The organism is Allobosea sp. GW821-FHT10B12, from assembly GCF_059415545.1.
This window is the reverse complement of sequence record NZ_JBWKNL010000004.1, coordinates 444,829-636,678: the sequence shown is the minus strand read 5'-3', so window position 1 is coordinate 636,678 and position 191,850 is coordinate 444,829. Positions and strand designations below refer to the sequence as shown.

At 67.5% G+C, this 191,850-nt stretch carries 181 protein-coding genes and 1 riboswitch (1 of these 182 only partly in view); of the genes, 91 read left to right on the top strand and 90 right to left on the bottom strand.

The features are described from left to right. Positions 1-315 precede the first annotated feature (315 nt). From AC07O0_RS17660 to AC07O0_RS17650, 3 genes are all read left to right on the top strand, one after another. On the top strand, positions 316-1,284 hold the full coding sequence (locus AC07O0_RS17660; protein ID WP_494624984.1) for an ornithine cyclodeaminase family protein: 969 nt from the start codon (positions 316-318) through the stop codon (positions 1,282-1,284). 84 nt (positions 1,285-1,368) lie between these two features. Further along, a complete protein-coding gene (locus AC07O0_RS17655) occupies positions 1,369-3,024 on the top strand; it encodes an acetolactate synthase large subunit (RefSeq protein WP_494624983.1) in 1,656 nt (551 codons plus the stop codon). Between the two features lie 207 nt (positions 3,025-3,231). Next, the gene (locus tag AC07O0_RS17650; protein ID WP_494624982.1) at positions 3,232-4,614 is read left to right on the top strand and encodes an aldehyde dehydrogenase family protein; all 1,383 of its coding nucleotides are present in this window, start codon (positions 3,232-3,234) and stop codon (positions 4,612-4,614) included. Positions 4,615-4,786: 172 nt separating this feature from the next. Here AC07O0_RS17650 and AC07O0_RS17645 read toward each other — a convergent pair whose 3' ends face one another. After that, positions 4,787-5,410 carry an SCO family protein gene (locus tag AC07O0_RS17645; RefSeq protein WP_494624981.1) on the bottom strand — a complete coding sequence of 208 codons (624 nt, stop codon included), beginning with the start codon at positions 5,408-5,410 and terminating at the stop codon, positions 4,787-4,789. A gap of 32 nt (positions 5,411-5,442) precedes the next feature. Beyond that, a complete protein-coding gene (locus AC07O0_RS17640; protein ID WP_494624980.1) occupies positions 5,443-6,501 on the bottom strand; it encodes a L,D-transpeptidase family protein in 1,059 nt (352 codons plus the stop codon). Between the two features lie 189 nt (positions 6,502-6,690). On the opposite strand from AC07O0_RS17640, the gene AC07O0_RS17635 reads away from it, so the two are divergent. Next, positions 6,691-7,314: a DsbA family protein gene (locus AC07O0_RS17635; protein ID WP_494624979.1), complete on the top strand. Its 624-nt coding sequence runs from the start codon at positions 6,691-6,693 to the stop codon at positions 7,312-7,314. A gap of 7 nt (positions 7,315-7,321) precedes the next feature. Next, on the top strand, positions 7,322-7,486 hold the full coding sequence (locus tag AC07O0_RS17630) for a cytochrome c oxidase system small membrane protein (RefSeq protein ID WP_494624978.1): 165 nt from the start codon (positions 7,322-7,324) through the stop codon (positions 7,484-7,486). Positions 7,487-7,489: 3 nt separating this feature from the next. On the opposite strand, the gene AC07O0_RS17625 is transcribed toward AC07O0_RS17630, so the two are convergent. From AC07O0_RS17625 to AC07O0_RS17605, 5 genes are read right to left on the bottom strand one after another with little or no spacing between them, the layout of a single operon-like run. Beyond that, positions 7,490-7,792, bottom strand: a complete 303-nt coding sequence (locus AC07O0_RS17625) for a hypothetical protein (protein ID WP_494624977.1) — start codon at positions 7,790-7,792, stop codon at positions 7,490-7,492. A 41-nt stretch (positions 7,793-7,833) separates the two neighbouring features. Next, the gene (locus AC07O0_RS17620; RefSeq protein WP_494624976.1) at positions 7,834-8,748 is read right to left on the bottom strand and encodes a cation diffusion facilitator family transporter; all 915 of its coding nucleotides are present in this window, start codon (positions 8,746-8,748) and stop codon (positions 7,834-7,836) included. A gap of 13 nt (positions 8,749-8,761) precedes the next feature. Then, positions 8,762-9,259, bottom strand: a complete 498-nt coding sequence (lspA, locus tag AC07O0_RS17615) for a signal peptidase II (RefSeq protein ID WP_494624975.1) — start codon at positions 9,257-9,259, stop codon at positions 8,762-8,764. Next, on the bottom strand, positions 9,256-9,873 hold the full coding sequence (locus tag AC07O0_RS17610; protein WP_494624974.1) for a methyltransferase family protein: 618 nt from the start codon (positions 9,871-9,873) through the stop codon (positions 9,256-9,258). The genes lspA and AC07O0_RS17610 overlap by 4 nt, the downstream gene beginning before the upstream one ends. 10 nt (positions 9,874-9,883) lie before the next feature. Beyond that, entirely contained in the window at positions 9,884-12,244 is a 2,361-nt protein-coding gene (locus AC07O0_RS17605) for a heavy metal translocating P-type ATPase (RefSeq protein WP_494624973.1), read from the bottom strand. A gap of 104 nt (positions 12,245-12,348) precedes the next feature. On the opposite strand from AC07O0_RS17605, the gene AC07O0_RS17600 reads away from it, so the two are divergent. The 19 genes from AC07O0_RS17600 to AC07O0_RS17510 all read left to right on the top strand — a co-directional run bounded on the left by AC07O0_RS17600 (position 12,349) and on the right by AC07O0_RS17510 (position 30,931). After that, positions 12,349-12,768 carry a MerR family transcriptional regulator gene (locus AC07O0_RS17600; protein WP_494625000.1) on the top strand — a complete coding sequence of 140 codons (420 nt, stop codon included), beginning with the start codon at positions 12,349-12,351 and terminating at the stop codon, positions 12,766-12,768. Between the two features lie 88 nt (positions 12,769-12,856). Continuing rightward, positions 12,857-13,222 (top strand): DUF2946 family protein, encoded by a 366-nt coding sequence (locus AC07O0_RS17595; RefSeq protein ID WP_494624972.1) that lies wholly within the window; start codon positions 12,857-12,859, stop codon positions 13,220-13,222. A gap of 179 nt (positions 13,223-13,401) precedes the next feature. Beyond that, positions 13,402-13,923 (top strand): YcnI family copper-binding membrane protein, encoded by a 522-nt coding sequence (locus AC07O0_RS17590; protein ID WP_494624999.1) that lies wholly within the window; start codon positions 13,402-13,404, stop codon positions 13,921-13,923. A 41-nt stretch (positions 13,924-13,964) separates the two neighbouring features. Beyond that, positions 13,965-15,551 (top strand): copper resistance CopC/CopD family protein, encoded by a 1,587-nt coding sequence (locus AC07O0_RS17585; RefSeq protein ID WP_494624971.1) that lies wholly within the window; start codon positions 13,965-13,967, stop codon positions 15,549-15,551. Further along, positions 15,548-16,345, top strand: coding sequence for a DJ-1/PfpI family protein (locus tag AC07O0_RS17580; protein WP_494624970.1), 798 nt, complete (start codon positions 15,548-15,550; stop codon positions 16,343-16,345). Before AC07O0_RS17585 ends, AC07O0_RS17580 begins: the two co-directional genes overlap by 4 nt. A 20-nt stretch (positions 16,346-16,365) precedes the next feature. Beyond that, entirely contained in the window at positions 16,366-16,845 is a 480-nt protein-coding gene (locus tag AC07O0_RS17575) for a copper chaperone PCu(A)C (RefSeq protein ID WP_494624969.1), read from the top strand. A 160-nt stretch (positions 16,846-17,005) separates the two neighbouring features. Further along, on the top strand, positions 17,006-17,920 hold the full coding sequence (locus AC07O0_RS17570; RefSeq protein ID WP_494624998.1) for a dihydrodipicolinate synthase family protein: 915 nt from the start codon (positions 17,006-17,008) through the stop codon (positions 17,918-17,920). After that, positions 17,920-19,089, top strand: a complete 1,170-nt coding sequence (locus AC07O0_RS17565) for a mandelate racemase/muconate lactonizing enzyme family protein (protein ID WP_494624968.1) — start codon at positions 17,920-17,922, stop codon at positions 19,087-19,089. Before AC07O0_RS17570 ends, AC07O0_RS17565 begins: the two co-directional genes overlap by 1 nt. A 26-nt stretch (positions 19,090-19,115) precedes the next feature. After that, the gene (locus tag AC07O0_RS17560) at positions 19,116-20,387 is read left to right on the top strand and encodes an ABC transporter substrate-binding protein (RefSeq protein WP_494624967.1); all 1,272 of its coding nucleotides are present in this window, start codon (positions 19,116-19,118) and stop codon (positions 20,385-20,387) included. A 157-nt stretch (positions 20,388-20,544) separates the two neighbouring features. Next, a complete protein-coding gene (locus tag AC07O0_RS17555) occupies positions 20,545-21,450 on the top strand; it encodes a carbohydrate ABC transporter permease (protein ID WP_494624966.1) in 906 nt (301 codons plus the stop codon). A gap of 11 nt (positions 21,451-21,461) precedes the next feature. Then, positions 21,462-22,292, top strand: a complete 831-nt coding sequence (locus AC07O0_RS17550) for a carbohydrate ABC transporter permease (RefSeq protein ID WP_494624965.1) — start codon at positions 21,462-21,464, stop codon at positions 22,290-22,292. A gap of 10 nt (positions 22,293-22,302) precedes the next feature. After that, positions 22,303-23,424 (top strand): ABC transporter ATP-binding protein, encoded by a 1,122-nt coding sequence (locus AC07O0_RS17545; RefSeq protein WP_494624964.1) that lies wholly within the window; start codon positions 22,303-22,305, stop codon positions 23,422-23,424. Beyond that, complete coding sequence (locus tag AC07O0_RS17540) at positions 23,421-24,404, top strand: NAD-dependent epimerase/dehydratase family protein (RefSeq protein ID WP_494624963.1); 984 nt, start codon at positions 23,421-23,423, stop codon at positions 24,402-24,404. The genes AC07O0_RS17545 and AC07O0_RS17540 overlap by 4 nt, the downstream gene beginning before the upstream one ends. Continuing rightward, positions 24,344-26,083: an SMP-30/gluconolactonase/LRE family protein gene (locus tag AC07O0_RS17535; RefSeq protein ID WP_494624962.1), complete on the top strand. Its 1,740-nt coding sequence runs from the start codon at positions 24,344-24,346 to the stop codon at positions 26,081-26,083. The genes AC07O0_RS17540 and AC07O0_RS17535 overlap by 61 nt, the downstream gene beginning before the upstream one ends. Further along, positions 26,080-26,844 (top strand): SDR family NAD(P)-dependent oxidoreductase, encoded by a 765-nt coding sequence (locus AC07O0_RS17530; RefSeq protein WP_494624961.1) that lies wholly within the window; start codon positions 26,080-26,082, stop codon positions 26,842-26,844. Before AC07O0_RS17535 ends, AC07O0_RS17530 begins: the two co-directional genes overlap by 4 nt. Positions 26,845-26,848: 4 nt before the next feature. Next, complete coding sequence (locus tag AC07O0_RS17525) at positions 26,849-28,261, top strand: FAD-binding oxidoreductase (RefSeq protein ID WP_494624960.1); 1,413 nt, start codon at positions 26,849-26,851, stop codon at positions 28,259-28,261. 547 nt (positions 28,262-28,808) lie between these two features. Continuing rightward, positions 28,809-29,618: a tonB-system energizer ExbB gene (gene exbB / locus AC07O0_RS17520; protein ID WP_494624959.1), complete on the top strand. Its 810-nt coding sequence runs from the start codon at positions 28,809-28,811 to the stop codon at positions 29,616-29,618. Positions 29,619-29,621: 3 nt separating this feature from the next. Next, positions 29,622-30,074, top strand: coding sequence for a TonB system transport protein ExbD (exbD, locus tag AC07O0_RS17515; protein WP_494624958.1), 453 nt, complete (start codon positions 29,622-29,624; stop codon positions 30,072-30,074). After that, entirely contained in the window at positions 30,071-30,931 is an 861-nt protein-coding gene (locus AC07O0_RS17510; RefSeq protein WP_494624957.1) for an energy transducer TonB, read from the top strand. Before exbD ends, AC07O0_RS17510 begins: the two co-directional genes overlap by 4 nt. A gap of 9 nt (positions 30,932-30,940) precedes the next feature. Here the strand turns inward: AC07O0_RS17510 and AC07O0_RS17505 are convergent, their stop codons facing one another. The 3 genes from AC07O0_RS17505 to AC07O0_RS17495 all read right to left on the bottom strand — a co-directional run bounded on the left by AC07O0_RS17505 (position 30,941) and on the right by AC07O0_RS17495 (position 33,492). Continuing rightward, positions 30,941-32,239 (bottom strand): alpha/beta hydrolase, encoded by a 1,299-nt coding sequence (locus AC07O0_RS17505; RefSeq protein ID WP_494624956.1) that lies wholly within the window; start codon positions 32,237-32,239, stop codon positions 30,941-30,943. A gap of 85 nt (positions 32,240-32,324) precedes the next feature. Then, positions 32,325-33,092 carry an SDR family NAD(P)-dependent oxidoreductase gene (locus tag AC07O0_RS17500; protein ID WP_494624955.1) on the bottom strand — a complete coding sequence of 256 codons (768 nt, stop codon included), beginning with the start codon at positions 33,090-33,092 and terminating at the stop codon, positions 32,325-32,327. Between the two features lie 109 nt (positions 33,093-33,201). Continuing rightward, positions 33,202-33,492, bottom strand: a complete 291-nt coding sequence (locus tag AC07O0_RS17495) for a metal-sensing transcriptional repressor (RefSeq protein WP_152015884.1) — start codon at positions 33,490-33,492, stop codon at positions 33,202-33,204. A 216-nt stretch (positions 33,493-33,708) separates the two neighbouring features. Between AC07O0_RS17495 and AC07O0_RS17490 the strand changes: the two genes are divergently transcribed. Continuing rightward, complete coding sequence (locus AC07O0_RS17490) at positions 33,709-34,626, top strand: nickel/cobalt efflux transporter (RefSeq protein WP_494624954.1); 918 nt, start codon at positions 33,709-33,711, stop codon at positions 34,624-34,626. Here AC07O0_RS17490 and AC07O0_RS17485 read toward each other — a convergent pair. The 12 genes from AC07O0_RS17485 to AC07O0_RS17430 form a co-directional block, all read right to left on the bottom strand. Further along, positions 34,607-35,455 (bottom strand): GNAT family N-acetyltransferase, encoded by an 849-nt coding sequence (locus AC07O0_RS17485; RefSeq protein WP_494624953.1) that lies wholly within the window; start codon positions 35,453-35,455, stop codon positions 34,607-34,609. The genes AC07O0_RS17490 and AC07O0_RS17485 overlap by 20 nt on opposite strands. 10 nt (positions 35,456-35,465) lie before the next feature. Further along, positions 35,466-35,987: a hypothetical protein gene (locus tag AC07O0_RS17480; RefSeq protein ID WP_494624952.1), complete on the bottom strand. Its 522-nt coding sequence runs from the start codon at positions 35,985-35,987 to the stop codon at positions 35,466-35,468. A 12-nt stretch (positions 35,988-35,999) separates the two neighbouring features. After that, positions 36,000-36,929 carry a nucleoside hydrolase gene (locus tag AC07O0_RS17475; RefSeq protein ID WP_494624951.1) on the bottom strand — a complete coding sequence of 310 codons (930 nt, stop codon included), beginning with the start codon at positions 36,927-36,929 and terminating at the stop codon, positions 36,000-36,002. A gap of 145 nt (positions 36,930-37,074) precedes the next feature. After that, the gene (locus AC07O0_RS17470) at positions 37,075-37,836 is read right to left on the bottom strand and encodes an ATP-binding cassette domain-containing protein (protein ID WP_494624950.1); all 762 of its coding nucleotides are present in this window, start codon (positions 37,834-37,836) and stop codon (positions 37,075-37,077) included. Positions 37,837-37,975: 139 nt separating this feature from the next. Further along, positions 37,976-38,917 carry a sugar ABC transporter substrate-binding protein gene (locus tag AC07O0_RS17465; protein WP_494624949.1) on the bottom strand — a complete coding sequence of 314 codons (942 nt, stop codon included), beginning with the start codon at positions 38,915-38,917 and terminating at the stop codon, positions 37,976-37,978. A gap of 33 nt (positions 38,918-38,950) precedes the next feature. Beyond that, positions 38,951-39,892, bottom strand: coding sequence for an ABC transporter permease (locus AC07O0_RS17460; RefSeq protein ID WP_494624948.1), 942 nt, complete (start codon positions 39,890-39,892; stop codon positions 38,951-38,953). 2 nt (positions 39,893-39,894) lie between these two features. Beyond that, positions 39,895-40,674 carry an SDR family NAD(P)-dependent oxidoreductase gene (locus AC07O0_RS17455; protein WP_494624947.1) on the bottom strand — a complete coding sequence of 260 codons (780 nt, stop codon included), beginning with the start codon at positions 40,672-40,674 and terminating at the stop codon, positions 39,895-39,897. A gap of 118 nt (positions 40,675-40,792) precedes the next feature. Next, positions 40,793-42,376 carry a xylulokinase gene (locus tag AC07O0_RS17450; RefSeq protein WP_494624946.1) on the bottom strand — a complete coding sequence of 528 codons (1,584 nt, stop codon included), beginning with the start codon at positions 42,374-42,376 and terminating at the stop codon, positions 40,793-40,795. Continuing rightward, positions 42,366-43,667 (bottom strand): NAD(P)/FAD-dependent oxidoreductase, encoded by a 1,302-nt coding sequence (locus tag AC07O0_RS17445; RefSeq protein WP_494624945.1) that lies wholly within the window; start codon positions 43,665-43,667, stop codon positions 42,366-42,368. The genes AC07O0_RS17450 and AC07O0_RS17445 overlap by 11 nt, the downstream gene beginning before the upstream one ends. 10 nt (positions 43,668-43,677) lie before the next feature. Then, positions 43,678-44,409 carry an amino acid ABC transporter ATP-binding protein gene (locus tag AC07O0_RS17440; RefSeq protein ID WP_494624944.1) on the bottom strand — a complete coding sequence of 244 codons (732 nt, stop codon included), beginning with the start codon at positions 44,407-44,409 and terminating at the stop codon, positions 43,678-43,680. Continuing rightward, positions 44,406-45,068, bottom strand: coding sequence for an amino acid ABC transporter permease (locus AC07O0_RS17435; protein WP_494624943.1), 663 nt, complete (start codon positions 45,066-45,068; stop codon positions 44,406-44,408). Before AC07O0_RS17435 ends, AC07O0_RS17440 begins: the two co-directional genes overlap by 4 nt. A gap of 94 nt (positions 45,069-45,162) precedes the next feature. Next, positions 45,163-45,918, bottom strand: coding sequence for an ABC transporter substrate-binding protein (locus tag AC07O0_RS17430; protein WP_494624942.1), 756 nt, complete (start codon positions 45,916-45,918; stop codon positions 45,163-45,165). 136 nt (positions 45,919-46,054) lie between these two features. Here AC07O0_RS17430 and AC07O0_RS17425 point away from each other — a divergent pair, with 136 nt between their 5' ends. The 6 genes from AC07O0_RS17425 (at position 46,055) to cueR (ending at position 52,036) form a co-directional block, all read left to right on the top strand. Further along, complete coding sequence (locus AC07O0_RS17425; RefSeq protein WP_494624941.1) at positions 46,055-46,642, top strand: helix-turn-helix domain-containing protein; 588 nt, start codon at positions 46,055-46,057, stop codon at positions 46,640-46,642. A gap of 319 nt (positions 46,643-46,961) precedes the next feature. After that, positions 46,962-47,834 (top strand): alpha/beta fold hydrolase, encoded by an 873-nt coding sequence (locus AC07O0_RS17420; RefSeq protein ID WP_494624940.1) that lies wholly within the window; start codon positions 46,962-46,964, stop codon positions 47,832-47,834. A 94-nt stretch (positions 47,835-47,928) separates the two neighbouring features. After that, entirely contained in the window at positions 47,929-48,318 is a 390-nt protein-coding gene (locus AC07O0_RS17415) for a c-type cytochrome (RefSeq protein WP_494624939.1), read from the top strand. Positions 48,319-48,510: 192 nt separating this feature from the next. Further along, the gene (locus AC07O0_RS17410) at positions 48,511-48,957 is read left to right on the top strand and encodes an NUDIX hydrolase (RefSeq protein WP_494624938.1); all 447 of its coding nucleotides are present in this window, start codon (positions 48,511-48,513) and stop codon (positions 48,955-48,957) included. A gap of 152 nt (positions 48,958-49,109) precedes the next feature. Next, positions 49,110-51,647 (top strand): heavy metal translocating P-type ATPase, encoded by a 2,538-nt coding sequence (locus AC07O0_RS17405; RefSeq protein WP_494624937.1) that lies wholly within the window; start codon positions 49,110-49,112, stop codon positions 51,645-51,647. Next, positions 51,644-52,036, top strand: a complete 393-nt coding sequence (cueR, locus tag AC07O0_RS17400; RefSeq protein WP_454029349.1) for a Cu(I)-responsive transcriptional regulator — start codon at positions 51,644-51,646, stop codon at positions 52,034-52,036. Before AC07O0_RS17405 ends, cueR begins: the two co-directional genes overlap by 4 nt. A gap of 106 nt (positions 52,037-52,142) precedes the next feature. Here cueR and AC07O0_RS17395 read toward each other — a convergent pair whose 3' ends face one another. Further along, a complete protein-coding gene (locus tag AC07O0_RS17395; RefSeq protein ID WP_454029348.1) occupies positions 52,143-52,424 on the bottom strand; it encodes a hypothetical protein in 282 nt (93 codons plus the stop codon). 199 nt (positions 52,425-52,623) lie between these two features. Between AC07O0_RS17395 and AC07O0_RS17390 the strand changes: the two genes are divergently transcribed. The 3 genes from AC07O0_RS17390 (at position 52,624) to AC07O0_RS17380 (ending at position 56,769) form a co-directional block, all read left to right on the top strand. Then, positions 52,624-54,051, top strand: a complete 1,428-nt coding sequence (locus AC07O0_RS17390) for a cytochrome P450 (RefSeq protein ID WP_494624936.1) — start codon at positions 52,624-52,626, stop codon at positions 54,049-54,051. A 328-nt stretch (positions 54,052-54,379) separates the two neighbouring features. Next, a complete protein-coding gene (locus AC07O0_RS17385) occupies positions 54,380-54,871 on the top strand; it encodes a YMGG-like glycine zipper-containing protein (protein WP_494624935.1) in 492 nt (163 codons plus the stop codon). A gap of 164 nt (positions 54,872-55,035) precedes the next feature. Then, entirely contained in the window at positions 55,036-56,769 is a 1,734-nt protein-coding gene (locus AC07O0_RS17380; RefSeq protein ID WP_494624934.1) for a hypothetical protein, read from the top strand. Positions 56,770-56,784: 15 nt separating this feature from the next. On the opposite strand, the gene AC07O0_RS17375 is transcribed toward AC07O0_RS17380, so the two are convergent. Continuing rightward, on the bottom strand, positions 56,785-57,360 hold the full coding sequence (locus AC07O0_RS17375) for a hypothetical protein (RefSeq protein ID WP_494624933.1): 576 nt from the start codon (positions 57,358-57,360) through the stop codon (positions 56,785-56,787). Between the two features lie 203 nt (positions 57,361-57,563). Here AC07O0_RS17375 and AC07O0_RS17370 point away from each other — a divergent pair, with 203 nt between their 5' ends. The 5 genes from AC07O0_RS17370 to AC07O0_RS17350 all read left to right on the top strand — a co-directional run bounded on the left by AC07O0_RS17370 (position 57,564) and on the right by AC07O0_RS17350 (position 70,764). After that, on the top strand, positions 57,564-59,930 hold the full coding sequence (locus AC07O0_RS17370; RefSeq protein ID WP_494624932.1) for a hypothetical protein: 2,367 nt from the start codon (positions 57,564-57,566) through the stop codon (positions 59,928-59,930). Continuing rightward, positions 59,927-63,466 carry a hypothetical protein gene (locus AC07O0_RS17365; RefSeq protein WP_494624931.1) on the top strand — a complete coding sequence of 1,180 codons (3,540 nt, stop codon included), beginning with the start codon at positions 59,927-59,929 and terminating at the stop codon, positions 63,464-63,466. The genes AC07O0_RS17370 and AC07O0_RS17365 overlap by 4 nt, the downstream gene beginning before the upstream one ends. 124 nt (positions 63,467-63,590) lie before the next feature. Then, the gene (locus AC07O0_RS17360; protein WP_494624930.1) at positions 63,591-65,078 is read left to right on the top strand and encodes a hypothetical protein; all 1,488 of its coding nucleotides are present in this window, start codon (positions 63,591-63,593) and stop codon (positions 65,076-65,078) included. Continuing rightward, entirely contained in the window at positions 65,075-67,732 is a 2,658-nt protein-coding gene (locus AC07O0_RS17355; RefSeq protein ID WP_494624929.1) for a penicillin-binding transpeptidase domain-containing protein, read from the top strand. Before AC07O0_RS17360 ends, AC07O0_RS17355 begins: the two co-directional genes overlap by 4 nt. Beyond that, positions 67,729-70,764, top strand: coding sequence for a hypothetical protein (locus AC07O0_RS17350; protein WP_494624928.1), 3,036 nt, complete (start codon positions 67,729-67,731; stop codon positions 70,762-70,764). Before AC07O0_RS17355 ends, AC07O0_RS17350 begins: the two co-directional genes overlap by 4 nt. A gap of 129 nt (positions 70,765-70,893) precedes the next feature. On the opposite strand, the gene AC07O0_RS17345 is transcribed toward AC07O0_RS17350, so the two are convergent. The 5 genes from AC07O0_RS17345 to AC07O0_RS17325 form a co-directional block, all read right to left on the bottom strand. Further along, the gene (locus tag AC07O0_RS17345; RefSeq protein ID WP_494624927.1) at positions 70,894-72,408 is read right to left on the bottom strand and encodes a hypothetical protein; all 1,515 of its coding nucleotides are present in this window, start codon (positions 72,406-72,408) and stop codon (positions 70,894-70,896) included. A 69-nt stretch (positions 72,409-72,477) separates the two neighbouring features. After that, entirely contained in the window at positions 72,478-73,035 is a 558-nt protein-coding gene (locus tag AC07O0_RS17340) for a hypothetical protein (protein ID WP_454029337.1), read from the bottom strand. Then, positions 73,032-74,588 (bottom strand): hypothetical protein, encoded by a 1,557-nt coding sequence (locus AC07O0_RS17335; RefSeq protein WP_494624926.1) that lies wholly within the window; start codon positions 74,586-74,588, stop codon positions 73,032-73,034. The genes AC07O0_RS17340 and AC07O0_RS17335 overlap by 4 nt, the downstream gene beginning before the upstream one ends. A gap of 186 nt (positions 74,589-74,774) precedes the next feature. Beyond that, positions 74,775-75,728, bottom strand: a complete 954-nt coding sequence (locus AC07O0_RS17330; protein WP_494624925.1) for a hypothetical protein — start codon at positions 75,726-75,728, stop codon at positions 74,775-74,777. 47 nt (positions 75,729-75,775) lie between these two features. Beyond that, the gene (locus AC07O0_RS17325) at positions 75,776-76,411 is read right to left on the bottom strand and encodes an OmpA family protein (protein WP_494624924.1); all 636 of its coding nucleotides are present in this window, start codon (positions 76,409-76,411) and stop codon (positions 75,776-75,778) included. Between the two features lie 294 nt (positions 76,412-76,705). Here AC07O0_RS17325 and AC07O0_RS17320 point away from each other — a divergent pair, with 294 nt between their 5' ends. Further along, entirely contained in the window at positions 76,706-77,704 is a 999-nt protein-coding gene (locus AC07O0_RS17320; RefSeq protein WP_494624923.1) for a hypothetical protein, read from the top strand. Between the two features lie 33 nt (positions 77,705-77,737). Here the strand turns inward: AC07O0_RS17320 and AC07O0_RS17315 are convergent, their stop codons facing one another. Further along, the gene (locus AC07O0_RS17315) at positions 77,738-78,652 is read right to left on the bottom strand and encodes a LysR family transcriptional regulator (RefSeq protein WP_494624922.1); all 915 of its coding nucleotides are present in this window, start codon (positions 78,650-78,652) and stop codon (positions 77,738-77,740) included. Between the two features lie 123 nt (positions 78,653-78,775). On the opposite strand from AC07O0_RS17315, the gene AC07O0_RS17310 reads away from it, so the two are divergent. Continuing rightward, positions 78,776-79,750: an alpha/beta fold hydrolase gene (locus tag AC07O0_RS17310; protein WP_494624921.1), complete on the top strand. Its 975-nt coding sequence runs from the start codon at positions 78,776-78,778 to the stop codon at positions 79,748-79,750. A 137-nt stretch (positions 79,751-79,887) separates the two neighbouring features. On the opposite strand, the gene AC07O0_RS17305 is transcribed toward AC07O0_RS17310, so the two are convergent. Then, positions 79,888-80,859 (bottom strand): D-2-hydroxyacid dehydrogenase, encoded by a 972-nt coding sequence (locus tag AC07O0_RS17305; protein ID WP_494624920.1) that lies wholly within the window; start codon positions 80,857-80,859, stop codon positions 79,888-79,890. 105 nt (positions 80,860-80,964) lie between these two features. Beyond that, positions 80,965-81,969 carry a threonine-phosphate decarboxylase CobD gene (gene cobD / locus AC07O0_RS17300; RefSeq protein WP_494624919.1) on the bottom strand — a complete coding sequence of 335 codons (1,005 nt, stop codon included), beginning with the start codon at positions 81,967-81,969 and terminating at the stop codon, positions 80,965-80,967. Between cobD and cbiB the strand changes: the two genes are divergently transcribed. Then, positions 81,968-82,948, top strand: a complete 981-nt coding sequence (cbiB, locus tag AC07O0_RS17295) for an adenosylcobinamide-phosphate synthase CbiB (protein WP_494624918.1) — start codon at positions 81,968-81,970, stop codon at positions 82,946-82,948. The two genes, cobD and cbiB, sit on opposite strands and share 2 nt — an antisense overlap. Here cbiB and cobO read toward each other — a convergent pair. Continuing rightward, a complete protein-coding gene (gene cobO / locus AC07O0_RS17290; RefSeq protein ID WP_494624917.1) occupies positions 82,945-83,553 on the bottom strand; it encodes a cob(I)yrinic acid a,c-diamide adenosyltransferase in 609 nt (202 codons plus the stop codon). The two genes, cbiB and cobO, sit on opposite strands and share 4 nt — an antisense overlap. A 2-nt stretch (positions 83,554-83,555) precedes the next feature. Further along, complete coding sequence (cobU, locus tag AC07O0_RS17285; protein ID WP_494624916.1) at positions 83,556-84,068, bottom strand: bifunctional adenosylcobinamide kinase/adenosylcobinamide-phosphate guanylyltransferase; 513 nt, start codon at positions 84,066-84,068, stop codon at positions 83,556-83,558. Positions 84,069-84,123: 55 nt separating this feature from the next. Further along, a riboswitch (cobalamin riboswitch) is annotated at positions 84,124-84,304 on the top strand. Between the two features lie 35 nt (positions 84,305-84,339). Between cobU and AC07O0_RS17280 the strand changes: the two genes are divergently transcribed. From AC07O0_RS17280 to cobJ, 9 genes are read left to right on the top strand one after another with little or no spacing between them, the layout of a single operon-like run. Continuing rightward, positions 84,340-84,513 (top strand): CbtB domain-containing protein, encoded by a 174-nt coding sequence (locus AC07O0_RS17280; RefSeq protein ID WP_494624915.1) that lies wholly within the window; start codon positions 84,340-84,342, stop codon positions 84,511-84,513. A gap of 10 nt (positions 84,514-84,523) precedes the next feature. Next, complete coding sequence (locus tag AC07O0_RS17275; RefSeq protein ID WP_494624914.1) at positions 84,524-85,279, top strand: CbtA family protein; 756 nt, start codon at positions 84,524-84,526, stop codon at positions 85,277-85,279. A gap of 49 nt (positions 85,280-85,328) precedes the next feature. Beyond that, positions 85,329-85,754, top strand: coding sequence for a DUF1636 family protein (locus AC07O0_RS17270; protein ID WP_494624913.1), 426 nt, complete (start codon positions 85,329-85,331; stop codon positions 85,752-85,754). After that, complete coding sequence (gene cobW / locus AC07O0_RS17265) at positions 85,751-86,800, top strand: cobalamin biosynthesis protein CobW (protein WP_494624912.1); 1,050 nt, start codon at positions 85,751-85,753, stop codon at positions 86,798-86,800. The genes AC07O0_RS17270 and cobW overlap by 4 nt, the downstream gene beginning before the upstream one ends. Positions 86,801-86,804: 4 nt before the next feature. After that, complete coding sequence (cobN, locus tag AC07O0_RS17260; RefSeq protein ID WP_494624911.1) at positions 86,805-90,236, top strand: cobaltochelatase subunit CobN; 3,432 nt, start codon at positions 86,805-86,807, stop codon at positions 90,234-90,236. Beyond that, positions 90,233-91,516, top strand: coding sequence for a precorrin-3B synthase (gene cobG, locus AC07O0_RS17255; protein ID WP_494624910.1), 1,284 nt, complete (start codon positions 90,233-90,235; stop codon positions 91,514-91,516). Before cobN ends, cobG begins: the two co-directional genes overlap by 4 nt. Before the next feature lie 14 nt (positions 91,517-91,530). After that, positions 91,531-92,163: a precorrin-8X methylmutase gene (locus AC07O0_RS17250; RefSeq protein WP_494624909.1), complete on the top strand. Its 633-nt coding sequence runs from the start codon at positions 91,531-91,533 to the stop codon at positions 92,161-92,163. A 5-nt stretch (positions 92,164-92,168) separates the two neighbouring features. Further along, positions 92,169-92,912: a precorrin-2 C(20)-methyltransferase gene (locus tag AC07O0_RS17245; protein ID WP_494624908.1), complete on the top strand. Its 744-nt coding sequence runs from the start codon at positions 92,169-92,171 to the stop codon at positions 92,910-92,912. Continuing rightward, complete coding sequence (gene cobJ / locus AC07O0_RS17240; protein ID WP_494624907.1) at positions 92,909-93,700, top strand: precorrin-3B C(17)-methyltransferase; 792 nt, start codon at positions 92,909-92,911, stop codon at positions 93,698-93,700. The genes AC07O0_RS17245 and cobJ overlap by 4 nt, the downstream gene beginning before the upstream one ends. Here cobJ and AC07O0_RS17235 read toward each other — a convergent pair. Next, a complete protein-coding gene (locus AC07O0_RS17235) occupies positions 93,643-94,404 on the bottom strand; it encodes a cobalt-precorrin-6A reductase (protein WP_494624906.1) in 762 nt (253 codons plus the stop codon). The two genes, cobJ and AC07O0_RS17235, sit on opposite strands and share 58 nt — an antisense overlap. Between AC07O0_RS17235 and cbiE the strand changes: the two genes are divergently transcribed. From cbiE to bluB, 5 genes are read left to right on the top strand one after another with little or no spacing between them, the layout of a single operon-like run. Then, positions 94,403-95,653, top strand: coding sequence for a precorrin-6y C5,15-methyltransferase (decarboxylating) subunit CbiE (gene cbiE, locus AC07O0_RS17230; protein ID WP_494624905.1), 1,251 nt, complete (start codon positions 94,403-94,405; stop codon positions 95,651-95,653). The genes AC07O0_RS17235 and cbiE overlap by 2 nt on opposite strands. Further along, positions 95,650-96,036 carry a cobalamin biosynthesis protein gene (locus AC07O0_RS17225; protein WP_494624904.1) on the top strand — a complete coding sequence of 129 codons (387 nt, stop codon included), beginning with the start codon at positions 95,650-95,652 and terminating at the stop codon, positions 96,034-96,036. The genes cbiE and AC07O0_RS17225 overlap by 4 nt, the downstream gene beginning before the upstream one ends. Continuing rightward, positions 96,033-96,800, top strand: coding sequence for a precorrin-4 C(11)-methyltransferase (cobM, locus tag AC07O0_RS17220; RefSeq protein WP_494624903.1), 768 nt, complete (start codon positions 96,033-96,035; stop codon positions 96,798-96,800). The genes AC07O0_RS17225 and cobM overlap by 4 nt, the downstream gene beginning before the upstream one ends. Next, positions 96,797-98,122 carry a cobyrinic acid a,c-diamide synthase CobB gene (locus AC07O0_RS17215; protein WP_494624902.1) on the top strand — a complete coding sequence of 442 codons (1,326 nt, stop codon included), beginning with the start codon at positions 96,797-96,799 and terminating at the stop codon, positions 98,120-98,122. Before cobM ends, AC07O0_RS17215 begins: the two co-directional genes overlap by 4 nt. Then, on the top strand, positions 98,119-98,751 hold the full coding sequence (gene bluB / locus AC07O0_RS17210) for a 5,6-dimethylbenzimidazole synthase (protein ID WP_494624901.1): 633 nt from the start codon (positions 98,119-98,121) through the stop codon (positions 98,749-98,751). The genes AC07O0_RS17215 and bluB overlap by 4 nt, the downstream gene beginning before the upstream one ends. On the opposite strand, the gene AC07O0_RS17205 is transcribed toward bluB, so the two are convergent. Continuing rightward, positions 98,748-99,938 (bottom strand): MFS transporter, encoded by a 1,191-nt coding sequence (locus AC07O0_RS17205; RefSeq protein WP_494624900.1) that lies wholly within the window; start codon positions 99,936-99,938, stop codon positions 98,748-98,750. The two genes, bluB and AC07O0_RS17205, sit on opposite strands and share 4 nt — an antisense overlap. Before the next feature lie 147 nt (positions 99,939-100,085). Here AC07O0_RS17205 and AC07O0_RS17200 point away from each other — a divergent pair, with 147 nt between their 5' ends. Next, positions 100,086-101,006 (top strand): LysR family transcriptional regulator, encoded by a 921-nt coding sequence (locus AC07O0_RS17200; protein ID WP_494624899.1) that lies wholly within the window; start codon positions 100,086-100,088, stop codon positions 101,004-101,006. Here the strand turns inward: AC07O0_RS17200 and AC07O0_RS17195 are convergent. Together AC07O0_RS17195 and AC07O0_RS17190 are read right to left on the bottom strand one after the other, a co-directional pair. After that, on the bottom strand, positions 100,990-101,643 hold the full coding sequence (locus AC07O0_RS17195; protein WP_494624898.1) for a 3-oxoacid CoA-transferase subunit B: 654 nt from the start codon (positions 101,641-101,643) through the stop codon (positions 100,990-100,992). The genes AC07O0_RS17200 and AC07O0_RS17195 overlap by 17 nt on opposite strands. A 14-nt stretch (positions 101,644-101,657) precedes the next feature. After that, positions 101,658-102,365: a CoA transferase subunit A gene (locus tag AC07O0_RS17190; RefSeq protein WP_346364340.1), complete on the bottom strand. Its 708-nt coding sequence runs from the start codon at positions 102,363-102,365 to the stop codon at positions 101,658-101,660. Positions 102,366-102,555: 190 nt separating this feature from the next. Between AC07O0_RS17190 and AC07O0_RS17185 the strand changes: the two genes are divergently transcribed. The 5 genes from AC07O0_RS17185 to AC07O0_RS17165 all read left to right on the top strand — a co-directional run bounded on the left by AC07O0_RS17185 (position 102,556) and on the right by AC07O0_RS17165 (position 106,295). After that, complete coding sequence (locus tag AC07O0_RS17185) at positions 102,556-103,824, top strand: phosphopantothenoylcysteine decarboxylase domain-containing protein (RefSeq protein ID WP_494624897.1); 1,269 nt, start codon at positions 102,556-102,558, stop codon at positions 103,822-103,824. 5 nt (positions 103,825-103,829) lie between these two features. Continuing rightward, positions 103,830-104,315, top strand: coding sequence for a dUTP diphosphatase (dut, locus tag AC07O0_RS17180; RefSeq protein ID WP_494624896.1), 486 nt, complete (start codon positions 103,830-103,832; stop codon positions 104,313-104,315). Then, positions 104,312-104,764 carry an RrF2 family transcriptional regulator gene (locus AC07O0_RS17175; RefSeq protein ID WP_494624895.1) on the top strand — a complete coding sequence of 151 codons (453 nt, stop codon included), beginning with the start codon at positions 104,312-104,314 and terminating at the stop codon, positions 104,762-104,764. The genes dut and AC07O0_RS17175 overlap by 4 nt, the downstream gene beginning before the upstream one ends. Positions 104,765-104,871: 107 nt before the next feature. Beyond that, a complete protein-coding gene (gene cysK / locus AC07O0_RS17170; protein WP_494624894.1) occupies positions 104,872-105,846 on the top strand; it encodes a cysteine synthase A in 975 nt (324 codons plus the stop codon). Beyond that, positions 105,843-106,295: a GNAT family N-acetyltransferase gene (locus AC07O0_RS17165; protein ID WP_494624893.1), complete on the top strand. Its 453-nt coding sequence runs from the start codon at positions 105,843-105,845 to the stop codon at positions 106,293-106,295. The genes cysK and AC07O0_RS17165 overlap by 4 nt, the downstream gene beginning before the upstream one ends. A gap of 5 nt (positions 106,296-106,300) precedes the next feature. Here the strand turns inward: AC07O0_RS17165 and AC07O0_RS17160 are convergent, their stop codons facing one another. From AC07O0_RS17160 to AC07O0_RS17090, 15 genes are all read right to left on the bottom strand, one after another. After that, a complete protein-coding gene (locus AC07O0_RS17160; RefSeq protein WP_494624892.1) occupies positions 106,301-107,158 on the bottom strand; it encodes a VOC family protein in 858 nt (285 codons plus the stop codon). A 182-nt stretch (positions 107,159-107,340) separates the two neighbouring features. Further along, a complete protein-coding gene (locus tag AC07O0_RS17155) occupies positions 107,341-107,622 on the bottom strand; it encodes a hypothetical protein (protein ID WP_494624891.1) in 282 nt (93 codons plus the stop codon). A gap of 126 nt (positions 107,623-107,748) precedes the next feature. Further along, a complete protein-coding gene (locus AC07O0_RS17150) occupies positions 107,749-108,783 on the bottom strand; it encodes a GSCFA domain-containing protein (RefSeq protein ID WP_494624890.1) in 1,035 nt (344 codons plus the stop codon). 144 nt (positions 108,784-108,927) lie between these two features. Then, the gene (locus AC07O0_RS17145) at positions 108,928-110,388 is read right to left on the bottom strand and encodes a polysaccharide pyruvyl transferase family protein (RefSeq protein WP_494624889.1); all 1,461 of its coding nucleotides are present in this window, start codon (positions 110,386-110,388) and stop codon (positions 108,928-108,930) included. Then, positions 110,385-111,587 carry a hypothetical protein gene (locus AC07O0_RS17140; protein WP_494624888.1) on the bottom strand — a complete coding sequence of 401 codons (1,203 nt, stop codon included), beginning with the start codon at positions 111,585-111,587 and terminating at the stop codon, positions 110,385-110,387. Before AC07O0_RS17140 ends, AC07O0_RS17145 begins: the two co-directional genes overlap by 4 nt. Beyond that, the gene (locus tag AC07O0_RS17135) at positions 111,584-112,789 is read right to left on the bottom strand and encodes a polysaccharide pyruvyl transferase family protein (RefSeq protein ID WP_494624887.1); all 1,206 of its coding nucleotides are present in this window, start codon (positions 112,787-112,789) and stop codon (positions 111,584-111,586) included. Before AC07O0_RS17135 ends, AC07O0_RS17140 begins: the two co-directional genes overlap by 4 nt. A gap of 32 nt (positions 112,790-112,821) precedes the next feature. Continuing rightward, entirely contained in the window at positions 112,822-114,126 is a 1,305-nt protein-coding gene (locus tag AC07O0_RS17130) for a glycosyltransferase family 4 protein (RefSeq protein ID WP_494624886.1), read from the bottom strand. A gap of 2 nt (positions 114,127-114,128) precedes the next feature. Further along, entirely contained in the window at positions 114,129-116,309 is a 2,181-nt protein-coding gene (locus AC07O0_RS17125; protein ID WP_494624885.1) for a glycosyltransferase family 2 protein, read from the bottom strand. 2 nt (positions 116,310-116,311) lie between these two features. Beyond that, complete coding sequence (locus tag AC07O0_RS17120; RefSeq protein WP_494624884.1) at positions 116,312-117,079, bottom strand: hypothetical protein; 768 nt, start codon at positions 117,077-117,079, stop codon at positions 116,312-116,314. Then, positions 117,076-118,329, bottom strand: coding sequence for a glycosyltransferase family 4 protein (locus tag AC07O0_RS17115; protein ID WP_494624883.1), 1,254 nt, complete (start codon positions 118,327-118,329; stop codon positions 117,076-117,078). Before AC07O0_RS17115 ends, AC07O0_RS17120 begins: the two co-directional genes overlap by 4 nt. Beyond that, complete coding sequence (locus tag AC07O0_RS17110; protein WP_494624882.1) at positions 118,326-119,156, bottom strand: class I SAM-dependent methyltransferase; 831 nt, start codon at positions 119,154-119,156, stop codon at positions 118,326-118,328. The genes AC07O0_RS17115 and AC07O0_RS17110 overlap by 4 nt, the downstream gene beginning before the upstream one ends. After that, the gene (locus AC07O0_RS17105; protein ID WP_494624881.1) at positions 119,153-121,453 is read right to left on the bottom strand and encodes a glycosyltransferase; all 2,301 of its coding nucleotides are present in this window, start codon (positions 121,451-121,453) and stop codon (positions 119,153-119,155) included. Before AC07O0_RS17105 ends, AC07O0_RS17110 begins: the two co-directional genes overlap by 4 nt. 70 nt (positions 121,454-121,523) lie before the next feature. Further along, positions 121,524-122,318, bottom strand: coding sequence for a calcium-binding protein (locus AC07O0_RS17100; RefSeq protein ID WP_494624880.1), 795 nt, complete (start codon positions 122,316-122,318; stop codon positions 121,524-121,526). 310 nt (positions 122,319-122,628) lie between these two features. Continuing rightward, positions 122,629-123,984, bottom strand: a complete 1,356-nt coding sequence (locus AC07O0_RS17095) for an HlyD family type I secretion periplasmic adaptor subunit (RefSeq protein WP_494624879.1) — start codon at positions 123,982-123,984, stop codon at positions 122,629-122,631. Then, on the bottom strand, positions 123,981-125,720 hold the full coding sequence (locus AC07O0_RS17090; protein ID WP_494624878.1) for a type I secretion system permease/ATPase: 1,740 nt from the start codon (positions 125,718-125,720) through the stop codon (positions 123,981-123,983). Before AC07O0_RS17090 ends, AC07O0_RS17095 begins: the two co-directional genes overlap by 4 nt. Positions 125,721-126,155: 435 nt before the next feature. On the opposite strand from AC07O0_RS17090, the gene AC07O0_RS17085 reads away from it, so the two are divergent. Then, a complete protein-coding gene (locus AC07O0_RS17085) occupies positions 126,156-126,665 on the top strand; it encodes a MarR family winged helix-turn-helix transcriptional regulator (RefSeq protein ID WP_494624877.1) in 510 nt (169 codons plus the stop codon). Then, a complete protein-coding gene (locus AC07O0_RS17080) occupies positions 126,614-127,831 on the top strand; it encodes a glycosyltransferase (RefSeq protein WP_494624876.1) in 1,218 nt (405 codons plus the stop codon). The genes AC07O0_RS17085 and AC07O0_RS17080 overlap by 52 nt, the downstream gene beginning before the upstream one ends. A gap of 355 nt (positions 127,832-128,186) precedes the next feature. Here AC07O0_RS17080 and frc read toward each other — a convergent pair whose 3' ends face one another. From frc to AC07O0_RS17065, 3 genes are read right to left on the bottom strand one after another with little or no spacing between them, the layout of a single operon-like run. Continuing rightward, positions 128,187-129,461, bottom strand: coding sequence for a formyl-CoA transferase (frc, locus tag AC07O0_RS17075; RefSeq protein WP_494624875.1), 1,275 nt, complete (start codon positions 129,459-129,461; stop codon positions 128,187-128,189). 14 nt (positions 129,462-129,475) lie between these two features. Beyond that, positions 129,476-131,212, bottom strand: a complete 1,737-nt coding sequence (gene oxc / locus AC07O0_RS17070; RefSeq protein ID WP_494624874.1) for an oxalyl-CoA decarboxylase — start codon at positions 131,210-131,212, stop codon at positions 129,476-129,478. Positions 131,213-131,271: 59 nt separating this feature from the next. Next, positions 131,272-131,958: a GntR family transcriptional regulator gene (locus tag AC07O0_RS17065; protein ID WP_494624873.1), complete on the bottom strand. Its 687-nt coding sequence runs from the start codon at positions 131,956-131,958 to the stop codon at positions 131,272-131,274. Between the two features lie 267 nt (positions 131,959-132,225). Between AC07O0_RS17065 and AC07O0_RS17060 the strand changes: the two genes are divergently transcribed. The 7 genes from AC07O0_RS17060 (at position 132,226) to AC07O0_RS17030 (ending at position 141,276) form a co-directional block, all read left to right on the top strand. After that, complete coding sequence (locus AC07O0_RS17060; RefSeq protein WP_494624872.1) at positions 132,226-133,740, top strand: tripartite tricarboxylate transporter permease; 1,515 nt, start codon at positions 132,226-132,228, stop codon at positions 133,738-133,740. An 85-nt stretch (positions 133,741-133,825) separates the two neighbouring features. Continuing rightward, on the top strand, positions 133,826-134,848 hold the full coding sequence (locus tag AC07O0_RS17055; RefSeq protein ID WP_494624871.1) for a Bug family tripartite tricarboxylate transporter substrate binding protein: 1,023 nt from the start codon (positions 133,826-133,828) through the stop codon (positions 134,846-134,848). Between the two features lie 97 nt (positions 134,849-134,945). Beyond that, on the top strand, positions 134,946-135,458 hold the full coding sequence (locus AC07O0_RS17050) for a tripartite tricarboxylate transporter TctB family protein (protein WP_494624870.1): 513 nt from the start codon (positions 134,946-134,948) through the stop codon (positions 135,456-135,458). 279 nt (positions 135,459-135,737) lie between these two features. Then, the gene (locus tag AC07O0_RS17045) at positions 135,738-137,912 is read left to right on the top strand and encodes an acetate--CoA ligase family protein (RefSeq protein WP_494624869.1); all 2,175 of its coding nucleotides are present in this window, start codon (positions 135,738-135,740) and stop codon (positions 137,910-137,912) included. Between the two features lie 185 nt (positions 137,913-138,097). Next, positions 138,098-139,294 (top strand): ADP-forming succinate--CoA ligase subunit beta, encoded by a 1,197-nt coding sequence (sucC, locus tag AC07O0_RS17040; protein ID WP_494624868.1) that lies wholly within the window; start codon positions 138,098-138,100, stop codon positions 139,292-139,294. A gap of 125 nt (positions 139,295-139,419) precedes the next feature. Beyond that, entirely contained in the window at positions 139,420-140,349 is a 930-nt protein-coding gene (gene sucD, locus AC07O0_RS17035) for a succinate--CoA ligase subunit alpha (protein WP_494624867.1), read from the top strand. A gap of 201 nt (positions 140,350-140,550) precedes the next feature. Beyond that, a complete protein-coding gene (locus AC07O0_RS17030) occupies positions 140,551-141,276 on the top strand; it encodes a GntR family transcriptional regulator (protein ID WP_494624866.1) in 726 nt (241 codons plus the stop codon). A gap of 65 nt (positions 141,277-141,341) precedes the next feature. Here the strand turns inward: AC07O0_RS17030 and AC07O0_RS17025 are convergent, their stop codons facing one another. The 5 genes from AC07O0_RS17025 to gcl are packed head-to-tail and all read right to left on the bottom strand — an operon-like array spanning position 141,342 to position 146,793. Next, positions 141,342-142,172 carry a fumarylacetoacetate hydrolase family protein gene (locus tag AC07O0_RS17025; protein ID WP_494624865.1) on the bottom strand — a complete coding sequence of 277 codons (831 nt, stop codon included), beginning with the start codon at positions 142,170-142,172 and terminating at the stop codon, positions 141,342-141,344. 16 nt (positions 142,173-142,188) lie between these two features. Next, positions 142,189-143,244 (bottom strand): 2-dehydropantoate 2-reductase, encoded by a 1,056-nt coding sequence (locus AC07O0_RS17020; RefSeq protein WP_494624864.1) that lies wholly within the window; start codon positions 143,242-143,244, stop codon positions 142,189-142,191. 20 nt (positions 143,245-143,264) lie between these two features. Beyond that, positions 143,265-144,155, bottom strand: a complete 891-nt coding sequence (locus AC07O0_RS17015) for a 2-hydroxy-3-oxopropionate reductase (protein WP_494624863.1) — start codon at positions 144,153-144,155, stop codon at positions 143,265-143,267. A gap of 45 nt (positions 144,156-144,200) precedes the next feature. Beyond that, the gene (gene hyi, locus AC07O0_RS17010) at positions 144,201-144,986 is read right to left on the bottom strand and encodes a hydroxypyruvate isomerase (protein ID WP_494624862.1); all 786 of its coding nucleotides are present in this window, start codon (positions 144,984-144,986) and stop codon (positions 144,201-144,203) included. A 34-nt stretch (positions 144,987-145,020) separates the two neighbouring features. Continuing rightward, positions 145,021-146,793 (bottom strand): glyoxylate carboligase, encoded by a 1,773-nt coding sequence (gene gcl / locus AC07O0_RS17005; RefSeq protein ID WP_494624861.1) that lies wholly within the window; start codon positions 146,791-146,793, stop codon positions 145,021-145,023. Between the two features lie 243 nt (positions 146,794-147,036). Here gcl and bhcR point away from each other — a divergent pair, with 243 nt between their 5' ends. Beyond that, positions 147,037-147,867 (top strand): HTH-type transcriptional regulator BhcR, encoded by an 831-nt coding sequence (bhcR, locus tag AC07O0_RS17000; protein ID WP_494624860.1) that lies wholly within the window; start codon positions 147,037-147,039, stop codon positions 147,865-147,867. A gap of 4 nt (positions 147,868-147,871) precedes the next feature. Here bhcR and sucD (AC07O0_RS16995) read toward each other — a convergent pair whose 3' ends face one another. From sucD (AC07O0_RS16995) to AC07O0_RS16980, 4 genes are all read right to left on the bottom strand, one after another. Continuing rightward, entirely contained in the window at positions 147,872-148,753 is an 882-nt protein-coding gene (gene sucD / locus AC07O0_RS16995; RefSeq protein WP_494624859.1) for a succinate--CoA ligase subunit alpha, read from the bottom strand. Positions 148,754-148,756: 3 nt separating this feature from the next. Beyond that, positions 148,757-149,926, bottom strand: coding sequence for an ADP-forming succinate--CoA ligase subunit beta (sucC, locus tag AC07O0_RS16990; protein WP_494624858.1), 1,170 nt, complete (start codon positions 149,924-149,926; stop codon positions 148,757-148,759). Between the two features lie 125 nt (positions 149,927-150,051). Continuing rightward, complete coding sequence (locus tag AC07O0_RS16985; protein WP_494624857.1) at positions 150,052-150,531, bottom strand: OsmC family protein; 480 nt, start codon at positions 150,529-150,531, stop codon at positions 150,052-150,054. Beyond that, positions 150,531-151,190 carry a GntR family transcriptional regulator gene (locus AC07O0_RS16980; RefSeq protein ID WP_494624856.1) on the bottom strand — a complete coding sequence of 220 codons (660 nt, stop codon included), beginning with the start codon at positions 151,188-151,190 and terminating at the stop codon, positions 150,531-150,533. Before AC07O0_RS16980 ends, AC07O0_RS16985 begins: the two co-directional genes overlap by 1 nt. A 110-nt stretch (positions 151,191-151,300) precedes the next feature. Here AC07O0_RS16980 and AC07O0_RS16975 point away from each other — a divergent pair, with 110 nt between their 5' ends. Then, positions 151,301-152,755 (top strand): AMP nucleosidase, encoded by a 1,455-nt coding sequence (locus AC07O0_RS16975; RefSeq protein ID WP_494624855.1) that lies wholly within the window; start codon positions 151,301-151,303, stop codon positions 152,753-152,755. A 118-nt stretch (positions 152,756-152,873) separates the two neighbouring features. Here AC07O0_RS16975 and AC07O0_RS16970 read toward each other — a convergent pair whose 3' ends face one another. From AC07O0_RS16970 to AC07O0_RS16960, 3 genes are read right to left on the bottom strand one after another with little or no spacing between them, the layout of a single operon-like run. Then, positions 152,874-153,500 carry an Isoquinoline 1-oxidoreductase subunit gene (locus AC07O0_RS16970; RefSeq protein ID WP_494624854.1) on the bottom strand — a complete coding sequence of 209 codons (627 nt, stop codon included), beginning with the start codon at positions 153,498-153,500 and terminating at the stop codon, positions 152,874-152,876. Further along, entirely contained in the window at positions 153,500-155,674 is a 2,175-nt protein-coding gene (locus AC07O0_RS16965; protein ID WP_494624853.1) for a xanthine dehydrogenase family protein molybdopterin-binding subunit, read from the bottom strand. The genes AC07O0_RS16970 and AC07O0_RS16965 overlap by 1 nt, the downstream gene beginning before the upstream one ends. 3 nt (positions 155,675-155,677) lie before the next feature. Continuing rightward, on the bottom strand, positions 155,678-156,139 hold the full coding sequence (locus tag AC07O0_RS16960) for a (2Fe-2S)-binding protein (protein WP_494624852.1): 462 nt from the start codon (positions 156,137-156,139) through the stop codon (positions 155,678-155,680). Positions 156,140-156,335: 196 nt separating this feature from the next. Between AC07O0_RS16960 and AC07O0_RS16955 the strand changes: the two genes are divergently transcribed. From AC07O0_RS16955 to AC07O0_RS16930, 6 genes are all read left to right on the top strand, one after another. Beyond that, entirely contained in the window at positions 156,336-156,959 is a 624-nt protein-coding gene (locus AC07O0_RS16955) for a TetR/AcrR family transcriptional regulator (protein WP_494624851.1), read from the top strand. 179 nt (positions 156,960-157,138) lie between these two features. Then, entirely contained in the window at positions 157,139-157,903 is a 765-nt protein-coding gene (locus tag AC07O0_RS16950; protein WP_494624850.1) for an ABC transporter ATP-binding protein, read from the top strand. After that, on the top strand, positions 157,893-158,639 hold the full coding sequence (locus AC07O0_RS16945) for an ABC transporter ATP-binding protein (RefSeq protein ID WP_494624849.1): 747 nt from the start codon (positions 157,893-157,895) through the stop codon (positions 158,637-158,639). Before AC07O0_RS16950 ends, AC07O0_RS16945 begins: the two co-directional genes overlap by 11 nt. 55 nt (positions 158,640-158,694) lie before the next feature. Beyond that, positions 158,695-159,900, top strand: coding sequence for an ABC transporter substrate-binding protein (locus AC07O0_RS16940; RefSeq protein WP_494624848.1), 1,206 nt, complete (start codon positions 158,695-158,697; stop codon positions 159,898-159,900). Positions 159,901-159,977: 77 nt separating this feature from the next. Beyond that, positions 159,978-160,865: a branched-chain amino acid ABC transporter permease gene (locus AC07O0_RS16935; RefSeq protein WP_494624847.1), complete on the top strand. Its 888-nt coding sequence runs from the start codon at positions 159,978-159,980 to the stop codon at positions 160,863-160,865. A gap of 9 nt (positions 160,866-160,874) precedes the next feature. After that, positions 160,875-161,867 (top strand): branched-chain amino acid ABC transporter permease, encoded by a 993-nt coding sequence (locus tag AC07O0_RS16930; RefSeq protein ID WP_494624846.1) that lies wholly within the window; start codon positions 160,875-160,877, stop codon positions 161,865-161,867. Between the two features lie 7 nt (positions 161,868-161,874). On the opposite strand, the gene AC07O0_RS16925 is transcribed toward AC07O0_RS16930, so the two are convergent. The 5 genes from AC07O0_RS16925 to AC07O0_RS16905 form a co-directional block, all read right to left on the bottom strand. Beyond that, the gene (locus AC07O0_RS16925) at positions 161,875-162,246 is read right to left on the bottom strand and encodes a c-type cytochrome (protein WP_494624845.1); all 372 of its coding nucleotides are present in this window, start codon (positions 162,244-162,246) and stop codon (positions 161,875-161,877) included. After that, a complete protein-coding gene (locus tag AC07O0_RS16920; protein ID WP_494624844.1) occupies positions 162,243-163,250 on the bottom strand; it encodes a Vgb family protein in 1,008 nt (335 codons plus the stop codon). Before AC07O0_RS16920 ends, AC07O0_RS16925 begins: the two co-directional genes overlap by 4 nt. 110 nt (positions 163,251-163,360) lie before the next feature. Continuing rightward, the gene (locus AC07O0_RS16915; protein ID WP_494624843.1) at positions 163,361-163,996 is read right to left on the bottom strand and encodes a 2-hydroxychromene-2-carboxylate isomerase; all 636 of its coding nucleotides are present in this window, start codon (positions 163,994-163,996) and stop codon (positions 163,361-163,363) included. A gap of 8 nt (positions 163,997-164,004) precedes the next feature. After that, positions 164,005-164,526: an isochorismatase family protein gene (locus tag AC07O0_RS16910; RefSeq protein WP_494624842.1), complete on the bottom strand. Its 522-nt coding sequence runs from the start codon at positions 164,524-164,526 to the stop codon at positions 164,005-164,007. 14 nt (positions 164,527-164,540) lie between these two features. Further along, positions 164,541-165,173 carry a TetR/AcrR family transcriptional regulator gene (locus AC07O0_RS16905; RefSeq protein WP_494624841.1) on the bottom strand — a complete coding sequence of 211 codons (633 nt, stop codon included), beginning with the start codon at positions 165,171-165,173 and terminating at the stop codon, positions 164,541-164,543. A gap of 81 nt (positions 165,174-165,254) precedes the next feature. On the opposite strand from AC07O0_RS16905, the gene AC07O0_RS16900 reads away from it, so the two are divergent. Then, positions 165,255-166,787, top strand: a complete 1,533-nt coding sequence (locus AC07O0_RS16900) for a 4-hydroxyphenylacetate 3-hydroxylase family protein (RefSeq protein ID WP_494624840.1) — start codon at positions 165,255-165,257, stop codon at positions 166,785-166,787. Beyond that, positions 166,784-168,433 (top strand): acyl-CoA dehydrogenase family protein, encoded by a 1,650-nt coding sequence (locus AC07O0_RS16895; RefSeq protein WP_494624839.1) that lies wholly within the window; start codon positions 166,784-166,786, stop codon positions 168,431-168,433. Before AC07O0_RS16900 ends, AC07O0_RS16895 begins: the two co-directional genes overlap by 4 nt. A 104-nt stretch (positions 168,434-168,537) precedes the next feature. Here AC07O0_RS16895 and AC07O0_RS16890 read toward each other — a convergent pair whose 3' ends face one another. Then, positions 168,538-169,269, bottom strand: a complete 732-nt coding sequence (locus AC07O0_RS16890) for a DUF899 domain-containing protein (protein WP_494624838.1) — start codon at positions 169,267-169,269, stop codon at positions 168,538-168,540. A 68-nt stretch (positions 169,270-169,337) separates the two neighbouring features. On the opposite strand from AC07O0_RS16890, the gene AC07O0_RS16885 reads away from it, so the two are divergent. Both AC07O0_RS16885 and AC07O0_RS16880 read left to right on the top strand, forming a co-directional pair. Then, a complete protein-coding gene (locus AC07O0_RS16885) occupies positions 169,338-169,802 on the top strand; it encodes a MarR family winged helix-turn-helix transcriptional regulator (protein WP_494624837.1) in 465 nt (154 codons plus the stop codon). 67 nt (positions 169,803-169,869) lie between these two features. Continuing rightward, on the top strand, positions 169,870-170,274 hold the full coding sequence (locus AC07O0_RS16880; RefSeq protein ID WP_494624836.1) for a VOC family protein: 405 nt from the start codon (positions 169,870-169,872) through the stop codon (positions 170,272-170,274). A gap of 86 nt (positions 170,275-170,360) precedes the next feature. Here the strand turns inward: AC07O0_RS16880 and AC07O0_RS16875 are convergent, their stop codons facing one another. From AC07O0_RS16875 to AC07O0_RS16840, 8 genes are all read right to left on the bottom strand, one after another. Then, the gene (locus AC07O0_RS16875; protein WP_494624835.1) at positions 170,361-172,118 is read right to left on the bottom strand and encodes an ABC transporter substrate-binding protein; all 1,758 of its coding nucleotides are present in this window, start codon (positions 172,116-172,118) and stop codon (positions 170,361-170,363) included. 80 nt (positions 172,119-172,198) lie between these two features. Beyond that, positions 172,199-172,477 carry a DUF2160 domain-containing protein gene (locus tag AC07O0_RS16870; RefSeq protein WP_465248172.1) on the bottom strand — a complete coding sequence of 93 codons (279 nt, stop codon included), beginning with the start codon at positions 172,475-172,477 and terminating at the stop codon, positions 172,199-172,201. Beyond that, a complete protein-coding gene (locus AC07O0_RS16865) occupies positions 172,477-173,274 on the bottom strand; it encodes a carbohydrate ABC transporter permease (protein ID WP_494624834.1) in 798 nt (265 codons plus the stop codon). The genes AC07O0_RS16870 and AC07O0_RS16865 overlap by 1 nt, the downstream gene beginning before the upstream one ends. Further along, the gene (locus AC07O0_RS16860) at positions 173,274-174,173 is read right to left on the bottom strand and encodes a carbohydrate ABC transporter permease (RefSeq protein WP_377012682.1); all 900 of its coding nucleotides are present in this window, start codon (positions 174,171-174,173) and stop codon (positions 173,274-173,276) included. The genes AC07O0_RS16865 and AC07O0_RS16860 overlap by 1 nt, the downstream gene beginning before the upstream one ends. Further along, complete coding sequence (locus AC07O0_RS16855; RefSeq protein ID WP_494624833.1) at positions 174,170-175,264, bottom strand: ABC transporter ATP-binding protein; 1,095 nt, start codon at positions 175,262-175,264, stop codon at positions 174,170-174,172. The genes AC07O0_RS16860 and AC07O0_RS16855 overlap by 4 nt, the downstream gene beginning before the upstream one ends. A 1-nt stretch (position 175,265) precedes the next feature. Then, entirely contained in the window at positions 175,266-176,351 is a 1,086-nt protein-coding gene (locus tag AC07O0_RS16850; RefSeq protein WP_494624832.1) for an ABC transporter ATP-binding protein, read from the bottom strand. Beyond that, a complete protein-coding gene (gene glpD / locus AC07O0_RS16845; protein ID WP_494624831.1) occupies positions 176,348-177,883 on the bottom strand; it encodes a glycerol-3-phosphate dehydrogenase in 1,536 nt (511 codons plus the stop codon). The genes AC07O0_RS16850 and glpD overlap by 4 nt, the downstream gene beginning before the upstream one ends. A 100-nt stretch (positions 177,884-177,983) precedes the next feature. Beyond that, positions 177,984-178,787, bottom strand: coding sequence for a DeoR/GlpR family DNA-binding transcription regulator (locus AC07O0_RS16840; RefSeq protein WP_494624830.1), 804 nt, complete (start codon positions 178,785-178,787; stop codon positions 177,984-177,986). 198 nt (positions 178,788-178,985) lie between these two features. On the opposite strand from AC07O0_RS16840, the gene AC07O0_RS16835 reads away from it, so the two are divergent. From AC07O0_RS16835 to AC07O0_RS16820, 4 genes are all read left to right on the top strand, one after another. Then, positions 178,986-179,960, top strand: a complete 975-nt coding sequence (locus AC07O0_RS16835; protein WP_494624829.1) for a sensor histidine kinase — start codon at positions 178,986-178,988, stop codon at positions 179,958-179,960. A gap of 80 nt (positions 179,961-180,040) precedes the next feature. After that, positions 180,041-181,549 carry a sensor histidine kinase gene (locus tag AC07O0_RS16830; protein WP_494624828.1) on the top strand — a complete coding sequence of 503 codons (1,509 nt, stop codon included), beginning with the start codon at positions 180,041-180,043 and terminating at the stop codon, positions 181,547-181,549. Next, positions 181,546-182,154 carry a response regulator transcription factor gene (locus AC07O0_RS16825; protein ID WP_494624827.1) on the top strand — a complete coding sequence of 203 codons (609 nt, stop codon included), beginning with the start codon at positions 181,546-181,548 and terminating at the stop codon, positions 182,152-182,154. The genes AC07O0_RS16830 and AC07O0_RS16825 overlap by 4 nt, the downstream gene beginning before the upstream one ends. A 98-nt stretch (positions 182,155-182,252) precedes the next feature. Further along, complete coding sequence (locus AC07O0_RS16820; RefSeq protein WP_494624826.1) at positions 182,253-182,741, top strand: GlcG/HbpS family heme-binding protein; 489 nt, start codon at positions 182,253-182,255, stop codon at positions 182,739-182,741. 58 nt (positions 182,742-182,799) lie between these two features. On the opposite strand, the gene AC07O0_RS16815 is transcribed toward AC07O0_RS16820, so the two are convergent. Next, positions 182,800-184,074: an MFS transporter gene (locus tag AC07O0_RS16815; protein ID WP_494624825.1), complete on the bottom strand. Its 1,275-nt coding sequence runs from the start codon at positions 184,072-184,074 to the stop codon at positions 182,800-182,802. Between the two features lie 113 nt (positions 184,075-184,187). On the opposite strand from AC07O0_RS16815, the gene AC07O0_RS16810 reads away from it, so the two are divergent. After that, complete coding sequence (locus AC07O0_RS16810) at positions 184,188-184,643, top strand: winged helix-turn-helix transcriptional regulator (protein ID WP_494624824.1); 456 nt, start codon at positions 184,188-184,190, stop codon at positions 184,641-184,643. Between the two features lie 3 nt (positions 184,644-184,646). On the opposite strand, the gene AC07O0_RS16805 is transcribed toward AC07O0_RS16810, so the two are convergent. Together AC07O0_RS16805 and AC07O0_RS16800 are read right to left on the bottom strand one after the other, a co-directional pair. Next, positions 184,647-185,147: a hypothetical protein gene (locus AC07O0_RS16805; protein ID WP_494624823.1), complete on the bottom strand. Its 501-nt coding sequence runs from the start codon at positions 185,145-185,147 to the stop codon at positions 184,647-184,649. Continuing rightward, positions 185,144-185,518, bottom strand: a complete 375-nt coding sequence (locus AC07O0_RS16800) for a hypothetical protein (RefSeq protein ID WP_494624822.1) — start codon at positions 185,516-185,518, stop codon at positions 185,144-185,146. The genes AC07O0_RS16805 and AC07O0_RS16800 overlap by 4 nt, the downstream gene beginning before the upstream one ends. A 161-nt stretch (positions 185,519-185,679) precedes the next feature. On the opposite strand from AC07O0_RS16800, the gene AC07O0_RS16795 reads away from it, so the two are divergent. Both AC07O0_RS16795 and AC07O0_RS16790 read left to right on the top strand, forming a co-directional pair. After that, positions 185,680-187,173, top strand: a complete 1,494-nt coding sequence (locus tag AC07O0_RS16795; RefSeq protein ID WP_494624821.1) for an MDR family MFS transporter — start codon at positions 185,680-185,682, stop codon at positions 187,171-187,173. Between the two features lie 85 nt (positions 187,174-187,258). Then, positions 187,259-187,813 (top strand): DUF1269 domain-containing protein, encoded by a 555-nt coding sequence (locus tag AC07O0_RS16790; RefSeq protein WP_494624820.1) that lies wholly within the window; start codon positions 187,259-187,261, stop codon positions 187,811-187,813. Between the two features lie 18 nt (positions 187,814-187,831). Here the strand turns inward: AC07O0_RS16790 and AC07O0_RS16785 are convergent, their stop codons facing one another. Continuing rightward, entirely contained in the window at positions 187,832-188,425 is a 594-nt protein-coding gene (locus tag AC07O0_RS16785) for a hypothetical protein (RefSeq protein ID WP_494624819.1), read from the bottom strand. 11 nt (positions 188,426-188,436) lie between these two features. Further along, a complete protein-coding gene (gene dapD, locus AC07O0_RS16780) occupies positions 188,437-189,279 on the bottom strand; it encodes a 2,3,4,5-tetrahydropyridine-2,6-dicarboxylate N-succinyltransferase (RefSeq protein ID WP_494624818.1) in 843 nt (280 codons plus the stop codon). Between the two features lie 209 nt (positions 189,280-189,488). Here dapD and AC07O0_RS16775 point away from each other — a divergent pair, with 209 nt between their 5' ends. Further along, a complete protein-coding gene (locus AC07O0_RS16775) occupies positions 189,489-189,776 on the top strand; it encodes a hypothetical protein (protein ID WP_454029245.1) in 288 nt (95 codons plus the stop codon). Between the two features lie 7 nt (positions 189,777-189,783). Here the strand turns inward: AC07O0_RS16775 and recR are convergent, their stop codons facing one another. The 3 genes from recR to AC07O0_RS16760 form a co-directional block, all read right to left on the bottom strand. Continuing rightward, positions 189,784-190,389, bottom strand: a complete 606-nt coding sequence (gene recR / locus AC07O0_RS16770) for a recombination mediator RecR (RefSeq protein WP_494624817.1) — start codon at positions 190,387-190,389, stop codon at positions 189,784-189,786. 94 nt (positions 190,390-190,483) lie between these two features. Continuing rightward, a complete protein-coding gene (locus tag AC07O0_RS16765; RefSeq protein WP_454029244.1) occupies positions 190,484-190,804 on the bottom strand; it encodes a YbaB/EbfC family nucleoid-associated protein in 321 nt (106 codons plus the stop codon). Positions 190,805-190,819: 15 nt separating this feature from the next. Then, positions 190,820-191,850: the 3' portion of a DNA polymerase III subunit gamma/tau gene (locus AC07O0_RS16760; RefSeq protein ID WP_494624816.1), read on the bottom strand. 823 nt of this gene lie beyond the right edge of the window; 1,031 of the gene's 1,854 nt are visible here — the last part of the coding sequence; the start codon falls outside the window, past its right edge — the gene reads right to left on this strand; it ends in the stop codon at positions 190,820-190,822.

The following is a 191,850-nucleotide window of genomic DNA, read 5'->3' as shown; positions in this document are numbered from 1 at the left end:
GCGGCGCCGTCTCGATGGCCGCTTTATAGGGGGAACCTCTTCCGGGTGTCAACACAGCAGATGAAAGTTTTTCGACAAAAGTGGATTCCGAGCAGAATGTTCCAATTTTTCAATGGCTTAGCACTTAATCGGCAAAGGGAGACCGGCGAATCGGCTCGGCCCGTGCCCAATCATGGCTGCTAACGCGCAGTTCAGCGAAGGCGGCCGCTCAGCCGAACCAGCCCGTCTTCCACCTTGCCCACGCTCGCTCCTGTGCTCATACCCAACTTAGGGCTGTCCGGCCCTGTCCTTCTGCGTCGCGAAGCGGTCCGACTGATGAGCAATTCCCTCCTCTATCTCTCGCATCAGGACGTGCGGGCCTGCGCCGTGACTCCGCGCGAGGCGCGCGAGGCGGTGCTGCGGGCCTTCCGCGACCATGCTGCCGGCCGAAACCGAAGCCTGCCCAAAAGCGCGCTGTCGCTCGGCCCCGGCCATGCCTTCCAGGCGATGACGGCCGCCTCGCAGGCGCAGGCGATCGCCACGGTGAAGTGGGTCGCCTCCGCGCCATCGCAGCCGGGCAGCGCGGTGCCGAGTGTAAGCGCGCTAATCTGCGTCAACGACTACGTCACCGGCACCCCACTTGCGATCCTCGACGGCGACGAGATCACACTGGTACGGACAGCGGCCATGTCGGCCGCTGCAGCCTCGCTGCTCGCGCCGCCTGAGGCACGCACGATCGGTTTCATCGGCTGTGGCCTGCAGGCTCATGCCCACCTCGCCGCCTTCCATGATCTTTATCCCGGCTTGGCGAACGCCCTGATGCTGAGCCGCAGCCGCAACTCAGCCGAACGCCTGGCAGAGGTCGCCACCGCCCGCGGCCTCGCCACCGAGATCGTCGACGACGCCGATGCGCTCCTGACCCGCAGCGATCTCGTCATCTCCATGGTCCCGGCGGCGCCGGGCTTGCGTCCCTTCCTCGATGCACGGCGGATGAAGCCGGCCGCCTTCGCCGCCGCAGTCGACACCGGCCGCAGCTGGCTGCCCGAGGCCCTGCCCGCCTTCGACATCCTCGCCACCGACAGCCTCGCCCAGTCGCAGGCGCCCTATGATGTCGATGGGCATCCGGTGACAAGTGTCCGCTTCGGCCATGACCTCACCGCCCTCTCGCAGACGCCGCTTGCCGATGCCGGAACGAAGCGTTCGCTGTTCTGCTTCCGCGGTTTTGCGCTCGCCGATCTCGCGCTCGCGCATCTCGTTCTGGAGAAGGCGCGCGGCGCCGGGATTGGAACCTCCCTGCCCCGCTAGCAACCCTGCCATGCGCCGGCTTTCCCTTCGCATGCAGGAGGCCTACCTTTCCGGATATCGAGGCGTTCCGGATAGGCGATGACGATGACAAAGGGTTCCGATCTTCTGGTGGCCGCTCTCGAGAACGAGGGCGTCGATCGCATCTTCGGCGTTCCCGGCGAGGAGAACCTCGATGTCGTCGAGTCGCTCCGGACCTCGAAGATCGAGCTCGTCCTGACCCGGCACGAGCAGGCGGCCGCCTTCATGGCGGCGACGCATGGCCGCCTGACGGGGCGGCCCGGCGTCTGCATCGCGACGCTCGGGCCCGGCGCCCTCAATTTCTCGACCGGTGCGGCCTATGCCCATCTCGGCGCCATGCCGATGATCCTGATCACCGGGCAGAAGGCGATCATGAGCGCCAAGCAGGCGCGCTTCCAGATCGTCGACGTCGTCGCCTCGATGAAGCCGCTGACCAAGATGACCCGGCAGATCGTCAGCAGCGCCAGCATCCCGTCCGTGGTGCGCGACGCCTTCCGCGTCGCGATGGAGGAGCGCCCTGGCCCGGTCCATCTCGAATTGCCGGAGGACATCGCCGGCGAAGAGGTCGCCGATGTGCCGCTGATCCCGGTGCATCCGCTGGAGCACCCGGTCGCTGATCCAAAATCGATCGCACGCGCCGCCGAGATGATCCTGGCGGCCAAGCGGCCATTGGTGATGATTGGCGCCGCCGGCAACCGGCCGCGATTGGTCGAGCCGCTCTCCGATTTCGTCCGGCGGGTGAAACTGCCCTTCTTCAACACACAGATGGGCAAGGGCGCCGTCACCGGCGGCTCCAATCTCTATATGGGCACGGCCGCCCTGTCCGAGGGCGACTATGTCCATCAGGCGGTCGACCGGGCCGACCTGATCATCGCGATCGGCCACGACACGATCGAGAAGCCGCCCTTCCTGATGCGGAACGCCGGCGGGCCGAAGGTGATCCATGTCAGCTACCAGTCGGCGACGGTCGAGCAGGTCTATCATCCCGATGCCGAGGTGATCGGCGACATCGGCGCGACCGTCGCGGCGCTGGCGGAGCGGCTCGGCGGGCGGCTCGAAGCCGATCCGGTCATGCTGGAGCTGCGCCAGAAGATCCTCGCCCATCTCAACGACCGGTCCGAAGAGGATCGCTTCCCGATCACGCCGCAGCGCATCGTCCACGACATCCGCGCGGTGATGCCGGAGGACGGCATGGTCTGCCTCGACAACGGCATGTACAAGATCTGGTTCGCGCGGAACTACCGCACCCATGTCGCCAACACGCTGCTGCTCGACAATGCGCTGGCGACGATGGGCGCCGGCCTGCCCTCGGCGATGATGGCGGCGATGCTCCATCCCAAGCGCCGAGTCATGGCGGTCTGCGGCGATGGCGGCTTCATGATGAACAGCCAGGAGATGGAGACCGCCGTCCGCCTCGGCCTCAACCTCGTCGTCGTCGTCCTCAACGACAACGCCTATGGCATGATCCGCTGGAAGCAGGCCGTCGACGGTTTCAAGGATTACGGCATGAGCTTCGGCAATCCCGATTTCGTCGCCTACGCCAAGGCCTATGGCGCCAAGGGCTCACGCGTCGGCTCGGCCGCCGAACTGGGGCCGACGCTGGAGGCTGCCTTCAAGGGCGGCGGCGTCAATCTCGTCGAGATACCGATCGACTACTCGGAGAACACCCGCGTGCTCGTCGAGGAGCTGCGCAACAAGACGCCGGATATCGAGCTGGCTTGAGACGAAGCTCGTTGCGTTCGGCCCGACAACCCCTGTCATCCCGGACGCAGCGAAGCGAAGATCCGGGATCCATTCCGGAGCCTCCCCGATAAGGGCTCCGGAATGGGTCCCGGGTCTCCCTCCGGTCGCCCGGGACGACCGCGCATGTGCTTCCGGATGGGTGTCCTCGTCCTAGCCGTCGGTATTGAAAGCACCAAGGAGACCGAGATGCTGACAGTGGTCCAAGCCTATGATCGTGCGCCGATCGAGGAGATCGCCACCGACGATGCCGCGGCGCTGGAAGCCAAGCTGCAGGCGGCCGACAAGGTCTTCCGCGATCGTGGGAACTGGCTCAAAGCCCATGAGCGGATCGCGATCCTGCGCAAGCTCGCTGAATTGCTGTCGGCCAAGCGCGACCATTTCGCCCGCCAGATCGCGCGCGAAGGCGGCAAGCCGCTGACCGATGCGATCATCGAGACGACGCGGGCCATCGACGGCATCCACAACGCCGCCGACGAGCTCCGAAACTTCGCCGGGCGCGAGATCCCGATGGGGCTGACGCCGGCGGCCGCGGGACGCTGGGCCTTCACCACCAAGGAGCCGATCGGCATCGTCGCGGCGATCTCGGCCTTCAATCATCCGCTCAACCTGATCGTCCACCAGGTCGCACCAGCGATTGCGGTCGGCTGCCCGGTGATCATCAAGCCGGCGAGCACGACGCCGTTGTGCTGCCGCGACTTCGTCGCCTTGGTGCACGAGGCCGGCCTGCCGGAGGCCTGGTGCCAGATTTTCCTGCCGGAGACTAACGAGCTCGCCGAAAAGCTCGTCACCGACCGGCGCGTCGCTTTCCTCAGCTTCATCGGCTCGGCCAAGGTCGGCTGGTACCTGCATTCCAAGCTGGCGCATGGCGCGCGCTCGGCGCTGGAGCATGGCGGGGCGGCGCCGGCGATCGTCGACCGCAGCGCCGATCTCGACAGGATCATCGAGCCGCTGGTCAAGGGCGGCTACTACCATGCCGGCCAGGTCTGCGTGTCGACGCAGCGCATCTACGTGCATGAGGCGATTGCCGACGCCTTCACCGAACGGCTGGTGGCCCGCGTCGCCAAATTGCGCACCGGCGATCCCGTGCTGAAGGAGACCGAGGTCGGGCCGCTGATCCTGCCAAAGGAAGCGGACCGAGTCGCAAGCTGGATCGACGAAGCCGTGAAGGGCGGAGCGAAGCTCGCGCTCGGCGGCAAGCGGCTCTCCGAGACGACGCTGGAGCCGGCCGTGCTGCTTGACCCCGCTGCCGACGCCAAGGTCTCGCAGCTCGAGGTCTTCGGCCCGCTGGTTTGCGTCTATCGCTACAGCAAGCTCGACGACGCCATCGCCCGGGCCAACTCGCTCAACGTCGCCTTCCAGGGCAGCGTCTTCGCGCAAGACATCGATGTCGCCCTGCATGTCGCCGAGCGGCTCGACGCTTCGGCCGTGATGGTCAACGACCCCACCGCCTTCCGCACCGACTGGATGCCCTTCGCCGGCCGCAAGGAATCCGGCTACGGCACCGGCGGCATCCCCTACACCATGCGCGACATGACGCAGGAGAAGATGATCCTGCTGAATAGGCGCTGAGCGTTTTTGCTGGGAATCTCGCGGTCTTTCCGGGGCGCTGCGCAGCAGCGAGCCCGGAACCCAGAATCGACACGGGTCTGACATTGGCCGCCCAATCGTGCGCCTTCACGATCAAGCGCATCGGTTCTGGGTTCCGGGCTCTTCGCTTCGCGAAGCCCCGGAATGACGGCGTTCAGCGCTTGAGCAGCAGCCTGACCTTGGCCAGCGCCGAATCCTGCTCCTCGTGATAGTCGATCAGGCTGCGGAAGCGGCCCTCGGCATCCATCAGATAGACCGAGGCGGTGTGGTCCATGGTGTAGCCATCCTGCGTCGGGATGCGCCTGGCATAGGCCTTGTAGGCCTTCAGCGCCGCATCGACCTCGGCCTGCGTGCCGGAGAGTCCGACGATGCGCGGATCGAAGGATTGCAGATAGAGCGAAAGCTGCGCCGGCGTATCGCGCTCGGGATCGACGGAAACGAAGAGCACGTTGAGCTTGTCGGCCTCGGCGCCGAGCTTGCCGAGCAGGGTGGTGAGCTCGAACAGCGTGGTCGGGCAGACCTCCGGGCAATGGGTGAAGCCGAAGAAGACCAGCGTCGGCTTACCGAGATAGTCGGCCTGCGAGACCTTGCGGCCGGTATGGTCGGTCGAGGTGAAGGGACCGCCGACATCGGCCAGCGGCGTCGACACGGCTGCACTGGACCCTGGCCTGCCGGGCCCATCGACACGCCACCAGCCGAGCGTGATGGCGGCGGCGGCGAAGGCGACGAAGACGACTGCGGTCCAGGCGCCGTAACGAATGATCTTGAGGATTGGCATGGCGCCTTGTCTGGCGGCCGGCTTGCCCGGCGTCAACGCGACAAGATCGACCCGGTCACCGTCGCCTGCTGCGGCTCATCGTCGCCACCGCCATAGGGATCGGCCAGTGCCGCCTGCGGCGCGCTGATCTCGACCTTGCCAGCGACCATGGGCTGCATCCGTTCCGGCCCGATATTGCGCAGCAGCTTGCGGAAGCTCTGATGCATGCCGCCATCCATCAGCGCATAGCTCATTGCCGGCGTGCTGCCGGAGAGCTCGGCGAGACGTGCTTCGTCGCGGGCACTGCGGGCCGAGACCAGAGAGGCGACCTCCGGATCGGTCTCATAAGCCGGGCACGGTGCGCCGGGCACGAAGGCCGAGGCATCGCCCGCCGGATTGAAGACATAGCGGCCGCCGCAGGTCGCGAGCCTTGGCGGCTGGCGCGTCGCCTCGAAATGATCCGAGCCTTCCTTGAGGTTGCGCCAGAAGGCGATGTTCGGATTGCTGCGATGGCGCGCCATGTTCTCCGGCGTCATCCGGAAGGGGAAGGCCTGGACCTGGAAGCTGCGCTGGCCGCCGGCAAAGGCCTCGCGCGCGAGGCCGTAAAGTTCGGTGACGCCCTCATCGGTCATGGCGTAGCAGCCGGCCGAGGTGCAGGCGCCGTGGATCATCAGGGCCGAGCCGGTATAGCCCTGCGCCTTCTCCAGCGCGTTCGGATAGCCGAGATTATAGGACAGATAGTACGCCGATCTCGGGTTCATCAGCTCCGGCGTCACCGTGTAGAAGCCCTCCGGCGCCTGCCGGTCGCCCTCGCGCTTCTTCGGGCCGAGCTGGCCCGACCAGCGGCACATCGGATAAGTCTTGAGCAGGGCGTATTGGCCGGAGCGGTCGCGCTTCCAGACCTCGAGCTCGCTCTCCTTCTTATAGAGGCGCACGACGATCGGGTCGGCCTGGCTCATGCCCTTGTTCGACATCTGCGAGACAAGCGCAGCCGGCAATGGCTGGTTGCCGCGACCGTCACCGTCCATCCCGACGCAGGAGGACAGGGCAAGGGCGACGGCGCCGAGCAGCGCGAAGCGCCGGAGACGCTGGAAAAGAGAGCGATCGGACATGGCTAAAATTATCAGCGTCTGGCGCTAACGACTCGTGAATCGACTGGAACTCGCGCGACCCTGCAACCTCAGGCCGGTCGAGGTTCAATTGACGTTTTCGTGAACGGGCTTCCCGGGATCGCCTGCCCTCACCGCTTGAAGCTGAAGTGGCTTCAGGTCGCAGAACAGCGGCGAAAGGGGAATCACGCAATGCTCGACCGCCGCCTCGTCATCCCATCTCTTGCTCTCGGCCTCGCCGGCTCGCTGTCCCTACCCGCGCTCGCTCAGCTTCCGGCCGCTCTGCTCGATCCCGGCCCGCTGCCGGAAAAAGTCTTCGGCGCGGCCGAAGCGCCGGTGACGGTGATCGAATACGCCTCGCTCACCTGCCATCACTGCATGAACTTCCACATGAAGACCTGGCCGGAGCTGAAGGCGAAGTATGTCGACACCGGCAAGGTGCGCTTCATCATCCGCGAATTCCCGCTCGATCCGCTGGCGATGGCCGGCTTCATGCTCGCCCGCTGCGCCGGCGAGGACAAATGGTATCCGGTCGTCGACATGTTCTACCGGACGCAGGAGGGCTGGGCTCATTCCGACAAGCCACTGGACGGGCTGACCCAGGCGATGCGCCAGGCCGGCATGGGCAAGGACGGCGTCGAAGCCTGCCTGAAGCGCGAGGACATCTATCAGGGCATCAAGCAGGTCTCCGAGCGCGCCAAAGGCTTCGGCGTCGAGTCGACACCGACCTTCTTCGTCAACGGCAAGAAGGAGGTCGGCGCGCTCCCCCTCGCACAGTTCGACGCGATCCTGGCGCCGCTGCTGGCCGGGCGCTGATCTGGCCATGGCAAAGTCGCGCAACCTCGCCCTCGCGGCAGCGCTGATCGGGCTGGTGGTCCTGTTCTATGCCGTCACTGTCGTGCGCATGCGCGAAAGCGAGGATCGCCGGCATCTGAGCGATCCCCAGGCGCATTCGGCACCGGCAGAGCCCGCCAGCCCGAGGCCCTGAGCGTCAGACCGAGCGGCCGATCGCGCGCTTGGCCGTCTCGACCGCGCCGGCGCATTGCGGGGCGATCTCGACCAGCACGACATCCGGGCTTGCCACCCCTGTCCAGAAGCGCGCGACCTGGACGACGGCCCAACCCGGATTCTCGCCGACGCGCGACACGATCGCAGGTGTCGCGGCCCGGGCGCAGGCAGAGACCTTCTCGGCGCTATCGCGCGGGATGCCGAGGGCAGAGAGCTGGCTGGTGATGGCGCCCTGGATCGGATCGAGGATCAGGAGCGAGACCAAGGCGGCGATGAACGATTCCATGGTGCGGCTTTCAGCTGTACCTGTGTCGGAATTGCGGTGGCTCAGAGACGCTGCTCGTGACCATCGGCTCGCCGGATCGCCTCATCCTCGATCTGGATCGTGGTGTGCTTCAAACCGAACTCCTCGGCGAGCAACCGGTTGGCCGCAACGAGCGTCGCCCGGGCCTCAGCCATATCGGCGACCACGATATGGGCGCTCATCGCGTCGAGACCAGATGTCAGAGTCCAGACATGCAGGTCATGGACAGCGCTGACGCCCGGCAGAGCCAACAGCGACTTCTCCAGCAGGGCGATATCGACCTCCGGCGGCGTGCCCTCCATCAGGATGTGGACCGCCTGCTTCAGCAGGATCCAGGTCCGCGGCACGATGAACAGGCCGATGCCGGCGCCGACGATCGGATCGGCGAGCGTCCAGCCGGTCGCCATCACGATCACGGCGGCGATGATGACGCCGAGCGAGCCGAGCATGTCGCTCAACACCTCGAAATAGGCGCCCTTGACGTTGAGGCTCTCGGAGGAACCGCCGGAGAGCAGCTTCATGCTGATCAGATTGACGATCAGCCCGACCACCGCGACGGCGAGCATCGGCCCGCCGAGGATAGGCGGTGGGTTCCGGAAGCGCTCATAGGCCTCGTAGAGGATGTAGATGGTGAGCAGCAGCAGAACGACGGCGTTGGCCAGCGCCGACAGGATCTCCATGCGGACATAGCCATAAGTCCGCTGCGGCGTCGCCGGCTTCTCGGCGAAGCGGATCGCCACCAGCGCCAGAGCAAGCCCACCGGCATCAGTCAACATATGCGCCGCATCGGCCAGCAGCGCGAGGCTGCCGGTCCACAGGCCGCCAATGACCTCTGCGAGCATGAAGGCGAAGGTCAGGCCGAAGGCCATGGCGAGCCGCGATTTGTGTCGGCCGGCCGCCGTGCCGGCGCTGCCGCCATGCGAGTGTCCGGCTCCCATCAGAATCCTCCGCTCATGCTTCGGCTCGATCCAGCGTTCGGTTCATGACCGGCAAGGCGGCCAGCAGCATCAGCGCCACACCGAAAGTCAGCGCGATGTCGGCGCCGTTGAAGGTCGGCCAGTGCCAATCGCCCCAATGCAAATCGAGGAAGTCGGTGACGGCGCCCTGGCGCCAGCGGTCGATCGCATTGCCGAAAGCCCCGCCCGCCATCAGCGCCAGGCCGATACGTTCGAGCCGATGCCCGGCGAACATCGCCCAGGCCAGCAAGCCGAAGCCGGCCGCGAACTTGAACAGACCGAGCAGGCCGGGCCAGGCTTCGAGCGTGTCACGGAACAGACCGAAGCTGACACCGGTGTTGAAGCCGAGGCGCAGGTTGAGGAAAGGCGTGAGCGCGATCGGCTCGGGCGGGTTCAGGACGATTTCGAGCATCAGCCATTTGCTGGCCTGATCGAGCCCCGCCGCCGCGAGCGCAATGACTGCAGCAAGGCCAAGTCTGCGCGACCAGCTCATGCCGCTTCTCCGGTAGCGCCGAGCCAGCGCCGGACGCGGGCCTTGTAGGCGAGATAGGGCTGGCCGAGCGAGACGGCGAGCACGCGTTCCTCGATCACCACCTGCAGCCTGATCGCGAGCAGCAGCGCCAACGTCAACGCCGCCTGGACAAGGCTCGGCAGGACAATGAATAAGCCAATGAAAAGCAGGGCCTGGCCGACGAAGACCGGGTTGCGCGAGATCGCGAAGGGGCCGCTATCGACGATCGCGCCCTGCTCGCCCTGCGCCGCGCCGATGCGCCAGGAGGTGCCCATATAGCGCTGCGACAACAGCGCGATGCAGGCGCCGATGACGACGAGCAGATGGCCGAGCACGTCGAACCAGGGCCCGTCCAGCGCCGCCGCCAGCGGGTCGCCGGCCACCGGATTGCCGAAGGCGGCGAGCCAGAGCGGCCAGAACACGGCGCCGGCGAAGGCGAGGCGGAAGAGCAGCGCCGGCAGGGTCTGCTTCTCCTCGCCCTTGCCGAACAGCCAGACCGGGCGGCCCGCTTCCTTCGCCAGGATCGCCGACATGGCGAGGAAGCTGACGACGTAGACCACGACCATCAGATAGCTGGCGATCTCCATGCCGGACATGGACGCCTCCTCAGCCGGCCTTGCCGGCGTTGAAGCGCAGCAGACGCAGCGCGTTCGCCGTCACCAGCACGGTCGCGCCGGTATCGGCGAGGATCGCGACCCACAAGCCCGTGTAGCCGAGCACGCTGGTGACCAGGAACACGGCCTTCAGGCCGAGAGCGATCGCGATATTGGCGCGGATGTTGCCCATCGTCGCCCGGGCCAGCCGGATCATCGCGGCGATGTCGCGCACCCGGCTCTTCAGCACCGCACCGTCTGCCGTCTCGAGCGCGACGTCCGTGCCCGAGCCCATCGCGACACCGATATTGGCGGCGGCCAAAGCCGGGGCGTCGTTGATGCCGTCGCCAACCATCATCACCGGCGCCTCCTTGGAAAGCGCTTTGATGGCGGCGACCTTGTCGTCCGGCATCAATTCGGCCTTGTGCTCCAGGCCGAGCGAGCCCGCGATGGCGGCGCCGGTGCGGGCATTGTCGCCGGTCAGCATCACCGAGCGGACGCCGAGCGCCTTGAGCTCGGCGATGGCGGCGGCGGCATCCTCCCGGGGCTCGTCACGCAGTGCGATCAGCCCGGCGAGCTGGCCATCGGCGATGACGGCGGCGACGGTCTTGCCGGCGGTTTCAAGCCGCTCGACCGCCTCAAGCGCGGCAGCGTCGAAGCTGGCACGATCCTTCGCGTGACGCGGCGCGCCGACGAAGATGGCGATACCGTCGAGCTCGCCGGTGACGCCCTTGCCGGCAAGCGCCGTGGCATTGGCGGCGGCGCGAACCGGGATCGCATGCGCCTTGGCCCGGGCGAGAATGGCGAGCGCCAGCGGGTGGCTGGAGCCGGTCTCGACGGCTGCTGCCAGCTCGACGACCTTGCGCTCGTCATGGCCGAGCGCGACGATTTCGGTGACGCGCGGCTCGCCCGCGGTCAGCGTTCCCGTCTTGTCGAAGGCGACGACGCCGGTGCGCGCCGCGGCCTCGATCACCACGCCGCCCTTGAGCAGCAGGCCCTGGCGCGCGCCGGTCGAGAGCGCCGCTGCGATCGAAGCCGGGACCGAGATGACCAGCGCACAGGGGCAGCCGATCAGCAGCAGCGCCAGCGCCCGGTAGATCCAGACCGACCATTCACCACCAAAGGCGAGCGGCGGCACCAGCGCGACCAGGATGGCGAGGCCGACAATCGCCGGCATATAGATGCGCGAGAAGCGGTCGATGAAGCGCTCGGTCGGCGCGCGCGCCTCTTGCGCTTCCTCGACCAGGCGGATGATGCGGGCGATGGTGTTGTCCTCAGCCGCCTTCTCGACGCGCACGCGCAGGGCCGCCTCGCGATTGACCGAGCCGGCATAGACCTGTTCGCCGACGCCCTTGGTCTTCGGCACGGATTCGCCGGTGACCGGGCTCTCGTCGATACCGGAGATGCCGTCGGTGATGGCGCCGTCGGCAGGAATACGGTCGCCCGGGCGCACCAGCACGATCTGGCCGACTTTCAGCCTGATGGCATCGACCTGGCGGGTCTCGCCATTCTCCTCGACGATGGCCGTCTTGGGCACGAGATCGCCCAGCGCCCGGATCGAGGCGCGGGCGCGATCAGCGGCGACGCCTTCCAGCACCTCGCCGACGGCGAAGAGGAAGACGACCAGCGCCGCCTCCTCGGCCGCGCCGATGACGAGCGCGCCGGTCGCGGCGATCGTCATCAGCATCTCGATAGTGAAGGGCTGGCCGACCCTGGCCGCGGCGAAAGCGCGGCGCGCCACCGGCACCACGCCGATCACGCAGGCGACGACGAAGGCCCAATAGGCGACCGCATCCGAGACGACGAACTTGGCGAGCCAGGCGCCGGCGAGCAGCGTCCCGGTGAGGAGGACGAGCCTGCCCTTGCCAGTTTGGTACCAGGAGACGCCGTCCGGCGTCGGCTCATGGACATGGCCGGGCTGGCCGTGGCCATGGTCGGCACTCTTGCCGGCCTTGCCATGGGCGCGGTCATGGCCGTGATCGTGCTTGTGGTCATGAGCATGGTCGTGCCCGTGCCCGCCGCAGGCCGAATGGTCATGAGCGTGGTCGTGCGCATGATCATGCGCCTTCTCCTCCGAGCCATGGTCATGGCCGCAGTCGCAAGCCGCGGCCGGCTCGGGGGCAGCGGCACGCGGAGCGCTTGCCGGCGTCGTCGTATAGCCGAGGCTGGCGACACGCTTCTCGATGGCGTCGCGGCCGGTCCGGCTTTCATCGAGGGCGAGGGTCAGCGTCTCCGACATCACCGAGAGGCGCACATCGGAGACGCCGGGCAGCCGCTCGACCGCGCCGCGAATCTTGGCGGCGCAACTGGCGCAATCCATGCCGCCGACCTTCCAGGACAGCGTTTCCGTTTCGGTTTTGGCGGCAGTGGCCATGTGTCGTCTCCGCTTGACAGCGCTGCGGGACCACCTACCTACAACCTATAGCCACTACAGCTTCAAGAGGAAAAATCATGCGGCCGGCGAAAACCCTTGAGCGCGTGGTGCCGATCGGGACGCTGGCCGAGCGGACCGGGGTCAAGGTCGAGACCATCCGCTATTACGAGCAGGTCGGCCTGCTGCCGGAGCCTGAGCGCTCAGAGGGCAACCAGCGCCGCTATGGCCGCGCCCATGTCGAGCGGCTCGCCTTCATCAAGCATGGGCGCGATCTCGGCTTCGCGGTCGAGAGCATCCGCACCCTGCTGCGGCTTTCGGACACACCCGGAATGGCCTGCGACGAAGCACATGCCATCGCCGCCGGCCATCTCGATGAGGTCCGCGACAAGATTGCGCGTTTGCGCTCGCTGGAGGCGGAACTTGCCCGGATCGCAACGGTTTGCTCGGGCGGCGTCGCCGCCAGCGACTGCGCCGTGATCGAGGCGCTGGCCGACCACAGCCATTGCGAGCACCACGGCCACTGAGACACTGACGCAAATTGACCCTGCCGGCAGCCATGCTATCGAAGCCGCAGGAGGGCCGGTTTTGTCCGCAGGGCATCGCAAAGCAGGGATGAGACGCTGGGTCGCGCTGGTCGCGGCCTATCTCGTCGTGCTGCAGGCGATCTTCGCGGGCCTCGCCTCCGGCGCCAACGCGGCGAGCTTCAGCCTCGACCGTTCGCTAGCGATGACGCTCTGCGCCGGCGGCGATCAGCCTATGAGCCAAAGCGACGGCGCCGCCACGCATGAGCTGATGAGCTGCTGCATGCTCGGCTGCGCCTTCACCGGCGCCGGCGCGCCTGCCGCGCCCAGCGATTTCCTGCCGATCGTCCATCGCGCCGTCGATCTCGTCGCCTTCCAGCGCCGGCTCGACGTGCCATCCGGCTTCGTCGCCGGCCGTACCCCAGCGAATCCGCGCGCACCGCCCACTAGCGCCTGATCAGGGTAGCCCTGCCGCGCGCTCGGCGCGCTGCCTGCTCCTCGCTGACGGCCGCCAGCGGCCTTTCCTCGCCTCATTCGCTCGCGACGGCATCCTGCTGGCTCGCGTGCACCTTCCAGATCCACGCCGCCAAGCGCGGCTGCGCCGGCCGTGCCGGCGTCATCCTCCAGGGATTTCCTATCATGAAGTCGCTTTCGCTCGCCGCCCTCCTCGCGGCTTTCGCCACCGCTCCGGCACTCGCCCATGTCACGCTGGAGACCCAGCAGGCCCCGGTCGGCTCGACCTACAAGGCGGTGCTGCGCGTGCCGCATGGCTGCAAGGGCGCGGCCACGACCAAGGTCCGCGTCCGCATTCCGGAAGGGGTGATCGCGGTCAAGCCGATGCCGAAGCCCGGCTGGACGCTGGAAACCACCAAGGGCAAGTACGAGAAGCCTTACGACTATTACGGCACACCGACGGCCGAGGGCGTCACCGAGGTCAGCTGGAGCGGCGGCAAGCTGCTCGACGAGCACTATGACGAGTTCGTCCTGCGCGCCTATCTCACTGCCGACCTCAAGCCGGAGACGACGCTCTACGTGCCGGTAGTGCAGGACTGCGAGGGCGGCGCGGTCGAGCGCTGGATCGAGATCCCGGCGGCCGGCAAGTCGGCTGATGACTACAAATTCCCTGCGCCCGGCCTGAAACTGACACCGAAGAAGTGAGCGAGCGCGGCCGGGCGTTCCCGCCCGGCCGCCTTTCCGCCATGGCCCGGAAACTTCATCTCCTCCTCATCCTGCTCGGCCTCGCCGTCCCCTCGCTGGTGACGGCGGGACAGGCGCTGGCGCATGCCGCGCTGACCAGGACCATTCCGGCCGATGGCGCGGTGGTCGCCAGCGCGCCCGCCGAGTTCAGCCTGAGCTTCAGCGAGCCGGTCTCGCCGCTGGTGCTGAAGCTGATCGGCCCGGACGGGGCAAGCCGCCCACTGACACGCTTCACGCTTGCCGACCGGACGCTCACGATCGTCGCGCCATCCGATCTCGCCAATGGCACGCATGTCCTGAGCTGGCGCGTCGTCTCCGAGGACGGCCATCCCGTCGGCGGCTCGGTGCTGTTCTCGATCGGCGCACCGAGCGCAGCGCCGCCAGCCACGGCTGTTCAGATCGAGCCGGCCGTCCGTATCGCGCTCTGGCTCGGCAAGCTCGGGCTCTATCTTGGTCTTGCTTTCGGCATAGGCGGCGTAGCCTTCATGGCGTGGGTCGCCCCGCTGCCCGCTACCGCGCGCCGGCCGATCGCGGGCTTCCTCGCGCTCGGGCTGCTGTCGCTGCCAGTCGCCTTTGCGACGCAAGGGCTCGATGCGCTGGCGCTGCCGCTCTCCGCCGCGCTTCAGCCTGCTGCCTGGCAGGCCGCCGCCGAGAGCAGCTTCGGTCGCACCGCGGTGATCGCCGCTCTCGCCTTGCTCGTGGCACTGATCGCGCTCTTTCGGCTCGGCCGGAGCGGGCGCCTGCTCGCGCTCCTCGCCTGGCTCGGTGCGGGGGCAGCGCTCGCGGCCAGCGGTCATGCCAGCGCCGCCGCGCCGGAAATCCTGACCCGCCCGGCCGTGTTCCTGCATGCGATCGGCATGGCCGGCTGGGCCGGCGCGCTGCTGCCCCTCGCCTTCGCCCTGCGGCAGCCCGATGCACTGGCGCTGCAACGCTTCTCGCAGCGCATGCCGGTGCTGTTGCTGGTCATCCTGCTGAGCGGCGCCGCGCTCGCTATCGTCCAGGTCGAGCATCCGGGAGCGTTGCTGACGACGCCGTATGGCCTCGTGCTCACCGGCAAGCTCGTGCTGGTCGCGGCGCTGATCGGCCTTGGCGCCTTCAACCGCTATCGGCTGACAGGCGCGGTCATCTCCGGACGCGCGAGCAGCCGCTCACTGCTGACGCGGATCATCGCGGCCGAGATCGCGATCATCGTCACCATTCTCGCGGTCGTCGCACTGTGGCGTTTCACGCCACCGCCGCGCGCTCTGGCGGCCGCCGCAGCGCAGCCGGCAAGCGTCCATATCCATACCGAGAAGGCGATGGCCGACATCAGCGTGACGCCCGGACGCGCCGGACCGGTGACGATCACCGTCTCGCTGCTCGATGGCGAATTCGGCCCTCTCGCGGCGAAAGAGTTGCGGCTTGCTCTGTCGCGACCCGAGGCCGGCATCGAACCGATTGAGCGGCAGGCTGCCAAACAGCCGGATGGCAGCTGGCAGGTCGGCGAGCTGACACTTCCGGTCGCCGGCCGCTGGACCATCGAGCTCGAGATCCTGGTCTCGGATTTCGCGATGACCCATCTCAAGGAGACCGTGGAGATCAGGCCATGACAGGTGACATCACACGACGCGACTGGACCGGATTGGCGGCGGCTGGCGCATTGTCTGGATTGCTCGCCGGGCTGCCGCAAACCGTGCTGGCCCAGCCTGCCGGAGCGAGCGCGCCGCGGATCGCGATGGTCGTGCATCCCGACATGGTGATGCTGGACCTGATCGGGCCGTTGACCGTGTTCTCCTTGCTACGGGCGGAATTGCATCTGGTCTGGAAGGATCGGCGGCCGGTCACGAACGATCTTGGCCTGCCGGTCACGCCGACAACGAGCTATGCCGACTGCCCGGCCGATCTCGATGTGCTGTTCATCCCCGGTGGGCTGAAGGGTAGCGTTGCGCTGATGGAGGATGCCGAGACTCTCGCCTTCCTTGCCGATCGCGGCGCTCGGGCCCGCTATGTCACGGCGGTCTGCACCGGCTCGCTCGTGCTCGGCGCGGCCGGATTGCTCAAGGGCTATCGCGCCACCGGCCATTGGTACATCCGCGACCTGCTGGCAGCGATGGGCGCAAGCGTCGAGCACAGCCGCGTCGTCACCGACCGCAATCGCATTACCGGTGGCGGCGTCACCGCCGGCATCGACTTCGGCCTGACGGTCGCGGCCAAATTGCGCGATGAGGAGACGGCGCGCCTGATCCAGCTCGTGCTGGAATATGATCCGCAGCCGCCTTTCGACGCCGGCTCTCCGGAGCGTGCCGGCGCCAAGCTCACGGGCGAGGTGCTGGCGCGGCGCAAGCCCCTGATCGACGCTGCCCGGCGCAATACCGAGCTCGCCAAGACCCGCCTCTCCCTTTGATCACGCTAAGGAGCCCCAACATGATCAAGTTTCGCCTCACCCTCGCCGCTGCGGCCCTCGCGCTGAACTGCGGCAGCGCCCTCGCCCAGGACTATACGGCCGGCCCGCTCAAGATCGAACAGCCCTGGACGCGCGCGACCCCGGCCGGCGCCAAGGTCGCCGGGGGCTATGTCGCGGTCACCAACACCGGCAGTGCCGCTGATCGCCTGCTCGGCGGCAGCAGCGAGATCGCCGGCAAGGTCGAGATCCACGAGATGTCGATGAACAACGGCGTGATGACCATGCGCGGCCTGCCCGATGGCGTCGAGCTCAAGCCCGGCGCCAAGCTCGAGCTCAAGCCCGGCAGCTATCACATCATGTTCATGGAGCTGAAACGCCAGCTCAAGGAAGGCGAAAAGATCAAGGGCACGCTGACCTTCGAAAAGGCCGGAGCGGTCCCGGTCGAGTTCTCGGTGCAGTCGGTCGGCGCCCGCGCGCCGGCCGAAGCTCACAAGCACTGACCGCGGCCGGAAGCTGCGGAATCATGAAGGCCGCCGGGTGCAAAATCCGGCGGCCTTTTTCATGCGCGCTTGACGATCTCAGTGTCGAGAAGTACGGTCCATATTAGAAAACAAATGATCCATTATATGGATCGATTGGAGGAGCGCAGTGCTGCAGGGCATGCTGCCGGTGTTGCCGACGCCGTTCACCGAGGCAGGGGCTGTCGATCCCGAGGCGATGGCGGGCATCGTCGACTTTGCGCTCGCGAGCGGCGTCGACGGCGTGGTGTTCCCCGGCTTCGCCAGCGAGGTCGACGAGCTCACCGCGGCCGAGCGGACGGCGCTCCTGAAGGTGGTGGTCACCAGGGTCGGCGGGCGCGTGCCGATCGTCGCCGGGGCGAACGCTCCGACTGCGCTCGAAGCGATCTCGCATTGCCGCGAGGCCCTCGCCAACGGCATCGGCCATGTGATGATCCAGGCGCCGAAGAGCATCGGCACGACGACGGAGGCGGTCTCGGCTTTCTATGGCGAGATCGCCGCGGCCGTGCCCGGCATCGAGATCGTATTGCAGAACGCGCCGGCGCCGCGCGGCTCCGACCTTAAGCCCGAGGCGATCCTGCAGATCGTCCGCGCCAATCCGGCGATCACCTATGTCAAGGAAGAGACGCTGCCGTCGGGCCTCGCCATCTCCGCGCTCGCGGCCGGTAAGCCGGCGCATCTGAAGGGCGTGATCGGCGGCGGCGGGGCGCGCTACCTGATCGACGAATACAACCGCGGCGCCTGCGGGGCGATGCCCGCGGTCGAGCTCGCCGATATCCATGTCGCAATGGACCGGGCTTATCGCGCCGGCGATATCGAGCGCGCGCGCGAGCTCTATATGCGCACGCTGCCGCTGCTGGTGATCCAGTTCAACTTCCGCATGGCCTTCACCAAGCACGTGTTGACCCGGCGCGGCGTGCTGACCAACCAGGTCGTGCGGGCGAAGGTGCCGCCGATGGACGCGCTCGATGTCGCCGAAATCGACGCCTGGCTGGAGGCCTGCGCCGAGCTGATGACAGTCGAACCTCGTGAGCCGACGCTCGGCGGAGGCGCGTGATGGCCGAGCGTGTCGCCCGCGTTGAGGTCTTCTCGATCACCATTCCGCGCGAGACGCCCTATCTCGGCGCGTTGCGCGAGGGCGAGCGCATCAACGATCACGGCTATATCGTCCGCAAGGGCAACCGCACGGTCTATCCGACCGTCGACCGCACCGTGGTCGTGCGGATCGAGACGGCTGATGGCGCGGTCGGCTGGGGCGAGACCTATGGCATCGTCGCGCCCGGCGCGGCGATGGCGATCATCGACGACCTGCTCGGCCCCTTCGTCGTCGGGCGCGACCCGCGCGACGTCAGCGTCATCCATGACGATCTCTACGACCTGATGCGGGTGCGCGGCTACACTGGCGGCTTCTATCTCGACGCGCTCGCCGCGATCGACATCGCGCTCTGGGACCTCTGCGGCAAGCTCTCCGGCCTGCCGCTGGTCAAGTTGCTCGGCGGGCAGAAGCATGAGCGTTTGCCGGCTTATATCTCCGGCCTGCCGAAGCCGACACGGGCGGAGCGGGCCGAGTTCGCCGCCGAATGGCAGGCGAAGGGCTTCGACAGCTTCAAGTTCGCCGCCCCCGTCGCCGATGACGGCAATGTCGCCGAGATCAGGACGCTGCGCGAGCGGCTCGGTTCGCAAACCCGCATCGCCTGCGACATGCACTGGGTCCATACTGGCGAAGAGGCGGTCGCGGCGATCCGGGCGATGGAGCCGCACGGTCTCTGGTTCGCCGAGGCGCCGGTGAAGCCGGAGGATCTCGACGGCCTCGCCCATGTCGCCTCGAAGGTCTCGACGCCGGTCGCGGCCGGCGAGGAATGGCGCACGGTCTATGATCTCGTGCCGCGCGCCGCCCGGCGCGCCTGCGCGATCGTGCAGCCGGAGATGGGCCATAAGGGCGTCACCGAATTCATGCGCATCGGCCTCTATGCGCAGGCGCATCATCTCAGGGTCATCCCGCATGCCACCATCGGCATCGGCCTGTTCCTGGCCGCGAGCCTGCATGCGTCCTCGGCACTCGCGGCGGTCGAGTGCCACGAGTTCCAGCATTCGATCTTCGAGCCGAACCGGCGGCTGCTCACCGGCGACATGGACTGCAGCGACGGCTTCTACCGTTTGCCGAGCGGGCCCGGCCTCGGGGTCGAGCCATCGAAAGACGCGCTCAAGCTGCTGAAGCGGCTGTAACGATAAAACCAAGGGAGGAGAGGACCATGACGAGGAAGAGGCTTGCACTGTCCGCGGCTGCGCTCGCGCTCGCCGCCGGCTTTCTCCCCGGCGCCGCTTGGGCGCAGGGCAAGGTGCTGAAATTCGTCTCCTGGCAGAAGGACGAGCGCGGCGTCGGCGACTGGTGGGGCTCGGTGATCAAGGAGTTCGAGGCGACGCATCCCGGCGTCAAGATCGAATGGACCAAGGTCGAGCGCGGCGCCTATGCCGACACGATGACGACGCTGTTCGCCGGCGGCAAGCCGCCGGATATCGTCCACCTCGCCTCCTTCGAGTTCCAGAAATTCGCCGATAATGGCTGGCTGGAGCCGCTCGACAGTTACATCAAGGACGCCAAGCTCGATCTCAAGGGCTGGGCCGGCCAGGACACCTGCAGCTGGAACAAGCAGACCGTCTGCACGATGATGCTCTATTTCGGCTACATCTTCGCCTACAACGAAGACCTCCTGAAGAAGGAAGGTCTTGCCGTCCCGAAGACCTATGCCGAGTTCCTCGCTGCGGCGCAGAAGCTGACCAAGGACGTCAACGGCGACGGCATCGTCGACCAGTTCGGCACCGGCCACGAGACCAAGGGCGGCGGCGGCCAGTATATGAGCGAGATGATGAACTACACGCTCGATGCCGGCGGGCGCTGGACCAACGATGCCGGTAAGGTGACGATCAACACGCCCGAGATGATCGAGGGCCTGTCGCGCTGGAAGACCATCGTCAAGACCAGCCTGACGCCGCGCGATTTGCCGGCTGGCGAGGTCCGCCAGATGTTCGCCGACGGCAAGATCGCGATGAAGATGGACGGACCCTGGCTCTACCCGATCATCCAGAAGGGCAAGGCCAAGGACCAGATCAAGCTCGGCATGGTGCCGTTCAAACCACCGGTCGGCGGCTCCTCCAACGTGCTCGGCATCGCCGCCGATGCGCCCAAGGAGAACAAGAAGCTGGTCTGGGACTTCATCGCGCTCGCGACCTCGGACAAGTTCCAGTCGAGCTATGCGACGCTCGGAGCCTCGCCGCCGCCTAGCCCACGCGCCGACACCTCGGCCGCGACCAAGGACACGCCGCATTTCGACCTGCTGGTCCAGGCGACCAAGGCGGCGGCCGACGCCAAGGTCGACCGCATTCCAAAGGGGCTGGAGCTGCAGTTCAACGAGTTCGCCAAGATGGTCATGGAAGAGTCCCAGCGCATGATCATCCAGGACCTCGACCCGAAGGCCGTCGCGGCGACGATGCAGGCCAAGGCCGAAGCGCTGCAGAAGCAGTAGCACGGCGCCCAAGAGCACGAGCCCGACCTCTCATCGTCATGGTCGGGCTTGTCCCGACCATCCACGTCTTCGCTGGCCGAAGGGCGGCGTCCAAGACGTGGATGCTCGCCACAAGGGCGAGCATGACGGAGCGCGCCGCAGCGGCGGAGATCAGACCATGCCCCGATCAGCCTTCCTCGACCTCGCCCGCCCGAGCCGGCGGCACTGGCTCGGCTATCTCCTGCTGGCGCCGGCGGTGCTGCTGATCGCGCTGATCATCGTCTATCCGCTGTTCGTCTCGGTCGACCTCTCGTTTCAGAACGTCAACATCGCCCGGCTCGACCAGCCGCGCCGGCCCTTCACCACCGCCAATTACGAGCGGCTCTTCGGCTCCGAGGATTTCTGGAACGCCTGCTGGGTGACGTTCAAGCTCGTCACCATCGTCTCGTTCTTCTGCTTCCTGCTCGGCCTCGGCACGGCGCTGCTGGTCAACAACCGCTTCAAGGGCCAGGCGCTGGCGCGTCTGCTCGTCGCCCTGCCCTGGGCGATCCCCGAGGTGATCGCGGTCGTGATCTTCGCCTGGCTGTTCGATTCCTCCTTCGGCCTGATGAACTGGCTCTTCATCAGGCTCGGCCTGGTCGACCAAACGATCAACTGGTTCTCCTCGCCCGACGCCGCCTTCGCCGTGGTCTGCACGGTGATGGTCTGGAAGGGCTATCCCTTCGTCTCGATCATGATGCTGGCCGGTTTGCAGTCGATTCCGGAGGATTTCTACAACGCCGCCAAGGTCGACGGCGCCCGCGCCTGGCAGCGCCTTCTCTACATCACCATCCCCTCGCTGATGCCGGTGATCGGCGTCACGCTGGTGCTGGTGATGCTCTGGGTCTTCCGCGACTTCTCGATCATCTACGTGCTGACCGGCGGCGGCCCGCTGAAGGCGACGCAGAGCCTCTCGATCATGACCTACGAGCAGGCCTTCGGCTTCTTCAAGATGGGCTACGCCTCCGCCATCGGCGTCATCACCCTGATCGTCTGCGTGATCGCGAGCCGGCTGATGATCGCCCGCGCGCCGGACAATATCTGAGGAGGCGGCCGATGAGACGGAAAACCACACGTCACGCCCTGCTCTATGCCGGCGTTGTCTTGACCTGCGCCATCCTGGTCTTCCCGATCTACTGGCTCGTCGTCACCGCGCTCTCCGAGCCGAGCCAGCTGCGGCAACTGCCGCCGAGCTTCTGGCCGAGCGAGCCGCGCTGGGGTGTATTCGGGCAGATCATGGCGGATAAGCCGATCCTGCTCTGGCTCGGCAATTCGGCGCTGGCGGCGATCGGCGCGGTGAGCCTGTCCATGGTCGTCTCGGTGCTCGCCGGCTACAGCCTGTCGCGCTTCCGGGTCCGTGGCGGCCAGTCGCTCGGCCTGTTCATCCTGACCGCCAAGATGCTGCCGGCGACGCTGCTGGTGATCCCGCTCTTCGGCATCTTCCGCAATCTCGAGCTGATCGGCAGCCTGTGGTCGATCATCCTCGCCCACGCCACCTTGATCATCCCGTTCACCACCTGGATGCTGAAGGGCTATTTCGACACGATCCCGCGCGAGCTCGAACAGGCGGCGATGGTCGACGGCTGCTCGCCGCTCGGCGCCATGGTCCGGGTGATCCTGCCGGTCTCGGCGCCGGGGCTGGCGGCGACGGCGCTCTACGGCTTCGTGCTGTCCTGGTCGGATTATGCCTATGCCCGCACCTTCCTGACCAACGCCCAGGGCAACTGGACCGCCAATCTCGGCATCACCACGATGAAGGGCGAGTACATCTCGAACTGGAGCGACATCTCCGCCGCCTCGATCCTCGTCGCCCTGCCGATCCTCGCGATCTACCTCTTCCTCGAACGCTATCTCGTCGGCGGCCTCACGGCCGGGGCCGAGAAGTAAGAGAACCCGCATGGCTGGAATCCGTATCGACGCCGTCACCAAATCCTATGGCGGGCTCACCGTCCTCAAGGCGTTTTCGCTCGACATCGCCGATGGCGAGTTCGTCGTCCTCGTCGGCCCGTCCGGCTGCGGCAAGTCGACCATGCTGAAGATCCTCGCCGGGCTGGAGGAGGCCTCCTCCGGCAAGATCAGCATCGGCGAGCGCGATGTCACCGACCTCGCGCCGGGCGACCGCGACATCGCCATGGTCTTCCAGAACTACGCGCTCTATCCGCATCTCACGGTTCGGAAGAACATGGGCTTCGGCCTGAAGATGCGCGGCACCGACTCCGCCGAGATCGACCGGCGGGTCAATGACGCTGCCAAGATCCTCGGCATTGACCATCTGCTCGAGCGCCGGCCGCGCGCCTTGTCCGGCGGCCAGCGTCAGCGCGTCGCGTTGGGACGGGCGATCGTGCGCGAACCGCAGGCTTTCCTGATGGACGAGCCGCTTTCCAATCTCGACGCCAAACTGCGCGTCCACACCCGCGCCGAGATCAGCGCCCTGCACAAGAGGCTGCGCGTCACCACGATCTACGTCACCCACGACCAGACCGAGGCGATGACGATGGCCGACCGCATCGTCATCATGAAGGACGGCGTGATCCAGCAGATCGCCTCGCCCGACGTGATGTTCCGCGAGCCGGCCAATCTCTTCGTCGCCGGCTTCATCGGCTCGCCCGGCATGAATTTCTTGAAGACGAAGGCGCAGGCGACAGGCGGCGGCGTCACCGCAAAGCTGTTCGGCCACGATGTGACGCTGCCGGTCACGAACGCCGCCGCGCTCGCGGGCAAGGAGATCGTCGTCGGGCTCAGACCCGAGCACATCGCCGCGGGACCGGGCCAAGTCTCCTTCGCGGTCAGCCCGCGGCTGATCGAGAGCCTCGGCAGCGAGCAATATGTCTATGTCGACCTGCCCGAGGAGCACCGCCGCGAGGCGAGTTCCGGCGGCGAGGATGAGTCACGACGGACCTCACTGATCGCGCGCCTGATCAATCCGGAGCCGCGCCCACCCGAGGAAACGCTGACGCTGTCCTTCGATCCGGCCCGGCTCCATGTCTTCGATGCCGCCAGCGGCGAGGCGATCCGATGAGCACCATTCTGGTCACCGGCAGCGCCGGGCGCGTCGGCTCGCGCGTGGCGCGGCAACTGCTCGAAGCCGGCCACCGCGTCACCGGCTTCGACCTGCGCGCCAGCGGGATCGAGCATACCGCCTATCGCGAGGTGCTCGGCGGCTTCGACGACCGCGCCGCCGCAAGGGAGGCCGTGCAGGGTACAGACGCGATCCTGCATCTCGGCGCCTTCATGTCCTGGCTGCCGGCCGATCGCGACCGGCTGTTCCAAGCCAATGTCGAGGGCACGCGCCTGCTGCTGGAGGAGGCTGCGGCGGCAGCGCCGAAGCGGCTCGTCTTCGCCTCCTCCGGCGAGGTCTATCCCGAGAACGTGCCGGACTATCAGCCGATCGACGAGGACCACCCGCTGAAGCCGCGCTCGCCCTATGGCTTGAGCAAGCTGCTCGGTGAGGAGATCGTGCGCTTCTTCGAGCGGACCAGCGGCACTCCCACAACGATCCTGCGCTTCTCGCACACGCAGGATGCAAGCGAACTGCTCGATCCCGGCAGCTTCTTCTCCGGCCCGCGCTTCTTCCTGCAGCCGAAGATCCGGCAGCAGGAAGGCTTCGGCAATGCCGCTGCCGTCGCGGCGCTACGCGCCATCGACGACGGGCGCGAGGTGCTGGTGCTGTCGCGCAACGAGGTCGGCCGGCCCTTCCGCATGCACATCACCGACACGCGCGACATGGTCGCCGGCATCCTGCTCGCGCTCTCCGACGAACGCGCAGCTGGGCGTACCTATAATCTCGGCGCGACCGAGCCGGTCGACTTCGCCGTGGCGCTGCCGATGATGGCGCAGTTGACGGGGCTGCCGTTGAAGACCATCGACCTGCCGGGCGCCGGCGTCTTCTACGAGACGTCGAACGCCAGGATCCGGGCAGAACTGGGGTATGAGCCGCAATGGACCTTCGAGCGCATGATCGGCGAGGCGGCGCAGGCGCGGGTGAAGCGCGCGTCCTGACGCCGGACGAGCGCGACGTCCCGACCGGCGCAGCCGCCCTCGCCAAGGGCCTCTATCTGCTCGACGTGATCGGCGAAGCCTCGGCGCCGCCGCGCTTCCGCGACCTGCAGGCGGCGACAGGCCTGCCCAAGGGCACGCTGGCGCGCATGCTCAACACGCTGCTCACCTTCCGCCTGATCCGGCACGAGGAGAGCGACAACACCTATAGGCTCGGCCACCGCCTGTTCGAACTCGCCCATCGCGTCTGGGAATCCTTCGACCTGCGCGGCGCCGGCGCCCCGGCGCTCGACCGGCTCGCCGAGGAGACGCGCGAGACGGCCGCGCTCTGCGCCATCGACAATGGCGAGGTGCTCTATATCGACCAGCGCAGCCGCGGCGGCCCCTATGGCTTCCGCATCGAGATCGGCCGGCGCGCGCCGCTGCATTGCACCGCCGGCGGCAAGGCACTCCTTGCCTTCGTCCAGCCGCATGAGCAGCGCGCCCTCGTCGACCGGCTTAAGCTCGAACGCTTCACCGAGACCACCATCACGGAGGAGGAGGCGCTCGCCGCCGACCTCGCCCTGACCCGGGCGCGCGGCTACGCCGTCTCGCAGGAAGAGCATGTCGCCGGCGTCGCCTCGGTCGCGGCGCCGATCTTCGATCATACCGGCCGCGCCGTCGCGGCGATCGGCGTGTTCGGTCCATCCTCGCGGCTGACGCGCGAGCGGCTGCACACCACCGGCCGCGACCTGATGGCGGCTGCAAGGCAGATCTCCGGCAATGTCGGCGCGACGCAGATGAACATCTCCCCGGCGCCGCGCTCGGCGCGGCCGGTCGATCCCAATGTGCAATGCGTCCTGCCCTGGGGGGCGCATCTCGCCGAAGGTCCGTACTGGTCGGCCGGCGAGCAGCGGCTCTACTGGGTCGACATCCTCGCGCCTTCGGTCAACCGCTTCGACCCCGCGACCGGCAACAATGAGGAGGTGACGCTGCCACGCCTGGTCAGCGCCGTGCTCGGCCGCCGCGGCGGCGGGCTGGTGGTACTGACGCAGGAGGGGCTGGAGGCGTTCGATTTCGCCAGCGGCCGGCTGACGCCGCTCGCCGACCCCGAAGCCGACATCCCCGACAACCGCTTCAACGACGGCAAATGCGACCGGCAGGGCCGGCTCTGGGCCGGGACGATGCGGCTCGACGCCAGCCGTGCCTCCGGCTCGCTCTACGCGATCGCGCCGGACCTCTCCTGGCAGCGGCGGGAGAGCGGGCTCACCGTCGCCAACGGGCTCGACTGGAGCCCGGACGGTCGGAGCTTCTACTTCGTCGATTCTGCCCATGGCTGCATCTATGCCTACGCGTTCGACGCCAAGGCCGGCACGCTCGCCAATCGCCGCGTCTTCACCGAGGTCGCCGGCCGGCCGGACGGGCTCGCGGTCGATGCCGAAGGCTTCGTCTGGTGCGCGATCTGGGATGGCTGGTGCCTGCATCGCTATGCGCCGGACGGCAGACTGGATCGCGAGGTCTGGCTGCCGGTGCCGCGCCCGACCAGCCTCGCTTTCGGCGGGCCGGACCTGAAGACACTGTTCATCACCACGGCGCGCATCCGCCTGCCCTCGCGCATGCTCGCCGAAGCGCCGTTCTCGGGCGGGCTCTTCACCTTGCCGGTCGACGTGCCCGGCCTGCCGGCGGCGGAGTTCGGCGGGTGAGAGCCGAAGCCAGCTATCCCGATCTCGCCGGCAAGGCAGCTTTGGTCACCGGCGGCGCCGACGGCATCGGCCGCGCCATCGTCGAGGCGCTGGCGCGGCAAGGTACGAAGGTCGCTTTTCTCGACATCGATTCCGGGCGCGGCGAGCGGCTCGCCGCCGAGCTTTCGGCTGCTGGCGGCGAGGTCTCGTTCCATCAAGTCGACCTGCGTAACATCCCGGCAACGCAAGCGGCGATCGCAGCGGCGCGCGGCCTGCACGGCCCGTTCGCGATCGGCGTCAACAATGCCGGCCATGACGAGCGGCACGATTTCGAGGTGGTGACGGAAGCTTACTGGGACGACCGTCTCGCCGTGAACCTCCGGCCGATGATGTTCGTCGCGCAGGCGCTGGCGCCGGATATGCGCAACCTCGGCGGCGGAGCATTGGTCAACCTGTCCTCGACCTCGTGGATGAAGGGCTCGCCGCATATGATCGCCTACACCACGGCGAAATCGGCGGTGATCGGCTTCACCCGCTCGCTGGCGCGGGCGCTCGGACCCGACGGCATCAGGGTGAACTGCGTCACGCCGGGCTGGGTGATGACCGAGCGCCAGCGGACGCATTGGTGGACGCCGGAGAAGGGTGCCGCCAACCAGGCAGCACAGGCGCTGAAGGGGGAGATCCTGCCGGAGGACATCGCCCAGATGGTGCTCTTCCTCTGCTCCGACGTCTCGCGCATGTGCGCCGGCCAGAACTTCATCGTCGATGCCGGCGCGGTCTGAGGCGATGAGTTTGCTCGATGACCTGCGCGTGGTGCTCGATCCAGCCGCCATCGTCACCGATCCGCAAGCGATGGCGCCGCACCTCATCGACTGGCGCGGCAAGCATAAGGGCGCGGCGCTCGCCCTGCTCCGTCCGCGCACGGTCGAAGAGGTCTCGGCGATTCTGCGCTGGGCCTCGGCGACGGGCACGCCGATCGTGCCGCAAGGCGGCAATACAGGGCTCTCGGGCGGCGCGACTCCGGATGGTTCCGGCAAAGCGGTCGTGCTCACGCTGGCGCGCCTCAACCGGATCAGGGCGATCGACACGGAGGGCGACACGCTGACCGCCGAAGCCGGCTGCATCCTCGCCGATGTCCAGCAGGCTGCTGCCGCCAGCGACCGGCTGTTCCCGCTCAGCCTCGGCAGCGAAGGCTCCTGCCAGATCGGCGGCGTGGTCGGGACCAATGCCGGCGGCATCAACGTCATCCGCTACGGCACGGTGCGCGATCTCGTGCTCGGCCTCGAATATGTCCGTGCCGACGGCGCCGTGATCCATGGCTTGAAGCCGCTGCGCAAGGATAATGCCGGCTATGCGCTGAAAGAGCTGGTGATCGGCTCGGAGGGCACGCTCGCGGTCGTGACGGCAGCGACCTTCAGGCTGTTTCCCAAGCCGCGAGCGAGCGCAACGGCACTGTGCGGCCTCGCCAGTCCGGCGGACGCCTTGCGGCTGCTCGCCCTGCTGAGGCAGGGCGCAGCCGAGCGCATCTCCAGCTTCGAACTGATGTGCGACGGCGAGATGGGCCTCACACTCGACCTCGTGCCCGGAACGGCCCTGCCACTAGACCGGCGCCATCGCTGGTACGTCTTCATCGAGCTCGCCGACAGCGATCCGGCCGGGCGCATCGGAGAGCTGCTCACCGAGGCGCTCGCCGACGCCATGGAACAGGGCCTGCTCCAGGACGCCGCCATCGCCCAGAGCGAGGCACAAGCCAGTGCGATCTGGCATTTGCGCTTCGCCGTCGCGGAAGCGAACCGCCGGGCTGGCTTCAGCGTCTCGCACGACACCAGCGTCGCAGTCGCCGACGTCCCGACCTTCATCACGGCGGTCGAAGCGATGGCGGCCGAGCGCTTCGCAGGCACGCGAGCGCTCTTCGTCGGCCATGTCGGCGACGGCAACATCCACGTCATCCTGCTCTTTCCGCGGGAGACGCCAGCCGAGCGGCGGGGCGAGCTCGGTCATGCCGTCAATGCGGAGGTCTTCGCGATCGTCAGCGCGTTCGGTGGCAGCATCACCGCGGAGCACGGCATCGGTAAGAGCCTGGCCCATGCGCTGGCGGAACATGCACAGCCGGAGGCGCTCGAGCTGATGAGAGCCGTCAAGCGAGCTTTCGACCCGCTCGGCATCCTCAATCCGGGCGCGATGCTCGCGCAAAGGTGAAGCAAGCCGGCATTCCGGCGAAGCATCCGAAATACTTGAACTGTTCCGGGCCAAGAGCGGCGGAAGCCTTACTTTAGAATACGTATAAACTATTGTATTTGCTAACCAATTCGCTCTGGTTTAACTGCTGGAGACGATCGCGGAGGCAATGCCCGTCAGGGCTGCCTCCCGTGGTCATCGGTAGCCGCTTCAACGGACGCGGCTCCGTTCCGAAAGCGCTCCCGCCAAGGAGGAGCGCCCAAAGACCACGGACCTTAATTCGATGCAGCGTTTGATCGGCACAGTCCTGCTTGCGACGGCCATTGCCGCCACCCCCGTGGCGAGCCTCGTCGCTCTCGCCCAGACCACCCCTGCCGAGACGGCCCCGGCGCAGCAGACGAGCCCGTCGGGTGCACATGGCGGCGCGGTGCCAGCGCCTGCTGCGAATCCCACGCCCGCCGCCCCCGCTCCAACCGGTCAGACAGCACCGGCTTCTCCGAGCACCGCTGCGCCAGCACCTGTTGCGCCGACCCTAGCCGCTCCGGGAGCCGGCGCCCCGCAGACCGCTATGCCTGCAACCGCTCCTTCTGCGGCCCCCATACCTGTCGCAGGGCAGGCCACGCTGCCGCATGACCTGTCGCCCTGGGGCATGTTCATGGCGGCCGACATCGTCGTGAAGGCGGTGATGCTCGGCCTCGCCTTCGCTTCGTTGGTGACCTGGACGATCTGGCTCGCCAAGGCGCTCGAACTCGCCGCCGCCAAGACGCGGGCGCAGCGGGCGGTGCGCCGACTGGAAGAATCGATCAGCCTGGACGAGGCGGCGCGAGCGATCGCTGGCCGCAAGGGCCAAGCGCGCGGCACTGTCGCGGAGCTGGTTGGCGCCGCCCAGAGCGAGCGCGAGCGCTCCCATGATCTTGGCGAGGACGGCATCAAGGAACGTGCGGCGATCGCATTGTCGCGGATCGAGGCTCGCGCCGGCCGCAGCATGGCGCGCGGCACCGGCCTGCTCGCTACCATCGGCTCGACCGCCCCCTTCGTCGGCCTGTTCGGCACGGTCTGGGGCATCATGAACTCGTTCATCGGCATCAGCCAGTCGAAGACGACCAACCTCGCCGTCGTCGCCCCCGGCATTGCCGAGGCGCTGCTCGCGACTGCGATCGGCCTCGTCGCCGCGATCCCGGCCGTGATCATCTACAACGTCTTCGCCCGCGCCATCGCCGGCTATCGTGCCACGCTCTCGGACGCCTCCGGCGAAGTGCTGCGCCATCTCTCGCGTGATCTCGAGCGGCTGCGCCGCCAGGCCGCGCAGCAGGTCCGCGCCAATCTGCATGCCGTCCCGGCCCAGCCGGCCGCGATGCCGCGCGTTCCGGCGGAGTGAGCAATGGCGGTTTCGCTCAAGGAGGCGCAGGACGGCGATCTCGGTGAAGTCAGCGAGATCAACGTCACGCCGTTCATCGACGTGATCCTGGTGCTGCTGATCATCTTCATGGTGGCAGCGCCGCTCTCGACCGTCGATGTCGCGGTCGACCTGCCGGTCTCCAATGCCCAGCCGCAGCCGCGACCGGACAAGCCGGTCTTCCTGACCGTGAAGCAGGACCTCTCACTCGCCCTCGGCAACGACACCGTGCCGCGCGAGCAATTGCAGGCGATGCTCGACCGCCAGACCGGCAATGATCGCGAACAGCGCGTCTTCCTGCGCGCCGACGGGGCCGTGGCCTATCGTGAGCTGATGGAGGTCATGAACAGGCTGCGCCAGGCCGGCTATCTCAAGATCGCGCTGGTCGGGCTCGAGGATACCGGCCAGAGCGCCGCGCCCGGAGCGGGCAAGCCATGATCGCCTCCGCACCGGACCGCCGCTGGCTCGCTGCGCTGCGCTGGGGCGTCGCTGCGGTCGCCGTCGCTGCCGCCCATGGCGGCCTCGCCTGGGTCGGCGTGAACTGGCGACTGTCGGAAGCCGCTGCCGGCGCGCCGGAACCGGCCGTGATGATCGAGCTCGCCGCGCTCTCGGTCGCGCCCGAGGCGCCGCCGGAGAACCTGCCGATCGCGCCGGAGCGGGCCGAGCCGGAACCGCCGCCGCCCGAGCCGGTGAAGGAGACGCCGCCCCCAGAGCCGGAGCCGGAACCGATCCCCGAGCCGACCCCGGTCGAGCAGCCGGAGATCAAGCTGCCGGAGCTGCCGCAGACACCGAAGCTCGACGCCGTATTGCTGCCGCCTCCGCCAGAGCTGAAGCCGGTGGAGAAGAAGCCGGAACCGAAGGTCGTCGAGAAAAAGGAAAAGCCCAAGCCGAAGCCCAAGGTCGTCGAGCGCAAGCCGGTCGAGCAGCGGGCCAAGGAGGCCGTGGCGCCGAAGCCGTCGGAGCAGCGCGCCGCGGCGCCCAGCAGCGCCGCGCAGGGCACGGCCAGTCAGCCGACGGTCTCGACCGCGTCCTGGCGCGGCTCGCTGATCGCGCATCTCAATCGCTACAAGCGCTTCCCCGGCGGGGCGAGCCCGGGCACGGTCCAGGTCGCGTTCGCGATCGACCGCAGCGGCAATGTGCTGTCCTCGCGCGTCGTCGGCTCGTCGGGCGATTCCGCGCTGGACGCCGAGGCAGCGGCGATGATCCGCCGTGCCAGCCCGGTACCGGCGCCGCCTGCGGGCGTCGGCGGGGGCGGAGCGATCTCGCTCTCGGTGCCGGTGCGGTTCAGCCGGTAAGGTAGCCGTTCAAGGCTGCCCGACGGGTTTCTGGAACGGCGTGGTCACGGTATCGCCGACCGCGGCGCCGGTGTCCTGAATATTATTCCCGAGATGCTCGACCCGGTCACCAAGATGGCGGCGAGCGGTTGGATCGACCACTGCGATCGGGGCAGTGACGACGATGCCTGCTGCGGTGCCGACCGCTGCGGCGGCGCTGCCAGTCACCTCGATCAGCCGCTCGCCGAGGCCAACACGGGAATCGGTGATCGGCTGGCCGTCGACGAGGCGCGTGCCGATCAGTTTCACTACCTCCGGGCTCTCGGCGAACTTGCCATGATTGAGCTTGTCGCCGGTGCGCAGCTTGGTGAGATTCAGAACCGTGATCTTGTCCGCCTCGAACTCGCTCTTATAGGGCTCGACATCGGGGTCGACGGCACCGAGGCGATCCTTGCCGCCCCAGACCCGGCGCGAGACGGCAAGCGCGCGATCGTCCTGCGAGACGAACAGGGTGAATTTCGGCCGCCGCCCCTTCATCTCCGCGATCTGGGTACGGAAGACGTCGGCATCGACATCGGGCGAGGCGAGCATGACATTGGCGATCTTCGGCGGGATGCCGCGATTGCGCACCGCCATCTGTGTCAAGGCCTCGAGCGCGACCCAGTTGCCCATCGAATGAGCCAGCAGCGAGACCTCGCCGACAGCCGGGTCGCGCGCCAGCCCCTGCAGCAGCTCCTCCAACGCGTTGCGCGAATAGGTCGCGCTCTCGCGGTCATAGCCATAGGCGAAGAGCGAGCCGCGCGAGGGCCAGGTGAACAGCACCGGCACGACATTGGCGTCCGAATCGTGGACGATCTGGGCGAAGCGGTAGACCGCGTCCTCGAAGCGGTTGTTGAAGCCGTGGACAAAGACCATGACGCGGCGCTTCGGCACGCGCGAGACGCGATCGTGCAGGCGCGCCAATCCGGTCTTCGCATCGAGCTTGTCGACCTTGAGCGTGACGAAATCGGTCTCGGGGTTGCCTGGCAAACGGCTCGGCCACTGCACCTCGCCGGCCTTGCGGCGGCTGTCCGGCGGCAAGGAGATCGTCATCTCGGCAAAGGACGGCTTGCCGCGCTCGCCGGAATACAGCACGCCAGCATCCGGATCGGCCGCGCGCGTCGTCGCCACCAGCATGGTGACCTTGCTGGTGCCCGGCACGGTCGAGGCGACCGGCTTGAGCACACCCTGCACGTCGCCGGCACAACCGGCGACGAACATCGTCGCAAACACGACTGCGCAGACCCGTCGGGCGGCCGGCATCGGCAGGTCCTTGCGGCGGATCGGCATCATCGACTACCCAGCTTCGGAGCGGCGCCCAGACCATGCTGGTGCGCCGCCCGCCACGTCAAGGACGCCGAAGCCACAGTGACGCTCAGACCATGTACTGGCCGCCATTGACCTCGATGGTCTGGCCGGTGATGTAGCCGCTCATCGCCGGGCTGGCGAGGAAGAGGAAGACGCCGACATTGTCCTGCGGCGTGCCCACACGCTCCATCGGAACCGTCTTGCGCATCGCCTCGATCTGCTCGGCCGTCGAATAGCGCTCGTGGAAGGGCGTCATGATCACGCCGGGCGAGACGCCGTTGACGCGGATGCCAAAGGGCACGAACTCCTTGGCCATGCCGCGGGTCAGGTTGAGCACGAAGGCCTTGGAGCTGGCATAGAGCGAGGAGCCGGGCCCACCGCCATTACGCGCGGCGATCGAACTCAGATTGATCACGCTCGACTTGCCGCCGGATTTCTTCAGATAGGGCAGCGCCGCCTTGGAGGCCATCACCACCGAGCGGACGTTGAGATCGACGACGCTGTCGAAGAACTCGTCCTCGATCTCGGCGATCGGCGTGCGCTTCACCAACGCGCCAGCATTGTTGACGAGCACGTCGAGCCCGCCGAGCCTGTCGGCCGCCTTGTTGACGAGATCGACCGCCTGCTTGCTGTCGGCGACATCGGCTTGCAGCACATGGGCCTCGCCGCCGGCTGCCTTGATCTCGGCGGCGACGGCGTTGGCCTCGGCCTCGCTCGACTTGTAGTGCACCACGACGCGCATGCCATGCGCCGCATAGGCCTTCGCCACGCCGGCGCCGATGCCGGTGCTGGAGCCGGTAACCAGGGCGCGCAGCCCCTTGAGATCGTCGAGCATCATTCCTCCCTCGGGATACAGGCTTAAATCGTTTCAGGAGCGATCTTGCGCGACGCAAAGCCGAACGGCCAGCGCCGCTTCGACAACCCCGCCATTCGTGAACCGGCGTTCAGAGGAATTTAGTCATCGCCTTGAACTCCGCCAGCAGCCCGCGCGCCTCATCCGGGAGGCTGCCGGCCGCCTCTTCCAGGCAATGGCCGATATGCTCCTGGATCAGGATCTTGCGGGCATTGGCGATCGCGCCTTCGACGGCCTGCAATTGCTGGGCGATCTCCAGGCAGGAGCGGACATTGGCGACCATCTCGATGGTCGAGCGCAGATGCCCCTCGGCCCGCTTCAGCCGCGTGATGATCTCGGGATGCCGATGATGGTGGATCCGGGCGTGTTCCTCGTCCTGCATTCCCCGCTCCTTGCATCTTGATCCTATCCTCCCGGGGAGGTTATAGATCGAGGCATCCGCTGAGCAAGCGGCACCCGATCAGGCAGGCGCCGGCGCAAGACCGGGCGCATCCCGGCGATCGGGCGGGCGAGGACGAGACGGGCGCCCCCGACCAGCTCCGGCAAGGCCGGACGGCACGGCAGCGCACGGTCCGTTCCGGATCCGGAGCACCAAATCGTGCCAAGCTTCACCGAGTTGCTGGCGCAAGGCGCCGGCCATGCCTGGCTGTTCATTCCAAGCGCGATCCTGCTCGGTGCTTTGCACGGGCTCGAACCCGGCCATTCCAAGACGATGATGGCGGCCTTCATCGTCGCCATCCGCGGCTCGGTGCTGCAGGCGCTGCTGCTTGGCCTCGCCGCGACGCTCTCGCACACGCTCGTCGTCTGGGGCGTGGTGCTCGCCGGCCTCTATCTGACGCGCGACTTCAATGCCGAGGCGACCGAGCCCTGGTTCCAGCTCGCCTCCGGCGTGCTGATCATCGCGATCGCGCTCTGGATGCTGTGGCGGACCTGGCGCGAGCAGCGTGCGCTACGCCCGGCCGGTCATGGGCATCACAGCCATGGGCATAGTCACGGCCACTCCCACGGTCATGGCCACAGCAACGGGCATTCCCATGCTCATGGTCACTCGCACGGCCGCGGTCACGATCGCGGCGACACCGACGACGAGCCAATGGACGCGCATCAGCGCGCCCATGCGCAGGACATCCGGAAGCGCTTCGCCGACCGGCCGGTGACGACCTGGCAAATCGCGCTGTTCGGACTGACCGGCGGGCTGATCCCCTGCCCCGCGGCGATCACAGTGCTCCTGATCTGCATGCAATTGCGCGAGATCGCGCTCGGCGCCGTGCTTGTTCTGTGCTTCTCGATCGGGCTTGCGATAACGCTGGTTGCGGTCGGCGTCGCCGCCTCGCTCAGCCTGCGGGCCGTTGCGAAGCGCTCCAACTGGCTGTCGACCGTCGCGGCGCGGGCGCCGTATGTCTCCGGCGTGCTGATCGTACTTGTCGGGCTTTACACCATCTGGCACGGCTGGAGCGGACTGCAGGCGCAAACCCTGCGCGCCGCAGCGATGCTGATCAGCCCATGGCCTGGTTGACGAGGGCGAAGCGATGCGCCGGCCCGGGCGCGACCGGCGCAGCCCCGCGCTCCATCACCGCGCCGGAGGCGATGAGCGGCAGGCCGCATTCGCCGAGCCAGGCACCGAGGCCGGTGCGGGCCGGCACGTCGATGCGAACGAAATCGCCACGGCGGGCGGCGAGCAGCGCGGCGATCAGATTGCAGGCGGCGGCATCGTCGACGGCCACGACCGGGCCGATCAGCCAGCCATGGCCATGCCGGCGCAGGAAGCCGAAGCCGGCGGGTGCGCCGGCGCGCTCGATCAGGATGGCATGGCCGCGGGCCAGCAGAGCTTCGAGGACCGGCGCGCGTGGCAATCCCGTCGCCTCGTGATCGAGCTGTGCCAGCAGCGGGAGATCGGCGGCAACGGCCGGACGCATGACCTCATTGGCAGCGAGGACCGGCGCGGCCAGTTCCGGCCAGTCGCCCTGGTGCTGGCGGACTTCGTCGATGGCGATGAAGCCGTAGCGGGCATAGAGCGGCTCGCCCTGCGGCGTGGCGACGAGACCGAGCGTTCGCCCTTCCGTCACCGCGATCAGCCGCTCGGTCAGCAGCTTGCCGATGCCCTGACCTTGTCGATCGGGCGCGACAATGATGGTGCCGAGCGTGGCATGGGTCGCGCCAAAACCCCACCATAGCCCGACACCGACGACCTCGTCCTCGATCGACAGGGTAAAGCCTTGCCCGAGCGAAAGCGCGAACTCCCAATCCTCGCGGCGATGCGACCAGCCGACTGCGGCCGAAAGCTTTTGGCAGGCATCTGCATCTGAGAGGGCGGAAGGGCGAAGCGTCAGCTGGATCGACGTCATCAGCCGGCCCTCAGCGGCAAAATTCGGCGCAACCGGACTGCCAGAACGGCGCCTGCCCATCAAGCGGCGGCACCGAAGGGCGCGGCTTCGCATCCGGCAGATCGGATGGCACCGGCACGACCAACTCCCACCAGCGATGGGCGCATTGCGAGCGGAAAGCCATCTGGTCGCTGATCGAGGTGTTCTCGCGGGCGAGAACCGCATCGAGCGCATCGCAGGCTCGGCGCAGCGCCGCGTCGTTCGTATCGCCGGGTTCGTTGGCATAGTCGTGGAAGGCGGCGGTAAAAGCCTCCATCTCGCGGGCGATGTGCGGCCAGTCCTGGCGGCCGAGGTTCCAGGCGTCCATCCATTCGCGCACCACCGTCTCGACCGCCTCGGCCTTCGGCTTGCCGGCGACCTTGCGGGCGGTGGTCAGCATATGGCGCATCAGTTCGGCGCGGGCATGGAGCTGGCGGGCGGCGAGCGCGGCCGTCTGCATCGCCAGAATCGCGCGCTCGGCCTCGAGCTGCAGCTCCTCGACGAAATGGGCCATCGCGTTCTCCAATCACGGCAACGTCGCGAGCCGGTCGAACAGGCGCTGGAACAGCGCCTCCGCCTCGACGCTCGCGACGACATGGGCATTGGCTGGCCGCTTGAGCCGGCCGTTCCAGTCGATCGTGGTTCGGCCCCGCAAGGGACCGTCGCCGGTCTCGACCTCGACACAACAGTCGCGCCCCGAAAAGAGTTCCGGCCAGAGCAGGAAGGTGACCACGCAGGGGTCGTGCATGGGGTGGCCAGCGGTGCCGAGCCCGCCTGGGCGCGGACGCGTCAGCATGCCGTGCACCGCCTTGCCGGCCGCATTGCCGAACGAGAGCAGGCGCGCAACCTGTTCATGCGAGGCGATCGCCTGATGGGTGACGCCCAAGCCGAACATCACGATCGGCCGGCCGCAGCCGAAGACGATCGCGGCGGCATGCGGATCGACATGGATGTTGAACTCGGCTGCCGGGGTGATGTTGCCGAGCGCCAGCGCCCCGCCCATCAGCACGATGCGCTTCACCTTCGGCAGGACGTCCGGCGCCAGCCGGAAGGCGAGCGCGAGATTGGTCAGCGGCCCGAGCGGACAGAGCGTGACGCTGTCGTCGGGCGCGGCACGCAGGATGGCGATCAGTGCCTCGACGGCATGGGCAGGGTCAACCTCACCACGCGCCGGCGGCAGATCGGCGCCGGCCAGCCCATCGGGTCCGCAGACGAATTCGGCGGTCGAGAGCGGAAAGATCAGCGGCCGATCTGCCCCGGCATGGACCGGCACATCCTCGCGCCCGGCGAGCTCGCGGATGCGCAGCGCATTGGCGGTGGTCAGCGCCAGCGGGACATTGCCGGCGACGGTGGTGATCGCCTTGAGGTCGAGCTCGGGGCTGGCGAAGGCAAGCAGCAGGGCGACGGCATCGTCCTGGCCCGGGTCGGTGTCGATGACAATCGCTTCGCGCGCCATGTCAGTGTCCGTTTGAGAATTCGTCAGGGCGTGGCGAGACTGGTGTTTTTCGAGCATCGGAGCGCAGCGTACTCCAAGTACGTGAGCACCGAAGCGCAGAAGAACGCCAGTCGCAGACCGCCATCACGAATTCGCAAACCGACACTCAGGCCGCCCTGGCGTTGCCGGCCATGATCATGTGGCTGAGATCGTCGGCGGTGAGATCGCCAAGCGGCCGGTCGACGTACTTTCGGCCGGCACCCATGATCACCACCCGGTCGGCGAGCGCGACGACGTCGCGCATATTGTGGCTGATCAGCAGCACCGTCCGGCCATCGGCCTTGAGCTTGCGGATCAGGTCGAGAACGAGTGCCGTCTCCTTAACGCCGAGCGCCGCCGTCGGCTCGTCCATGATGATGATCTCGGCTTTCCAGCGCAGGGCGCGGGAGATCGCCACGGCCTGGCGCTGGCCGCCGGAGAGCCGTTCGACCGGGCGATCCATGTCCTCGACGGTGACCGAGAGCTGCTTGAGGAAGCCGCGCGCCTCCTGCGCCATCCTCTTCTTGTCGAGGACGCGCAGGAAGGGCAGCAGCATGGGCCTCGTCAATTCCGAGCCCATGAAGACGTTCTGAGCGATCGAGAGCCGCGGCGCCAGCGCCAGATCCTGATAGATCGTCGCGACGCCATGGCTCAGCGCATCATGCGGCGAGGCGAAGACGACCTCCTTGCCGCGCATCTGGAGCGTGCCCGAAGTCGCTTCCTCGGCGCCGGAGACCACCTTGATCAGACTCGACTTGCCGGCCCCGTTATCGCCGCAGATGGCGACGACCTCGCCGTCAAAGATATCGAGATCGACCTCGCGCACCGCCACGACCGGGCCGTAAGCCTTGCCGATGCCACGAAGCGAGAGGATTGGGGTGGCGGTCATCGCAGCTGGCTCCGGAAGCACTGCCTGTCATGCTCGCCCTTGTGGCGAGCATCCACGTCTTGAACACGGACTTCGACCAACGAAGACGTGGATGGTCGGGACAAGCCCGACCATGACGTCATGGTGGCCGCTTCGCCCCTTACTTCAGGAACTGCTGGACGTTGTTCTTGTCGACCAGCACGGCGTCGGTGAAGAGGTAGGGGCCGGCGGCGATGGTCTCCTTCGGCTTCTTCTCGACGACGATCACCTGGATCGCGTCGACTGCCTGCTTGCCCATCTCCTCGAACGGGATCGAGACTGTGGCCATGAAGGTCGAGGCCGGGTCGGCGATGCGGGCATAGGTCTCCTTGCCGCCATCGACCGAGACCAGCGGAATCTGGCCCTTCTTCACGCCTTGAGCCTGCAGGAGGTCGTCGATGATATAGGCCTGGCCGTCGAACGAGGCCCAGATGCCGTTGATCTTGCCCTGGTTCTGCAAGAGCAGCGCCTGCATGCCGGCGCGGACATCGTCGCGCCAGCTCTGAGTGCGGGCCATCGAGAACTTGCCGAGCTCCTTCACGCCCTGGTTCTCGGAGAGCACGTTGTCGAGCAACTTGCCGCGGATGCGCGAGGCGACGTTGAGGTCGAAGCGGGCGGTGACGATGTTGCCCTGATAGCCGAGCTGGCCGAGCAGATAGAGCGCAGCTTCGGCTCCGACTTTGTACTCATTGGTCTGGATATCGAAGAGCGCGTGCGGGCTCGAACCCGACTGCACGGTGATCACCGGGATCTTGGCGTCCTTGGCCGCCTTGAATTGGGCGTCGGCCTCGACCGGCTTGCCCATGGCGATGATGATCGCGTCGACCTTTTTGGCGATCAGCGCGTCGAACTGCTCGGCATGCTTGGGCAGCGCGCCTTCCGAGTTCAGCAGCGTGACGTTCCAGCCCTTGGCCTTGGCGGCAGCCGTCGCGGCGTTGGCGACTCGGGCATGCGTTTCCGACGAGAACTGGAAACCGATCACGCCGAGCTCGAAAGCCTGCGCCCCCTGCCCGAGGCCGATGACGGCAACCGCCGCCAGCACAACTCTCTTCAAACCGACCATGACAACCTCTCCCCTTGTTATCGTTGTGAGCTCTCAGACCTTGAACGCCGCTTTCTTCATCACGCTGGCCGAGAAGGCGACCGAGCCGATGATGATGGCGCCGAGCACGATGTCCTGAACGTAATAGGGTGCGCCGAGCAGCACCAAGCCGTTGCCGAGCACCTTCAGCACCAGCGCCGCGAAGACGGTACCGGGGATATTGGGCTTGCCGGGCTCGAACATGGTCATCCCCAGCAGCACGGCGGCGATGGCGTAGAGCAGGTAATCGCCCGCCATGTTCGGCGCGGCCGAGGACAGGTTGGCGGCGAGCAGCACCGCGGTGATTGCCGCAAGGATGCCCGACAACAGCAAGCCGATGCGCTTCATCCTGGCGGTGGCGATGCCGGAGAGCCGGGCGGCCTCGTCCGCTTCGCCGGTCGCGACCATATGGGCGCCGGTGCGGGTCCATTTCACCAGCCCCCAGGCGAAGAGGGTGACGCCCGTGAGCCAGAGCACGAGATTGGGGATGCCGAAGGTGTAGCCGCGCGCCAGCCCGGTGAAGCTCACCGGCCAGCGGCCGACGAAGGCGACGCCCTGCGTGATCATGAAGGCGAAGCCCTTGGCGATCGCGGCCGTGCCGAGCGTCATGATCAGCGAGGGAATGCGCAGCACGGTGACGCCATAGCCATTGAGCCCGCCGAGCAGCGCGCCGACCGACAGCGCCGCCAGGACCGCGACCAGCGGCGGATACTGAAGCTGCACCAGCCAGCCGCAGACGACGGCGGAAAGGCTCGCCATCTCGGCGATCGAGAGGTCGAGTTCGGCGACGGTGAAGGCGAGCGCGAAGCCCAGCGCCAGGATGGCGAGGAAGCTCGTATCCTTCAGCACGTTGACGATGTTCATCGTCGTCGCGAAGTTCGGCGCGAAGGCGACGAAGAAGATGATCAGGGCAAGGCCGGCGAGCGCGGTGCCGTAGCGGCCGATGATCTCGCGCATCGTCAGGTTGTTCCCTTGGCAATCGCCGAGATCGGCGAGAGGATCTCGATGCCGCCGGTGACCGGGATCAGCGCGCCGGTGACGAAGGCCGCGGCCGGCGAGAGCAGGAAAGCGATGACGCCGGCGACATCCTCGGGACGGCCGAGGCGGCCAAGCGGGGTGCGCTGCGAGGCGCCCTCGACCAATGCGTTGAACTGACTGGCGAAGCCGCCGCGCACCATCGGCGTGTCAATGATCCCCGGCGCGACCGCATTGACGCGGATGGCATGGCGGCCGAGCTGCTGGGCCATGCCGTAGGTCAGCGTCGCGACACCACCCTTGGCCGAGCCATAGGCGAGGTTCGCCCCGCCATTGCTATGGGCGATCGAGGAGATGTGGACGATGGCGCCGCCCTCGCCCTGCGCGATCATCTGCCTGGCTGTGGCCTTGGAGACGCGGAAGACGGCGGAGAGGTTGATGTCGACGAGCTTGTCCCACTCCTCGTCCTCCATCTCGACCATCGGCACTGGCCGCGAGGCACCGGCCCCGGTGACGAGATTGTCGAGCCGGCCGAAACGTTCGACCGCAAGCTCGACCAGCGCGCCAGCGAGATCACGATCGCGGACATCGCCGGTCATAGCTACGACGTCGGCTCCCTCGGCCTGCAGCCGCTCCGCCAGTTCGACCAACGGGCTCGCCTCCAGCCCGGAGAGGACGAGCCTGTGCGCCGGAGCCAACGTCATCGCGAGCGCGCCGCCAATGCCGCCGGAAGCGCCAGTGATCAGAGTGACGGGCTTCGGCATCAGCCGGCCTTGCCGACGACTGGGACGAGACGAAACGCGACGCGGCAGGAACGCGGCATGGACCTCTCTCTGGAGACTTGTTCCATCTGGGTAAGGCGCAAGCGCCTCAGCCGCAACGTCAATCGGCGTGCAGCTTCGTGGCTGCAGACGCATGGCGCGCGAGGCCGGCCAGCGGCCCGTCCCCCTGCGCGGCAGAGACGAGATCGCGCGAGATCGGCGCCAGCGCCGCTTCGGCTCTACGGAACAGGGCGAACAGCGCATCATAGGCCGGCTTGCGCGCCGGATCGGGCTCGAACCGATGCGCGGCCGTGACGAGCGCCTGCTGCGCCTCGGCGAGAGAGTCGAAATGGCCAAGCCCGGCGAAAGCGATGATCGCCGCGCCGAGCAGACCCGGCTCCTTCGACGCGGCGACCACGACCGGCCGGCCGCAGAGATCGGCCTTGATCTGAGCCCAGATCGGATTGGCCGCAGCGCCGCCGCCGAAGCGAATTTCGGTCGCTTCCCGGCCAAGCGCAGTTTCGGCCCGCTCAAGCACGACCCGGTTGAGGCAGGCGACACCCTCCAGCACCGCGTAGGCGAGATCGGTCGGCCCGTGCCGGCGATTCAAGCCGACGAGCGCACCGCGCAAGGATGGGTCCCAATAGGGCACCCGCTCGCCCTGGAGATAGGGCAGGAAGAGCAGTGGCTGGGAATGGCGCGGGCCGGAAAGCACCGCATCGATCTCCTGCCCGACCGCTGCACCTTCGCGTCCAAGCAGCGCCAGCAGCCAGGAGACGGTGTCGGCGCCGGTCTGGCTAGGGCCACCGAGCTGGAACAGGCCGCGCCAGTCGACGGTGAGCAATCCTTCCGCCTGCGCCGGCTCGCGACCGACCACGCCGAGCACCTCGGTGGTGCCGGAGATATTGTAGGCGAAGCCATCGCGCATGGCGCCGAGGCCGACCACCGCCGCCCAGGTATCATTCGAAGCACAGAACACCGGCTTGCCGGCGAGGCGATCGAGCGGGGCGGGCAAGCCATGCTGGATTGGACCGACCTCATCCCAGGGCTCCAGCATCTCCGGCAGGATCGAAGCCGGAATGCCGGCCGCGCCCAGCAAATCGCGACCTTCATGCGGGCTTGCAGCGGCCAGCAAGCGCGCCATCGAGACGGGGTCGCTCGCCTGCCGGCCGGTCAGGCGGAAATTCAGATAGTCCTTCGGCTCGAGCAGGCAGGCGAGCCTATCGAAGACCTCAAACTCCTGCTCGCGCAGCCAGGCGAGGCGGGCGAGCGGATGGAAGGCGTTGACCGCGGCGTTCTCGGGATGAGCCGGGTCGAGCTCGCGCAAGCCAGCCGCGAACGCGTCGGCGCGCGTATCCTTCCAGGTCATCGCCGGACGCAGCGACCGGCCATCCCTGTCGAGAAAGATCTGCGTACGGGTGACGCCGCAGATCGCGAAAGCCTCGATCGCATCGAACAGCACCGGCTCCCCGGCTGCCAGTCCGGCACAGGCCTCGACCAGCAGGCGCCACCAGGCATCCGGCTCGATCTCGGAGCCACCCGAACGGTCGTCGCGGCTCACCGGCCCGGCAATGGCGTGCTGGGCGCGGATGGCGCCGGTGTCATCGACGAGGGCGGCGCGGAAGGAGGTGCCGCCGAGATCGCAGGCGAGGACGATGCTCATGCCCTCGCCGTGCGTCAGGAACGGACGCTGGTCAAGCGGCACGATCCTTCATGCCGCCATCGGTCAGCCGGTACCAGGCGATGATCGCCGAGACATAGAGTTCGTTCAGCGCGTGCAGCGGCAGCGGCGTGATCGGCACGACCGGGAAAGGCAGGCACGTCCTGTCACCGCTGTGCAGATACTCGGCCATGGCCTTGCCCATCGCCGTCTGCAGGCCGACGCCGCGGCCCATGCAGCCGATGTCGACAAGCAGGCCGGGCTCCGGCTCGTGCAGATGCGGCAGGAAATCGCGCGTGAGTGCGACGCGGCCGCACCAACGATAATCGAAGCTGAGACCCTTGGCCTGCGGATACATCTTGCCGATGACGCGTTCGAGATGGGCCCAGTCGGCGGCGTCACGCGGCTCGCGGAAGGGACCGCGGCCACCCATCAGCAGGCGGTTGGTGTGGTCCTTGCGGAAGTAGAGCAGGAGTTGCCGGGTGTCGGAGGTGACCTGCCCCTCGGGCAGGATCGTGCCGGCGAGATTGTCGGAGAGCGGCTCGGTCGCGACGATGAAGGAGTTCGGCCGGATCACCGTCTGGCGCAGTTTCGGAATCAGGTCGCCGGTGTAGCCATTGGTCGCGACCACCACGCGCGGCGCGGTGACGCTGGCGCCCTGAGCGGTACGAACGACCCAGTTGCCGCCATCGCGGCGCAGTCCTGTCACCGGGCTCTGGCCATGGATCGCGGCGCCGGCTTTCAGTGCCACCCGGGCGAGGCCGCGGGCATAGGCGAGCGGCTGGACGCCGCCGCCGCGCGGATCGAGCCAGCCGCCAAGATAGCGGTCAGTGCCGATCAGCCGGCCGACGGTGTCGGCGTCGAGGAAGCGGGCGGCAACGCCGCGCGCACCCCACTGCTCGGCGCGGCGCTTCACCGTCTCGACCATGGCCGGCGTATGGGCACCCTGGATCCAGCCGGCGCGGCGATGCGGCACCTCCATGGCGTGCTTTTCGATCAGCCCGAAGACGAGATCAGCCGTGGAAGCGACGAAGGAGACCAGCGCCTCGCCCGCCTCAGCGCCGTATTTGGAGACGATCTCGGAGGGGTCGTATTTGATGCCGGGGATGACCTGCCCGCCATTGCGGCCAGACGCGCCCCAGCCAGGCTCGCGCGCTTCCAGCACGACGACCGAGACGCCGGCCTCTGCCAGGTGCAGCGCGGTCGAGAGGCCGGCATAGCCGGCGCCGACGACGCAGACATCGGCCCGGACATCGCTCGCGAGCGGCGGCGTCTCGGCTGCCGCCGGGGCGGTGGCGTGCCAAAGCGAGGGCTGCAGCCGGAAGGGCTCGGCCATCGTGGCCTCCTCAGATCGGCTTGAGCACGCGGCGCAGGAAGTCCTGCGTGCGTGGGTTGCGCGGCGCGCTCAGCACCTCGCGGGCAGCGCCCTCCTCGACGATGACGCCGCCATCGAGGAAGAGCACGCGGTCGGCGACCTCGCGGGCAAAACCCATCTCATGGGTGACGACCAGCATGGTCATGCCTTCCTCGGCGAGGCTCTTCATGACGCCGAGCACCTCGCCGACGAGCTCCGGATCGAGCGCCGAGGTCGGCTCGTCGAACAGGATCGCCTTGGGCTGCATGGCGAGCGCGCGGGCAATGGCGACGCGCTGCATCTGGCCGCCTGAAAGCTGGGCGGGATAGGCGCCGAACTTGTCGGCGAGGCCGACCCGGGCGAGCAGGTCGCGCCCGCGTTCCAGCGCCTGCGCCGCCGGCTCCTTCTTCACATGGATCGGCCCCTCGACGACGTTCTCGAGCGCGGTCCGGTGCGGGAACAGGTTGAAGCGCTGGAACACCATCGCCATGGCGGTGCGGATGGCCTGGATCGAACGATCGGCACGATCGACCCTGGCACCGTCGACCGTGATCGCGCCGCCATCATAGGATTCGAGCCCGTTGATGCAGCGCAGGATCGTCGACTTGCCGGAGCCGGACGGGCCGATCAGGCAGACGACCTCGCCGCGCTGGACGCTTCCGGTGATGCCCTTCAGCACCTGATGGCTGCCAAAGCTCTTGGTGACATTGGAGAGCTCGATCATCGCTTGGCTCCCTTGCCGAAGCGGCGCTCCAGCCAGCCGACGAAGGCTATCAGCGGCAGGCTCATCGAGAGATAGAGCAATGCGACCAGCGTATAGACCGTCATGTTCTTGAAGGTCGAGGACGCCAGCAGCGAGCCCTGCAGCGTCAGCTCGGCGACAGTGATGGTCGAAGCCTGCGAGGAATCCTTCAGCATCATGATCATGATGTTGCCATAGGGCGGCAGCACGACCTTGACCGCCTGAGGCAGGATCACCCGGCGCATCATCAGGAACCAGCCCATGCCGATCGACTGGGCCGCCTCGACCTGGCCGTGATCGATCGCCTCGATGCCTGCCCGGAAATTCTCGGCCTGATAGGCGGAATAGGCGATGCCGAGGCCCAGGATCGCCGCCTGCAGCGCGGTCAGCGCGAGGCCGAACTCGGGAAAGACGAAGTAGATGTAGAAGAGCTGCACCAGGATCGGGATGCCGCGCAGCGTGTTGACGACCAGCTTGGCGATGAAGGAGAGCCAGGCGACGCCCGAGACGCGCATCAGCGCCCAGACCAGGCCGAGCACGGTCGAGAGCGCCAGTGAGCCGAGCGTCACGAGGATGGTGAACTTCAGCCCCTGCAGCAGCAGCGGCAGGAACTGGGCGGCATCGCGCAGGAAGGATTGCATCGGAGGTCAGCTTCGACGGGGTGATCGCGGAGGCGCTGCTGGCCCCGCCTCACCGATCACGCGGCGAGGCGAAGCCGGAGCGCCGCGGGAGCGCTTATTCCAGGCCCCATTTGGCGAGGATCTTGTCGAGCGTGCCGTCGGCCTTGACCTTGGCGAGGCCGGCATTGACCTTCTTCAGCAGTTCGCCGTCGCTCTTGCGCACGCCGATGCCGACCGAACCGGTGATGATGGGCTTGTAGGACTTGACCAGCCGGACGTTCGGGAACTGCCCCTGCTTCAGCGTGTAGGCCATGATCGGCGCGTCGGCGAAGGCGGCCTGGACGCGGCCGGCGTTGACGTCGGCGAGGATGTCCGGCGAGGTCTTGTACAGCTTCACCTCGGGGAACAGGCCGGTCTTCTGCAGCGCCTCGACATAGGCGGTGCCGATCTGGGCGCCGACCGTGTAACCCTTCATGTCGGCGAGCTCGACATAATCCTTCTTGTCCGAGGCCGGGACCAGCAGCCCCTCGCCATAGGTGTAGATCGGGTCGGAGAAGTCGATCACTTCCTTGCGGGCCGGGGTGATGTACATCGCCGCCGAGATCAGATCGATCTTGTTCGAGGTGAGCGAAGCGACCAGCGTCGAGAACTGCATGCCCTCGACCTCGACCTTCAAGTCCGAAGCCGCGGCGATCGCCTTGACCAGGTCGACCATCACGCCTTCGATGGAGTTGGTCTTGGTGTCGAGAAAGGTGAACGGCATGCCGGTCGGCGTCGAGCCAACCTTGAGGACGGATTGTGCGGCAGCCGGCGATATGGCCGCAGCGGCAGCGCCTCCAGCCAGCAGAGTCAGGAAGGTCCGACGTTCCATGGCAATGTCCCCTCATTTGTCCGTACGCCCAGGCGGGCGCCGGCTCGTATTTTCATGAGCATGAAGATACGAGCATAGGACGATCTTGCCGGCAAGCGATTTTCATGCACATGAAATAAGCGATGAAGGAATCGCGATGAGCCTGCCTGCCGCCGACCTGCCGCATCTGCATGTCGATCGCGAGATCGGCGCCCGCCTGCGTCAGCTCCGGCGCGCGCGCCGGCTGTCGCTGGAGGAACTCGCGAGCCGCACCGGCCTATCCATCGGTTTTCTCAGCCAGATCGAACGCGGCCTGTCCTCGCCGACGCTGCGTGTGCTCGCCGCCGTTGCCGACGCATTGGGTACCGCGATCTCGGATCTGTTCCCCGCCGATTCCCGACAGGCCGACCCGACTGCCACCATCGTGCGCCAATCTGACCGCGGCGAATTGCAGCTCTGGCGCTCCGGCATCCGCAAGCAGTTGCTGACCCCGCAGGCCGAGGGCGCCAAGCTCAACCTCTTCATCGTCGAGATGGAGCCCGGCGCCAGCACCGGCGACGAACACTACATCCATAATGGCGAGGAGGCCGGCCTCGTGCTCAGCGGCACCATGCTGCTCAACGTCGAGAACGAGAGCTGGGTCATGCGCGAGGGCGACAGCTTCCGCTTCCTCTCCTCGCGCCCGCATCGCTTCGCCAACCAGCATGACGGCGTCACCCGCGTGCTCTGGGTCAACTGCCTCTAGCGGGCGCAGCTCTGCGCTCTACGCATAACAAACCTCTTTCCAGCGACCCCGATCTGCGTCTAGGCCAATGCCGCCATGAAGAAAGGCGGCTGGACATGTCGCCTCCCCCAGCACGATCAATCGCGTGGGGAAACGTGAGGGAGGTCGGCATGGCAGGGCAAGCCGCCAGCAGGGCCATCCCGTTCGGCTCCGACCATGGGCCGCAGCGGTGCGCCGGTCGCTTGATCCAGGTCAAGGCGCCTCCGGCTCGCGCGCTGAACGATCCCGCGCGCCTTCGCGAACAGACGGCCGGTCTCACCGCGCCAGAGGAAAGCCAGCCATGACACAAGCGCGACGGCACCAGCTCGACGCTCCCGATGGAATCGGAGCCGACGCCGGCAGAGCGGCCGAGGTCAACGGCGAGTTTCGGGTGACGCTGTCGGATGGCGCCGTGCTGCGCGCGCTGTCGCAGGGCCAGGGACGACCCCTGCTGCTGGTCAGCGGGCTCGCCGGCAGCACCGCCTTCTGGGACGACAATGCCGCAACGCTCGCCCGCTCTTTCCGGGTGCTGCGCTTCGATCAGCGCGGCATCGGCGCCAGCGATCGCGGCAGCGCGCCTTGCACGATCGACCAGCTGGCCAAGGACTGTCTCGCCGTGCTGGACGCCGCCGGCGTCGACCGCGCCACAGTGCTCGGGCACTCGACCGGTGGCTGCATCGGCCTGTCGCTGGCGCGTCAGGCGCCGGACCGGTTCGACGGGCTCATCGTCAGCGGCAGCTGGCTGAGGCAGAATCGCTACATGACTGCGCTGTTCGAGACCCGCCTCGCCATCCTCGACCAGCATCCGCGTGCTTATGCGGCGAGCGCGGCGCTGATGACCTATCCGCCGATCTGGCTCGAAGCGCACTGGAGCGTGTACGAGACAGCGGTCGCGACCGCGCCGGACACGCCGGAAGCGAAGCAGATCGTGCGCGAACGCATTGGCGCGCTGCGCGCCTTCGACGCCTCGGGCTGGGCCGGAGAGATCGCTGCGCCGACGCTGATCCTCGGCGCGCGCGACGATATGATCGTCCCCGCTTTCCTCCAGGAGGAACTCGCCGCGGCCATGCCCGGAGCCCGCAAGACCCTGCTCGATACAGGCGGGCATTACTTTCCGATCTCGCGCCCCGATGCCTTCACCGCCAATGTCGCCGAGTGGATCGGCGCCCTGTAGCAGCCGCGACGAACTGTCCCGTATCCCAAGAGATAGGCTGCGCTATCTCAGAAGGGCTCTAAGCTGAGGAGACAGACGACCTATGAGGCTGCCCATGAGACTGACCGCCTGCGCCGCCCTGCTTGCCCTCGCCGCAATGGCCGCGTCCCCCGCCTCCGCGCAGGACGTCTCCGCCGGCGAGCGCTCGTGGAACAAGTGCCGCGCCTGCCACCAGATCGGCGAGGGCGCCAAGAACCTGGTCGGCCCGCAGCTCAACGGCCTGTTCGGGCGGCATACCGGCGAGGTCGAGGGCTACAGCTATTCGACCGCCAACAAGGGCGCCGGCATCACCTGGGACGAGGCGGTCTTCGCCGACTACATCAAGGATCCCAAGGCCAAGATCCCCGGCACCAAGATGGTCTTCGCCGGCATCAAGAACGAGAAGGAAATCGCGGATCTCACCGCCTTCCTCAAGCAGTTCGGCAAGGACGGCAAGAAGCTCTGAGACGATCGGGCGGCTCGCTCGCAGGGCTGCCCGCTTCGACCCTGCAATTTGTCAGGGCAGCCTGATGGTCTGCGCCACGCGCGCGATGTCGCGAACGGCGGGAAAGAATTGCCGGCTACGCAATCCACTGGCGAGATCATATGCGAATCACCATATGCTGCCGCTTGGGCAGGGAATGGAAGGTTGGCAAGAGTGGCAAAGGCGGCAGCCGGCAAGCGGGCGGCGGAGCCGAAGGTGCAGATCGGCGCCATACCGTACCGGCACCGGCCGGACGGCGCTGTCGAGATCATGCTGGTGACGACGCGCGAGACGCAGCGCTGGATCGTGCCGAAAGGCTGGCCGATCCGCGGGCTGAAGGGCCATGAGGCCGCCGCGCGCGAGGCCATGGAGGAAGCCGGGCTGGTCGGCGAGGTCGGCAAGAAGCCGATCGGCCGCTATACCTATTGGAAGCGGCGCACGCGCGATTTCGTGCTGTGCAAGGTCCGGCTCTATCTGCTCGCGGTGAAGGACCAGCTCCCGAGCTGGCCCGAGCAGGAACAGCGGCGCTGCCAATGGTTCACCCAGGCCGATGCGGCCGATCTCGTCGACGAGCCGGCTCTCGGGGCGATCCTGCGTGGCCTGCAGCTCGACAAGACCTGAGGCTACATCTCTCCAACTTTACGCCACCGCGGCGCCAGCGGGCGTAGCTCGCGGCTGTTTCCGTCATCTCGCACCACAGAAAACAGGCGCTTGACCTTCCCATGATGGGAAGGTGTAGCCATCTTCCAACGAGAGAAGGAAGGTGATGCGTCATGACGATGCATGCGAAGCATGAAGTGCCTATACCGGGACCCAGCGTGATCGACATCCCCGTCGACGGGATGACCTGCGCGTCCTGCGTCGGGCGGGTTGAAAAGGCGATCGCCACCGTCCCCGGCGTGAGCGGGGCAGAGGTCAATCTGGCGACCGGCAAGGCGCGCGTGACGCTCGCCGGAGCGCAGACCAGAGCGATCGCGGAAGCGATCCGCGGCGCCGGCTACGAGCCGGGCACGACGGAGCTCACGCTGGCGATCTCCGGCATGACCTGCGCCTCCTGTGTCGGCCGGGTCGAGAAGGCGCTGCGTGCCGTGCCGGGCGTACTGAGCGCCGAGGTCAACCTCGCGACGGAGCGCGCGACCATCCGGGCTGCCGACACCGGCATCGTCCCGGCGCTCGTCGCTGCCGTCACCGTCGCCGGCTACGAGGCCAAGCCCCTCGACGAGGGACGCAGCGACGACGGCGAAGCAGCCGCCGCGCGCCGCCAGGCGGAGCTGAACGCGCTCGGCCGCTCGGTCGTCGTCGCGGCGCTAGGAACCCTGCCGCTGCTGGTGCTCGAGATGGGGCCGCATCTGAGCGAAGCCTTCCATCACTGGCTCTATGCCCGTGTCGACGCCTTCGTGCTGAAGCTCATCGCCTTCGGCCTCACCACCATCGTTCTGTTCGGGCCGGGCCTGCGCTTCTTCCTGAAGGGCTGGCCGGCGCTGCTGCGGGGTGCACCCGACATGAATGCGCTGGTCATGCTCGGCGCCGGCGCGGCCTACGCCTATTCCGTCGTCGCGACCTTCGCGCCCGCCTGGCTGCCGGCCGGCACGGACTACACCTATTTCGAGACCGGGGCGGTGATCGTCACCCTGATCCTGCTGGGGCGCTGGTTCGAAGCCAGGGCCAAGGGCCGGACCAGCGAGGCGATCAAGCGGCTGGTTCAGTTGCAGGCGCGCTCGGCCCGCGTGCTGCGCGACGGTGTCGAGAGCGAGATCGCGATCGAGCATGTCCGCGTCGGCGATCTCGTGCTGGTCCGGCCGGGCGAGAAGATCCCGGTCGATGGCGAGGTCGTCGACGGCGCGTCCTATGTCGACGAGGCGATGGTGACCGGCGAGCCGGCGCCAGCGCACAAGAGCGTCGGCTCGGCCGTGATCGGCGGCACGATCAACCGCAATGGGGCACTGCGCTTCCGGGCCGAGAAGGTCGGCGCCGATACGCTGCTCGCCCAGATCCTGCGCATGGTCGAGCAGGCGCAGGGCGCCAAGCTGCCGATCCAGGCGCTGGTCGATCGCGTCACCAACTGGTTCGTGCCGGCGGTGATCGCCGTCGCGCTCATGACCTTCGCAGCCTGGCTCGCCTTCGGGCCCTCGCCCGCTTTGACCTATGCGCTGGTCAACGCGGTCGCGGTGCTGATCGTCGCCTGCCCCTGCGCCATGGGGCTGGCGACCCCGACCTCGATCATGGTCGGCACCGGCCGCGCCGCGGAACTCGGCATCCTGTTCCGCCAGGGCGCGGCGCTGCAGGGCCTGAGCGAGGTTGCGACCATCGCCTTCGACAAGACCGGGACGCTGACCAAGGGCCGGCCCGAGATGACCCGCGTCATCGCCGCCGAGGGCTTCACCGAGGGGGAAGCGCTGCGCCTCGCCGCCTCGGCGGAGAGTGCCTCGGAACATCCTTCCGCCGAAGCGATCGTCGCGGAAGCGAAGCGGCGCGGTCTTGCGCTCGCGCCCGCTGCTGGCTTTGCGGCCGAGCCCGGCCTTGGCATCTCGGCCCGGGTCGAAGGCCGCGATATCCTGGTCGGCTCGCAGAAGCTGATGGCGCAGCGCAGCGTCGCGCTCGGCGGCCTGGCCGACAAGGCCGCCGCCTTCGCCCGCGATGGCGAGAGCCCGCTCTATGTCGCGATCGACGGCAGGCTCGCCGGGCTCGTTGCTGTCGCGGATCAGGTCAAGCCGGGCACACCCGCCGCGATTGCCGCGCTGAAGACGCTCGGCCTGCGCATCGTCATGGTGACCGGCGACAACCGCGCCACCGCCGAGGCGATCGCGACCCGGCTCGGTATCGACGCGGTCGAAGCGGAGGTGCTGCCGACCGACAAGGCCGCGATCGTCAAGCGGCTGCAGGCCAATGGCGGCAAGGTCGCCTTCGTCGGCGACGGCATCAACGACGCGCCGGCGCTGGCCCAGGCCGATATCGGCGTCGCCATGGGTGCCGGCACCGACATTGCGATCGAGAGCGCCGACATCGTCCTGATCTCCGGTGACCTGCGCCACGTGCCGGAGGCGATCGGCCTGTCCAAGGCTACGATGACCAACATCCGCCAGAATCTTGGCTGGGCCTTCGGCTACAATGTATTGCTGATCCCGGTCGCGGCTGGCGCGCTCTACCCGCTCTGGGGCGTCCTGATGTCGCCGGTCTTCGCCAGCTTCGCCATGGCCTTCTCCAGCGTCAGCGTGCTGGCCAATGCGCTCAGGCTGCGCCGTTTTTCGGCGCGGCAGGACACCACCGCCGCGGCGCCGGACTCGGCCCCGGCCTTCGGGAGGATGGGATGAACATCGGGCAAGCTGCCGAAGCCTCCGGCGTCAGCGCCAAGATGATCCGCTATTACGAGCAGATCGGGCTGATCGAGCCGCCGGCGCGCTCGCAATCGGGCTACCGGGTCTATGCCGAGCCGAACGTCCATACGCTGCGTTTCGTGCGCCGCGCCCGTAGCCTCGGCTTCTCGGTCGATGAGACCGGGGCGTTGCTGGCGCTCTGGCGCGACCGCTCGCGGGCAAGCGCCGACGTGAAATCGCTGGCGCTGAAGCATGTCGCGGAGTTGGAGGAGAAGGCCGCTGCGCTGCAGGCGATGGCAGCGACGCTGCGTCACCTCGCCAGCCATTGCCATGGCGACAAACGGCCGGACTGCCCGATCCTCGACAAGATCGGCGCGACGAGCTGAGCCGCCCCGCCTGGGCGGCAGCATCTTGCAGCCCGCAAAGCAAAACGCCGGAAGCCTTTCCAGGCTCCCGGCGTTCCCAGATACCGGGACGAGGCGACTGAAGCGATCAGCGCCGCATCGCCTCCGCGAGGCGGGGCGAGAAGGTGCGGGTCGGCCGGCGAACGACAACGACGGAACGATTCGGCGTCATCACGGTGGTGCGGTGCGCGGCCTTGCGGATCAGCGGCACCACCTCGGCAACAGGCACGCCCATCAATTGAGCGGCGAGTTCGGCCTGGTGTTCCGGCGAATCGCTCATGCACTGCGCCGCTGTCACTGCCTCTTCCAGAGTCGGCAGTTCGACGCGTGGGCGCAGGACGCGCGGGGGAGGATTCTTATACTCGGGCATCTCGGTAGCTCCTTGGACGCCTAAAATAGCACTTATTGTGCACTGCACAAGATTGCGCTGCATTATTCTCTGCAATGCAACAATCGCAGAGCGGGCTGGCACAGGGCTTGCGCCTTCGGAATGCCTAAAACCGGCAAGAGATTGTCGCCGTCAGGGCCGGTTCCGCCCGCCCTGGTTTCGGCCTTGCCAGGAGAGACCCATGATTGCAGCGGATGCAGCCATGTCGGCAGCGCAGGCCCGCCGGCGTCGCCCGCCAGCCCCCGAGCCGGAAGATCACGAGTTCGGCCGGCTCGAATTGCTGCTGCGCCTGCGGCGCAACCCGCTGACGATCTGGCGGACGCGCCATTTCCGCGAGCCGATCGTCGCCGGCGAAGGGCTGTTCGGCTATGGCGTCGTCGTCTCCGACCCGGACGTCGTCCGGCATGTGCTGGTCGAGAACGCGGCGAACTATCGCAAGGACGATCTCCAGCGCACCATCCTTGCGCCCGGGCTCGGCGAAGGGCTGCTGACCGCCGAGGGCGAGGCCTGGAAGCGGGCACGGCGGACGCTGGCGCCGCTGTTCACGCCGCGCTCGGTCGCGGCGCTGGCGCAGCGCATGATGGCGCCGGCCGAGCGGACGGTCGCCCGCATGCTGCGCCGGCGCAGCGGCCGCGTCGTCGACGTCTCAGCCGACATGACCCGGGTGACCTACGACATCCTGGCCGAGACGATGTTCTCGAACGCGATCGCCGGCGGTGCCGACGCCTTCGGCAAGGCCTTGACCCGCTATTTCGAGACGCAGGGACGAATCGACCCGCTCGACGTGCTCGGCGCACCGGCCTGGTTGCCGCGTATCGGCCGCTGGATGGCGCGGCCGGCAATCGGCTTCTTCGAAGCGCAGGTCAAGGCGATCATAGCGGCCCGGCAAGAGCTGCATGCCGGCGGCAGCTGGCGGCCGGAGAAGCCGGATCTGCTCGACGCCCTGCTCGCGACGCGCGATCCCGAGACCGGAACCGGGCTCAGCGAGGCCGAGGTCGGTGCCAACATCGTCACCTTCATCGGCGCCGGCCATGAGACCACCGCCAACGCCCTGACCTGGTCGCTCTATCTCATCTCGCTCGCACCGGATGTGCGCGACGCGCTCGAAGCCGAGATCGATGCGGCCGGCGGGGATCTCGCCGGCGCGGCCCTGGCGGGCGAGCGCCTGGCGCTCACCCGCGCCGTGATCGAGGAAGCGATGCGGCTGTACCCGCCAGTGCCCTCATTGTCGCGCACGGCGCTGGCTGACGATGTCGCAGCTGGCCGATGCGCCATCCCGAAGGGGGCGCTGGTCGTGGTCTCGCCCTATCTCCTGCATCGACATGAGACGCTCTGGGAGGCACCTGATCGCTTCCGGCCCGAACGTTTCCTGCCCGGCGCCCGCGAGGCCATTCCACGCTATGCCTATCTGCCGTTCGGCGCCGGCCCGAGGGTCTGTATCGGCCAGCAATTCGCCATGGTGGAGGCGGTGATCGTGCTCGCCACGCTGCTCCGCCAATTGCGCTTCGATCATGCCGGCGACGCAGCGCCGATACCGGTGCAGCGTATCACATTGCGGCCGCGCGACGGGATGCCGATGCGCCTGACGGCACGTCACGCATTACGGTGACGATATAACGGACCGCGGCGAATTAACCACAGCTGCCGGAAAAGCGTTAAAGATGAACCTTTGGTTTTTAAAGATGTCACGCTAGCAGCGGCCGATGCTGCGGAGCAGCGTCTGCGCAACAGCCTGTCAATCCCGGTTTTTCTTGGCTTTTGGCCGGGGTTCCGGGGCGCGAACATTTTAAAGATTGTCGGAATCGTGACAAACTGCAGCAGCACTTGCCCAAAAAAGGCCAATATGGAACAGATGCCGGGTGTGGCGCCATATGGTCCTGCCCGGTTTTGCGAAACTGGCTCAGTCGGGTGCAAGGGCTACCAGAATTGCAGGCGCCATGGATTTTGGAAACAACCTTTACTGGGGTGACGTGATGCATGCCAAGACCATGAAGGCCGGAACCATTCTCGTCGTGGGCGCCCTTGCGCTCGGCGGCTGCACCGGTTCGCAGGAACGTGTCGCCGCGGGCGGCGCGATGGGTGCCGGCGCCGGCGCCCTGATCGGTGGCGCGGCCGGCGGCTGGCGCGGCGCGGCGATCGGTGCCCTGATCGGCGGCGTGGCGGGCCTCGTCATCGCCGACGCGATCGAGAAGGAGCGCGCTCGCGAGGCGGCCTACATCGCCGCTCGCTCGGGCGGGTCGAACACCCAGCGCTTCCGCAATTCGAGCGGCCAGGACGTCACCGTCCGCGCCCGCACGGTGCGCACCTACAACAACAGCCAGGGCCAGCGCATCCGCGTCGTCGAGCGCAGCGTAACCCGCGAAGGCAAGGCCGCCGGCACGGATACGGTCGAGGTCAATCTGGCGACCAACGAAGCCTCCGGCATCTGAGCCGCTGGCGAAACGCGAACCGGCCCTCCCTCGTCCGCGAGGGAGGGCCCCACGAGTACCGAACCGAGATGACTGCTCAAGCGCTGACGAGACGAATCCTCTGCCTGACGGTTGCCTGCCTTGCGGCAGCATCGCCGGTGGGGGCTACGGCGCAGACGCAGATGATGCCGGGGTTCGATCCGTACAACCCGTTCGGCTCCGCTGCCCAGCTGCTCTGGCAGCGGATTCAGCAGCAATGCCCGCAGCTCAAGCTGCCGGTCACGATCGGCATCGCGTCGCGCCCTGCGACGCGCGACGCCTTCACCACCGATCAGGGCAACAACATCATGCAGCAGATCCGGGCTGCATTCTCGAACATTCCCGGCGTCTCGATGGCGCCCTGGCTCGACCTCGACCCGATCAAGGGCATCGTCGACACCGGCGTTCTCGACAACCCGCTGGCCGGCGACAACAAGGAACAGCTCAGCAAGATCCAGCTCGAGATCCGCGCCTCCGGCCAGAAGGCCGGCGCGGCGGCACGCTTCAACCTGTCGGCGCATGGCTGGAACGGTTACGAGAGCTGCTCGCCGAGCCTCGACCCCTTCACCGTCTCGCAGGACTTCATCGGCGAGGAGTACACCTCGACCGACGAGCTCTTCAACAAGGTCGCCGCCGGCGTCTGGGCGGCCTCTGTCGACACCTCGAACCCGTTGACCCTGTCGGTCCGGATGCTGAGCGGCCTGCCCGTCACCGAAGGGTGGCAGGGGTACTTCTCGGACAAGATGGCGCGGGCGCTCAGCAAGCAGAACGCCGAGGAGAAGGAAACCAAGATCCGGGCCGAGCGCCACGTCACGCTCGTCATCGCGCATGATCCGTCCGGTGCCGAGGACAAGCGCTGGGACGGGATGGTTACGGTCGATCCGCGCCCGCTGGGCTATCGGATCTCGGTCAGCGTCAACCGCCGGAACACGACGCCGGTCTCCGAGGATGGCCTCGTCACCCTCGACGAATTGCCGACGATGCAGCAGTGGACGGCGCTCGGCCCGACGACTCAGACGCCGCGGCTCGACCAGACGCCGCTGCGGGTCAGTGTGCGGATCGAAGGCGGCAGGGCTCTGCAGCAATATCCCTTCCTGGTGGCGCAGGAATCCTATGTCGAGGTCGATATCCCGACCGGCAGCGTCCGCGGCCCGCACCCGGCCGTGCCCGTCGACGTGCTCAGCCGCAACAACACCGTGTTGAAGACGATCCATATCGCCAATCCGAGCCGCCCGAACCTGCGGCGCTACAAGCTCGGGCCCGGCGAATACACGATCCGGGTCGCAAGCGCCGGCCCTGTCGCACAGGACTTCCAGCTGCGGGCCCGCGCCGTCGACACCAACGACATGCTGATGCCCGAGGCGCCCGGCAAGCTGCTGCGCCGCTTCCAGGACTGGTACGCCAGCGTCTCGGAGGACCCGCGCACCGGCCAGCGCACCTGCTTCGCCTATACCGCGGCACAGGAGGCCGGACCGCGCTACTGGCGCGAACAGGCACCGTTCATCCTGCTGCAGGCCGGCAGCGGCGGCACGGGCGAGCTCCAGCACCTGATCGAGGACAAGCGCTACTACAAGGCGGGCGCCCCGTTCGAGGCGGTGATCAGGGAGGGCGGCGGCATGGTGCGCCGGCTCAATGCAGCCCCGACCACGGCGGGCAATTTCATCCGCCCCATGAAGCAGGGCTCGAACGGCCAGCCGATCCTCGATATGGACGCGGTCGCCGGCTACAACAGAGGCACGACGCTCGAGATCAGGGGCACCGCGCCCGATGGCCGGCCAGCCCATGTGATCTATTCGCTGCAGGGCTACCGCGCCGCCGTCAACGCCATGTCGCTGGAATGCGGCCGACGCGACCTTGCCAACGCTCTGGTCTGGAAGTAGTCGCCAGCGATGCTTTCAGGCCAGCGCGAGCGCCGCCTGCGCCGGCCCCGTTCCCTCGCCAGCGGTTTCGAACCGGATCAGGCCGCGGCGGACATCCTTGGCTGCGTCGAGCACGGTAGTGAGGGAGCGCGCCGAGCGCTCCAGCACCTCGAGCAGGGACGGCACGAGGCGCGGATCGCTCCAGACATCCTGCGCGCGGCGCCCGAAAGGAGCCAGGAAGGGCTCGAGCCCGCTCCAGGCCAAGGCGATCTCGCGCGGACGCGTCGCAGCCGCATCGAGACCGAGCAGGATGCGCTCGATGATCGGTGCCCAGACACCGTCGTCATAGCGGCCGGCTGGCAGGAGGACGATGAGCCGATCGGCGCCGGCGAGCGTCGTTTGTGCCTCCGAACCGGCCTGAGACGGCTCGCGAAACAGGCGCGGCAGCGAACGCGGCGAAAGGAAGCTCGCTTCGACCTCACGCACCTCCGTCCCGGAGGCTTCCGACAAGGCCAGTCGTCGGTTCGCGACGTCCTCGCCAGCCGTCGCCTGAGCCAGCGCAGCCGGCAGGGCATATGGCAAGGCGGCGAAGCAAACCGTTTCTACCGTCATTGCCTGATGCTCCGTCTCAGCATTTGCACCGCCCTCTCCGGCGGGCCGGTCAGGCAGGTTTCGCAAGTCACGACCGACCCGGCGCAAGCTCAGGTCCGCACGACGAAAGTCGAGCTTGGACAATCTCTTGCAAGACGCCGGACCATCGCGCAAGGTCCGCACGCGTCATCCCGCCTCATTCGTCTTTCCCGGAGCCTGCTTTCGTGACTCCTTCCATGGCGCCTGTCGCCATCATCTGGGACGGATCGCGCCATGTCGCGGCGATCTGGCGACAAAGCGCTCCGATCCGTTTCCTGGCGGCAGAAGAGGCCGGCGGACGCGTCAGCCTGATCGCCGCCGCCGATGCCGGGACCGCAGCGCTTCATGGCAAGCTGCCCGCGGGGAGCCGGGCGCTCCATGCCGTGACGCTGGCCGCCGACGGCAGGCTGACTACGATCCCGATCCAGCTCGACGAAAGGCTCTCGCTCACCGAAGCCGACCGGCGCGCACCCGAGCTTTCGCTGGTGCAAGTGCGTCGCGATGCGGACGGCCCACTCGCGCTGCAGGATGGCCCGACTGGTGAGCAGGCCATGGCTTCACTCCTGGCCTCGGGCTTCAACCAGAGCAGCGGCTCGGAGGCGGATGGTTTTCGCCTGCTCGTCGGGCCCTTCCTGCATCCGCAGGACGAGCGGGCGGCGCTGACGCAGATGGCGGCACACCACAGCAGTCCAGTCGACGGTCTGACGCTTTCCTTCAGCGGCGACGACGCCGCGGCTGCCGCCGAGGGGCTTCTGGTGGCGCATCTGCCGGCTGCGATGCGCGAGGCCAGGCAGGCCCTGAGCCAGATCGATCAGGAGCTCCGGCTCGCCGTCGAGGCCGAGCTCGACCTGCTCGCCGCTTCGCTAACCGACCAGCGCGACCTCGACGCGACCGGTCTCGGCCGCCTTGCCGCATTTCGCCGCGGCTTTCGCCTGCTCCGTCTACAGGCAGAGCCCGGTGGCAGCACCAAACTCGCCCTGCCTGATTGGCGCGAGGGCGACGAGATCATCGTCTTCGCCGCACCGCGCCGCCAGCTGGTCTGGTCCGGCGAAGGCGAGGTGGTCACTGGCGCGCCGATGACGCTGCGCTGGCGGGATGGCGCCTTCGCGGCCGTTGCCCATCGCGAAGGCTATGCCGCCTCGACCGCAACCGGTCTGACGCTGGGCGGCAGCGGCGGCAATGCCCTGGTCTTGGCAGCCGCCGACGCAACTGTACCACTCCACGACGACCTCGCTCTCGCTGCCGGCCGCCTGGCGGAAGGGCTCTGGCGCACGACCCGCGCGCTTCGGCCGGCACGTCTCGGCGCCGCGCTCGACGAGATCGCCGGCCGTGCCAGTGACGCAGCTGCCGGGCCGCTCTCGCGAATCGACGCACGCGCCAAGGCCGCCGCGCCGGCAAGCCTGCTCGACGCTCTGGCGGCGAGCGCGGGCATCGATCCCGCGCGGACGGACGAGCTCGGCGAGCGCGCGCTCGACGAACAGATCGCCATGCTGCTGCGCGCCACCGCCCAGCCGCAGCAGGCAAGGCGTGCCTGCGCCGTGCGTCTCACTCTGCCGCTGCCGGGATCGCCTGAGGACGAGGCCCGGCTGGAGCGGCTGCTCGCCTGGTACGAGGATCCTGCCCTTTCGCAGTCTCTTGCCCGCGAGGCGATGGCGCTGGCCGGCCATGATCGGCGGGCGATGCGCCTGCTGCATGACGTCGCCGCCAGCGCCCATCAGAGCTGGCTCGATACCGGCCTTGCGACCGAGGTCGAGCAGGCTATGGCGGACGCGGCGACGCGTAGCGGCCAGCGCCGGCTCTCGCCGCTCGATGCGCTGCTGCTCGATCTGCGCCGGCAGCCGCAACGGCAGCCTGCACCCGGCCTGGAAGCGGTCGCCCGCATGCGTAGCGAGCTCGGTGATGCCGCGCGACAGGCCAGCCAGTCGGCGGCGATCACCGACGAATTGGCACGGCGGCTCGGCGAACTCACCCCCGGCGAGATCATCCTGCTGCATGGCCATTTCGCGGCCTTGCGACGCGAGGTCGAGCAGGCAGCGACCGCCGCCGACCTGATCCGCAACTGGGAGGAGATCGCCGGATATCCGGGCCTCGCTGCCCGGGCGCATCTCGGCGGTGATCTCGTGCGCGGCGCACAGCGGCTGACGGCAACGAGCCGCCATTTCGCCGACTCGCTAACGCCGATCGAGAGCCTTGCTCCAGCCCTGGCCGGTCTTTCGGTGCAGATCGATGCACTGCTCGGCCCTGCCCGCGAAGCAACGGGCAGAAGTCAGACGCTGCGTGCGATCCTCGAAAGCTATAGCCGCCTGCTGCTGGCGCAGATGGTGCTGCGCGAGGCCGATGCCGCCTTCGCCGCGGTGCCGTTCGCCGGTCGCGCGCTGGCCAACCCACATGATACCGGCTTCGGCGCCGCCTATCGCCGGCTCAGGGCCGGCTCTGGCGACATGCTGCCGCGCTATCTCGCTGCCGCCGCCGCGCTGACCGGCCTCGATCATCACTGGGGGAGCACGCTCGGCGGCAACTCCGGGTCCGCCGCTTCAGGGCAGGACGCATGACCACTCTGCCCTGCTACAACCTCGAAACCCGCCTTTCGAGCTTCGCCGCGACCATCGCGCTCGACCGCAGCGGCGACCTGATCGACCTCCTCGCCTTCGAAGCGCCGGAGGACATGGTCAAGGCCGTGACGGTCTCGCTGGTCTCGCATGCGCCGAGCCTGACCAGCGGCGTCGACATCGGCTGGCTGCAAGGCGACGCCCTGCTCGACAAGGCGGCGATCCGGGCCGGCGAACGGCTAGTGCTTGGCTTGCGCCGCGAGGCGGTGATGCGCGCAGTCGCGAGCCACCGGGCCCAGGCCGATGTCGACAGCGACGCCAGCCTCGAGATCGCCTTCTCCACCATCGTCGAGACCGGCAGCGGCACGCGGGCCTCGCCGCGGCGCCTGCTCAAGATCGCGGCGCTCGCCGGCGCCTCGCAACCGGAATGGCGGATCGAGCCGGTCGAGATCGACCTCGATTCCCTGCAGGCCGGCAAGTTGCTCGCGGTCGGTCAGGTCGCGATCGACATCCCCAAAGACATCGTGCTCGAAGGCCGGCGCGGCCTGACCATCGAGGCGAGCTGCTTCGGCATCAAGGCGCAGCATCTCTCGCTCGGCGTCGCCGCACCGATGGACCATTCGGTCTCGCTCAGGCGTTTCCCGGATTCCGGCACCTCGACCAGCCGGCACCTGATCTGGCTCGCCGACGCACCGGCGCTCGCCGGCCAGGAGGTGCGGCTCGACGTGACTTTGACGCGCGATGCCGTGCTCGATTTCGTCGACGAGACCAGCCAGGCCAATCCAAGGGCGCCGCTGCAGGTCAGACTGACCGCCAAGCTCGGCGGCTGGGTCGGCCAGGATGGCGCCGGCCATGACCCGGACGGCCCGGCCAAGCCCTGGTCGAGCGCGCTCGAATCCCGCTCGGTGCCGATCCTCAGCCAGAATCGCGGCGAAGTCGCGCTGACGATCGCCGGGCAGCATTTCGCCTGCCCGCTCGGTGGCACCGCCCAGTTCGAGATCGCTGGCGGCCTCAACGCCGAGGTCGACCCGGATGACGAGACCTCGATCGTGCGCTGCGACGGGCTGGTGATCGACCTGCGCCGCTGGCCGCTGACCCGAACCGCGCCGTTAACCGTCGAGGTTAGCAGCCGGATGGGGGAAAGCGAGATCGCCGAGCCGCCGACGCCCTTCCCGCTCGAGATCGTGCGCGAGGGCGATTTCGGCCGGCGCGGCCGTGCCGTCGTGCCGATGCAGAACCTGACGACGACGTTGTCGCGTGCCGTGCGCACCAGCGGCGCCAATGTACTGCGCGGCGAGATCAGCGTCTCGCTGGCGATCAAGGCCGGCGACGAGGGCGGCCGGGCCTTCGCGCAGGCGAGCCTGCCACTGCGCTATAGCCGCCGTGTCCACCGCCTGCCGATCTGCATCGACCTCGGCGCGTCCGCCACCTCGATCTGGTCCGGCGCGCCGCGCGCCGCCGGCCGGGCGACCGAGATCAAGCCGCTGGCGCTCGGCACCTGGCTCGCCGCCCATGTCGATCCGCGCCATGGCGAGGCCGCCCTGCAGGATGCCGGCGCCGCGCCGCTGATCCCGAGTCATGTCGGCCTCGATTCCAGCAATAATCTGCGCGCCGACCATGCACCGCACAGCCTGCCTGATCTCGCCCTGATCGGTTCCGACCGCGCCAGCGTGGCGCGCCGTCTCAAGGCGTTCGCGCGGCGCTATGACGTCTCGGCACCAGCCCCGCCGCCGCAATCCGGCCTGCCCGAAAGCGGGAAGCGGATCGACTCGCTCAAGCACGCGCTGACCTCCGGCGCGGTCTCGCTGACGCTGAACGAGCAGGTGCATCGCTACGACGCCGCCACCGATCGCGTCGTCGCCACCAACACCGTCGAGATCGCGCCTTTGGTCGCCGACGTGCTCGACGAGCTGGTCGATCTCTATGTGCTGCGCCTCGGCGAGGATCGCCTGCGCGTCGAGGACCAGGCGCCGCCGCCGGTGGTGCCGCGCATCCTGGTCTCCTGTCCGAGCGGCATCGGCGACGAGATCGCTTCGCGCTATCGCGCCGCGCTCGAACTCTTCGCCCAGCGCCTGGAACGGCTCTTCCCAGGCGCGACCAGCTTCCCGGACGCCGCCGTCACCGTGCCCGAGGCGGTCGCGGCGGCGCGCTATGTCGCCAGCCTGCCGGAGGTGCGCGCCGCGGTGCCCGACCAAAGCGAGGCGCTGCTGGTCACACTCGACATCGGCGGCGGCACCAGCGACGTCGCGCTCGCCTCCTTGCGCCGCGACGGCGACCGGCTGAACCATGCGACGCTTGCGACCTTCGGCCTGCCTGTCGGCGGCGACCTGATCGACGAGGCGCTGACCGGCATCGCCGCGACGCTGATCGACCGGGCGATGGAGGGGCAGGACGCGCATTGGCAGCCGGCCTTCGCGGAGGCTTCGCTGGCCCGCGCCATCCAGCGCGAGGACGCGGCCGCGCTGGCGGCGCGCGGCTGGCTACGCAATGCGGTGAAGCAGGCCAAGGCTGGTCTCGCCACCCGTCTCAGCGAAAAGGCGCAGGGCACCGGCACGCGCTATCGCTGGGATGCGGACGCGCCCGACGAGACCTTCGACCTCGTCCTCGCCGAGGTGAGATCCGACGGCGAACCGGCCGGCCTCTACGTCGCCCAGAACGAGCCCAAGCTGGCAAACCTGGCGCAGCGGCCGAGCCTGCAGCTCGCGATCGACGGGCCCGACAAGGCCAGCACACGCCGCCTCATGCTGAAGCTCTCGCGCGCGGCGCTGGAGAAAGGCGATGGCGAAACCTCGCAGCGCCTCGCCGAGATCGGCGCCGTGCTCGGTGGCCTGCTGCCGCGCCTCGCCCGTGCCGCCGGCCCGAACCCGGCGCGTCGGCCGACCGTGATCATGGTGCCGACCGGGCGCGCCGCGCTCTGGCCGCCGATCTTCGAGGCGATCGCGGCCGAAGCGGAAGCCAGCCGCGCCGCCTTCCCGTTCGAGCGGCCGTTCTCGCCGGCGGCGATGAAGAAGGCGGTGATCGCGGGAGCAGCCATTCTCGGCATCGAGGGCGACATGGCCGGCAGCGCCGTGCAGCACAAGAACCCGCTCGGCATCGCCGCCATGGCTGTGCAGATGCGCGATCTCGGTGCCACTGGCCTGCGCACCGAATTCGCCGCCGAGCGCATCCATTATCTCGGCTATGACATCGCTTCGGGCGCGCGCGTCCATGCCGAGCATGACGAGGCGGCGCCAAGTCTCGGCGGACGCGCCAATCTCGGCCGCCGCTTCCAGTTCGTGCGCACGATCCCGGGCCTCGATCCGCAGGGCAAGGCACTGGCACGCCTGCGCCCGCTGCTCGACGGCCAGGATCCGATGGTGCTGCTCGAAGGCGATTCGATCGTCGAAGCGCATCGCGAGGGGCTAGACGGCTTCGGCGTCTGCGAGATCATCAGCGAGGTCTTGTCGCCCGTGAGCCGCAAGGTCACGGTCGTCGCCGCCAATGAAGGCTGGGAAGCCTGCTGGCGGATCGAGCACGACCGCGTCTCGCGCATCTACTAGAGGGGTCGCAGGATCGTCATGGCCCGCGCGCGAAAACGGCTCTGGCGTTCACAAAAGCGGGCTCGGCCCGCTTTGTCGCGACCGCGTTTCCATCATGCCTTTCCTGCCCGAGTGAGCTGACGCCATGGCCCTGCCCGATCTCATGGACCTGGTGATGCACGACCCGCGGCGGCTGACCTCGTTGCGCGCCATCGCCGGCGAGCCGGGCGAGGCCATGCCCGGCATCGAGAACCTCTGGCGCAAGCCCGTCTTCAGCCTGACGGCCGGCGGCCAGCCGACCAAGGACGGCAAGGCCTCGCTGGAGGACCTGATCGACCGCCATCGCAGCATCGCGCTCACCGATGGCGGCAGCGGCCCGCAGCCGATCGACGTGCCCTTCACCTCGCTGGTGGTGCTGACCGCAGAGGCGCTGCCGGGCGCGCAGGAGCTCGGCCGCTTCCTCGCCGACCGGATCGAACAGCGCTTCCGCGACGTGATCGACCCCGATATCGGCGTCACCGTCCATGTCGAGCAGAGCCTGCACGCGACCGCGCCGGTCGCGGTCTATCTCGGCCATGGCGTCTACGCCCCGCCCGCCGACAACCGGCTGCCGCATGGCGAGGTGGTGATCCGGCAAGATGCCGACACCGCGATCGGCCAGCCGATCATCGGCGCCAACACGGCAGGTGGGCTCTATTCCGGCCAGCAGCGCTTCGCCTTCTCGCGCAGCGAGATGCTGACGCCGGCAGTGCATCCGGACCTGCCGGGTGGCACGATCTTCTTCCTCGGCCGCTATCCGGTCGACGCCTCTGCCCGCGATGCCGGGGGCCTGCCGCTGCTCACCGCCCTGCCACAGACGCCCGAGGCGCGGGCGCAGGCGATCCAGGTCGAGACGCTGGCGCTGCCCGGCGGCAATGTCGACGCCCGTTTCGAGATCCTCGGCGTGCGCCCGCAGGTCGGCCGCGTTTCGCTGGGCCTCGTCGACGTCACGCTCGATCGCCGGCCCTCCCGCCTGCAGGCGCAGCCGCCGAAGGGCCCGCATCTCGCCGTGGTCGGCCTCGCCATCCCCGAAAATTTCGGCGGCCGGCGCATGGCGCGCTACTGGGTCGAGCGCAGCCATGGCGGGCGCTTGATGTCGTCGGCCATGCTGGCCCAGCGCGACAGCATCGTCGTCCAGGGCCGCGACGCCCGCCGCTATGACCGGCGCGAGTTGCGCTACAGCCGCGTCGGCGGCGAGTTCCGCGCCGAGAGCATGAGCTTCGATGGGCGCCGCCGCTCGCTGCTGATGCTGGAGGATGGCGAGTTCGGCTATATTGGCCTGCCGCGCGAGCAGACCGCAATCGCCTTCGGACCCGATCAGTCCTCGCGCGGCTACGGCACCTTCGACTGGCTCGGCGAAGCGGTGCGGGTCCAGTTCGGCTCCGGCGTGGTCGAGCGGCTCGACGATCTCTATGATCACAACCCGGTCGGCTTCATCGCCGCGGCGCCCGGCGGCGTCGCCGTGCAGTCGGCCGGCGATATCTGGCTTCTCGGCGGACGCAAGCCGCAGGCGGCCGGGACCAGCATCATCCCGCCGAACGGCCCCTTCGTACTCGGGCCGCTGGTGGTCGAGCTCCGGGGGGCGACGCCATGAGCCATCCGCTCTTCCGCGGCCTGAAGCGCAGCGTCACCGCCGTCGCGGTCGGCACCGTCACCATCGTCGGCTTCCTCTGGCTCTCGGGCGGGCTGATCGGCGAGCTCGCCGCCAGCCGCGCCTGGATCAAGCAGCCCGATTTCACCGAGACCAGCCGCTCGAACGAGGACCTGTTCCAGCAAGGCGTCGCGACCGGGCTGATCTGGCTCGACGCTGCCGACCCTGTCATCCGCTCGCAGCCTTGCGAAGCGCTCTATGACGCCTCGCTGACCATGCCGACGCCGCAAGGCACCAAGGAATTCTCGCGCACCCTGCTCGACCGGCTCTGCAACCTGCCGGCCGGCGCGCAGATCCGCTCGGAGATGCTGGCCTGGAACAATTCCTTCCTGATCGCCGGCGCCCGTGACGACCGCGCGCCCGACCGGCGCTGCGCCGACGGCACGCCGCTGACGCTGCCGGTGGTGCCGGCCGGCTGCCGCCCGTCGAGCTGGACCGCGCGCGTCGCCCAGGCCACCGATCTTGCCGCGCCGCTCAACGTGATGCCGAATGCGGTGCCGCCGCCGCGCGACTTCGCCGATTTCGCCAAACGCCGGGGCAACCAGCTCTCCGACTGGGCCCTGTTCGGACCGTTGCGCGCGCCGGATGATCGGCTCGTGCTCTCGACCCGGCTGCCGGCGGGCAATCGCCGCGTCACCGTCGACATGATCCTGGAACCGGCGCGCGTCGTGGTCGGCAACGAGCGGGTCAACCTCGATCCCAAGCGCGACGAGCAGACCGTGCGCATCGCCGGGCTTTCGATCGCGGCCGAACGGGTCTGCTCCGACAGCGACGAATTCGCGACCTGCTCCGAAGAGGCCCAGCAGGGCCTGCCGCATGGCTGGCGCTTCACCATCACGGGCGCGCGCCGGCGCGATGTCGAGATCGGCTTCGAAGGCCAGCCGGTCCGGGCCGTGCCGCCGCGCGCCCGCGAGATCCTCGGTGGGCCGGGCGTCCAGAGCGAGGACGGCAAGGTCAAGCTCTGGCGCTCCTCGCATATCGAGGCCGATTGCGAGCGGGCCAAGACCAAGCTGGTCTGCGAACTCGGCTGGCGCGGCGCGGTCACGCAGCGGCGCAGCGGCGCAGCGCGCTCCCTCGCCTTCGCCGACGGCACGCCGGCGCTCGACAATAACGGCGTGCCGCTGCCGATCGTCGACGAGCTCGGCCTGACCGCGATGATCGGCTACGGCGCCGGCGATGTCGGCTCGCTCTCGGCCGCGCTCGGCCGGGCCCGCACCCGCGAGAACCTGACCCTGACGATCGAGCCGCGCCTGCAAAAGCTGGTGCAGGAAGCCGTCTACGAGCATATGGGCGAGCGGCTCGGCCGGGGAAAGCGCCCGCGCAAGCCCGGCCCGCTGCCGGTCAACCTCGCCCCCGAACAGGAGCCGCCTGACCAGGGCGACGGCCGTGCCGTCGTGCTGCTGATGGATGCCGGCGACGAGCCCGGCGCGCTGCTCGGCCTGGCGAGCTGGCCCGACTTCGTGCCAGGCATGCACAGCTGGGACATCCAGGCGCTCTCGACCGGGCGCGATAGCGATTCCCCGCTCGCCGGCCATGGCTGGCGCGCCGGCGACGTCCACACCATGCCGGGCTCGACCTTCAAGCTGGTCACAGGCCTTGCCAGCATCCTCGGCATCCGCGAGCAGCCGCGTTTCGCCGACATGATCATGGGCCGGATGCCGCCGGCGCAGCAGGCGCAGGTCTTCGGCATCCCCGGCGGCGGCGGCCTCAATGTCGACGGCGTGGCGATCGCCAACTATGGCGGTGCCGGCTTCAATGTCGGCATCCTCTCGCCGGCGCAGAGCGGCTGCCCCGACGCTGGGCGCGGCGCGCAGATCGGCTTCTGCGAGGCGCTGATCAAGTCGTCGAACCTGTGGTTCGCCGGCATGGCGCTGACCATGGACGGCCGCAAGGTCGGCGGGCGGCCGACGACACAGCCAGGCCGCACCGGGACGATCCTGGCGCAGATGACCGAGCATCTCTACCCGATCACCCAGCCGGGCAGCCTCGCCCAGCCTGGCGTCGACCTGACCCGCGGCATCGTGCCGGGCGCACAGCGTCTGACCGGCGAGGCGCTTGATCTCGCGGTCGAGGACAAGCGCAATGCAAGGCGCATCGACCTCGCCACCAACTCCTATGGCCAGGGCGTGCGCGCGACGCCGATCGCGATGGCTTCGATCTATGGCTCGGTCGGCGCCCGCAAGGTGATCCTGCCGCGCGTATTGAAGCCGGTCTCGGATGTCGCCGAGACGCCGCTGCCGAACGAGGGCAAGCCGGTCATCCCCGGCATGGACCCACGCCAGGCCGAGCCTTTCCTCGACGACGCCCAGCGCGGCCTGTTCGGCGTGGTCAATTCGCCGGGCGGCACGGCCGCCGGCGTGATGGCCTCGCTGCCGCCCGAGGTGCGCAAGCGCATCTTCGGCAAGACCGGCACCGCCGACACCACCGACGGCATGAACTCGGCCTGGTTCGCCGGCTGGATGGACAATGTCGCGGGGCGCAAGCGCGTCGCCTTTACCTGCCTGGTCTCGCATACGCGGGAAACCGGCGGACGCGCCTGCGGCCGGCTGATGGCCGGTCTGCTCGGCAAGGTCGCCGCGCTCGGAGACAAGAAGTGAGCGAGACCACCGCGCTGCGCCAGTTGATGGGGCGCTGGCTGACCTTGCGGCCGTTCCGGCTGCCGCGCATCCGCATCGGCGGGGCGGGCGGGGCCGTGACCGGCCTCGTGCTGCTGGCGCTTTGCCTTACCGTGCTCGGCTTCTGGTGGCACAACACCACGCATCTGATCGAGAGCGCCCGATCGGTGGTCAGCCTCGAGCGACTCGATCTCGCCCTCGCCCGCGGCGAGACCGCGACGATCGGCCGGCGCGAACTCCTCCAGCCGCAGCGCTTCGATGCGGCTGAAGCGCGCCACGTCTCCCTCACCCGCCAGCAGGACGGGCGCGTCACCATCCGCAACGTCGCCAACACCCGCCGACTCTGGCTCGACTACCTCAACGGCTCGGGCAGCTTCTCGGCACGCTGGCGCTTCCAGGCCGGCGACCGCATCGCCGCCGGCGCGCTCGCGATCACGGTGGACGAGGCGCGGCCGGGTCGTCTGGCGCTGACCCTGACCGAAGCCGGCAAGCAGGGCGCCCGCAAGCTGACTGTCGAGAGCACCGGCCCGCTCTCGACGCTCAGGCTCGACGGCAATGCGCTGCCGGTCTGCCAGCCGCTCAGCAGCGCCGATCGCATCCGCGGGATCGTCACCGGCCTGATCGCCACCGACGAGCGCGGCGAGGACAAGCTCGTCTCGCTCGGCGGCCGCCTGACCTGCTCGGTCCGCGAGGAGGCCCACATCTCGGCCAGTGCCCTGCCATTCAAGGCGCTGACCATTGTCGCACGCGGCGGCGGCTATTTCCTCGCGCCGGGCGATGCCGTCGACGCGCCGCGCCCACCGGTCGTGTTCGCGCGCGGCAACCAGCGCGTCACCGACTTCACCGACATCGCCTGGGAGCTCGATCCGGACGGGCCGGCGCGGCTCAGCCACATGATCATCGGCCGCACGCGCTATGCCGTCGAGATCGGCCAGGAATCGAACGGGCGCCTGCCGCTGCGATTGACGCCGCTGAGCAAGACTCACCGCTTCGCGCCCGATGACGCCGAGATCCTGCGTGCCGCGGCGACGACCGAGAGCGTGCGGCCGGTGGTGACGCCGCCGCGCCAGCCCATGTCGGCGGCCGAGCTCGGCAACCCGCTCGCCTCGCTCAACGGCGTCGAGCGCATCGTGCGACTGCTGCTGACGCTCGGCATCGCCGTGTTCGGCGTGCTTTCGGCCATGCATCACGCCACGCTGTTCCGGCGCAGCGCCATCCTTGTGCGGCTCGTCGGGGCACTCGGCTCGACCGCCTTCATCGGAGCGACGACCATGCTGGTGCTCGCCCCGGAACTGTCACGGCTCGGCGGCGCATCGATCTCCTATGAGGCGGCGCTGCACGCCACCGTCATCGCCTACGCGATCGCCTGCTTCGCGATCATGGTCGGGCCGCGCTTCACCACGCCGCTGCGCCTGACCTGGCTCGGCCTCGTCATGCTCTGCTGCCTCGGCAGCCTGACCCTGACAGCGCTCGGCATCGACGCCGAGAAGACCGACTTCACCATCCATGCCGAGAAGAACAAGCTGCTGTTCTTCGATCTGATCCCGGTCGTCGCGGTGGTGATCGCCTTCCAGCCGCAGCGCTCGATCGCAGCCCTGCCGCGCTCCTTCTTCATGGGCGTCGGCTTCAAGGACCAGTTGCTGCGCGCCGTGCCGGCGATCCTGATCCTCGCCGCCTTCGTCGCCTGGGGCGTGCTCGGCACCGAAACCGGCGTCGCCGGCTTCCAGCCGGTCGAGCTCGGCAAGATCGCGCTCGTGCTGGTGCTGGCGCATATCTTCCTCGGCTTCTCGCGGATCGACTACTTCTACAACCAGCGCCACTACATCTCCTGGCTGACGGTCAGCCTCGCGACCGTGCTGGTCTTCATCCTGTTCCTGACCGCGGTGCCGTTCCTGAAGAGCGACTATTCGCCGGCGCTGATCATCATCGTCACGGCCGTCGTCCTCGCCTTCGCCTTCCTGCTGCCGAGCACGCTGAAGCGCCTGATCGAGATCATGCGGGTTTTTCTGCGCCGCGCCGACGCGCCGCAACGCAAAGTCCGGCGGCTCGGCTGGCCGCGCGGCGGCGTGCTGGCTCTGGTGCTCGTCATCCTGCTCGGCATCAACGCGGCGCTGATCTACGTCTTCCCCGGCCTCGTCACCTACGCGATCTCGGGCCAGTGGAACCTGCCCAAGGAGCGCCTCGCGGCCATCGACGTGCTCGAGAAGGCGCGCGGCGGCCCCTTGCGCGTGCCGGCCGAGCGGCTGCTGACCTGGTACGATCTCGACCATGCCACCAAGCGCGCGGCGACCGCGGCGCAGGAGCGCAGCCCGGACGTGATCCATCGCGATCTCGGCTTCCAATTGCTGCAGTCCAAGGTCGCGCTCGCCGAGATGCCCTGTACGCTGGCCAGGCTCGATCTCGGCCTCGACAAGACGCCGGTCGAGGTCCGCCGGGCGCTCGACGAATTGCCGCCCTCGCCGGTCTCACTCTGCGCCATGCTGCCGGGCGCCCGCATCACGCCGATCGCCGAGCGTAAGGGCGAGGAGCAGGACGAGACCGTCAGCCGCTTCACCGTCAGCGATCTCGTCCGGCTGCCAGTGGTGCAGAACGACTTCATCGCCACCTTCCTGATGGTGCGCTTCGGGCTGCCGGCGGGGCTCGCTTTGCTGGCGGCGCAGGTGATCACGGTCTTCGGCCTGCTCTCGCTGGCAGTGAGCCTGATGCGCGAGCGCGCCATGGGCTCGGCCCAGGAAGGCGCCAACAAGGGCATGGCGATCATCCTGGTCGGCATCGCCACCATCTTCGCGCTGCACTGGAGCATCTCCTGGGGCAACGCGCTCGGCCTCTTGCCGGTGATGGGCCAGCCGATGACCTTCATCGCCGCGGCGACCTCGCATCACATGCTGATGGCGCTGCCCTCGATCGCGATCGCCCTGATCGCCGGCCGCCTCGCCGCGATCCGCCAGCTCTCGCCGACCAGCGACCCGCCGCCCTGGGGGCTGTGGCGTGGCTTGACGCGCGGGGGGCTGTGAGACCGGCACACCTTCATCCTCGGCGAAGCGAAGCGCAGAGCCGAGAATCTCGTGACGGGGAGGCTGTATTCCGGAGCTCATCCGGCCTGGGATGCCCGGGCCAGGCCCGAGCATGACGGCTCCGTCGGCTCAGCGCCGCTGGATCTGAATCGCGAGCGCCTTCGGCTCTTCAACCTGGATCACCGGGAATGCCGTGATGCCGCCGCGGATCGCGTTCGGATTGAAGACCACGCGGGTCGGCGTCGACTTGGAGGCGACGACGGCCGGGCCGGTCCCGTTCTGGAACTTCGCCTTGGCCGGCGCGACCGGGTCGAGCGCCAGTCCGCAGATATCCTGGCCATCGATCGCGACGCTCGCCATCTCGCCGACGTCGACCGAAGCCTCGCTATAGCGCGGGCGCAATTCGTAGATCTGAGCCTCGCAGCTGCTGCCGGCCGGTGGCGACAAGGTCACCAGCCGCGCCAGAGCGGAACCTGACATGATGACGGCGGGGCCGCCTTGGGCGCCGGCGCTTTGCTGTCCCTGCGAGGGCGTCGTCGCGCTCTGCCGAGTGCTGTTCTGCTGAGCGCTGGTCGGCTGCGTCGTCCCGCCGGTTCCGGGCTGGGTCAGCGTCGGCGGCACCTGATAGGGGTCCTCGGTCGCAGGACCGCGCGTCAGGTACCAGCCGGCGCCGGCGACGCCGGCGAGCAGTACCACCGCCGAGGCGGCGATCAACGGCAGACGGGATGAGGGAGAACTCGAAGCCGGCTTGTCGCCAAGCACCGCGCGGCGCGACCGTGGCGCCTGCGGGCTCTTCAGCACATCGGCGATCGAGGGCTCGTCGCCTGCGGGGCGCGGCTGAATCAGGGTCTGCTCCGGCTGCGGCGCTGCCGCTTGTGCGGGCTGCGGCTCAGCGGGCTGCTCGGCGGTCTTGGGCTCGAATGGTCTCAGGGCCATCGAAGACGATCCCGGTGCGGCCGGCCGTTCCGGCGCGGACGCCGCGGCCTGCGGTTCGAAGGAGCCGCTGCGCAGGAAGAGGTCGATCGGCGCAGCGATGTCCGCGAGGGAGGAGACCACCACGATATGATGCGGCTGACCACCGAGAATCTTGCCGAGGATCGCGACGGCGCGGTCAGCCTCCTCGCCATGCGGCACCAGCGCCAGCACCGGCGTCGCGCCGTGCTCGGCATCGGCGAAGAGATGGCGGCAGCGGTCTAGCTTGGTGGTGAGGTGATATTCCTGCTGAGTGACGCGCGCTTCGGTCGCGGTATCGGCAACAGAGAGGTCGATCGCGCCCGTACCCCAGATCACCAGCTTCGCTTCGGCGGCCTTGTGGGTCACTGCCTCGCCATGGGCGAGCGCGCAATGAGCCGCGAGTGTCGGCACCATCCAGCTCTTGCCCTGGTCGATCGAGCCGGAAGCCGCGAGGCGATAGCTGCCGCCATCGGGCAGGCCGAGGATCTGGCGCAACGGCTCGCCCGGGCGCAGCAGATTGCTGTACTGCGTGCTCCAGGGCTCGCAGACCTCGGAGCTCTCGGTCGCCAGCACGACGCGCGAAACCGGCACGCGCGCCGACCATGCCAGCTTCTTCAGGATGATCGGCTGGTCGGTCGTCGGCACGACGACAAAGACACCGGAGCGCCTGACGTTCTGATCTCCCGCCATCATCTTTCTCGCAGGCCCTGCCGTCCCTTCATGCCAGGTAAGCGCTGCTTTGGGGCAACGCTCCTGACATTACAGCAGATAAACGCCTGCGAGCGGGTTGGCGAGCATCAATCGCAAGAGGTCGCGCTCGGCGTCCTGGCGCGGCAGGTCGATGACGATGTGCTTGTCGACCGGCGCCGGCAACGGCAGGCGAACCACGCCCTCGATCGAGACGACCTCGATCATGGTCGGGGCCGGATCGGTCTCCGACAGGCACTGGATGACCAGGGCCGGCGGCGCATCGTCCTCCTCGATCACGTCGAGCTCAAACGAGCCGATGCGGCGGTGGGTCGCGCTGCTGTCATAGGCCGCGGCGGCGAGTTCGCTACGCGCCACGGCCTGGAAGGAAAGCAAGCGGCGATAAAGCCGCGCAGCCTCCGGATCGGTACGGATGGCACGCTCGGCCGCGAAGTTGACCGGCTCGCCGCGGACACGGCGGGCATGCGCCCAGAGGTCAGCGCGGCTGATGCTCGCAGCCGCAGCCTCTTCCGGCTCGGCGCTCGCGATTTCCGCGAGGACCAGGCGAGCCGTGGCGCGGCCGACACGCGGGTCGTCCTCGATCGGAACCTGGTTGAGGAAGTCTGTCATGGCCGTTTCGATCGCCCTTGATAGCGCTGCGAGAAGACGTCGGTGAACCGCGCCTCGTCGCTGGCGGCCTGGGCGACCAGGTCCGTCGTTTCTCCGAAGCGCTTCTGTTGCCTGTTGATCCGGTGCAGGGCTGCTGCGACCGTTCTCAGTGCTCCCCCATGCCTTGCGAAGATCAGCGCCAGTTTCGCATCCTCGATCCGGAAGCTGGCGCGATCATGGCGCCAGCGCCTGAGCAGCTTCTGCCCCTCGGCCGTTGCTGCCTCGCTCTGGGGCCCCTCGATCGCCTCGAGGGCGTTGCCGATCAGCAGCAATTCATCGAGCCGCTTGCCCAGCGCGGCGAGCGCCGCGCCGATGCCGGCATAATCGAACGCCTCCGGGCTCTGGTCGACCTGGCCGCGATTGGAGCCGGCGATGCGGCGGCTCGCCTCGACCAGCCGGTTCTCCCAAGGCGCGACGGCGCGAGAACGGACCAGCGTCAGGGGCTGCTCATGCGCGAGCGGCAGGATGGCGAGCGCCCGGCCGATCGCTTCGCGCTCTTCCTTGTTGAGGAATTTCGGCTCGGCCGGCAGGCGCATCAGCGCAGTATAGACGCGCTCGCGCACGACGCCGTCCTCATCCTCCTCTTCCGGCTCGTCATCTTCCTCCGGCTCGTCCATCTCGAGCTCGCCGAGGATCGCCTGATGGTCGAGCCAGGCGATCAGGGCCTCCTCGGGGTTCTCGGAGGGCTGGCGTGCCATCAGCGTCTCCATCGATGCCGGCGCCATGAAGTCGCGGCGACCGACGCTGGAGCGCTCCTCGCGGACGAGCGCGCTGAAGCGCTCGGCGAAGCGGGCGAAGCTCCAGGTCTCGCCATGCAGCAGGGCGAAGCTCCAGAGCGAGATCAGATCATCCGGATCGAATTCGCGCTGGCGCTCGCGCCGGCCGGAGGCATTGAGGAAGGCCTCGCGCTGGCGGATCAGGTCGGCGAAGGCGAGCAGAGGCAAATGGCGCCGGCGCCAGGCGCGCATGAAGCGGGCCGGCTCCTGGACGGCGCGCTTCATGCCGTCCTCATCGAACGAGGCAAGCGCAAAGACGGCGTCGAGCGCGGTGCGCAGCGCGACGAGCCCACCTTCCGAGCGTTCGTCCGCCTCGGCCGCGAACAGGAAATCGGCGAGACCGAGTGCGCGCCTGATCCTGCTCCAGGAGAAGGAGCGGCTCTTCGCCTCGCCCTTGCCGCCATAGGTCAGGACGACCTCGGCCGCCGAGGCTTCGATGGTAGCCCCGGCGAAGGTCGTGCGGACCGGTCCCTCCTGGCGCAACGGCCGCAGCAGGATGCCGGTTTCATCAAGCATGCAGCCGATCGCGGCATCGCGCGCCGGCATGCGCGGGTTTGCCGTCAGCGCGCCGAGCGAGAACAGCACCTGCAACATATCCCAGAGCGGCAGGTCGGCATTCTCCGAACCGCCGCCCGTGATCGCGAGAACGAACTTTTCGGTATCCCGCGCGGAAAACCGCCGCGAAGACGCAATCGTGCTGATCTCCGCGACCCGTGCCGGGTCAATGCCCCAATCCATCTTTCAAATATCCGCATCGAACACCGGCTCAGCTGCGGCGAACGGAACCCCTGCCCATTCCGTTCGCGCGAGGCCGGCGCATATTGCTGCCATAATTAAAGTAACAAGCCGCCCGGTCCGTGTCGACCGGGCGGCAATTTTGCAAGAACGGGCCGGAATTTATGGTTACCCGGCCGTCCAATCCGATCAGCGCGTGGCGACCTTGCTGACCACCAACCGGTTGCCGGAGAAGGTGACCTGACCGTTCAGACCGACGAGCTCCAGCATCAGGCGGAAATTGCGGGTCAGCCGGGCCGAGTCGGCGGACGTGCTGTAGAAGAAGTCGGCCGAGGTCGAGGTCATCTGCGTGGCGCGGTGGGCGCGATAGCAGCCCCAGCGGACGAACTCGCTCTCAACCCGGTCTACTTCCGTAGCGGTGAAGTCGCGCAGCTGGATCACGAAGTCGGTCGGCAGGCTGTTGCAGCCGTCGGCATTGGCCACGGCGGGCGCTGCACCGCCAGCACCGGCACCACCACCGAGAACGATGCCATCCTTGCCAGCAGCAGCCGCACCACCGCTCGGACGGGCGAAGCCCTCGAGCTTCTGGGCGATCGCCGCGCCGAGATCGGCGGCGAGGATGCGCGACTGGCTGCCGACGGTTTCGAGCAGGCACTCGGCGCTGCAGGGGTTCGGCAAGGCAGGCAGCTGGAAGCCTCCGACCTCGAAGGCCGCGATGAACTGGCCGGAGCGGACATTGAGCACGCGGCCGGCGATGCGGATCTCGGGGAAGCGGATGTCGGCGGCGACGGCGCGGCGGGCCGAGGCATAAATCTGGTAGACGACCATGGCGTCGACCGGCGTCGAGACGGCGCGGGCGATCTCGATCAGCTCGGCGTCGCGGCGGCGGACCCGGGCGGTCTGGGTGATGCCGAGCGCCAGACTGGTCTCGTCATAGACCTGGAAGCCACGAGTGTTCAGATACTCCGAGAGCTGAAGCTGAACCCGGTTGAAGATGCGGTTGTTGCGCGGAACGGTGTCCGGATCGGCGTCGTCCGACATCACCAGGAGGTTGATGCGGGAATTCGGCGATTGAGCCTGGGCGACGGCTGCGAAGGACATCAGCAGCGCGAAGCCGAGCATGAGACGCTTGAAGAAAGCCATGACGGTGCCCCCTGAGGCGAGCGGTTGTTTCGGGAAGACGGTAGAACTCAGCCGGTGATGGCGATGACCTCGACGCGGCGATTGACAGGCGAATAGGGGCTGCGCGGATTGCGCAGCATATCAGGGCCGAAGCCGTGGGCGACAAGGCGGTTAGGCCCGATCTCGCCATAGGAGATCAGCCAGTCGCGCACCGCGGCCGCCCGCTCCTGCGAGAGCTCGACATTGTAGTCGTAGCCCCCTTCGGCACTGGTGTGGCCGGCGATCAGGAAGCGCTGATCGAGCAGGATCGGATCGCGCAGCGCCAATGCAAGCCGCATCAACGTGGCTTCCGCACCGCGGCGCAGCGAGGCCGAGTCATTGTCGAAGAAGACGGTGACCTCGACGCGTCGGGTCAGGTCGATCACGACATCCGAGCCGTAACCGCGCGGATGGACGCGACGCGGCACCGGTGCGACGCGGCGCACCACGACCCTGCCGCTACCACTTCCGCCACCGCTCGAGCGGCCCGGCACCCGATCATGCGGCGCCAGCGAGCGCAGGATATTGGTCGCGCCCTGATCGGTCTGCGCCAGCGCAGGAAGAGCGCTCAGCAGCGGCAACGAAAAGACGAATCCGCCGAGCGCACGACGAGACATCATCTGCGGAAGCTCGCTATTGTCCTTGCGCTCATCTGCGTTCTTCATAGCCAGACCCCCTATTTACCCTCTCTTCGCATAGTCCTGTAGCCTCGACAATGCGACGGCCGGCTCGAGCGAGACGGGACGCGGCAATGGCGTTGCCCGAGCTTTGCCACCGTTTGCCGCATTTTCGCGTCGAGCCGCATATTTTGCTGAACAGTGGATGAATGCCCGGCCTCCTACGCGCGCGCGTTCATCATTCCGGCGCAGCCTTTGCGCCGGCATTCGCGAAATCGGCTCAAGGATCGCCAAGGGCATCGCAACGTGCCCAGCGCACACCCGTTCATGAGGAGACCCGCCATGGGCTTCCAGTTCGATCAGACCGTCCGCCAGCGCAGCAACCGCCTGCGTTTCGCCGTCGCCGCGCTCGCGCTCATCGTCTCGGCCGGCACCGTCCTTGCCCAGGCCGAGCGCAACGGCGCGCCCGCGACCGAGCAGACGCAGGTCAGCGGGGGTAACCCCGATGCGCCGAAAGTTGCCGAGCGGCCGCAGTCGCTGAAGCTGGAATTTTCCTCGCGCACGGTCTCGTTCGGCGTCGCCCAGGCGGCCCGCGAGATCATGACGACGCGCCAGATCCCGTTCGCGCCCGGCAGCTGGGAGGTCACCTCCGATGCCCGCCGCGCTATCACCCAGTTGCGCGACGTCTTCCGCGGCAACGCTCCCAAGGGCGCGCCTTTCGCCATCCTGGTCTCCGGGGGCGACGAAGTCGTCAACTATCGCCGGGCTCGCGCTCTGCGCACCCAGCTGATCGAGATGCAGCTCGAGGACGCCGCCAAGGTCGTCATCGCCGCCCGCGCCACCGGCGAGGGCCAGGCCAATGACGATGGCAAGGCGCGCGTCGATCTCGTCCCGCTCGACCCGGCCCGTTGCGGCGGCTGTGGCGACGCTTCCTTCCGCACGCTGGCCCTCGATACCGGCGTCCAGAAGCTGGTGCGCGCGACCGCCGAGGACGTGGTCGTCCCGGCCTCGCAGGTTGCCGGCAAGGACGCGACGGACGTCGCCGCGGCGCCCGTGCCGCCGGTGCGCCAGCAGGCCACCGAAAAGGCCCCGCAGCGGACCCAGGCCGCAGCCCAGGCGCCGCGCCCGGTCCAGAAGCCGACGCTCGATCGGGCGGAGCCGCGCTATGACGGCCGCACGGTCTGGGCCGAGCCAGACGATTACGGCCAGCAGCGCCGCCGCATCTCCCGCAGCGCCAGCCGCGGCGGCTGCCAGATGCCGGACATCATCATCGACGACTACTATCCGGGCGGCCCACTTGTGGGTTGCGACGGCAGCTACGGCCCGCGCCCGCGCTGGTAAGCGACGGCTTTTTCCTCAGATCATTCAGGCGCGCTAGCCGACCCGCTCGGCGAAGCGCGCCTTCAGCCTTGGCAAGGCGAAATCGGCGAAGGCGCGGACCTTGGCGACCGAGAGCCTGCCCTCCGGCGCGACGAGATGGACCGGCAGCGGCTCAGGCTCGCAATCGGTCAGGACCAGCCTGAGCCGGCCGCTGCGGACCTCGTCGGCGACCTGGTAGCAGAGCGGGCGCACCAGTCCCCGCCCCTCGACGGCCGACGCAATCGCCGCTTCGACGGAGTTGGCCATCAAGCGCGGCTTCACCCTGACCTGGCGTGGCCGGCCACCTTCCGAAACCGGCGGAAAGCTCCAGAGTTCGCCCGCCAGCGCATGAATCTGCGCGATGCAGCGATGGCCGGCGAGATCGCCCGGCTCCTGTGGCGTACCATGGCGCTCGAGATAGGACGGCGCAGCGCAGACCACATGCCGGACGCTGCCGATGCGCAGCGCGATCAGGCTCGAATCCGGCAGATGGGCGATGCGCAAGGCGAGATCGACGCCCTCGTCGATCAGGCTGACGACGCGATCGAGCAGCAACATCCTGACCTGAACCTGCGGCTCCTCATCGAGGAAAGCGTCGACCGGCGGACGCAGCAGGCGCGTGCCGGCGACGACCGGAGCGGTCAAAGTGAGGAGGCCGCGCGGTGCAGCGCGTTCGCCGGCCGCCTGCAGCTCGGCCTCCTCCAGGTCGGACAGCACCCGCCGACAGGCGACCGCATAGCGTTCCCCCGCCTCGGTGAGCCGGATCATCCGCGTGGTACGGTCGAGCAGCCGGGTCCCGACATGACCTTCGAGCGCGGTGATGGCGCGTGTCACCGCCGGCGCCGAGCGCCCGAGCCGCCGTGCTGCGGCAGCGAGGCTGCCCTCGTCGAGCGCACTGACGAAGACGCGCATCGCTTCCAACCGATCCATCGTCATTCCATTTTTTGGAAGAATAGCTTTCTCTTGATAGCCATTCTGCCGGCTTCCGTCAGCCCCTAGCTTGACGTCACGAAATCGGCCGGTTGTTGCCGGGCAAGGCAAGGAGCCTTTCAGATGACGCAGGATTCATTCAGCCGCCGCGACGCCTTCGTCGCCTTGTCGGCGACCGCGACCGGCGGAGCTTTCACCGGCCTTGCCGCCCCCGCCGAAGCCCGGACGCCGGCGCGGCCGACGCATCACCGCACCATCAGCATCGACGGCATCGAGATCTTCTACCGCGAGGCCGGCCCGGCCGATGCGCCGGTGCTGCTACTGCTGCACGGCTTCCCGAGTTCGTCGCGGATGTTCCGCAACCTCATCCCGGCACTGTCGGATCGCTACCGGGTGATCGCGCCGGACTATCCCGGCTTCGGCCACAGCGCGGTGCCGGACCGGGCGGGCTTCAAGTATGGCTTCGCCCGCTTCGCCGAGCTGATCGACACGTTCCTGACGCAGCTGAAGATCGATCGCTTCGCGCTCTATGTGATGGACTATGGTGCGCCGGTCGGCTTCCGCCTGGCGCTGAAGCGACCCGGCCAGGTGACGGCGCTGATCGCCCAGAACGGCAATGCCTATGAAGAAGGCCTGCGCGATTTCTGGATTCCGGTGAAGGCCTATTGGGCCGACGACACTCAGGCCGGGCGCGAAAAGATGCGCGGCGGGCTGACGCTGGAGGCGACGCGCTCGCAATATCTCGACGGCGTCGCCGACAAGAGCCTGGTCGATCCCGACAGCTGGCTGATCGACCAGATGCTGATCGACCGGCCAGGCGTCAGCGAGATCCATCTCGACCTGTTCAAGGACTACCGGACCAATGTCGAGCTCTACCCGCAGTTCCACGCCTTCTTCCGCGAGCGCAAGCCACCGACGCTGATCGCCTGGGGCAAGAACGACTTCATCTTCCCGCCGGAAGGGGCCCGCGCCTATCTGCGCGACTTGCCCGAGGCCGAGCTCAACCTGATCGACAGCGGCCATTTCGCGCTGGAGGACAAGGGCGAGGAGATCGCGGCGCTGATCCGCGATTTCCTTGGCCGCAAGCTGAAGGCGTAAGGAACAGGCGACCCGCTTCCATCACCGTCATGGTCGGGCTTGTCCCGACCATCCACGTCTTCGCTGCAGGCATCCGCGATTCAAGACGTGGATGCTCGTCACAAGGGCGAGCATGACGGTGGAGCGTCGGCCAACTCTCAGACGATCTGGTTCTGGAGCGTGCTCTCGCCGCGCTCCAGCCGGCCGAGATTGTCGAGCAGGACGTCGATGACGTTTTTCTCGTAGGCCCGGGTCTCGCCGGCGCTGTGCGGCGTCAGCAGCACCTGCGGCATTTCCCAAAGCGGCGATGTCGCGGGTAGCGGTTCCTCATAAACGCAGTCGATGCCGGCGCCGGCGATGCGGCCGGCATCGAGCGCGGCGATCAGCGCGGGCTCGTCGACGACGCGGCCACGCGCGACATTGATCAGATAGGCGGAGGGCTTCATCGCCGCGAGTGCGGCGGCACCGATCAACCCTTCCGTTTCCGGCGTCAGCGGGCAGGTCAGCGCGACGAAATCGGCTTCTGCAAGCGCCTTGTGTAGGTCGGACGGTGGCACGATCCGCTCGACATTCGGCTCCGAGCCCGGCCGGCGTCGCACGCCGATGACGCGCATGCCGAAGGCGGAGGCGATCGCCGCGAGCCTCAGGCCGATGCGGCCGAGCCCGACGATCACTAGCGTGCGACCACCGAGCTCGTCCTCACGGCGGGAACGGTCGCCGATCATCGGCCGCCAGTATGCCTTCGCCTGATTGTCGCGGGCGAGATGAAGCTGGCGCGCCAGCGCCAGGATCAGCGAGATCGCATGCTCGGCCACGGCGCGTTCGTTGGCGCCCTGGGCGCTGGCGAGCGGAATGCCCGCCGCAGCCAGCTTCTGCTTGTCGAACTGATCGGTGCCGGCGCTGATCGACTGGATGAAACGCAGCTTGCTCAAGCCATCCAGGATCTCGTTGCGCCAGAGACCGGAGACGACCAGCACGTCGGCCTCCGCCGCGCGGGCCTTGAGATCGTCGACGGTCCGGACCTCGAAGCTCGCCGCCGCGCCATTGCGAGCGAGATATTCGTCGCGCAGTTGATAGGCCGCATGGGCGAAGCCGATGGTGAGGGCGGACTGCTTCGGCCAGGGCTGCATGCGCTTTGTCTCCGGATCGCTGGAATCGCCTGACGATAGCGTCGGTAAGCGGCTTCGTCCCGCCCGCACCCGCATGCGCCGGCTGCGATGACTGCGCAGCGCGGCTCAGGCCGGTGCGAGTGCCCGTGCCAACCGCACCCAGGCAAGCTCATCCCCTGGCAAGCCGAAGCGCAGGCGCGACGGGTCATGCTGGAAGCGGCGGACATAGATGCCGGCGCGGCCGAGCCGCTCGAACAGGGCAGGCGCCTGCGGCGTCTCGAGCAGGCGATAGAGCACGGTACCGCCGACGACCCGACCAAGCGACGCAAGCAAGGCATCGAGGCGCCTGCTGTCGGCAGCGCGGGCCTCGCCTGCTGCCGACAGCCACTCCGCATCGCCGAGCGCGACCGCTCCGACATGCAGCGCCGGCCCCGCCACGGCCCAGGGGCCGAGCATTGCCTTGAGAGCGTCGGTGAAACGCGCCCCACCGACCGCAAAACCAAGCCTCAAACCTGCGAGACCATAGGCCTTGCCGAAGGAGCGCAACACGATCACCCCTTCCGGCAGGATCGGCAGCAGGCTCATCTCCGGCGCGAAATCGGCGAAGGCCTCGTCGACCACCAGCAAACCGCCTCGCGCCGCGAGTACCCCTGCCAGCTCGATCAGCGCTGGTTGCGCGACGATGCGTCCATCCGGATTGTTCGGATTGACCAGCACAACGACATTGGCGCCACCGATCTCGGCGAGGTCACCGATCTCGCACACCGTAGCACCCGCCTTGCGCCAGGCCGGCGCGTGCTCGCCATAGGTCGGGCCGAGCACGGCGACCTTCGCAGCCGGCATCAGGCGCGGCAGCAATTCGATCAGGATCTGCGTGCCCGGCGCGGCGACGAGGCCGCTTTCGGAGCGAATGCGATAGGCCTTGCGGGCCGCCGCCAGCAGCGCCGCCTCGTCCGTCTTGCCCGGCAGGCGCTGCCACAGGCTTAACGGCAGCGCCGGAAGCGGATAGGGGATCGGGTTGATACCGGTCGAGAGATCGATCCAGGGTTCTGGCGCCTGCGGAAACAGCGCCTGGGCCGTGGCGAGATCGCCGCCATGCCAGATCGCTTCCTTCGTCTCCCCGGCCGCCATGTCGCTCTCCGCCAGCCTGCCGCTCCTCCTCGCCGCCCTCCTGATCGAGGCGGCGATCGGCTATCCGGCGCGCCTGTTCGCATGGATCGGCCATCCCGTCACCTGGATCGGCGCGCTGATCGGCTGGCTCGACCGGAACCTCAATCGCGAAGCCATGAGCTTCGCGATGCGGCGAATGGCCGGCGTCGTTGCCCTCCTGACCCTGCTCGGGGTGACGCTCGCAGCTTCGCTCGCTTTAGTCGCGCTCTGCCGCCTCGCCGGACCACTCGCCTTGCTGCCGCTGGCGCTGCTGGCCTCGACCCTGCTGGCGCAGCGCAGCCTGCATGAGCATGTCGCCCGCGTCGCCGAAGGGCTGGAGCAGAGCGGGCTCGTCGGTGGACGCAAGGCCGTGTCGATGATCGTCGGGCGCGATCCCGAGAGCCTCGATGAAGCCGGCGTCGCCCGCGCCGCGATCGAGAGCCTCTCCGAGAATTTTTCCGATGGCATCGTCGCACCGGCCTTCTGGCTCGGCGTGGGCGGCCTGCCGGGTGGGGCGCTCTACAAGGCGATCAACACCGCCGATTCGATGATCGGCCACAAATCGCCGCGCCACCTCGCCTTCGGCTGGGCGGCGGCGCGGCTCGACGACCTCGTCAACCTGCCTGCTTCCCGCCTGACCGCGCTGCTGTTGATCACTGCGGCTGCACTCGACCGGCAGGCCGATGCCGGCGGCGCCTGGCGCGCCGTGCGCCGCGATGCGTCCCGTCACCGCTCGCCCAATGCCGGCTGGCCGGAGGCGGCGATGGCGGGTGCGCTCGGGCTCCGTCTGGCCGGGCCGCGCGTCTACGGCGCGGTCAGGGTCGAGGATGGCTGGATGGGTGATGGCCGGGCCAAGGCGACGGCGGCGGATATCCGGCGGGCGCTTGCCCTCTATCGCGGCGCCTGCCTGCTGCTCTGGGGGCTGGCGGCCGTGGCGAGCCTCGCCGCTCTCACCCTCTAGAACTCGATCCCCTCCTGCGCCTTCACCCCGGCAGCGAAATGATGCTTCACCAGCGTCATCTCGGTCACCAGATCAGCGGCCTCGATCAGCTCCGGCTTGGCGTTGCGGCCGGTGACAACGATGTGGAGGTCGGCCCGCCGGCCCTGCAGCGCCGCGACGACCTCGGCAAGCGGCAGATAGTCGTAGCGCAGGGCGATGTTGAGCTCGTCGAGCACCAGCAGCCGAATGCTCTCGTCCGCCATCAACTCCCTGGCCTTCTCGAAAGCGCGGGTCGCGGCAGCGATGTCGCGGGCCTTGTCCTGCGTCTCCCAGGTGAAGCCTTCGCCCATGGAATGCCAGGAGACCTGGTCGCCGAAGGCGTCCAGCGCCTTGCGCTCGCCGGTCGACCAGGCGCCCTTGATGAACTGCACGACGCCGATGCGCCAGCCATGGCCGAGCGCGCGCAGGATCAGGCCGAAGGCGGCGGTCGACTTACCCTTGCCCGGGCCGGTGTTGACGATCAGCAGGCCCTTTTCCAGCGTCTTGCCCGCGACCTCGGCGTCCTGCACCGCCTTGCGCTTTTCCATCTTCGCCTTGTGGCGGGCCGCGTCGTCAGTTTCGTCCATCGCTACTTCACCTGCATCGGCAATCCGGCAACCATGAAGACCACGCGCCCGGCCTGCGCCGCAAGGCGTTGATGCAGGCGGCCGGCCTCGTCACGGAAGCGCCGCGCGAGCGCATTGTCCGGCACGATACCGAGCCCGACCTCGTTCGAGACCAGCACCACCGGCGCGCTCGCCTCGCGGCAGGCGGCGACGAGCTCGCCGGTCGCGATCGCGATGTCACGCTCGGCGAGCAGCAGATTGGTCAGCCAGAGCGTCAGGCAATCGACGAGGATCGGCTGCCCCGCCGGCGCGTTGCGAATCGCCTCGGGCAGCGCCACCGGGGCATCGACCGTCTGCCAGTCACGCGAGCGGCGGGCGCGATGCTCGGCGATGCGGGCGCGCATCTCGTCGTCATAGGCCTGGGCTGTCGCGATATAGGTCCAGGGCGCCGGCAGCGCCTCGATCAGCGCCTCGGCATGGCGGCTCTTGCCGGAACGGGCGCCACCGAGGACGAGTGTGAGCGGGGGACGGGTCATGACTGCCATTCGCTTTCAGATAGACGCGTGCATTGCACAGCACCGCGCCTGTGGCTAATGATCGTCGGTGACGGTGCCTCGACAACGAGGTGAAAAGGGAACGCGGTGAAAGGCCGCGGCTGCCCCCGCAACTGTAAGCGGCGCGTCCTGCGCCATCGGCCACTGGGTTTCCCCGGGAAGGCGGAGCAGGACACCGAGCCGTGAGCCAGGAGACCTGCCGTCATTCGATGTCGTCCAGCAGGCTGCCGGTGGGGTGGCCAAGGAGAACCAGATGAATACGGCTACCGTCACCAGCCAGGCCAGCGTTTCGGAGCGCGCGAAAGCCGTCGTCGCCGCGCTGATCCTCGGCTTCGTGCTGATCTACACCGTCGGCTTCGCCGCCTCGTCCACTGTCCACAACGCGGCGCACGACACCCGTCACGGCCTCGCCTTCCCCTGCCACTGAGGGGAAGCACATGGTCACGCGTGTTCTCACGGTCAGCATCCTGGCCGGGCTTCTGGCTGGGTTGCTGATCTCGGCGCTCCAGCACGTCACCACCACCCCGCTGATCCTCAAGGCCGAGACCTATGAGGCGGCGTTGCGGTCGCAGCCGGGGCCGATGCAGGCTGCCTTCTCGGGCGACGCCCAGATCATTCTCGCCCATAACGACCCGAAAGCCGGGGCGGACCATACCGGCGAGCATGAATGGAAGCCGCAGGACGGCTTGCAGCGCACCGCCTTCACCAGCCTGGTAACGATCGGTACCGCGATCGGCTTTGCCGCACTGCTCCTCGCCGGAATGATCGCCGCAAACGAACACATCGACCAGCGCCGGGCGCTCGCCTGGGCTATCTGCGGTTTCCTTGCCTTCGGTCTCGCTCCGGCAATGGGGCTGGCGCCTGAGTTGCCCGGCTCGGCCGCAGCCGAGCTGCAGCAGCGCCAGCTCTGGTGGCTGCTGACGGCGGTTGTCACGGCCGGCGCGCTCTTCGTCTTCCTGCGCGTCGAGGCCTCCTGGGCGCGGGCGCTCGCCGTGCTGGCGCTGCTGCTGCCGCACCTGATCGGCGCACCGCACCCGGCCGCGCCGGAAAGCAAGGTGCCGGCCGAAATCGCCGCCCATTTCGCCGCGCTCTCGCTCGCCATCCAGGCCGCGCTCTGGCTCGTCACCGGCTTTGTCGTCGGCGTGCTCTGGCCCTGGCTTGCTCGTCGTAGCGCCGCGACGGCTGCGGCCTGACGCCTCGCGCGGCCGGCGACGACCGCGCCAGAACAAGGAGGCGTTTTTGATGTTCGAAGGCGATCTCGCCCTCGCGACTGATGCCCGGCTGAAGCCGGGCTGTACCATCCATGTCTGCACCGTCTGCCGGCGCCAGCGCGAGGATCTCCCGGAAGGCTACGACCAGCCGGGCATCGGCCTCGCGGCGCTGCTCGACGAACGCCTGGCCGGCAGTGGCATCGCCGTCGTCCCGGTCGAATGCCTCTCCGTCTGTAAGCGACCCTGCACGATCGCGCTCGCGGCCGAGGGCAAATGGACCTATCTGATCGGCGATCTCGACGCCGATCTTCATCTCGACGAGATCGTCAGCGGGGCGGAGAAATTCGCTGCCAGCGCCAACGGCATCGTTCCCTGGAAAGAAAGACCCGTCTCGTTCCGCAAGGGCGTGGTCGCGCGCGTGCCTCCGCTGCCGCGCCAGCAAGGATCAGATCAATGAACGCTCCGCAGAATGCCACCCTCGGCAAGGTGCCGTGCACGATCATCACCGGCTTCCTCGGCGCCGGTAAGACCACCCTCGTCCGTCATCTGCTCGAGAACGCCGGCGGCAAGCGCCTCGCCGTGCTCGTCAACGAGTTCGGCGATCTCGGCTTCGACGGCTCCTTCATCGCCGGCTGCGGCATCGAGGGCTGCACGCAGGAAGACATCGTTGAACTGCCCAACGGCTGCATCTGCTGCACCGTCGCCGATGATTTCGTGCCGGCACTGGAAAAGCTGCTGGACCGCCCCAATCCGCCTGAGCACATCCTGATCGAGACCTCGGGCCTTGCCTTGCCGAAGCCGCTGGTCAAGGCTTTCAACTGGCCGGCGATCCGCAGCCGAGTCACCGTCGACGGCGTGATCGCCGTTGTCGACGGGCCGGCGGTGGCCGAGGGCCAGTTCGCCGATGATCCCGAGGCGCTGAAGGCACAGGCCGCGCAGGACCAGGCGGTCGACCACGACAATCCGCTGGAGGAGGTATTCGAGGACCAGATCCTCTGTGCCGACCTGATCCTGCTCAACAAGAGCGACCTCGTCGACGCGGAAGGCCGCGAACGGGTCAAGGCCGAGATCGCCCAGCACCTGCCCAGGGCGATCAAGGTGGTCGAGACCGCCCATGGCAAGGTCGAGCCGGCGCTGATCATCGGTCTCGGCGCCGCCGCCGAGGCGGATCTTGCCGCCCGCCCCTCGCATCATGGCGAGGGCGAGGATCACGACCATGACGACTTCGACAGCGTCGCGCTGCCGCTGCCGCAGGCCGGCTCGCCGGAAGAGCTCGTCGCCCGCGTCGCCAGGGCGGCCGAGGCCGAGGGCGTGCTCCGCCTCAAGGGCTTCGCCGGCATTCCCGGCAAGCCGATGCGGCTCGTCGTGCAGGGCGTCGGCCGGCGCGTCGGCCATCATTACGACCGCGCCTGGGGCGCGGACGAGGCGCGCGATGGACGGCTCGTGGTGATCGGCCTCAAGGGCTTCGACCGCGCCGCAGTCGAGGCGGCGCTCGCCGGCTGATGCGATGCATCTTCTCCCGACCAGCGAGGTGAGGCTCGACGACGGCGAAGACGCCGTCGACCTCGCTCTGCCGCCGGGAGACCTCGTCGTCCTCTCCTTCAGCGACAGCGATCTTTCAGCACTGGCGGCGGCTGCACCCAGTAGCGGGCTCGACCTTCGCCTGGTGCCGCTCAGGCGCTTCAAGCACCCGCTTTCGATCGACCTGCTGATCGAGAAGACGCTCGCCGGCTCGCGCTTCGTGCTGCTGCGCTGCCTCGGCGGGCTCGATTATCTGCGCTACGGCGTCGAGCAGATCGCCAGCGCCTGCCGGCAGCACGGTGTCGCATTGGCGGTTTTGCCGGGTGATGACCGGGCGGACGAGCGGCTCGCCGGCTATGGCACCGTGCCGCCGGAGCTCGCGGCAAACCTGCTTGGCTATTTCCATGCGGGTGGCGGCGCCGAGAACATGCGGCGGCTGCTCGGTCGGGTGGATGGCTATCTCGCGGCACTGCCCTCATCCGACCCGGTTGCGCCGGGCCACCTTCTCCCCCAAGGGGAGAAGGAAGGCACGATACTGACAGCCCCCTTCTCCTCTCGGGGGAGAAGGTCCCGGCAGGGGGATGAGGGCCCGCGCGACCTTACCCCCGTCCCGCTCCCCACCCTCTTCGCCCTGGGGCCCAAGGCCACGCCTCTGCCCTGGCGCGAGGCGATCGCAGCCCTCTCGGTCGACAGCCCGCTCGTCCCGGTCCTCGTCTACCGATCCGGCGTCGCCGCCGGCGACACGGCCATGGTCGAGGCAATCTCCACGGCTCTCGGAGCCCGCGGTCTCAGCCCCCTTCCGCTCGCCCTGACCAGCCTCAAGGAGGCGGGCGTCGCCAACGAGCTCGCCGCCCTGATCGCCACCCGCAAGCCGGCGCTGATCGTCACCACCACCGCCTTTTCCGCCCGCGACGGCGCTGATTTCGTCCTGGACGCCGCCGATTGCCCGATCCTGCAGGCTGTGCCGGTCGGCAGCGCGCGAGAGGCATGGGAGGCGTCGCCGCGCGGGCTCTCCGCCGCCGACCTCGCCATGCAGGCGGCGCTGCCGGAATTCGACGGAAGGCTCGGCGCCATCCCCGTCGCCTTCAAGGAGGAGACCACCGATCCGGCGACCGGCCTGACGCTGCGGCGGCTCGCACCAGACTCCGACGGCGTCGCAGCGCTCGCCGACCTCGCGGCGAACTGGATCGCGCTCGGCCGCAAGCCGCGCATTGAGCGCCGCCTTGTGCTGGTGATGTCCGACTATCCCGCCCGCGGCGGTCGCGCCGGCTTCGCGGTCGGGCTCGATACACCGGCCAGCGCGCTGGCGATCCGGGAATTGCTGGGCGAGGCGGGATATGATGTCGGCCTAGCTCCGTCCGATACCGCCAACGCGGACGGCGCAGGTCTCATGCAGGCCCTCACCGAAGACTCCGCCGACTTCGCCGTCCCGCTCTCCAGTTTCCACGCTTGGCTCGCCACCATCCCGGCGGCTGCGCGCGATGCCCTGCTCGCCAGCCACGGCCAACCCGAAGCCGACCCCGCCTGCGAGGGCGGAGCCTTCCGTTTCCGGCTCGTCCGCTTCGGTAAGCTCGCCATCGCGCTGCAACCGCCGCGCGATGGCTCGCCCGACCGCAAGGCACGCTATCACGGTCCCGATGCGCCGCCGGGACACGCCTATCTCGCCTTCTATCTCGGCCTGCGCGAAACCTTCCGCGTCGATGCGCTGATCCATCTCGGCACGCATGGCACCACCGAATGGCTCCCCGGCAAGGCGGTGGCGCTCTCGGCGGCCTGCTGGCCGCGGCTCGCGACCGGCGCGCTGCCGGTGATCTATCCTTATGTCGTCGACGATCCCGGCGAGGCGGCGCCGGCCAAGCGACGGCTCTCGGCGCTGACGCTCGGCCATCTGCCGCCGCCGCTGGCGACACATGAAACCGCCGGCGAGGCGGCGCTGCTGCGCGATCTCGTCGAGGAGTATTCACAGGCGCAGGTGCTCGATCCGCGCCGGGCCGAACTGGTCGCGCGCGAGATCCTCGACCGGGCCGAGCGCACCGGCCTTGCCGCGGCAAGCGGCGTCACGCCGGATCAGGACATGGCGAGTGCGCTCGCGGCGCTCGACGCCCATCTCTGCGACCTCGCCGAGACCGCCTTCCGCGACGGGCTCCATGTGTTCGGCTCCTCCGGGGCCGATCCCATCTCCGCCGAGAACGAACGCCGCAACCTGCTGAAGGCGCTCGATGCCAGCTTCGTGCCGCCCGGCCCGGCCGGCGCGCCGCATCGCGGCCGGCCTGACGTGCTGCCGAGCGGGCGCAACCTCTCGACGCTCGACCCGCGCGCCTTACCGACCCGCTCGGCCGCAAAGCTTGGCGCCAGGGCGGCGCAGGCGATCATCGCCCGTCATCTCCAGGACGAGGGCGACTATCCGCGCCGGATCGTGATGGATCTCTGGGCTTCGCCGACTTTGCGCTCGGGCGGCGAGGACATCGCCCATGCCCTGCACCTGATGGGCGTCGAACCGCTCTGGGACCATGGCTCGACCCGCGTCACCGGCTTCTCGATTATCCCGCAGGCGAAGCTGCCCGCGCCGCGCGCCGACGTCACCATCCGCATCTCCGGCGCCTTCCGCGACACGTTTCCGGCGCAGATCGCCCTGCTCGACGGCGCCGCGCGCGCCGTCGCCGCGCTCGATGAACCCGACGAGTGGAACGAGCCGGCGGCCGCCCACCGCCGCGGCGAGGCGGGCGCCCGCATCTTCGGCGCCGCGCCCGGCCGCTATGGCGCCGCCATGGCCGACCGGGCGCTCGACGGCGACTGGCAGGCGCGCGCCGAATTGGGCGAGGCCTATCTCGCCGCGACCAGCCACGCCTATGGCGGGCCGGATGGTGCAGCCGCGCCCGACGCCGGTTTCGCCCATCGCGTCGCAGAGGCGCAGGCCTTCGTCCATGTCAGCGACACCGCCGGCCGTGACATCATTGAGGCGACCAGCGCCGCCGACGTGATCGGCGGCTTCGTCGCAGCCATGCAGGTACAAGGCGGCAAGGCCGCGCTCTACAGCCTCGACACCTCCGATCCGCAGAAGCCGAAGGCGCGCACGCTGGCCCAGGACCTCTCGCGCATCGTCCACGGCCGGCTCTGCCATCCCCGCTGGATCGCGAGCCATCTCGCCCATGGCTGGCGCGGCGCGGCCGAATTGGCCGAGGCGGTCGATGCGCTCTTCGTCTATGCGGCGAGCACCGACGCGGTCTCCGACGGCCTCTTCGATGCGGTCTTCCAGGCCTATTGCGGCGATCCCACCATCTGGCAGGCGCTGGAGCGGGCGAATGCGCCGGCAGCCGCCTCGATCCGCTCGCGTCTCACCGAGGCGCAGGAGCGCGGTCTCTGGAAGAGCCGCTCAAACTCGGCGGCGATGCTTTCAGGCCGGGAGGCGGCGGAATGAACGCCCCGGCCCGCGAGACGATGCGCCGCGGCTGGTGCCCCGGCACCTTGCGGCCGATGCTGACCGGCGATGGCCTGCTGGTGCGCCTGCATCCGCCGCGCAATGCGCTGACGCCGGATCAGCTCGCTTACATCGCCGAATTGGCGAGCCGGCACGGCAACGGCCAGATCGAGATCTCCGGCCGCGGCAATCTGCAACTGCGCGGCATTCGCGAGGAGGCGCATCCGGTGCTGGTCGACGATCTGCTCGAAGCAGGTCTCGTCAACGAGGCCGAGGGCGATGGCCCGAACCGGCTGGTGCTGACCTCGCCACTCGCCGGAAGGGCTGCGGACGAGCTGATCGACGCTGCCGCGCTGGCGGAAGCAGTCGAGCGCGCCGGGCGCGCTATTACCGGCCTGCCGGCGAAATTCTCGATCGCGGTGGATGGCGGCAGCGCGCTGGCACTCGATGGCTTCGCCGCCGATCTCAGGCTGCGCGCCGTCGCGGCCGAGGCTGTCGCGTTCGCCCTGGCGGGCGATCTCTGGTTCGGGCCGGTTGCGCAGGATGACGTGCCTGCGCTCGTAGCCCAATTGCTCAGCGGCTTCGCAGCCGCGAGCCATCGAAGCTCCGGACAAATCCGTCGGATGCGCGATCTCGATTCGCCCGCGCTGACGGCGCTCGCCGCCGCTTGCGAGCTGATGCCGATGGCAGCGCCCGCAGCCCGACCCAAGCCCATTTTCGTTGGCCTCGTAGCCCAACGAGATAACAGGGTCGCCGTGCTGGCCGGATTGCCCTTCGGCCGGACCGATGCCGCGGGCTTGCGCCGGCTAGGTGAACTCGCTCGCGATACGAGCGTCCGCGAGATCGGGCTCTCGCCCTGGCGTGGTCTCGCCTTCTGTGGCCTTCCAGCTGACGTGGCGGCTCCACTGCGCGAGGTGCTGCGGAACGAAGGCCTAATCGTCGAGGCCAGCGATCCACGCCTAGCGGTTTCGGCCTGTACCGGAGCGCCGGCCTGCGCGCGCGGTGAGGTGCCGGCCCTGGCCGACGCAACAGTGCTGGCGGATACGATCGCACCGCTGCTGACGGACGGGGCTTCGCTGCACGTCTCCGGCTGCGGCAAATCCTGTGCTCATCCAGGCCGCGCCGATCTCACTCTGGTCGGCCACGACGGGCGCTATGACGTGATCCTTGACGGAGCCGCCGGTGACGCCCCCATCGCTCATCTTTCGCTCGGGGAACTTGTGCGCCGGCTCGAACCGGGTCAGGACATCCGCGCGCATCTGGAAGCGGCGCGCCGCTAGAAGCAGGTTGGAAGTTGAACACGCGTCACGCCTATATCCGCGACGGAGCCGCGATCTATCAGCGCTCCTTCGCCATCATCCGGGCCGAATCCGATCTGTCGCGCTTTTCCGGCGCGGCCGAGCGCGTGGTCGTCAGGATGATCCATGCCTGCGGCATGACCGACCTGCCCAGGGACGTGGCGATGTCGCCGGATTTCGCCGCGGCAGCCGAGGCGGCGCTGGCGAAGGGTGCTCCCATTCTCTGCGACGCCCGCATGGTCGCCGACGGCGTCACTCGCGCGCGCCTGCCGGCGAAGAACGAGGTGATCTGCACGCTTCCCGAGCCTTCAGTGCCGAAGCTGGCGGAGGAGATGGGCACGACGCGTTCGGCCGCGGCGATGGAGCTCTGGCGCCCGCATCTCGCAGGCTCCGTCGTCGTCATCGGCAACGCGCCGACCTCGCTGTTCCGCCTGCTCGACATGCTCGACGAGGGCGCTCCGAAGCCGGCCGCGGTGATCGGCATCCCCGTCGGCTTCGTCGGCGCGGCGGAATCGAAGGAGGCGCTGGCGCAGGATGGGCGCGTGCCCTTCCTCGTCGTTCACGGCCGGCGCGGCGGTTCGGCCATGGCGGCGGCAGCCGTCAACGCACTGGCGCAGGTGCAGGAATGAGCGGCGTGAGCGATCAGGCGCCCCGCACTCTGCTCTACGGTGTCGGCCTCGGCCCCGGCGATCCCGACTACATGACCGTGCGTGCCCGCGACATCATCCTGAAGGCCGACCGCCTGGTGCACTTCTGCAAGCGCGGCCGGCGCGGCAATGCCCGTGTCACCGCCGACGCCATCATCGTGCCCGATGCCACCCGCGAGATCGAGCTCGCCTTCCCGGTGACGACCGAGGTGCCGGTCGAGGACGAGGGCTATACCGGTCCGATCGCCGCCTTCTATGACGAGGCCGCCGAGCGGCTCGCCGGCGAGATGGTGGCCGGCCGCAGCGTCGCCGTGCTTTGCGACGGCGACCCGTTCTTCTACGGCTCCTTCATGCATTTGTGGCGCCGCCTCGCCCATCGCTTCCCGACCGAGGTGGTGCCGGGTGTGACCGGCATGGCCGGCGCCTGGGCCCGCGCCGACGCCCCGATCAGCTGGGGCGACGATGTGATGACCGTGGTGCCGGGCACGCTCGCCGAGGGCGAGCTGACGCGCCGCCTCGCCGACACCGACGCGGCCGTGATCATGAAGCTCGGCCGCAATTTGCCCAAGGTGCGCCGCGCACTGAAGGCGGCCGGGCTGATCAACCGCGCCATCTATGTCGAGCGCGCCACCATGGCCGGACAGGTGGTGACCCGCCTCGCCGAGAAGCCCGACGATGACGCGCCCTATTTCTCGATGATCCTCGTCCCCGGCGAAGGGCGGCGGCTGTGACCCGCTCGCTCGCCATCATCGGCCTCGGGCCCGGCGAGGCGCGCTACCTCACGCCCTCGGCGCTGGCGGCGCTGGAGGCAGCCAGCGATCTCGTCGGCTATGGCCCCTATCTCGACCGCGTGCCGGCGCGCGCCGGCCAGACCAAGCACGCATCGGACAACCGCGTCGAGGTCGAGCGCGCCCGCCACGCGCTGACGCTGGCAGCGGAAGGCAAGGCGGTGGCGGTCGTGTCCGGCGGCGACCCCGGCGTCTTCGCGATGGCGGCGGCAGTGTTCGAGGCGCTGGAAGCGGGCGAGCCGGACTGGCGCAAGCTCCAGATCACGGTCGAGCCGGGGATCACCGCCATGCTGGCGGCGGCGGCGAAGGCCGGTGCGCCGCTCGGCGGCGATTTCTGCGCGATCTCGCTCTCCGACAATCTCAAGCCCTGGGAGGTCGTCACCTCCAGGCTCACCGCAGCGTTGTCAGCCGATTTCGTGATCTCGCTCTACAACCCGATCTCGAAGGCGCGGCCCTGGCAGCTCGGCAAGGCGCTCGAGCTGGCGGCGACGATCCGCACCCCCGAAACGCCGGTGATCTTCGCCCGCGCTGTCGGGCGGGCCGACGAATCCCTGCGCATCCTGACGCTCGCCGAGGCGGTCCCGGCGGCCGAGAGCGCCGACATGGCGACTTTGGTGATGATCGGTGCCAGCGCGACGCGGCTGATCGCCCGCGAGGGTGAAAACCCGATCGTCTATACGCCGCGCTCGGTGACGAAGAGCCCTTGCGCCACCAGCCAGGGCAGGACCTGATCGATATGCTCGACGGTCTCGACCTCAGGCTTGGGCGGCCGCTCGACCATGATCACCGGCAAGGAGAGCCGGCGCGCCGCGACGAGCTTGCCGAGCGTCATCGGCCCGCCGGCATTCTTGCTGACCAGGACCTCGGTGCCCTCCTCGCGCATCAGCTTCTCCTCGGCATCCGCCTCGAACGGCCCGCGCTGCTGCAGCACCCTGGCGTGCGGCAGCGGCAGGTCGTTCACGGGCTCGATCACGCGGATCAGATAACGGTGTTGCGGAGCGGCGAAGAAGTGGGGCAATTCGAGCCGGCCGATGGTCAGGAAGACCCGGCGCGGCTCGTCGCCGAGCGCCTCGACGGCGGCATCGATGTCGGGCACGCTCCTCCAGCGATCGCGAGCCTGCGGTTTCCAGGATTCGCGCCTGATCGCCAGCAGCGGCACGCCTTCCGCCTTGCATGCCGCCTCGGCGTGATAAGGCATGATCGCAGCGAAGGGATGGGTCGCGTCGATGACCGCGACGACGCCCTCCTCGACGAGATATTGCCTGAGGCCGGCAATGCCGCCAAAGCCACCGGTGCGGGTCGGCAAGGACAGAGGGCGCGGGTCGGAGGTATGGCCTGCGAGCGAGATCACGGCGCGAATCTCGGGTGCCTGTTCAGCCAGGAGCTGATCGAGTGCAGCCGCTTCGCTGGTGCCGCCGAGGATGAGGACCGTCATGGAACAGTTTTCGCCTGAAACGACCAAACTGTCGAGCACGCCGCCCGGACCCTGGCTTTCGCTGGTCGGCCTCGGGGAGGATGGCCGCGCCGGCCTCTGCGCCGAGGCAGTGGCCGCCCTGGAGGGCGCCGAGATCGTCTTTGGCGGCGAGCGCCACCTCAAATTGATCGGCGATGTCCCCGGCGAGGCCCGGCCCTGGCCGCAGCCTTTCCGCAATGCGCTGCCGGCGATCCTGGCTGAGAAGGGCCGCGCCGTCTGCGTGCTCGCGACCAGCGATCCGTTCCATTACGGCATCGGCGCCGGGCTGACCAAGGCGGTGCCGGCGGCGGAGATGCGCGTCATCCCGCAGCTCTCCTCCTTCTCCATGGCCTGCACGCGCATGCGTTGGCCGCAGGAGGAATGCGGGCTGGTCTCGCTGCATGGCCGTGCCCTTCAGAGGATCATCCCTTTTCTCCAGCCGGGCGCGCGGGTTCTAGCCCTGTCCTGGGATGATTCGACACCGCTTTCTGTCGCCCAATTGATGAGCGCGCGCGGCTTCGGCGAGAGTTCGATCACCGTGCTGGAATCGCTCGGCGGCCCGAACGAGCGCATCCGTCAGGCCCGCGCCGACAGCTTCGCGCTCGACGGCATCGTGCCGCTCAACATGCTGGCGATCGAGGTGGTCGCCAGCCGCGACGCCCGCATCCTGCCGCTGGCGACCGGACTCTCCGACGACTGGTTCGAGCATGACGGCCAGCTCACCAAGGCCGATATCCGCGCGATAACGCTGTCGGCGCTGGCGCCGCGCGCCGGCGAACTGCTCTGGGATGTCGGCGCCGGCTCGGGCTCGATCGGCATCGAATGGAGCCTGCGCCACCGCCACAACCGCGCCATTGCCTTCGAGGAACGACCGGAGCGCGCCGCCCGCATCGCCCGCAACCGGCTGGCGCTCGGCGCCCCGCCGCTCGAGGTGGTCGAAGGCAAGGCGCCCGAGAGCTTCGCCGGCAAGGCCTCGCCGGACGCGGTGTTCATCGGTGGTGGGCTGACCGACCCCGGCGTATTCGAAACCGCCTTCGCGGCACTGAAGCCGCGCGGGCGGCTGGTGGCGAACGCCGTGACGATTGAGGGCGAAGCCAGGCTCGCCGGGCTGTTCTCGGTCCATGGCGGGAACCTGCGCCGCATCGGCGTCTCGCATCTCGACCCGATCGGGGCGATGCATGGCTGGCGCGCCGCGATGGCGGTGACGCAATGGCGGGTGGTGAAGCCGTGAGCGGCATCACCGCCGGCATCGGCCTGCGCCCCGGAACCTCTGAAGCCGATATCGAGGCCTGCCTGGCGCAGACACTTGCCGCGGCCGGCGTGCCAGCGGAAGCGATCAAGCGTCTCGCCACTCTGGCCTCGCGCCGGGACGAGCCCGGTCTGACCGCCGTGGCACAGGCGTACGACCTCACGCTCGTCGTCATCCCCGACGAAGCGCTCGCCGGCTTCGAGGCCGCTTGCGCCACGCGCTCAACCCGGATCTCCGGGCTCTATGGCGTCGGCTCGGTGGCGGAAGCGGCGGCACTGGCTGCCGCGGGACCGGGCGCCACCCTGATCCAGCCGCGCATCGCCACCGCGCGCGTCACCTGTGCCCTTGCCCGGAGCGCCGCGTGACCGTCCATTTCATCGGCGCCGGCCCCGGCGCAATCGACCTCATCACCCTGCGCGGGCGCGAATTGATCGGCGCCTGTCCGGTTTGCCTTTATGCGGGCTCGCTGATCCCCAACGCGATGCTCGGCTGGTGCCCGACGGGCGCACGGATCGTCGATACCGCTCCGCTCGACCTCGACGCCATCATCGCCGAGATCCAGGCCGCCCATGCCGAAGGCAAGGACGTCGCGCGGCTGCATTCCGGCGACATCTCGATCTGGAGCGCGACCGGCGAGCAGATGCGCCGGCTCGATCAGCTCGGCATCCCCTATGAGATCACGCCCGGCGTGCCGGCCTTCGCCGCTGCCGCTGCCGCGCTCAAACGGGAACTAACGCTGCCCGGCGTCGCGCAATCGTTGGTGCTGACGCGTACCTCCGGCCGCGCCTCGGCCATGCCGGACAAGGAAAAGCTCGCGACCTTCGCGGCATCCGGAGCGACGCTCGCCATCCATCTTTCCATCCATGTGATCGAGCAGGTGGTGGACGAACTCGTGCCATTCTACGGCGCGGATTGCCCGGTCGCGATCGTCTTCCGCGCCTCCTGGCCTGAGGAGCGCATCCTGCGCGGGCGACTGTCCGACATCGCCGAAAAGGTGCGGGCGGCCGAACTGGAGCGGACGGCGCTGATCCTGGTCGGCCCGGCGCTGGCAAGCGCCGACTTCGGCGAAAGCGCTCTCTATTCGACCGGCTATGACCGCCGCTTCCGGCCGCGCGGAGGCCAGGCATGACCGCCAGAGGCCTGCTCATCGCGGCACCGCGCTCCGGCTCGGGCAAGACAACGATCACGCTCGGCCTGCAGCGGGCGCTCACCCGCCGCGGCCTCAAGGTGCGCGGGCTGAAATGTGGACCTGATTATATCGACCCGGCCTTCCACGCCGCCGCGACCGGCGCGCCGAGCGCCAATCTCGACAGCTATGCGATGCCGGACGCGCTGCTCGGCCAGATCGCCGGCGAAGCGGCGAAGGACAGCGACATCGTCCTTGCCGAGGGCTCGATGGGGCTGTTCGACGGCGTGCCGGGCCCTGACGGGCATACCGGCACCGGCGCCGACATCGCGGCGCTGCTGGGCTGGCCTGTGGTGCTCGTCATCGACGTCTCCGGGCAGGCACAATCGGCCGGCGCAGTGGCGCTCGGTTGCATGACCTATGACAAGCGCATCCGCGTCGCCGGGGTGATCCTCAACAAGGTCGCCAGCGAGCGCCATCGCCGATTGGCGGCAGCCGGCATGGAAAGAATCGGCCTGCCCGTGTTCGGCGCGCTGCCGCGCGAGGCGAGCCTGATCCTGCCTGAGCGCCATCTCGGCCTCGTCCAGGCCGGCGAGACCGAGGATCTGCATCAACGCCTCGATGCGCTTGCCGACGCCGTCGCGGCCGCAGTCGATCTCGACGCGGTCGTCGCTGCCGCTGGCGCGGCCATTTTGCCGGCTTCCGGCCAGCAGATGCTGCCGCTGCCTGCGCCCGGCAGGCGCCTCGCCATCGCCCGCGACGCCGCCTTCAGCTTCGTCTACCCGCATGTTGAGATGGGCTGGCGCTCGCAAGGAACCGAGCTCGTGCCGTTCTCGCCGCTCGCCGACGAGCCGCCACCGGAGAGCTGCGACGCCTGCTGGTTGCCGGGCGGCTACCCCGAACTGCACGCCGGGCGGCTCGCCGTCGCCTCGCGCTTTCTCGACGGGCTGCACGATTTCGCCCGGACCCGCCCGGTCCATGGTGAGTGCGGCGGCTATATGGTGCTAGGCAAAAGCCTGATCGATGCCGATGGCGTCAGCCATGCCATGGCCGGACTGCTCTCGGTCGAGACCAGCTTCGCCAAGCGCAAGATGAATCTCGGCTATCGCAATGCGGTGCTGGCCACCGATGGGCCGCTCGGCCCCGTCGGAGCGTCACTCAGCGGGCACGAGTTCCACTATGCGACGGTGATCTCGCAAGGCGAGGATCCACCCTTCGCCACGGTCACAGATCCGCACGGCTCGGCTCCGGCGCCCGCCGGCAGCCGCCGCGGCCTGACTTCCGGCTCCTTCTTCCATGCCATCGCGGTCCGGGAGGAGGCGTGACCGCGCCGCCCGCCTTCGACGACGGCTTTCGCGACAAGCTCAGCGAGCTGATCGCCTGGCGCCGCGATGTCAGGCGTTTTCGCCGCGAGCCGGTGCCGGAACAGCTGCTGACGAAGCTGCTCGATCAGGTTCAGCTCTCGCCCTCGGTCGGCCATTCGCAGCCCTGGCGCTGGCTGAGGGTGGACGACCCCAGTCAGCGCGCCGCTGTGCAGGGGAGCTTTTCCCGCTGCAATACCGAAGCGTTCACGGACTACGCAGACGAGCGGGCAGCGCTCTATGCCCGCCTCAAGCTCGAGGGCCTGCGCGAGGCACCGGTGCAGTTCGCGGTGTTCTGCGACCACGGCACGTCGCAGGGCCATGGCCTCGGCCGACGGACCATGCCGGAGATGCTGGATTATTCGGTCGTCGCGGCGATCACGCAGTTCTGGCTCGCCGCCCGTGCCCATGACCTCGGCCTCGGCTGGGTCTCGATCCTCGACCCCACCGAGATCGCGGCCATCTTCGCCGCGCCGCCGGAGTGGAAGCTGATCGGTTATCTCTGCCTCGGCTATCCCGAAGAGGAGCACGAGGTGCCCGAGCTCGTCCGCGCCGGCTGGGAGAGCGATCCGCGGCTCACCGAGCCCAGCTAAGCGGCTCGCGCACCGCGCAGCCCGAGCGCCGTCAGGATCGCGAGCACGGCAGCCCCGCCCACCAGCCCGGCCGCTGAAGACCAGCCCAATGCCTCGATGACGCCGCCGATGGCGACGGGCCCGACGACCTGGCCCAGATTGCTGCCCTGCATCAGCAAGCCGATGACGACAGGCGTCAGCGCAGCCGCAGGCGCCAGCACCGGTGCCGACGACAGCAGCGTCGCAGGGATGATCCCGCCCACCATCGAGAACACCACACAAAGCAGGAAGGTCGCGGAATTCGGCAAGAGGCCGAGGAAGATGCCGAGTGCAGACGAACCCATCACCAGGCTGGCGAAGACGATCAGGCCGATGCGCGAGACACCGCGCGCCAGCAGCATGCCAGCAGCGAGGTTGCCGATGATGTTGACGGCGCTCGCGAGCGCACTGAGCACGCCTGCAGTCGCGAGCGAGACCTGCATGCGCTGCATCAGCAGCACCGGCAGGAAGCTGAACAGAGCGAAGAACATCAGCGCATAGAGCGCGAAGGTGAGCGCCAGCAGCAGCGGGCCGCGCGCGCTGAGCACTGCGCCGGCATCGCGCGCCAGCCTGGCCCAGGATGGCGGTGCGCGCCCGTCGATCCTCGATACGGTCAGCATGGTCAGCACGATCGCGACGACCGCGAGAGCGCCGGTGACCTGCCAGATCATGCGCCAGTCGGTGAGCCAGAGCCCGGCCAACATGGCGAGCGCGATGCCGGTCGGCATGAAACAGCTCCATAGCGCTATGGCGATGTCGCGGTGCGCCGGGCTGGCGGCGCGCTGGAGGATGGCTGGGCCGGCGATGGTGATAAGCAGGAAGCCGAGGCCCTCGACGACGCGTGAGGCGAGCAGCATCGGGAAGCGCGGCGCCGCCGCGCCGAGGAAGGCGCCGACAGCGACCGCCGACAGCCCAAGCAGGAGGACGCGCCGCGCGCCGAGGCCGATCGCAAGCGTACCGACCGGGATGCCGCCGACCATGCCGAGTACGGCGAAGATCGAGGCGAGCCAGCCGAGCGTGCCGAGGTCCAGTCCGAACTCGGCCTGGACCAGCGGCATCGCGATCGCCGCCTTGCCAACCTGCAGCGCCGCGACGATGCCGCCGGCGACGACGACCGCGACGGCGAGCCAGTCGGTCCTGGCCGCCGGCATTGCAGCGGCCGTCGTCATGGGCGCGATCTCGCGACGCTGATCTCTGCGGAATGATCGGCCATGCTCTGTTCCTTGGGTGGCGCTACGGCGTCGCCCGGAGATGTGGTTTCCAGTCGATCTCGAAAAGTGAGATAATTGGCATCGAGTCGATCAAGGAAATCGATCATGCTCGATGCACTCACGCTCGACCAGATGCGGATATTCGTCAGCGTCGCCGAGGCCGGCAGCTTCCGCTCGGCGGCGACGCGGCTCTCGCGGGCACAGTCCGCCATTAGCCACGCCATCGCCAATCTTGAGGCGCAACTCGGCCTTTCGCTGTTCGACCGGTCCGGCCATCGCCCGGCCCTGACGGCGGAAGGGCGAGCGCTGCTCGCCGACATCAAGGAGGTGCTGCTGCGCGTCGGCGCGCTGAAGGCCCGCGCGCATGGTCTCAGCAAGGGCGTCGAGATCGAGCTGTCCCTGACGATCGACGTGCTCTTCCCGTTTCCGCTAATCGGCGCGGCTCTCGCCGGCCTGCGCGAGCGCTACCCGTCGGTTTCGATCCGGCTGGCCATCGAGCCATTGGGCGGGCCGATCGCAGCCTTGCTGGAGCGGCGCAGCGCCCTCGCCATCACCGTCGGCGAGAATTTTCGCGATCCGCGCATCGCGATCGAGGCGCTGACGAGTATCGAGGCGATCGCGGTCGTCGCGGCAACCCACCCGCTCGCCCAGGCTGGCGATGGGCGCCTACTGACGCGCTCCGAGCTCGCCCAGCATCTCCAGATCGTGCAGATCGACCCGACGCCGATCTCGGGTGCGCAAGATTTCAACGTGCTCTCGCCGCAGACCTGCCGCGTCACCGGGCAGGACACCAAGCATGCGATGATCCTGGCCGGGCTCGGCTGGGGCCGGCTGCCGAACTGGCTGATCGAACGCGACCTTGCCGAGGGAAGGCTGGTCCGGGTCGCGACCAAGGCGCTCGGCCGAAACGCGCAATTGCCGGCCGAAGCCTATCTCGCCCACCGCCTCGACGAGGCGATGGGCCCGGCTGCGCGCGCCTTTGCGGAGGCGCTAGCGCGGCTCTGCGAGGTCAGAGCGCGACCTTGAACGGCGCTTCCGTCTTCGCCTTGATCTCGTCGAGGGCGACGCCCTCGGCGAGCTCGATCAGCGTCATGCCGCCGCCATTCTCGTCGATCGCGAACACGCCGAGATCGGTGATCACCATGTCGACGACGCCGGCGCCGGTCAGGGGCAGATCGCAGGCCTTGAGCAGCTTCGGCGATTCCGAACCGTCCTTGTTCTTGGCGACGTGCTCCATCACCACGACGACCTTCTTGACGCCGGCGACGAGGTCCATGGCGCCGCCCATGCCCTTGACCATCTTGCCGGGGATCATCCAGTTGGCGAGGTCGCCGTTCTCCGCCACCTGCATGGCACCGAGGATGGAGAGGTCGATATGGCCGCCGCGGATCATGCCGAAGGAGTCGGAGGATGAGAAATAGCTCGTCGTCGGCAATTCCGTGATGGTCTGCTTGCCGGCATTAATCAGGTCGGGGTCCTCCTCGCCCTCATAGGGGAAGGGGCCCATGCCCAGCATGCCGTTCTCTGACTGGAGCTGCACGCTCATGCCGTCGGGAATGTAGTTCGAGACGAGCGTCGGGATGCCGATGCCGAGATTGACGTAGAAGCCGTCCTTCAGCTCCTTGGCGGCGCGAGCGGCGATCTGTTCACGGGTCCAGGCCATGTGCTGATCTCCTCTCAGGCCGTTTCGCGCTTGCGCACGGTGCGCTGCTCGATGCGCTTCACCGGATTGGCGACATGCACGATGCGCTTCACGAAGATGCCGGGGGTGTGCATGTGATCGGGATCGATCTCGCCGGCCGGGACGAGATGCTCGACCTGGGCGATCGTCATGCGCGAGGCGCTCGCCATCATCGGATTGAAGTTGCGCGCCGTCTTCCGGTAGACGAGGTTGCCCTCGGTATCGCCCTTCCAGGCGTGGACGATCGAGATGTCGGCGAAGAGGCCGCGCTCCATGATGTAGCGCTCGCCGTCGAATTCGCGCTCTTCCTTGCCCTCTGCGATCAGCGTACCGACGCCGGTCTTGGTGAAGAAGGCCGGGATGCCGGCGCCGCCGGCGCGGATGCGCTCGGCGAGGGTACCCTGCGGGTTGAATTCGAGCTCGAGCTGGCCGGAGAGGTACTGCTCGGCGAAGAGTTTGTTCTCGCCGACATAGGAACTGATCATCTTCCTGATCTGCTTGGTCTCGAGCAGGATGCCGAGGCCGGCGCCGTCAACGCCGGCATTGTTGGAGATGAAGGTCAGGTTCCTGGCGCCGGAGTCGCGGATCGCCTCGATCAGGGTGTCGGGAATGCCGCAGAGGCCGAAACCACCGGCCATGATGGTCATGCCATCCTTGACGACGCCGGCGAGCGCCGCCTTGGCGTCAGGAAAAACCTTCTTCATCGGGATGCCTTCGTCGCTGGATGGGAGGGCTTAAAAACAACTAGCCGAGCCCATGGTGCAGTTGCAACATGCGCCGCTGACGCGCCCTTCGTGTGACTATGCGCAGTCACGGGCCTCCAACGGCGAGACATGACAGCCCGGCCCGGGCGATGCTACCAAACGGCGCGCCCTGCCTTCCGGAGCCACGCCCTTGCCCGCTTCCCGCTCCATCCTGCTGATCATCGGCGGCGGCATCGCCGCCTATAAGTGCCTGGAGCTGATCCGGCGCCTGAAGGATCACGGCATCGCCTGCCGCTGCATCCTGACCAAAGCAGGCGAGCAGTTCGTCACGCCGCTCGCGGTCTCCTCGCTCGCCGGCGAGAAATGCTTCACCGACCTCTTCTCGCTGACCGACGAGGCCGATATCGGCCATATCGCCCTGTCACGCTCGACCGACCTCCTGGTCGTCGCGCCCGCCACCGCCGATCTGATCGCCAAGATGGCGAACGGCCATGCCGATGACCTCGCCTCCACCGCGCTCCTGGCCACCGACAAGCGCATTCTGATCGCGCCAGCGATGAACCCGAAGATGTGGGAGCATCCGGCAACGCGGCGCAACATGGCGACGCTGCAGAAGGACGGCGTCCTCGTCGTCGGCCCCAATTCCGGCGCCATGGCCGAGCGTGGCGAGAGCGGGCCCGGCCGCATGGCCGAGCCACACGAGCTGCTGGCGGCGATCGAGATGGCGCTCGCCGGCGAAGCCCGGCAGCAGCCCTCGATCGGCTTCCTCGGCCGTTTGCCCGGCGGTGCGCCGTCTGGCCCCAAGCCGCTTGCTGGCAAGCGCGTGCTCGTCACCTCCGGGCCGACGCATGAGCCGATCGATCCGATACGCTATATCGCCAACCGCTCCTCCGGCAAGCAGGGTCACGCCATCGCGGCAGCCGCAGCAGCAGCAGGCGCCGAAGTGACGCTGATCTCAGGGCCGGTGACCATTCCCGATCCCGCCGGCGTCACGACTGTCCATGTCGAGAGCGCCCGCGACATGCTGGCGGCGACGGAAGGCGCGCTGCCGGCCGATCTCGCGATCTTCGCCGCCGCCGTCGCCGACTGGCGCACTGCAGACGCCGCCGGCCAGAAGATGAAGAAGGACGGCAGCAAACCGCCGCACCTTGCCCTGGTCGAGAACCCGGACATCCTCGCCACCATCGCCGCGCGCGAGATCGACCGACCGGCCCTGGTCGTCGGCTTCGCCGCGGAGACGCAGAACGTCGTCGACTATGCCCGCGCCAAGCTGGCGAAGAAGGGCTGCGACCTGATCGTCGCCAATGATGTCGGCGGTACCGGCGTGATGGGAGGCGACGCCAACACCGTCCACCTCGTCAGTACCGACAGCGTCGAGACCTGGCCGACCTTGCCCAAGGCGGAAGTGGCAGCGCGCCTCGTCGCGCATTTCGCCGATCTGCTGACGCAGAAGGGCTGAGGCCGATGGCGACACTCCGCATTAGGCGCCTGCCGCACGCCCATGACCTGCCGCTGCCGGCCTATGAGACGGCCGGCGCCGCCGGGCTCGACCTGCGCGCCGCTCTACCCGACGGGCCGCTGCAGCTGGAGCCGGGCGCGCGGCTGCTGGTGCCGACTGGTCTCGTGCTCGAATTGCCTGACGGCACCGAAGGCCAGGTCAGGCCACGTTCGGGCCTGGCGCTGCGCCATGGCGTCACCCTGCTCAATACGCCCGGCACGATCGACGCGGACTATCGCGGCGAGGTCAAAATCATCCTGATCAATCACGGGCAGGAGGCCTTCACGATCAGGCACGGCGACCGCATCGCCCAGCTCGTCGTCGCGGCGGTGCTGCAGGCTGAGATCATCGAGGTCGCAGAGCTCAGTGAAACCGCGCGGGGCGCTGGCGGCTTCGGCTCGACAGGCATGAGCGACGCTGCCCCGCGGCAGGCAGCCGGAGGCAAGGCATGATCCAGCTCTCGCGCCGCAGCCTGCTCGCGGTCACCGCGGTAATCGACATCGCCCTGCATGCCCGGCCCACCCCGGTCGCGGCCAAGGCGCTGGCGGCGCGGCACGAATTGCCGCCGCGCCATCTCGAAACCGTATTGCAGGCGCTGGTCAGGGTCGGCATCCTCAAGGGCGTGCGCGGCCCGCGCGGCGGCTACGAGCTCGCCAGGGAACGCCGCCGCATCACCGCCGGCGAGATCGTGCGCGCCGCCATGCAGGCCAATGCCGACGAAACCCTGCCGCCGCTGCCGCGTTCCGCGCTGGTGGATGCGGTGGTCGACCCGATGATGCAGCAGGCCATGGAAGCTTGGCTCGCCAGGCTCGATGCCGTCACCGTGGCCGATCTCTGCCGCGAGGCTGAGGAGCGCGCCGCCACTGGGAAGCCGACAGCCGACACAGATTTCACGATCTGATCCGTTAAATACTTCATTCCTCGACATATTTTGTGATTTGATGCTAGTTTGAATCCAGGTTCTCGATCCAAGACTACCTGACAAGATCACCAGCAAGGGAGGCCGTCATGGCCGATGCAGCGCAGAAGCCCGCCCATGTCCCCGGCCGCGGCCGCGTCTACAACTCGATCACCGACACGATCGGCGACACCCCGCTGGTACGCCTGAACCGCCTGCCGGCCGAGCGCAGCGTCAACGCGACGATCCTCGCTAAGCTCGAATTCTTCAACCCGATCTCGAGCGTCAAGGACCGCATCGGCGTCTCGATGATAGACGCGCTCGAAGCCTCCGGCGCGCTCAAGCCCGGCGGCACGCTGATCGAGCCGACCTCGGGCAATACCGGCATCGCGCTCGCTTTCGTCGCTGCCGCGCGCGGCTATCGCCTCATCCTGGTCATGCCCGAGACGATGTCGCTCGAGCGCCGCAAGATGCTGGCCTTCCTCGGCGCCGAGCTGGTGCTGACCCCCGGCCCCGGCGGCATGCGCGGCGCCGTCGCCAAGGCCGAGGAGCTCAAGAACGAGATTCCGGGCTCAATCATCCCGCAGCAGTTCGAGAACCCGGCCAATCCGGCGATCCACCGCAAGACCACGGCCGAGGAGATCTGGAACGACACCAACGGTGCGGTCGACATCGTCATCTCCGGCGTCGGCACCGGCGGCACCATCACCGGCGTCGGCCAGGTGCTGAAGGCGAAGAAGGCTTCAGTGAAGATGGTCGCGGTCGAGCCCGAGGATTCGCCGGTGCTGTCGGGCGGTCAGCCCGGCCCGCACAAGATCCAGGGCATCGGTGCCGGCTTCGTGCCGGGCATCCTCGACCGCGGCGTCATCGACGAGGTCGTCACCGTCGGCAACCAGACCGCCTTCGAGACCGCCCGCGCGCTCGCCAAGGCCGAAGGCATCCCGGCCGGCATCTCGTCGGGCGCAGCCATCGCCGCAGCGCTGGAGGTCGGCGCCCGGCCGGAAAACGCCGGCAAGACGATCGTGGTGATCATCCCCTCCTTCGCCGAGCGCTACATCTCCAGCGCGCTGTTCGAGGGTCTGTGATCCCAGCAAACCTGCAGATCGTCCGGGTCAGCGAGGCCCTGCCGGACGATCTGCCAGCCTTGCAGGATGAGGCGGCGGCCGAGGGCTACCGCTTCGTCGAAGGTATCCTGGAAGAATGGGATGCCGGCCGCTATGCGGGCGAAGACGAGCAGAGCACGCTGCTGGTCGTCTATCGCGAGGGCGCGCTGGCAGCGATCGGCGCGGTGACGCCCGACCCTTACGACCCCGCTCCCGACCTGCTGCGTATCGGCCATGTCTATGTCCGGCCGGGGAATCGGCGCGAAGGCGTCGGTCGTGTCGTTGCCAGCGCCTTGATCCAGCAGGGCCTCGCGCTGGCGCCGCGGCTTTCGCTCAATGCCGCCGATGCCGGCGCATCCGCCTTCTGGGAGGCGATGGGCTTTTCGCCCGATCGCGGCGGCGCGCGCCGCAGCCATCTGCTCACGCGCTGAGGGGCTCAGGCCCGGAGGGTGACGCGATTGCCCCAGGGATCGACGGCCGACGCGGCATCGCCACCGGACGCCGCCATGCGCCGGCTCAGCGCCGCGCGAGCCTCCTCGTCGCGCGCGACCAGCTCGAAGCTCGCCAAACCCGCTTCATTGTCCCGGCGCGGCCCGGCACCACGGCTGTGCCAGGTATTGGTCGCAATGTGGTGGTGATAGCCGCCTGTCGCCATGAAGCTCGCGCCGGGATAATGCACCATCACCTCGAAGCCGAGCGCATCGCGATAGAAGCCCTCGGCCTGCTGGACGTCGCCGACGCGCAGATGGATATGACCCATTACCGTGCCCTCCGGCATGCCGGCATAGGTGCGTCCGTCAGCGTCGCGCAGCAGCGCGTCGAGATCGAGCCGCTCGGTCGCCATCTTGAGCCGGCCGCCGTCGAGGCGCGGCCATTCGGCGCGGCTGCGGTCGCGGTAGATCTCGATGCCGTTGCCCTCGGGATCGGAGAGATAGAGCGCCTCGCTGACCAGGTGGTTCGACGCGCCTTCCAGCCCGATGCGCCTCTCGGCGGCATGCCGCAGCCAGTTGCCGAGGTCGCTGCGCGAGGGCAGCAGGATTGCCATATGGAACAGACCGGCGGCCGAGGATGGATGCTGCGCGCCGGCCTCCAGCTTCACCAGCGGTTCACCGCCGGCGCCGAGCACGGCACGGTCGGCATCCTGGCTGATGACCGAGAGCCCGATCGCATCGCGGTAGAACGCGGTCAGCCCGGTGAGATCGCGCACGCGCAAGGAGACCGCGCCGATATGGACGGGCGCGTCGAGCGCTTCATTGCGAAGGGGCTGGGCCAGAGTTTCTGCAGCAGTGGACATGGGATTGCTCCGAACTTACGGGCGGCGACATCGCTCGCCAGCAAAATGGGGCTTTCAGCCGCGCTTGTCGTCCCCTTGCGGGGCAAGTCCGAGATTGCACCTGCGCAATCGAAAACTGCAGAGTCATTGCCAGGATCGGCAACAATGCTGCCTTGCTTGATTTCGGGGTAGTCGGGTAAGGCTCAAGTGGTGCGGCCGACCTCGCGCGCCACATCCGAAAACGGCCGCATCGCACTGTCCGGCCGCGTCGCGATAGACAGGAAGCGGGCGGCGAAAGCGAGCGAGTCGCGCTGGCTTGGGCTGAGCTGTTCGCAGCGCTGCCTGTCGGAAAGCCCGGTCTGTTCCGCTTCGATCAGTGCGGCCTTGAGCTGAGCCTCGCTCAGGGCGCCCGAATTCACCAGTGAGCGCAGCACGGCGGTGAAGGCGAGCAGCATGCCTTCGAGCTGGAGATTGGCGACGTTCATCTCGTCCTCCCGACGCTTTCGATCGGGCGGTCGGACGGCCACCGGACAAGCCTGCGCCGGGGGCCGCGTTTCGGCGCCCGGCGCATCTTGGCATGTCGGGCCGGTCAGGGCGACCGGCTTGTCGGATCAGGCTGCCTGCGGCTGCTCGGCCGGCGGGAGATAGGCGCCCTGGAAGGTCGTCATCACATGCGCAACCATCTCGCGGGCGATGTGGAGCTGATCGTCCTCGAAGGCGATCGTCCGCGGCGAGTTGAGCACGATCTCGTAGCTCGGGAAGTAATCGACATAGTCGAAGCGCCGGAACAGCTCCTCGGCCACCGCCCGCAGCAGCGATTTCGAGGCGCTGTTGGCGACGATCACGTCGGCATCCTTGAAGGTCGCGCCGAACGGCACCGGCGAGACGGTGACGACGAAGCGCATCTCCGGATTGCAGTGCTCGCGGATCAACCCGATGATGTCGAGCATGTCGGCCAAAGTCGCGTCATAGCCGTAGTCGACGAAGCGGAAGCGCTCCGGCATGCGCTGCAGCCAGCTCGGCCCGGGATGGGCATTCATGGCGATCCCCGTCTCGGCATCGAGCCAGGTCTCGGTCAGGCCGAGGGTGAAGAAGCAGATCTTCGCCTGCTTGATCGTCGCCGTCGCTTCGGTCAGCCGCTTGCGATTGGCGAAGGCCGTGTCGCGGTCGAGCAGCTTGAGGCCACTGGCGTGCGGATCGAACCACTGCCCCGGCGCAAGCTCGATCAGGCCATCATTGGGATAGTCCTCGCCGCGCAGCACGCGCTTCAACTCATGCGTCATCGAGCGGACCGAGTACTTGTTGAGCGCGCCGCGGGAAAGCTGGCCGCGATCGGCGCCGCCGCCGCGGCCGGTCTCTTCGTCCCAGCTTTCGAAATGCTCGGCCGGCACACCGTGGCCGCGCAGCAGCAGCGGCAGGCCGCGCATCATCAGGAGGTTCTCGACCTCGCGCGCGAAGCACGAACCCATGGTGAAGATCGGCCAGGTCGGGTCGATCTTGAACTTCGGCTTGTGCTGGACGGCAAGGTAGTTGCCGGTGGTCAGCCGCTCCTTGGCCATCTTCTCAGGCTTGCCCGAGATCCAGCCGCGCACGGGATTGCCGCGCATGATGGTAAGGGCCGTGCCTGCGTCGTACTCGATCTTCATCGATCGTCTCCTGGTTCGTGCAAACCTCTCGGCTCGACGTTGCGGACTGCGGAAGTCCCGTAAACTCGCCGGGCGGTCGCTGATGGCCCGGTGACCTCCGGGCGTTTCCTCCAACCGGCGCGATCTTTGCCGCGCCGGGCCTGTTCACATGCGGTGGGGAATGCCGTTGCGGTCGAGGAAGCCGCGCATCCGGTCGTAGGAGGCGGCATAGCTCTTCGCGAGGTTGTTCAGCGCCGCCTCCTGATAGACGGCGCGCCAGCCGCCTTCGGCCAGGGCCGCTTCCGGAACGACCGGGATCTTCAGCGTCTCCGCCAGCTCCTGGCTGCGCGTGTCATAGGCGACGAGCACGCCCGGCACGCCGTGCGCGACGGCCGGCAGCACGCCATGGACGCGATAGCCGACGGCAAGATCGATCGAGCGGGCGAACTCGTCATAGCGCTCGACGTCGAAGAAGGAGAACAATTGCTTTTCGTAGATGCGCCGCATCGGCGCATCATCCGGGCCGTCCCACCACTTGGTTTTCACGAACTCCGCGACCGCCTTCTCCTTCGCGGCGCCATCGCGCAGGAAGAACGCCTTCTCCTCCTGCTCGCCATGCGAGGACATCACCATCTCGCTCTGGCTGTCGACCTTGAGCAGCGCGGCCTTCTGATTGCGCAGATAGGCCTCGGGGTCGGCGGTGTAGCTCTTGTCGGCCTCGCGCCGCAGGCTGAAGGCGACCTTGCGGATCTCGCGCTGGTCGGGAATACGGATCCTGAGGTCGCGATTGCGGGTCCGGAAGATCGAGGGGCAGCCGACGACCTCGACATTGCGGATGCCGTTCTGGCGCAGGGTCTCGGCGCTGAAGGCGCCGCGCACGCCGATCGAGGCGCAGCGCTCGGCGACGATCGACCAGAAGCGCCTGGAGGGCTCGGGCAGCTCGATCCTGCGGTTCTGGCTCGCCTGCGCGCCGACGCCGATCGCGTAGACCGGCAGCTTCACCCGCTCCAGCACCTCGACGGCGCGGAACCATTCCATGTTCTCGTGGATGAAGTTCGAGCCGCGCACGAAGACGAAGTCGAACTCGCTGGCATAGCGCTCGATGTCGGCCTCGGTCGGCGACATGATCTTCATAGGCTCCAGATGCGCATAGCGCAGGAGCTTCAGCGTCGAATCGTAGACGATCATGTCGCCGATGTTGAAATAATCCGAGAGCAGCTTCTCCATCGGCGCGCGGTACCAGCGCACCTTGTCGTGCTCATGCACCTCGCCGGCCGGATAGATCACCAGCGCGCGCAATTTGGTCTCGGTCGCGATCGGGCGCAGGTTCGAGCCCGGGGCGAGCGTGCCTGTGGCTGCGTCAGCGATCGCGACCGAGTGGGGGCGCCCATTGGGCATACCTGGCAGCGGGATCGTCAATTCGGCGACATCCGCTTCGCCGGTGACGATCGCGCCGGGATGGATGGTGGCGTAGTCCTGCCCGTCGAGCATCAGCTTGAGTGCCGGCCAGCTCCGGTCGGGCCGGCGCCCGATCGCGACGACGACCTCGCCGGTGGTGGCGCGCAGAATCTTGATGGCGTTCTCGGCCGAGACCACGGAGCCGAGATTGAGCACGGGCGCGTTCATGGCCCCTCCTTGACGAATTGAACCTTGAGGCGGACCAGATCGCGGTCTGGGCCGAGCTTGCAGTCGGCGACCTTCATCCTGGTCATGAAGAGATAGGCCTCGTCGCCGGTGGTCTCGAAATTGCGCGAGCGCGAGGCGGGGTCGGCGAGGGCGCCATAGCCGTAGCGCAGCCGGTCGCTGCAGTTCTTGCTCCACATCGTCGGCTGCACCATCAGCGTCTGCAGCGGCGACCAGCGGATCAGGTCGTCGGACCAGCTATAGGCGACCCGGCCGCCGGCGATGTTCTGGCTGGGGTCGGGGCCGAGATGGAGGAGCGCCAGCCATTTCCCGCTCGCCTCGTGCCGGGTCAGCGATCCCACCGTGGTCGGTAGCGGCTTGAGCGTCTGGCAGGGTCGCGCCTGGCTGAGATCATCGCGATAGGGATCGACGGCGCGGATGGTGAAGTCCTGCCCGTCATAGGCGCGCCAGGAGGTCGGGTCCTTGATGTTGGTCGAGCGGAACAGGCAGACGCCGTTCTTCTGGCCCTCGCCCCCGGTGGTCATGATCAGCGCATACCAGGCGCCGTCCTTCTGGACGATGTTGGACGGGTTGAAGAAGCCGCGATGCCGGCCCTGGCCGACCTCCTGGGGAAAGCCCGGCGCCGCCACCAGCGGGCGCGGCTCGTCGGTCTTGAAGCTGAGACCGCCATCGCTGGAATGAGCGGCGGTGACGACATTGTACCAGCAGCTCATCGCATCCTTGAACCGGCAGGCGCCGGGATGCTTGTCGGCATGGTACTCGGCGTGCACCAGCGCCTCGACATTGCGGCCATCGCCGGTCCAGGTCGCGGCGATCCAGCTCTTGTCGCTGAACTGGCTGGGATCGGCGCTGCTCTTCGCCTCGAAGGAGACGGCGCAGCTCTTGCGGATCGCGCCGAGATTGCCGCCGATCAGCGGCCGGCTGCGATAATGGCTGGCGAAGGCGACGACCTCGCCCTTGTTGTCGCGGAAGGCGCGCAAGGGCGCGTCCGGCAGGTCCCATTCCTCGCAGCGCTCGCGTGCCCAGGAGACGACCGTCTCCTCCTTCGCGTCGGGAGCGATCTCCAGCCGGTAGCCGGGCCCTTTTTGACCCGGCGCCTGCTGGGCTAGGCCAGCGACGGGAATTGTGACTGCCAGCAATGCCGCCGGCAGCCAGGCGAAGGCGGTGCGGGCGCTCCTCATGCCACCTTCCTTTCCGGCTCGGGAGCCGGCGGCGCGGACGGGGCGGCAGCAGCGGGCCTGACCATCTTGTGGTCGACCTTGTTCTCGCTGAGAAAGGCGCTCATCGCGCCATAGGTCCGGGCATAGGCCGCGTTGAAGCGGTCGAAGAGCGCCTGGTCCCAGTATTCTTCCAGCCTGAACGGCTTGTCGCCGAAGACGTCGACGCTCGGGATCTGGAAGGTCTCGGCGAACTCGACGGTGCGGCTATCATAGGTGAAGTAGATCGAGGGCGTGCCGTTGGCGAGCGCCATCAGATTGCCGTGCAGCCGGTAGCCGAGCACGAGATCGAGCTTGCGGACGAGCTGCTCGTAGCCGGCAACCACATCCGAATAGAACATCCGGTCGCGGTAGAGCGCCTGCATCTGCTCATCGAGATACCAGGCCATCGCCCAGCCGTTCTCGCGCAGGGCCGCCATGCCCTCCTGCTTCTGCTCGGGCGTGCCGAGAGCGAGCTTCTTCTCCTCGACCTCGCCCTGCGACATTAGCGTGACCTCGAAGCGATCCGCCATCGCCTTCACCAGGTCGCGGTGGAAGGTCAGGTAGCGCTTGATGTCCTTGGCGTAGTGCTTGGAGACCTCGCGACGCAGGGTGACGCCGACCTGCTTCACGCTGTCGAGCGCCGGCAGGCGGATGGCGAGGTCCGGCCGGTTGTTGCGGAAGGCGGTCGGGCAGCCGATGATCCGGGCATTCTTGATGCCGAGCTCGTGCATCACCTCGGCCGAATAGGTGCCGCGCACACCGACCGAGGCGGTCGAATCCGAGATCAGCTTGAGGACGGTCTTGCTGTCCTCGCTGAGCTCGAGCTTGCCGCTGACCGGGGCCTGCGCCCCGATGCCGAAGGCGAGCACCGGCAGCTTCAGCCGGCGCAGCACCTCTGCGGTGCGGCTCCAGTTCATCCCGGCATGGACATAGTTCGAGCCGCGCAGGAAGACATAGTCGAACTCGGCGTTGAACCGGTCGATCTGGGCAGGGTCGACGCTGGTGATCGGCAATTCCTCGAGCTTCTCGAAGTTGAGCAGCTTCAGCGAGGAATCGAAGACGAAGGCGTCGCCGATGTTGTGGTAGTGGTTGATGTGGCTCTGCAGGTCGGCGTGGCGGTACCAGCGGACATTGTCGTGGTCGTAGACTTCGCCGGACGGGCTGATCACGAGGATGCGGGCCATGGTTGCGTTCTCCCTTCTTGTGTCCGCGCAGCTCACGCGATCATCGGCGCGGCGGCGCGATTGGCCGGAGCCGGCATGCCCCGCTCGGCGATCAGGCGCTGGTAGAGCGCGAGATGCTGGTCGGCGCAGTCGACATGGCTGAGCGGCTTCTTGATGCCGGAGCGCAAGCGCTCCCAGAGCCCGGGCTCGCTCAGCGCCCGGGTCATGCAGTCGACGAGGTCCTCCGGGCTGCCGGAGCGGAAATGCAGTCCGTCGACCTCGTCGGTGATCTTCTCGGCCATGCCGCCGAGATTGCTGGAGAGGATCGGGCGGCCGTGGAAGAAGGCCTCCTGGATCACGATCGGCGAGTTCTCCCACCAGACCGAGGGCATCACCACCCAGTCGACCGAGCGCATCAGGTTCGGCATCTCGTGGTTCTGGAAGGGGCCGCAGAAGCGCACGCGCCGCCCCGCTGCCTCGACCAGATCGGCGAACTTCTTCTTGTATGCCTCGGGCTGGCGGTCGAGATTGCCGCCATAGACTAGGAGCATGCTGTCCTCGCCCCAGACCTGCTCCGGGATGCGGGTGACGGCGTCGATCAGCACGTCGGCGCCCTTATAGGGCGTGAGCTGGCCGAAATAGGCAAAGCGCGAGCGCCGCCCGTTCGCTTCGGGCCCCGGCCGCGGCGGCGCGACCTCGGCGACGTCGATGCCGTTCTCGATCACCGAGAAGCGCTCGGCCGAAAGCCCCCATTGCTGGTAGCGCTCGGCCAGGAAGCGGCTCGGCGAGATGAAATGGTCGGCGAGGTTGAGGATGCCCTTGATGAAGGTCTCGCGCGCCAGGAAGCGCGACGGCGAGATATCCGGGAAGCAGGCATTGCAGTCGCTCGGCGAGGCCCGGTAGCAGAGCTTGAAGGCGCCGGTCTTCACCATCTGACCGTGATGGTGGCAGATCGAGAGATATTCGTGGAAGGTCACCACGATCAGCGCGTCCGGCAGCGTGTCGCGGACTGCGAAGATGCATTCGAGGCCGAGGCCGATGAAATGGTGGAAATGCACCACGTCGGGCTTCAAGTCGCGCAGCACGCGGACGAAATCGCGCTCGATCTCGTCGGTGGCGCGGTTCGACAGCAGGAAGTGATCGTATTCCTCGGCGTAGTAGAGCAATTCGCCGCCGCGCTGGCGCAAGCTCATCAGCGCCGTGCCGGCATGGCGCGGCGTCGGCGCCCCGACCCGGGCGAGGTAGTGGGTGTCCACCTCGCTATTGGCCTGGAAGCCCTTGTGCAGGTTGTAGGAGGCGACTTCGGCGCCGCCGAGCGAGAACGATGGGTGGCCGTGCGAGACGACGAGGATACGCATGCTCATCCTCTCATGTTGGAAATGGCCAGCGCCCAGCGCCGGTCGAAACTGGTGCGGTCGGCGAGGCTGATCAGCGCGCCGACATGCGGGCGGGTCTCGGCGTCCTCGACGACATAGACCTCGACCTCCGGCACCCAGAGCGAGGGGACGCCGTTCATCCGCAGCTTCAGGCAGAGATCGAGGCCCTTCTCGCCGGTGGTGAAATAGCTGCGCGAGAAGCCGTCGACCTCGATGAAGGCGTTGCGCGACATCACGCAGCATTCGGTCGCGCCGGCAGCGACCTCCATCGGCCCGAGGCTGCCGATCGCATCCAAGGGATAGCCGACGAAGCGGTTGTAGACGCGCCGGCTGGCGCCTTCGCCTTCGAGCCAGGCGCCGGCCCAGCGGATCGAGTTGTCCTCGAACAGCAGGGTCGGGCTCGCCACGCAGTGGCCACCGCGACCGCGATAGGCGCGCTCCAGCCGTCCGAGCCAGCCGGGCATGCGGATCTGCGCGGCACCGGAGAGGAGCGCCACCGTCTGGAAGCGGCAGGCGCGCACGCCCGCTTCCAGCGCATCGCAGCTGTCCTCGACACCCTCGACCAGCACGAGCCGGACCTGGAGCCCGTAGAACTTTGCCAGTCGGCGCGCCTCGGCGCCGAGCCGGTCGAAGCTCTCGCCGGGAGCGGCGACGACGATCGGCAGCGGCCGGATCTCGGGATCGATCGCCAGCAGGGCGAACAGGCTGGAAAGCTCGCGCTGGCGCTGGTCGAGGCCGATCACTAGGCCAAGGGCGGCGTCGGCGTTGAAGCGGCCAATGTCGTGCGTCTCGATCGCCTTTGGCGGCGCGATCTCGGCGGCCTGCAGAGCCGGCGCGATCTGCTTCTCGACCACGGCGGTCGCGGTCGAGGAGCGCGGGTCGAGCAGGCCGAAGACCCGCTCCAGTGCGCGCCGCGCCGGATTGCGCCCCGGTGCGAGCGGCAGGAAGGCCGGACCGTGACCCTCGACCTCGAATTCGAGATAGAGCGGCTGGCCGGGCTCCGGCAGCAGCTTCGGCGCGAAGACGATGAAGCCGTGGCTGTTGCGCCGGCTCGCCATGGCCGGGCCGAAACGCGGGTCCTCGGCGAAGGCGGCGGTGACGTCCGGGCGGACGGCGCGGGTCCAGCTCTTGTCGATGGCGCAGGATTGCGTGCCGCTGCGCAGCACGACATTGCCGACCTGGCGTTCGGGATCGAACAGCCAGCCGATGATCAGGACGCCTGCGCCCTCGACGATGGTGGCGTCGTCGATACCGGCCCGCACCGGCTGCTCGAGGAAGGAAATGGTGTCGCGCCCGTCAAAGCGCTGCGAGGCGTGCTTCAGCTTCTCTGCGGTCGCCGGCGGCGCGGTTCCACGCTGCAGCCCGTCGCGGAGATGGCCGGGCACGGTGATCTGCTCGAGCAGGACATGGCGGTCATAGACCTCGAGCGCGCGCCAGCCGTCATTGGCGCGGAAGAACAACCGCTCGATCTCGCTGGGGTGGCGGATCGCACACTCTTCCAGCAGGCCGAAGAAGCCGCAGGCGCCCTCGCCGAGATCGTCGCGCTCGAAGGTTCCGGCCTCCAGAACGGCCGGCGACAAACCGCCATGGGCGATCAGCAGCTTGGTCCGTCCGGCTGTGAAGTTCGAGGTCCAGCCCTGCAGGAAGATGCCCTCGTCGAGCGGGCCCATCACCTCGACGAAACCGCCGGGCTTGGCGACCGATTGCAGGAGCATGCCAACGGCGCGCAGGCGGCGCGGATTCGACTTGCCAGCGAGCAGCACCTCCAGCAGCCCGTCGACCACGGTCGGGAAGGCCTGGCCGGCCTCGTCGGCAAGCGCCGCGAGGAAAGCCTGCAGCGGCATCGGCTTCGGCGCCAAAATCAAACGCAGTGGTCGGCCGGGCCGGCCGAGCAGGATCGCGCCGGAGCCGGCGCGGTCCGGCGACGGAGCTGGGGCGAGACAGAGGAAACCGGTGGCGTGCGCGGCGTCGGCCTGCGGCCGGCGCCAGGTCAGCGCCATGGTCTCGACCCGGTTGCGCGGATTGCCGTCGACCGCGACCGGCACCTTGCCAGGCAGCGCATCGCAGGCGCTCATCACCAGGATCGCGTTCTCGCCAAGCGGGGTCCAGGCGACGGTCGGCGCCGGGCTGAGCATGGTCCGCTCGGGGATGATGACCTCGTTCATGCTCAGCCACCCATCAGCATGACGGTGAGCGTGACGAAGGAGAGCACCGCCGACAGCCCCGAGAGGAAGCCGAGCACGACGGTGACCTGCCGAAGCGGTGCCTTGGCCTCCTTGCGGATCGCGACCAGCCTGTCGTCGAAGGCGCGCAGCGTCTGGTCGAAGCGCATCTGGAAGACGTCGATCTCGGCGAGACGCGCGGCGATCGCGCCATTGCCCTCGACCTCCTCGGATTGCCTCACCTCGGCCTCGCGCTGGCGGTGCTGCGCCAGCTGCACGCCGAGCTCGCCGACCTTGTCGAGCAATTCCTTCTGGGTCAGCTGCGAGCGTCGCTGCAGCGCGATCAGCGCCTCGACGCGGTCGAAGAAGCGGGCGAGCGGCACGGCGATCGCCGCTTCCGCCGCAAGTTCGGCCGCCGGCGGCAGGCGCAGTTCGAGCTCGGCGCCGGTGCTCGGCGAGATGCCGACGATGGTCAGCGCCTCGCGCGCCGCCGCAGTCCGGTCGTCGAGCTCCATGGCGAAGGCGTGCCTGCCGTCGCCGATGCCGTTGCGGCGCAGGTCGATGCGGCCCTGGTCGGCCACCGCCTCCTGCACCTTGAGGCCGTTGCGCATCAGGCGCACGGTCAGCCGTTCCTCGGGACGGGCCTCGTCCCAGATCCAGCCATGCAGCCGGTTGCCGTCGAGCGCATCGACGCGCCCGTTGAGTTTTGCCGGGGTCTCGCTCGCTTCGCTCACGGTACCGTCCGGACTGTGCATCGTCGTCATGCTGGTCATGCCGCCTCCGCCAGTTTGAGTTGATCGAACAGGGCAAGGTGCGCCTGCGCGCAGTCATCCATGCCGGGTTGGGGATCGATGCCGTCGACGAGACGGTGCCAGAGCCCGTCCTCGCTCGCGGCGCGGGCCATCGCCTGCGCGAGATGTCGTGGGTCACCGGGACGGGCGTGCAGCCCATCGACGCCGTCGCGCACCATCTCGGCCATGCCGCCGATATTGCTGGCGATCACGGGCCTGAGGTGCTGGAAGGCTTCCTGGATGACGAGAGGCGCATTTTCGTACCAGATCGAGGGTGTCACCACCCAGTCGACCTCGGCCATCAGCGCTGGCATCTCGTCGCGGCGATAGGGGCCGCAATGCACGACTTCGGCGCCTGCCTCCGCCAGCGCCTTGTCCAAGGCGGAGGTGAAGCTTTCGCTTTGAAATGGCGCGCCGCCATGGATGCGCAGTTCGAAGCTGTCAGCGCCCTCGTCACGCAGGAGCTTGGCGGCTTGCAGCAGCGGCAGCACGCCCTTCCACGGGTTGAGGTTGCCGAAATAGCCGAAGCGGTTGCGGGCGCCATGGGTGTGCCGGTGCGGCACCGGGATTTGCGCCGGCCTGGCATTGGCGACGACCTCGATCTTCTCGCCCGGCAGCCCCCAATCGATATAGCGCTGGCGCAGGAAACGGCTCGGCGAAACGAAGCGGTCGACAGCGGCAAGATGCGTCTTGAGGAAGCGCTCACGCAGCAGGAAGCGATCGGGGCCGATCTCCGGGAAACAGCCATGGCATTTGCCCGGCGAAGCACCGGTGCAGCGCTGCTTGTCGCTGGTGCGCACCATCAGCCCGTCATGGTGGCAGATCGAATAGTAGTCGTGCAGCGTCATCACGATCGAGGCCTGCGGCAGCAGACGCCGCGCCAGCGCCAGGAACTCGGCGCCGATCAGCACGAGATGATGGATGTGGATCACATCCGGCCGGAATTCGGTCAGCAGCGAGCCGAGGTCCTGCAAGGTGCCGTAGTGGTCGATCTGGCTGAGGTGGAAGCGGTCGAAATGGCCGCTCCACAGCAGGAGGTCGCCATCGGCCCCGGTCGCCTGGAAGGCGGTGCCGGGATGCGGCTGGCGGTGGATCGCATTGGTCGCGCCGAGGAACAGCACCTCGCAGCCCTCGCTACGATAGGCGCTCGCCAGGTCATGCGCGAAGATCTCGGTGCCACCCGGATGCAGATCCGGATGGTTATGGGCGACGACGAGGATGCGCCGGCTCATCGCTGGATCCCCGGTTTCACCGCGACCAGCAGGTCCTGGTAATGAGCCGAGCTCTGGCCGCGCCAATGGCCGGGGTCGAGCCGCTCGACCGCGAGGCCGGCTTGCGTGGCATGCTCCAAGAGAAAGCCGGCATCGACGCCGGCCGCCGCCAGCGGCGCCTCTTCGATCGCGTACCAGCCGGGTCCCTCGCCCCAGCGCCGGAACTTCAGACGCTCCTGGCCGGTGCTCTGGCCGTCGAGCGCGAAGGCGGTGAGGAAAAGCCGTCCGCCCGGGGCGAGGAGGCGCGCCGCCTCGTTCAGGTACACCACCAGCTCGTCGGGCGGCAGGTGCGTCGCCACCGAGGTCATGGTGATGAAGTCGAAGCTCTGGTTGGCGAAGCCGAAACGCACCTCGTTGCCGGGCAGCGAGCCCTGCGGGTTGTAGAGAGGGTGGGCGATGTCGAGGCGCTGGAAACGGAAGCGCGGATAGGCCGGCGTGATCGTCTGGGCGCACCAGAGGATGCCGTCCATGACCGGATCGACGCCGTCATAGCTGCCGCGCTCGGGGTCGAGATACTGCGTCAGCGGCACCGCCATGCGGCCGATGCCGCAGCCGATGTCGAAGACGCGCTCATGCGGCTTCAGCCGGCCGATCCGGACGAAATGGCCGAGGAATTCGGCGCCGATGGCGCGATAGTCGCCGTCGCCGACGAAAATCGAATCCGGCGGTGGATGCGGCAGGAAACGATTCGTCTGGACATGGGCCATCAGCCAGGCAAGCTCGGGCGTCGCCGGCGCGATCGCAGGAGCCGGTTCCGTGGTCTGTCGCAGGGCGAGGGTCGCCGTCATGCCGCTGTCGCCCTTCTGAGATTGGCGCGGGAGAGAAGGAATTCGGGATCGGGGCGCATGTCCGGCGTCGGCACGGCCTGCTGCTGCACTGCCGGCTTGTCGACCGCCGCCATCAGCGCCTCGATCTGCGCATCCCAGCGCCTGGTCTGGAGCCAGGAATTGTGCTGCGAGGCGACGCCGCGGGTGTAGTCGAGGCTCTTCGAGATCGACTGGCGCTCGAGATGGTAGAGCGACACGCTCGGGACATAGACGATGCCGAGCCCGGCCCGGGCGATCTTGAGGCAGAGATCGCTGTCCTCGTAATCGCCGATGACATAGCTGTCGTCGAAACCGCCGACCTCCATGAACAGCGCCCGTGGCATCACGATGCAGGCGCCGGTGACGCCGGGCACCGGCCGCTCGACATTGGCCGGCGCGTAGCCGCTCGGCATACCCTTGAAGTAATGATGGTTGAGCCAGGTGCCTTTACTGTCGCGCTTGAAGAAGAGCCCGGCATGTTGCAGCGAGCCGTCATCGTAGAGCAGCTTGGGGCCGACAGCGCCGGTACGCCGATGCGGTTCGAGCCGCTGCAGCAGCGCCGGCAGCCACCCCTCGCTGTCGGGGATGACGTCGGAATTGACGAGGGCCAGCGCCTGCCCGCGCGAGGCGGCCGCGCCGGCATTGCAGGCGGCCGAGAAACCGCCATTGCGGCCCATCACCACGAGCTGCATCGGTAGTCCATAGGCGAGGAAGAGTCCGCCGAGGAGATGGGCAACCTCGCCCTCATGCTCGGGCGAATCGAGCACGTAGATCAGCTCGGCCTTCTCGGCGAACCAGCGATCGGCCGCGAAGGCCGAGACCTGGACGCGCAGGAAATCGTAGACGCGATAGAGCGGGATCACCACCGAGACCGCGGGGCTCGCTGGCCCCTTGCCGAAGCTTTTGATGCGCGGCTCCGGCTGGCTCTCGCGCAGTGCCCTCTGGCATTCGGAAAGCACCGGCGCGATCGTCCGTTCCAGCATCTGCGCGGTCACGTGCTGCGGCGGGATCGCAGCCAGCGCCCGAGCACGGATGGCGACGGCGTCCGCCGGCTGCACGGCGGGACGCAGCGACAGCACGGTGCCGGATTTCAGCTTGAGCTCGACCCGCGGCTGCAGCACCGGCGCGCCGGCGGCGTAGCCGGGGATCAGCGCCGCGAAGCCGGTGGCGCGCTTGACGTCGCCATTGGAGCCGGCCGGCAAAAGCGCGGGGAAATGGTCCAGGTGCTCAAGCACCGGCGTCGGCTCGCCCTCGGAACGATGCAGCAGCACTTCGTCGAGCAGCCCTTCGGCGTCGCGATACCAGCCGCCGAGCAGGAGTCCGGCCGGTGTCGTGACGGCGAGGTCGAGTTCGGCTGACGGCAAATCGTCATTGCGGCGCACGGTCTGAGCCGCGAGCGGCAATCGCCGCTGCATCTCGATCGCCAGCAGGCGGCCCTGTTCGGAGAGGCCGGAGAGCTGCTCGACCAGCCAACTGCGCAGACCATCGCGCTGGCTGGCCTTGCCGGCCCACCAGCGACCCAGCGAGGGGATATCCTGCCGGGCCGCGACGGAGCGGACGATGAGGCCGGATTCAGCCTGCAGGATCAGCAGGCCGCCGGCCTGCGGCGGAAAGGCGTCGATGATCAGATGCAGCGGCCGGTTGCCGGCACGATCAGCGCGGCCGAGTCGCGGCCGGCCTGGCAGGCGTACGAGCCCGCCGGTATCGAGCCGATAGGCGGTGCGAATGCCCGAGAGCCGGCCTGGAACCGCAGATTCCAGCAGAACCTTGCCTTCGGTGAGCCGTGAGACCGGCGTCGCCGCAGAGGGCTTACGGGCGAGAATCAGCAGGAACTGGCGCAGGAAGCCGAGATAGCCGGCGGCCTGGCTGAGCCCGAACAGAGTGGGCCAGTGGCCGACCAATGCGTTGGCGAGCATGCGGCGCGCATCCGGCGTCGCGTCCCGCGCAAGATCCTCCGCATCGGCCATGCCGTGGACGAGATCGGGATCGAAGCGTGCGGTGGTGTCGCCGCCCGGGCTGTCGTCGGACAAGGTCGCAACGACCTCGCCGGGTCCGCCATGACGGAAGACGACGACGACGCGCATGCGCCCATCGCCGAGGGGAAGGACGACCGAACCGGAGGCGAGGCGCTTCTCCTGCGCCGCGAGCATGATGCGCGGCCGCGAGAGCACGGGAGCCTCGATGGTCCAGCTCAGCAGGAAGACCGAGCCGCTCAGCCTGGAGAGATGCAGCTGCGGGCTCAGGCCGTCCGCCACCGGAGCGGGCGCGAGAGAGAGCATGAGTGCCATGTTCCGAAAGAGCAGGAGGGTGGCGCCGGCCGGAACGAGGCCGGCCGGCGCCGTATTGTCGTCAGGCGACCGAGAAGTAGGAGTTCGGGTCGGCCTGAATGTCTTCGGCGGTGACCCCGACAATCGTCACGGTATCGCCATTGCCGAGATCGACGACGGCATTGCCGCCCACGGTGGTGGCACGCGCCGCCACGTCCTCGGCCGAACCGATATCGGTGCCGTTGATGCCGCTGGAGATCTGCAGCAGATCGTGGCCGGCATCGAAATCGAGCACGACATCGTTGCCGCCGCCGCCATTGAAGATGAAGACGTCGTCGCCGGCGCCGCCGGAGAGAACATCGTCACCCGCGCCGGCGAAGAGCAGATCGTCGCCCGCGCCGCCCTGAAGGACGTCGTTGCCAGCGCCGCCCTCGAGCACGTCGCTGCCAGGGCCGCCCTGCAGGACGTCATTGCCAGCGCCGCCGAGCAGGATGTCGTCACCCGGCCCGCCCTGGAGCAGGTCGTCGCCGTCGCCGCCACGCAGCACGTCGTCGCCGGCATTGCCGCGCAGGATGTCGTCGCCAGCACCGCCGTCGAGAACGTCCTCGCCCTCGCCGCCGAACAGGCTGTCATTGCCTTCGCCGCCGGTGAGCACGTCGTCACCCTGGCCGCCGAAGAGCGCATCATTGCCCTCACCGCCGGACAGGAAGTCGTTGCCGCCGTCGCCGTACAGCAGGTCGTCACCCTCTTCACCGAAGAGCGAGTCAACCTGGTTGCCGCCGTGGACGATGTCGTCCCCGGCGCCGGCAAGGATCACGTCACTGAAGCGTGTCCCAATCAAGAAATCGTCGAATGCACTGCCTTCGATCGTGGCCATTCGTCACCTCCTCGGTGATCTAAGAGCACCACCAGATATGCGGAGAACGTCCGCCGCTCGTTCTGGGTCACGGTGCGATTTCGACAGCGAGCAAAAGACCCGCCATCGTGCGACGCTCGTGAGATTAGCCAAGATATATGTCGTATCAAGCAATCTATTATGACTTTTTTGCGATGCAGCAAAGTTTCTGTCATTTATATATTATTGAGCCAAGGATTATTCTGGGAAGTTGCTTTCATTTTTGAATGAATTTATCTGAAGTTATATTCTTGACCCCAGCGCACCCCTGCTGCGCAGGCAGATCGACGATTCAGTCCTCCCTGAAGGCGCGGTTGAAGCTGTCGCGGATGGGCGAGAGCAGATAGTCGGCCGCGAAACGCCTGCCGTTGACGATCAGCACCTCGGCCGCCATGCCGGCATGCAGCGTCACCTTGTTCTCTTTCAGGCTCTCCGGCGTGATCTCGGCGCGGACGATGAAGAAGGCGTTGCCGGTCTTCTCGTCGATCAGCTGGTCGGCTGCGATGTAGCTGACCTTCGCCAGAAGCGGAGGCATGATCCGGGCATTGAAGGCCGTGAGCCGGACCTGAGTGTCGGCACCGACGCGGACCGAATCGATGTCGCGCGGATCGACCTTGGCCTCGACGATCAGAGGCTCCTGTTCCGGGACGATGTCGAGGATCGCCTCGCCAGCGGTGACGACGCTGCCGGCGGTGCGCATGCGGATATTGGCGACGATGCCTTCCTGCGGCGCGGTCACCACGAGCCGGCGCAGCACATCCTGCGCCTGAACGATACGCTCGACCACCTCCGAGAGCTGGAGCTGGCTGTCCTGCAGGTCCTTGGCGATCTCGCTCTGGCGATCGAGGCTGATCGCCTTGATCTCGAGCTCGGCGCCGGCGACGGCCTGCTCAGCCTTGGCCTTGCGTGCCTTCATCTCGCCGGCACGCCCGGTGAGCTCGCTCTGGCGGGTCTGCAATTCAACGAGCTGGGAGCGCTTGGCGTAGCGCTTCTCGTAGAGCTCGGCGATCGTCTTCACCTCCTCGTCGATCAGCGTGCGCTGGTTGCGCACGGCGTCGATCTGCGCCTGCAGCGCCTCGGACTCGGCCTGGTGCTGCTCGATCACGCGCTGCTGGATGCGGGTCTTGCCGTCATAGACCTGGGCACGGGCGCGGAAGAGCGCTCGCTCGGCGTTGATCACCTCGCGGGCGATCGGCGTTCGGGCCTTCTCGATATCATCCGGGAAATCGATCTGCGTCGCATCGCTCTGCTCGGCGCGCAGGCGGGCGAGCCTGGCGTCGAGGCCGACGCGCTTGCCTTCGAGCTGCTGCAGCTCGGCGCGGGCACGGGCGTCCTCCAGCCTGAGCAGCGGCTCGTCCTGGGCGACACGCTCGCCCTCCGCCTTGAGCAGGGTCTTGAGGATGCCGCCTTCGAGATGGCTGACGGTCTTGCGGCGGCTGTCGACGATCACGGTCGCCTGCGCGACGGCAGCATTGTCGAGCCGCGCCGTCACAGCCCAGGCGCCGAAGCCGCCGAAACCGATCGTCACCGCGGCGACGCCGGCGAGCACGAGATTGCGCAGCGAGGGCATCCGCTCCTCGGGCTCCGCCTCCACCTTCATCGGCACGAGCGCGCGGTCGGGCCGGCGTAGCATCGGAAGCTCGCTCATGCGCTCACCTCGCGGACAGGGGCCGGCTTCGCCGGTTCGAGCTCGACCACGCCGCCGGGGGTGATCATGCCGGAGATCGCCGAGCGCGGGCCGAACTGGGCGACGCGGCCCTCGCGCAGAACCAGGATCTTGTCGACGATCTGCATCACCGAAGGGCGATGCGCGATCAGGATCACGATCGCACCGCTCTCGCGAGCGGCCTGGATCGCGCGGATCAGGCTCTGCTCGCCCTCGGTATCGAGATTGGCGTTGGGCTCGTCGAGCACGACGAGGCGCGGCATGCCATAGAGCGCCCGCGCCAGGCCGATGCGCTGGCGCTGGCCGCCCGAGAGCTTGAAGTCGCTGTCGGCGACATTGGTGTCGTAGCCGAGCGGCAAGCGACCGATCAGCTCGTGCACGCCGGCGATGCGCGCCGCCTCGAGGATGGCGTGCGGATCGGGCTTGCGCATGCGGGCGATGTTCTCGGCGATGGTGCCGTCGAGCAGCGAGACCGATTGCGGGAGGTAGCCGACCATGTCACCGAAGGAGCCGCGCTCCCACAGATAGGTGTTGTGGCCGTCGAGATAGACGCCGCCGACATTCGGCTTGAGCACACCGACGATCAGGCGCGCCAGCGTCGATTTTCCGGCTCCGGATGGCCCGACCAGGCCGAGCACATCGCCCGGCTCGAGCGTGAAGGAGACGCCCTTGATCACGGTCTGCTCGCCGCCCTTGGGGGCGTAGACCAGCCGGTCGATGACGAGATCGCCCTCCGTCGCCGGGGTCGGCACGCTCTGGCGCTGCGAGCTCTGCGACTGCAGCAGGTCGCGTACGCGCTTCCAGGCCGCGGCAGCGAGCACCCATTGCCGCCAGTCGGTGATCATCGAGTCGAACGGCGCCAGCAGCCGCCCCAACAGGATGCTTGCCGCCATCAGCGTTCCGGCCGAGACCTCGTGCCGGATGATCAGCACTGCGCCGGTTGCATAGATGGCAAGCTGCATGGTCATGCGGCTGGCGCGGGTGATGGCGGCGATGAACTTGCCGCGGCGCGTGCCGAGGTCGAGATGCTCGAGCATGGCGATCTGCTTGGCCCGCCAGCGACTGGACAGGGCCGGCAGCATGCCCATCGCCTCGATCGTCTCGGCGTGGCGCAAGGTGGCGCTGATCTCGTTGATCGAGGCGACGCCCTCCTCATTGGCCTCCTTCAGCGCCCGGCGGGTCAGCATGTCCGAGACGACACCGAGCAGCAGCAGGATCAGCAGCGAAGCCAGGCCGACCAGACCGTAGATCCAATGGAAGGCGAAGAGCACGGCGAGGAAGATCGGCGACCACATCGCCTCGAGTGGCGTCGCGATCGCCGAGCTCGCGATGAAATAGCGCAGTTCGTTGAGGTCGCGGATCGCCTGTGTCGCCTGGCCGGAACCTTTTTCCAGCGAAGTCGAGACCGCAGCCTGCAGCGCCGGCAGGTTGAGCCGGCGGGCGAGGATGCTCGCCATGGCCTGGAAGGTGAGGGAGCGAATGAACTCGATCGTGCCATAGAGCGCCAGCGCCCCGACCGCGATTACCAGCAGCATGGTCAAGGTGTCATAGCTGCGGCTGACGATAACGCGGTCCTGAACCTGCAGCATGAACATCGGCACGGTCAGCAGCAGGATGTTGACGCAGAAGCTGAGGAAGGCGGCATAGGCCAACCCGCCGGCAAAACCGCGCTGCAGGCCGCGAATCAAGACGTCGGCAGGCTGGGTCGCAACCTTCATGCAAGTCTCCAGACGGGGGTGGCCATCAGATGGCGTCGAACGCGCCACAGCCAATAAGGCATTTCATGAGCGTTATTGAAAGGGTGCCATGAAGGTCGTGTCTATATTATGACAGATGATGCCTTGTTAAATAGAGACAATTGCGGAGAATATGGCAGAACGGTGCTATGTTTCAAAATTTGAAACAGTTCATGACTATGTCGACTCCGATAAAATCTTAATCTCGTTCCATTGGGGGTGGCATGTGCTTTGCGTATAGGCTATTCGTCAGCCATAGGGGCTCGGAGGGCTGACTGCTCATTTCGAGATCAGGCGGAGTAGGGAATGCATCTAAAACCCCATGACGGCGCTCGATTCCTAGGCAATACCTTCAACGGAGATCACCCTGACGGCGTCCGCCGTCTGGAAGCCGAATCAAGCCCCGCGCGGGCACCGGTGTCGCAGCTCGACCTCGCTCGCATGGTCGAGCGGATCAGCCGGCGCTTCCTCGACTATCTCAGGCTCGAGCTGACCAAGCTCGGCGTCGACGACATCTCGCCCTCGCAGGTGATGGTGCTGTTCACCATCGGCTCCGGGGAGATCGCGGTGCGCGACCTGCTCGACCGCGGCCACTATGTCGGCTCGAACGCTTCCTACAACCTCAAGCAGCTGGTCGAGAGCGGCTATCTCGAACGTGGGGCCTCGCCCCGCGACCGCCGCCTCGCCCGGATCTCGCTCTCACCGAAGGGCCAGCTTCTCGTCGAGCGCCTGAAGCTCCTCGACGAGACCAGCCAGTTTAGCCAGGGGCTCGACGGCGATCTCGTCGCCGATCTCCAGGCTACCCACGATACGCTGCGCCGGCTCGAACAATGGTGGGGCGATGCGCTGCGCTATGGAGGGATCCTGCTCGCCTCATGCACGTCCTATTCGTTCATCGTTCAGGATCTGGTCAGTTCGCTCACCTGATCCAGCGCCTCGTCGCCGAGGGCGGCGAGGTCACGCTGGTGACGGAGCGGCCTGAACCGGAGCGCCCAGGAGTGAGGCAGATCGCCTATTCGGTGGGCGAGCCTGCGACCACACATCCGACGCTGGCGGCCACCGACTACCATGTGCGCACCGGTGAGGCGGTTGCCGCTGAGTTGAGCAGATTGCACCGGCATGACAGGCCGGACGCGATCCTCGGCCATGTCGGTTGGGGCGGCATGCTCTTCGCCAAGGATGCGATGCCGGGCGTGCCGCTGATCGGCTATTGCGAGTATTTCTACAACGCTGCCGGTTCCGACCTCGACTTCGACCCGGCCTTCACCGTGCCCGAGGCCGAGCGGCGGCGCATCCGCATGCGCAACGCTGCCCAATTGGTGACGCTGCAGACGCTCGATTTCGCCTATGCACCAACCCGCTGGCAGCAGCAGCAGTACCCGCGCGCTTTGCAGCAGCGCATCGCCGTCTGCCATGACGGCATCGACATCCATTTCTGCCGTCCGGATGCGCAGGCAACGTTCGCGCTGCCGGACGGGCGCGTGTTGCGCCCCGGCGACCCGGTCATCACCTTCGCCGCCCGCGATCTCGACCCCTATCGCGGCTATCCGCAATTCATGCGGGCGGCGGCAAGGATCGCAGCCGAGCGGCCCGAGGTGCTGTTCGTCGCCGTCGGCGGCGACGGGCCGGGCTATGGCCGGCCGCGCCCGGACGGGCGGCTTTGGCGCGAGGTGATGCTGGAGGAGACCGGCCTCGGCGACCGGATCGTCCATATCCCCTGGCTGGCCCATGCCGATCTGGTCAGGCTGTTCCAGATCTCGGCCGCCCATGTCTATCTCAGCGTTCCCTTCGTGCTCTCCTGGTCGATGCTGGAGGCGATGGCCTGCGGCGCTCTGATCGTCGGCTCGGCGACGCCGCCGGTGCAGGAGGTGATCCGCCACGGCGTCAATGGCCTACTCGCCCCGTTCTTCGACGAGGGGCGGCTTGCGAAGACGGTGGTCGCCGCGCTGGACAGACGCGCCGAGGTGGCGCCGTTGCGGGCGGCCGCGCGTCAGACGGTCATCGCGCGCTATCAGCGCGAGACTTGCGTTGATCGCCAGCTCGGCTTCATCGGCCGGCTCGTCGCCGAGGACGATCTGCTCGCAGCGCAATAGCGAGCCGGTTCAGCCGGTGGCGGATGCGTCCGCTGACGATGGCCCAAAGAAGCCGATGATCTGAGTGATCCGACCACCCTCGCCATCATCGCGATGTCGAGCCCTTCCGGCAGCCCGGTGCCGTCGACCTCGATCACCTGCAGGGCAAAGCGAGCGAAGCCATGGTGCTGCTGGACCGCGTGTGCCGCCGGCTCGGGATCCGACCAGGCCTCGGCGGCATGCAAGAAGGCGTCATGCCAAGCAGTCATAAAAGGACGCCTCCGAGGAGGCATAGCCAGTTCCCTCCCCCGGCCGGAAAAGGGTGGCGCCTCATGGCCAGGCGCCACCCCAACAGGTCACCGGACGCTCCGAGAAGCTACTCTGCCGCGGCCCGCATCAACGCGCCGGTGGCACCCGATTCGATGATCGCCGTGATGCGGCCCTCATCGAGCTTCAGCACGTCGCGCAGCACCTCGTCGGTGTGCTCGCCGAGCAGCGGCGAACGCTTGACCACGGTCGGGCTGTTCGAGAGTTTGATCGGGTTGCCGACCGAGAGGTACTTGCCGCGCTTGGGATGGTCGACCTCGACCACGGTCCCGGTGTCGCGCAACGACTTCTCCTCGGCGATCTCCTTCATCGACAGGATTGGCCCGCACGGGATGTCGTATTCATTGAGGAGGTCCATGGCCTCGAACTTGGTCTTGGTCATGGTCCACTGTTCGATCCGGCCGAAAATCTCGTTCAGCCGCGGCAGGCGCGCCGGCGGCTTGGCGTAGTTCGGATCGGTCTTCCAGGTCGGCTCGCCGATCACGTCGCAGATCTTCTCCCAGACCGGCGCCTGGGTGATGAAATAGATGTAGGCGTTGGGGTCGGTCTCCCAGCCCTTGCACTTGAGGATTCGACCGGGCTGGCCGCCGCCGGAATCATTGCCGGCGCGGGGCACGGCATCGCCAAAGGGCAGGCCCTCGCCGAACTGGCTGTATTCCTTGAGCGGGCCATGGTCGAGGCGCTGCTGGTCGCGCAGCTTGACGCGGCAGAGGTTCAGCACGCCGTCCTGCATCGCACAATCGACCTTCTGGCCGAGGCCGGAATGGGTGCGGTGATAGAGCGCCGTGACGATGCCGAGCGCGAGATGCAGGCCGGTGCCGGAATCGCCGATCTGGGCGCCGGTGACGAGCGGCACGCCGTCACGGAAACCGGTGGTCGAGGCGGCGCCGCCAGCGCATTGCGCGACGTTCTCGTAGACCTTGCAGTCCTCGTAGGGGCCGGGGCCGAAGCCCTTGACCGAGGCGACGATCAGCCGGGGATTGGTGGCGTGGATCTTCTCCCAGGTCAGACCCATGCGGTCGAGCACGCCAGGAGCGAAATTCTCGACGAGGACGTCGCAGATCTTCACCATCTCCCAGAGCACTTCCATGCCCTTCGGGTTCTTGGTGTCGAGCGTGATCGAACGCTTGTTGTGGTTCAGCATCGTGAAATAGAGGCTGTCCGCATCCGGCACGTCGCAGAGTTGGCCGCGCGTGATGTCGCCGCTGCCGGGGCGCTCGACCTTGATCACGTCGGCGCCGAACCAGGCGAGGAGCTGCGTGCAGGTCGGCCCCGACTGCACATGGGTGAAGTCGAGAATCTTGACGCCTTCGAGCGCTTGCATTTTTGAGTCCTCCCTTACTTCTTCTTGAGTGCGCTTTGCGGATTGAGATTGCCGATGCGGCCGCTTTCGCTGCCGGCGGTCGGGTCGATCACCGCGTTGATCAAGGTGGGCTTGCCGCTGTCCATCGCCGCGTTGACAGCGCGCTTCAGCTCGTCGGGCGAGACCGCGTTGACGCCGACACCGCCGAACGCCTCCATCATGCGGTCGTAGCGCGCATCCTTGACGAACACGGTCGTGGCCGGATCGTCGCCGGCGCTGTTGACGTCGGTGCCGCGATAGATGCCGTTGTTGTTGAAGATGACGATGCAGACCGGCAGGTTGTACCGGCAGATCGTCTCGACCTCCATGCCGGAGAAGCCGAAGGCCGAATCGCCCTCGACGGCGAGCACGGGCTTGCCGGTCTCGACCGCGGCAGCGACGGCGTAGCCCATGCCGATGCCCATCACGCCCCAGGTGCCGACGTCGAGGCGCTTGCGCGGCTGGTGCATGTCGATGACGCCGCGCGCGAGATCGAGCGTGTTGGCGCCTTCGTTGATGAGGATGGCGTCCGGCCGCTCCGCGATGATGGTGCGCAGCACGCCGAGCGCGCCGTGATAATCCATCGGCACATTGTTGTTCATCAGGCGCGGCGCCATCTTGGCGACGTTCTCGTCGCGCTTTTTGGCAATGGCCGCGGTCCAGTCGGCCGGCGCTGCCGGCCAGGCTCCACCCATTCCCGCGAGCAGGGCAGAGACGCAGGAGCCGATATCGCCGACCACGGGCGCGACGATCTCGACGTTGGAGTCCATCTCCTTCGGCTCGATGTCGATCTGGATGAACTTCTTCGGCTGATCGCCCCAGCTCTTGCCCTTGCCGTGCGACAGCAGCCAGTTCAGCCGCGCGCCGATCAGCATGACGACGTCGGAATCCTTCAGCACGGTCGAGCGCGCCGCGCCGGCGCATTGCGGATGCAGATCCGGCAGCAGGCCCTTGGCCATGCTCATCGGCAGGAAGGGAATGCCGCTCTTCTCGACGAACTGGCGGATCGCGTCGTCCGCCTGGGCATAGGCCGCGCCCTTGCCGAGAATGATCAGCGGCCGCTTGGCGCCCTTCAGCACATCGAGCGCACGCTGGACCGAGTCCGGCGCCGGAAGCTGCGCCGGCGCAGCGTCGATCACCTTGACCAGCGAGTTCCGGCCCTCTTCGGCGTCCATCACCTGGCCGAACAATTTGGCTGGCAGGTCGAGATAGACGCCGCCGGGCCGGCCGGAGACCGCGGCGCGGATCGCGCGCGCCAGCCCGATGCCGATATCCTGCGCGTGCAGAACGCGGAACGCCGCCTTACACAGCGGTTTGGCGACGGCGAGCTGGTCCATCTCCTCATAGTCGCCCTGCTGCAAATCGACGATCTCTCGCTCCGACGAGCCGGAGATCAGGATCATCGGGAAGCAGTTCGTGGTGGCGTGCGCGAGTGCGGTCAGGCCGTTGAGGAAGCCGGGCGCGGAAACGGTGAGGCAGATACCAGGCTTCTTGGTGAGGAAGCCGGCGATCGAGGCGGCGTAGCCGGCGTTCTGCTCATGGCGGAACGAGAGCACGCGGATGCCAGCCGCCTGGGCCATGCGGCCGAAATCGGTGATCGGGATACCCGGCACGCCATAGATCGTGTCGAGGCCGTTGAGCTTCAGCGCATCGATGATGAGGTTGAAGCCGTCGGTCAGCTCGCGCTCGGTTTCGGGCGCGACGGAAGAGATGCTTTGTACGACTGCGGACATCCCGCTTCTCCCTAGACGATTGTTGTTATGGTGATTTTTGCTGTTGATCTTGGTCCGGCTCAGTCGAGCTGGACGAATTGTTCGACGTGCTGGCGCAGCTTGAGCGTGTGCTCGCGCACGAGGCGCTCGGCGCGTTCGCCGTTGCGGGTCTCCAGTGCCTCGATGATCTCCTTGTGATCGACAATCGAACGGCGGGCCCGATCCCTCTCGAAGATCGTGCGCTGGCGGATGCCGCGCACATGCGTGAACAAGCCGTTGGTGATCTCGGCAATGAGCTTGCAGCCGGAGAGCGCGATGATTGCCGCGTGAAAGCGGATATTGGCGTCGGAATACTCGCCCATGTGCTCTTCGATCGCGTCGCTGTCGAAGGTGTCGACGAGATTGTGCAGTCCGGCGATCTCCTCATCCGAGGCGACTTCGGTGGCGAGGCGGGCGGCCATGCTTTCAAGCGCGGCCCAAACCGTGATCATCTCGAGGACCTCGGCCTTGGTCTTGCGCACGATGAAGATGCCGCGACGGGGCGCGATCCTGACCAGGCCTTCCTGCTCGAGCTGGGCCAGCGCCTCGCGCAGCGGCGTACGGCTCACACCGAACTGGAGTGAGAGTGCGCGCTCGTCGAGCCGCAGCTCCGCGCCGGAGTCATAGATCTTCATCGCTCCGATCGCGGCCTTCAGCGCGTCATAGGTGCGGCTCTTGAGGCTCTGCACCTCCTCTATCGGCTGAATTTCAAGCTGTGCCTTGACCATTGCGAAATCGATTTCCGTGTTGCCTTAGCCAAACGCTGCCGCCGCGCATCATGCGCTTCAGGAGCGGTGGTTTCTGGCATACCATATAATGAAAGAAATGGCCGCGCAACGGCCCAAATCCCGCAATTATTATGCTGCAACGCACCCAAATATGGCATATTGCATGCCACGAAGTTTCAGCCTAGGCTAACTCAAACAAGGCCAGTCGGTTCTGCGTTGGTCATTGCGCGGTCCCTGAACAAGGCCATCTTATGGGGACGAAGCGCTATGGATGAACTGAACGCCCTGTTCGGCGGATTCGCCGTTGCTCTCAGCGCCTACCACATCCTGCTCATGGTCATCGGCATCACGCTCGGCGTCGTCATCGGCGTTCTGCCGGGGCTTGGCGGCGCGAATGGCGTCGCCATTCTCCTGCCTCTGACCTTCACCATGCCGCCGACCTCGGCGATCATCCTGTTGACCAGTATTTACTGGGGCGCGCTGTTCGGCGGCGCCATCACCTCGATCCTCTTCAACATCCCCGGCGAGCCCTGGTCGGTCGCGACCACTTTTGACGGGCACCCGATGGCGCAGAACGGCAAGGCCGATGAGGCGCTGGTCGGCGCCTTCACGGCCTCCTTCGTCGGCGCCATCTTCGCGGTCTGCCTGATTACCTTCCTGGCGCCGGTGGTCGCGAAATTCGCCTTGAAGTTCGGCCCCGCCGAGTTCTTCGCGGTGCAGTTCCTGACCTTTGCCAGCTTCATCGGCATGGGCCGTGGCTCGCCTTTCAAGACGATCGCCTCGATGTGCCTCGGCTTCGCCCTCGCCTCCGTCGGCCTGGATGGCGTCACCGGCACACTCCGGATGACCTTCGGACAGGACGAGCTGCTGAACGGCTTCAAGTTCCTCGTCGCCGTCATCGGCCTGTTCGGCATCGGCGAGATCCTCTGCTCGATGGAGGACGGGCTGAAGTTCAACGGCGCCGCCGCCAAGCTGCGGATGGACGCGGTCATTCGCACCTGGAAACAGCTGCCCAGGATGTGGCTGACCTTCCTCCGCAGCTGCATCGTCGGCTGCTGGATGGGCATCACCCCGGGTGGCGCGACGCCAGCCTCCTTCATGGGCTATGGCATCGCCAAGCGCCTGTCGAAGCGGGGCGACAACTTCGGCAAGGGCGAGCTCGAGGGCGTGGTGGCGCCGGAGACCGCCGCCCACGCCGCCGGCACCGCCGCGCTGCTGCCGATGCTGACGCTCGGCATCCCGGGCTCGCCGACGGCGGCGGTGCTGCTTGGCGGCTTGCTGATCTGGGGTCTACAGCCCGGCCCGCTGCTCTTCGTCGAGCAGAAGGACTTCGTCTGGGGCCTGATCGCCTCGATGTATCTCGGCAACGTCGTCGGCCTCATCATGGTGCTGACCTGCGTGCCCTTCTTCGCCGCGATCCTGCGCGTGCCCTTCTCGATCATCGCGCCGGCCATCGTCTTCGTCTGCGCCATCGGTGCCTATACCGTGAACAATGCGATGTTCGATGTCTGGATGATGCTGGTCTTCGGCGTGCTCGGCTATCTGTTCAACAAGCTACGCTACCCGCTGCCGCCGCTCGTGCTGGCGCTCGTGCTCGGCGACCAGGCCGAGAGCTCCTTCCGCCAGGCCATGCTGGTCTCGCAGGGCAATGTCGGCGTGTTCTGGTCGAACTGGCTGTGCGGCGGGATCATGACGCTCGGCCTGATCATGGCCTTCTGGCCGGCTCTGCAGGCACTGCGCGCGAAACTCTCGAGCAACCACGCCGTCGCCCGCGCGGCCTGAGGCCGCGCGGGCCGGTTCCCGCAACATATTCGCCTTCATGACTTTACCAACGCGGCACCAAAGCCGCCTCAAGGGAGGAAGCGTGATGATCCGGACGGGAGTGTCTAAGACCAGGACAATTGCGGTAGCGCTGGCGGCGAGCGCCTGCCTGACCTCGCCAGCCTGGGCGCAGCAGAAATGGGAACCGAGCAAGCCCGTGACACTGGTCATCCCGGCAGGCACCGGCGGCGGCGCCGATCAGATGGCGCGCTTCATCCAGGGCGTCGTCCAGAAGCACAATCTGATGAAGCAGCCGCTGATCGTGATCAACAAGGCCGGCGGCGCGGGCGCCGAAGGTTTCCTGGAGATGAAGGCCAGCGCCAGCGATCCGCATAAGATCGCAATCACCCTGTCGAATCTGTTCACGACCCCGCTCGGTACCGGTTCGCCCTTCAACTGGAAGGACATGAAGCCTGTCGCGATGCTGGCGCTCGACCAGTTCATCCTCTGGACGAATAGCGAGAAGCCCTACAAGACGGCGAAGGACTACATCGAAGCGGTGAAGGCCGGCGACGACCGCCAGTTCAAGATGGGCGGCACCGGCTCGAAGCAGGAAGACCAGATCGTCACGGCGGCGATCGAGCAGCAGACCGGCGGCAAGAAATTCACCTACGTGCCCTATGCCGGTGGCGGCCAGGTCGCGGTCCAGCTCGTCGGCAACCACGTCGACTCGACCGTGAACAATCCGATCGAGGCCGTCGGCCAATGGCGTGCCGGGCAGCTGCGCCCGCTCTGCATCTTCGATGCGCAGCGCTCGACCTACACCGCCAAGGTGACCGAGAAGGAAGCCTGGAGCGACATCCCGACCTGCAAGGAATCGGGCCTGCCGGTCGAGTACCAGATGCTGCGCGGTATCTTCACCACCAAGAACACCAAGCCCGAGCAGGTCGCCTTCTATGTCGACCTGCTGAAGAAGGTGATGGCGACGCCGGACTGGAAGGAGTTCATGGAGAAGGGTGCCTTCAACCAGACCTTCATGAGCGGCCCTGAATTCGAGACGTGGCTGACCAGTGCCGAGGCACTTCATTCCGATCTGATGAAGAAGGCCGGCTTCCTCGCCACGCAGTGAGTTTGACGCGCCGGAGCGCGGCGCAAGCGGTCGCGCTCCGATCAGCCAACCATCACGGAGCCGGCGCCGGTAGTGGGAGCCAGCCAGGAGCAAGACAATGAGCAGCAACGAAGAAGCCGAAGAACGTCCGCTCGTCAGCTATCGCACCTTGGACATCGCAGTCGCGATCTTCTTCCTGGTCGTCGCGGCGATCGTGATAACCGACAGCTTGCGCCTCGGCATCGCCTGGAAGCCGAACGAAGGGCCGCAGCCCGGCCTGTTCCCGTTCTACATCGTCGTGGCGATGGGCATCGCCTCTCTCGTCAATCTGGCCCAGGCCCTGCCGCACACGCCGGACGGTGAGAAGATTGCAACGACCATTCCGGGCATCAAGCGCATGGCGGCGATCTTCGTCCCCGCCGTGCTTTTCGTGCTGGCGACGAACTACATCGGCATCTACGTCTCGGCCGCGATCTATATCGGGACCTTCATGGTGTTCTTCGGCAAGTTCCCGGTGTGGAAGGCCGCTGCCGTCTCGCTCGGCATCGCGATCATCAATTTCATGATGTTCGAGGTCTGGTTCCTGGTGCCACTGCCGAAGGGGCCGCTAGAGGCTGCACTCGGCTACTGATCTTCCATTTGCCGCATAAGGCGGGCCGGGCGCTGCAACGCCCGGCCCGCCTTATTTTCCTCGGGTGACGAGAAAAATTCTAAGGCGCCAACAGTTGGCATGCATAATACCAGATTACGGCAACTGCGCGCGATGACCTGACATTACCCTCTTGACAGTAGCGCTATTTGGCATGCCAAATACCAATCAAGAACCCCGACCGGGCGAACGCCCCGAAGTACGCGGGCAGCCCGACGATGGCGCAGCAAAATAAAATTCCATGGGAGGAAGCGCATTATGGTGACCCAGGCAGCCCTCAAGATTAAGCCGCGCGAAACAGACGTCGACCAAGCGACGGTCCGGAAGGTCCTTGACGGCGTCAAGGCTGATGGCCGCACCAGCCTGACGGCCCCGGAGGCCAAGCTGGTCTGCGACGCCTACGACATTCCGCTGCCCAAGGAAGGCCTCGCCAGATCGGCCGACGAGGCCGTGAAGCTCGCCGGCGGCATGGGCTATCCCGTCGTCATGAAGATCGTGTCCGCGGATATCCTGCACAAGACCGATGCCGGCGGCGTGATCGTCGGCGTCAAGAGCGATGCGGAAGCTCGTTCGGCTCACGACACGATCCTGGCCAATGCCCGCAAGTACAAGGCCGACGCCAAGATCGAAGGTATCCAGGTCCAGCAGATGCTGCCGACCGGTGCGACCGAGACGCTGATCGGCGCGATCACCGACCCCTCCTTCGGCAAGCTCGTGGCCTTCGGGCTCGGTGGCGTCCTCGTCGAGGTACTGAAGGACCTGACCTTCCGCCTGGCGCCGGTCAATGAGACCCAGGCGCTCGACATGATCGGCTCGATCAAGGCCAAGGAGATGCTCGACGGCGTGCGCGGCGGCGAAGCCGTCGACCGCGGCGCGCTCGCCTCCATCCTCGTTCAGGTCTCGGCGCTGCTCGACGACTTCCCGGAAATCGAGGAGCTTGACCTCAACCCGGTCTTCGCGACGAAATCCGGCGCGACAGCGGTCGATGCCCGCATCGTCTGCAATTTCGAGGCGCGCAAGGAGCGTTTCCGTCCGGATCAGGACGCCATCGTCAAGGCGATGAACCGCATCTTCCACCCGAAGGCCGTGGCGGTGATCGGCGCCTCGAACGAGGCCGGCAAGATCGGCAATTCGGTGATGAAGAACCTGATCAATGGCGGCTACAAGGGCACGATCGTGCCCGTGCACCCGAAGGCCGACACGATCGAGGGCATCAAGGCCTATAAGTCGATCCTCGACTATGATGGCGATGTCGATGTCGCGGTCTTCGCGGTGCCGGCCAAGCTCTGCAACGGCGCCATGGACGAGGTTGGCCGCAAGGGCGTGCCGGGCACGGTGATGATCCCCTCGGGCTTTGCCGAGTCAGGCGAACCCGAACTGCAGGAAGAGCTGCTGGCGACCGCCCGCAAGTACAATGTCCGGATCATGGGGCCGAACATCTACGGCTTCTACTATACGCCGGAGAACCTCTGCGCGACCTTCTGCACGGCCTTCGACGTCAAGGGCAAGGCGGCCCTGTCCTCGCAGTCCGGCGGCGTCGGCATGTCGATCATCGGTTTTGCCCGCTCGACCAAGATGGGCGTCTCCTCGATCGTCGGCCTCGGCAACAAGTCGGACCTCGACGAGGACGACCTGCTGACCTTCTTCGAACAGGATCCGAACACCTCGGTGATCGCGATGCACTGCGAGGACCTGAAGGACGGCCGCGCCTTCTCCGAGGTCGCCGAGCGCGTCTCGAAGAAGAAGCCGGTGATCGTGCTGAAGGCCGGGCGCACGGCTTATGGCGCCAAGGCCGCCGCCTCGCATACCGGCGCGCTCGCCGGCAACGACAAGATCTATGACGACATCCTGAAGGCTTCGGGCGTCATCCGCGCGCCCTCGCTGCGCGGCATGCTCGAATATGCCCGCGGCGTGCAGGTCCTGCCGGCGCCGAAGGGCGAGAACGTCCTGATCATCACCGGCGCCGGCGGCTCCGGCGTGCTGCTCTCGGACGCCTGCTTCGACAACGGCCTGACGCTGATGAAGATGCCGGATGATCTCGACGCGGCCTTCCGCAAGTTCATCCCGCCCTTCGGCGCGGCCGGCAATCCCGTCGACATCACCGGCGGCGAGCCGCCGCTGACCTACCAGAACACGGTCCGCCTCGGCCTCAACGACGAGCGCATCCACGCGCTCATCCTGGGCTACTGGCACACGATCGTGACCCCGCCGCTGGTCTTCGCCGACAAGATGATCGAGGTCGTCACCGAGGCGCGCGCCAAGGGCATCGACAAGCCGATCGTCGCCTCGCTCGTCGGCGACGTCGAGGTCGAGAAGGCCTGCGAGAAGCTCTACGACCACGGCATCGTGGCCTATCCGTACACCACGGAGACACCCGTCGAGGTGCTCGGTGCCAAGTACAAGTGGGCGCGCGCCGCCGGCCTGATCAAGGGCTGAGCGACAGACCCCGACTCCGCCGACGCCCGGACTCCGTCCAGCGTCGCCGGCCGCACGCATCGCGTGACGCCGCTCCCATCCGCCAGGAGGGAGCGGCCCTGACAAATCATTCAAGGCTTCTGTTCCGAATGGCCGGCGCCGCGGAAAGGCCCGGTCGCTCTCCCCGAAATCCGAGAGAGATCGCGATGAACATCCATGAATATCAGGCGAAGGGGTTGCTCAAGGAATTCGGGGTGCCCGTCCCGGACGGATTTCCCGTACTGACGGCAGAGGATGCCGAAGCCGCAGCGAAGCAGCTGCGTGGCCCGGTCTGGGTGGTCAAGTCGCAGATCCATGCCGGTGGCCGCGGCAAGGGGACCTTCAAGGAACCCGAGGCGGGCGAGAAGGGCGGTGTACGCCTGGCGAAGTCGGTCGATGAAGCAAAAGCCTTCGTCCAGCAGATGCTCGGCCACACGCTCGTCACCGTCCAGACCGGTCCAGCTGGCAAGCAGGTCAACCGGCTCTATATCGAGGACGGCTCGCTGATCGACCGTGAATTCTACCTCTCCATGCTCGTCGACCGCGAGACCTCGCGGATTTCCTTCGTCGTCTCAACGGAAGGCGGCATGGACATCGAGGCCGTCGCCCACGACACGCCCGAGAAGATCAAGACCTTCTCGGTCGATCCGGCGACCGGCATCATGCCGCTGCATGGCCGCACCGTCGCCGAAGCGCTGCATCTGACCGGCGACCTCGCCAAGCAGGCCGAGGATCTGACGGCCAAGCTCTATGCGGCCTTCATCGCCAAGGACATGGCGATGCTCGAGATCAACCCGCTGATCGTCACCAAGGACGGCAAGCTGCGCTGCCTCGACGCCAAGATCTCCTTTGACGACAACGCGCTCTACCGGCACCCGGACGTCTACAAGCTGCGCGACGAGACGGAAGAAGACGCCAAGGAGATCGAGGCCTCGAAATACGACCTCGCCTATATCGCGCTCGACGGCACGATCGGCTGCATGGTCAACGGCGCCGGCCTCGCCATGGCGACGCTCGACATCATCCAGCTCTACGGGGAGTCGCCGGCGAACTTCCTTGATGTCGGCGGTGGCGCCTCCGAAGAGAAGGTTACCGCGGCCTTCAAGATCATCACGGCCGATCCCAATGTGAAGGGCATCCTGGTCAACATCTTCGGCGGCATCATGAAGTGCGACGTCATCGCCCGCGGCGTGATCGCGGCGGTGAAGACGGTCGGCCTTGAGGTTCCGCTGGTGGTTCGTCTCGAAGGCACCAATGTCGAGGAGGGAAAGACGATCATCCGCTCCTCCGGCCTCAATGTCATCCCGGCCGATGACCTCGACGACGCCGCCCAGAAGATCGTGGCCGCCGTGCGCAAGAACTAGGAATCCGCGTGACAGCGCGGGAATGGGTTTCCCGCGGAGGAAATGCTCAAAACAACCAAAAACGATCACGCCTTCTGCATTGGGCCGAAACCGCACCAATGCAACGTGATCTAGGGGGAGCGAACATGTCCATCCTGATCGACAAGACCACCAAGGTTATCTGCCAGGGCTTCACTGGCAAGAACGGCACTTTCCATTCCGAGCAGGCGATCGCCTATGGCACGCGCATGGTCGGCGGCGTCGCCCCCGGCAAGGGCGGCCAGAGCCATCTTGGCCTGCCCGTCTTCAACACGGTCGCCGAGGCCAAGGAGAAGACCGGCGCTACCGCTTCGGTCGTCTACGTCCCGCCGCCGGGCGCGGCGGACGCGATCTGCGAGGCGATCGACGCCGAGGTCCCGCTGATCGTCTGCATCACCGAGGGCATCCCGGTGATGGACATGATCAAGGTCAAGCGCATGCTGACTGGTTCCAAGTCCCGGCTGATCGGGCCGAACTGCCCCGGCATCGTCACTGCCGGCGAGAGCAAGATCGGCATCATGCCGGCCAACATCTTCAAGCGCGGTTCGGTCGGCATCGTCTCGCGTTCGGGCACGCTGACCTATGAGGCGGTGTTCCAGACCAGCTGCGAGGGGCTGGGCCAGACCACCGCGGTCGGCATCGGCGGCGACCCGGTCAAGGGCACCGAATTCATCGATATGCTCGAACTCTTCCTCGCCGACCCCGCCACCGAGTCGATCGTCATGATCGGCGAGATCGGCGGCTCGGCCGAGGAGGACGCGGCGCAGTTCATCAAGGACGAGGCCAGGCGCGGGCGATCCAAGCCGATGGTCGGCTTCATTGCCGGCCGCACCGCCCCTCCCGGCCGCCGCATGGGCCATGCCGGCGCGATCATCTCGGGCGGCAAGGGCGGCGCCGAGGACAAGATCGCGGCGATGGAAGCGGCCGGGATCAAGGTCTCGCCCTCGCCGGCGCGCCTCGGCAAGACGCTGATGGAGCTACTCAACGGTGAAGTCGGCATCCAGAAGCGCTGCGCCGAGATCGAATGGTCCTTCTGACCGCCGCTGCCTGACTTTCAGCCACGTCCAGCCGGCCTGATCCCGCGACGTCCGGCGGGTCCGACCTCCTCCCTTGATGGCCCTGCGACAAGCTCGTCGCGGGGCCTCTTTTTTGAACCGCATACGGAGACCCGCTTCATCTCCCGCATGGACGTAGCGTCAGCCGGGCGCTATGCGCTGCAGAAAGCAGGAGCAGCGACCTTGAAAGCCCCCAGCGCCACGACCACACCTGCCAGCGCGACGCAGCAGCTCGCCCTCCAGCGCTTCGTGCCCGAGGAGACCTTCAAGACCAAGGTCTACGCCTCGCTGAAGCAGGCGATCATCACCATGGACATCTACGGCTCATCCGAGCCGACCTGGATCGACGAGCGGCAGCTCTCCGAGCAGCTCGGCGTCAGCCGCACGCCGGTGCGCGAGGCCGTCGCGATGCTCGAGCAGGAAGGGCTGGTGAAGTCGCTGCCGCGCCGCGGCATCATGGTGCTGAAGAAGACCAAGAGCGAGATCGTCGAGATGATCCAGGCCTGGGCGGCGCTGGAAAGCATGGCGGCACGCCTCCTGATCCAGCGCGCCAGCGACGCCGAAATCGGCAAGCTGCGCACGCTGTTCAAGGATTTCGACGAGGCCCACAAGCCCTCCGACCATGTCGGCGAATACTCGTCGGCCAATCTCGTCTTCCATCAGACCCTGATCGGATTGAGCAAGTCGCAGTTGCTCGTTGAGATGACCGACAACCTGCTGCTGCATGTGCGCGGCATCCGCCAGATGACGATCGGGCGCGACGACCGCGCCAGCCGCTCGATCGTCGAGCACCTCAGGATCATCGAGGCCCTGGAGCGGCGCGACACCGCACTGGCCGAGCAATTGTGCCGCGACCACACGCTCGGCCTCGCCGCCTATGTCGACCAGCACGCCGACATCTTCGACTAGAGCAAGTCCAGCGAAAGTGCGTAGCGGTTTTGCGTCCGGACTTGCGCCAAAAGAGTCCGCCCCGATCAGCCGCCCTGCACGAAGGCGTTCACCAGCGTGCCGATGCCCTCGATCGCCACCTCGATCGTGTTGACCGGCTCCTTCATGGCGCCGACGCCGAGCGAGGTGCCGCAGCAGATCAGATCCCCGGGCAGCAGCGTCATGTCGTGCGAGAGCCGGCTGACCAGTTCATGCGGCTGGAAGATCATGTCCGCGATCGGATAGTTCTGACGCTCCTGGCCGTTCAGCAGCGTCCGGACCGTGAGCTCCCGCGGGTCGAGGCCCGTGGCGATCGCCGGCCCGAACGGCCCAAAGCCGTCGAAGCTCTTGGCGCGAACCCATTGCGGGAAGGTTGGGTCGGCGGCGATCAGGTCCAGCGCCGTGATGTCGTTGACGCAGGTATAGCCGAAGATGAACTCGCCCGCGGCCTGCGGGCTCACCCGGCTGCAATTGCGGCCGATGACGATGCCGAGCTCGCCCTCATAGACGACCTTGCCGGCATAGGATGGCGGGCGCATCACCGCGAAGCCCGGTGCCGCCATGCAGGACGGCGCCTTCATCAGATAGAGCGGCTCCGGCGGCACCGGCATCGCCAGCTTGCCGGCGAGCGCGTGGAAGTTGTTCCAGAGCGCAATGATCTTGGAGGGCGTGCTCGGCGCCAGCAGCGTGACCTCGTCGAGCGGCACCCTTTCGCCCGTCGGCCGCGCGCCGGCGAACATGTCGCCGCTGTGGATCGCGATTGTCCCGCCAATAAGCGTGCCGAAGCGTTCGCGGCCCGCATACGCAAAGCGCACCCAACGCGCTCTCGCCTGGCTCTTCTCCGTCCGCGCTGCCTGCTCGATGGTCGCGTTCAACATGGCACCGTCTCTCCCGTCACGAGGCCGCTAGTTGGAGCGGCTGCTCCGGAGCGGATTCGGCCGCCCCCTCCCCCGCAAGTGCCTCGGGCGGGAAGGTCGGATAGAGCCCCTTGATGCTGGCCATCTGCTGGACGAGCCCGAGCACGGCATCGATGAAGGGTGTGCGCGTCTCGGTCAGCCGCCCCATCTCCTGGACCGCGCCGAGCAAGGCGTCGATCTCGAGCGGCCGGCCCTTGTCCAGATCCTGCAGCATCGAGGTGCGATGCGCGCCGACGCCGGCCGCGCCATTGATCCGGCGCTCGACATCAACGCGGAAATGGACGCCGAGCTTTTCGCCGATCTCCTGCGCCTCCAGCATCATGCGGCGGGCAAGTCCCCGCGTGCCGGGCTCCGTGGCGACGACGTCGAGCGTTGCATGGGTCAGTGCCGAGATCGGGTTGAAGCAGAGATTGCCCCAGAGCTTGAGCCAGATATCGTCGCGGATATCGGTGAAGAGCCTCGGCTTCATGCCCCCGGCAGCGATCGCCTCGGCGAAGCGCGTCAGCCGCCCGCTCTCCTGGCGGTTGGGCTCGCCGAGGCCGAACTGATCGCCATAGACGTGCTTGATCACGCCGGGCTCGATGATCTCGGTCGCCGGGTAGACCGTGCAGCCGATGACGCGCTCGGGGCCGATCGCGTTCCACTGCCGGTCGCCGGGGTCGACGCTGCGCAGGCGCAGATCGGCATAGGCACCGTCCAGCCCGTGGAAATACCACCACGGCACACCGTTTTGGGCGGTGACGACGGCGGTCTCGGGTCCGAGCAGCGGCTTCAGATCCTCCGCCGCCTCCCAAGCCTGATGCGCCTTGAGCGCGACGATCACGACATCCTGTTGGCCGAGATCGCGTGGATCGCGGCTCGCCGGCATCTGCTCGGTGATCGTCTCTGTCTTGGTGACGAGGGTCAGGCCCTTGGCTTTGATCGCCTCCAGATGGGCGCCGCGCGCCACGAGCGAAACGTCGAGCCCGCCGCGCTTGAGCATCACGCCCATATAGCCGCCGATCGCGCCGGCGCCGTAGATGCAGATCTTCATCGGCCTCCCCTTTCTTGCTCTTATGACGTTGCGACCTGGTGGTTCGCCATGATCTCCAGCGCCCGCACCATGGCCGAGTGATCCCAGTCCTTGCCGCCATGGGCGACGCAGGCGTTGAACAGCTCCTGTGCCGTCGCCGTATTCGGCAAAGAGACGCCGAGCGAGCGCGCCGTCGACAGGGCTAGATTCAGGTCCTTCTGGTGCAATCCGATGCGGAAACCCGGATTGAAGGTGCGCTTGACCATGCGCTCGCCATGGATCTCGAGGATCTTCGAGGAGGCGAAGCCGCCCATCAGCGCCTGGCGCACTTTGGCGGGATCGGCGCCCGCCTTGGAGGCGAAGAGCAAGGCCTCGCCGACCGCCTCGATGGTCAGCGCGACGATGATCTGATTGGCGACCTTGGTGGTCTGACCGTCGCCATTGCCGCCGACCAGCGTGATGTTCTTGCCCATCAGCTCGAAGAGCGGCTTGACCGTGTCGAAGGCGCCTTGCGGCCCGCCGACCATGATGGTGAGGCTCGCCGCCTTGGCGCCGACCTCACCGCCCGAGACCGGCGCGTCGAGATAGGACGAGCCGTTCGCCTCGATCCTTTGCGCAAACTCCTTGGTCGCCATCGGCGAGATCGAGCTCATGTCGACGACGACGCTGCCCTTGTTCAGGCCGAGTGCCACGCCGTTGGTGCCGAACAGCACCTCCTCGACCTGCGGGGTGTCCGGCAGCATCAGGATGACGATCTCGCTCGCCGCTGCGACCGCCTTCGGCGTCGGGTGGACCGTGATCGCCTTCGCCTGCAGCTCGGCATCCGGCGCCTTGTGATGGCTTGATATGTGCAGCGTATGGCCGCCAGTGATCAGGTGTTCCGCCATGGGGCGGCCCATGATGCCGAGGCCGATGAAACCGATATTCGCCATGAGTACCGTATCCTCCGTTCGACTGGATCGTCGACCGTCTCGCCGTCACGCAGCCTTCGGATGCCCCGGCAGCCAGGTCAGGCCGTCGCGGGTGCTGCGGGCGGGCTTGTATTCGCAGCCGACCCAGCCAGCGTAGCCGATGGCGTCGAGATGCCGGTACAAGAACGGGAAGTTGATCTCGCCCGTGCCTGGCTCGTTGCGGCCTGGATTGTCCGCGATCTGGATATGGGCGATCCGGTCGAGATTGGCCTCGATCGTGCGGGCGAGATCCCCCTCCATGACCTGCATGTGATAGACGTCGTACTGGAGGAAGACGTTGGATGAATCGACGTCGTCGAGCAGGCTCAGCGCCTGCGCCGTGCTGTTCAGGAAGAAGCCCGGCATGTCGCGCGTGTTGATCGGCTCGACCAGCAGCGCGATGCCCTCCTGCGACAGCTCGTGGGCGGCAAATCGCAGATTGTTGACCAGCGTCTCATGCAGCCTGGCATGCTCCACGCCTTGCGGTGCAAGGCCCGCAAGGCAGTTGACCTGCCTGCAGCCGAGCTTGAGGGCGTAGTCGATCGCATCGAACACGCCGCGCTGGAACTCGCTGATCCGGTCGGGCAGGATCGCGATGCCGCGTTCGCCGGCGGCCCAGTTTCCGGCCGGCAGGTTGTGCAGCACCTGCGTCAGCTTCCAGCGCTTCAGCCGACCCGCCAGCTCATATTTGTCGTGTTCATAGGGGAACAGATACTCGACGCCGCTGAAGCCGGACTCCGCCGCCGCCTGGAAGCGCTCCAGGAAGGGCAGTTCATTGAACAGCATCGTCAGATTGGCGGCGAAGCGAGGCATGCGTCTCTCCCCTGGTGGCGTCGACTGATCGGACTTACTGGGCCGGCTGGAGCGCGGGTTCGGGCAGAGGCAGATCGAGCACCTCCTCGAACTCGACGATGTTGTCGATCTCGGTTCCCATGGCGATGTTGGTGACGCGCTCGAGGATGAACTCCATCACCACCGGAACCTGATGCTCCTGGAGCCAGGCCCTGGCCTGGGCGAAGGCGGCCTTGAATTCGTTCGGGCTCTTCACCCTTATCGCCTTGCAGCCGAGCCCTTCGGCGACCGCGACATGGTCGACGCCATATCCATCGAGATCGGGCGCGTTGATGTTCTCGAAGGCGAGCCCGACCTGGAAATCCATATCGAAGCCGCGCTGGGCCTGGCGGATTAGGCCGAGATAGGAGTTGTTCACGACGATGTGGATGTAGGGCAGCTTGAACTGCGCCCCGACCGCCAGTTCCTCGATCAGGAACTGGAAGTCGTAATCGCCCGACAGCGCCACGATCTCGCGCTCGGGATCGGCCGCGCGCACGCCGAGCGCCGCCGGCAGGGTCCAGCCGAGCGGGCCGGCCTGGCCGCAATTGATCCAGTGGCGCGGATTGTGGACCCGCAGGAACTGGGCTCCGGCGATCTGCGACAGGCCGATGGTCGAGACGTAGCAGACGTCGCGGCCGAAGGCCTCGTTCATCTCCTCATAGACCCGCTGCGGCTTCAGCGGCACATTGTCGAAATGGCTCTTGCGCAGCATGGTCGCGCGCCGATCGCGGCAGTCCTGCGCCCAACCGGTCCGGTTCTTCAGCAGCCCCTTCCCTTCCCGCTCGCGCGCCACGTCGACGAAGAGCTCGAGCGCCGCCTTCGCGTCGGAGACAATGCCGAAATCCGGATTGAAGACGCGGCCGATCTGGGTCGGCTCGATGTCGACATGAACGAACTTGCGGCCCTTGGTGTAGGTCTCGATCGAGCCGGTATGGCGATTGGCCCAGCGGTTGCCGATCCCCATCACGAAATCCGAAGCGAGCATCGTCGCGTTGCCGTAGCGATGGCTGGTCTGCAGCCCGACCATGCCCGCCATCAGCGGATGGTCGTCCGGGATCGCGCCCCAGCCCATCAGCGTCGGCACGACAGGGACGCCGGTCAGCTCGGCAAATTCGACCAGCAGTTCCGCGGCATCGGCGTTGATGATGCCGCCGCCGGCGACGATCAGCGGCCGCTCGGCCGCGTCCAGCATCGCCATCGCCTTCTCGATCTGGCGACGCGAGGCGGCAGGCTTGTAGACCGGCAGCGGCTCATAGGTCTCGTCGTCGAACTCGATCTCGGCCATCTGGACATCGACCGGCAGGTCGATCAGCACCGGGCCCGGGCGGCCCGAGCGCATGATGTGGAAGGCCTGCTGGAAGACGCGCGGCACCAGCGCCGGCTCGCGCACCGTCACCGCCCATTTGGTCACCGGCTTGGCGATGGCCTCGATGTCGACGGCCTGGAAATCCTCCTTGTAGAGCCGGGCACGCGGCGCCTGGCCGGTGATGCACAGGATCGGGATGGAGTCGGCGATGGCCGAATAGAGCCCGGTGATCATGTCGGTGCCGGCCGGGCCGGAGGTGCCGATGCAGACGCCGATATTGCCGGCCTTGGCGCGGGTATAGCCTTCCGCCATATGCGAGGCGCCTTCGACATGGCGCGCCAGGATATGGCGGATGCTTTGCCGGCTCTTGAGCGCTGCATAGAACGGGTTGATCGCCGCCCCCGGCACACCGAAGGCCTGCATCACGCCCTCCCGCTCCAGAACCCTGATCGCGGCCTCGACGGCTCTCATTTTCGGCATGGCCCGTTCTCCCGTGAGAAAACCGTGTACTGGCATACCAAATTCCAGATAGACGCCTCGGTCAATTTATTTCAGAATATTTTTTCATGTTCTGATAGAAAATAATTTCTTGTTTAAAATCAAAATATTACAATAATTTCAGATAGCCAAGATTTTAGTTATGCAAAATGATTTCGCTTTGAATTGGCCAAGGCGAGCCATCCATGATCTGCTACCGTCCCGACGGTGGTCACGGAGGAGCGCATGGGCCCGATCGAGCAACGGAAAGGACGCGGGCGACCGCGCTCGCTGAAAGCCGCGATCGCCGGCGGGGCGGTGCAGGCGCTCGATCGCGGGCTGGCACTGCTTGAGATTCTCGCCGACGAAGACGGCCTGACGCTCAGCGAGCTCAGCCGGCGCTCGGGCGTCTCGGCCTCGACGGCGCATCGCATCCTGCTGACGCTGGAGAGCCGCGCTTACGTCCAGCACGACATGGAACGCGGCATCTGGCTGGTCGGTGTCGGCGCCTTCAAGACCGGCTCGGCCTTCCTGCGCAACCGCCGCGTCGCGAGCATGGGACGCGCCACCATGCATGCGTTGATGGAGGCCAGCGGCGAGACCGTCAATCTCGGCATCGAGGACAATGGCGAGGTGGTGTTCATCTCGCAGGTCGAGAGCCATGACACGCTGCGCGCCTTCTTCCGGGCCGGCAGCCGCGGCGCGATGCACGCCTCGGGCGTCGGCAAGGCGCTGCTGGCCGAGTTCCCCGAGCATCGCGTGCGCCAGATCTGCGCGCTCCGGCGGCTCGAACGCTTCACCGAGCACACGATCACGGATCTCGGCGAGCTCCTGCGCGAGCTGGCGCAGGGGCGCCGGAACGGCTGGGCGCTCGATGACGAGGAGCGCTCGCTCGGCATGCGCTGCGTCGCCGCGCCGATTTTCAACGAGCATGCCGAGGCGATCGCCGGGGTCTCGGTCTCGGGCCCGACCGTGCGCGTGACGCCGCGCAAGCTCGACGATTACGGCCCGATGGTCCGCCGCGCCGCCGACGAGATCACCCGTTCGATCGGCGGCCGGCTGCCGAAGCGGGAGTGAGGCGCTAGCCACGCTCGGCGAGCGCTTGCCTGATGGTCTCGCCGACGAGATGGGCGCTCGGGGCGATCCGCACCCCGGCAGCCTCCAATGCCCTGATCTTGCCCGCCGCATCGCCCTTGCCGCGCAAGGTGAGCGCGCCGGCATGGCCCATGCGGCGCTCGAGCGGCGCCTCGCGGCCGACGATCAGCGCGACGACAGGCTTCGACGCCGGCGTGCCGGAGAGGTATTCGGCGACCTCTTCCTCCTCCGTGCCGCCGATCTCGCCGATCAGCACCACACCTTCGGTATCGGCATCGTCCAGCACGAGTTCCAGGCATTCGCGCATGCCGATGCCATGGATCGGGTCGCCCCCGACGCCGATCGTCGCCGACTGGCCGAGCCCCGCCGCGGTGACCTGCGCCACGACCTCGCTCGTCAGCGAGGCCGAACGCGAGATGATCCCGACGCCGCCGGGGCGCTCGCTGCCCGTGGCCATCACACCGACCTTGCCGACGCCCGGCACCAGGATACCCTGCGAGTTGGCGCCGACCAGGGTGGTGCGCCCGCCCTTCAGCGCGGCACGCACCCGCACCATGTCCAGCGTCGGCACGCGCTCGGTGACGGTAACCACCAGCGGCATCTCAGCCTCGATCGCCTCGATCATCGCGGCCGCGGCATTGGCCGGCGGCACGAAGACGATGCTGGCATTGGCGCCGGTCTCACGCCGCGCTTCTGCAACGCGCTCATAGACGGGCAAATTCAGGTGCGAGCGGCCGCCCTTGCCCGGCGTCACGCCGCCAACGACCTGCGTGCCATATTCCATCATCCGCGCGACATGATAGGTGCCGGCCCAGCCGGTCATGCCCTGGCAGAGAACACGGGTCTCGCGATTCAGAAAGACGGCCATGGCTCAGGCTCCCTTCTGCGCCAGCGCGACCGCCCTGGTGGCCGCAGTCCACATGTCCGGGCAATCGATCACCGAACAGCCAAAATTCTGCAGGCGCGAGCGCCCGAAATCGGCGTTGTTGCCGGCGAGGCGCACGACAAGCGGTAACGAGCGGCCGGTGCGGCGCAAGGCGATACCGAGCCCCTCGGCGATGGTGTCGCAGGCCTGCATGCCGCCGCCATGCACGTTGATCAGGATCGCGCGCGTCTTCGGATTGTCGAGCAGCAGCCCGAAGCCGTGGGCGATGTCGAGGCTCTTCGCCGTGGTCCTTATGTCCATGAAATTGGCCGGCCGGCCCTTGGCCGCGACGACCATGTCGAGCGTGGCGAGGCCGAGACCCGCGCCATTCGCGACCATGCCGATATCGCCGTCGAGCTGGACATAGTTGAGCTGATGGCGCTGGGCCTGCAGTTCGGCGGCGCTGGTGTCGTCCTCGTCGCGCAGTGCCGCGAGCTCGGGATGCCGGAACAGGGCGTTGTCGTCGAGCGTCATCTTGGCGTCGAGCGCCGCCAGCCTGCCGTCTTCGGTGATTGCGAGCGGATTGATCTCGATCAGGCTGGCGTCGAGCTCGACGAAGGCCCGGCGCAGCCCGTCCACGAGCGCGCAGCCCTGCGCATGCAGCGCTCCCTCCAGGCCGAGCGTCGCGACGAATTCCGCCACATCCTGGACCCGTGCCTCGTTGCCGGCACCGAGCCTGAGCTCGCGGATGCGCAATTCGCCGCGCGCCGCCTGCTCCTCGATATCGGCGCCGCCCCTTTCGCTGCCGATCAGCATCACCTCGCCCGAAGTGGAGTCGACCAGCAGCGCGAGATGCAATTCGCGGCGCGCCGGCAATGCACGCTCGACGAGGACGCGCCTGACGATCTGGCCCGCCGCCCCGGTCTGGGCGGTCACGAGCTGCTTGCCGAGCAATTCCCCGGCTGCGGCCTCAGCGGCGGCGGAGTTCTCCACCCGCTGGATTCCGCCAGCGTGCGCCCTGCCGCCGGCATGGATCTGCGCCTTGATCACCACCGGGCCACCGAGGCGCTGGGCAATCTCGCCGGCTTCCCGGGCGGTGATCGCGACACTGCCTTCCGGCGCAGTCAGCCCGTAGCGAGCCAGCAAATGCTTCGCTTGGAACTCATGGATTCTCACGATCCGGTCCCTCCCGCTGTCGCGCCGTTCGCGGCGCTGTTATATTCTGGCATACATTATGCCAGATTGCAGTCAGGTCAACAACCGATCATCCTCCAGCCCACCAAACTTCAATGCCGTAGCTCTCAGGCGGCGCGATAATCCCAGCTGCCATGCGTCTCCAGCGCCGAGCGCACCGAATTGGCCAGGAAGCAGTTTGCATGCGCGTCATGATGCAGCGTCTCGACGGCGGCCTCGTCCGGCGCCTTCGGCCCGCTGAAGACGACATGCGGCCTGAGCGTCACCGTCGCGACCCACTCCTTGCCGTCAGCGTTCTTGAGCATCGCGCCTTCAGCCGCATCGGCATAGCTGTCGATCCGAAAACCGCGCAGCGCCGCCAGGTTGAGAAACCAGAGCATGTGACAGCTCGACAAGGCCGCGACGTAGGCCTCCTCCGGGTCGACATTGGCGGGATTGGAGAAGGGCACGCGCACGACATGCGGGGAGCTCGAGGCCGGCACCTCCAGCCCGCCGTCGAAGCGCCAGAGATGGGCGCGGCTGTAGCGGTTATCGAGGAATGGCTCCTCGCCGCGCTGCCAGGTGATCGTCGCGCCATGCGTCGCCATCAATTGTCTCCCTGCTCGGAGCAGGCCGCGAGCACGACTACCCGCGTCGCCTGCAGATGGTGTTCGAGGATTTTCTGGGCCGCAGCCGCGTCGCCGGCCGCGACCGTCGCGATCAGTCGGCGGTGCTCATCGGCCCAACCCTGCTTGCGCGAGCCGGGGCCGAGTGCCTGCACGCTGAACCGGTCGATCGGCGCCCGCAGCTGCCGGAACAGGGCAAGGCTGCGCGGACGCTCGGCTGGCCCATAGAGCGCCTCGTGAAAGGCGATGTCGCCGGCGATCCAGCCGAGACGATCATTGGCATCTTCCAGAGCGTCCTGAAGCCGCTTCAATTCGCGCAGCGAGCGCTGGGCATGTCTGCGCAGCGCCCGCATCAGCAGGTCGCTCTCGACCAGCAGCCGGAGATCGAAGAGCTCGCCGATCTCCTCCGCCCGCGGCCGGCTTACCCGGGCGCCGCGATAATGCGCAACCTCGAGCAGCCCCTCGTTCTGGAGCTGGGCCAACGCCTCGCGCACCGGGATGCGGCTGACGCCGTATTCGGCTGCGATCTGTTCCTGGCGCAGCAAATCGCCAGGGCGCCAATGCCCGGCATCGATCGCCTCGCGCAGGCGCTGGGCGAGGGTGGATGCGGTCGTGGCGGCGGTGAGACGAGCAATAGTCATGGGATAATTGTATCCGAAATTTGCTCGCCGGCAAGCCGCACGGCATCGACACTGTTGTCAGGGGCTCGCCGGCCCAGCTACAAGCACGCCGAACGAGAGGTCGTTCGCGCATGACATTCGAGATCGCCGCCACGCCGCAGGAGGCCGTCGACCGACTGGAGCTGCTCTACGAGCAGGCACGGACGGCATTGCGCAACGACCTGCAGCGCTTCTTCCTGACCGCGCAGCCGCCGACAATCGAAGAGCGGGCGCTCTATCGCTATCCGATGCTGCGCGTCAGCTACGAGCCGTCGAAGCTGCCGGCGGCGACGCGGCGCGGCTATGCGAAATTCTCCATGCCGGGCATCTACTCGACCACGGTGACCCAGCCGGCCGAGTTCCGCGCTTATCTGCTCGACCAGCTCCAGCCGCTGGTCGAGGAATATGGCGCAACGATCGAGACCGGCATCAGTAGCCAGGAGATCCCCTATCCCTATGCGCTCGACGGCGGCGACGAGCTCGGCCGCGGCACGGTCACGGCGGCCGAGCTCGCCCGCCATTTCCCGACACCGCTGCTCGCGCTGGTCGGCGACGAGGTCGCCGACGGCTCTTTCGAGATCGTCGAGGGCGAGCCGCGCCCGCTTTCGCTCTTCGACGCGGTTCGCGTGGATTACTCACTGCGCCGGCTGGTACACTATACCGGCACCGACTGGCGCGCCGTGCAGCCCTGGGTGCTGCTGACCAACTATCACCGCTATGTCGATCAGTTCGTCCGGCTCGCTCTGGCCGAGATCGAGGCCGGCACGGCGCAGGCGCTGGTCGCACCGGGCGGCATCCGCATCGATCGCGACGGCATCGACGTCAGCGCCGCCGAGCGGGTGATGTCGGCGCCCTGGCACCGCTTCCAGATGCCGGCCTACCACCTGATCCGCGAGACCGGCGAGGGCGTCACCCTGGTCAATATCGGCGTCGGCCCCTCCAATGCCAAGAACATCACCGATCATCTCGCGGTGCTCAGGCCGAATTGCTGGCTGATGGTCGGCCATTGTGGCGGCCTGCGCCAGACGCAGATCATCGGCGACTACGTCCTCGCCCACGCCTATCTGCGCCAGGACGGCATTCTGGACGAGCTGGTGCCGCCGGACATCCCGATCCCGGCGCTCGCCGAGGTCCAGGTCGCGCTGCAGCAGGCGGCCGCCGAGGTCACCGGCGAGAAGGGCGACCGGCTGAAGCAGCGCCTGCGCACCGGCACCGTCGTGACGCAGGACGACCGCAACTGGGAGCTGCGTTGGACCAAGGAGCGCAAGCGCATCAACCTGTCGCGCGCCATCGCGATCGACATGGAGTCCGGCACGATCGCGGCGCAGGGCTACCGCCTGCGCGTGCCCTACGGCACCCTGCTCTGCGTCTCCGACAAGCCCCTTCATGGCGAGATCAAGCTGCCGGGCGCCGCCAATGCCTTCTATGAGCGTGCCGTCGGCGAACACCTCAAGATCGGCCTCGCCGCGCTGGAAAAGCTGAAAGAAGCCGGCTCATCGATCCATTCGCGCAAGCTCAGGAGCTTCGACGAGCCGCCGTTCCGCTGATGCCGTCATGCTCGCCCTTGTGGCGAGCATCCACGTCTTGAACACGGCTTTCGCCCAGCGAAGACGTGGATGGTCGGGACAAGCCCGGCCATGACGGGGCAGGGGTTACCGGCTCGGGTTACGCCGCCGGGCAGGCCGCTCCGCTATCGGCCCAGGCCTGCATCAACTCGCCGAACTGGGCGTTCGTGCCCGGCACCGGCTGGCGGCCCTTGCCGGGGTTCCAGCCCCAGAGCACCAGCGTGTCTGTGGTGACATGCTTGACGATCGCCGCGAGATCGCGGCTGCCATTGCGGTTCTGGTCCTTGAGCTGCTCGCAGATCTGGCCGAGTGTCTTGCCCTCCCAGGCCATCGAGGCCGGCGCCAGCGCCCAGTGACCATCGCCGGGAACGCCGGCCGGGTCGAAGTTCTGCTTGCCGTGGCAGGTGGTGCAGGCGAGGCCGGGTGCGCCATGCCCGTCCTTGCCGCGTACGACCATGGGCTGGTGTAGCTGCCGCGCGTCGGTCTGGCGTGGCCGCTCCGTCGCCGGGTGGCAATTCATGCAGCGCGGATGCTGCAGCACCTTGCCGATCTCGTTGAACAGCGCGACCGAGCGGTCGCGCTGATTGGCGATATTGGCGAAGCTCGCCGCCGGGCGCAGTGTCGCGCCGCCAGGCTGCGGCGCCGGCGCGGTCTGCGCCAGCGTCAAGGCACTGCCGAGCAGCAAGGTGACGGCCGCCGCAGCGGAAGCGAGAGCGACCCTGCGCATCACACCGTCCCCCCGACCATCGGCAGGGAGAGCGGCCGCTCGCGTCCGAGCCGCGCCAGCGCATTGGCGACCGCCGGCCCGATCGGTGGCACGCCCGGCTCGCCGACGCCTGTCGGCTTCTCGGTCGAGGGCACGATCCTGACCTCGACCTCCGGCATCTCATGGATGCGCAGCGAGCGATAGCTGTCGAAATTGGTCTGGACCGGCCGGCCTTGGTCGAGGGTCAATTCGCCATAGAGGACATGGCCGAGGCCGAAGCCGATGCCGCCTTCGATCTGAGCCCGGATGATGTCGGGGTTGACCGCGACACCGCAATCGATCGCGCACCAGACCTTGTGCACTTTGGGCTCGCCGCCCTCGCCGAGCGAGACCTCGGCGATCTGCGCGACATAGGATCCGAAGCTCTCGACTACGCCGACGCCGCGGGCACGGCCCTCGGTCGGGCCCGGGCCGTTCCACTTGGCGAGGTCCGCGACGGCTTTCAGCACATTGGCGAGCCGCTGATGCTTGCCCATCAGGGCAAGCCGCCCGGCAACCGGATCCTGCCCGGCTTCCTGCAGCAGACGGTCGATGAAGCACTCGACCGCATAGCCGGTATGGGTATGGCCGACCGAGCGCCACCACAAGGTCGGCACGCCGACATCGACGGTGTGCAGGTCGCAGCGGAAATCGGCAACCTCGTAAGGCAGCTCGTTCGCGCCCTCGACCATCACCGGGTCGATCCCATCCTTGATCATCGCCTCGAAGGGCGAGCCCTTCAGGAAGGACTGGCCGACGATCGCAGCGCTCCAGGCGGTGATCTTGCCGTCCTTCACCGCACCGCGCATGCGATGCAGGAAGAGCGGGCGGTAATAGCCGCCGGAGAGATCGTCCTCGCGGGTGCGCACCAGCTTGACCGGCCGGTTCGGCCCGATCGCCTTGGCTGCCTCTGCGAGTTCGACCGCAAGCTCGGAACTCGGCTGCGCCCGCCGGCCGAAGCTGCCGCCGCCGAGCATGGTTTCGACCTGGACCTTCTCCGGTCCGAGCCCGAGCACCTTGGCGATGACCTGATGGTCGATGGTCTGGAGCTGGCTGCCGAGGCGAGCAAGCGCGCCCTGGGCGTTCCATTCGAGATAGCCGTCGAGCGGCTCCATCGGCGCGTGCGCCAGATAGGGGAAGACGTATTCGGCCTCGATCACCTTGTCGGCCTTGGCGAGAACCGCCTCGGCGTCGCCATGCTTGCCGGCGAGCGTGCCTTGCGTCCGCGCGAGCTTGCGGTACTCGGCGAAGAGTTCGCGGCTGCCGCGCTTCTCGGCGGCGCTCTCGTCCCAGGTCACCTTCAGGGCTTCGCGCCCCTTCAGCGCCGGCCAGGTCCCTGTCGCATAGACAGCGACGCCCGAGGGGATCTGCTGGACGTCGACGACGCCCTTGACCTTCTTTGCCTCGGTCGCGTCGAAGGAGGCGACCTTGCCACCGAAGCGCGGCGGCCGGGCGACCACCACCGTCAGCATGTTCGGCGTATGGATATCGATGGTGAACTGCGCCTTGCCGGTCGACTTGCCGAGGCTGTCGAGGCGAGGCGTCGTGCCGTCCTTGCCGATCAGCCTGAACTGCGCGGGGTCCTTGAGTTTCACCTCGGCCGGAGCCTGCAGCTTCGAGGCGGCCTCGGCGAACTCGCCGAAGCGGCCCCGCTTGCCGGAAGCGTGCTTCAGCACGCCCTTCTCGATGCCGATCTCAGCGGCCGGCACCTTCCAGGCCTCGGCGGCCGCCTGCACCAGCATGGCGCGCGCCGTCGCACCGGCCTTGCGCATCTGCTCATAGGAATTGGCGATCGCGGTCGAGCCGCCGGTGCCCTGGATGCCGAAAGCGAGATTGGCATAGAGCTTGGGGTCTGAGGCGGAATGCTCCGCCCGCATCTGGGCCCAGTCGGCATCGAGCTCCTCGGCGGCGAGGGTGGCGAGGCCGGTGAACGGGCCCTGGCCGAACTCGATATGCTTGACCAGCACCGTCACGGTGTCGTCGGCGGCGATGCGGATGAAGGCGTTCGGCGCGAAAGCAGCCGTGCCGCCCGGCTTGAACACCTGGGCCGCACCCGATTGCGCCCGGCCGGCCTGCGGCAGGCTCATGCCGATGACGAGGGCGCCGGCGCCCTTCAGGAGATTGCGGCGGGAAAGATTGATGTCGTGCGCGGTCATGGCTCAGCCCTCCAGCGTGCGCGCGGCGTCGTGGATGGCGGCGCGGATGCGGACGTAAGTGGCGCAGCGGCAGAGATTGCCGTTCATCGCGAGATCGATGTCGCGGTCGGTCGGCTTGCGGATCTCCTTGAGCAGCGCGATCGCGCTCATGACCTGGCCGGACTGGCAATAGCCGCATTGCGGCACGTCGTGCTTGACCCAGGCCGCCTGCACGGCCTGTGCTTCCTTGCCGGTGAGCGCCTCGATCGTGGTGATCTTTGCCTCGCCGATGCCCGAGACCGGCATGGAGCAGGAGCGCAGCGGCTGGCCGTCCATGTAGACGGTGCAGGCGCCGCATTGCGCGACGCCGCAGCCGAACTTGGTGCCGGTCAGGCCGAGATTGTCGCGCAGGACCCAGAGCAGTGGGGTGTCGTCGTCGACATCGACGCGATGCGTCGTGCCGTTGATATTGATCGAGTGGACCATGGCTGCCTCGCGAGATCGCTGGTCATGACGCAGCGCGGCACCATGGCAGCCGGATCGAGGCTCGCTCGCAGGCCCGTTCTGACATATCAGAAGGCGGGCGGTGATCCGTCGTCTTGGGTCGCGCGACTAGACGAGTTAGACGATTTGCGTCTAACTAGAATGGTCGCGCACAGTTTGGATTCTGTCAAGACTGCAAATGAGCGACCGCAGCGAAAGTTCCGTAGCGTCCGGCGAGGACGGCAAGGGCCGCATCGAGCAGATCGCGGCGGCGGCGCTGCGCCTCTTCGCCCGCTATGGCTACAAACGCACCTCGATGGACGACATCGCGCGCGAGGCCGGTGTCGCCCGCGCCACGCTCTACCTCCATTTCAAAGGCAAGGACGACGTCTTCCGGGCCATGCTCGCCGGCCTCGGCAGCCAAGTCGAGACACGTTGCCGCGAGGCGCTGGCAGCGCCCGGATCGTTCGCGCAGCGGCTCGCCGCGCTCATGGCGGCCCATCACGGTACCGCCTTCAGCGCCTTCAGCGCCGGCGAGCATCTCGGCGAGCTCAAGGCGGTGATGGTCGCCATCGCCGGGGCCGAGCTCGCCGCGTTCGAGGCGATCTTCGTCGGGTTCGCTCGTCAGCTGTTCGAGGATGCCGCGGCAAAAGGCGAGATCGCCATCGAGCGCAGCGGCCTGCCTCTGGAAACGCTGATCGCCACGATGATGCGCGCCGCGGCCGGCGCCAAATATGGCGAGCAACCCTCCTGCGAGGATTATCTGATCCGGCTACGCGAGATCGCCGTGGTCTTCGCGGCAGCGGTCGCGAAGGATGCCTAGCGCCAACGCCAGGACCGGGCTTTAGCCCTTATGCGTAAGCCTTTCGTCTAGAGGCGAGGGCTTCGCGTCCTCCGCATGGGCTTTTGCGCACACCCGCGCCGTTGACATGGGCGATATGCGCGGTGCAGCATGCCGCCCGGGGAAACGAACAATCCAGCAATGACCAAGGTTAAGGGCGGATGTCTGAGGATATTATTCTATCGACCTCAGGCCTCACAAAAGAATTCGCCGGCTTCACAGCCGTCAACGGCGTCAACCTGAAGGTCAGACGCGGGTCGATCCATGCGCTGATCGGCCCGAACGGCGCAGGCAAGACGACCTGCTTCAATCTTCTGACCAAATTTCTGCCGCTGACGCGCGGGCAAATCGTCTATAACGGCCGCGATATCTCTCGCGAGAAGCCCGCCGAAATCGCTCGGCTCGGGCTGGTGCGCTCTTTCCAGATCTCGGCGGTGTTCCCCCAGCTCTCGGTCAAGACCAATGTCCGCGTCGCACTGCAGAGGAAGCGCGGCGATTCCTTCGATTTCTGGCGCTCCGAGAAAGTGCTATCCTCGCTCGATCGTGAAGCGCTGGCGCTGGTCGACGCCGTCGGTCTGTCCGCCTTCGCCGATCTGCCGGCGGGCGAACTCTCCTATGGCCGCAAGCGGGCGCTGGAAATCGCGACCACGCTCGCGCTCGAGCCCGAGATGCTGCTGCTCGACGAGCCGATGGCCGGCATGGGCCGCGAGGACATCGAGCGCATCGAGGCCCTGATCCGCAAGGTCTCGAAGGACCGCACCATCCTGATGGTCGAGCACAATCTCTCGGTCGTCGCCTCGCTCTGCGACCGCATCACCGTTCTCGCCCGCGGCCAGGTCCTGGCCGAGGGCGACTATGCCACCGTCTCGAAGGATCCGCGTGTGGTCGAAGCCTATATCGGATCGGGAGTCGGCCATGGCCACTGAAGCCGTGCTGGAGCGCCCGGCCATGGCGACCGGCGGTAAACCGCTGCTGGCGGTGCGCGGGCTCGAGGCCTGGTATGGCGAAAGCCATGTCCTGCATGGCATCGAGCTCGATGTCGGCGAGGGCGAGGTGGTAACGCTGCTCGGCCGCAACGGCGCCGGCAAGACCACGACGCTGAAGTCGATCATGGGCGTGATCGGCAAGCGCAAGGGCTCGGTCAACTTCGCCGGGAAGGAGACGATCTCGCTGCCCTCGCGCGCCATCGCCCGGCTCGGGATCGGCTACGTGCCGGAGGAACGCGGCATCTACTCGACCCTCTCGGTCGAGGAGAACCTGATGCTGCCGCCGCAGGTGAAGCCGGGCGGACTGCCGGTCGAGCAGATCTTCACGCTCTTCCCGAACCTGAAGGAGCGACTCAGGAGCCAGGGCACCAAGCTCTCTGGCGGCGAGCAGCAGATGCTGGCGATCGGCCGCATCCTGCGCACCGGCGCCAATCTGCTCCTGCTCGACGAGCCGACCGAAGGCCTTGCGCCGGTGATCATCGACCAGATCGGTGCCACCATCCGGATGCTCAAGCAGAAGGGCTTCACCATCGTCCTGGTCGAGCAGAACTTCCGCTTCGCCCAGACGGTGGCCGACCGCCACTATGTCGTCGAGCAGGGCAAGGTCGTCGACATGATCCCGAATGCCGAACTCGACGCCAATATCGACAAGCTCCACAGCTATCTCGGGGTTTGACGCAGGGCGTCCAACAAGAACCACACGGACATCAGACATCCCAGGGAGAGAGAACATGCAGCTCAAGACATTGCTCGCGGCCACGGCGCTGGGTGCGCTGATGGTCTCGCCGGCGCTGGCGCAGCAGATCTCGGTCAAGGCCGGCGTGCTCAACGACCGCTCCGGCCTCTATGCCGACCTTTCGGGTGAGGGCTCGGTGATCGCCGCGCGCCTGGCGGTCGAGGACTTCAAGGCGGCCGAGAAGGGCATCAAGGTCGAGATCGTCTCGGCCGACCACCAGAACAAGCCGGACGTCGGCTCGACCATCGCCCGGCAATGGTACGACCAGGACGGCGTCGACCTGATCCTCGACGTGCCGACCTCCTCGGTCGCGCTGGCGGTCAACCAGATCACGCGCGAGAAGAACAAGGTCCACATCAATTCCGGCGCGGCCTCCTCGGACCTGACCGGCAAGGCTTGCTCGCCGAACACCGTCCACTGGACCTATGACACCTACGCGCTGGCGCAGGGCACCGGCGGCGCCATGACCAAGGCCGGCGGCGACAGCTGGTTCTTCCTCACCGCAGACTACGCCTTCGGCCATGCGCTCGAGCGCGACACCGCCGCGGTCGTGACCAAGGCCGGCGGCAAGGTGCTGGGCGCCGTGCGCACGCCGTTCCCGGGCACCGACTTCTCGTCCTTCTTGCTGCAGGCGCAGGCGTCGAAGGCCAAGGTCATCGGCCTCGCCAATGCCGGCGGCGACACCATCAACTCCATCAAGCAGGCGGGCGAGTTCGGCATCGTCGCCGGCGGCCAGAAGCTGGCCGGTCTGCTGGTCTTCGCCACCGACGTGCATGCACTCGGCCTGCAGACGGCGCAAGGGCTGGTGCTGACCGAGTCCTTCTACTGGGACAAGGACGACGGGACCCGCGCCTGGTCGGAGCGGTTCGCCAAGCTCAATGGCGGCAAGAAGCCGTCCATGGTCCAGGCCGGCGTCTATTCCGGCATGCTGCACTATCTGAAGGCGGTCGAGGCGGCCAAGAGCAAGGACTCGGCCACCGTCATGGCCAAGATGAAGGAACTGCCGACCGACGACCCGCTGTTCGGCAAGGGCACGGTCCGCGTCGACGGCCGCAAGATGCACGACATGTATCTGTTCGAGGTCAAGAAGCCCTCCGAATCGAAGGGCCCGTGGGACTATTACAAGCAGGTCGCAGTGCTGAAGGCGGACGAGGCCTTCAAGCCGCTCGCCGAGAGCGAGTGCCCGCTCGTCAAGAAGTGACGGGCTGAGCCTGTCCCAATGCGTCGCTCCGGGGCCGCAGACGGCCCCGGACCATCTTTCTTAGAACGGTCGATCGCATGTTCGAGCTCTTGGGTGTTCCTCCACAAGCCCTGTTCGGCCAGCTTCTGCTCGGCCTGATCAACGGCTCGTTCTACGCGATCCTGAGTCTCGGCCTGGCAGTGATCTTCGGCCTGCTCAACATCATCAACTTCACCCATGGCGCCCAGTACATGATGGGCGCCTTCGTCGCCTGGATGTGCTTGAACTATCTCGGTATCAACTACTGGGCGGCGCTGCTGCTGGCACCGATCGCGGTCGGCATCACCGGCGTGGTGATCGAGCGCTTCCTGCTCAAACGCATCGCCCATGTCGACCATCTCTATGGGCTGCTTTTGACCTTCGGCCTGGCGCTGATCATCCAGGGCCTGTTCCGCAACAGCTACGGCTCTTCCGGCCTGCCCTACCAGATCCCCGCAGAACTGCGCGGCGGCTACAATCTCGGCTTCATGTTCCTGCCGACCTATCGCGGCTGGGTCGTCATCGCCTCGCTGATCGTCTGCCTCGCCACCTGGTTCATGATCGAGAAGACCAAGCTCGGCTCCTATCTGCGCGCCGCCACCGAGAACCCGACGCTGACCCAGGCTTTCGGCATCAACGTGCCGCTCCTGGTGACGCTGACCTATGGCTTCGGCGTCGCGCTCGCAGCCTTCGCCGGCGTGCTGGCCGCGCCGATCTATTCGGTCAACCCGAACATGGGCGCCGACCTGATCATCGTCGTCTTCGCGGTGGTGGTGATCGGCGGCATGGGTTCGATCATGGGCGCGATCGTCACCGGCTTCTCGCTCGGGCTGGTCGAGGGCCTGACCAAGGTGTTCTATCCAGAAGCTTCGGCGACCGTGATCTTCATCATCATGGCGATCGTGCTTCTGGTGAAGCCGGCCGGCCTGTTCGGCCGCGCCGCGTGAGGAATTGAGATGGCAGACATCGCTTCCACCGACGCTCCCGCCGCCGGCCTCGCCATCGGAGAGGTCGACGACAGCACCGAGCGGCTGCATCGCTACCTGATGATCGGCATCGCGGTCGCCCTCGTGATCGCGCCCTTCGTCGCCTACCCCGTCTTCGTCATGAAGGTCTTGTGCTTTGCGCTGTTCGCGCTCGCCTTCAATCTTCTGCTCGGCTATGGCGGCCTGCTCTCCTTCGGCCACGCCGCCTATTTCGGCATGGCGAGCTATGTCAGCGCCTACACCGCCAAGCATTGGGGGCTGACGCCGGAGCTCGCCATCCTCGCCGGCACGGGGATCGCCGCCCTGCTCGGCCTCGCCTTCGGCGCGCTCGCGATCCGCCGCCAGGGCATCTATTTCGCCATGATCACCCTGGCGCTGGCGCAGATGGCCTTCTTCTTCTCGCTGCAGACGCCGCGCTTCACCGGCGGCGAGGACGGCATCCAGGCGGTGCCGCGCGGCAAGCTCCTCGGCCTTGTGAGCCTCGCCGACGATCGCGCTCTCTACTGGCTCGTCGCCGCAATCTTCTTCGGCGGGCTGCTGCTGATCTACCGCATCATCCACTCTCCCTTCGGCCAGGTCTGCAAGGCGATCCGCGACAACGAGCCGCGTGCAATCTCGCTCGGCTACCGCGCCAGCCAGTACAAGCTCGCCGTCTTCGTGCTCTCGGCCGGGCTGGCGGGGCTCGCCGGCGCGACCAAGGCGATCGTCTTCCAGCTGGCCTCCCTCACCGACGTGCACTGGTCGATGTCGGGCGAGGTCGTGCTGATGACGCTGGTCGGCGGGCTCGGCACCGTCTTCGGCCCGATCGTCGGTGCAATCGTCATCGTCTCGATGCAGAATTTCCTGGCGACACTCGGCGCTTGGGTCACGGTGGTGCAGGGCGTCGTCTTCGTGATCTGCGTCCTGCTCTTCCGCGAAGGCATCCTTGGCCTGATCGCCAAATGGATCAAGAAGCCACTGTGACCGGTGGCTATTTGCCGAGCAGGTAGTCCGTTACGGCTGCTCGATCCGCTGCGCTCAGGCCGGCGGGCGGGCTCATCCAGCCGCCTTGCACCACCGCATCGGGATCGGCGAGATAGCCGAGCAGCCGCTCGCGATCCCAGGCGAGTTCTTGCGCCTTTGCAGCCTTGAACGCCGGCGAATAATCGAAGCCATCGGCTGAGCCGAGCGTACGCCCGCTGAGATTGGCAAGATGCGGTCCGGCCATTCCCGCCTTGGTGGGGTCGAGGCTGTGACAGGACTGGCAGGCCTTGAACACGGCCGCTCCCGCCTGCTCCTGCGCCTGAAGCGAGCTGGTCAGGGGCAGCGCGAGCGCCGAGAGCGCCGCGAGCCGCCACCTCACGCCGGCTTCACCGTCTGGATGCGCACCAGCCGGTTGGTGCCGCTCTCGCCGCCCCAGGCCTCGCCGCTCCGCCCGTCCATCTGGCGGACATTGGCGCCGGGCTTGTCGCTCGGAAAACTGTTGAACTCCTCGGTGAGCGGGTCGAAGCGGACGATGCTGTTGAGGGCGAAATCGGTGAGCCAGACCTTGTCGGCATCGTCGACATAGACCGAATAGGTCCGCGGCTTGTGGCCGGGCAGCTTCCAGCCCTTCCAGCTGCCGCTTTCGGTGTCGAAGGACGAGACCTGCCCGGAATTCCACTCGCTGACCCAGATCCGGTTCTTCGAATCCGACCAGACCCGGCGTGCGCCCTGCCCTTCCGTCGGCGGATCGACCACGGTGAAGGCGCCGCTCTGGGTGTTGATCCTGGCGATGTAGTTGCCGGCGAGCGAGGCGAACCAGATCTCGCCGGCAGGGGTGCGCGTCATGCCATAGGGACCGGCGCCGCGCGGCGCATCGAAGATCTCCATCTTGCCCGATTTCGGATCGAGGCGGCCGACGATGCCGTTCTGGCCGGTGAACCAGAGCATGCCGGCCTTGTCGAAGACCGGCGTATTGAGATTGGCGCGCTCGCGGCCTTGCGGCAGCTTGAACAGCTCGACCTTGTGCGTCTTGTCGTCGACGCGGGCGATCGCATTCTGTCCGCCCTCGGTGACCCAGGCGGCGCCATCAGGGCCGCGCACCACGCCATGCGGGGCAGCGCCGTCGCCGAGCGGAATCACCTTGGTCTGGCTGGTGCGTGGATCGAAGCGGCCGAGCACGCCGTTGCGTTGGCCGCAGACCCAGAGGGTGCCGTCGCCAGCATCGGTGACGTCGCGCGAGCCCTTGATCTCCGGCACCTCGAAATAGGTGACGATGAACGGGTTGCCAGGTTGCGGCTGGCCGGTCGCTTCGGCGCTGCGCAAGATCAGATTCGGCGCGGCAAGGCCGGCAAGACCGAATTTCAGGAACGAACGGCGCAGCATCGGCGTCTCCTTTCGTTGTCGGCCGGCGGATCATCTGCCTCAGGAAGAGAGGCGTAAACCGACAACATCGTGAAACTGTGGCTGCGGCCGGGCGGTTCCCACGGTCGTTTCTAGCGCTGTCGCTGGATTCCTTCGGGCAGGGCCGAGACTCGCGCCATCTCGCCGCTGCGGAGCGTAGCCGGATCAGCGAGATAGTCCCGGGCCATCGGCATGGCGTCGACGCCCCAGAACACGTCGCCGTCGATGACGAGACTCGGGACGCCGAAGACGCCGGCGGCAACTGCCTGCTCGGTCGCCAGGCGCAGGCGGTCCTTGACCTCCTGCTCGCCGATCAGCGCCAAGGCATCGGGGCGGCCGGCGGCATCCGCGACCTGCTGCAGGACCTGCGGATCATTGGCGTCGCGCCCCTCGCCCCAGACCAGGCGGAAGGCGACCGTGACCGCCGCTTCGCTTCCGTCGAGCGCGGTCAGCAGGCGCAACATCGCCAGCGGGTTGAAGGGATGGCTCGGCGGGAAGCGAAAGGGCACACCCATCGCCTGCGCCGTGTGGGTGGCGAGCCGGTAGGTATGGACGCGTTTGGGCGCGATCTCGGCCGGGCCGAGCTGGCCCCAGGCCTTGAGGACTGCGCCGAAAACGATCGGTTTCAGCATAACCGGCCGCTGTGCCCGGATCGCGTCGAGCCGCGTCAGCGCCAGGTGCGCGAAGGGTGAGATGATGTCGAAATACCAGAGGGCAGGCGCAGGCACGGGCAGGCTCACTTGACCAGTTCGAGGGCGGCGCGGAACTGTGGGTGCTCGGCGGTACGCAGCCATTCGAACACGACCATCTCGGTGGTGACGATCTCGGCGCCGTTTCGCTCCAGCCGGCGCAAGCTCACGTCCTTGCTTTCCGGCACGCGCGAGCCGACGGCGTCCTGCACCACGAAGACTCGGCGCTTATGCTCGAGCAGCGACAATGCGGTCTGGCCGAAGCAGACATGCGCCTCGCAGCCGCAGAGGACGAGGTCGTCATCGCCGGCGATGGCCTCGACGAAGCCTGGCGTGGCGCAGGCATCGAAGCTCATTTTGGCGATGGCGGGCGCGGCTTCGGCGAGGTCGGGAACCGTCGCGCTAAGCCCGGCCGGATTCTGCTCGGTCATCACGATCGGCACCTCCAGCAACTTTGCCGCCGCGACCAGCCTGCCGGCATTGGCGAGGAGGCGCGGCCCGTCATGGATCGCTGGCATCAATCGCGCCTGGAAGTCGATGACGACGAGGCGGGACCGTTTGGCGTTCATCAGATGCATCCGCATCACCTCCGCAGGAGCCGGTCGAGCTCGGTTTCGACATGGCGCTCCATCAGCGGGCGCGCCGAGGCGCCGAACATGCGGATGCGGCGGGTATGGGCCAGCAACAGCACGCCGGAAGCATGGGCGAAGGCGTCGGTCATGATCAACTCGGCCTGCGCGGCATCGGCGCCGAGTTCCTCTGCCGCGTCACGGATCGGAGCCAAGGTTGCCTCCAGCGCCTCGTTCAGCGTCTTGTCGCGCTCGCGGCCGAGGCCATGCGGGCGCATGCCGCCGCGAAACAGATAGAAGCCGAGATCGAGATCGCGGGGGTTCTGGGCATAAAAGTCGAAGAAGGCGAGTGCGGCGGCAGAGAAGCGCTCTGCCGGCGTAACGCCGGCAGCGACTGCGAGATCGACTGCCGCCTGCAGCGCGGCGATCGAGCGGCCGAGCACCTCGGCATAGAGCGCCTCCTTCGAGTCGAAATGGAAATAGAGCGCCGCCGGCGTGTAGCCAGCCTCTGCGGCGATCGCCCGCAGCGAAGCGCCGTCCAGCCCCTCGCGCTCAAACACGGCGCGCGCCGCGACGAGGATGCCTTCTCGCTTCCCGTCAGTCGCGGCATAGCGACCACGTTTTCGACTGACTGCTTCCTCGCTCACGCCCGAACGCCTCCAACCCTCTTGACGAAAATCTAACGCCGTTCAATTTTAACAGCAATCATCGCTCGGGAGGAGGCTAGCATGTTGATGGACGCAGCTGGCTATCGTGAATCGCTGCGTGCCTATCGGCCGCGTGTCTTCGTCGGCGGCCAGTGCGTCGAAAGCGTCGCCGACGAGGCGCTGCTGCTACCGGGCATAAACGGCATCGGTGTCACCTACGATCTCGCCCATGACGAGGCCCACCGGCCGATCATGACGGCGGTCCAGGACTCCTCCGGCCGCACCGTCAACCGCATGCTCCATATCGATGCCGGCTCCAGCGATCTGCTCGCCAAGCTCGAGGCCGTCCGGCTGGTCTGCAAGATCTCGGGCTGCGCCCAGCGCTACCTGACGCATGACGCCTTCAACGGCATCCTGCAGGCGACGGTCCGCGCCGACGCCAATCACGGCACCGAATATACCCAGCGCTTCCTCGCCTATATGCACCGCATCCAGGACGAGGACCTGACTTGCGGCGTCGCCATGACCGACGCCAAGGGCGACCGCTCGCTGCGGCCAGGCGCGCAGCCCAATCGTGATTCCTACGTCCACATCAAGGAGCGCCGACCGGACGGGATCGTCATCCGCGGCACCAAGGCGATCGTCACCGGCGCGCCTTATGTCCACGAATTCCTGGTGATGCCTTGCCGCACCCACGCCAAAGGCGACGAGGATTTCGCCGTCTGCTGCGCCGTGCCCTGCGATGCGCAGGGCATCACCATCGTCGCGCGCCCAGCCGGACGGCCGGGTGATCCTGCAGCGAAATTCTCGGCCAAGTACGGCCAGTCGACCGGCGCGGTGATGTTCGACGACGTCTTCGTGCCGTGGGAGCGCGTGTTCATCGCCGGCGAGACCGAGGAGGCCGGCTATCTCACCACCAGCTACGCCACCCATCATCGCCATAGCTGCATCGCCGCCCGGGCCGGCTTCGGCGACCTGCTGATCGGTGCCGGCGCGCTGATGACCCAGGCCAACGGGCTCGATGCCGACAGGCATTCCCATGTCCGCGAGCAACTGGTCGAGTTGATCACCATCACCGAGAGCTTCTTCGCCTGCGGTGTCGCAGCCTCAGTCTATTGCAGCAAGGACGAATCCGGGGTGGCGATGCCCGACGCAGTTTTCGCCAATATCGGCAAGCTGCTCCTGGCTACCAAGATCTACGACATGCACAGGATCGCGCATTACGTCTCCGGCGGCCTCGTTGTCGCCCTTCCCGGTCCGGACGAGGACCATAATCCCGAGACCTCGGCCTCGCTCGCGGCCGTGCTCACGGGGCGGCAGGACATCCCCTATGAGCAGCGGGCCGAGGTCGCCCGCTTCATCGAGGACCTCACCGTCTCCAAGGAGGCCGGCTGGTATTCGGTGATCTCGCTGCATGGCGGCGGCTCGCCGGAGGCGATGAAGCGCGAGATCTGGCGCAACTACCCGGTCATGGAAAAAGTCGCGCTGGTCGAGAGCCTGCTCGATCGCGGCGTGCTCGCCGACGGCTCGCGCGTCAGCAAGCAGCCCGGGCGCTGCTGCGTCACTGGCTGCGAGGTGCCTGAACGCATGACGACACAGGAGGCGGCGGAATGACCGTGCACGCTCACGCCACCCACCGGGTCCTCAACCAGGCCCGGCCCGCCACGGGCTGGAATGCCTTCTCCGGCGATACGGTGCTGCAGGGGATCGTCGCGCGCGGCGCACCCTGGGTCGCGGACAAGGCGGCGGCGCTCGGCGCCCAGGCCGGCGATGCCGAGGTGCAGGAGCTCGCCCGCCTCGCCAATCGCCATGGTCCAGAGCTCAGGACGCACGACCGCTATGGCAATCGTGTCGACTGGATCGACTTCCACCCGGCCTGGCACGAGTTGATGGCGCTCGCCTTCGCCCATGAAGTGCCCTCGCTTGCCTGGACGACGACAGAGCCGAACGGCCATCTCGGCCGCGCCGTGCTGTCCTATCTCTGGAACCAGATCGAGCACGGCGTCGGCTGCCCGACCGGCATGACCTATGCCGCCTTTCCCGGCCTCGCCCAGCCGGAATTTGCGCTTTGGCGGCAGAAGATCACCTCGGGCCGCTACGACAAGCGCCCGCTGCCGGTTACGCAGAAAACCGGCGCCAGCATCGGCTATGCGATGACCGAGAAACAGGGCGGCTCCGATCTGCGCCAGACCCAGACCACGGCCCGCTTCCTCGAGGATACGCCGGAAGGCCGGGTCTATCTGATCACCGGGCACAAATGGTTCTTCTCGGTGCCGCAATCGGACGGGTTCTTCACCCTGGCGCAGACTGAGAGCGGCGTCTCCTGCCTGTTCTGTCCGGGCTTCCTGCCCGATGGCAGCCGCAACCGGCTGCAGATCCAGCGCCTCAAGGACAAGGCCGGCAACCGCTCCAATGCCTCCTCCGAGGTCGAGTTCCGCGAATGCCTCGGCTGGCTGGTCGGCGAGGAGGGGGCGGGCATCAAGGAAATCCTCAGCCACGCTCATCTGACGAGGCTCGATTTCGCCGTCGGCTCGGCCGGGCTGATGCGCCAAGCGCTGACACTGGCGCTGAACCATACCCAATCGCGCCGCGGCTTCGGCTCCTCGCTCGCCGAGCAGCCGATGATGACCAATATCCTCGCCGATCTCGCGATCGACTCGGAGGCCTCGACGCTGATGGCCTTCAGGGTCGCCGCCGCGACCGATGCGATGGAGACGACCGAGCAGGAACGGCATCTCGCCCGCGTCACCACCCCGCTGGCGAAGTTCTGGAACTGCAAGCGCGCCGCCGCCTTCGTCGTCGAGGCGCTGGAATGCCATGGCGGCAACGGCTTCATCGAGGAGAACCCGATGGCGCGGCTCTATCGCGAGGCTCCGCTCAACGCGATCTGGGAGGGCACCTCGAACATGATGTGCATGGACGTGCTGCGCGCCTTCAACCGCGATCCGCGCACCAAGGAAGCCTTCATGACCGAGGTGGGCGCAGCCCGCGGCGCCAACCGCGCCCTCGACCGCTGGCTCGACCGGCTCGGCGACGAGGCGGCCAAACCGCGCAACGATGACGGTCACGGCCGCCGGCTCGCCAATCTGATGGCCTATGCGCTGCAGGCCTCGGAACTCAGGAAGCACGCCGACGAGGCGGTGTTCGAGAGCTTCTGCCGCTCGCGGCTCGACGCCGACTGGGGCTATGTCTTCGGCACGCTCGACCCCGCGCCGGAGCTGGCGGGGATCGTGCGCCGAGCGACAGTCGCGCAGGGCTGAACCTCAGCCCTGCGATGATCCATAAAAACACGCGCCCCAAGCCCGATCCCTCAGGGAGCGGGCATCCCACCGACCCTATGCGCGTGGTCTGGCTCGCTGCGCGCTCAGGCGGCGCAGCAGGCGTGGGCTTTCGGCTGGTCCTCGTATTCGTCGTGGCGCTTGACGAAGCTCAGCGTCGAAGTTTCGTTGCGGCCTTTCGGGGCACGGTCGAGGATCATCAGCGTCGCCAGCATCTCCTCGCCGCCGCGGGCATAACCCGAATAGGTGTGGAAGACCTCGCCGTTCTCGTCGCGGATGAAGGAGCTGAGGCCGGGCAATTCGTCAAAGGCCTGCTCCGACGGCGTGCGGGTGAAATTGTAGAGCACCGCGCCCTCTGCGAGCTCCTCCTTGGTGAAGGAAGCCTGATAGTCGAAGTTGAAATCGCTGCCGAAGGACGAGACCCAGGGGATGGTCCAGCCCATGCGCGCCTTGTAGGCCTCGATCTTGGCGAGCGGTGCGCGCGAGACCATGTCCAGCGTGACGTCGTGATTGTTGAGATGCGCCAGCGTGCCGCCGAGATGATCGGCCATGAAGGAGCAGCCTGGGCAGCCTGCCTCCCAGTCCGGCCCGAACATGAAGTGGTAGACCACGAGCTGACTGCGACCGTCGAACAGTTCGGCGAGCGTCTTCCTGCCCGAAGGTGTGTCGAACACATAGTCCTTGTCGACCTTGACCCAGGGCAGAGCCAGCCGCTCGGCATTGATCTCGTCGCGCAGCCGGGTGAATTCCTTCTCGCGGCTGAGCAGGGCCTTGCGCGCCTCAAGCCATTCGGATCGGGGAACCACATGATGCTCCATCATCGCCTCCTTGCAGCCCTCAGCCGTTCAGCCTAATCTTGTTGCGTTGATATCAACATATCTGAACGATGTCAAAATCACCGGAAGCCCCACTCGAAGCCCTCGTTCCTTTCGCCACCACGCTGCATGTGCGCGACCATTGCCTGTGCCTGCATGTCCAGCGGGCGGCGCGCTCGCTGGCGCGATTGTTCGACGAGGCGTTGCGCCCGGTCGATCTCACCAATCAGCAATTCTCCCTCCTGATGTCGCTGAACCGGCCGGAACCACCGCCGATCGGCCCGGTCGCCAGCCTGCTCGGCATGGACCGGACGACGCTGACCGCAGCGCTGAAGCCGCTGGAGCGCCGCGGCCTCGTCGTCGTGACTGCCGGCGAGAAGGACCGCCGCAGCCGGCTCCTGGCAATTACGCCGGAGGGAATTGCCCTGCTGGCGAAGGCCATGCCGATCTGGCAGCGCACGCATGACGAGGTCGATGACCGCCTGACTGACATCGAGCCGGCCAGGCTGAGGCAGGCGCTCCAGGCCGTGTCATAGCCGCGCCACATCGCCCCGGCCCATTGGCCATGCATCCAACAGACGGTGCCGACCCAAGGAGCACGCAATGCCCCAGATGATCTTCGTCAACCTGCCGGTGAAGGACCTCAAGAAGTCGATGGCCTTCTTCGAGGCGCTCGGCTTCTCCTTCAACCCGCAATTCACGGATGACACCGCCGCCTGCATGGTGATCAGCGACACGATCTTCGCGATGCTGCTGACCCATGAGAAATTCGCCGGCTTCTCGCCGAAGCCGATCGCCGACACCAGCCAGTCGCTCGAAGTCCTGACCGCGCTCTCGCGTGACAGCCGCGAGGCGGTCGATGCGATCGTCTCAGCCGCGCTCGCCGCCGGCGGCACGACCTTCAGCGAGCCGAAGGATTACGGCTTCATGTACGCCCACGGCTTCCAGGACCTCGACGGCCATGTCTGGGAGGTGATGTGGATGGACGAGAGCGCGACGCAGCAATAGCCCGTGGGGCGAGGCTCATCAAAAAATTCGGGGGCGCGGCATTGCTGCCGCGCCCCTTTTGCGCTTTTGAGCCGGGAGGAGGGGGCTCAGCTGCGCTTGGGCGGAGACGCTGGCCAGCTCTTGATCAGCGTGTCGTAGTCGATCGTCTCGCCCTTCGGCTTCTCATTGGCGAGCTTGCGCTGTGGTGCGAGCGTGCCGGCCTTCTCGGCCTTGGCAAACCACTCTTCCGCCGTGGTGCGCGGGTTGAGCTTCGGTCCGCAATCACCCTGCACGCCGGAGCGCTCGAGCCGCTCCATCACCGAGTCCTGCGCCGCGGCGAGGGCATCCATCGCCGCCTGCGGCGTCTTGGCGCCGGAGGAGGCGTCGCCGATGTTCTGCCACCAGAGCTGGGCGAGGCGCGGATAGTCCGGGACGTTGTTGCCGGTCGGGGTCCACTGCACGCGCGCCGGCGAGCGGTAGAACTCGATCAGCCCGCCGAGCTGCGGAGCGCGCTCGGTGAAGCTCTTGTCCCAGATGTCGCTCTCGCGGATGAAGGTCAGGCCGACATGGCTCTTCTTCAGGCTGACCGTCTTGGAGACGATGAACTGCAGATAGAGCCAGGCCGCCTTGCGGCGCTCGACCGGGGTCGAGTTCAGCAGGGTCGCCGAACCGGCGTCCTGGTAGCCGAGCTTCATCCCGTCCTTCCAGTAGGACCCCTTGGGCGAGGGCGCCATCCGCCATTTCGGCTTGCCGTCGGCGCTCATTACCGGCAGGCCAGGCTTGACCATGTCGGCGGTGAAGGCGGTGTACCAGAAGATCTGCTGGGCGATGGAGCCCTGCGCCGGCACCGGGCCGGACTCGCCGAAGGTCATGCCCTGCGCCTGCGGCGGGGCGTATTTCTTCAGCCAGTCGACATATTTGGTGATCGAGTAGACCGCCGCCGGGCCATTGGTGTCGCCGCCGCGCTCGACCGAGGAGCCGACCGGGCGGCAGCCCTCCATGCGGATGCCCCATTCGTCGACCGGCAGGCCGTTCGGGATGCCCTTGTCGCCATTGCCGGCCATGGAGAGCCAGGCGTCGGTGAAGCGCCAGCCGAGCGAGGGGTCTTTCTTGCCATAGTCCATATGGCCGAAGACCTTGGTGCCGTCGATCTCCTTGACGTCGTTGGTGAAGAACTCGGCGATGTCCTCATAGGCCGACCAGTTCACGGGAACGCCGAGATCGTAGCCGTATTTGGCCTTGAACTTCTCCTTGAGGTCGGCGCGCTGGAACCAGTCGTAGCGGAACCAGTAGAGGTTCGCGAACTGCTGCACCGGCAGCTGGTAGAGCTTGCCGTCCGGCCCTGTGCCGAAGGACTTGCCGATGAAGTCGTCGATATCGAGGCCGGGATTGGTGACGTCTTTGCCCGGCCCCGCCATCCAGTCGGTCAGATTGGTTGCCTGCTTGTAGCGGAAATGCGTGCCGATCAGGTCGGAATCGTTGATCCAGCCGTCATAGATGTTCTTGCCGGACTGCATCTGCGTCTGGATCTTCTCGACCACGTCGCCTTCCTGGATCAGGTCGTGCGTCAGCTTGATGCCGGTGATCTCGCTGAACGCCTTGGCCAGGGTCTTGGCCTCGTATTCATGCGTGGTGATCGTCTCCGAGACGATGTTGATCTCCATGCCGGCGAAGGGCTTCGCCGCATTGATGAACCATTCCATCTCCTTCTGCTGCTCCTCCTTGGAGAGCGTCGAGGGCTGGAACTCGCTGTCGATCCATTTGCGCGCCTCCTCGGGGCCGGCGAGGGCCGGTCCGGCAGCGGCGACCAGCGCGAACAGGCTGGCGCTGGCGAGGCAAGAGAGATTCGTCTTGAGCGTCGTCATCGTTGTCCTCCGATGTTCCCTTTGGAATGCCGCCCGTTCTCCGGGTTCGGTCGTTTCTTGTTGTTGGGCTCGAGCCCTTCTCAGACGAAGCGGAACACCGCCGCGGCATAGAGGAGCGCGAGGCCGGAAGCCCACCACAGCGGCTGGCCGACGATCCCGAGCCAGGCCAGGTGAATGAAGGCGCTGCCGAGCAGCGAGATGAAGAGCCGGTCGCCGCGCGTGGTGGCGATGCCAAGCACGCCGACCCGCTCGGTTTCGGGCCGGAAGATCGCGAGCAGGGTCAGGATCAGAAGCAGGCTGGCGATGCCGGCGAAGAAGACGCCGGTCTGCCAGGTCCAGGCCATCCAGGCGAGTTCCATCACACCCTCCCCAGGGCGAAGCCCTTGGCGATGTAGTTGCGGACGAACCAGATCACGAGCGCGCCGGGGATCAGCGTCAGCACGCCCGCGGCGGCGAGCACGCCCCAGTCCATGCCGGCGGCCGAGACCGTGCGGGTCATGGTCGCGGCGATCGGCTTGGCGCTGACGCTGGTCAGCGTGCGCGCCAGCAGAAGCTCGACCCAGGAGAACATGAAGCAGAAGAAGGCGGCGACGCCGATGCCCGAGGCGATCAGCGGCATGAAGATCTTCACGAAGAAGCGCGGGAAGGAATAGCCGTCAATCGCCGCGGTCTCGTCGATCTCGCGCGGCACGCCGGACATGAAGCCTTCGAGGATCCAGACCGCCAGCGGCACGTTGAACAGGCAATGGGCGAGAGCCACCGCGAGCGGCGTGTCGAACAGGCCGATCGCCGAATAGAGGTTGAAGAAGGGCAGCGCGAACACCGCCGGCGGCGCCATCCGGTTCGAGAGCAGCCAGAAGAACAGGTGCTTGTCGCCGAGGAAGCGGTAGCGCGAGAAGGCGTAGGCTGCCGGCAGCGCGAAGGCGAGCGAGAGCAGGGTGTTCAGCGCCACATATTGCAGCGAGTTGATGTAGCCGTTGTACCAGCTCGGATCGGTGAAGATCTTGGTGTAGTTGTCGAAGGTGAAGGTCCGAGGCCAGAGCGTCAGCGCGTTGGTGATCTCGGTGTTGGTCTTGAAGCTCATGTTGACGAGCCAATAGATCGGCAACATCAGTGCGGTCAGATAAAGCGAGAGGATCAGCCGGCCGCCGCGCATCAGCCCCTCCCTGCTTCAGAGTCGGCCCGCGCATCGGCGGTGGTCATCACCGTGTAGAACACCCAGCAGACCGCGAGGATGATCAGGTTGTAGACGATCGAGAGCGCCGCGGCCTTGCCGAGGTCGAACTGGCCGAGCGCGAGCTTCACCAGTTCGATCGAGAGGAAGGTCGTCGAATTGCCGGGGCCGCCGCCGGTGACGACGAAGGGTTCGGTGTAGATCATGAACGAGTCCATGAAGCGCAGCAGCACGGCGATCAGAAGCACGCGGTTCATCTTCGGCAGCTGGATGGTGCGGAACACGGCCCAGCGCGAGGCGCCGTCGATGCGCGCCGCCTGGTAATAGGCGTCGGGGATCGACTTCAGGCCGGCATAGCAGAGCAGCGCGACCAGCGAGGTCCAGTGCCAGACATCCATCACGACGATGGTGAACCAGGCCGCGACCGGGTCGGAGACGTAGTTGTAGCGGATGCCGAGGCCGTTCACCGCCGCACCGAACAGGCCGATGTCGCCGCGCGCGAAGATCTGCCAGATCGTGCCGACCACGTTCCACGGAATCAGCAGCGGCAGCGCCATCAGCACCAGCGTCGCCGAGACCGTCCAGCCCTGGCGCGGCATCGACAATGCGACGAGGATGCCGAGCGGGATCTCGATGGCCAAAATGATCGCGGAGAAGGCGAGGTTGCGCCAGAGCGAGTCGTAGAAGCGCGAGCCGAGATCGCTCTTGGGATCGAGCAATTCGGCGAACCAGCCGACGCCGTTCCAGAAGAACTGGTTGTTGCCGAAGGAATCCTGGACGGAATAGTTCACCACCGTCATCAGCGGGATCACTGCCGAGAAGGCGACGATCAGCAACACCGGCAGGACGAGCAGCCAGGCCTTCTGGTTGACCGGCTTCATGGCTGGCCTCCCGGAAGCGCTTGCCCCTTCACCAGATGGCCGTCGCTGTAGATGTGGATCTGGCCGGCCTGCAGCGAAAGCGCCGCCTGATCGCCGTCGAAGCTGACGCCTTCCGGCACGCTCGCGGCGAGCTTCAGGCCATCGAGCTCGACCCGGGCGATGCGGGCGCGGCCGATATCGTCGATCCTGCTGATCCTGACCGGCAGGCCGGCGCCGCGCGGGGAAAGCACCGCATATTCCGGCCGGATGCCGAGCTCGATCTTGCCGGAGAGTGCAGGGTAGTGCCGCGCCAGCGCGATCTCCTGCCCGGCAAGGCTCGCCTGTGCGCCTTCGACCTTGCAGGGCAGCACGTTCATGCCGGGTGAGCCGATGAAATGGCCGACGAAGGTGTGGGCCGGATGCTGGAACAGTTCCGCCGGCGTACCGGTCTGCACCACCCCGCCATCATGCATCACCACCACCGTATCGGCGAAGGTCAGCGCCTCCGTCTGGTCATGGGTGACGTAGATCATGGTGAGGTCGAGCTTGCGGTGCAGCTCTTTCAGCATCGAGCGCAACTGCCATTTCAGATGCGGGTCGATGACTGTCAGCGGCTCGTCGAACAGGATCGCGGCGACGTCGGGCCGCACCAATCCGCGCCCGAGCGAGATCTTCTGCTTGGCATCGGCGCCGAGCCGGCTCGCCTTGCGATCGAGCGCCGAGGTCAGATCGAGCAGGCCGGCGATCTCGGCGACGCGGGCGTCGATCTGCGCCTTTGGGACGCCGCGGTTCTTCAGGGGGAAGGCGAGGTTCTCGCGCACCGTCATCGTGTCGTAGACGACCGGAAACTGGAAGACCTGGGCGATGTTGCGCGCTTCGGTCGGCAGCTGCGTCACATCCTTGTCGTCGAACAGGATGCGCCCGCGCGTCGGCACGACGAGGCCGGAGATGATGTTGAGCAGCGTGGTCTTGCCGCAGCCGGAAGGGCCGAGCAGCGCATAGGCGCCGCCCTGGCGCCAGACATGGTCGACCTCGCGCAGGGCGTAGTCCTGCGGCCCCTGCGGGTCACTCTTGTAGGAATGGGCCAGCTTGTCGAGCGTGATCTGGGCCATCTTACGCCGCCTTTGCCGGAGCGGCGACCGCGAGCGCGCCGCCCGCGTCGAACAGGAAGATGCGGGCAGGATCGAGCCAGGCGGTCACGGTCGCGCCCGGCTCCAATCGTCGCACGCCCGGCACAAGTGCGATCAGGCGGTGCGCGCCGACATCGAGATGGACGAAGGATTCCGAGCCGGTGATCTCGGAGACGGAGACGCTCGCCTGCAGCTCGATCGCAGGAGCGGGAAGCGCGTCGAGCGCGAGATGATGGGCGCGGAAGCCGATCGAATAGGCGCCATCGGGGACGCTGGCGAAGGCGCCAGTGGCTGGAATACTCTGGCCGGTCGAGAGCCGGACCTCACCGCCCTGCTTGGTGCCTGCCAGCGTGTTGAGCGGCGGGTCGGAGAAAACCTGCGCGGTGACGAGGTCATGCGGCTGGCGATAGACCTGCGCGGTCGGGCCGAACTGTGTCACCCGGCCCTGGAATAGTGTCGCGGTATTGCCGCCGAGCAGCAGCGCCTCGCTCGGCTCGGTGGTGGCGTAGACGAAGATCGCGCCGGATTCGGCGAAGATGCGCGGCAATTCCTCGCGCAGTTCCTCGCGCAATTTGTAGTCGAGATTGGCGAGCGGCTCGTCGAGCAGCACGAGCTCGGCGCGCTTGACCAGCGCGCGGGCGATCGCGGTGCGCTGCTGCTGACCGCCGGAGAGTTCGAGCGGCTTGCGCTGGAGATAGGGCTCGAGCCGCAGCAGCGCCGCGGCGCTCTTCACGCGGCTCTCGATCTCGCTCGCCGGCAGGCCGGCCACGCGTAAGGGAGAGGCGATGTTCTCGTAGACCGAGAGCGCGGGGTAATTGATGAACTGCTGGTAGACCATCGCGACATTGCGCTTCTGCACCGGCAGTCCGGTGACGTCGCGGCCTTCGATCAGCACCTTGCCGCTGCTCGGGGCATCGAGCCCCGCCATCAGGCGCATCAACGAGGTCTTGCCGGCGAGCGTCGCGCCGAGGAGGACGTTGAGCGAGCCCTTCTCCAGTGTCAGCGAGATGTCGCTGAGCAGGGTCTGCGCGCCGCGCGTCAGGCCGATACTGTCCAGCGTCAGGCTCATCCGCGCGCCTCCATCCTGACGGAAGCGGGCGGCGATGCCTTCGCCGCCATGTAGTCGTCGAGCGCCCGGCGCTGCTCGGGCGAGAAGCGCAGGCCGAGCTTGCTGCGCCGGAACAGCGCGTCCTCGGCGCTCACAGCCCATTCCTGGCTCATCAGCCAGTTAACCTCGCGCTCGGTCAGATCGGCGCCGAAGATGCGGCCGAGATCGGCCATCGCCTTGGCGCCTTCGAGCAGGGTTTCCGTGCGGGTGCCATAGGCGCGCGCGAGCCGGCGCGCCAGCTTGCGCTCAAGCCAGGGGCGGGAGGCAGAGATGCGCTCGACCAGTCCCTCGAAGCCCTCGACCGGGAAATCGCCTCCGGGCAGGTGCGCTCCGGCGGTCCAGGCCGGCGCGCGCAGCGCAGGCACTGCCGCGGAGAGCTTCTCGACTGCCGCCTCGGCAAGCCGGCGCGCCGTGGTGATCTTGCCGCCGAAGACAGAGAGCAGTGGCGCCGAGCCGGCCGGCTCGTCCAGCGTCAGCACATAGTCGCGCGTCGCTTCCTGCGCCTTGCTGGCGCCGTCGTCATAGAGCGGGCGCACGCCGGAATAGGTCCAGACCACGTCCTCGCGCTTGATCGGCTTGCGGAAATACTCGCTCGCGGCGGCGCAGAGATAGGCGATCTCGTCATCGCTGGCGGCGACCTTGGCCGGGTCGCCGTCATAGTCCTTGTCGGTGGTGCCGATCAGGGTCAGGTCGCCCTCATAGGGGATGGCGAAGATGATGCGGCCGTCGGCGTTCTGGAAGATATAGCAGCGCTCGTGCTCGAACAGGCGCGGCACCACGATATGGCTACCCTGGACCAGCCGCACGGCGGCCGGCCGGTTGCTGGCGACGATGCCGTTCAGCACATCGGCAACCCAGGGCCCGGCGGCGTTGACGAGCACGCGGGCGCTCGTCTCGGCCCGGACCCCATCAGGCCCCTCGGTCGTGACCACCCAGAGATCGCCTTGGCGGCGGGCGCCGATGACCTTGGTCCGCGGCAGGACCTTGGCGCCATGCTCGGCCGCGTCGCGGGCGTTGAGCACGACGAGCCGGGCATCCTCGACCCAGCAGTCGGAATACTCGAAGGCGCGGTCGAAGCGCGGCTGCAAGGGCTCGCCGGCGGCGTCGCGCTTGAGGTCTAGCGAGCGCGTCGCCGGCAGCAGCTTGCGGCCGCCGAGATGGTCGTAAAGGAAGAGGCCGAGCCGCAGCATCCACCAGGGCCGCAGGCCCGCATGATGCGGCAGCACGAAGCGCAGGGGCCGGATTATGTGCGGCGCAGCGCGCCACATCACTTCGCGCTCAGTCAATGCCTCGCGCACCAGCCGAAATTCGTAATGCTCGAGATAGCGCAGCCCGCCATGGATCAACTTGGTCGAGGCCGAGGAGGTGGCGCTGGCGAGATCCGACTGCTCGAACAGGACGACCGAAGCGCCACGCCCCGCCGCATCGCGCGCAATGCCGCAGCCGTTCACGCCGCCGCCGATGATGGCGATGTCGAACACCGGAGCCGTCACACACTTCCTCCCGCAGGCACTCCTGCGAGCGCCTCTTCAACGCACGGTAGAGCGTGATTTTGTTGCGTGCAACGGCAAAACGAAAGTGAAAGCGAAAATTCTAGGTTTCGTTTTGGCTGTATGCAGCATGCTCGATCAGCGTTTCGGTTTCGACTACCTTTATGCCCTCGCTCTGGCAGAGCTCGCGCAAGGGGGGAGGGTCGAGCCGATCGGTGACGAAGACGTCGACATCGCGCAGATGGCCGATGCGTACCGGGGCGGAGCGCTCGAATTTGGTGCTGTCGGCGACGAGCAGGCATTGCCGGGCGTTCTCGATGATCGCCTGGGAGACGCGGACCTCGCGATAGTCGAAATCGAGCAGCGCTCCCTCCTCGTCGATGGCGGAGGTGCCGACCACGGCATAGTCGACCTTGAACTGGCGGATCAGGTCGACGGCAGCGGCGCCGATCACGCCGCCATCCGAGCGCCGGACCGGGCCGCCGGCGACGATCACCTCGATATTCTGATGCGGGTAGAGCAGAGTCGCGACATGCAGGTTGTTGGTGATGACGAGCAGGCCGTGATGGTCGGATAGCGCACGCGCCACCTCCTCCGTCGTGGTGCCGATATTGATGAAGAGCGAGGCGTCGTTCGGGATCAGCGCCGCCGCAGCCCGGCCGATCGCCGCCTTCTCGTCGCGGGCGATGAAGCGGCGCGCCTCATAGGCGAGGTTCTCGACGCCGGACGCCACCACGGCCCCGCCATGCACCCGTGACATGATGCGTTGATCGCAGAGCTGGTTCAGGTCCTTGCGGATCGTCTGGGCGCTGACCTCGTAGCGCGCCGCGAGGTCCTCGACATTGACGCGTCCCTGCGCCCTGGCCAGCGCCACGATCTCGCGCTGGCGTGGCGTGATGCTCTCCATGTCCGGCTCCTCGTGACGTGGCGCCAAGCTGACCGCGCCGGCGGGTAGCGTCAACCTCAGGCAGTTCGGCGGCTAATCACCTGCGGCACTGTGCCGTGCAGCCATGATGGCAAGGCATGTCAAAAGACATGCGCGTTTGACAGACACTGCGCTAGCGGTCGAACTGTCTCGTCTTCACCCCGACTCGAAGGCCCACCCGTGCCGACACCGTTCGACAAGGATGTCCGCTTCCTGCGCGCCGTGCTGGCTGCGTCGGATGACTGCATCAAGGTCATCAGCCTCGACGGCACGCTCGAATTCATGAGCGAGGGTGGCCAGCGCGTGATGGAGGTCCAGGATTTCGAGGCAATCCGCGGCTGTCCGTGGATGCAGTTCTGGGAGGGCGCGAGCAAGGCTGAGGCCGAAGCGGCGTTGACGGCGGCACGGGCCGGCAACAGCTATCGCTTCCAGGGGCCGGCCAACACCGCCGCCGGCAATCCGCGGTATTGGGATGTGCAGGTCTCGCCGATCCTCGCGCCGGACGGCAAGCCCGAGGCGATTCTCTCGGTTTCGCGCGACATCACCGAGCTGCATGCCGGCGAGGAGCGCTATCGCTTGCTGGCGGGCGAGTTGAACCATCGCATCAAGAACCTGCTCGCGATGGTCTCGGGGATCGTCAACCAGTCGCTGCGCGGCTCCAACGAGCCGCTAGACATCGTGAAGCGCCGCCTCTCCGACCGGTTGCAGGCGCTTGCGGCGGCGCAGGACGTGCTGATGATGGCGAGCCGCCACGGCGCCGATCTCCGGCAACTGGTCGAGGTCGTGCTGTCGCCACACCGCTCCGGCGAGCGCCTCGCAGTCGACGGTCCTTCGGTGACGCTCTCGTCGAAGTGCGCGCTGGCAATGGCACTCGCTTTGCACGAACTCGGCACCAATGCAGTGAAATACGGCGCGCTTTCGCAGGATGGCGGCCATGTCGACGTCTCCTGGAGCAACCAGGGCGGCGAGTTCCATTTCCGCTGGCAGGAAAGTGGCGGGCCGCCGGTGACGGCGCCGCAGCGGCGCGGCTTCGGCTCGCAGATGATCGAGAAGGTGCTCGGCAGCTATCTCGGCGGCACGGCGCAGCTCGATTTCGCGCCTGATGGCATCACGCTCGTCCTCGACGCGCCAACGGCGGCGCTGGCGGAGGGCTAGCAGCCGGCGGCCGACCTCTGTATGGCGGCACGAAACCGGCTAATCTCGCCGGCAGGTTCCGGCAGGAGATCGATACGCCGATGGTGAGGAGCTCGCGCCGCGCTGCCATCCTCATAGCGGGCCTTATCGCGTTCGGGCTCGCCTGCGCCGCCTATTCGCTGAACCGGCGCAGCCATGACGCCGCTGCGCTGGAGGAGGCCGGGCGCACGCTGCACCGCCTGATCTCGCAGCGGGTCGACCAGCACGACGCCCACCTGACCAGCCTGTCGGCGCTGGTTCAGGCGGCCGAGCCGGCGCCGGTTGCGACGGTCGAGCAGGTGGCGGCCAGCATCGTCCGCTTCTATCCGCGCATTGTCGGCATCGACGTCGTTGATCTCGCATTGAGCCCGCCGCGTTCACTGCTCGACGCCGCCGATCCCGCTGTCGTCGCGGAGGAGGCCCGGCAGGCGGTCGGGTCGACCCTGCGCACGCGCGCGCTCGACGGCGGCAAGCTGCTTCTGGTCAAACGCGCGCTTACCGACGGCGTCGGCCATTATGCACTCGCCCTCGTCATCGACATGGCCCGACTCTCGGCGAGCGATACGCCTCTGCCGGACGGAACGCAGGCTCAACTACGGCTGATCGAGCAAGGTCGCGCGGCCGGCGAGTCGGCGAGCGCCTTCAGCGCCGATATCGCCAGCCGCACCCAACCCTTACGCCTGACTCTGACGACGAGTGCGCCGGACTGGCCCCTGCCGCCACCGGGATTCCTGGCGCTGGCGGGTGTACTCGTCGCCCTAGCAGGACTTCTGATCGACCGCCTGCTCGAAGCCCGCAGCGCTGCGCGTGAGGCGGCGCGAAAGGCCGTGCTCGCCGAGCAGGATGCGCGCCTCGCCCATGCCGGGCGCGTCAATGCGATGGGCGAACTCGCCTCCGGCATCGCCCATGAATTGACCCAGCCTTTGACCGCGATCCTCGGCCAGGCCCAGGCCGGGAGACGCCTACTCACGCAGCCGGAGCCGGATCAGGCGGTGCTCGCCGGCGCTTTCGAGGCAATCGCGCGCAATGCCCGCCGCGCCGGCGATATTCTGGGACGGCTGCGCGCCTGGATCAGCAAATCCGAGCCGGCCATCGAGACGGTCGATCTGACCGAGCTCGCCGGCGAGGTCGTCCACCTCCTTGCGGCGAACGCTCAGAGTGCCGGCGCGACATTGCAGGTCGGCGGCGACGGCAGCCGGCCGCTGGTGCGGGCCGATCGCGTCCAGCTCGAACAGGTCGTCTTCAACCTCGCCCGCAACGGGCTGGAGGCGGTCGAAGGCCGCGATGGCGAGCGCAACGTGACGATCGAGCTCGGCACGCAAGGGAGCGACGCCGTGCTCGCGGTCCGCGACAGCGGGCCCGGCCTGTCGCCGGAGGCGCATGCACGCCTGTTCGAACCCTTCTTCACCACCAAGCCGGCCGGCCTTGGTCTCGGCCTCGCCCTCTGCGTTCGGTTGGTCGAGCGCTTCGACGGAACGCTCGCTGCCGAGAACGCCGCGGAGGGCGGCGCGGTCTTCAGCGTCCGCCTGCCGCGCATCGCCGATCAGGCCCGGCGGGAGGCGGCCGAATGAGCCGGCAGCTCGTCCATTTGATCGACGACGACTGGGAGGTGCGCGAGGCGCTGAGCTTCCTGCTGCGCACCATCGGGCTCGAGGTCCAGCCGCATGCCGACGGCGCCGCCTTCCTGGAGGTGCTGCCGGGCTTGCGGCCGGGCTGCATCGTCACCGATATCCGCATGCCGCGCCTGACCGGGCTGAAGCTCCAGGAAAGGCTCGCAGCCGCCCGTTGCCGCTGGCCGGTCGTGGTCATCACCGGCCATGGCGATGTCGAGGCCTGCCGCGCCGCCTTCCGCAACGGCGCCGCCGATTTCCTGACCAAGCCGGTCGACGAGCAGGTGCTGATCGACACCGTCCAGGCGGCGCTGGCGACGCTCGACGGCATGCTCGCCGCCGAAAGCGGCAGCGCGTCATCGCGCGAGCGGCTCGGCCGCCTGTCGCAGCGCGAGGCCGAGATCCTCTCTCTGATCGCCGAGGGACGCTCGACCAAGGAGATCGCCCGGGCGCTTACGATCTCGCCGCGCACCGTCGACACGCACCGCGCCCATATCGCCGAGAAGCTGGAGACGACCTCGGTCGCGGAGATGGTCCGGCTGCACCTCGTCGGAGTCGATCGGTAGAACTACGTAGGCTTTGCGCGGATCGCCCGGATGCACGCGCCAAGCCGGGTTCGGCATCATCCCCTCACACCATTCCGGTGGTCACCAGAGGGATTGCCATGTCGTTCGCCCGCCTCGCCATCATGTCCGCCGCCATCGCCCTGCCGACGCTCGCCCAGGCTCAGGTTGCCCAGGTCCGCGCTCTGCCGACCGCGCTCGCCGTAGAGCTCGCCCAGGCGACCGTCGCCGCCTGCGCCGCCAAGAACTTCAACGTCGCCGCGACCGTGGTCGACCGTGGCGGCGTCGTGCTCACCACCATCCGCGCCGACCGCGCCGGCCCGCACACCATCGACGCCAGCCGCGCCAAGGCCTTCACCTCGGTGTCCGCCAAGAACAACACCGGCGCCATGGCGGAAGCTGCAGCCAACAATGCCGGCGCGCGCAACCTCGTCCATATCCAGGGCTTCCTGCTGCTCGGCGGCGGCGTGCCGGTGAAGGTCGGTGACGAGGTCATCGCCGCGGTCGGCGTCGGCGGCGCTCCCGGCGGCCATCTCGACGAGGAATGCGCCAATGCCGGCCTGCAGGCGATCGCCGCCAAGCTGAAGTGACCGGTCTTCAGTAAGGGGGCATCAGGGCCGTTGCCGCAAGGCAGCGGCCCTGATCGTCTCAGGCGGCAGGCTCCGCCGTTACCGCTCGCGTTGCCTCGTTCGGCATCGCCTTCAGCGTCGCGGCCCAGAACGCGAGCGCGACTGCTGCGATCACCGCGCCGAGCAGGCTCACGCCGGTCCAGCCGGCATGCGCATAGACCAGCGTCGAGCTCGACGAGCCCAGCGCGCTGCCGATCGAATAGAACACCATGTATCCGGCTGTCAGCCGACTCTGCGCCTCCGGCCGGACGCGGTAGATCATCGCCTGGTTGGTGACGTGCACCGCCTGCAGGCCGAAATCGAGGATCAGCACGCCGGCGATCAGGAAGAGGATCGATTGCGGCAAGAGCCCGATTGGCAGCCAGGCGGCGAGCATCAGCGTGAGCGCGATCCCGGTGAGGCGCTGGCCATGGCCGCGATCGGTCCAGGCACCGGCCCGCGTCGCGCCGAGCGCGCCCGCTGCCCCGGCGAGGCCGAACAGGCCGATCGCCGTATGCGATAGCGAGAAGGGCGGGGCTGCGAGCGGCAGCACCAGGGGCGTCAGCAGCGTGGTGACATCGGCGAAGATCAGCATGGCGATCACCGCCCGGATGCGCAGCACCTTCTCATCGCGGAACAGGGTGAAGAGCGAGCCGATCAGCCGTGGATAAGACAACGTCGACGGCTGCTTGTGTTCGGGCGGCAGGGCCCTGAACAGGACGATGGCGATGACCAGCGTCGCTCCTGCCGAGAGCAGATAGACCGCCCGCCAGCCCGAGAGATCGGCCATCGCGCCGGCGATGGCGCGTGCCAGCAGGATGCCGAGCACGATCCCGCTTGTCACTGTGCCGACGACCTGGCCGCGCTCTTCCGGCCGCGCCAGGCTCGCCGCATAGGCGACGAAGGCCTGCGTCACCACGGCGAGGAAGCCCATCGCCGCCATTGCGGCCAACAGCATCGCGCCCGAGACCGAGACAGCGACGCAGATCAGCGCGGCGACCGAGAGCAGCGATTGCAGCACGACGAGCTTGCGGCGGTCGACGAGATCGCCGAGCGGCACCAAAAAAATCAGCCCGAGCCCGTAGCCGAGCTGCGTCGCCCCGACGACCAGGCCGACCGTCGCCCGCGACAGCCCGAGGTCGTCGGCGATGATGTCGAGCAGCGGATGGGCGAAATAGGCGTTGGCGACAGCAAGCCCGCTCGCCACCGCGAAGAGCAGGATCATGCCGGCTGAAAGCCGCGCTGTCGGAGGAGGCGATGGGCGTGCGTCAGCGCTCGCGGCGCCGGCTGGCGCCGCCTCAGGATCCAGTCGCATGGGCAGGTCTCCGCTAGATAAGTTTCATAATAAAACTTATTGCGGTGTAACCTCGTCAGTTTTATCTTGCAACCGAAAGCCGATCACGGAGACTTGAGGAGAACGCGGAAACGATGGTCAAGCGGCGCAGCCTCGTCAGCGACTATTGCCCGAGCGCCCGCGCGCTCGACGCGATCGGCGACTGGTGGTCGCTGCTGATCGTGCGCGACGCCTTCGACGGCATGACCCGCTTCGGCGAGTTCCAGAAGAGCCTCGGCATCGCCCGCAATATCCTCTCCGAGCGCCTGCGTACGCTGACCGCGCGCGGCATCCTCGAATCCGTCCCGGCTGCGGCTGGTGGAATCAGGCAGGAATACCGGCTGACCGCCAAGGGCCGCGACCTCTTTCCGGTGATGGTGGCGCTGAGGCAATGGGGCGAGCAGCACTTGTTCGGGCCGGGCGAGCGGCATTCCTCGCTGATCGAGCGCGACAGCGGCCGCAAGGTTACGCTGACCGTGCAGACCGAGGACGGCCGGCCGATCGACGCCGATGGCGCGATGATCCTGAAGGTTCCGGAGACGGGCGCTTAAGGGCTAATCGAGCGAGGCCGGCTCCGCCTTGGGCAGCTTGGCGTGATAGAGCAGCTTCCAGGCATCGGCACCGAGCGCAAAGCCCTTGCATTTGAGGTCGGCGAGCTGGCGGCCATCGCGTACGACGCGAATGCCGTCGCGCTCGCCCTGCCCTTTCACGATGATCGAATAGAGCGTGTAACGCGTATCGCCGCGGCTGAAGCGGACGATGTCGCCGGCAAAGCCGGCGTCGCCGATGACGGCCGTGCTGAAGGCCTGGTCCGGCGGCACCGGAACTTCCGGATGGGTCAATTCGACCGCGCCCTTGCGGCCGAAGCGATAGGTCAGCCTGCCCTGGCCCGGCCCGATGTCGCTGGAGGCGCAGAGCGAGGCGATCTTGCCGCCGATCGCACAGGAGAAGATTGCCGTCTCGCCCGGTTGGCACAGAGAGGGCCGCGTGTCGGCCGCGGCTGGCCCACAGGCGAGAGTGGCGACAATGGCGGCCAGGCAGCGCAGCTTCGTCATTTCAGCCAAAGTCTCAGCGGGATCTTTCCGGCCTTGCCGCAATCGGCGAAGGCGACGCCGTCCTCGGACAAGGTGCCGGACACCGCGCAGTTGTCCTCGCCGATCACCAGCATCGCGGCATAGCGCTGCCCATCGCGCCGCAGGTTGAGCGTGCCGGATTTCTCCGCCACCTCGCCCGGCCCGCACAAAGCGAGATGTTTCAGGCTGATCGGCCCGGCGAAATCCCGCTTGCGCTTGGAGACGGCCGGTTCCGCCTCGGCGAGCGTCGCCGTCACCGCCCATTCACTGGCATAGCCGTAGCGGCCGGTGAGCTCGAGCGCCTCGGCCGTCATCGGCATTGCGAACAGAGGCAGGAGCAAATGCGCGCGCATGGACCCTCACTGCAGAGGAAACCATGCTAGCCGCAGTCCGCGACGCGGCCAATGCCGGGCTGCGCTCACTTCGCGCCGGCCCTGCGTTCCCGACTCTGGCGCATAACGGACCCGCGCTCTATCCTTCGACATTCCCCACGCACAGGACGGACATAGTGCCGATGGACAAGCGGGTCGAGACGCCGCCGGCGCAGGCGGCGCTTTCCCATGCCGATATCCGGTCGATCCTGACCGGGACCATGCTCGCCATGTTCCTGGCGGCGCTCGACCAGACCATCGTCGCCACCGCAATGCCGACGATCGGCCGCGAGCTCGGCGACGTCGCGCATCTGCCCTGGGTGGTCACAGCCTATCTGCTCGCCTCGACCGCGGTGACGCCGCTCTACGGCAAGTTCGCCGACATCCACGGTCGGCGCGTCACCATGCTCGGCGGCATCGCGATCTTCGTGGTCGGCTCCGCCGCCTGCGCGCTCGCGCCCTCGCTCTGGCTGCTGGTCGCCGCCCGCTTCGTGCAGGGGCTCGGCGGCGGCGGGCTGATCGCGATGGCGCAGACCATCGTCGGCGACATGGTCCCGCCGCGGGAGCGCGGCAAGTACCAGGTCTATTTCGCCAGCGTCTTCTTCACCTCCTCGCTGCTCGGGCCCGTGCTCGGCGGCCTGATCTCCGAGGCGCTGCACTGGTCGGTGATCTTCTGGATCAATCTGCCGCTCGGGCTCGGCGCCTACTGGATGACCGACAAGGCCCTGCAGCGTCTGCCGCGGCATGAGCGACCGCACAAGCTCGACGTGTTCGGTGCGCTGCTGATGACCAGCGCGACGATGACCCTGCTGCTGGCCCTGTCCTGGGGCGGCACGCATTATCCGTGGAAATCCCCGCAGATCCTCGGCCTCGTCGCCGGCTCGGCCCTGCTCTGGCTCTGCTTCGCCTGGCGCCTGCGCAGCGCCGAAGAGCCGCTGATCCCGCTCACGGTCCTGGCCAATCCGGTCGTCCGCAACGGCACCATCGCCGCCGGCTTCGGCATGGGCACATTCATCGGCCTGACCATCTATCTGCCACTCTATTTCGAGACGGTGGCGGGTCTGTCCGCGGCCAATTCCGGCCTCGGCCTGATTCCGCTGACCTGCGGCACGGTCCTCGGCGCGACCTCGTCCGGACGGGCGATGGGCAAGCTGACGCATTACAAGCGCGTGCCGGTTGCGGGGCTCGTTGTCGCGCTCGCTGGCACGGCGGCGCTGATCGCCTATGGCGACCAGCTGCCGCTCTGGGCGTTCGGGCTGGTGCTGGCCTTCATCAGCGTCGGCTTCGGCACGCTGCTGCCGGTCGCGACCGTCTCGATCCAGAACGCGGTGCCGATGCACCAGCTCGGAACCGCCACGGGCACGGCCAACTTCTTCCGCCAGATCGGCGGGGCGCTGATCGTCGCCATTTTCGGCGCGATCGTGCTCGGTGGCCTCGGCGCCAGCGGCGCCGGTCTCTCGGCCGAGACACTGAAGGCCGGCGGCGTCGACCGCGCGACCATGGTCGGGCTGTTCCGCTATGTCTTCGCCGCGAGCTTTGCCGGATTCGCCTTGGCGCTGCTCTTCCTGATACGCATGCAGGAGCTGCCGCTGCGCGGCGCGGCGCTCGCTGCCGCGAAGGAGGTGGCCGGGGATTGACGGAACGCGCCGGTGCGTCGCGCGTTTGCCGCAAGCCCGTCACAGAGCGGCGGCAACTTGTCTCGTCGCGTCAGAGGAGTGCGCCATGTCCGATCTCGTCGTCATCGTCTATCCGACCGAGGCCAAGGCCGAGGAAATGCGGCAGAAGATCATCGGCCTGCAGAAGGAATATCTGATCCAGATCAGCGACGCCGCGATCGCAGTGATGCACGAGGGCGGCAAGATCAAGCTCAACCAGCTGCTCAACACCACGGCGCTCGGTGCGGCTTCCGGCGGTTTCTGGGGCCTGCTGATCGGCGCGATCTTCCTGATGCCGGTGTTCGGCGCGGCGATCGGCGCGGCGTCCGGCGCGCTCGGCGGGGCGCTCACCGACTACGGCGTCAATGACGGCTTCATGAAGGAGCTCGCCGCCAATCTGCAGCCGGGCAATGCCGCACTCTTCGTGCTGATCCAGAAGATGACCGGCGACAAGGTACTCGAGGCGATCAAGGGCACCGGCGGCGTCGTGCTCAAGACCTCGCTCGACCATTCGCAGGAGCAGGCCCTGCGCGACGCGCTCGCCGCCTCGCCGGCGGCCCAGCGTCAGGAGCTGCCGCCCGCTTCGACCGAGCCGGCGCCGAATCCGATCCCCGGCGCCTGAGGCGAGGCTCGGCTTCCGTTACCGCCGCTTGAAGCTCTGCTTGGCGATGGTGAGCGTGACGGTGCGGCCGACCTCGGCCGACCCTTCCATGCTGTGGGCCTTGAGCTCTGCACCGACGCCGGTGAGCCGCAGCCCGGCCGGATCGTCGGGCAGGCTCCAGCTCTGCGTGTCGGCATGGAAGGTCAATGGCAGGTCGAAGCGCCCGCCGGCGCCGGCCAAAAAGGCGTTGATCTGTCCGACCGTGCCGGCCTTGGTCTGGTCGAGCCTGACGCGGTAGAGCGCGCGCCGCCCGATCAGGTCGAGCTCGACACCGACGACGAGATGCTCGGCCGGATGGCGGGTGAAGATGCTGGTCGAGGAGACGCTGCGGCGGTCGATCGTGGCCTCGGCGCTCATGCGCGCGATACCGCCGGCGTCGGTCGACAGGCGCTGGCCTGCATCCGGGGCGCTGGCTTCGGCTTCAGAGCCGATCGCAACCCTGACAGCATGGCCGGCGAGCGGCTTGCCGGCCTCGTCGACGAGCTTCAGGGTGAGCTTGACCGGCTCGGCCCGCGCCGTCGCCGCCGTCAGGGAGAACAGGGCGAAGGCGGCGGCGCTCAGGGCAATCTTCATCACCCGGCGTTTCAGTCGCGCAGCAATTCGTTGATGCCGGTCTTGGCGCGGGTCTGGGCGTCGACCGTCTTGACGATCACGGCGCAGTAGAGCGAGGGGCCGGGCGTGCCATCGTTCAGCGGCTTGCCGGGCAGCGAGCCGGCGACGACCACCGAATAGGGCGGCACCTTGCCGACATGGACCTGGCCGGTGGCGCGATCGACGATCTTGGTCGTGGCCGAGATGAATACGCCCATTGCGAGCACCGAGCCCTCGCCGACGACCACGCCCTCGACGACCTCGGAGCGGGCGCCGATGAAGCAATTATCCTCGATGATGGTCGGGTTGGCCTGCAGCGGCTCGAGCACGCCGCCAATGCCGACGCCGCCGGAGAGGTGCACGTTCTTGCCGATCTGGGCGCAGGAGCCGACCGTCGCCCAGGTGTCGACCATGGTGCCGGAATCGACATAGGCGCCGATATTGACGAAGGACGGCATCAGAATGACGTTCGGCGCGAGATAGGAGCCCTTGCGCGCCGCAGCCGGCGGCACGACGCGGAAGCCGGCGGCGCGGAAGCGGTTCTCGCCCCAGCCGGCGAACTTCGAGGGCACCTTGTCCCAGAACACGCCCTCGCCGGGGCCGTGCGCCATGATCTCGTTGTCGGCGAGGCGGAAGGAGAGCAGCACCGCCTTCTTCAGCCACTGATGCGTGACCCATTCGCCGCCGATCTTCTCGGCGACGCGCACCTGGCCGGAATCGAGCAATTCGATCGCCTGCTCGACCGCCTCGCGGACCGCGCCCTTGGTGTTGATGCCGATCTCGGCCCGGTTCTCCCAGGCGGCGTCGACGGTGGCGGCGAGATCGGTCAGGGACATGGGGCGGCTCTCTCGTCACGGTCGGCCTTGTGCCGACTATCCACGTCTTGCGACGTGGATGAAAAGGGGAAGAGGTGGATGCTCGGGACGGGCCCGTGCATGGCGAGGGTGAGCGATGGCGGAAGCCTGCGGCTCCGTCAAGGCAAAGCGGAACGCGAGCGGCCCAGCCATGTTACAATGCTGAGTGGCTAACCGTACTGGAGGCGAAGATGACCCGGATCCTGATCGCTCTTCTCGCCCTCATCCTGATGGGGACGGCGCTCGCCCAGGCACGGCCGCAATCGCCGGCGCGCAGCTGCGCCGCCAATCGCCAGAGCGTCATCGCCAATGGCGCGATCGTACTCGGCACCGGCGGCTATACCTATGACCGCTTCGTGGCCCATCGCGGCTTCTGCCAGTTCGATGAAATTGCCGATCCGGCCTGGGTGCCCGCTCGCGACACGCCGCAATGCTTCGTCGGCTATCGCTGCAAGAACGCCTCGCCTTGGGACGACTGAGACGGGTTCAAAAGCCCGTGCGCTGACGGATCGCCGCCGCCAGCGTGCCATCGTCGAGATAGTCGAGCTCGCCGCCGACCGGCACGCCATGGGCAAGCTTGGTCACCTTGACCTGAAGATGCGCCAGGAGGTCGGTGATGAAATGCGCCGTGGTCTGGCCTTCGACCGTGGCGTTGAGCGCGAGGATGACTTCCTTCACCGCCGGATCGGAGGCACGCGCGACCAGCGCATCGAGCGAGAGGTTCTCGGGCCGGATGCCGTCGAGCGCCGAGAGCACGCCGCCGAGCACATGATAGCGCCCGCCGACCGCGCCGGAGCGCTCCAGCGCCCAGAGATCGGCGATATCGGCGACGACCACGATCAGGCTCTCGTCGCGGCGCGGATCGCGGCAGAGCCCGCACGGGTCGCTGGTGTCGACATTGCCGCAGGTCGAGCAGACGACGATGCGTTCGCGCGCCACCGCCATCGCTTCGGCCAGCGGTCCGAGCAATTGCTCGCGCTTCTTGACGAGGTGGAGCGCGGCGCGCCGGGCCGAACGCGGTCCTAGGCCCGGCAGCTTGGCCAGGAGCTGGATCAGGCGCTCGATCTCGGGGCCAGCTATGGCTTTCGACATGGGTCTCGGGGCGTCATGGTCGGCCTTGAGCCGACCATCTCAGGACGAGAGGGCATTCTGCAAGAGATGCTCGGGTCAAGCCCGAGCATGACGCTCAGAACAGCTTCATGCCGGGCGGGATCGGCAGGCCACGGGTGACCTCGGCCATCCGCTCCTGCACCGAACGTTCGGCCTTGTTGCGGGCATCGTTGCTGGCGGAGATGACGAGGTCCTCGAGAATCTCCTCCTCGCCCTGAACCATCAGGCTCGGGTCGATCTTCACCGATTTCAGCACGTTCTTGGCGGTCATCACCACCTTGACCAGACCGCCGCCGGCCGAGCCCTCGAATTCGAGGGTCTCGAGCTGGGCCTGCATCTCGGCCATCTTCTTCTGCATGTCCTGCGCCTGCTTCATCAGGCCCATCATGTCGCGCATGGTAGCGCTCCCTTGTCAGTTGTCGGTCCAGAATTCGACGCCGTCGAAATCGGGCTCGCTGTCGTCGAAGAGCGGCTCGATTTCGGGCAGGTCCTCGTCACCGCCTGTGGTTGCAGCAGGCGCTTCAGCCTCCGCCGCGCGCGGATCGCGGACGTCGACGATGCGCGCGCCCGGGAAGCGCTCCATCACCGCGCGCACGGCCGGGTGGTTGGCGGCGTCGTTCTCACGCTTGTCGCGCGCTGCCGCCGCCTGCTCGCGCAGCGTCGCCGTGCCCTCGGCATTGACGACGGCGACCAGCCAGGTCTGGCCGGTCCATTCCTTCAGCCGCTTCGACAGATCGTTGGCGAGCATGCGGTTGCCGTGCTCGGCCAGCGCAAACTCGATCCGGCCCTGCTCGAAGCGTACCAGCCGGACATCGCGCTCCAGCGCCAGCTTCATGGTGATGTCGCGCTGGCGCGAGGCGAGCGCGACGACCTCCTCGAAGCTCTGCGGCTGCGGCAGGGCGCTTGCCCGCGTCTGCACGGTGGGCGCCGCGGTGGGCATCGGATTGGCGCTGGCGAGCACCGGGCGGGCCGCGAGCGCGGTCGCGCCGCCGCCCGAGGGCGGACGCGGCGCGGCGGAGCCGTTTCCGCCGACGGCACCGCTGCCGTCGCGCAGCATCCTGAGCGCCTCGTCCGGCGTCGGCAGGTCGGCGGCATGGGCGAGACGCACCAGCGCCATCTCGGCCGCCATCACCGGCCGGTCGGCCTGGCGGACCTCGCCGACCGCCTTCAGCAGCATCTGCCAGGCCCGCGCCAGCACGCGGACCGACAGGCGCTGAGCGAAGTCGGCGCCGCGCACGCGCTCGGCCTGGGAGAGGCTGTTGTCCTTGGCGGCCTCGGGCACGAGCTTGAGGCGCGTCACCAGATGGCTGAATTCGGCGAGGTCCGAGAGCACGACGGCGGGGTCGGCGCCGGCATCGTATTGCGCCCGAAGCTCGGTCAGCGCTCCGGCGATGTCGCCCTTCATCGTGAGTTCGAACAGGTCGATGACGCGCGCCCGGTCGG

Coding starts and splice junctions, on each gene's coding strand:
- AC07O0_RS17455 (WP_494624947.1), bottom strand. CDS start 40,674: ATGCCGAAGCCCGTCACTCTGATCACTGGCGCTTCCGGCGGCATTGGC.
- AC07O0_RS16800 (WP_494624822.1), bottom strand. CDS start 185,518: ATGCGCGCGCATTTGCTCCTGCCTCTGTTCGCAATGCCGATGACGGCC.
- AC07O0_RS17140 (WP_494624888.1), bottom strand. CDS start 111,587: ATGAGGAGCGCCCGCACCGCCTTCGCCTGGCTGCCGGCGGCATTGCTG.
- AC07O0_RS16890 (WP_494624838.1), bottom strand. CDS start 169,269: ATGGAGCATCATGTGGTTCCCCGATCCGAATGGCTTGAGGCGCGCAAG.
- AC07O0_RS17110 (WP_494624882.1), bottom strand. CDS start 119,156: ATGACGGCGACCCTCGCCCTGCGACAGACCACGGAACCGGCTCCTGCG.
- AC07O0_RS17280 (WP_494624915.1), top strand. CDS start 84,340: ATGAATACGGCTACCGTCACCAGCCAGGCCAGCGTTTCGGAGCGCGCG.
- AC07O0_RS17335 (WP_494624926.1), bottom strand. CDS start 74,588: ATGGATTGGGGCATTGACCCGGCACGGGTCGCGGAGATCAGCACGATT.
- AC07O0_RS16920 (WP_494624844.1), bottom strand. CDS start 163,250: ATGCTGCGCCGTTCGTTCCTGAAATTCGGTCTTGCCGGCCTTGCCGCG.
- AC07O0_RS17625 (WP_494624977.1), bottom strand. CDS start 7,792: ATGGAATCGTTCATCGCCGCCTTGGTCTCGCTCCTGATCCTCGATCCG.
- AC07O0_RS17015 (WP_494624863.1), bottom strand. CDS start 144,155: ATGGCGAATATCGGTTTCATCGGCCTCGGCATCATGGGCCGCCCCATG.
- AC07O0_RS17550 (WP_494624965.1), top strand. CDS start 21,462: ATGAGACGGAAAACCACACGTCACGCCCTGCTCTATGCCGGCGTTGTC.
- AC07O0_RS16775 (WP_454029245.1), top strand. CDS start 189,489: ATGACCCGGATCCTGATCGCTCTTCTCGCCCTCATCCTGATGGGGACG.
- AC07O0_RS17305 (WP_494624920.1), bottom strand. CDS start 80,859: ATGCAGCCCTGGCCGAAGCAGTCCGCCCTCACCATCGGCTTCGCCCAT.
- AC07O0_RS17555 (WP_494624966.1), top strand. CDS start 20,545: ATGCCCCGATCAGCCTTCCTCGACCTCGCCCGCCCGAGCCGGCGGCAC.
- AC07O0_RS17135 (WP_494624887.1), bottom strand. CDS start 112,789: ATGGCCCGCATCCTCGTGATCAGCCCGTCCGGCGAAGTCTACGACCAC.
- AC07O0_RS17195 (WP_494624898.1), bottom strand. CDS start 101,643: ATGGCCTGGACCCGTGAACAGATCGCCGCTCGCGCCGCCAAGGAGCTG.
- AC07O0_RS17585 (WP_494624971.1), top strand. CDS start 13,965: ATGGCCCGGAAACTTCATCTCCTCCTCATCCTGCTCGGCCTCGCCGTC.
- AC07O0_RS16810 (WP_494624824.1), top strand. CDS start 184,188: ATGGTCAAGCGGCGCAGCCTCGTCAGCGACTATTGCCCGAGCGCCCGC.
- bhcR (WP_494624860.1), top strand. CDS start 147,037: ATGGGCCCGATCGAGCAACGGAAAGGACGCGGGCGACCGCGCTCGCTG.
- AC07O0_RS17175 (WP_494624895.1), top strand. CDS start 104,312: ATGATCCAGCTCTCGCGCCGCAGCCTGCTCGCGGTCACCGCGGTAATC.
- AC07O0_RS16860 (WP_377012682.1), bottom strand. CDS start 174,173: ATGAAGCCGGTCAACCAGAAGGCCTGGCTGCTCGTCCTGCCGGTGTTG.
- AC07O0_RS17405 (WP_494624937.1), top strand. CDS start 49,110: ATGACGATGCATGCGAAGCATGAAGTGCCTATACCGGGACCCAGCGTG.
- AC07O0_RS17465 (WP_494624949.1), bottom strand. CDS start 38,917: ATGGTCGGTTTGAAGAGAGTTGTGCTGGCGGCGGTTGCCGTCATCGGC.
- sucD (WP_494624867.1), top strand. CDS start 139,420: ATGTCCATCCTGATCGACAAGACCACCAAGGTTATCTGCCAGGGCTTC.
- AC07O0_RS16870 (WP_465248172.1), bottom strand. CDS start 172,477: ATGGAACTCGCCTGGATGGCCTGGACCTGGCAGACCGGCGTCTTCTTC.
- AC07O0_RS17390 (WP_494624936.1), top strand. CDS start 52,624: ATGATTGCAGCGGATGCAGCCATGTCGGCAGCGCAGGCCCGCCGGCGT.
- AC07O0_RS17205 (WP_494624900.1), bottom strand. CDS start 99,938: ATGACGACGGCCGCTGCAATGCCGGCGGCCAGGACCGACTGGCTCGCC.
- AC07O0_RS17425 (WP_494624941.1), top strand. CDS start 46,055: ATGAGCCTGCCTGCCGCCGACCTGCCGCATCTGCATGTCGATCGCGAG.
- AC07O0_RS17560 (WP_494624967.1), top strand. CDS start 19,116: ATGACGAGGAAGAGGCTTGCACTGTCCGCGGCTGCGCTCGCGCTCGCC.
- AC07O0_RS17330 (WP_494624925.1), bottom strand. CDS start 75,728: ATGGCTTTCTTCAAGCGTCTCATGCTCGGCTTCGCGCTGCTGATGTCC.
- AC07O0_RS17610 (WP_494624974.1), bottom strand. CDS start 9,873: ATGTCCGGCATGGAGATCGCCAGCTATCTGATGGTCGTGGTCTACGTC.
- AC07O0_RS17570 (WP_494624998.1), top strand. CDS start 17,006: ATGCTGCCGGTGTTGCCGACGCCGTTCACCGAGGCAGGGGCTGTCGAT.
- cobO (WP_494624917.1), bottom strand. CDS start 83,553: ATGGACGAAACTGACGACGCGGCCCGCCACAAGGCGAAGATGGAAAAG.
- frc (WP_494624875.1), bottom strand. CDS start 129,461: ATGCAAGCGCTCGAAGGCGTCAAGATTCTCGACTTCACCCATGTGCAG.
- AC07O0_RS17315 (WP_494624922.1), bottom strand. CDS start 78,652: ATGGATCGGTTGGAAGCGATGCGCGTCTTCGTCAGTGCGCTCGACGAG.
- AC07O0_RS17145 (WP_494624889.1), bottom strand. CDS start 110,388: ATGAACGCGCCCGTGCTCAATCTCGGCTCCGTGGTCTCGGCCGAGAAC.
- AC07O0_RS17545 (WP_494624964.1), top strand. CDS start 22,303: ATGGCTGGAATCCGTATCGACGCCGTCACCAAATCCTATGGCGGGCTC.
- cobN (WP_494624911.1), top strand. CDS start 86,805: ATGCATCTTCTCCCGACCAGCGAGGTGAGGCTCGACGACGGCGAAGAC.
- AC07O0_RS16970 (WP_494624854.1), bottom strand. CDS start 153,500: ATGCGCAGGGTCGCTCTCGCTTCCGCTGCGGCGGCCGTCACCTTGCTG.
- AC07O0_RS17535 (WP_494624962.1), top strand. CDS start 24,344: ATGGACCTTCGAGCGCATGATCGGCGAGGCGGCGCAGGCGCGGGTGAA.
- AC07O0_RS16945 (WP_494624849.1), top strand. CDS start 157,893: ATGGCCACTGAAGCCGTGCTGGAGCGCCCGGCCATGGCGACCGGCGGT.
- cobD (WP_494624919.1), bottom strand. CDS start 81,969: ATGGCGGCCGGGGAGACGAAGGAAGCGATCTGGCATGGCGGCGATCTC.
- sucC (WP_494624868.1), top strand. CDS start 138,098: ATGAACATCCATGAATATCAGGCGAAGGGGTTGCTCAAGGAATTCGGG.
- AC07O0_RS17025 (WP_494624865.1), bottom strand. CDS start 142,172: ATGTTGAACGCGACCATCGAGCAGGCAGCGCGGACGGAGAAGAGCCAG.
- AC07O0_RS16865 (WP_494624834.1), bottom strand. CDS start 173,274: ATGCGCGGCGGCCGGCTGATCCTCTCGCTTTATCTGACCGCACTGATG.
- AC07O0_RS16940 (WP_494624848.1), top strand. CDS start 158,695: ATGCAGCTCAAGACATTGCTCGCGGCCACGGCGCTGGGTGCGCTGATG.
- AC07O0_RS17470 (WP_494624950.1), bottom strand. CDS start 37,836: ATGACCGCCACCCCAATCCTCTCGCTTCGTGGCATCGGCAAGGCTTAC.
- AC07O0_RS17120 (WP_494624884.1), bottom strand. CDS start 117,079: ATGACCAGCATGACGACGATGCACAGTCCGGACGGTACCGTGAGCGAA.
- cobW (WP_494624912.1), top strand. CDS start 85,751: ATGAACGCTCCGCAGAATGCCACCCTCGGCAAGGTGCCGTGCACGATC.
- AC07O0_RS17580 (WP_494624970.1), top strand. CDS start 15,548: ATGACAGGTGACATCACACGACGCGACTGGACCGGATTGGCGGCGGCT.
- AC07O0_RS17460 (WP_494624948.1), bottom strand. CDS start 39,892: ATGCGCGAGATCATCGGCCGCTACGGCACCGCGCTCGCCGGCCTTGCC.
- AC07O0_RS17475 (WP_494624951.1), bottom strand. CDS start 36,929: ATGGCGCGCGAAGCGATTGTCATCGACACCGACCCGGGCCAGGACGAT.
- AC07O0_RS17065 (WP_494624873.1), bottom strand. CDS start 131,958: ATGGTCAAGGCACAGCTTGAAATTCAGCCGATAGAGGAGGTGCAGAGC.
- sucD (WP_494624859.1), bottom strand. CDS start 148,753: ATGGCCGTCTTTCTGAATCGCGAGACCCGTGTTCTCTGCCAGGGCATG.
- AC07O0_RS17355 (WP_494624929.1), top strand. CDS start 65,075: ATGAGCCATCCGCTCTTCCGCGGCCTGAAGCGCAGCGTCACCGCCGTC.
- AC07O0_RS17160 (WP_494624892.1), bottom strand. CDS start 107,158: ATGTCCACTGCTGCAGAAACTCTGGCCCAGCCCCTTCGCAATGAAGCG.
- AC07O0_RS17360 (WP_494624930.1), top strand. CDS start 63,591: ATGGCCCTGCCCGATCTCATGGACCTGGTGATGCACGACCCGCGGCGG.
- AC07O0_RS17595 (WP_494624972.1), top strand. CDS start 12,857: ATGAGACGCTGGGTCGCGCTGGTCGCGGCCTATCTCGTCGTGCTGCAG.
- exbD (WP_494624958.1), top strand. CDS start 29,622: ATGGCGGTTTCGCTCAAGGAGGCGCAGGACGGCGATCTCGGTGAAGTC.
- AC07O0_RS16820 (WP_494624826.1), top strand. CDS start 182,253: ATGTCGTTCGCCCGCCTCGCCATCATGTCCGCCGCCATCGCCCTGCCG.
- AC07O0_RS16975 (WP_494624855.1), top strand. CDS start 151,301: ATGACATTCGAGATCGCCGCCACGCCGCAGGAGGCCGTCGACCGACTG.
- AC07O0_RS17480 (WP_494624952.1), bottom strand. CDS start 35,987: ATGGCCCATTTCGTCGAGGAGCTGCAGCTCGAGGCCGAGCGCGCGATT.
- AC07O0_RS17500 (WP_494624955.1), bottom strand. CDS start 33,092: ATGCTCGACGATCTCAAGGGGCTGCGCGCCCTGGTTACCGGCTCCAGC.
- AC07O0_RS17385 (WP_494624935.1), top strand. CDS start 54,380: ATGGATTTTGGAAACAACCTTTACTGGGGTGACGTGATGCATGCCAAG.
- AC07O0_RS16795 (WP_494624821.1), top strand. CDS start 185,680: ATGGACAAGCGGGTCGAGACGCCGCCGGCGCAGGCGGCGCTTTCCCAT.
- AC07O0_RS17130 (WP_494624886.1), bottom strand. CDS start 114,126: ATGCGTATCCTCGTCGTCTCGCACGGCCACCCATCGTTCTCGCTCGGC.
- AC07O0_RS17440 (WP_494624944.1), bottom strand. CDS start 44,409: ATGATCGAGCTCTCCAATGTCACCAAGAGCTTTGGCAGCCATCAGGTG.
- AC07O0_RS17395 (WP_454029348.1), bottom strand. CDS start 52,424: ATGCCCGAGTATAAGAATCCTCCCCCGCGCGTCCTGCGCCCACGCGTC.
- AC07O0_RS17100 (WP_494624880.1), bottom strand. CDS start 122,318: ATGGCCACGATCGAAGGCAGTGCATTCGACGATTTCTTGATTGGGACA.
- AC07O0_RS16980 (WP_494624856.1), bottom strand. CDS start 151,190: ATGACTATTGCTCGTCTCACCGCCGCCACGACCGCATCCACCCTCGCC.
- AC07O0_RS17325 (WP_494624924.1), bottom strand. CDS start 76,411: ATGAAGAACGCAGATGAGCGCAAGGACAATAGCGAGCTTCCGCAGATG.
- AC07O0_RS17640 (WP_494624980.1), bottom strand. CDS start 6,501: ATGTCCGATCGCTCTCTTTTCCAGCGTCTCCGGCGCTTCGCGCTGCTC.
- cbiE (WP_494624905.1), top strand. CDS start 94,403: ATGGAACAGTTTTCGCCTGAAACGACCAAACTGTCGAGCACGCCGCCC.
- AC07O0_RS16895 (WP_494624839.1), top strand. CDS start 166,784: ATGACCGTGCACGCTCACGCCACCCACCGGGTCCTCAACCAGGCCCGG.
- AC07O0_RS16965 (WP_494624853.1), bottom strand. CDS start 155,674: ATGACCGCGCACGACATCAATCTTTCCCGCCGCAATCTCCTGAAGGGC.
- AC07O0_RS17200 (WP_494624899.1), top strand. CDS start 100,086: ATGCTCGATGCACTCACGCTCGACCAGATGCGGATATTCGTCAGCGTC.
- AC07O0_RS17415 (WP_494624939.1), top strand. CDS start 47,929: ATGAGACTGACCGCCTGCGCCGCCCTGCTTGCCCTCGCCGCAATGGCC.
- AC07O0_RS17525 (WP_494624960.1), top strand. CDS start 26,849: ATGAGTTTGCTCGATGACCTGCGCGTGGTGCTCGATCCAGCCGCCATC.
- AC07O0_RS17635 (WP_494624979.1), top strand. CDS start 6,691: ATGCTCGACCGCCGCCTCGTCATCCCATCTCTTGCTCTCGGCCTCGCC.
- AC07O0_RS16910 (WP_494624842.1), bottom strand. CDS start 164,526: ATGAACGCCAAACGGTCCCGCCTCGTCGTCATCGACTTCCAGGCGCGA.
- AC07O0_RS17150 (WP_494624890.1), bottom strand. CDS start 108,783: ATGAAGATCGAGTACGACGCAGGCACGGCCCTTACCATCATGCGCGGC.
- cueR (WP_454029349.1), top strand. CDS start 51,644: ATGAACATCGGGCAAGCTGCCGAAGCCTCCGGCGTCAGCGCCAAGATG.
- AC07O0_RS17215 (WP_494624902.1), top strand. CDS start 96,797: ATGACCGCCAGAGGCCTGCTCATCGCGGCACCGCGCTCCGGCTCGGGC.
- AC07O0_RS17375 (WP_494624933.1), bottom strand. CDS start 57,360: ATGACGGTAGAAACGGTTTGCTTCGCCGCCTTGCCATATGCCCTGCCG.
- AC07O0_RS16950 (WP_494624850.1), top strand. CDS start 157,139: ATGTCTGAGGATATTATTCTATCGACCTCAGGCCTCACAAAAGAATTC.
- AC07O0_RS16830 (WP_494624828.1), top strand. CDS start 180,041: ATGGTGAGGAGCTCGCGCCGCGCTGCCATCCTCATAGCGGGCCTTATC.
- AC07O0_RS17435 (WP_494624943.1), bottom strand. CDS start 45,068: ATGCAATCCTTCCTGCGCGATGCCGCCCAGTTCCTGCCGCTGCTGCTG.
- AC07O0_RS16805 (WP_494624823.1), bottom strand. CDS start 185,147: ATGACGAAGCTGCGCTGCCTGGCCGCCATTGTCGCCACTCTCGCCTGT.
- AC07O0_RS17090 (WP_494624878.1), bottom strand. CDS start 125,720: ATGAAGGTTGCGACCCAGCCTGCCGACGTCTTGATTCGCGGCCTGCAG.
- AC07O0_RS17235 (WP_494624906.1), bottom strand. CDS start 94,404: ATGACGGTCCTCATCCTCGGCGGCACCAGCGAAGCGGCTGCACTCGAT.
- AC07O0_RS17020 (WP_494624864.1), bottom strand. CDS start 143,244: ATGAAGATCTGCATCTACGGCGCCGGCGCGATCGGCGGCTATATGGGC.
- AC07O0_RS17605 (WP_494624973.1), bottom strand. CDS start 12,244: ATGGCCACTGCCGCCAAAACCGAAACGGAAACGCTGTCCTGGAAGGTC.
- AC07O0_RS17575 (WP_494624969.1), top strand. CDS start 16,366: ATGATCAAGTTTCGCCTCACCCTCGCCGCTGCGGCCCTCGCGCTGAAC.
- AC07O0_RS17310 (WP_494624921.1), top strand. CDS start 78,776: ATGACGCAGGATTCATTCAGCCGCCGCGACGCCTTCGTCGCCTTGTCG.
- cysK (WP_494624894.1), top strand. CDS start 104,872: ATGGCCGATGCAGCGCAGAAGCCCGCCCATGTCCCCGGCCGCGGCCGC.
- AC07O0_RS17080 (WP_494624876.1), top strand. CDS start 126,614: ATGCACGTCCTATTCGTTCATCGTTCAGGATCTGGTCAGTTCGCTCAC.
- AC07O0_RS16875 (WP_494624835.1), bottom strand. CDS start 172,118: ATGACGACGCTCAAGACGAATCTCTCTTGCCTCGCCAGCGCCAGCCTG.
- AC07O0_RS17275 (WP_494624914.1), top strand. CDS start 84,524: ATGGTCACGCGTGTTCTCACGGTCAGCATCCTGGCCGGGCTTCTGGCT.
- AC07O0_RS16885 (WP_494624837.1), top strand. CDS start 169,338: ATGTCAAAATCACCGGAAGCCCCACTCGAAGCCCTCGTTCCTTTCGCC.
- AC07O0_RS17510 (WP_494624957.1), top strand. CDS start 30,071: ATGATCGCCTCCGCACCGGACCGCCGCTGGCTCGCTGCGCTGCGCTGG.
- exbB (WP_494624959.1), top strand. CDS start 28,809: ATGCCTGCAACCGCTCCTTCTGCGGCCCCCATACCTGTCGCAGGGCAG.
- cbiB (WP_494624918.1), top strand. CDS start 81,968: ATGTCGCTCTCCGCCAGCCTGCCGCTCCTCCTCGCCGCCCTCCTGATC.
- AC07O0_RS16930 (WP_494624846.1), top strand. CDS start 160,875: ATGGCAGACATCGCTTCCACCGACGCTCCCGCCGCCGGCCTCGCCATC.
- cobG (WP_494624910.1), top strand. CDS start 90,233: ATGAACGCCCCGGCCCGCGAGACGATGCGCCGCGGCTGGTGCCCCGGC.
- AC07O0_RS16935 (WP_494624847.1), top strand. CDS start 159,978: ATGTTCGAGCTCTTGGGTGTTCCTCCACAAGCCCTGTTCGGCCAGCTT.
- AC07O0_RS17050 (WP_494624870.1), top strand. CDS start 134,946: ATGAGCAGCAACGAAGAAGCCGAAGAACGTCCGCTCGTCAGCTATCGC.
- AC07O0_RS17055 (WP_494624871.1), top strand. CDS start 133,826: ATGATCCGGACGGGAGTGTCTAAGACCAGGACAATTGCGGTAGCGCTG.
- AC07O0_RS16985 (WP_494624857.1), bottom strand. CDS start 150,531: ATGGCGACGCATGGCGCGACGATCACCTGGCAGCGCGGCGAGGAGCCA.
- AC07O0_RS17485 (WP_494624953.1), bottom strand. CDS start 35,455: ATGACGTCGATCCAGCTGACGCTTCGCCCTTCCGCCCTCTCAGATGCA.
- AC07O0_RS17190 (WP_346364340.1), bottom strand. CDS start 102,365: ATGAAGAAGGTTTTTCCTGACGCCAAGGCGGCGCTCGCCGGCGTCGTC.
- oxc (WP_494624874.1), bottom strand. CDS start 131,212: ATGTCCGCAGTCGTACAAAGCATCTCTTCCGTCGCGCCCGAAACCGAG.
- AC07O0_RS17430 (WP_494624942.1), bottom strand. CDS start 45,918: ATGGAACGTCGGACCTTCCTGACTCTGCTGGCTGGAGGCGCTGCCGCT.
- AC07O0_RS16790 (WP_494624820.1), top strand. CDS start 187,259: ATGTCCGATCTCGTCGTCATCGTCTATCCGACCGAGGCCAAGGCCGAG.
- AC07O0_RS17650 (WP_494624982.1), top strand. CDS start 3,232: ATGCTGACAGTGGTCCAAGCCTATGATCGTGCGCCGATCGAGGAGATC.
- AC07O0_RS17505 (WP_494624956.1), bottom strand. CDS start 32,239: ATGCCGATCCGCCGCAAGGACCTGCCGATGCCGGCCGCCCGACGGGTC.
- AC07O0_RS16840 (WP_494624830.1), bottom strand. CDS start 178,787: ATGGAGAGCATCACGCCACGCCAGCGCGAGATCGTGGCGCTGGCCAGG.
- cobU (WP_494624916.1), bottom strand. CDS start 84,068: ATGACCCGTCCCCCGCTCACACTCGTCCTCGGTGGCGCCCGTTCCGGC.
- AC07O0_RS16955 (WP_494624851.1), top strand. CDS start 156,336: ATGAGCGACCGCAGCGAAAGTTCCGTAGCGTCCGGCGAGGACGGCAAG.
- AC07O0_RS17620 (WP_494624976.1), bottom strand. CDS start 8,748: ATGGGAGCCGGACACTCGCATGGCGGCAGCGCCGGCACGGCGGCCGGC.
- AC07O0_RS17320 (WP_494624923.1), top strand. CDS start 76,706: ATGGGCTTCCAGTTCGATCAGACCGTCCGCCAGCGCAGCAACCGCCTG.
- AC07O0_RS16815 (WP_494624825.1), bottom strand. CDS start 184,074: ATGCGACTGGATCCTGAGGCGGCGCCAGCCGGCGCCGCGAGCGCTGAC.
- AC07O0_RS17345 (WP_494624927.1), bottom strand. CDS start 72,408: ATGGCGGGAGATCAGAACGTCAGGCGCTCCGGTGTCTTTGTCGTCGTG.
- AC07O0_RS16850 (WP_494624832.1), bottom strand. CDS start 176,351: ATGAGCCTGACGCTGGACAGTATCGGCCTGACGCGCGGCGCGCAGACC.
- AC07O0_RS17495 (WP_152015884.1), bottom strand. CDS start 33,492: ATGCAGGACGAGGAACACGCCCGGATCCACCATCATCGGCATCCCGAG.
- AC07O0_RS16900 (WP_494624840.1), top strand. CDS start 165,255: ATGTTGATGGACGCAGCTGGCTATCGTGAATCGCTGCGTGCCTATCGG.
- AC07O0_RS17420 (WP_494624940.1), top strand. CDS start 46,962: ATGACACAAGCGCGACGGCACCAGCTCGACGCTCCCGATGGAATCGGA.
- AC07O0_RS17155 (WP_494624891.1), bottom strand. CDS start 107,622: ATGAACGTCGCCAATCTCCAGCTCGAAGGCATGCTGCTCGCCTTCACC.
- AC07O0_RS17105 (WP_494624881.1), bottom strand. CDS start 121,453: ATGCTCTCTCTCGCGCCCGCTCCGGTGGCGGACGGCCTGAGCCCGCAG.
- AC07O0_RS16880 (WP_494624836.1), top strand. CDS start 169,870: ATGCCCCAGATGATCTTCGTCAACCTGCCGGTGAAGGACCTCAAGAAG.
- gcl (WP_494624861.1), bottom strand. CDS start 146,793: ATGCCGAAAATGAGAGCCGTCGAGGCCGCGATCAGGGTTCTGGAGCGG.
- AC07O0_RS17655 (WP_494624983.1), top strand. CDS start 1,369: ATGACAAAGGGTTCCGATCTTCTGGTGGCCGCTCTCGAGAACGAGGGC.
- AC07O0_RS17270 (WP_494624913.1), top strand. CDS start 85,329: ATGTTCGAAGGCGATCTCGCCCTCGCGACTGATGCCCGGCTGAAGCCG.
- hyi (WP_494624862.1), bottom strand. CDS start 144,986: ATGCCTCGCTTCGCCGCCAATCTGACGATGCTGTTCAATGAACTGCCC.
- AC07O0_RS17565 (WP_494624968.1), top strand. CDS start 17,920: ATGGCCGAGCGTGTCGCCCGCGTTGAGGTCTTCTCGATCACCATTCCG.
- AC07O0_RS16785 (WP_494624819.1), bottom strand. CDS start 188,425: ATGAAGATTGCCCTGAGCGCCGCCGCCTTCGCCCTGTTCTCCCTGACG.
- AC07O0_RS17445 (WP_494624945.1), bottom strand. CDS start 43,667: ATGGCCGAGCCCTTCCGGCTGCAGCCCTCGCTTTGGCACGCCACCGCC.
- AC07O0_RS16855 (WP_494624833.1), bottom strand. CDS start 175,264: ATGGCCCAGATCACGCTCGACAAGCTGGCCCATTCCTACAAGAGTGAC.
- AC07O0_RS16825 (WP_494624827.1), top strand. CDS start 181,546: ATGAGCCGGCAGCTCGTCCATTTGATCGACGACGACTGGGAGGTGCGC.
- dapD (WP_494624818.1), bottom strand. CDS start 189,279: ATGTCCCTGACCGATCTCGCCGCCACCGTCGACGCCGCCTGGGAGAAC.
- AC07O0_RS17125 (WP_494624885.1), bottom strand. CDS start 116,309: ATGAACGAGGTCATCATCCCCGAGCGGACCATGCTCAGCCCGGCGCCG.
- AC07O0_RS17630 (WP_494624978.1), top strand. CDS start 7,322: ATGGCAAAGTCGCGCAACCTCGCCCTCGCGGCAGCGCTGATCGGGCTG.
- lspA (WP_494624975.1), bottom strand. CDS start 9,259: ATGAGCTGGTCGCGCAGACTTGGCCTTGCTGCAGTCATTGCGCTCGCG.
- AC07O0_RS16960 (WP_494624852.1), bottom strand. CDS start 156,139: ATGGTCCACTCGATCAATATCAACGGCACGACGCATCGCGTCGATGTC.
- AC07O0_RS17645 (WP_494624981.1), bottom strand. CDS start 5,410: ATGCCAATCCTCAAGATCATTCGTTACGGCGCCTGGACCGCAGTCGTC.
- AC07O0_RS17660 (WP_494624984.1), top strand. CDS start 316: ATGAGCAATTCCCTCCTCTATCTCTCGCATCAGGACGTGCGGGCCTGC.
- AC07O0_RS17115 (WP_494624883.1), bottom strand. CDS start 118,329: ATGAGCCGGCGCATCCTCGTCGTCGCCCATAACCATCCGGATCTGCAT.
- AC07O0_RS17340 (WP_454029337.1), bottom strand. CDS start 73,035: ATGACAGACTTCCTCAACCAGGTTCCGATCGAGGACGACCCGCGTGTC.
- AC07O0_RS17540 (WP_494624963.1), top strand. CDS start 23,421: ATGAGCACCATTCTGGTCACCGGCAGCGCCGGGCGCGTCGGCTCGCGC.
- AC07O0_RS17365 (WP_494624931.1), top strand. CDS start 59,927: ATGACCACTCTGCCCTGCTACAACCTCGAAACCCGCCTTTCGAGCTTC.
- AC07O0_RS16765 (WP_454029244.1), bottom strand. CDS start 190,804: ATGCGCGACATGATGGGCCTGATGAAGCAGGCGCAGGACATGCAGAAG.
- AC07O0_RS17095 (WP_494624879.1), bottom strand. CDS start 123,984: ATGAGCGAGCTTCCGATGCTACGCCGGCCCGACCGCGCGCTCGTGCCG.
- recR (WP_494624817.1), bottom strand. CDS start 190,389: ATGTCGAAAGCCATAGCTGGCCCCGAGATCGAGCGCCTGATCCAGCTC.
- dut (WP_494624896.1), top strand. CDS start 103,830: ATGGCGACACTCCGCATTAGGCGCCTGCCGCACGCCCATGACCTGCCG.
- AC07O0_RS17380 (WP_494624934.1), top strand. CDS start 55,036: ATGCCGGGGTTCGATCCGTACAACCCGTTCGGCTCCGCTGCCCAGCTG.
- AC07O0_RS17060 (WP_494624872.1), top strand. CDS start 132,226: ATGGATGAACTGAACGCCCTGTTCGGCGGATTCGCCGTTGCTCTCAGC.